General features: G+C 40.9%; 204 protein-coding genes (1 of these 204 cut by a window edge). 120 read left to right on the top strand and 84 right to left on the bottom strand.

The window, feature by feature from the left end; genetic code table 11:
* Positions 1-6: 6 nt before the first annotated feature.
* The 34 genes from CDH51_RS03115 to CDH51_RS02945 all read left to right on the top strand — a co-directional run bounded on the left by CDH51_RS03115 (position 7) and on the right by CDH51_RS02945 (position 37,958).
* Positions 7-1,386, top strand: coding sequence for a hypothetical protein (locus tag CDH51_RS03115; protein ID WP_100627209.1), 1,380 nt, complete (start codon positions 7-9; stop codon positions 1,384-1,386).
* A gap of 270 nt (positions 1,387-1,656) precedes the next feature.
* Positions 1,657-3,018 carry a hypothetical protein gene (locus CDH51_RS03110; RefSeq protein ID WP_100627208.1) on the top strand — a complete coding sequence of 454 codons (1,362 nt, stop codon included), beginning with the start codon at positions 1,657-1,659 and terminating at the stop codon, positions 3,016-3,018.
* Between the two features lie 36 nt (positions 3,019-3,054).
* On the top strand, positions 3,055-3,615 hold the full coding sequence (locus CDH51_RS03105; protein ID WP_100627207.1) for a hypothetical protein: 561 nt from the start codon (positions 3,055-3,057) through the stop codon (positions 3,613-3,615).
* 629 nt (positions 3,616-4,244) lie between these two features.
* Entirely contained in the window at positions 4,245-4,649 is a 405-nt protein-coding gene (locus tag CDH51_RS03100) for a four helix bundle protein (RefSeq protein ID WP_100627795.1), read from the top strand.
* Between the two features lie 281 nt (positions 4,650-4,930).
* Positions 4,931-5,350, top strand: a complete 420-nt coding sequence (locus tag CDH51_RS03095) for an adenylyltransferase/cytidyltransferase family protein (RefSeq protein ID WP_100627206.1) — start codon at positions 4,931-4,933, stop codon at positions 5,348-5,350.
* A 266-nt stretch (positions 5,351-5,616) separates the two neighbouring features.
* A complete protein-coding gene (locus tag CDH51_RS03090; protein ID WP_100627205.1) occupies positions 5,617-6,357 on the top strand; it encodes an FkbM family methyltransferase in 741 nt (246 codons plus the stop codon).
* Between the two features lie 329 nt (positions 6,358-6,686).
* Positions 6,687-7,679 carry a GDP-L-fucose synthase family protein gene (locus CDH51_RS03085; RefSeq protein WP_198514252.1) on the top strand — a complete coding sequence of 331 codons (993 nt, stop codon included), beginning with the start codon at positions 6,687-6,689 and terminating at the stop codon, positions 7,677-7,679.
* Between the two features lie 282 nt (positions 7,680-7,961).
* Complete coding sequence (locus CDH51_RS03080; RefSeq protein WP_100627204.1) at positions 7,962-8,774, top strand: glycosyltransferase family 2 protein; 813 nt, start codon at positions 7,962-7,964, stop codon at positions 8,772-8,774.
* 27 nt (positions 8,775-8,801) lie between these two features.
* Positions 8,802-9,896 (top strand): glycosyltransferase family 4 protein, encoded by a 1,095-nt coding sequence (locus CDH51_RS03075; protein WP_100627203.1) that lies wholly within the window; start codon positions 8,802-8,804, stop codon positions 9,894-9,896.
* Positions 9,886-10,794 carry an FkbM family methyltransferase gene (locus tag CDH51_RS03070; RefSeq protein WP_100627202.1) on the top strand — a complete coding sequence of 303 codons (909 nt, stop codon included), beginning with the start codon at positions 9,886-9,888 and terminating at the stop codon, positions 10,792-10,794. The genes CDH51_RS03075 and CDH51_RS03070 overlap by 11 nt, the downstream gene beginning before the upstream one ends.
* 60 nt (positions 10,795-10,854) lie before the next feature.
* On the top strand, positions 10,855-11,790 hold the full coding sequence (locus tag CDH51_RS03065; RefSeq protein WP_100627201.1) for a GDP-mannose 4,6-dehydratase: 936 nt from the start codon (positions 10,855-10,857) through the stop codon (positions 11,788-11,790).
* A 778-nt stretch (positions 11,791-12,568) separates the two neighbouring features.
* Positions 12,569-12,940 carry a GxxExxY protein gene (locus CDH51_RS03060; protein ID WP_100627200.1) on the top strand — a complete coding sequence of 124 codons (372 nt, stop codon included), beginning with the start codon at positions 12,569-12,571 and terminating at the stop codon, positions 12,938-12,940.
* Positions 12,941-13,184: 244 nt separating this feature from the next.
* Positions 13,185-14,405, top strand: a complete 1,221-nt coding sequence (gene gmd / locus CDH51_RS03055) for a GDP-mannose 4,6-dehydratase (RefSeq protein WP_100627199.1) — start codon at positions 13,185-13,187, stop codon at positions 14,403-14,405.
* Positions 14,406-14,691: 286 nt separating this feature from the next.
* On the top strand, positions 14,692-15,636 hold the full coding sequence (locus CDH51_RS03050) for a UDP-glucuronic acid decarboxylase family protein (RefSeq protein ID WP_100627198.1): 945 nt from the start codon (positions 14,692-14,694) through the stop codon (positions 15,634-15,636).
* A 46-nt stretch (positions 15,637-15,682) separates the two neighbouring features.
* A complete protein-coding gene (locus CDH51_RS03045; protein WP_100627197.1) occupies positions 15,683-17,077 on the top strand; it encodes a nucleotide sugar dehydrogenase in 1,395 nt (464 codons plus the stop codon).
* Positions 17,078-17,236: 159 nt separating this feature from the next.
* On the top strand, positions 17,237-18,208 hold the full coding sequence (locus CDH51_RS03040) for a 2Fe-2S iron-sulfur cluster-binding protein (protein WP_100627196.1): 972 nt from the start codon (positions 17,237-17,239) through the stop codon (positions 18,206-18,208).
* 7 nt (positions 18,209-18,215) lie between these two features.
* On the top strand, positions 18,216-18,989 hold the full coding sequence (gene rfbF / locus CDH51_RS03035) for a glucose-1-phosphate cytidylyltransferase (RefSeq protein WP_100627195.1): 774 nt from the start codon (positions 18,216-18,218) through the stop codon (positions 18,987-18,989).
* A complete protein-coding gene (gene rfbG, locus CDH51_RS03030; RefSeq protein WP_100627194.1) occupies positions 18,980-20,050 on the top strand; it encodes a CDP-glucose 4,6-dehydratase in 1,071 nt (356 codons plus the stop codon). Before rfbF ends, rfbG begins: the two co-directional genes overlap by 10 nt.
* Entirely contained in the window at positions 20,050-21,366 is a 1,317-nt protein-coding gene (rfbH, locus tag CDH51_RS03025) for a lipopolysaccharide biosynthesis protein RfbH (protein WP_100627193.1), read from the top strand. Before rfbG ends, rfbH begins: the two co-directional genes overlap by 1 nt.
* Positions 21,366-22,199, top strand: coding sequence for an NAD-dependent epimerase/dehydratase family protein (locus CDH51_RS03020; protein ID WP_100627192.1), 834 nt, complete (start codon positions 21,366-21,368; stop codon positions 22,197-22,199). Before rfbH ends, CDH51_RS03020 begins: the two co-directional genes overlap by 1 nt.
* A gap of 3 nt (positions 22,200-22,202) precedes the next feature.
* Positions 22,203-23,135: a glycosyltransferase gene (locus CDH51_RS03015; RefSeq protein WP_100627191.1), complete on the top strand. Its 933-nt coding sequence runs from the start codon at positions 22,203-22,205 to the stop codon at positions 23,133-23,135.
* Positions 23,135-24,580 carry an MOP flippase family protein gene (locus CDH51_RS03010; protein WP_157807031.1) on the top strand — a complete coding sequence of 482 codons (1,446 nt, stop codon included), beginning with the start codon at positions 23,135-23,137 and terminating at the stop codon, positions 24,578-24,580. Before CDH51_RS03015 ends, CDH51_RS03010 begins: the two co-directional genes overlap by 1 nt.
* A 1-nt stretch (position 24,581) precedes the next feature.
* Positions 24,582-25,502 (top strand): glycosyltransferase family 2 protein, encoded by a 921-nt coding sequence (locus CDH51_RS03005; RefSeq protein ID WP_100627189.1) that lies wholly within the window; start codon positions 24,582-24,584, stop codon positions 25,500-25,502.
* A 25-nt stretch (positions 25,503-25,527) separates the two neighbouring features.
* Entirely contained in the window at positions 25,528-26,652 is a 1,125-nt protein-coding gene (locus CDH51_RS03000; protein ID WP_100627188.1) for a glycosyltransferase family 4 protein, read from the top strand.
* Positions 26,645-27,784: a glycosyltransferase gene (locus CDH51_RS02995; RefSeq protein WP_100627187.1), complete on the top strand. Its 1,140-nt coding sequence runs from the start codon at positions 26,645-26,647 to the stop codon at positions 27,782-27,784. Before CDH51_RS03000 ends, CDH51_RS02995 begins: the two co-directional genes overlap by 8 nt.
* A gap of 10 nt (positions 27,785-27,794) precedes the next feature.
* Positions 27,795-28,298 (top strand): acyltransferase family protein, encoded by a 504-nt coding sequence (locus tag CDH51_RS20400; RefSeq protein WP_157807030.1) that lies wholly within the window; start codon positions 27,795-27,797, stop codon positions 28,296-28,298.
* Positions 28,299-28,893: 595 nt separating this feature from the next.
* Positions 28,894-30,093, top strand: a complete 1,200-nt coding sequence (locus CDH51_RS02980) for a glycosyltransferase family 4 protein (protein ID WP_100627184.1) — start codon at positions 28,894-28,896, stop codon at positions 30,091-30,093.
* Between the two features lie 136 nt (positions 30,094-30,229).
* Positions 30,230-31,363, top strand: coding sequence for a glycosyltransferase family 4 protein (locus tag CDH51_RS02975; RefSeq protein ID WP_100627183.1), 1,134 nt, complete (start codon positions 30,230-30,232; stop codon positions 31,361-31,363).
* Positions 31,364-31,788: 425 nt separating this feature from the next.
* Positions 31,789-32,709, top strand: a complete 921-nt coding sequence (locus tag CDH51_RS02970) for an O-antigen ligase family protein (protein WP_198514251.1) — start codon at positions 31,789-31,791, stop codon at positions 32,707-32,709.
* A 127-nt stretch (positions 32,710-32,836) separates the two neighbouring features.
* Positions 32,837-33,682 carry a glycosyltransferase gene (locus CDH51_RS02965; protein ID WP_198514250.1) on the top strand — a complete coding sequence of 282 codons (846 nt, stop codon included), beginning with the start codon at positions 32,837-32,839 and terminating at the stop codon, positions 33,680-33,682.
* Positions 33,663-34,820, top strand: coding sequence for a glycosyltransferase (locus CDH51_RS02960; protein WP_100627180.1), 1,158 nt, complete (start codon positions 33,663-33,665; stop codon positions 34,818-34,820). Before CDH51_RS02965 ends, CDH51_RS02960 begins: the two co-directional genes overlap by 20 nt.
* Before the next feature lie 4 nt (positions 34,821-34,824).
* A complete protein-coding gene (locus tag CDH51_RS02955; protein WP_100627179.1) occupies positions 34,825-35,373 on the top strand; it encodes a WcaF family extracellular polysaccharide biosynthesis acetyltransferase in 549 nt (182 codons plus the stop codon).
* 168 nt (positions 35,374-35,541) lie between these two features.
* Entirely contained in the window at positions 35,542-36,297 is a 756-nt protein-coding gene (locus tag CDH51_RS02950) for a glycosyltransferase family 2 protein (RefSeq protein WP_100627178.1), read from the top strand.
* Entirely contained in the window at positions 36,294-37,958 is a 1,665-nt protein-coding gene (locus tag CDH51_RS02945; RefSeq protein ID WP_100627177.1) for a capsule assembly Wzi family protein, read from the top strand. Before CDH51_RS02950 ends, CDH51_RS02945 begins: the two co-directional genes overlap by 4 nt.
* 696 nt (positions 37,959-38,654) lie before the next feature.
* On the opposite strand, the gene CDH51_RS02940 is transcribed toward CDH51_RS02945, so the two are convergent.
* The 5 genes from CDH51_RS02940 to CDH51_RS02915 all read right to left on the bottom strand — a co-directional run bounded on the left by CDH51_RS02940 (position 38,655) and on the right by CDH51_RS02915 (position 44,049).
* Complete coding sequence (locus tag CDH51_RS02940) at positions 38,655-39,956, bottom strand: dihydrolipoamide acetyltransferase family protein (protein WP_100627176.1); 1,302 nt, start codon at positions 39,954-39,956, stop codon at positions 38,655-38,657.
* Positions 39,957-40,042: 86 nt separating this feature from the next.
* Positions 40,043-41,299, bottom strand: coding sequence for a competence/damage-inducible protein A (locus tag CDH51_RS02935; protein WP_100627175.1), 1,257 nt, complete (start codon positions 41,297-41,299; stop codon positions 40,043-40,045).
* Position 41,300: 1 nt separating this feature from the next.
* Positions 41,301-42,086 (bottom strand): SDR family oxidoreductase, encoded by a 786-nt coding sequence (locus CDH51_RS02930; protein WP_100627174.1) that lies wholly within the window; start codon positions 42,084-42,086, stop codon positions 41,301-41,303.
* Positions 42,083-42,586 carry a dihydrofolate reductase gene (locus CDH51_RS02925; RefSeq protein WP_100627173.1) on the bottom strand — a complete coding sequence of 168 codons (504 nt, stop codon included), beginning with the start codon at positions 42,584-42,586 and terminating at the stop codon, positions 42,083-42,085. The genes CDH51_RS02930 and CDH51_RS02925 overlap by 4 nt, the downstream gene beginning before the upstream one ends.
* A gap of 557 nt (positions 42,587-43,143) precedes the next feature.
* Complete coding sequence (locus tag CDH51_RS02915; RefSeq protein ID WP_100627171.1) at positions 43,144-44,049, bottom strand: DUF4412 domain-containing protein; 906 nt, start codon at positions 44,047-44,049, stop codon at positions 43,144-43,146.
* Between the two features lie 474 nt (positions 44,050-44,523).
* Here CDH51_RS02915 and CDH51_RS02910 point away from each other — a divergent pair, with 474 nt between their 5' ends.
* The gene (locus CDH51_RS02910; RefSeq protein ID WP_100627170.1) at positions 44,524-44,907 is read left to right on the top strand and encodes a GxxExxY protein; all 384 of its coding nucleotides are present in this window, start codon (positions 44,524-44,526) and stop codon (positions 44,905-44,907) included.
* 270 nt (positions 44,908-45,177) lie between these two features.
* Here the strand turns inward: CDH51_RS02910 and fmt are convergent, their stop codons facing one another.
* The gene (fmt, locus tag CDH51_RS02905) at positions 45,178-46,095 is read right to left on the bottom strand and encodes a methionyl-tRNA formyltransferase (RefSeq protein WP_198514249.1); all 918 of its coding nucleotides are present in this window, start codon (positions 46,093-46,095) and stop codon (positions 45,178-45,180) included.
* A 230-nt stretch (positions 46,096-46,325) separates the two neighbouring features.
* The gene (locus tag CDH51_RS02900; RefSeq protein WP_394335563.1) at positions 46,326-47,498 is read right to left on the bottom strand and encodes an exo-beta-N-acetylmuramidase NamZ family protein; all 1,173 of its coding nucleotides are present in this window, start codon (positions 47,496-47,498) and stop codon (positions 46,326-46,328) included.
* Between the two features lie 48 nt (positions 47,499-47,546).
* Here CDH51_RS02900 and CDH51_RS02895 point away from each other — a divergent pair, with 48 nt between their 5' ends.
* Positions 47,547-48,761, top strand: a complete 1,215-nt coding sequence (locus tag CDH51_RS02895; RefSeq protein ID WP_100627167.1) for an ABC transporter permease — start codon at positions 47,547-47,549, stop codon at positions 48,759-48,761.
* On the opposite strand, the gene CDH51_RS02890 is transcribed toward CDH51_RS02895, so the two are convergent.
* A complete protein-coding gene (locus tag CDH51_RS02890; RefSeq protein ID WP_026945858.1) occupies positions 48,718-49,491 on the bottom strand; it encodes a polyprenol monophosphomannose synthase in 774 nt (257 codons plus the stop codon). The two genes, CDH51_RS02895 and CDH51_RS02890, sit on opposite strands and share 44 nt — an antisense overlap.
* 97 nt (positions 49,492-49,588) lie before the next feature.
* Between CDH51_RS02890 and CDH51_RS02885 the strand changes: the two genes are divergently transcribed.
* Positions 49,589-50,467 carry an ATP-grasp domain-containing protein gene (locus tag CDH51_RS02885; protein WP_100627166.1) on the top strand — a complete coding sequence of 293 codons (879 nt, stop codon included), beginning with the start codon at positions 49,589-49,591 and terminating at the stop codon, positions 50,465-50,467.
* On the opposite strand, the gene CDH51_RS02880 is transcribed toward CDH51_RS02885, so the two are convergent.
* The 13 genes from CDH51_RS02880 to CDH51_RS02820 all read right to left on the bottom strand — a co-directional run bounded on the left by CDH51_RS02880 (position 50,464) and on the right by CDH51_RS02820 (position 64,252).
* A complete protein-coding gene (locus CDH51_RS02880; RefSeq protein WP_100627793.1) occupies positions 50,464-51,261 on the bottom strand; it encodes a tetratricopeptide repeat protein in 798 nt (265 codons plus the stop codon). The genes CDH51_RS02885 and CDH51_RS02880 overlap by 4 nt on opposite strands.
* Positions 51,262-51,372: 111 nt before the next feature.
* Positions 51,373-52,470, bottom strand: a complete 1,098-nt coding sequence (gene hisB / locus CDH51_RS02875) for a bifunctional histidinol-phosphatase/imidazoleglycerol-phosphate dehydratase HisB (RefSeq protein ID WP_100627165.1) — start codon at positions 52,468-52,470, stop codon at positions 51,373-51,375.
* Positions 52,471-52,704: 234 nt separating this feature from the next.
* Positions 52,705-53,766: a histidinol-phosphate transaminase gene (gene hisC, locus CDH51_RS02870; protein WP_100627164.1), complete on the bottom strand. Its 1,062-nt coding sequence runs from the start codon at positions 53,764-53,766 to the stop codon at positions 52,705-52,707.
* Complete coding sequence (hisD, locus tag CDH51_RS02865; RefSeq protein WP_100627163.1) at positions 53,766-55,058, bottom strand: histidinol dehydrogenase; 1,293 nt, start codon at positions 55,056-55,058, stop codon at positions 53,766-53,768. The genes hisC and hisD overlap by 1 nt, the downstream gene beginning before the upstream one ends.
* Positions 55,059-55,088: 30 nt before the next feature.
* Positions 55,089-55,949 (bottom strand): ATP phosphoribosyltransferase, encoded by an 861-nt coding sequence (gene hisG / locus CDH51_RS02860; protein ID WP_100627162.1) that lies wholly within the window; start codon positions 55,947-55,949, stop codon positions 55,089-55,091.
* Between the two features lie 248 nt (positions 55,950-56,197).
* Complete coding sequence (locus CDH51_RS02855; protein WP_100627161.1) at positions 56,198-57,475, bottom strand: serine hydrolase domain-containing protein; 1,278 nt, start codon at positions 57,473-57,475, stop codon at positions 56,198-56,200.
* 43 nt (positions 57,476-57,518) lie between these two features.
* Positions 57,519-58,235 carry a GDSL-type esterase/lipase family protein gene (locus CDH51_RS02850; RefSeq protein ID WP_100627160.1) on the bottom strand — a complete coding sequence of 239 codons (717 nt, stop codon included), beginning with the start codon at positions 58,233-58,235 and terminating at the stop codon, positions 57,519-57,521.
* A gap of 3 nt (positions 58,236-58,238) precedes the next feature.
* Entirely contained in the window at positions 58,239-58,592 is a 354-nt protein-coding gene (locus CDH51_RS02845; RefSeq protein WP_026945849.1) for a translation initiation factor, read from the bottom strand.
* Between the two features lie 202 nt (positions 58,593-58,794).
* A complete protein-coding gene (locus tag CDH51_RS02840) occupies positions 58,795-59,649 on the bottom strand; it encodes a universal stress protein (protein ID WP_026945848.1) in 855 nt (284 codons plus the stop codon).
* Between the two features lie 212 nt (positions 59,650-59,861).
* Positions 59,862-60,773: a 1,4-dihydroxy-2-naphthoate octaprenyltransferase gene (gene menA / locus CDH51_RS02835; RefSeq protein WP_100627159.1), complete on the bottom strand. Its 912-nt coding sequence runs from the start codon at positions 60,771-60,773 to the stop codon at positions 59,862-59,864.
* A gap of 12 nt (positions 60,774-60,785) precedes the next feature.
* Positions 60,786-61,265 carry a glutathione peroxidase gene (locus CDH51_RS02830; protein ID WP_394335566.1) on the bottom strand — a complete coding sequence of 160 codons (480 nt, stop codon included), beginning with the start codon at positions 61,263-61,265 and terminating at the stop codon, positions 60,786-60,788.
* 112 nt (positions 61,266-61,377) lie between these two features.
* Entirely contained in the window at positions 61,378-63,168 is a 1,791-nt protein-coding gene (argS, locus tag CDH51_RS02825; RefSeq protein ID WP_100627157.1) for an arginine--tRNA ligase, read from the bottom strand.
* A gap of 133 nt (positions 63,169-63,301) precedes the next feature.
* Complete coding sequence (locus CDH51_RS02820) at positions 63,302-64,252, bottom strand: arginase (RefSeq protein ID WP_100627156.1); 951 nt, start codon at positions 64,250-64,252, stop codon at positions 63,302-63,304.
* 222 nt (positions 64,253-64,474) lie between these two features.
* Here CDH51_RS02820 and CDH51_RS02815 point away from each other — a divergent pair, with 222 nt between their 5' ends.
* Positions 64,475-65,863 (top strand): arginine decarboxylase, encoded by a 1,389-nt coding sequence (locus CDH51_RS02815; RefSeq protein ID WP_100627155.1) that lies wholly within the window; start codon positions 64,475-64,477, stop codon positions 65,861-65,863.
* A gap of 19 nt (positions 65,864-65,882) precedes the next feature.
* Here the strand turns inward: CDH51_RS02815 and CDH51_RS02810 are convergent, their stop codons facing one another.
* The 5 genes from CDH51_RS02810 to sdaAB form a co-directional block, all read right to left on the bottom strand.
* Positions 65,883-66,575, bottom strand: a complete 693-nt coding sequence (locus CDH51_RS02810) for an SIMPL domain-containing protein (RefSeq protein ID WP_100627154.1) — start codon at positions 66,573-66,575, stop codon at positions 65,883-65,885.
* Between the two features lie 76 nt (positions 66,576-66,651).
* Positions 66,652-68,892 (bottom strand): heavy metal translocating P-type ATPase, encoded by a 2,241-nt coding sequence (locus CDH51_RS02805; protein WP_100627153.1) that lies wholly within the window; start codon positions 68,890-68,892, stop codon positions 66,652-66,654.
* A 212-nt stretch (positions 68,893-69,104) separates the two neighbouring features.
* A complete protein-coding gene (locus tag CDH51_RS02800) occupies positions 69,105-70,424 on the bottom strand; it encodes an efflux RND transporter periplasmic adaptor subunit (RefSeq protein ID WP_026945840.1) in 1,320 nt (439 codons plus the stop codon).
* A gap of 3 nt (positions 70,425-70,427) precedes the next feature.
* Positions 70,428-71,765 (bottom strand): TolC family protein, encoded by a 1,338-nt coding sequence (locus tag CDH51_RS02795; RefSeq protein WP_100627792.1) that lies wholly within the window; start codon positions 71,763-71,765, stop codon positions 70,428-70,430.
* A gap of 93 nt (positions 71,766-71,858) precedes the next feature.
* Entirely contained in the window at positions 71,859-72,536 is a 678-nt protein-coding gene (gene sdaAB, locus CDH51_RS02790; RefSeq protein ID WP_100627152.1) for an L-serine ammonia-lyase, iron-sulfur-dependent subunit beta, read from the bottom strand.
* Between the two features lie 194 nt (positions 72,537-72,730).
* On the opposite strand from sdaAB, the gene CDH51_RS02785 reads away from it, so the two are divergent.
* The 4 genes from CDH51_RS02785 (at position 72,731) to xylA (ending at position 78,128) form a co-directional block, all read left to right on the top strand.
* Positions 72,731-73,522, top strand: coding sequence for an aminotransferase class IV (locus CDH51_RS02785; RefSeq protein ID WP_157807027.1), 792 nt, complete (start codon positions 72,731-72,733; stop codon positions 73,520-73,522).
* Positions 73,523-73,634: 112 nt separating this feature from the next.
* On the top strand, positions 73,635-75,278 hold the full coding sequence (locus tag CDH51_RS02780) for a sodium/sugar symporter (RefSeq protein ID WP_100627150.1): 1,644 nt from the start codon (positions 73,635-73,637) through the stop codon (positions 75,276-75,278).
* Between the two features lies 1 nt (position 75,279).
* On the top strand, positions 75,280-76,782 hold the full coding sequence (locus CDH51_RS02775) for a xylulokinase (RefSeq protein WP_100627149.1): 1,503 nt from the start codon (positions 75,280-75,282) through the stop codon (positions 76,780-76,782).
* A gap of 32 nt (positions 76,783-76,814) precedes the next feature.
* The gene (gene xylA / locus CDH51_RS02770) at positions 76,815-78,128 is read left to right on the top strand and encodes a xylose isomerase (protein WP_100627148.1); all 1,314 of its coding nucleotides are present in this window, start codon (positions 76,815-76,817) and stop codon (positions 78,126-78,128) included.
* Between the two features lie 206 nt (positions 78,129-78,334).
* Here xylA and CDH51_RS02765 read toward each other — a convergent pair whose 3' ends face one another.
* Both CDH51_RS02765 and CDH51_RS02760 read right to left on the bottom strand, forming a co-directional pair.
* Positions 78,335-79,396 carry an alpha/beta hydrolase gene (locus CDH51_RS02765; RefSeq protein WP_100627147.1) on the bottom strand — a complete coding sequence of 354 codons (1,062 nt, stop codon included), beginning with the start codon at positions 79,394-79,396 and terminating at the stop codon, positions 78,335-78,337.
* A gap of 2 nt (positions 79,397-79,398) precedes the next feature.
* Positions 79,399-79,980, bottom strand: a complete 582-nt coding sequence (locus CDH51_RS02760; RefSeq protein ID WP_100627146.1) for a hypothetical protein — start codon at positions 79,978-79,980, stop codon at positions 79,399-79,401.
* Between the two features lie 128 nt (positions 79,981-80,108).
* Between CDH51_RS02760 and CDH51_RS02755 the strand changes: the two genes are divergently transcribed.
* Together CDH51_RS02755 and CDH51_RS02750 are read left to right on the top strand one after the other, a co-directional pair.
* Entirely contained in the window at positions 80,109-80,681 is a 573-nt protein-coding gene (locus CDH51_RS02755) for a hypothetical protein (RefSeq protein ID WP_100627145.1), read from the top strand.
* A gap of 52 nt (positions 80,682-80,733) precedes the next feature.
* A complete protein-coding gene (locus tag CDH51_RS02750) occupies positions 80,734-81,195 on the top strand; it encodes a hypothetical protein (RefSeq protein WP_100627144.1) in 462 nt (153 codons plus the stop codon).
* Here CDH51_RS02750 and CDH51_RS02745 read toward each other — a convergent pair.
* The 3 genes from CDH51_RS02745 to CDH51_RS02735 form a co-directional block, all read right to left on the bottom strand.
* Positions 81,183-81,518 (bottom strand): antibiotic biosynthesis monooxygenase family protein, encoded by a 336-nt coding sequence (locus CDH51_RS02745; protein WP_100627143.1) that lies wholly within the window; start codon positions 81,516-81,518, stop codon positions 81,183-81,185. The two genes, CDH51_RS02750 and CDH51_RS02745, sit on opposite strands and share 13 nt — an antisense overlap.
* Complete coding sequence (locus CDH51_RS02740) at positions 81,515-82,102, bottom strand: DJ-1/PfpI family protein (protein WP_100627142.1); 588 nt, start codon at positions 82,100-82,102, stop codon at positions 81,515-81,517. Before CDH51_RS02740 ends, CDH51_RS02745 begins: the two co-directional genes overlap by 4 nt.
* 367 nt (positions 82,103-82,469) lie before the next feature.
* A complete protein-coding gene (locus CDH51_RS02735; protein WP_100627141.1) occupies positions 82,470-83,681 on the bottom strand; it encodes a serine hydrolase domain-containing protein in 1,212 nt (403 codons plus the stop codon).
* Positions 83,682-83,849: 168 nt separating this feature from the next.
* On the opposite strand from CDH51_RS02735, the gene CDH51_RS02730 reads away from it, so the two are divergent.
* Complete coding sequence (locus tag CDH51_RS02730; RefSeq protein WP_100627140.1) at positions 83,850-85,097, top strand: NAD(P)/FAD-dependent oxidoreductase; 1,248 nt, start codon at positions 83,850-83,852, stop codon at positions 85,095-85,097.
* Here the strand turns inward: CDH51_RS02730 and CDH51_RS02725 are convergent.
* The gene (locus CDH51_RS02725; protein ID WP_100627139.1) at positions 85,094-86,029 is read right to left on the bottom strand and encodes a ThuA domain-containing protein; all 936 of its coding nucleotides are present in this window, start codon (positions 86,027-86,029) and stop codon (positions 85,094-85,096) included. The genes CDH51_RS02730 and CDH51_RS02725 overlap by 4 nt on opposite strands.
* 82 nt (positions 86,030-86,111) lie before the next feature.
* Between CDH51_RS02725 and CDH51_RS02720 the strand changes: the two genes are divergently transcribed.
* From CDH51_RS02720 to CDH51_RS02700, 5 genes are all read left to right on the top strand, one after another.
* Positions 86,112-87,080: a DUF6807 domain-containing protein gene (locus CDH51_RS02720; RefSeq protein WP_100627138.1), complete on the top strand. Its 969-nt coding sequence runs from the start codon at positions 86,112-86,114 to the stop codon at positions 87,078-87,080.
* Positions 87,081-87,105: 25 nt separating this feature from the next.
* Positions 87,106-88,476 (top strand): Gfo/Idh/MocA family protein, encoded by a 1,371-nt coding sequence (locus CDH51_RS02715; protein ID WP_100627137.1) that lies wholly within the window; start codon positions 87,106-87,108, stop codon positions 88,474-88,476.
* 245 nt (positions 88,477-88,721) lie between these two features.
* On the top strand, positions 88,722-90,098 hold the full coding sequence (locus CDH51_RS02710; RefSeq protein ID WP_100627136.1) for a putative oxidoreductase C-terminal domain-containing protein: 1,377 nt from the start codon (positions 88,722-88,724) through the stop codon (positions 90,096-90,098).
* Positions 90,099-90,151: 53 nt separating this feature from the next.
* Complete coding sequence (locus CDH51_RS02705; protein WP_100627135.1) at positions 90,152-91,555, top strand: NAD-dependent epimerase/dehydratase family protein; 1,404 nt, start codon at positions 90,152-90,154, stop codon at positions 91,553-91,555.
* Positions 91,556-91,615: 60 nt separating this feature from the next.
* Positions 91,616-92,563 (top strand): aldo/keto reductase, encoded by a 948-nt coding sequence (locus CDH51_RS02700; protein WP_100627134.1) that lies wholly within the window; start codon positions 91,616-91,618, stop codon positions 92,561-92,563.
* A gap of 9 nt (positions 92,564-92,572) precedes the next feature.
* Here CDH51_RS02700 and trpF read toward each other — a convergent pair whose 3' ends face one another.
* Complete coding sequence (gene trpF, locus CDH51_RS02695) at positions 92,573-93,193, bottom strand: phosphoribosylanthranilate isomerase (RefSeq protein WP_100627133.1); 621 nt, start codon at positions 93,191-93,193, stop codon at positions 92,573-92,575.
* A gap of 114 nt (positions 93,194-93,307) precedes the next feature.
* Between trpF and CDH51_RS02690 the strand changes: the two genes are divergently transcribed.
* The 10 genes from CDH51_RS02690 (at position 93,308) to CDH51_RS02645 (ending at position 107,577) form a co-directional block, all read left to right on the top strand.
* A complete protein-coding gene (locus CDH51_RS02690; protein ID WP_100627132.1) occupies positions 93,308-93,976 on the top strand; it encodes a hypothetical protein in 669 nt (222 codons plus the stop codon).
* On the top strand, positions 93,969-95,627 hold the full coding sequence (locus CDH51_RS02685; RefSeq protein ID WP_100627131.1) for a S8 family serine peptidase: 1,659 nt from the start codon (positions 93,969-93,971) through the stop codon (positions 95,625-95,627). The genes CDH51_RS02690 and CDH51_RS02685 overlap by 8 nt, the downstream gene beginning before the upstream one ends.
* A 17-nt stretch (positions 95,628-95,644) precedes the next feature.
* On the top strand, positions 95,645-96,295 hold the full coding sequence (gene rpe, locus CDH51_RS02680; protein ID WP_100627130.1) for a ribulose-phosphate 3-epimerase: 651 nt from the start codon (positions 95,645-95,647) through the stop codon (positions 96,293-96,295).
* Between the two features lie 104 nt (positions 96,296-96,399).
* Positions 96,400-96,915: a hypothetical protein gene (locus tag CDH51_RS02675; protein ID WP_157807026.1), complete on the top strand. Its 516-nt coding sequence runs from the start codon at positions 96,400-96,402 to the stop codon at positions 96,913-96,915.
* Positions 96,916-97,003: 88 nt separating this feature from the next.
* Entirely contained in the window at positions 97,004-98,020 is a 1,017-nt protein-coding gene (locus CDH51_RS20265) for a hypothetical protein (protein WP_100627128.1), read from the top strand.
* A 94-nt stretch (positions 98,021-98,114) separates the two neighbouring features.
* Entirely contained in the window at positions 98,115-100,637 is a 2,523-nt protein-coding gene (gene gyrA / locus CDH51_RS02665; protein WP_100627127.1) for a DNA gyrase subunit A, read from the top strand.
* 27 nt (positions 100,638-100,664) lie between these two features.
* Entirely contained in the window at positions 100,665-101,873 is a 1,209-nt protein-coding gene (locus tag CDH51_RS02660) for a tetratricopeptide repeat protein (protein ID WP_100627126.1), read from the top strand.
* A 101-nt stretch (positions 101,874-101,974) separates the two neighbouring features.
* Positions 101,975-103,135, top strand: a complete 1,161-nt coding sequence (locus tag CDH51_RS02655; protein ID WP_100627125.1) for an acyloxyacyl hydrolase — start codon at positions 101,975-101,977, stop codon at positions 103,133-103,135.
* Between the two features lie 177 nt (positions 103,136-103,312).
* Complete coding sequence (locus CDH51_RS02650; RefSeq protein WP_100627124.1) at positions 103,313-105,769, top strand: PIG-L family deacetylase; 2,457 nt, start codon at positions 103,313-103,315, stop codon at positions 105,767-105,769.
* A 107-nt stretch (positions 105,770-105,876) separates the two neighbouring features.
* Positions 105,877-107,577: a sodium:solute symporter gene (locus tag CDH51_RS02645; RefSeq protein ID WP_100627123.1), complete on the top strand. Its 1,701-nt coding sequence runs from the start codon at positions 105,877-105,879 to the stop codon at positions 107,575-107,577.
* Positions 107,578-107,762: 185 nt separating this feature from the next.
* Here CDH51_RS02645 and CDH51_RS02640 read toward each other — a convergent pair whose 3' ends face one another.
* On the bottom strand, positions 107,763-108,611 hold the full coding sequence (locus CDH51_RS02640) for a DUF2911 domain-containing protein (RefSeq protein ID WP_100627122.1): 849 nt from the start codon (positions 108,609-108,611) through the stop codon (positions 107,763-107,765).
* Between the two features lie 142 nt (positions 108,612-108,753).
* Between CDH51_RS02640 and CDH51_RS02635 the strand changes: the two genes are divergently transcribed.
* Together CDH51_RS02635 and CDH51_RS02630 are read left to right on the top strand one after the other, a co-directional pair.
* Complete coding sequence (locus CDH51_RS02635) at positions 108,754-109,674, top strand: 2-hydroxyacid dehydrogenase (RefSeq protein WP_100627121.1); 921 nt, start codon at positions 108,754-108,756, stop codon at positions 109,672-109,674.
* Between the two features lie 2 nt (positions 109,675-109,676).
* Positions 109,677-110,519, top strand: a complete 843-nt coding sequence (locus CDH51_RS02630; RefSeq protein ID WP_100627120.1) for a universal stress protein — start codon at positions 109,677-109,679, stop codon at positions 110,517-110,519.
* Between the two features lie 2 nt (positions 110,520-110,521).
* Here the strand turns inward: CDH51_RS02630 and CDH51_RS02625 are convergent, their stop codons facing one another.
* Positions 110,522-111,214 (bottom strand): tetratricopeptide repeat protein, encoded by a 693-nt coding sequence (locus CDH51_RS02625; RefSeq protein WP_100627119.1) that lies wholly within the window; start codon positions 111,212-111,214, stop codon positions 110,522-110,524.
* A 114-nt stretch (positions 111,215-111,328) separates the two neighbouring features.
* Here CDH51_RS02625 and holA point away from each other — a divergent pair, with 114 nt between their 5' ends.
* From holA to CDH51_RS02585, 8 genes are all read left to right on the top strand, one after another.
* Positions 111,329-112,351: a DNA polymerase III subunit delta gene (gene holA, locus CDH51_RS02620; protein ID WP_100627118.1), complete on the top strand. Its 1,023-nt coding sequence runs from the start codon at positions 111,329-111,331 to the stop codon at positions 112,349-112,351.
* 80 nt (positions 112,352-112,431) lie between these two features.
* A complete protein-coding gene (locus CDH51_RS02615) occupies positions 112,432-115,419 on the top strand; it encodes a tetratricopeptide repeat protein (RefSeq protein ID WP_100627117.1) in 2,988 nt (995 codons plus the stop codon).
* 2 nt (positions 115,420-115,421) lie between these two features.
* Positions 115,422-117,104: a TonB-dependent receptor gene (locus CDH51_RS02610; RefSeq protein ID WP_100627116.1), complete on the top strand. Its 1,683-nt coding sequence runs from the start codon at positions 115,422-115,424 to the stop codon at positions 117,102-117,104.
* 59 nt (positions 117,105-117,163) lie between these two features.
* On the top strand, positions 117,164-118,051 hold the full coding sequence (locus CDH51_RS02605; protein ID WP_100627115.1) for an SPOR domain-containing protein: 888 nt from the start codon (positions 117,164-117,166) through the stop codon (positions 118,049-118,051).
* Position 118,052: 1 nt separating this feature from the next.
* A complete protein-coding gene (locus tag CDH51_RS02600; RefSeq protein ID WP_100627114.1) occupies positions 118,053-118,742 on the top strand; it encodes a MotA/TolQ/ExbB proton channel family protein in 690 nt (229 codons plus the stop codon).
* A gap of 2 nt (positions 118,743-118,744) precedes the next feature.
* Positions 118,745-119,134 carry an ExbD/TolR family protein gene (locus CDH51_RS02595; protein ID WP_026945802.1) on the top strand — a complete coding sequence of 130 codons (390 nt, stop codon included), beginning with the start codon at positions 118,745-118,747 and terminating at the stop codon, positions 119,132-119,134.
* Position 119,135: 1 nt separating this feature from the next.
* Entirely contained in the window at positions 119,136-120,095 is a 960-nt protein-coding gene (locus CDH51_RS02590; protein WP_100627113.1) for an energy transducer TonB, read from the top strand.
* Between the two features lie 4 nt (positions 120,096-120,099).
* Positions 120,100-121,404, top strand: a complete 1,305-nt coding sequence (locus CDH51_RS02585; RefSeq protein ID WP_100627112.1) for a bifunctional folylpolyglutamate synthase/dihydrofolate synthase — start codon at positions 120,100-120,102, stop codon at positions 121,402-121,404.
* A 12-nt stretch (positions 121,405-121,416) separates the two neighbouring features.
* Here the strand turns inward: CDH51_RS02585 and CDH51_RS20395 are convergent, their stop codons facing one another.
* Together CDH51_RS20395 and CDH51_RS02575 are read right to left on the bottom strand one after the other, a co-directional pair.
* Positions 121,417-121,707 (bottom strand): type II toxin-antitoxin system RelE/ParE family toxin, encoded by a 291-nt coding sequence (locus tag CDH51_RS20395; RefSeq protein ID WP_100627111.1) that lies wholly within the window; start codon positions 121,705-121,707, stop codon positions 121,417-121,419.
* Positions 121,708-121,709: 2 nt separating this feature from the next.
* A complete protein-coding gene (locus CDH51_RS02575; RefSeq protein WP_232724728.1) occupies positions 121,710-121,931 on the bottom strand; it encodes a hypothetical protein in 222 nt (73 codons plus the stop codon).
* Positions 121,932-122,724: 793 nt separating this feature from the next.
* On the opposite strand from CDH51_RS02575, the gene trmB reads away from it, so the two are divergent.
* Positions 122,725-123,387, top strand: coding sequence for a tRNA (guanosine(46)-N7)-methyltransferase TrmB (trmB, locus tag CDH51_RS02570; protein WP_100627109.1), 663 nt, complete (start codon positions 122,725-122,727; stop codon positions 123,385-123,387).
* Here the strand turns inward: trmB and CDH51_RS02565 are convergent.
* From CDH51_RS02565 to CDH51_RS02550, 4 genes are read right to left on the bottom strand one after another with little or no spacing between them, the layout of a single operon-like run.
* Positions 123,377-124,252, bottom strand: a complete 876-nt coding sequence (locus CDH51_RS02565) for a 3-hydroxyacyl-CoA dehydrogenase (protein ID WP_100627108.1) — start codon at positions 124,250-124,252, stop codon at positions 123,377-123,379. The genes trmB and CDH51_RS02565 overlap by 11 nt on opposite strands.
* Position 124,253: 1 nt before the next feature.
* On the bottom strand, positions 124,254-125,279 hold the full coding sequence (locus tag CDH51_RS02560) for a phosphotransferase family protein (protein ID WP_100627107.1): 1,026 nt from the start codon (positions 125,277-125,279) through the stop codon (positions 124,254-124,256).
* Positions 125,276-126,484, bottom strand: a complete 1,209-nt coding sequence (locus CDH51_RS02555; RefSeq protein WP_100627791.1) for an acyl-CoA dehydrogenase family protein — start codon at positions 126,482-126,484, stop codon at positions 125,276-125,278. The genes CDH51_RS02560 and CDH51_RS02555 overlap by 4 nt, the downstream gene beginning before the upstream one ends.
* A gap of 4 nt (positions 126,485-126,488) precedes the next feature.
* Complete coding sequence (locus CDH51_RS02550) at positions 126,489-127,256, bottom strand: SDR family NAD(P)-dependent oxidoreductase (RefSeq protein ID WP_100627106.1); 768 nt, start codon at positions 127,254-127,256, stop codon at positions 126,489-126,491.
* A gap of 106 nt (positions 127,257-127,362) precedes the next feature.
* On the opposite strand from CDH51_RS02550, the gene CDH51_RS02545 reads away from it, so the two are divergent.
* Together CDH51_RS02545 and CDH51_RS02540 are read left to right on the top strand one after the other, a co-directional pair.
* Positions 127,363-128,331: a zinc-dependent alcohol dehydrogenase family protein gene (locus CDH51_RS02545; protein ID WP_100627105.1), complete on the top strand. Its 969-nt coding sequence runs from the start codon at positions 127,363-127,365 to the stop codon at positions 128,329-128,331.
* 83 nt (positions 128,332-128,414) lie between these two features.
* Positions 128,415-128,837: a hypothetical protein gene (locus CDH51_RS02540; protein ID WP_024282292.1), complete on the top strand. Its 423-nt coding sequence runs from the start codon at positions 128,415-128,417 to the stop codon at positions 128,835-128,837.
* A 41-nt stretch (positions 128,838-128,878) separates the two neighbouring features.
* On the opposite strand, the gene CDH51_RS02535 is transcribed toward CDH51_RS02540, so the two are convergent.
* Positions 128,879-129,538 (bottom strand): DUF6090 family protein, encoded by a 660-nt coding sequence (locus CDH51_RS02535; protein ID WP_100627104.1) that lies wholly within the window; start codon positions 129,536-129,538, stop codon positions 128,879-128,881.
* Between the two features lie 15 nt (positions 129,539-129,553).
* On the opposite strand from CDH51_RS02535, the gene CDH51_RS02530 reads away from it, so the two are divergent.
* Positions 129,554-129,766 carry a hypothetical protein gene (locus tag CDH51_RS02530; RefSeq protein WP_100627103.1) on the top strand — a complete coding sequence of 71 codons (213 nt, stop codon included), beginning with the start codon at positions 129,554-129,556 and terminating at the stop codon, positions 129,764-129,766.
* Here the strand turns inward: CDH51_RS02530 and CDH51_RS02525 are convergent.
* The 3 genes from CDH51_RS02525 to trpS form a co-directional block, all read right to left on the bottom strand.
* Positions 129,752-130,087, bottom strand: coding sequence for a hypothetical protein (locus CDH51_RS02525; protein WP_100627102.1), 336 nt, complete (start codon positions 130,085-130,087; stop codon positions 129,752-129,754). The two genes, CDH51_RS02530 and CDH51_RS02525, sit on opposite strands and share 15 nt — an antisense overlap.
* Before the next feature lie 165 nt (positions 130,088-130,252).
* Positions 130,253-130,765 carry a hypothetical protein gene (locus CDH51_RS02520; protein WP_100627101.1) on the bottom strand — a complete coding sequence of 171 codons (513 nt, stop codon included), beginning with the start codon at positions 130,763-130,765 and terminating at the stop codon, positions 130,253-130,255.
* A gap of 73 nt (positions 130,766-130,838) precedes the next feature.
* Positions 130,839-131,813, bottom strand: coding sequence for a tryptophan--tRNA ligase (gene trpS, locus CDH51_RS02515; RefSeq protein WP_100627100.1), 975 nt, complete (start codon positions 131,811-131,813; stop codon positions 130,839-130,841).
* 70 nt (positions 131,814-131,883) lie between these two features.
* Here trpS and CDH51_RS02510 point away from each other — a divergent pair, with 70 nt between their 5' ends.
* The 7 genes from CDH51_RS02510 to CDH51_RS02475 all read left to right on the top strand — a co-directional run bounded on the left by CDH51_RS02510 (position 131,884) and on the right by CDH51_RS02475 (position 148,344).
* A complete protein-coding gene (locus CDH51_RS02510) occupies positions 131,884-132,975 on the top strand; it encodes a DUF1573 domain-containing protein (protein WP_100627099.1) in 1,092 nt (363 codons plus the stop codon).
* A 48-nt stretch (positions 132,976-133,023) separates the two neighbouring features.
* Positions 133,024-137,511 carry a T9SS type A sorting domain-containing protein gene (locus tag CDH51_RS02505; RefSeq protein ID WP_100627098.1) on the top strand — a complete coding sequence of 1,496 codons (4,488 nt, stop codon included), beginning with the start codon at positions 133,024-133,026 and terminating at the stop codon, positions 137,509-137,511.
* Positions 137,512-137,567: 56 nt separating this feature from the next.
* Positions 137,568-138,617, top strand: a complete 1,050-nt coding sequence (locus CDH51_RS02500; RefSeq protein ID WP_100627097.1) for an acyloxyacyl hydrolase — start codon at positions 137,568-137,570, stop codon at positions 138,615-138,617.
* Positions 138,618-139,281: 664 nt separating this feature from the next.
* The gene (locus tag CDH51_RS02490) at positions 139,282-139,482 is read left to right on the top strand and encodes a helix-turn-helix domain-containing protein (RefSeq protein WP_100627095.1); all 201 of its coding nucleotides are present in this window, start codon (positions 139,282-139,284) and stop codon (positions 139,480-139,482) included.
* Entirely contained in the window at positions 139,479-142,865 is a 3,387-nt protein-coding gene (locus tag CDH51_RS02485; protein ID WP_100627094.1) for an SNF2-related protein, read from the top strand. The genes CDH51_RS02490 and CDH51_RS02485 overlap by 4 nt, the downstream gene beginning before the upstream one ends.
* A gap of 2 nt (positions 142,866-142,867) precedes the next feature.
* The gene (locus CDH51_RS02480) at positions 142,868-146,614 is read left to right on the top strand and encodes an Eco57I restriction-modification methylase domain-containing protein (protein ID WP_100627093.1); all 3,747 of its coding nucleotides are present in this window, start codon (positions 142,868-142,870) and stop codon (positions 146,612-146,614) included.
* Entirely contained in the window at positions 146,614-148,344 is a 1,731-nt protein-coding gene (locus CDH51_RS02475; protein ID WP_100627092.1) for an AAA family ATPase, read from the top strand. Before CDH51_RS02480 ends, CDH51_RS02475 begins: the two co-directional genes overlap by 1 nt.
* A 191-nt stretch (positions 148,345-148,535) precedes the next feature.
* On the opposite strand, the gene CDH51_RS02470 is transcribed toward CDH51_RS02475, so the two are convergent.
* Entirely contained in the window at positions 148,536-149,741 is a 1,206-nt protein-coding gene (locus CDH51_RS02470) for an acyl-CoA dehydrogenase family protein (RefSeq protein ID WP_100627091.1), read from the bottom strand.
* Between the two features lie 117 nt (positions 149,742-149,858).
* On the opposite strand from CDH51_RS02470, the gene CDH51_RS02465 reads away from it, so the two are divergent.
* The gene (locus CDH51_RS02465; RefSeq protein WP_100627090.1) at positions 149,859-150,818 is read left to right on the top strand and encodes a tryptophan 2,3-dioxygenase family protein; all 960 of its coding nucleotides are present in this window, start codon (positions 149,859-149,861) and stop codon (positions 150,816-150,818) included.
* A gap of 1,347 nt (positions 150,819-152,165) precedes the next feature.
* On the opposite strand, the gene CDH51_RS02460 is transcribed toward CDH51_RS02465, so the two are convergent.
* Together CDH51_RS02460 and CDH51_RS02455 are read right to left on the bottom strand one after the other, a co-directional pair.
* Positions 152,166-153,773: an amidohydrolase family protein gene (locus CDH51_RS02460; RefSeq protein ID WP_157807023.1), complete on the bottom strand. Its 1,608-nt coding sequence runs from the start codon at positions 153,771-153,773 to the stop codon at positions 152,166-152,168.
* 3 nt (positions 153,774-153,776) lie between these two features.
* Positions 153,777-154,847 (bottom strand): alpha/beta hydrolase, encoded by a 1,071-nt coding sequence (locus CDH51_RS02455; RefSeq protein WP_100627088.1) that lies wholly within the window; start codon positions 154,845-154,847, stop codon positions 153,777-153,779.
* Positions 154,848-155,052: 205 nt separating this feature from the next.
* On the opposite strand from CDH51_RS02455, the gene CDH51_RS02450 reads away from it, so the two are divergent.
* Positions 155,053-156,078 carry an alkaline phosphatase D family protein gene (locus CDH51_RS02450; protein WP_232724727.1) on the top strand — a complete coding sequence of 342 codons (1,026 nt, stop codon included), beginning with the start codon at positions 155,053-155,055 and terminating at the stop codon, positions 156,076-156,078.
* A gap of 11 nt (positions 156,079-156,089) precedes the next feature.
* Positions 156,090-157,580: a calcineurin-like phosphoesterase C-terminal domain-containing protein gene (locus CDH51_RS02445; RefSeq protein ID WP_100627086.1), complete on the top strand. Its 1,491-nt coding sequence runs from the start codon at positions 156,090-156,092 to the stop codon at positions 157,578-157,580.
* A 243-nt stretch (positions 157,581-157,823) separates the two neighbouring features.
* Here the strand turns inward: CDH51_RS02445 and ggt are convergent, their stop codons facing one another.
* From ggt to CDH51_RS02430, 3 genes are read right to left on the bottom strand one after another with little or no spacing between them, the layout of a single operon-like run.
* Positions 157,824-159,536: a gamma-glutamyltransferase gene (ggt, locus tag CDH51_RS02440; protein ID WP_100627085.1), complete on the bottom strand. Its 1,713-nt coding sequence runs from the start codon at positions 159,534-159,536 to the stop codon at positions 157,824-157,826.
* Positions 159,529-161,910: a S9 family peptidase gene (locus tag CDH51_RS02435; RefSeq protein WP_100627084.1), complete on the bottom strand. Its 2,382-nt coding sequence runs from the start codon at positions 161,908-161,910 to the stop codon at positions 159,529-159,531. Before CDH51_RS02435 ends, ggt begins: the two co-directional genes overlap by 8 nt.
* Before the next feature lie 12 nt (positions 161,911-161,922).
* Positions 161,923-162,258, bottom strand: coding sequence for an Hpt domain-containing protein (locus tag CDH51_RS02430; protein ID WP_100627083.1), 336 nt, complete (start codon positions 162,256-162,258; stop codon positions 161,923-161,925).
* Between the two features lie 158 nt (positions 162,259-162,416).
* On the opposite strand from CDH51_RS02430, the gene CDH51_RS20160 reads away from it, so the two are divergent.
* Genes CDH51_RS20160 through CDH51_RS02420 form a run of 3 tightly spaced genes read left to right on the top strand, consistent with a single transcriptional unit; the run spans position 162,417 to position 163,670 of the window.
* Positions 162,417-162,563: a hypothetical protein gene (locus CDH51_RS20160; RefSeq protein WP_165967624.1), complete on the top strand. Its 147-nt coding sequence runs from the start codon at positions 162,417-162,419 to the stop codon at positions 162,561-162,563.
* Positions 162,564-163,022, top strand: coding sequence for a DUF2452 domain-containing protein (locus tag CDH51_RS02425; RefSeq protein WP_026945757.1), 459 nt, complete (start codon positions 162,564-162,566; stop codon positions 163,020-163,022).
* A gap of 3 nt (positions 163,023-163,025) precedes the next feature.
* The gene (locus CDH51_RS02420; RefSeq protein ID WP_100627082.1) at positions 163,026-163,670 is read left to right on the top strand and encodes a DUF7255 family protein; all 645 of its coding nucleotides are present in this window, start codon (positions 163,026-163,028) and stop codon (positions 163,668-163,670) included.
* Positions 163,671-163,938: 268 nt separating this feature from the next.
* Here CDH51_RS02420 and CDH51_RS02415 read toward each other — a convergent pair whose 3' ends face one another.
* Both CDH51_RS02415 and CDH51_RS02410 read right to left on the bottom strand, forming a co-directional pair.
* Complete coding sequence (locus CDH51_RS02415; RefSeq protein WP_100627081.1) at positions 163,939-164,556, bottom strand: deoxynucleoside kinase; 618 nt, start codon at positions 164,554-164,556, stop codon at positions 163,939-163,941.
* A gap of 14 nt (positions 164,557-164,570) precedes the next feature.
* Positions 164,571-165,461: a 3-hydroxybutyryl-CoA dehydrogenase gene (locus CDH51_RS02410; RefSeq protein ID WP_100627080.1), complete on the bottom strand. Its 891-nt coding sequence runs from the start codon at positions 165,459-165,461 to the stop codon at positions 164,571-164,573.
* Positions 165,462-165,626: 165 nt separating this feature from the next.
* Between CDH51_RS02410 and CDH51_RS02405 the strand changes: the two genes are divergently transcribed.
* From CDH51_RS02405 to CDH51_RS02395, 3 genes are read left to right on the top strand one after another with little or no spacing between them, the layout of a single operon-like run.
* Positions 165,627-166,466, top strand: a complete 840-nt coding sequence (locus tag CDH51_RS02405; RefSeq protein WP_100627079.1) for a CvfB family protein — start codon at positions 165,627-165,629, stop codon at positions 166,464-166,466.
* Positions 166,463-166,954, top strand: coding sequence for a YkgJ family cysteine cluster protein (locus tag CDH51_RS02400; RefSeq protein ID WP_317045919.1), 492 nt, complete (start codon positions 166,463-166,465; stop codon positions 166,952-166,954). The genes CDH51_RS02405 and CDH51_RS02400 overlap by 4 nt, the downstream gene beginning before the upstream one ends.
* A gap of 45 nt (positions 166,955-166,999) precedes the next feature.
* The gene (locus tag CDH51_RS02395) at positions 167,000-167,932 is read left to right on the top strand and encodes an ROK family protein (RefSeq protein WP_100627077.1); all 933 of its coding nucleotides are present in this window, start codon (positions 167,000-167,002) and stop codon (positions 167,930-167,932) included.
* Here the strand turns inward: CDH51_RS02395 and CDH51_RS02390 are convergent.
* Positions 167,913-168,311: a hypothetical protein gene (locus tag CDH51_RS02390; protein WP_100627076.1), complete on the bottom strand. Its 399-nt coding sequence runs from the start codon at positions 168,309-168,311 to the stop codon at positions 167,913-167,915. The genes CDH51_RS02395 and CDH51_RS02390 overlap by 20 nt on opposite strands.
* A 242-nt stretch (positions 168,312-168,553) precedes the next feature.
* Here CDH51_RS02390 and CDH51_RS02385 point away from each other — a divergent pair, with 242 nt between their 5' ends.
* The 4 genes from CDH51_RS02385 (at position 168,554) to CDH51_RS02370 (ending at position 174,414) form a co-directional block, all read left to right on the top strand.
* Entirely contained in the window at positions 168,554-169,042 is a 489-nt protein-coding gene (locus CDH51_RS02385; protein WP_100627075.1) for a DNA topoisomerase IV, read from the top strand.
* A gap of 8 nt (positions 169,043-169,050) precedes the next feature.
* A complete protein-coding gene (locus tag CDH51_RS02380) occupies positions 169,051-170,949 on the top strand; it encodes a DNA topoisomerase IV subunit B (RefSeq protein WP_026945748.1) in 1,899 nt (632 codons plus the stop codon).
* A gap of 134 nt (positions 170,950-171,083) precedes the next feature.
* Positions 171,084-173,699 (top strand): DNA gyrase/topoisomerase IV subunit A, encoded by a 2,616-nt coding sequence (locus CDH51_RS02375; RefSeq protein ID WP_100627074.1) that lies wholly within the window; start codon positions 171,084-171,086, stop codon positions 173,697-173,699.
* 13 nt (positions 173,700-173,712) lie between these two features.
* Positions 173,713-174,414 carry a TrmH family RNA methyltransferase gene (locus CDH51_RS02370; RefSeq protein WP_100627073.1) on the top strand — a complete coding sequence of 234 codons (702 nt, stop codon included), beginning with the start codon at positions 173,713-173,715 and terminating at the stop codon, positions 174,412-174,414.
* Here the strand turns inward: CDH51_RS02370 and CDH51_RS02365 are convergent.
* Positions 174,411-175,034 carry a hypothetical protein gene (locus CDH51_RS02365; protein WP_100627072.1) on the bottom strand — a complete coding sequence of 208 codons (624 nt, stop codon included), beginning with the start codon at positions 175,032-175,034 and terminating at the stop codon, positions 174,411-174,413. The genes CDH51_RS02370 and CDH51_RS02365 overlap by 4 nt on opposite strands.
* 76 nt (positions 175,035-175,110) lie before the next feature.
* Between CDH51_RS02365 and CDH51_RS02360 the strand changes: the two genes are divergently transcribed.
* Positions 175,111-176,682: a hypothetical protein gene (locus CDH51_RS02360; protein ID WP_100627071.1), complete on the top strand. Its 1,572-nt coding sequence runs from the start codon at positions 175,111-175,113 to the stop codon at positions 176,680-176,682.
* Between the two features lie 13 nt (positions 176,683-176,695).
* Here the strand turns inward: CDH51_RS02360 and CDH51_RS02355 are convergent, their stop codons facing one another.
* Complete coding sequence (locus CDH51_RS02355) at positions 176,696-177,133, bottom strand: peptidylprolyl isomerase (protein ID WP_100627070.1); 438 nt, start codon at positions 177,131-177,133, stop codon at positions 176,696-176,698.
* 127 nt (positions 177,134-177,260) lie between these two features.
* Entirely contained in the window at positions 177,261-178,862 is a 1,602-nt protein-coding gene (gene pckA, locus CDH51_RS02350) for a phosphoenolpyruvate carboxykinase (ATP) (RefSeq protein WP_100627069.1), read from the bottom strand.
* A 344-nt stretch (positions 178,863-179,206) separates the two neighbouring features.
* On the opposite strand from pckA, the gene CDH51_RS02345 reads away from it, so the two are divergent.
* Complete coding sequence (locus CDH51_RS02345) at positions 179,207-180,700, top strand: peptide MFS transporter (protein WP_100627790.1); 1,494 nt, start codon at positions 179,207-179,209, stop codon at positions 180,698-180,700.
* A gap of 91 nt (positions 180,701-180,791) precedes the next feature.
* Here CDH51_RS02345 and CDH51_RS02340 read toward each other — a convergent pair whose 3' ends face one another.
* Together CDH51_RS02340 and tyrS are read right to left on the bottom strand one after the other, a co-directional pair.
* Entirely contained in the window at positions 180,792-181,487 is a 696-nt protein-coding gene (locus CDH51_RS02340; RefSeq protein WP_100627068.1) for a TetR/AcrR family transcriptional regulator, read from the bottom strand.
* A gap of 128 nt (positions 181,488-181,615) precedes the next feature.
* Positions 181,616-182,911, bottom strand: coding sequence for a tyrosine--tRNA ligase (gene tyrS, locus CDH51_RS02335; RefSeq protein WP_100627067.1), 1,296 nt, complete (start codon positions 182,909-182,911; stop codon positions 181,616-181,618).
* A gap of 154 nt (positions 182,912-183,065) precedes the next feature.
* On the opposite strand from tyrS, the gene CDH51_RS02330 reads away from it, so the two are divergent.
* The gene (locus tag CDH51_RS02330; RefSeq protein ID WP_100627066.1) at positions 183,066-186,296 is read left to right on the top strand and encodes a S41 family peptidase; all 3,231 of its coding nucleotides are present in this window, start codon (positions 183,066-183,068) and stop codon (positions 186,294-186,296) included.
* Positions 186,297-186,365: 69 nt separating this feature from the next.
* On the opposite strand, the gene CDH51_RS02325 is transcribed toward CDH51_RS02330, so the two are convergent.
* Both CDH51_RS02325 and CDH51_RS02320 read right to left on the bottom strand, forming a co-directional pair.
* Positions 186,366-186,695: a BlaI/MecI/CopY family transcriptional regulator gene (locus tag CDH51_RS02325; protein ID WP_024282341.1), complete on the bottom strand. Its 330-nt coding sequence runs from the start codon at positions 186,693-186,695 to the stop codon at positions 186,366-186,368.
* A 162-nt stretch (positions 186,696-186,857) separates the two neighbouring features.
* Positions 186,858-187,607: an acyl-CoA desaturase gene (locus CDH51_RS02320; RefSeq protein ID WP_100627065.1), complete on the bottom strand. Its 750-nt coding sequence runs from the start codon at positions 187,605-187,607 to the stop codon at positions 186,858-186,860.
* 124 nt (positions 187,608-187,731) lie between these two features.
* Here CDH51_RS02320 and CDH51_RS02315 point away from each other — a divergent pair, with 124 nt between their 5' ends.
* Positions 187,732-188,097, top strand: a complete 366-nt coding sequence (locus CDH51_RS02315; protein WP_026945735.1) for a phage holin family protein — start codon at positions 187,732-187,734, stop codon at positions 188,095-188,097.
* On the opposite strand, the gene CDH51_RS02310 is transcribed toward CDH51_RS02315, so the two are convergent.
* A complete protein-coding gene (locus tag CDH51_RS02310) occupies positions 188,086-188,532 on the bottom strand; it encodes an AlbA family DNA-binding domain-containing protein (protein WP_100627064.1) in 447 nt (148 codons plus the stop codon). The two genes, CDH51_RS02315 and CDH51_RS02310, sit on opposite strands and share 12 nt — an antisense overlap.
* A 77-nt stretch (positions 188,533-188,609) precedes the next feature.
* Here CDH51_RS02310 and CDH51_RS02305 point away from each other — a divergent pair, with 77 nt between their 5' ends.
* The 5 genes from CDH51_RS02305 (at position 188,610) to CDH51_RS02285 (ending at position 193,592) form a co-directional block, all read left to right on the top strand.
* Positions 188,610-189,170 carry a hypothetical protein gene (locus CDH51_RS02305; protein ID WP_100627063.1) on the top strand — a complete coding sequence of 187 codons (561 nt, stop codon included), beginning with the start codon at positions 188,610-188,612 and terminating at the stop codon, positions 189,168-189,170.
* A gap of 55 nt (positions 189,171-189,225) precedes the next feature.
* Positions 189,226-190,128, top strand: coding sequence for a histone deacetylase family protein (locus tag CDH51_RS02300; RefSeq protein ID WP_100627062.1), 903 nt, complete (start codon positions 189,226-189,228; stop codon positions 190,126-190,128).
* Positions 190,129-190,302: 174 nt separating this feature from the next.
* Positions 190,303-190,899: an OmpH family outer membrane protein gene (locus tag CDH51_RS02295; protein ID WP_026945732.1), complete on the top strand. Its 597-nt coding sequence runs from the start codon at positions 190,303-190,305 to the stop codon at positions 190,897-190,899.
* A gap of 91 nt (positions 190,900-190,990) precedes the next feature.
* Entirely contained in the window at positions 190,991-191,962 is a 972-nt protein-coding gene (locus CDH51_RS02290; protein ID WP_026945731.1) for a deoxyhypusine synthase family protein, read from the top strand.
* Positions 191,963-191,966: 4 nt separating this feature from the next.
* Positions 191,967-193,592 (top strand): OmpA family protein, encoded by a 1,626-nt coding sequence (locus CDH51_RS02285; RefSeq protein WP_100627061.1) that lies wholly within the window; start codon positions 191,967-191,969, stop codon positions 193,590-193,592.
* Positions 193,593-193,626: 34 nt separating this feature from the next.
* Here CDH51_RS02285 and CDH51_RS02280 read toward each other — a convergent pair whose 3' ends face one another.
* A complete protein-coding gene (locus tag CDH51_RS02280) occupies positions 193,627-195,087 on the bottom strand; it encodes a Gfo/Idh/MocA family protein (protein ID WP_024282350.1) in 1,461 nt (486 codons plus the stop codon).
* A 221-nt stretch (positions 195,088-195,308) separates the two neighbouring features.
* Between CDH51_RS02280 and CDH51_RS02275 the strand changes: the two genes are divergently transcribed.
* The 3 genes from CDH51_RS02275 (at position 195,309) to CDH51_RS02265 (ending at position 199,502) form a co-directional block, all read left to right on the top strand.
* Complete coding sequence (locus CDH51_RS02275; protein WP_100627060.1) at positions 195,309-196,919, top strand: beta-N-acetylhexosaminidase; 1,611 nt, start codon at positions 195,309-195,311, stop codon at positions 196,917-196,919.
* A 136-nt stretch (positions 196,920-197,055) separates the two neighbouring features.
* Positions 197,056-198,408 (top strand): alanine/glycine:cation symporter family protein, encoded by a 1,353-nt coding sequence (locus tag CDH51_RS02270; RefSeq protein WP_100627059.1) that lies wholly within the window; start codon positions 197,056-197,058, stop codon positions 198,406-198,408.
* On the top strand, positions 198,405-199,502 hold the full coding sequence (locus CDH51_RS02265; RefSeq protein WP_100627058.1) for a glycerate kinase family protein: 1,098 nt from the start codon (positions 198,405-198,407) through the stop codon (positions 199,500-199,502). The genes CDH51_RS02270 and CDH51_RS02265 overlap by 4 nt, the downstream gene beginning before the upstream one ends.
* On the opposite strand, the gene CDH51_RS02260 is transcribed toward CDH51_RS02265, so the two are convergent.
* The 6 genes from CDH51_RS02260 to CDH51_RS02240 form a co-directional block, all read right to left on the bottom strand.
* The gene (locus CDH51_RS02260; RefSeq protein ID WP_100627057.1) at positions 199,499-199,939 is read right to left on the bottom strand and encodes a DUF6526 family protein; all 441 of its coding nucleotides are present in this window, start codon (positions 199,937-199,939) and stop codon (positions 199,499-199,501) included. The two genes, CDH51_RS02265 and CDH51_RS02260, sit on opposite strands and share 4 nt — an antisense overlap.
* A 34-nt stretch (positions 199,940-199,973) precedes the next feature.
* Complete coding sequence (locus CDH51_RS20015) at positions 199,974-200,114, bottom strand: hypothetical protein (protein ID WP_155850808.1); 141 nt, start codon at positions 200,112-200,114, stop codon at positions 199,974-199,976.
* An 83-nt stretch (positions 200,115-200,197) separates the two neighbouring features.
* Positions 200,198-200,389 (bottom strand): hypothetical protein, encoded by a 192-nt coding sequence (locus CDH51_RS02255; RefSeq protein WP_100627056.1) that lies wholly within the window; start codon positions 200,387-200,389, stop codon positions 200,198-200,200.
* 52 nt (positions 200,390-200,441) lie between these two features.
* On the bottom strand, positions 200,442-200,924 hold the full coding sequence (locus CDH51_RS02250; RefSeq protein WP_100627789.1) for a hypothetical protein: 483 nt from the start codon (positions 200,922-200,924) through the stop codon (positions 200,442-200,444).
* A 113-nt stretch (positions 200,925-201,037) separates the two neighbouring features.
* Positions 201,038-201,394 (bottom strand): response regulator, encoded by a 357-nt coding sequence (locus tag CDH51_RS02245; RefSeq protein WP_100627055.1) that lies wholly within the window; start codon positions 201,392-201,394, stop codon positions 201,038-201,040.
* A 165-nt stretch (positions 201,395-201,559) separates the two neighbouring features.
* Complete coding sequence (locus CDH51_RS02240) at positions 201,560-202,138, bottom strand: DUF4136 domain-containing protein (protein WP_100627054.1); 579 nt, start codon at positions 202,136-202,138, stop codon at positions 201,560-201,562.
* 126 nt (positions 202,139-202,264) lie between these two features.
* Between CDH51_RS02240 and CDH51_RS02235 the strand changes: the two genes are divergently transcribed.
* A complete protein-coding gene (locus tag CDH51_RS02235) occupies positions 202,265-202,747 on the top strand; it encodes a deoxycytidylate deaminase (RefSeq protein WP_100627053.1) in 483 nt (160 codons plus the stop codon).
* On the opposite strand, the gene murB is transcribed toward CDH51_RS02235, so the two are convergent.
* Positions 202,744-203,757 (bottom strand): UDP-N-acetylmuramate dehydrogenase, encoded by a 1,014-nt coding sequence (gene murB / locus CDH51_RS02230; RefSeq protein WP_100627052.1) that lies wholly within the window; start codon positions 203,755-203,757, stop codon positions 202,744-202,746. The two genes, CDH51_RS02235 and murB, sit on opposite strands and share 4 nt — an antisense overlap.
* 64 nt (positions 203,758-203,821) lie before the next feature.
* Between murB and CDH51_RS02225 the strand changes: the two genes are divergently transcribed.
* The 3 genes from CDH51_RS02225 to egtD are packed head-to-tail and all read left to right on the top strand — an operon-like array spanning position 203,822 to position 206,921.
* Positions 203,822-204,769 carry a succinylglutamate desuccinylase/aspartoacylase family protein gene (locus CDH51_RS02225; protein WP_100627788.1) on the top strand — a complete coding sequence of 316 codons (948 nt, stop codon included), beginning with the start codon at positions 203,822-203,824 and terminating at the stop codon, positions 204,767-204,769.
* A 34-nt stretch (positions 204,770-204,803) separates the two neighbouring features.
* On the top strand, positions 204,804-205,949 hold the full coding sequence (egtB, locus tag CDH51_RS02220; RefSeq protein ID WP_100627051.1) for an ergothioneine biosynthesis protein EgtB: 1,146 nt from the start codon (positions 204,804-204,806) through the stop codon (positions 205,947-205,949).
* Between the two features lie 3 nt (positions 205,950-205,952).
* The gene (gene egtD, locus CDH51_RS02215) at positions 205,953-206,921 is read left to right on the top strand and encodes an L-histidine N(alpha)-methyltransferase (RefSeq protein ID WP_100627050.1); all 969 of its coding nucleotides are present in this window, start codon (positions 205,953-205,955) and stop codon (positions 206,919-206,921) included.
* 37 nt (positions 206,922-206,958) lie between these two features.
* Here the strand turns inward: egtD and CDH51_RS02210 are convergent, their stop codons facing one another.
* On the bottom strand, positions 206,959-208,689 hold the full coding sequence (locus CDH51_RS02210; RefSeq protein WP_100627049.1) for a phospho-sugar mutase: 1,731 nt from the start codon (positions 208,687-208,689) through the stop codon (positions 206,959-206,961).
* Between the two features lie 193 nt (positions 208,690-208,882).
* Between CDH51_RS02210 and CDH51_RS02205 the strand changes: the two genes are divergently transcribed.
* A complete protein-coding gene (locus CDH51_RS02205) occupies positions 208,883-209,659 on the top strand; it encodes a hypothetical protein (protein WP_100627048.1) in 777 nt (258 codons plus the stop codon).
* A gap of 30 nt (positions 209,660-209,689) precedes the next feature.
* Here the strand turns inward: CDH51_RS02205 and CDH51_RS02200 are convergent, their stop codons facing one another.
* The 4 genes from CDH51_RS02200 to CDH51_RS02185 all read right to left on the bottom strand — a co-directional run bounded on the left by CDH51_RS02200 (position 209,690) and on the right by CDH51_RS02185 (position 213,400).
* Positions 209,690-210,274, bottom strand: coding sequence for a DUF502 domain-containing protein (locus CDH51_RS02200; RefSeq protein ID WP_100627047.1), 585 nt, complete (start codon positions 210,272-210,274; stop codon positions 209,690-209,692).
* A gap of 54 nt (positions 210,275-210,328) precedes the next feature.
* On the bottom strand, positions 210,329-211,423 hold the full coding sequence (gene hppD / locus CDH51_RS02195) for a 4-hydroxyphenylpyruvate dioxygenase (protein ID WP_100627046.1): 1,095 nt from the start codon (positions 211,421-211,423) through the stop codon (positions 210,329-210,331).
* Between the two features lie 76 nt (positions 211,424-211,499).
* A complete protein-coding gene (locus CDH51_RS02190; RefSeq protein ID WP_100627787.1) occupies positions 211,500-212,501 on the bottom strand; it encodes a 1-acyl-sn-glycerol-3-phosphate acyltransferase in 1,002 nt (333 codons plus the stop codon).
* Complete coding sequence (locus CDH51_RS02185; RefSeq protein ID WP_100627045.1) at positions 212,498-213,400, bottom strand: bile acid:sodium symporter family protein; 903 nt, start codon at positions 213,398-213,400, stop codon at positions 212,498-212,500. Before CDH51_RS02185 ends, CDH51_RS02190 begins: the two co-directional genes overlap by 4 nt.
* 175 nt (positions 213,401-213,575) lie before the next feature.
* Here CDH51_RS02185 and CDH51_RS02180 point away from each other — a divergent pair, with 175 nt between their 5' ends.
* Positions 213,576-213,947 (top strand): hypothetical protein, encoded by a 372-nt coding sequence (locus CDH51_RS02180; RefSeq protein WP_133391585.1) that lies wholly within the window; start codon positions 213,576-213,578, stop codon positions 213,945-213,947.
* A gap of 26 nt (positions 213,948-213,973) precedes the next feature.
* Here the strand turns inward: CDH51_RS02180 and CDH51_RS02175 are convergent, their stop codons facing one another.
* Together CDH51_RS02175 and CDH51_RS02170 are read right to left on the bottom strand one after the other, a co-directional pair.
* The gene (locus CDH51_RS02175) at positions 213,974-215,428 is read right to left on the bottom strand and encodes a pyruvate kinase (RefSeq protein ID WP_100627786.1); all 1,455 of its coding nucleotides are present in this window, start codon (positions 215,426-215,428) and stop codon (positions 213,974-213,976) included.
* Between the two features lie 180 nt (positions 215,429-215,608).
* Entirely contained in the window at positions 215,609-215,920 is a 312-nt protein-coding gene (locus CDH51_RS02170; protein WP_100627043.1) for a hypothetical protein, read from the bottom strand.
* Positions 215,921-216,249: 329 nt separating this feature from the next.
* Between CDH51_RS02170 and CDH51_RS02165 the strand changes: the two genes are divergently transcribed.
* Positions 216,250-217,002 (top strand): SDR family NAD(P)-dependent oxidoreductase, encoded by a 753-nt coding sequence (locus tag CDH51_RS02165; RefSeq protein ID WP_198514248.1) that lies wholly within the window; start codon positions 216,250-216,252, stop codon positions 217,000-217,002.
* Positions 217,003-217,069: 67 nt separating this feature from the next.
* On the opposite strand, the gene CDH51_RS02160 is transcribed toward CDH51_RS02165, so the two are convergent.
* The 6 genes from CDH51_RS02160 to CDH51_RS02135 all read right to left on the bottom strand — a co-directional run bounded on the left by CDH51_RS02160 (position 217,070) and on the right by CDH51_RS02135 (position 220,880).
* Positions 217,070-217,783: a head GIN domain-containing protein gene (locus CDH51_RS02160; protein WP_100627042.1), complete on the bottom strand. Its 714-nt coding sequence runs from the start codon at positions 217,781-217,783 to the stop codon at positions 217,070-217,072.
* A 196-nt stretch (positions 217,784-217,979) separates the two neighbouring features.
* On the bottom strand, positions 217,980-218,174 hold the full coding sequence (locus CDH51_RS02155) for a cold-shock protein (protein WP_024282374.1): 195 nt from the start codon (positions 218,172-218,174) through the stop codon (positions 217,980-217,982).
* 51 nt (positions 218,175-218,225) lie between these two features.
* Positions 218,226-218,420 (bottom strand): cold-shock protein, encoded by a 195-nt coding sequence (locus tag CDH51_RS02150; protein WP_026945704.1) that lies wholly within the window; start codon positions 218,418-218,420, stop codon positions 218,226-218,228.
* A gap of 4 nt (positions 218,421-218,424) precedes the next feature.
* Complete coding sequence (locus tag CDH51_RS02145) at positions 218,425-218,670, bottom strand: cold-shock protein (protein ID WP_100627041.1); 246 nt, start codon at positions 218,668-218,670, stop codon at positions 218,425-218,427.
* A gap of 10 nt (positions 218,671-218,680) precedes the next feature.
* Entirely contained in the window at positions 218,681-219,883 is a 1,203-nt protein-coding gene (locus tag CDH51_RS02140) for a DEAD/DEAH box helicase (RefSeq protein ID WP_100627040.1), read from the bottom strand.
* A 10-nt stretch (positions 219,884-219,893) separates the two neighbouring features.
* Entirely contained in the window at positions 219,894-220,880 is a 987-nt protein-coding gene (locus CDH51_RS02135) for a fatty acid desaturase family protein (protein ID WP_198514247.1), read from the bottom strand.
* Between the two features lie 532 nt (positions 220,881-221,412).
* On the opposite strand from CDH51_RS02135, the gene CDH51_RS02130 reads away from it, so the two are divergent.
* The 6 genes from CDH51_RS02130 to CDH51_RS02105 all read left to right on the top strand — a co-directional run bounded on the left by CDH51_RS02130 (position 221,413) and on the right by CDH51_RS02105 (position 228,778).
* A complete protein-coding gene (locus tag CDH51_RS02130) occupies positions 221,413-221,829 on the top strand; it encodes a hypothetical protein (RefSeq protein ID WP_100627038.1) in 417 nt (138 codons plus the stop codon).
* Between the two features lie 114 nt (positions 221,830-221,943).
* Entirely contained in the window at positions 221,944-223,032 is a 1,089-nt protein-coding gene (locus CDH51_RS02125; protein WP_100627037.1) for an efflux RND transporter periplasmic adaptor subunit, read from the top strand.
* 28 nt (positions 223,033-223,060) lie between these two features.
* Positions 223,061-226,312: an efflux RND transporter permease subunit gene (locus CDH51_RS02120; RefSeq protein WP_100627036.1), complete on the top strand. Its 3,252-nt coding sequence runs from the start codon at positions 223,061-223,063 to the stop codon at positions 226,310-226,312.
* Positions 226,305-227,747: a TolC family protein gene (locus CDH51_RS02115; RefSeq protein ID WP_100627035.1), complete on the top strand. Its 1,443-nt coding sequence runs from the start codon at positions 226,305-226,307 to the stop codon at positions 227,745-227,747. The genes CDH51_RS02120 and CDH51_RS02115 overlap by 8 nt, the downstream gene beginning before the upstream one ends.
* A gap of 32 nt (positions 227,748-227,779) precedes the next feature.
* Positions 227,780-228,040: a hypothetical protein gene (locus tag CDH51_RS02110; RefSeq protein WP_026945698.1), complete on the top strand. Its 261-nt coding sequence runs from the start codon at positions 227,780-227,782 to the stop codon at positions 228,038-228,040.
* A 234-nt stretch (positions 228,041-228,274) separates the two neighbouring features.
* Complete coding sequence (locus CDH51_RS02105) at positions 228,275-228,778, top strand: CIA30 family protein (protein ID WP_232724726.1); 504 nt, start codon at positions 228,275-228,277, stop codon at positions 228,776-228,778.
* A 78-nt stretch (positions 228,779-228,856) separates the two neighbouring features.
* Here the strand turns inward: CDH51_RS02105 and CDH51_RS02100 are convergent, their stop codons facing one another.
* Entirely contained in the window at positions 228,857-230,212 is a 1,356-nt protein-coding gene (locus CDH51_RS02100; RefSeq protein WP_100627033.1) for a metal-dependent hydrolase family protein, read from the bottom strand.
* 243 nt (positions 230,213-230,455) lie between these two features.
* Here CDH51_RS02100 and CDH51_RS02095 point away from each other — a divergent pair, with 243 nt between their 5' ends.
* Positions 230,456-230,686, top strand: partial view of a GNAT family N-acetyltransferase gene (locus CDH51_RS02095; RefSeq protein WP_100627032.1) — the 5' portion only. The gene runs 225 nt beyond the window's last position; only the first 231 of its 456 coding nucleotides appear in the window; its start codon is at positions 230,456-230,458; the stop codon falls past the right edge of the window.

Raw genomic sequence — 230,686 nt, 5'->3', positions numbered from 1 at the left:
TTTAAGATGTTTTTCAATATTTCTTTTATCTTATTTAAGCTTAAACCAGCTGCTTTATGCCTGATTTTCATCGTATTGCATGCAGCAAATGCACAGGAAATGGTCCGCCTTAAATTAGAATCAGATCAGATTGAGGAGATTTTAGATAGCCAATCCCTTCCTCCTTATTTCTCGGAAGAAATGATTCAGGGATTAGCAGAAATACCAACTGTTTACAATCGGAAACTCCAGTTAATAGCCTACAATTCTGAAACTTACGCCATTTCCAGTTGCTATTTTGATGTATATAAGTGGGAAGAGGATACATGGCAAAACCACTATTTATTTGGAAATCGCGGATATACCTGCGGGGCCTGGCCTTTCTTCTATCAAAATCAACTTCACTTTTTGGGGGGCTATGGATTTTGGAATAATCATACTGATTTACTTTCCTTCGATGAAATAGAGGGATCCTGGTCACTGGAGACTCCAAGCAATCAACCCTCTAGTTACAATACCGAATTAATTGGCATTGGGAAGGAGTCGGCTTTTCTCTTTCTGGGAATTCATCATAACCCCCGTCTAAATATCAATAATGTATATGAAGACGAAGGGTTTTATTTAGACCTCAAATCCATGAACTGGAGTCGACTAAGTTTCGAAGGATTGATATCCCATACTCCAGGAAAGGCCAAGTTTCTTATCCAACGAGGTATTGGAATAGATACTGAGAATTTCTTTGTCTTCAATGCCTTTGCCTCTTCTAATAATGAAATGGGACTGGTACTATTCGATAAGCGCAGTATGGAATTTCGTTTTTTCAAACGAGACTCACCATTTGATTTCTTTAATTACGCTGCTTGGATAGCTATAAAAGGGGATCAAATTCAGTTTGTTGATAATTTCAATTCTATACAGGAATTGGATATTGATGGCTTTTTTCAACATGCTGAATATGTAGGTAAAGCAAAAATCGAGTCTCTATCTCCCGCTTTATCTTTCAAATGGAAAGAAAGGACTCTTTTATTCTTAGGCTTGTTAGTAAGCTTGCTCTTGATCCTCTATTTATTCGTGAAATTTTTCCCAAGACTGAGCCGCCCTTTTATCGGCTTATTTTTGAAAACTTCTGATGTGCAGGAAGAGAGTAGCTCCAGAAACGAAACTGATGATGAAATAGCAAAAATATTTCATGAACTCCATTCCCTCAAAGGTAAAGTACTTAATACCGAAGAATTGGATAAGCTTTTTAAGATCGATACTATTAAAAGTTTGGATTACAGAAAGGTTAGGCGCTCTCGATTACTTTTAGCATTAAATAGTATGGCAGAAAAGAAATACGGAAAATCAATCATTAAGAGAAAACGAAATCTCCAAGACAAGCGCTTCCTAGAATACGAAATAAGTTGAGTTGTAAATATTCATGAATTTTTTGCAACATATATTTCACTCTGTACTGTATTAAAACATAGTTTTTGGGGAATGAAACATCTAAATAATTTTCTGCTTTTCATAAAAATATTTAGTTATTTTATAATTGTTAAATTACTGATTACCAATTAATTGAATTGATATTTAATTTAGGTAACAGGCATTGTTACTTAATTTACCTGATTTTTATCGATTTAGTTTCATCAATTTTTATTCTTTGCGATGAACATGAAGATTAATTTGAATTGTATGTTTTTATTAAGGGCAATAACTCTTATTGCTGCTTTGTTTTTTTGTGGCACTTCTGCTATCACCTTTGCTGATCAAATCAAATTATCCATATCTATTAGAGATTTAGGTACCATCCGAAATCTCGACTATTTAGAAGCTCATTTTTCTAAAGAGCAAATTCAATCCTTAAAAAACTTACCCGTACAGGGAGGGAAGGATTTTCAATTGATTAAAAATGATCAGGGAACCTTCGCTCTTACTCCCTGCCTTTTTAATGTCTATCAATGGACTTCAGAAGGTTGGAATAACTGCTATCTCTACGATAATAGCGGATACAACTGTGGCGCAAAATTCTTTTTCCGAAATGGACAGCTTTTCTCCTTGGGAACTTATGGCTTTTGGCGGAATCACAGTGATTTGTTGAGTTTTGATTCCGCTACGGGATCTTGGTCACTTTTTCCAACTCAAAATCAACCCATCGATTACGGGGCTGCATATACTGGGGTGGGAGAGAAAGGAGCCTTTCTCTTTTTTGGAGTCAAACAGAATTATCGTTTTGATAATCATCAAGATTTTGAACAAGGCTACTTTTTAAATTTCGAGGATTTTAGTTGGCAGTATCTCTCCTTTGGCAACCTTATTTCTACAAGTTCCAGTTTGGCTGATTTTGTGATCCATGAAAATTACTTAGATACGAAAGATTTCATGGTCTTCTCGGGCTTTTCTTCCGATCCACAAATAGGCTTTTTGATTTTTGAAAAAAATACTTTGGAGTTTCGGTTTATAAAAATGGAGCGCGCCATCGAAATTTTGAATAATCCTTCCTGGATTCTTCAGCAAGCTAATCAAGCAACTATTTCCGCGGTGAGAGATAATCCCTTTGTCTTGAATTTTGACGATTTGTACCAAAAGGCTGAATATGTGGGTGAAGCGGAAGTTTTGCCTATTAGTGCAAGGGAAATCGAAGAACTCCAAAATGACTACATATTAATATCACTTGGGATGTTGATTGCCACAGGGGTGATTGTTTTCTGGGTCTTGCGCAAAGAAATACTCAAGGTAAAACATCTGGAATCACAGAAGGAAAGCATTGAAACGAAACCCCAATCTCAGAAAAATTCTGATCAGAAGTTAATAGAACTTTTCGAACCATTTCAAGGAAAGGTATTGACTGTGGAGCAAATCGATCAAATTCTTTTGATCAATGATATTCCAAACCCAGATCATAAAAAGGTTAAGCGGAGCCGCCTAATTAAGGAGGTCAATCAACTCAGTGAATCACATTCTGGAGAAGCGCTAATCGTACGAAAGCGAAACCCAGAGGATAAGCGCTTTATCATCTATGAAATCCAAAACAAAGTTCCTACATCTTTAAACTAAATTGTTTATCAATCTAAAGCTAAAGTTTTCAATTATATGCTGAATGCAATTAAAAATCTTTTTTCAGGCAGGACTACAGTTCAAAAAACTTTGAATGGTAGGATTTGTACCTATCATTATACAGGTAAACCTGCCTTTTTCGACCCAGTTCAGATGTTGACTGATTTCAATTTTCGATATCAGGATAAGCAGGTTCAACGTTTGCCTTATAGGTTTCAGAGCGATCCTATTCTAGGACTAGTTAGCTTACCTGCTGATTCTGAGAATCCTGCCGTGACTTGTCGGCTAAACTTCAATAAAAAAGTCTTAGAGGTTAATCGCTTTGTTTTTAAAATTTCATCCTCTCCAGCAAGCCATTATCGATTCTATTACGATGGTGAGGAGATACTTAGATTTACCCGCATCTACCAAATGGCATCTTACCATCAAAATTTGGGACTGAAATTGGCCTCTGTCCATAAGGATAATCTCGATCTGTCCCGTAGTCAATGGTCCTGGGAAAATGAAGGAGGAAAGGTACTCTTCCTTGAAAACTTCGGTTACCCTCAATTGTGGGATATCCGCAATATCAATCATATAAAAAACATGATAAGTTAATCAATCTGTTTATCACCCAGTTTCAAATTTTTGTAATCTTAAACACAGCGTTTAGATTATAAAATGCAAAAAATAGTATATAAAAAAAGTTAGTAGAAATTGGATTTAAAATGAGTACCAAAACTACTCATTTTTATATCTTTGAACCGTCAAGACGGAGCTAGTAGTGGCAAGGTTTTGGCTTTTTGACCCCCAAAATAACTGATAATCAGTCTTTTTTAATAAGCTAAGGCCCAGGAACGAAGAAAATATCGAGGAAGAAGCTACGGGAATCTTTTACTAGTGATTTTTATCATAGTAGCCTTCTAAATCGAATTTTTTTTCCGGATTGGGACTGAAAGGGCGAAGCTGCGTCGAGGGTGTTTAATTGTCGAACCGTTTAATTGTTTAACTGTCGAATTGAAGCGTTAACCTTAAAATAAAGGTTCACCCATCAGTTCATTAATTCAGCAATAGGGGTGTCGAATCGTCGAATTGTTTAATCGTCGAATCGAAGGCAAACTTGAAAATAATGGTTATTAATCAGTTAGTCAATTCGACAGTTCATCAGTTCGACAACAATTCGGTTCATCAGTTCGTCAATTCATCAATTAGACAATCAATTCAATAGACTATAAATTTGAATGATCATGGAAAAGAAGTTTTTTACCTATCGATTTGAAAAATTAGAGGTTTATCAACTTGCAAGAAAGTTTCGAGTCGAAATCAAAAAGCTAACCTTGAAGTTTCCTTCTGATGAAAAGTTTGAATTAACCTCCCAGATTCGTAGATCTTCTTCCAGCATTGCCACTAATTTGGCAGAGGGTTCTGGAAGAGCGTCTAGTGCTGATCAGGCTTATTTTTCAAATATTGCTTATTCAAGTGCATTAGAGACGATTGATCATTTGATCTACGCTTTCGATATGGAATATATTTCAGAGGAGATTTATTCAGAATTTAGATTAAAGCTAGATGAAATCATAAACAAAGTAAATTCCCTCTATAAGTTTCAGATTAACCAATCTGAAAGTCTGAAAAATAAACTTAAAAAGTGACGAATTGTGGAATTAAGATTAGGATTGTCGAATCGTCGAATTGTTTAATCGTCGAATCGAAGGTCAAACTCGAAAATAATGGTCACCTATCAGTTCGTCAATTCGACAGTTCATCGATTCATCAATTCCCCAGTTCGACAGATCATTGGTTTATCAGTTCGACAACAATTCAGTTCATCGATTCATCAATTCCCCAGTTCGACAGATCATTGGTTCATCAATTCGACAGCAATTCGGTTCATCAGTTCGTCAAAAAGTCAATTCATCAGTTCGACAATAGTATGAAGAAAGCCATCATCGTTTCCGGTTATTTCAATCCCATACACAAAGGGCATATAGAATATTTTAATCACGCCAAGGCAGCGGGAGATGAGTTGATTGTGATTGTCAATAATGATTATCAGCGTATGCTGAAGGGCTCCGCAGAGTTTCAGTTGGAGGATGAACGGATGTTTATCGTTTCCAATATCAAATCGGTAGATCGAGTTTACCTTTCCATTGATAAGGACCGCACCGTTTGTGAAACAATCAAAAAGGTCCATAAAGAACTTTCTAATGATTACCATTTAGCATTTGCCAATGGAGGTGATCAAAATAATCAATCCATTCCTGAGGTACCCGTTTGTGAAGAATTGGGAATTGAATTGATTGATGGAATGGGAGAGAAGATTCAGTCGAGCAGTTGGTTGCTACGCAGTTGAGAGTTAATCGTTAACGGTTAATCGTTAATATGATAATGCTTAACCACCTTCTAGTTGTTTAATCGAGGAATTGTTTAACTGTCGAATCGAAAGTCTAACCCAAAATAATGGTCGCCCATCAGTTCGAAAATAACTCTGAACTTCAAACCCTGAACTTAATTACGCTTAACGAATTAACGCTTAACAATTAACAGTTTGTCCGCCGTGGCACTCGCAGCCTGAAATTCCAAAACCTATCGATTAGGATCTCCTACAAAGCATAATTAATGAAGGCAGTTCTCAGAAGTATTCTTCCAAAAAATCTAATCAGCGAATTAAGCTTTTTAAGGGATTATAGTTTATTCCCAGAAAAGTATAGAGGGAAGTTTGTCAATCAATCTTTTTCTCAGGAAGGGGAGGATGTTCTATTGAAGAGGATCTTTGATATTCGAAAAAAGTATCGTGGTTTCTATGTAGATGTAGGTGCTCATCATCCTTATCGATACTCCAATACATACCTTTTTTATCGGAAAGGTTGGTCAGGAATAAATATTGACGCTATGCCTGATAGTATGAGGGCATTTAATAAAGTGAGGGCTAGGGATATAAATCTGGAGATACCGATTTCAGACAAAAAGCAGGTCTTGACATATTATGCCTTCAATGAACCTGCATTAAATGGTTTTTCAAAAGAGCTTTCTGAGAAAAGAGATGGTCATGATAGTTTTAAACTATTGTTTACCAAGGATATAGAGACATTCACCTTGGAGGAAATACTCGATCAGTACTTGCCTAAGGATCAAACGATTGATTTCCTTTCTGTGGATGTGGAAGGCTTGGATTTTGAAGTGATTAGATCTATAAACTTGGAGAAATACAAACCCAAAGTTATCCTAGCCGAGATATTGAGAAACTCACTTTCAAATCTTGATCAAAATCCAATGCTTGGCTATTTGGAAGGATACGGTTATTCTGTCATGGCCAAAACGGTAAATACCGCTTTTTTCATTCATGAGGATTTTAAATAGTCTGCAACTCGACTCTAAGGATGTTTAATCGTGTAATTGTTTAATCGTCGAATCGAGAATCTAACCCAAAATAATGGTCAACCATCAGTTCGTCAATTCAGCATTAGGAGTGTCGAATCGTCGAAATGTTTAACCGTCGAATCGAAGGTCTAATCCAAATCAATGGTTACCCATCAGTTCGACAATTCATCAGTTCCACAGTTCGACAGATCATTGGTTCATCAATTCGACAATTCATCGATTCATCAGTTCGACAATAACTCCGAACTTCAAACCCTGAACTTTTAACACTTAACCATTAACGTTTAACATCTAATTCCCATTTACTCTTGAAACTCAACCTAAACACCCGAATCTACATCGCCGGCCACAGAGGCATGGTTGGATCGGCTATATGGAGAAAGCTGGAAGCGGATGGCTATTCGCATCTGATCGGGAAGACATCTGCCGAGCTGGATCTGAGAAATCAGAAGGCAGTAAGAGATTTCTTTGAAGAGGAACAACCGGAGGTAGTTATTGATGCCGCAGCAAGAGTAGGAGGGATTTTGGCTAATAATGAGTATCCCTATCAGTTTCTGATGGAAAATATGCAGATCCAGAATAATCTGATCGATACAGCATTCCAGGCAGGAATTAACAAGTTTATCTTTTTGGGTTCCTCTTGCATCTATCCCAAACTAGCCCCACAGCCACTTAAGGAGGAGTATCTGTTAACTGGTCCATTGGAACCAACCAACAAATGGTATGCGGTGGCAAAAATAACAGGAGTAAAAGCTTGCGAAGCCATTCGAAAGCAATTTGGCAAAGATTATATTTCCCTAATGCCCACCAATCTCTATGGGCCCTACGATAACTTTGACCTGAGAACTTCCCATGTCCTACCGGCTATGATTCGTAAGTTTCATGATGCGAAGATTTCATCTGTAAATAGTAAACAGTCAGTAGTAAGTAGTGGGGATTTACCTGTAACACTATGGGGAAGTGGAACGCCAATGAGGGAGTTTTTGTATGTAGAAGATTTGGCTGAAGCGGTGGTATTTGCTTTGGAAAATCAATTCCAGGATAATCTCTACAATGTTGGAACAGGGGAAGACTTGACTATAAAAGAGCTCGCCGAACTGATCCAAAAGATTGTAGGACATACCGGAGAGATCATCTGGGATTCCAGCAAGCCTGATGGTACTCCAAGAAAATTGATGGATGTGTCCAAAATGACCGATGCAGGCTGGAAAGCGAAAACAAGCTTGGAAGAGGGGATACGGAGGACTTACGCTTGGTTCTTAGAGAATCAGGGGGAGTTTAAAGAGCTTAAAATAAAGTAAGGGTTGTTAATCGGTAAAGGTTAAACGTAGCCGCAATTGAAAACTTTCAAGATTTACAGGTTTGGGAATTAGCCAGTGAGCCTTTCGAGTCTGTAAAGAATTTATCTAAGTCATTGATTAATAATTTAATAAAGCAATAAAGGCAAGTCATATTAAGTGGTTTTCGACCACAAACGACAACTTAACCTTTAACAATTAACTATTTACATATCTTCCCGAACCTCGAATCCTAAACCTAAAACCCAGAATCCTATCAAAAGTACCCTTTCCATAGCTGTCTTGATGACTTGTTTTAATCGAAAAGAAAAAACCAAAAGGTGTTTGGAGAATCTTTTTGATCAAATGCTACCGGAAAACGCCGAATTACAAGTTTTTCTCTGTGATGATGGCTCCTCTGATGGTACCTCGGAAATGCTTGAAAAGAATTTTCCACAGGTGAGGGTTGTGAAAGGCAATGGAAATCTTTACTGGAATGGAGGGATGAATTTAGCTTGGACCAAGGCAAAGGAATCTGATCAATTTGACTTCTTTATTTGGCTCAATGATGATACTTACCTGTATCCTTCTGCTCTTTTAATGATGTTTGATCAGTACCATAAGCTGGAACAGCCGGGAATAATTGTGGGAGCTTGTCAGGATCCTGCCACAGGTGACTTTTCATTTGGAGGCACCAATGACGAAGGCATGGTCGTTCCAAATGGAATGCCCCAAGAAGTAAAAATGATCAATGGAAACATAGTCTTAATCTCCGCTGAGATTGATCAAAAACTAAATGGACTCTCCTCTGATTTTACCCATTATTTTGGAGATTACGATTATGGTCTTCGCGCAAAGGCTGCTGGATTTCCTTGTTACAGTACGGAAAAATATATTGCCACCTGTGAAATCAATTCCTTTCCCTATTGGGGAGACTCTAAACTTAGTTTTTCTAAGCGTTGGTTTTTATTCCATAATGTGAAAGGAATGGCAGCAAAGGAATATTTCCACTTTCTTAGAATCCATGAAGGAATAGTAGTTTGTCTTAAAAAGATCATTTCTGCTTATTTGCGAGTCCTGTTTCCAGATTTATTCCTTAGGGTAAAGCGCATTTTCTAGGCTTTTGCCCATAGAACAGATATTTAAATGAAAGTTCTTTTTGATCCACAAATATTCTCAATTCAGAAATACGGAGGCATATCTAGATATTTTGTCAGAATGGCTGAAGAAATGCAGAGTATGGGGGAGAATGTAGCTATTGAAGCAGGATGGCATATCAATTACTATCTGACCGAAAGCAATTCGAAATTGGTGAAGGGACATTATTTTCATAAATACCCATCGCATAGTATTCGGGCCTTTCGCAAATTAAATAGCTACAAAGGAAGCCTTAGGTCGTTTCTTAGTAGGCCTGACATCATACATGAAACCTACTTTTCTTCAGAGCCAATTATCAAAACCAATAGGCCTGTAATTGTGACGGTTTATGATATGATCCAAGAATTGTATTCCGATCAATTTAGACCAGAAGAGTTGGTGACTGCTCCAAAAAAGGCAGCACTCAAAAGGGCGGACCATATCATTAGTATTTCTCATCAGACTAAAAAAGATTTAATCCGTCTTTTTGACATCGATTCCGAAAAAATTTCTGTGGTTCATCTTGCAGCCGATAAGGCATTGAAAATAGATAAAGAGGAAGTTGAGGGGAAAAAGCCATTTATCCTCTATGTGGGCTTAAGGTCAGGGTATAAAAACTTCTCCAATTTTCTAAAGGCATTTGCTAGTTCGGAGAGGCTTAAGTCCGAACTGAATATTTACGCTTTTGGTGGTGGAGGTTTCAATCAGCAGGAAAAAGAACTGATTCAATACTTGGGGCTTTCTTCTAATCAAGTATTGCAGGGTGCAGGAACGGATTTGGATTTGGCTAGGCTATATTCTCAAGCTCAAGCTTTTGTTTATCCATCCCTATATGAAGGCTTCGGGATTCCTCCTTTGGAGGCCATGACCTATGGCTGTCCGGTTGTGAGTAGTTTTACCAGTTCATTGCCTGAAGTGGTAGGAGATGCAGGGCTAACTTTCGACCCTTTGAATTTAGAGGAAATGACCTCTCAATTAGAGAAAGTGGTTTTTGATGAAGACTTAAGATCCACATTAATCAAAAAGGGATTTCAACGGGTACAGCAATTTTCTTGGAAAAATACAGCCCTTCAAACCTTAGAAATTTATAAGAATGTTATCTAAGAAAATCTATCGAGCCTTATCAAGAAGGCTAAACCCACCACAACAAGTCAAGGATGAAACGGCCTTATTGGCTATGGGAAGGTTGTTGTCAAATCAACAATGGGGTATGACTTCTACCTCTATAAATGATTACGAGTTCAGAATTTTTAGTCAGTTTGGAGATGATGGGATCATTCAGTATTTGATCAAACACCTTGAGATAAAAAATAAAACTTTTGTGGAGTTTGGAGTAGAGGACTATAAAGAGTCGAATACTCGGTTTTTGATGATGAATAATTTGTGGTCAGGCTTTGTCATGGACGGATCAGCTTCATATATGAATTCTCTTCCCATGCAGCCTTGGTATTGGAAACATCAATTGCAGCATAAAGCAGCCTTTATTACCTGTGAGAATATCAACGATTTGATGGCTGAAGTCGGATTTTCAGATTTGGGATTGCTTCACATAGATATTGACGGCAATGATTACCATGTATTGGAAGCGATGGATTTTTCCAAATTAAATCCTGCTATCTTAATTATGGAATATAACAGCGTATTAGGGATAGAAAGAGCTATTAGCATTCCTTACAAAGCTGATTTCTTCCGTACGGCCGCCCACCATTCGAACCTTTATTTTGGAGCTTCCATTTCAGCGCTGAATCACTTGGCTGATAAAAAAGGCTATGCATTGATTGGAGGGAATCTGGATGGGAATAATGCATATTTTGTAAGAAAAGACCTCCTGAATTCAAAAGTAAAGGCTTGTTCCTTAGAAGACGCTTACAGGGAAAGCCAGTTTATGGAAAGCCGGGATGAGACCGGTAAGCTGACTTATCTAAGAGGTCCAGAGCGTTTGCAGGAAATTCGAGGTATGGAAGTTCTGAATGTTTTAACCGATCAGATTGAAGAACTTTGAAACTTGAATTCAACACAAGTACTTCATTTTCTTTAAGTAAAATCTAATACTCAAGATTCATTGAAAGCATTAATCATCGGGGTTTCGGGGCAAGATGGAAGCTATTTGGCTGACTTTTTACTAAAGAAAGGCTATGAGGTTTTTGGGACTTCCAGAGATGCTCAGGGAAGTGTCTTTCGAGGGTTAAGCTTTTTGGGGATCAAAAATGAAGTGCATTTGCTTTCTATGGACCCTGAAGATTTTAGATCTGTATTGGTAGCGATAAAAAAGTCCAAACCAGATGAAATTTACTTTCTGGCAGGGCAGTCGTCTGTTGGTTTATCCTTCGAGCAGCCTGCAGAGACTATTCAGAGCTTTACCATTGGAATTCTGAATGTGCTTGAAGCAGTGAAAATGGAAGCCCGCGGGATAAAAGTTTATCATGCAGGCAGTTCAGAGGCATTCGGAGATACCGATGGTGAAGCTGCAAAGGAAACAACCCCATTTAAGCCTCGAAGCCCATACGCCTTAGCAAAAGCATCCTCAACCTGGCTGGTAGATAATTATCGGGAGGCTTATGATTTATTTGCCTGCACTGGGATTCTTTTTAATCATGAATCTCCATTGCGACCGGCGCGCTTTGTCACACAGAAAATTATCCAAACTGCCAAAAGAATTTCAGATGGTTCAAAGGAAAAACTCATTCTAGGTAGGTTGGATGTTTCAAGAGATTGGGGATGGGCCCCGGAATATGTAGAAGCCATGTGGCTTATGATGCAGCAGGAAAACCCAGATGACTACATTATCGCCACAGGAAAGACCCAAAGCCTAGAGGAGTTTGTTTCAAAGGCATTTGAGGTATTAGGTCTGGATTGGAAAAATCATGTGGCTCAGTCTGCAGATTTGATGCGACCAACAGACTTAAGTGTATCCAAAGCTGATCCTTCCAAAGCCAAAAAACATTTAGGCTGGGAAGCAAAAAAAGGAATACAGGAGGTTATAGAGGGAATGATGTAGTCTTTGGTACTCTGGAGGCCTTTTGTAATTCAGCTTGGTTCTTCAATTAGAATTTTGCTCGCAAGCGCGCTTATAATTAACCACGAAGTACACAAAGGGCACAAAGTGCTCGCATAATTTGGAGCACGGAGGACCACGGAGGGATGCACAGAGGACCACGGAGTGCTCGCAAGCTTGCTTATAATTAACCACAAAGGACACAAAGGACACAAAGTGCTCGCAGGCTCGCTAAATTGTTACACAGAGTTCCACCGAGGTAGCACAGAGGACCACGGAGTGCTGGAAGGCTCGAATAATTTGTAGCACAGAGTTTCACGGAGGAATTTCACAGAGTCTCACAGAGTGCTCGCAGGCTCGCTTATAATTTACCAGGAAGGACACAAAGGACACAAAGTGCTCGCAGGCTCGCTAAATTGTTACACAGAGTTCCACCGAGGTAGCACAGAGGACCACGGAGTGCTCGCAGGCTCGCTAAAAATTGTAGCACAGAGTTTCACGGAGGAATTTCACAGAGTCTCATAGAGTGCTCGCAAGCTTTCTTATAATTAACCACAAAGGACACAAAGTGCTCGCAGGCTCGCTAAATTGTTACACAGAGAACCACAGAGGTAGCACAGAGGGCCACGGAGTTTAATTGAGAAAAATATAAGAACAGCCTCGGTGGCTCTTGGTGACAGAGAAAACAAAACTCGGAGGCTATCAATACCTTCTCTCCCGAAATGCTTCGGGACAAGTTGTGGCTCTTGATGTTCAAAACCCTAGTTGCCTCAAATAAATAATGACTGAAGATTTACTCACCAAGCAAGTTATAGGCGCTGCGATTGAAGTTCATCGGCATTTAGGACCTGGTCTTTTGGAATCTTCTTACCAAAAATGTCTTCAATACGAATTAGAGAAAAGAGGCTTATCAGCCAGAAGAGAAGTGCCTGTCTCTATTCAATATAAAGATTTACTTGTTGAAAATGGCTATCGTATTGATTTATTGGTAAATGAAGAATTGGTTATTGAGACAAAAACAGTTGAAGAATTAAACGATATCCATCTAGCTCAAATTCTTACCTATTTGAAGTTTGGAGGTTTTAAAAGAGGTCTTTTACTCAATTTTAAAGTCATCAAAATGATCGATGGCATCAAAAGAGTTTCTTTATGAAACGCAATGGCTCTCTTCCTGCCTCAGGCAGGTCCTCAAATAATATTAAAAAAACTCTGTGGCTCTCTGTGTTTCCCTGCCTGCGGCAGGCAGGTCGGAGCCCCTCGGTATCCCGAAAAAATAGACCTTTTTAACCAAAGAAATTCTCAGCTATTCTCTATCTGCCATAAGCAGGCGCATCCATAACAATATAATAATTCTGTGGTTTTCGGTGCATCTCCGTGGCCCTCTGTGACCAAATTATATGAAAACAGCATTAATAACAGGAATTACCGGCCAAGACGGCTCTTACCTAGCCGAACTACTTTTAGAAAAAGGCTACCAGGTCCACGGTATCAAGCGCCGGGCCTCTTCCTTTAATACCCAACGAATAGACCATCTCTATCAGGACCCGCATGAAGGACATGTAAATTTCCACCTACATTATGGTGATCTGACGGATTCTACCAATATCATCCGCATTATCCAGGAAGTGCAACCCGATGAAATCTACAACCTTGGAGCCATGTCACATGTAAAGGTTTCCTTCGACTCTCCGGAGTATGTAGCCAATGTGGATGGAATAGGGACCTTAAGAATATTAGAAGCAGTACGGATATTGGGCTTGGAGAAAAAGACTCGAATCTATCAGGCTTCTACCTCCGAACTCTATGGAGGCATGCCTGAGAATAAAAATGAAAAGGGTTTCTATGATGAAAATTGTCCTTTTTACCCTCGTTCCCCTTACGGCGTAGCAAAGATTTATGGGTTCTGGATCACTAAGAATTACCGAGAAGCTTATGGCATGTACGCCTGCAACGGCATTCTATTCAACCATGAATCCCCAAGAAGAGGGGAGACCTTTGTTACCCGCAAGATTACCATGGCTGCTGCGGCCATTGCCTTAGGTAAGCAGGATTGCTTGTATTTGGGAAATCTGGATGCGCGACGGGATTGGGGGCATGCAAAGGACTATGTAAAGGCCATGTATCTAATGCTACAGCAAGACCAGCCCGAGGACTTTGTTATAGCCACTGGCCAAACCACCAAAGTCCGAGACTTCGTCCAAATGGCCTTCGCTCATGTTGGCTTCACCATCCGATGGGAGGGAAGCGGAGTGGATGAGGTCGGAATCCTGGATTCGGTGGACGAGAAGAAATACTTCGAAGCAACAAAAAGAGCGTTAAAAGTTAAAAGTTCAGCGTTAAGCAGTGGTGAAGACGACGGCTTAACGGTTCCTGCCCGCCGTGGCGGGAACGATTTAACGCTTAACGATTCATCTCTAGAAGACCTAATACCTAAGATCGGCTCTACCCTAATCAAAGTAGACCCTGAATATTTTAGACCGACAGAGGTCGACCTCCTAATCGGCGACCCAAGCAAAGCCAAAACCCAACTCGGCTGGAAACCAGAATATGACCTCAAAGGTCTTGTAGAAGATATGATGCTTGGAGATATTTCAATTATTACTAGAAGTAACTCATAAAAAACTCTGTAGTTCTCGGTGGTACTCCGTGATAAACAAAAATTTTAATATGAACCTTGGAACTTACAACCTTGAACACCGAACCCTGAATAATCAATTTATCCTTAAACTTCGATTCATCAATTCGTCATTTAAACAGTTCATCAACTGTAAAGGGATTGGTTGAGGATATGATGAAGGGGGATTTGGGGCTTCATGGTTAAAAGTTCAAAATTCGACGTTGGTCAACCTTGAACTTAGAACCTTGAACTGATTAACTCATATATATTTAACTTTTGAATAATCTGTGAAACGTATTCTTGTCACCGGCGGAGCCGGATTTCTTGGTTCCCATCTCTGTGATCGTTTGATCAAAGAAGGAAATGAAGTTCTTTGTGTAGATAATTTATTTACAGGAAGAAGGTCTAATATTCACCATCTTTTAAATCATAAAAATTTTGAATTTCTCCGACACGATATCACTTGGCCTTTGTATGTCGAGGTAGATGAGATTTATAATTTAGCCTGTCCAGCTAGCCCCGTTCATTATCAGTTTGACCCGGTTCAGACGACCAAGACCTCTGTATTAGGAGCGATTAATATGCTGGGTTTGGCGAAACGACTCAAGATAAAAATCCTTCAAGCAAGTACCTCTGAGGTCTATGGTGATCCTGAAATCCATCCCCAGCCCGAGTCCTATCGTGGCTCAGTAAGTACAACCGGTATTCGTGCCTGCTACGATGAAGGTAAACGCTGTGCGGAGACACTTTTCTTTGATTACCACCGTCAGCATGGAGTCGAGATTAAGGTAATGCGGATTTTCAATACTTATGGTCCTCGCATGCATCCGCAAGATGGGCGAGTGGTTTCCAACTTTATCGTACAGGCATTAAAGGGGGAGGACATTACTATCTATGGAGATGGGAAGCAAACCCGAAGTTTCTGCTTTGTCGATGATAATATAGAAGGAATGTACCGTCTGATGAATTCCAGAGATGGTTTTACCGGGCCTGTGAATATTGGCAACCCTGGAGAATTTACTATGCTGGAACTTGCAGAACTGATTCTTGAATTGACTGGAAGTAAAAGTAAGCTCCAATTTCTACCCTTACCGCAGGATGATCCTATGCAACGAAAACCAGTCATCGACTTAGCGAAAAAGGAGTTGAATTGGGAACCCAAAGTAGATTTGAAAAAAGGCCTTGAAAGTACAATTGACTACTTTGATCAACTGCTTAAAACCAATTATTAATAATTTTTAAAAAAGGCTTCAAAAGCCTATCTGATTAAGTTATAAAATGAGACCAACAAAAAATATCTGCTGTATTGGTGCTGGCTATGTAGGTGGGCCTACCATGTCTGTGATTGCTCAGAAAAACCCTTCTATTAAGGTAACCTGTGTGGATTTAAATGAATCTAGAATAAAAGCATGGAATGATGAAAACCTAGAGAATCTACCCATTTATGAACCTGGATTAGCTGAAGTAGTAGCGGAAGCTCGGGGAAGAAATCTCTTTTTTTCTACTGATGTGGACAAAGCCATAGATGAGGCGGATATGATTTTTATCTCAGTCAATACGCCTACCAAAACCTATGGAGAAGGAAAAGGCATGGCAGCTGACCTAAAATACATTGAACTTTGCGCTAGACAGATTGCCAGAGTGGCAAAGGATGATAAAATCGTTGTCGAAAAATCCACCCTTCCGGTTCGAACCGCTCAGGCTATAAAAAGTATTCTTGATCATACGGGTAATGGGGTTAATTTTCAGATTCTTTCTAATCCCGAGTTTTTGGCAGAGGGCACAGCCGTACAGGATTTGCAAAATGCAGACCGGGTATTGATTGGGGGAGAAAATACGGAAGAAGGCAAGCAAGCAATGCAAGAATTGGTAAATATTTACGCCAGCTGGCTTCCTAAGGATAGAATTTTGACGACCAATGTATGGTCTTCAGAGCTTTCCAAATTAGTAGCCAACGCCTTTCTGGCACAGCGGGTATCTTCCATAAATGCCATTTCCGAACTCTGCGAAGTCACCGAAGCAGATGTGCAAGAAGTGGCAAAAGCGATTGGTAAAGACAGTAGAATTGGTCCGAAATTCCTCAATGCGTCCGTAGGCTTCGGAGGTTCTTGCTTTCAAAAGGATATTTTAAACCTTGTCTATATTTCAAAAAGCCTGGGATTAAATGAGGTAGCAGACTACTGGGAGCAGGTCATTATCATGAATAATCATCAGAAAAACCGCTTTGCACGAAAAATTGTCAAGACGCTTTATAACACTGTAGCAGATAAAAAGATCGCCTTCTTGGGTTGGGCCTTTAAGAAGGATACCAACGATACTCGTGAAAGTGCAGCGATTTATGTGGCAGAAAAATTACTGCATGAGCAAGCCAATATCACCATATATGATCCTAAGGTCAAGGAACAACAGATTTTTACTGATTTGGAATATCTGGGAAGCTTGGATCCAGAAATCTTTAAACAACGTGTAACGGTTGCATCTGATCCCTATCAGGCAATGGAGGATGCACATGCGATCGCAATCTTAACCGAATGGGATGAATTTAAGAGCTATTACTGGGAAAAAGTCTACCAGAAAATGATCAAACCTGCTTTTGTTTTTGATGGGCGAGGAGTTTCAGATGGACTTAACTTGGTTAAGATTGGTTTTGAATTATTTAGGATAGGAAAATAAAATAGAACAGTTTACTAGCATTCGATCTATTTTTTAAGCTAAATCAGTCATCTACTTGGGTCACCCAAAATAGTAAAGCTTGCCTCTGTTGAATCCCTAAATACAATCTTCCCTTATTGAATGAGGTTAGGATAACTGAAGAAATTAAAAAAATAAGGAATGTCTCTTCAAATAAAACTTAAAGAAGGAATAAAATTTTCTTGCGAAAATAATCAGACGATTATTGAAGCTGCTTTACAAAATGGAGTTTTCCTCGATCATAGCTGTCTAACAGGTCGGTGCTCTTCTTGTAAATTAAAAGTGCTTAGTGGTGAGACAGTTACCGAATCTGATGAATTACCTTTAAGTTCAGAAGAAAAAAATCAAGGTTATATTTTAAGTTGTGTAAGAAAGCCAATAAGTGATATTGAATTGGAGGCAGAGGATCTTAGTCAGTATGGTTTTTCCAATCCAATTACTATCCCTGCAAAAATAAATACCATTAAATCACTTACCCCAGAAATCATTCAGGTAAATCTTCGTGTTCCACCCAATCAAAAGGTAAACTTTCTAGAAGGTCAATATTTGAATGTCCTTTGGAATGGTATCAAACGAAGTTACTCTATCGCTTCTCCAACAAATTCTTCAGAAATAGAACTAATCATCAAAAATTATGAAGGGGGGGCTATGAGTGCCTATTGGTTTGAACAAGCTAAACCAAATGATTTGTTGAGATTGGAAATACCGAAAGGTACATTCTTCCTCAGAAATCATTCAGATAAAGACACTTTGGTTTTATTAGCTACTGGAACAGGAATAGCTCCAATAAAAGCAATTTTGGAAAGTCCTTCAACGCAGGAAAAGCTTAAGGAATTCAATAGAGTCATTGTACTGTGGGGGATGAAATTTGAAAGGGAAATATTCTGGAAGCTAAATCAAGATAATGTTGAATTCATTCCTGTATTATCCCGTGAAAGTCAACCCAAACACTATATCCAGGATAAACTTTCTGATTTAAAAATAAACTGGACCAATACAGTAGTATATGCATGCGGCTCGTATCAAATGATTCAAGCAGCTAAAAAAAGGACTTTAGAATTAGGATTAAACTCAAACCATTTTTACTCAGACGCTTTTGTCGCGTCAAATTAAACCAATTATGAAGGCAGTAATATTAGCAGGTGGCTTAGGCACCCGATTAAGTGAAGAAACTTCTATTAAGCCTAAGCCTATGGTTGAAATCGGTGGGAAGCCCATCCTATGGCATATTTTAAAATTGTACTCTGCTCATGGGGTAAATGATTTTATCATTTGCTGTGGCTACAAAGGTTATGTCATCAAGGAATACTTCGCCAATTACTTTCTGCATCAGTCTGATGTGACTTTTGATATGACTACCAATTCAATGGAAGTCCATCAGAAGCGAGTGGAACCTTGGAAAATTACCTTGGTAGATACAGGTGATGAAACCATGACCGGAGGAAGACTGAAAAGGGTATATGATTACATCAAAGACGAGGAGGCATTCTGTTTTACGTATGGGGATGGAGTAGGTGATGTGGATATAAAAAAATCCATTGATTTTCATTTTGCTCATGGTAAACAAGCAACCATGACTTCCACTTATCCTCCGGGAAGATTTGGAGCATTAGAATTAGAAGGAGATCAAATCAAAAGTTTCAAAGAAAAACCGAAAGGAGATGGTGGAATGATAAATGGTGGCTTTTTTGTCCTTTCTCCGAAGGTTATTTCGCGAATAAAAAATGATTCAATTAGTTGGGAACAGGAACCATTGATGTCCTTAGCTCAAGATGGGGAATTAATGGCTTTCCGTCATGAGGGATTCTGGCAACCAATGGATACCCTTCGAGACAAGATGAAATTGCAAGAATTGTGGGAATCCAATCAAGCCCCTTGGAAAATATGGGAATGAGAAAAGTGGATGAGGCTTTCTGGAAAGGGAAGCGGGTGTTTTTGACCGGTCATACTGGGTTTAAAGGCAGTTGGTTAAGTCTTTGGCTTTCTTCTATGGGGGCGATAGTGAAAGGTTTTGCATTAGAACCCGACACGAATCCAGCGATGTTTGAGGTGGTTCGAGTTTCTTCTTTAATGGAAAGTGAAATCGGAGATATTAGGAACCTAGAGGACATTTCAAAATCGATGAAATCCTTCAATCCAGATATTTTAATACATATGGCTGCACAACCCTTGGTTCGTCTGTCTTATGCTCAACCTGTAGAAACTTATGCTACTAATGTGATGGGAACAGTTCATGTACTGGAAGCAGCAAGAAGTTGCTCTAATCTCAAAGCTATTGTTTCTGTGACTACAGACAAAGTCTATGAAAATCAGGAATGGGTTTGGGGCTATCGCGAAAATGAACCCATGGGAGGATACGATCCATACAGCTCTAGTAAAGGATGTGCAGAATTGGCAACATCAGCATATAGAAGATCCTTTTTTTCGACAGAAAATGCTCCTGCCTTAGCTTCAGCTCGTGCAGGAAATGTAATTGGTGGAGGAGATTGGTCAGCTGATCGACTAATTCCTGATGCGATTAAGGCTTTTGAAAAAGGAGAACCTGTAATCATTCGAAACCCTTTGGCTACCCGTCCTTGGCAACATGTTCTTGAGCCTTTGAGTGGATATTTGATGCTTGCAGAAAGCCTTTACAAGGAGGGAAAGAAGTTTGCCGAGGCTTGGAATTTTGGGCCAGAGGACAAAGACTGTAAATCCGTTGAGTGGATTTTAGACCAATTGGTTTCTGATTGGGGAGGAAATGCTTCATGGAAACTGGATGAAAATCCCCAACCTCATGAGGCCAGATTCCTCAAGCTGGACTGTTCCAAAGCAAAAGCTGGTCTGAATTGGTACCCCAAATGGGAAATACAGGAAGTAATTCACAAAATTTTTGCATGGCATGTTCACTTTTCAGGTGGTTATGATATGCAGGAGTATAGTTTAAATGAAATAAAAACCTACAAAAAATTATAATGGAAGTATCCTTGGATTTAAGAACCCAGATTCTAGAGTTGGTTGATAAATATGCCCAAGAAAAGTATGCTCCAAAGGATTTTGTCCCTGGAGAAACTGTTATTCCACCTTCTGGAAAAGTAATTGGTTCTGAAGAATTAAAAAACATGGTTGAAGCTTCTTTAGATGGTTGGTTGACTACCGGTCGCTTTAATGAAGCATTTGAAAAGAAATTAGCTGAATTTTTGGGAGTTAAGTTCGCGCTTTCGGTCAATAGCGGGTCATCTGCCAATCTAGTCGCATTTAGTACGCTTACTTCTCCAAAATTGGGTGATAGAGCTATCCAAAAAGGGGATGAGGTGATTTCAGTAGCTGCGGGATTCCCTACCACGGTCAATCCAGCGGTGCAGTTTGGAGCAATTCCAGTGTTTGTGGATGTGGGTTTGGCAACGCACAATATCAATGCAGACCTGATTGAGGCGGCTATTTCTCCTAAGACCAAAGCTATCATGTTGGCCCATACCTTGGGTAATCCATTTAATCTGGACAAAGTCACTGAAATCTGTAAAAAATATAACCTTTGGCTGGTCGAAGATACCTGCGATGCTTTGGGGGCTACTTACAATGGTCAAAAAGTAGGGACTTTTGGAGATATAGGAACTTTGAGCTTTTATCCTGCACACCATATTACCATGGGAGAAGGAGGTGCTGTATTTACCAATAATGCCCAATTGAAGGTCATTGCTGAATCCTTCCGGGATTGGGGTCGAGATTGTTATTGTGCGCCGGGCAAAGACAACACCTGTGGTTGCCGATTTGCACAGCAGCATGGGGATCTACCCTTTGGTTATGACCACAAGTATGTGTACTCCCATGCTGGCTATAATCTAAAGATCACAGATATGCAAGCTGCCTGTGGACTGGCCCAATTGGATAAACTTGAAGGATTTATTCAGAAGCGTAGAGAAAACTTTGTTTACTTAAGAAACCGACTGGAATCTCTTTCAGAGTTTATCCATTTGCCCGAGGCTACCCCAAATTCTGAACCGTCTTGGTTTGGATTCCCTATAACACTTAAGGATGGTTGTGGAACAGAACGAGTTCAATTGACTCAATATTTGGATCAGCATAAAATTGGGACGAGGTTACTGTTTGCCGGCAACCTAATCCGTCAGCCCTATTTCAAGGGAGTCGAATACCGGGTGGTAGGAAGCCTAAAAAATACGGATAAGACCATGCGCGATACCTTCTGGATTGGATTGTATCCTGGATTAGGTTCTGAGCATTTTGAGTTTGTTGCTGAAAAGTTAGAAGAGTTTTTTGGATTGAATTTCTAATGAAAATCTTTGTTACAGGAGCAACCGGCTTTATTGGTTCTAATTTTTTAAAAAAATCAATTTTTGAGGGCCATGAAGTAATTGGTTTAAAAAGATCTCCTGACAGTAATATAAGAATTAAATTAGAGAAAGAACCAATTTGGTTAGTTAAAAGTCTGGATAAAGTAACAAGGGAAGATTTATTAGGTGCTGATGTAGTAGTTCACTTAGCAGCACATTCTATGTCTCCGCCTTACGATACGCTGGAAAATTGTATGTATTGGAATGTCTTGGCTCCTCTAAAGTTATTCAATCAAGCAATAGAAGCTGGAGTTAAAAGATTCGTGGTAGCAGGAAGCTGCTTTGAATATGGCAAGTCAGGAGAAGATTATGAATTTATTCCGGTAAATGCTCCCTTGAAACCTACTCTAACTTATGCAGCCTCAAAAGCGGCAGCTTCAATTGCATTTTACCAATTGGCAATAGAGAAGAAACTAGAATTATCCATTCATCGAATTTTTCATGTATATGGTCCAGGAGAGGCAGATTATCGACTTTGGCCATCATTGAAGAGAGCTGCTGAAAATGGGGAGGATTTTCCAATGACTCTTGGGGAACAAGTTAGAGATTTTATTCATGTCGATGAGGTAGTAAATCAATTATTAGATTACTGTTTTGAAGGTAAAATTGAATCTGGTAAGCCCTTAGTGAGAAATTTAGGTACTGGGAAAGCTCAATCCATTTTAGAATTTTCAGAATCTTGGTGGAATAAATGGGGGGCTAAAGGAAAGCTTCTAGTTGGCCAATTGCCTTATAGAAATGGTGAAGTAATGCGTTACGCACCTGAAGTTTAAAAAATGAAAAACAAAAGCCTTGTTCTTCAAATATTAATACCCACCTATAATAGGGCTAAGAGGTTAGAAAAAAATGTCTCATTAATATCAGAGCAGATTCTAAAATATGGTCTTAATGATAAAGTTGGTATTATAGTTAGTGATAATTGTTCACCGGATGATACATGGTCAAAACTACTAAATCTTAGGGATTTGTATTCAGAGATAAATCTTCAGATTTATAGACAAAATAAAAACATAAAATTAGAGCCTAATGCTGTTTTTACACTAAAAAAAGCTTCTGCTCCTTATATCATGTATACTGGAGATGATGATTACATTGATAAATCTTATCTAGCAAGACTTATTGAAGTTATAGAAAAGGATAGTAATTTTTCGTGTGCAATTAGTGGACATATTGGTGTGGCTCCTGGTGAAATAAATAGGAATGTGAGGGTGATGCCTTTCGATGAAAAGGTATTTAAACCTTCCTACAAAAACACCTCTTATCTTTCTCATTTTTTTAGTCAAATGAGTGCCTTAGTATTTAAACGAGAAGATTTATATGAAACCTATATAGCAAATGATAAACTGAGGAATATATATCCATGGATATATTTTGGTGTTTTCAATGCCTTAAGAGGTAATACGTATTTTTTAGCTAACCAAAAAACACAAATAACTGATTTTGAAGTTAAAGATTGGAGCTATGATGAATTAGGACTTATTGAAGATATTATGAAAAATTTTTCTATTCTTAAATTCAATAATTTCTTATACAAGCCATATCTACAAATAGGATTTTGTTATTATGCTATGAATAGATTTGAAGCAGCAAAATCAAAAGGATTTATATTTTTTTTTAAACAATTAATTAGAGTTGAACACATGAGTTTATTTACAAAGCTATTTGTCTTTAGTTTCTCTTATTACAAAAGTCTGAGAAGTAAATTTTAGTGAGTTTATCTATTAAATCTTTTAGTGGTGCCAAATGGATGGGATTTGCGAGAATCTTTAATCAGGTAATACAATTACTTGTTACCATTATATTATCTCGTCTTTTAATGCCAAGTGAATATGGATTGGTTGGTATGTCTATGGTTGTCATTGGATTTGGAAATATTTTTGTTGAATTAGGTTTAGGGGGTGCGGTTATACATAATCAGGAGAGTAGTAAAAGAGATAATAGTAATATATTTTGGTTCAATGTACTAGCTGGCTTTATTCTTTCTGCTATAATATTTTTAACTGCACCTTATGTTGCAAGATTTTATTCTAATGAAGAATTAATTCCTGTAATTAGAGTCCTTTCTATCGCTTTTATTATAAACTCTTTTAGCATAGTACCTAGGTCTTTGCTCTTAAAAAAATTTAAATTTCAAACAACTTCTTTAATAGAGATTATGGCAACTTTAATCTCTGGAATCTTTGGAATAATATTAGCCTTAAACAATTTTGGAGTTTGGTCTTTAGTTTACTCTTATATAGTATTAAAAATAATTCAATCCCTCACTATTATATTGTTGTCAAAATTTACACCTATTTTTGTTTTTAATTATGGTGAAGTAAAAGGTATGATTAATTATGGTTTAAATGTTACAGGGTTTAATTTTATAAATTATTGGTCTAGGCAGAGTGATACTTTATTAATTGGTAAATTTTTATCTGCAAGTAGTCTTGGCCTATATAATAGAGCTTATGGTCTTATGCTATTACCAATAACTCAAGTTACTCATGTTCTTTCACAAGTTATTTTTCCTGCTTTTGCTTCTATACAAAATGATAGCGTTCGTATAAAAAATGCTTACCTAAAGTTACAAAGTGTTGTTAGTTTTATTTGTTTTCCCATTATGATGGGGTTAGCAGCTTTGGCTAGTGAGTTAACTATGGTCTTGTTTGGAGAACAATGGGCAGGAATGGTATTGACTTTAAGAATTTTATGTTTTGTCAGTTTAATCCAATCATTGGCAAATTCTACTGGATGGTTGTATACTGCTACAGGAAATACTAAAAAGTACTTACATATTGGAATTGTCAATACTTTAGTTACCGTCACTTTTATTTTTTTAGGGGTGTTATGGGGTAGTATTGAAAAAGTGGCTATATGCTATTTGATTGCAAATGTTTTTATGTTTATACCCCTTGTAAATTGGGCCGGTAAAAATATTGAAATGAGTATCCTTGATGTTTTTAAAAAGATATACAGTCCTCTATTTTTAAGTGTTTTAATGGGGGTAATTATTTTTCTCACTGTTTATTACCTTAAAGAATATTATAATGATATTACAAGACTTTTTATTGGAGCAGTTATAGGGGCTATTTTTTATTTGGGTTTTGCTTTTGTTTTTAAAATGAATGCCTTTATTCAGGTAAAAGAAGTTTTGTTATATTCAAAAAAATAACATGTCTCTAGATATTATTATACCCACTTATAATAGAAATTATAAAGTTTTAGAGCTATTAAACACCTTATTACAAGATAATAGCCTAAATTATGTTTCTTATAAAATAATTGATAATGATTCAGATAGGTCTGTAAAGGAGACCATTATCCATGAAAGTCCTAATCTGCTTGCCTGCAATAATCTTAAGATTATTACGAATAAAAAAAATGTGGGTTTAGGCGGTAATATTATGCGTTGTTTTGAATATGCCGAAGCCGATTGGACGTGGATTATTGGTGATGATGATCCGATAAGTATACAAAGCATTAATTTAGTTTTAGGAATTTTAAACAATGCAAAGGAGAATGACAAACTTATAAATTTTTCTAGTCCTTGGGTTGATAGAAATGAAAATAAAAATTGTCATGGTCTTGATGACTTTTTAAATCAAATAGATTCTTTTCAAAATGCGATTTACTTATGTACTTCGATTTACAGAACTGCTGATGCTCAAAAGTATATAGAATTTGGTTACAAATACATTCATACGCTTATTCCTCACTTTTTTATACAACTTAAAATGATTGAATCTAACTGTATAGCTAAGTTACTTAAAGACGACATATTTTTAGGAAACTCTGATAAAGGAATGGGAGGCTGGTCAATTATAGACTTTCAATTGAATAAAAATCAAATTTTAAACTATCCATTCAGCCTCAATAAAAAATCTTACAAGACATTAGAAAATTTATTAGTTCTAGACAGGCAGCCACTAAAAACATATTATCATAAAATACTTTCTGCTAATACATATCCCAATTTCTTAAAAGGAAAAATAATTAGAAAGATATTTGAAGAAAATAGAATGTTATATATCGCTAAATCTAAAAAGGAATGGATTAGTAATCTTACTTACTACTTTTTATCCTTTACAATATGAATGGTTTTTAAGCTATTGAAATATAATGAGTAATAAGAAAAAAATACTATATATCACGGAAGCACCTCTTGAGACAACTTTCTCTGGAACTGCAAAGTATATAAGAGATGGGTTTGTTGAAAATGGTTTTGAGGTCATAGAATGTATTTCACCTTTACCTATTTTAAAAAATGTAAATTTAAAGAAATCTTTATACTATAGAATTCTAAAAAAAATTTACATATACAAGCGAGACCGAAAAATCATTAAAAAACATTTTTATAATTTAAATAATAAGATAGAAAATATTGAATATGATTTAATTTTTTCTCATTTTGAATGGAATCTTTGCTATTTAAATTCTGACAAACCTATATTTTGTTGGCCTGATAATTTTTTTACAGATTTTGTTAATTTTTATACTAAGCCTTGGGCAAAAACTTCTATTCGTAATGGTATTGAGCAGAGTATAGCTTATTATAAAAAGGCGACTGCTACTTTTTACAGTTCTGAATGGGCATTAAATACAGCTCAAAATACAGAATGGGTAAATAGTCCGACCTATTTTATACCATATGGAATAGGCGTGGAAAAAAATATAACTGATGAAGAATTATTAAGGTCTAAAAATAAACAAAACAATAATTTACAAATGGTTTGGATTGGATTAGACGCTGAAAGGAAAGGCTTAAAAAAATCCATTGATATTGTAAAATTGTTAAATTTAAAAGGAGTAAACACAACTTTAAACGTGATTGGTATCAATGGTAAAAGTTCTGATAATATTAGGTTTTATGGAAAACTTTCCAAAAAGAATAAAAATGAGTTATTACTATTTCAACAAATTCTAATTGAGGCAGATTTGATGTTATTCCTTACAAAAGCTGATTGTACTCCAATGGTCATAGGAGAAGCTTTATCTTATGCTGTTCCTGTGATTAGTCATGATGTTGGAGGCATTGCTTCTTTGATGAATGAAGATTGTGGTAAATTATTTGATCTCAAAGCCACAGCAGAACAAATTTCTGAATGGATAGTAACATACCAACAAAAGCCTGAGAAAAAGGAAGCGATGCAGGAAGCGGCCTTAGCTTTTGCCCATGATAAATTATCCTGGAAACACTCTATGGCTAGAGTTTGTAGCTTAATTCAAAGTCATATTAATGGCTAAAGGTATTTATTTAATTACAGAGCCTGCTTGCCTCAATCCTTTTTCCGGGGCTTTTCAACACATTTCGGTTGGTTATAAGCAATTGTCCGTATCCTATGATATGACAGCCTATTTAAACCACCAAAGCATAAATTTAAGTAATTACAAAACAAATGAATTTCCCCAAAAAAAAGGCGAGAACATTATAAGTATAAAAAAAAGAGGTGTATTATATGGTACAGTAAAAGACCTTCAGCTTATAATTCAATATGTTTTAAATATTGCTATACTTTACAAAGTGCTAAAAGGTAAAGACGTAAATTTTATATATGAACGAACAGCGTATATCAATTTTTCGGGTTTAATTGTTGCCAAATTTTTGGGTATCCCTCACTTCTATGAAGCTAATGGTATACAATATAAAGGCAAAGAAAAGTATTATAAATCTTTACTTTCCCCAATCATTAAAAGATTAGAAAAATGGATGTATAAAAATTCAACACATGTGTTTTTTGTAGGGTCCTATGGTCTATATTGGAACCTAAAGTCTAAGAATTGGTCAAATATTGAAAATGGTGTTGAAAGCAAATTTCTAGAGTTTTTTAAAGAAAAGAAAAAGAAAATATTAAAACCTTTAAATCTTTGTTTTATTGCGAGATTAATGGCGCACCAAAGACCAGATCTATTGATTGAAGCACTGCGGAATGTAAAAGATCATGAAGATATTGTATTGCACCTGATTGGTTCCGGACTAGAGAGCATTAAAGAAAAACTAAAAGATAAAATTAAAGTGGTGAATCATGGCTTTCAAAACAGAGAGGCCATAAAACACATATTACATGACATGCATGTAGGCATTATTGCCGGCAGTCCCGAATACCAGTCTACCATGAAAATATTTGATTATGGCGTAGCCAAATGTGCTGTAATAGCTCCCGATATTATAAACCTAAAAAATTGGTTTGAACAAGAAGTTTTATTTTTTGAAAAGAATAATTCTTATGCACTAGCTTTAGAAATTGATATTTTATTGGAAAATCCTAAAATTATCAAAGAGTATGGTGAATCTCTATACGAAAAAATTGAAAATAATTTTACCTGGGATAAAAATTACTATGATGTTATAACAATTATAAGTAGAAGCATAGAATAGTCACCATATTTTGAAAAACAAAACTCTAAAATACAATCCTCACCTAGACGGACTAAGAGCTTTAGCTTTTATACTAGTCTTTTTATATCATACAGAATCTAGTATTTTCCCATTTGGCTGGATAGGAGTTGATCTTTTTTTTGTACTATCTGGTTTTCTCATTACTAGAATTTTAATTAGTAGTCTTGATTCTAATATTTCTTTGAAAAAATATTTAAAGGTATTTTACACAAGAAGAATTTTAAGAATATTTCCATTATATTATTTGACCGTAATCTTTTTCATAATAGTTTTTCCTTTCTTATCTCAATTTTTTCAAACCTCAACTAACCATAATGGGTTAGCAGACGATCTAATTTGGTTCATCATTTACTTTCAGAATTTCATTATTGGTTTTAGAGGGGAGTATTTTAATCCTGGATTTTTAAATCATTTTTGGACTTTATCAATTGAGGAACATTTTTATTTATTTTGGCCATTTATATTGTACTTTTTTAGAAAAAAACATTTTTAAAATAACTATATTACTTATAGTTTTGGTATTGTTATTTAGAATAATATCAGTTTTTGCCGGTGTAGATACACTTTTAATACATGTCAATACGTTTTATAGATTAGACACAATATTGCTAGGTTGTTTGTTAGGAATTTTTGCTGAGGATTATCCTTTATATAATTTAAAAACATATTCCAAACGGACTTTAAGGTTAATTTTATGGGTTATAATAATTTTCAGTTGTACTTTGGGTAGCTTTAAAGACTATGAATATATACAAGCTTTTAATTACATAATATTAGGATTAATGTTTACGGCACTTTTAGCTATTATCAATTATTTTGGTGATAGCTTTGATTTTTTGAAGAACAAAAAGTTAATATATATAGGTAAGCTTAGCTACGGATGTTATGTGTATCATTATCCCTTGATTTTATTATTTAAAAATAGGTTAGATAGTATTTTTATTAAATTTTTTGATAATTTCATCATCGTACATTTATTGAGAGATATTCTATTGTTATTATTAACTATTCTGGTCAGTCATCTGAGTTTTAAACTCTTTGAATCTAAATTCTTGAAACTAAAACAAAAATTTACTTATAATTAAATTATGGTTCTTAGAATTCATTATAATTTTGATTTAAAAGGTGGTGCTGAATTTGATATTCTTAAAATATTAGATGTTTTTGAAAAATATGGTGGTGAATCCTGGAAGAATTATCTACTTCTTTTAACAAAAGAAACGAAGGGTTTTAAATCAAAACTTTATGGAACTGATAAAATTATTTTTTATAAAACGGAAAAAGAATTAAAGGGTTATTTAAATGAATTAATATTAAAATTAAAAGTTAAAATAATTCACATTCATTCACAACCTTATAAAAATTTAACCAAGCTAATTTTAGATTTAGGATTACCAACCTTTCGGTCTATGCATGAAGCTATGATTATATGTCCGGGTTGGTCAAAATATTGGTTAAAAGATGATAAACCATGCCAAATATCTTTTAGCAAAAAGTGTCTTATTAACGCTTACACAAAGATGTGTACACGCTCTAGAAACCCTAAAAATCTATTTGAAGCATATCAAAATGTTAAATATGAAACTGAAATTGCTGTTAAGAAATATGAAAGAGTATTTGTTTACTCTGATTATATGAAAAACGAAGCCATATCTACTAACATTCCGGCAGGTAAAATTGTAAAAGTACCTTCTCCTCAATACGACCATTTTAAAGATATTCATAAAAATATAGATGAAAAGGTTTCAATTGTTTATAGTGGTAGATTGTCAAAGCAGAAGGGGATCAAATATTTAGTTGAAGCTGCTCATATGCTTAAGCAAAATGATTATGTTAATTTTGAGGTTCTGATCTTTGGTGATGGACCAGATAAGGATAGCCTGGTCGCACAAACAACGCAATTGGACCTAAATGATAAAATAGTATTTTATGGCTGGGTAGAGAGAAAACAACTCATTGAACATTATAAAACTTCACATATAAGTGTCATTCCCTCAACCTATCCTGATAATTTTCCAAACACAGTAGCAGAGTCTATGCTCGCTAAAATGGTTGTAATTGCTTTTGATTCAGGTGGTACTTGCGAATGGTTTGATGACGGTTTAAGTGGTTTTAAAACAAAGACAAAGAATGCAATCGGTATATTTACTGAGTTACAAAAACTAATGAAATCCAAAAATAAAATTTTAAAAATTGGTGAGGCAGCAAGAAATAAAATTTTATCTACACATTCTTTAGGGAGTACATTTGATACTTATAACAAATATTATAATAAAGTATTAAAATAGATTTATACAACTGTTACAGGATAAAGACACCTATCAATCTTTTGCTAAAAATGTAAGATAAATAGTTTTAAATGTATATAGTGTTAAGAAACATATAGGAAAGTTTGGTAGATATTTACAAAAGGGTTTCAGCTTAATGAAAGTTTCTTTAGTTACAGACGGTATTTATCCCTATGTAATAGGAGGGATGCAAAAGCATTCGTATTATTTAGCCAAGTACTTTGCTCAACAAAAAGTATATGTAGAGGTGTATCATTATGTGCCAAGTGATAGAGAAGATATGCCGGTGCCATTTACCCAGGACGAATTAAAATTTATCCAACTCATAAAAATTGATTACCCAAATCCGGAGAAGTTCCCCGGACATTATTTGTATGAACGTTATCAATACTCTAAAGCAGTCACGCAAGCGCTGGTAAAAAGAGATGCTACCGATTTTATTTATGCCAAAGGGTTTTCAGCCTGGCACCTTTTAAGATATCGAAATAAGCTTAGAATTAAACAATCCGTTGGTGTTAATTTTCACGGCTATGAAATGTTTCAACGCTGGCCAGATTTTGCAACAGGGATGAAACTGCAAATACTAAAGTATCCTGTTTATGCAAATATGAAACGAGCTAACTATTTATTTTCCTACGGCGGTAAAATATCTGATCTAATAAAAACTAAAGGCTTTAAAAATAAAATAATAACCATTCCCACCGGCATAGATGCAAATTGGCTTTCAATCCAAAGTCCAGCATACGATACTCAAACCATAAAATTTTGCTTTGTGGGTCGTTTTGAACGAAGAAAAGGCATAGAAGAACTCAATCATGTTTTATCTAGTTTGGGCGATGAATTCAAATTTGAGTTTCATTTTATTGGTCCCATACCTGAAGCGTTTAGGTTTAAAGACAACAGAATTCAATATCATGGCCCTGTTTATGATCAGGAACAAATACAAACTATACTTCAATCTATAGATATTTTGGTATGCCCTAGCTACTCAGAAGGTATGCCCAATGTAATTTTGGAAGGTATGGCTTCCGGCTGTGCCATTATTGCTACAGATGTTGGTGCGGTATCAGAGATGGTGGATTCATCTAATGGTTTTCTTATTGAAGGGAACATTATTGAAGGGTTGAAAAATGCTTTTGCTTTCTTCTTCTCTTTAGATAGCTCAGAGTTAAATGAAATGAAACTTAATTCCATAAAAAAAGTAAAGGAAAGATTTACCTGGGATAAGGTAATTAAAGAAACTATTTTAAAGATTGAAGAATGTCTTTGACTATTTTGAATAGTTTTTCTCACTTTAAGTTACTAGCTTTTATTTTTGCAATCGTTATTGGAGGTGTATTAGCGGGTTTTATAGGTGCTTTTGGGATTTTTCTTTTTTCTTTTCTTTATTTAAAGAATCAGCGATTAGAATTTCTGCTGATTGTATTCTTACTTACATTTTTTCTTGGCGACAATATTGATGGACCATTATCATTTGCCAATAATCTTCGGTTTTTATTGATTGGATTTAGTGCAGTTTACTTGTTTAAGAAGGGTCTATTAAAGTTTAATTTCGGTTGGAAGATAGGCTTATTTACGTTTTTTGGATTATTTGTTACCGCCTTATTTTCGCCGCTTGGAATTCTAGCTATTAGTCGTGCTATTGCTTACCTTTTGATGGCTTTGATTATTTTTAAGTTGGTTGATCTGCTTTACATGAAAAATCCATTTCAGCTTGAAAGACTAGTCTTTAGCTTCCTTTTGACTTTTATCATTTTAAATTTTATCACGATTCCATTTAGGGTTGAAGGAGTATTTTATCTGGTTGGTCGTTTTAAAGGATTGATGAATAATCCCAATGGACTTGGCCTGTTACTAATGTTTTTTTATCCCATTCTAGATTTACTTCAAAAGAGAAATAAATTTTTTAAAACTAATAAAGGATTCCTAATAGTGAAGGTTTTGATCTTTGGCATGTTGTTTTTATCGGGAAGTAGAACGGGAATGCTGGCTATTCTTATTTATCAAGTAAGTGTTTGGCTATTTGATTCCAAGCGATTGTTGATTCCTTTTCTTTTGGTTTTACCCCCCTTACTTTATGTTGTTTCAACAGTGGATTTGATTGAGATCTTTACCTCCTTGGGTTTTGAACAGGAATTAAGGTTAGATACCTTGAGTACAGCAAGCGGACGGACGGAAGTATGGGAGGTGGCTTGGGAAGAAGTCTTGCGTCATCCTGTATTTGGTCAGGGAATGATGTATGATAATTATTATGTTAGGGAATATCGTTCGATGTTTATTGGTGAAAATGCGGCTAGGCATTGGTATGGGGTATGGAACTCCTACCTTAGTTTATTATTGAATGTAGGTTTTATTGGCATAGCACTTTACCTTTTGTTTTTATTTCGTTGCTTCCAACGATCTACGGATAAGAAATTGGCTTTTGGATTTCTCTTGTTGATACTTTCATCCGCGGTTACCGAGTCTTGGATGGCTGCATCCATGAATGCCTTTACGCCTTTACTTTTCCTTTATTTTGCGATGCAGCAGCAATTTATTTATAACCCCATTCATGAAGAATATATTGATCCTATACACTCGACTGACAGGGTATTGGATGGCGTGCATGCGTCATGATTATCATAGGACCGGCAATCAATACTTGGTGTTCCGGAAAAAACCGAATCCCGAGGCACCTTTTCAGTTAGAAAGTGAACCGGGAATCACGCTCAAAAATGAAGAGGAATATAATCTTGAAAGCTTATTGGATGAGATTTCCATTTTTAAGCCTGATTTGATTTATGTCGCGGGTTGGAATAATAAAAAGTATCTTAAGATAGCAAGAGCATATAAGAATAAGGGAATTTCTGTAGTCACAGGAATGGACAACCACTGGAAAGGGAACTTAAAACAGCGAGTGGCTGGTATTTTAAGTCCTTGGCTGATTCGTCCCTATTTTACCGACATTTGGATTCCGGGTTCACCTCAGTTCCCTTTTGCCCAGAATTTAGGATTTGGAAATCAACATATTAAGAATGGGCTTTATTGTGCTGACGAGAATCAATTTCATTTGAATACTCCAAAATCATTTACTAAAAGTATTGTTTTTGTGGGGAGGTTGGTGGATCACAAAGGACTTTTGGAGTTGTTTTCAGTTTTAGAGGAGTTATCGGAATCAAATTTTTATGGAATGAAATTTCATTTTATCGGTAATGGTCCTCTTGCTGATCGCATTCCAGCACACCCTTCTATCAAGCATACTACTTTTGTAGATCCTGTACGTTTACCTGAATTATTACAAGCAGAAGGATTTTTAATCTTACCTAGCACCTATGAGGCTTGGGGTGTGGTAGTACATGAGGCCTTACTATCAGGACTTCCTGTGATTTCTACCTATCAATGCGGTGCAGCAATTGATTTCATTAGAAATGGGGAGAATGGTTTTTTGTTTGATGCAGATGATAAGGAACAGTTGAAAGGTATTATTGAAGAAGTTGCGGAAATGTCAGAAGAAACTTATCGTGCCTTTTCTAGTCGGGCGATAGATTCTGCTGGGAAAGTAAGCCTCGATCAATGGTCCGATACGATAAATGGCCTTGCAAGACAGTAAACGTAATATTATTATTTTCATTGATTGGTTTTTACCAGCCTATAAAGCAGGCGGTCCAATTCAATCAGTATTCAACCTAGTTCAGCAGTTACAAGATGAGTATAACTTTTTTATCGTCACTTCTAATTGGGATTTGGATGAAAAGTTGGATTTGCCTAAATCTTCACTTAATCAATGGATCGATAAAGGTGGATATCAGATTATTTATCTGGACCAAGCTCATCAGAAGAAATCTTTCTATAAAAAGCTAGTTGAAGAAAGAGAGTATCAAGTGATCTATTTGAATTCATTATTCTCTAAAAAATTCACCTTACTACCGCTGCGAGTTTTTGGAAAGGAAAATATCAAAATCGTTTTAGCCCCCAGGGGAATGTTAGGTCAAGGAGCTTTATCTATCAAGCCCTTGAAGAAAAAAATATTTTTGAAGGTCTTTCGGATGGCAGGTTGGCATAATAAAGTCACTTGGCATGCCACCGCTGAGACTGAAAAGGCTGAAATTTTAGCTAAATTCGGTTATAGCGTCAAAATTCAGGTGGCATCTAATCTTTCAAAAAACCTCACCAATGATTGGAAGATAAAAGCAAAAAAAGAGAATAAACTTAATCTTTTCTTTTTATCCAGGATTTCTTCCAAGAAAAATTTACTGGCCGCTATCAAAGCACTTGAATCAGTAAAGGAAATTTATTCAATTTGTTTTAGCATCATAGGACCCGCAGAGGACCAAGAGTATTGGGAAGCCTGCCAAGCCAAAATAGTCCAATTATCGAAGCACATCAATGTAAAGGTGCTTGGTTCACAACCGAATCATAAAATTTCTGATCTGCTATCAGATCAACATATTTTATTATTGCCAACTCAGCATGAAAACTTTGGGCATGTAATCATGGAATCTTGGCAAAATGCCTGCCCTGTGATCATTTCTGATCAAACACCATGGAGAAATTTGGAAGAAAATGGAGTCGGATGGGATATTTCACTGTCTTCACCTGAGAAGTTTGTCGAAGCAATAGAAAGGGCTGCGGCCATGAATCAGGAAGAGTACAATAAGATGAGTCAGGCTGCATTTGAATTTGCGAAGCGATTTACCGAAGATCCTGAAGTATTGGAAGCGAATAGAAAATTATTTGGTTTAAGTTAATCGGATGAAAACAGATCTATCTAGCTTCTCCAATAATGACTATCAGCCGGGTTCAGTATTAAAAAGATTGACTTGGTATTTGGTGAATCGAATTTTCATTAATACAAGCATTTTATTTCCCTCATCCTTTAAATCTTCGGTTCTGAGAATATTCGGAGCCAAAGTTGGGAAAGGCTTGGTAATCAAACCCAAAGTCAATATAAAATACCCTTGGTTTCTGGAGATTGGGGATCATGTATGGATAGGAGAGGAAGTTTGGATTGATAACCTGACACAAGTGAAAATTGAATCCAATGTCTGCATTTCGCAGGGAGCCATGCTTTTGACAGGGAATCATAATTATAAGAAATCAAGCTTTGACTTAATTACTGGTCAAATCACCTTGGAAGATGGCGTATGGATAGGAGCCAAGTCGGTGGTTTGTCCCGGAGTTACCTGTCATTCTCATTCCGTTTTAGCGGTTGGCTCAATCGCAACCCATGATTTGGAAGCTTATACCATTTACCAGGGAAATCCGGCGAAGGCTGTTCGAAAGCGTGAAATTATTTATTGAATTCTACCTTGAATCAAGAACCAAGTACAAAGAACCAAGAACTTTGAACCAAGAGCCCTTAACATTTAACGCTTAACGATTAACCCTTCGACTTCGCTCAGGGCAGGCCCTAAACCCTACGACTAAGTTCAGGGCAAGCAATTAACGATTAACATTTAACTTTTCCTTTTGAAAGTCTCTCTTATTACCGTTACCTATAATTCAGCATCTACACTGCAGCATACGATTGATAGTATTGCTGAACAGTATTATTCGAATATTGAATATATCATCGTGGATGGGAATTCTTCGGATGAAACAGTTTCGATCATTGAATCCAATTCTCATATTGTTTCGAAATGGATATCGGAACCCGACAAAGGCCTCTATGATGCGATGAATAAGGGAATCCAAATGGCAACCGGTGATATTGTAGGAATTATCAATTCGGATGATTTCTATCATCGGCCTGATGCACTATCTAGGGTGGTAGAGGGATTTTCTGACCCTGATGTAGATTGTGTATTTGCAGATATCCGATTTGTTAGCCCTGAGGACTTGGAAAAGACAGTTCGCTACTACTCCTCCAAGAGATTTAACTTAGGAGCCTTTTCATGGGGTTTTATGCCTGCACACCCTACTTTTTTCACCTACCGAAAGAATTTTGAGAAATTCGGGGGGTATAAAACGGATTATAAAATTGCGGCGGATTTTGAATTGTTGGTTCGTTTCCTTTATAAGCATCAACTGTCTTACAGATACTTGAATTTTGATTTGATGAAGATGCGATTGGGTGGTGTTAGTACCGCTTCCTTAAAAAGTACCTGGATTATCAATCAGGAGGATTTGCGGGCTTGTCGTGAAAATGGATTGAAAACCAATTATATTCGATTGTATTCCCGATATTTCCGTAAATTTTTAGAATATATTCCACTGTTGCATTGAAAAGATACTTACTGATTTTATTTCTTTTTTTCTCTATAGACCTTTTGGGGCAAAGTATCCCTGCCGGTTATCCAATCCTTGAAGAAATACAAAGAAGAAATCAATTAAGAGCTGCTGATACGATCGGTGGCTCTTTTTTGATTCGGCCCGTTCTGACCATGGATACTTTGTATAGGGTTAGCCAAGAGTTAGAATTACCCTATACAGTTGAAGGCTTGGAAATAGGGGTTTTGCCTTTTGTGAATACTACTCGAATTCTAACGGGAAGACCTTATGGTTGGGCAGATTATGGATTGATTCCTAATCCTGGATTTCAGACCTATGTTTCAGGTGGGATTCAGGCAAAGTATAAGTTTTTAAACCTAACTATTAGGCCAGAACTTGTTTTAGCACAGAATGCTGGCTTTCAAACTGGTTTGGAAGAAATGTCAGATTCGGAAATAAGAAGTAGGTTTCTTCTTTGGAATTACGGGGATAATCCTGAACGTTATGGAAATGGAGTCTATTTCCGTCCGTGGTGGGGTCAATCCAAATTGACTTTTCAATATGGAGCTTTTGAAATAGGAGGTAGTACAGAGAATCTTTGGTGGGGTCCCGGGCAATTTAATGCCTTAACTTTTTCGAATAATGCGCAAGGATTTCCACATTGGACAATCAATACCACTAAGCCAGCAAAAACTTTTCTTGGGAATATTGAACTACAGATGATTATGGGAAGATTACAAAACTCGGGTTTTGATCCTTCTCAAAATGATGAACTGAATGATCGATTCTTCAATTCTTTTTCAGGAGACTCTAGATATACCAATGCAATCACATTTACTTGGAACCCCAAATGGGTGAAAGGATTTTATTTTGGTTTTAGTCGCACATTCCAGCAGTACAATGCCAATCGTGGTAATTCCTTTTATGATTGGTTTCCCGTTTTTGAAGGCTTTCAAAAGAAAAACTTTTTTGATGATGGGAATTCTGTGGATTTTGATGCGAATGGTAGGGATCAAACGATTACCCTATTTGGGCGCTTGGTTGTCCCTCAAACAAAATCTGAACTCTATTTTGAATATGGTAGAAGAGATCATGCCTTCACTTGGAGGGAATATATCTTAAACCCAGAACATGCCAGAGCCTTTATTTTTGGTTTCAATCAATTATTTAATGTTCCTGAGTGGGGGAAATCTATTCAAGTTCGGTCGGAAATCACCCATCAACAAGAATCTATAAATAGATATGTTCGCTATAATGGCCTTACTGGTGGAATTACCTGGCATACTCACACACCTGCAAGGGGCTTCGTGAATTTCGGACAGCCTTTGGGAGTTGGGATTGGAACTGGATCAAATGTTCAGACTGTTGAAATATCCTTAGTAGAAGGAGTTGAAAAAATGGGAATCCTTTTTGAGCGCTTGGCTAATAATCAGGACTTTTATTACAAGGCCTTGCTTCAGTTTACCGAACGCAAACCCTGGGTAGATCTTTCCCTAGGCTTTTTATATGATAAGCAGTTTAAGAATCTCTTATTGAGTTCCAAGCTGCAGATTATCCATGCTCGAAACTATCAGTGGCAGCTCGATCCGGCTAGTACTCCGGACTTCCCGAAGGGGAAGAATCTGACGAGTGTGATGGGGCAGGCGTCCCTTATCTATTTCTGGAATCGAGATTAAGTTTTGACCTCAAAGGACACGAATTAATTTAAACCACAAAGGACACGAAGGGCACAGCTTGTCCCGAGCATCGGGAAAGGAGAAATAAGCTTTGTGTTCGTTGTGCTCTTGGTTGTTTTCTTTTTACTACGGATGACACAGAGGAGAGTGTAAGTAGTAAATGGTGAGTAGTAAGCGGTGATTTATTGTACCAAGTACAAAGGAGACCAAGATTTTTTCAATCAAAGGTTGGCTAATCTTTATGACCCACAAATGATGAACGACCGTGGAATAAAAACCTTAAACGTTTCCCCCAATTCCTAATTCCTCATTCATAATTCGACAAACTCAGAACTTCGAACCCCGAACGACTCAATTCGACAATTCATCGATTCCTCAGTTCCACAATTCGACAGATACCAGAATGAAGTGTAAATGGTAAGTAGTAAGTGGTGAGTTGTGAAGAACCTAGAACCAAGAATCTAGAGACAAGAATTTAGATATGACCGTCATTGCGATCCCGAGAATCGGGAGAAGCAATCTTATTGGAAAAAAAGACTGCCACGGTTCGTTCCTCACCTCGCAGTGACGATTAGCCAATTAATCAATTCCTCGATTCGAAAAATATTTACCACTAAGAGCACCAAGAGAAAATAACTTTTCTGATCTTGGTGCTCTTTGTGGTTTTATCCCTGATGTTTTTCCTGGTTTTAGCTCTTAAAAACTTGAATTCATGTCAAAGGCTTCCAGATAATCTGCTACTCGCCTTACAAACATCCCGCCTAGGGAGCCATCTACAACCCGATGGTCATAGGAGTGGGAGAGAAACATCTTATGCCGGATAGCAATAACATCGCCGGTTGGAGTCTCGACTACTGCAGGTTTTTTCACAATGGCACCCACTGCCATAATTGCGACCTGAGGCTGTGGAATAATCGGTGTTCCCATTACATTTCCGAAGGAGCCTACATTCGAGACCGTATAAGTTCCTCCAGCGAGGTCATCTCCATTCAACTTGTTGTTTCTCGCTCGGTTGGCTAGGTCGTTCACCTGCTTGGAGATACCAACTAGGTTGAGCTGATCTGCATTCTTGATCACAGGCACTATCAAATTGCCAGAAGGCAGGGCCACCGCCATACCTATGTTGATGGCTTTCTTTTTGATGATTCTATCTCCATCTACGGAGATATTGATCATTGGGAAGTCCCGGATTGCTTTTGCTATGGCCTCTATAAAGAAAGGGGTATAAGTGATAGGCTCTCCATACTTTTCCTTGTAGGCATGCTTATTTTTCTCTCTCCACAGAACAATGTTTGTCATATCTGCTTCCACGAAGGAAGTAACATGAGGAGAAATACGCTTGGAGTCTACCATTCGCTGCGCAATCATCTTACGCATTCGGTCCATCTCGATGATCTCATCAGATGCTGAAATGCTTACAGCAACCGGTTTAGGTTCTGCAATGGATGGGGCAGGAGCAGCAGCGGTTTCCTGAGCAGGAGCAGCTTTTCTATTTTTCAAATAAGAAAGCATGTCTTGCTTCGTTACTCTACCTTCCTTGCCTGTGCCTGGAATTTTAGATAATTCAGCGGCTGAGATGCCTTCTTCTTTTGCAATACTTTTCACCAGAGGGGAATAAAAGCGTCCGTCCTCGCTAGAGACGTCTGCAGAACTCACTTCAGGCTCGCTGAGAATAGATGCTGTGTTATCAGGAGCAGCAGCTACCAATTCTTCTTTTTGCGTATAACTAGGCGCGGCTGCTGGAACTTCTACCTCATCTGAAGTTTCGATGATCGCAATCGGAGCACCCACCGCGATGACATCACCCTCCTTGGCCAGGATCTTTTTCAAAATCCCCCCATGAGTAGCAGGTACCTCTGTATCGACCTTATCGGTTGCTACTTCCAGTACTGATTCATCCTGTTCGATTTCATCTCCCTCGCTTTTCAGCCAGGAAAGGATGGTTCCTTCTATGATACTTTCACCCATTTTGGGCATGAGCATTTCTACACTAGCCATTCTGGTTTTGATATTTAATTGGGTTTATAATCAAGTTTTAAAATTAAATTTTATTTACCATCCATCAAAACGGATAAGATAAAATTTTATTTGTCATATTTCTCAATGCAGATTCTTAGCAAATTCAAAACAGCAACCCCTGTCAGTTGAATATTCAGCATTCGATCTTGGGTAAGTTGGAGCTTTTTGCTTTCAACAAAGTCCTTTCCGGCACAGGCGATCCATACGGTTCCGACTGGTTTTTCTTCGCTTCCTCCATCCGGACCGGCTACTCCACTGCTCGAAATCCCAAAGTCTGCATGAAAGAGTTCTCTTACCCCTTTACTCATTTCCTGGACCGTTTGTTCGCTCACCGCTCCCCAAGTTTCCAAGGTTTTGGCGGATACGCCTAGAATTTTTTCCTTGAATTCGTTGTGGTAGGGAACGACCGCTCCTTGCAAATACTGACTACTTCCGGGCACCGTTGTAATGAGGTGGGAAATATATCCTCCCGAACAGCTTTCAGCCAAAGCTACGGTTTTCCCACTTTCTCTCAAAAGTTTCCCAATGGCTGTTTCAAGCCGTTCTTCATTGAATCCATAAACGTATTTCTGAATGCGAGGAAGTACCAGTTGGATTTGCTTTTCCACCGCTTGCTGTATCTCCTGATGCTTAGTTCCAAAGCCGGTCAAGCGTAGTTTGACATGTCCCAAAGAAGGAAGGTAGGCTAATTTAATGTTTTCAGGAAGTGCGTTTTCCCAATCATTGATCATATCTGCTAGCCAGCTTTCACCGATTCCGGCTGTTTTGATCACCTTGTGATAGATCACCGGCAATTCAAAAAGGGTGGGTAATTTGGGCAAGACAAAGTCTTTCATGAGTTTCTTCATCTCATGAGGTACACCCGGCATGGACATCCAGTAGGTTCCATTTCGCTCAAACCACATTCCGGGGGCAGTTCCCACCTCATTGGGCACGTAGGTGCAGCAGGAGGGAAGGTGACCCTGAAGTATATTTAGAGGAGTCATTTCCCGGCCTCTTCGCTTGAAAAAAGCTGTAATGGCTTCTACTGCTTCAGGAACTTCTTTGATTGGGCAGTGAAAATACTCCGCTAAAAGTGGCTTTGTTAGGTCATCTTGTGTGGGTCCCAATCCTCCCGTGATTAGGACTAAATCGGCTCGCTTTTCAGCAGCTTCGAATGCTGCCAATATATCCTCGCGCTTATCACCAACGGTGGTTTTTTGCACCACTTTTACACCCACTAGATCCAATTCCTGAGAAATCCAGTGACTGTTTGTATCTACGATTTGGCCATAAAGTAACTCATCACCGATGGCGATGATCTCGGCTTTTACCAATTGCATTTTATCTGACTTTAGCGTTTTTAAGGATTTTGGAGAAAATACGGGGGAAGAAGCGCTTTAAATACACTGCATAGGTTTCTTTTCCACCGATCAGGACTTCTTCTTTTTCTTTTCGGATAGCAGCATAGATTTCTGCTGCGCATTTTTCTGCTGGATAGCCTTTGGCTTGGGCATCGTCCATTTGGCCAAGAGGACTTCCGTCTCCAGTAAGGGCATTTACAGAAACTTGCGTGCGGATGAATCCGGGACAAATTAGCGTCACACGAATGCCATCCTTGTCATGCTCTGCTCGCAGTGTATCGAAAAAACCATGCAAGGCATGCTTGGAAGCCGCGTAGGAGGATCGATAAGGGGAAGCGAATTTTCCCACCAAACTGGTCACCACCCCAAAATGACCGGATCCCTGTTGGATAAAATAGGGTAAGATGGCCTTTGTTAGAGCCACCGTTCCAAAGAAATTCACCTCCATGAGTTTCCGGTCTACTTCTAATTGGGTTTCCGAAATCAGAGATCGTTGACTGATTCCTCCATTGTGCAAAAGGACATCCACTCGACCGAAGTAGCCTAGGGCTTCCTGCACTTTCTGATCATAGTTTGACTGATCAGATAGATCAAGAGGTAGGACTTGAATGCGTTCTGGATGCTGACAGCTTTTTTTTACTTGCTCGAGCGCTTCTTGATTTCTCGCAGAAAGAATAAGTGCATGACCTTCTTGGGAGAATTTTCTTGCGCAAGCTTCACCAATTCCAGAGGAAGCTCCTGTGATCCAAATGACGGATTGACTCATGGTCGGTCGATTTTTTCATAGTCCACAAAGGAAAAAGCAAAGCGATGCCTGCTGTCAACCGGATGATATTCCCGGAAGACTTCTTTCCAGTCTTTTGGATCAAATTCAGGGAAATAAGTGTCTCCCTCTAGTTCGGCCTCGACTTCTGTTAAGATAAGCTTGTCAGCCATAGCTATTGTCTGCGAGTATATCTCTCCACCACCAATGATAAAGAGCTCATTTACTCCTAATTTATTGCAAAAGGTAAAGGCATCTTCGATCGTGCCAAAAGTAAAATGTCCTTCAGGTACTTCAAATTTCGGGTCTCGTGTGATGACCAAATGGGTTCGGTCGGGGAGTGGTTTTCCCAGCGAAAGGAAAGTTTTTCTCCCCATTAAAATATAATGCCCGCTTGTGATCGCTTTAAATCGCTTGAAATCAGCAGGTAATCTCCAGATAAGGTCATTTTCCTTTCCGATTACATTGTTTTTTGCTTTTGCGGCTATTAGGGTAAGCTTCATCTGTATTATTTGATCGAGGCTGAATTTACCTTGATTGCTTGGTTTATAAAAATGAGAATTGATGACTAGCTAATATTAAACCCGGATTCAATGAAATTTGGTAGGTAAAGTAAAATAGCTAACTCATTTTGTTAGTATAAAGTGTGTTCTCCTTTTTCACGGAGATAGATGGAATTGAGGTATAAATAAAGGTAGTTCAGTGATAAGTTAATCAAGAGCTTATTTACCGATTTACACATCAAGATTGTCTTTTTCCGGATTTTACATTGATATTTTTTAGCCAAAAAGTATCCAAAAGGCTTTGTCGCAGCTATGCTTCCTCCCGCAAAGCCAACGCCTGGCTCGCGCCTGCCTGCCGGCAAAGGCAGGGCTGCGACGGCCCATCGCGCAAAAAAGCCCTTAGCTCTGGATATCAAGTTTATGATCAAACTGTATCGAAAAACAGCCACTTTTTCGATCTAGGAAAACTCTATTTTGGGTACTAATTCAAAATCCAGGTAAAACGAAAAAAGGCGAAGAATTTCTCTCCGCCTTTCGAATGTTTTTATATCTGTTATTCAATCCTTTCCCATGCTCTCCATGACATTTGGATATTCAGCAGTGGTAAGGGATTTGGGACTGTTTTTTTCGATTTCTATGACGGTCATATCTATCGTATCTCCTCCTGTTTCGGTGAAGCTCATTTCCATAAAATCTCCATAGGGTAAATTGGCGAATCGCTTGGCATATTTTTCTTTGGTGGCGTTTTTAAGCAATGGGCTGTCCATACTCCAAAGGGATCTGACTCCCTCAATGGGCTCTTGGGTGATCCAGTAATGTCCTTCTCCATCTTCGCTCTTGACGACGTATTCGTCACAAGTATAGCCTAAAATAGTTTTGGTATTTCCTGTTTTTTCAAAGCTCACATCATAATCCTCAACTTGCTCATCCATATCTTCATCAGCGATTTTACTCATGTCAAACTTGTAAGCAAAGCTGCTTTTTTGACCTTCATTATCCATGAATAGGACAGAGGCACTATTTTTAAAATCAAATACTATGGTCATCAGACCTTCATTTGCCTCGGGGTCACTTATCTCCATAGCTGTATACTCCTGGTCTGTCATAAGGGTCTTCATGGTGACCGGGTCTTCCGTTTTTCCTTTGGCATCGGTACTGACAATCTCCATGGTCATATACCCGGAAAACTCATAGCTATCTTCGATGTCGACAGGTTCGCCAATTCCTGCAAAAATAGATTCCATGTCCATATTGATTGGACTGGATTCATTACTTCCCCAAGCGCTGAGTTGTTTTTCGATTTGTCGCTGGACGAGCTTATTGATCTCTTCTTCTGTTTTCTTCTCCAAAGCATTTGTAGCACCTCGCTCGGCTGCCTGCTTTAGTTTTTTGAGAATCTGAGCTTCTGATGTGTAACTGGATAAAAGTAAAAATGAAACAAAAATGTAAAGTGATTTTTTCATGATCAAAGTGTTTAAATTGTTCAATAGTAGTACCTTAAATATCTTGAAAAATCAATGGAATTGAAAAAATAATTTTTGGAATCTTATAATTCTAATTTATCAATTTAAAGAAAATATTTCCCGCAGATATTCGCAGAAAAGGTCGTAGATGTTGGCTGATTGGTTTAAATAATCCGCGCAAATCAGCGCTTAAAATCTGTGTAGATCAGCGGGAGAGAAGAAAGTGTTTCCCGCAGATATTCGCAGAAAAGCTCGTTGATGATGGCTGATTGGTTTTAATAATCCGTGTAAATCAACGGTTAAAAGCTGAACAAATCAGAGTGAGAAAAGAAAACATCACCCCTAGAAAGAGGAACAGGTCGCCATTGAATTAATGGAATCATAAGCAATTTTTTATGTTTAAATTTTTGTGATTAAAATAATTTATTTCTAAGCATTACGTTCAAAAATTTTCAATTTTTACTATTTTAGGATATGCATGAAAATGAAATAACCTATCAGATCCGTGGAGCAATTTTTAAGGTCTATAATACACTTGGCCCGGGGCTTTTAGAATCAAGTTATGAGGCGGCTTTAGCCTATGAGTTAATTAATTTAGGTTTAAATGTTCGGCAACAAGTTGGATTGCCTATGGTTTATGAAAAATTGAAAATGGATGTTGGCTATCGAATTGATTTGTTGGTTGAGAATAAAGTAATTGTAGAGGTTAAATCTGTAGAAAACCTGGCTGAAGTACATTTTAAGCAACTTATTACTTATTTAAGGTTATCAAACCTGAAAGTTGGTCTATTAGTGAATTTCAATTCAGAAAATATTTCAAATTCAATTCATAGAAAAGTTAATGATTTTCATGAATGAGGTTGTTTTATCCTCGCAAATCAGCGCTTAAAATCTGTGTAGATCAGGGGGAGAAAAAATAGTAATTCCCGCAGATAGTCACAGAAAAGGTCGCAGATGATCGCAGATGGGTATAATTTTTATCCGCGTAAATCAGCAGGAGAAGAGAATAGGTTTCCCGAAGATGTTCGCAGAAAAAGTCGCAGATGATCGCAGATGGGTTTTAATATTCCGTGTGATTCAGTTGGAAATAGGATGAATTTTGCCTTCAAACGGTCAGGATTAATTTTTCTATTTCTCTAGTCTGTAGCCTTTCAAGAAATCTCCAATGTGCATCCGTTTTTTTCCTTCAAGCTGCAGCTCCAGTACCTCCAAATGTCCTTCTCCACATTGAAATTTTAGAAAACTCTTTCCGTCGCTTTTCCATTCACCGGGTTTTAGCTCGGGAAATGGTTCAGGATGGGATTTGGATTTAAAGATCTTACAAGTTTTATCATGGAGTGTAGTCCATGCTGCAGGATAAGGAGAGAGTCCCCGGATCAAATTGTGAATGGATTCAGATGATTGAGTCCAATCGATCTGACAGGTTTCTTTGAATATTTTTGGCGCATGGTGCAGGGCCTTGCTTTCGTCCTGAGGAAGTGGCTTTACTTCGTCCTTTGAAATGGCTTCCACCGTTCGAACTACCAAATCGGATCCTACATTCATCAATTTTTCATAGACAATTCCCAAGTCGTCTTCCGGAAGAATGGCTACCTTTTCCTGAAAAATGATACTTCCAGTATCGATTTCATGCTTGAGGAAAAATGTTGTGACACCGGTTTCAGTTTCCCCGTTGATGATAGCCCAATTGATAGGAGCAGCTCCTCGATAATCGGGCAGGAGGGAAGCATGCAGGTTGAAGGTGCCTAATGGCGGCATGCTCCAAACGGATTCGGGAAGCATTCGAAAAGCTACGACGATCTGTAGATCAGCTTTTAGTTCTCGAAGCTCTTCTTGAAATTCCGGGTTTTTGAGATTGGTAGGTTGTAGGATAGGGAGTCCAAGACGTTCTGCAGCTTGCTTCACCGGCGAACCCACCAATTTTCTTCCTCGCCCTTGAGGTTTGTCGGGAGCGGTGATTACTCCCACGATATTCCAACCCGCTTCTACTAGCTTTTCTAGGGCCGGCACCGCAAATTCCGGTGTGCCCATATAAATAATCCTCATTTCCTCTTTTGACTTCAATGCGTTTTAACTTTAAACTTTAAACTCCTCAGTTCCAAACTCCCTAACCTTCTAACATCCCTCTTCCCGCTTCCCACTCCCACACTATTTACTATTTACTTCAATTTCCATACTCCCCAACTTCCCTCTCCCTACTTCACGCTTCCCTCTTCCTACTTCACACTTCCCCCTTCCTACTTCACACTTCCCCCTTCCTACTTCACGCTTCCCCCTCACTCATACAGCAAATACCCCGCTCTCATCGCTTTGAAATCCTCCAATCCTGCCTTCCAGCTTTCTCGGATTTCGGACTCACTTTTTCCTGCCAAAATCTGCTTTTTCAGTTCATCCGTGCCGGCAAGTGTATTGAAGAAATTATTAAAAAACTTCTCCTTCATTCCCGATTTTTGATAGGCATCTAGTAGGTATTTGAGGGTAAAATGATGGTCTAATGATTCTCCACGAAGATCAACGCCATAGCAAAGCTTATCTTGATGGGGAGGTGTTTTGGACATTCCATCTATGCTAACTGGAGTGAATGTGAAGTCTCCAAACTTCGGGTCCGGGTAACCATACATCTGAAAGGGTTCGTAGGTACCTCTACCCAATGACATCACGGTACCTTCAAAAAAACAGGTGCTAGGGTAGAGCTTTATGGCTAGATCACTGGGCAGGTTGGGTGAGGGCTTGATCGGAAGATTGTAGGTTTGGCTGTGCGTCCAATTAGCTACAGGAATTACCTCCAAATCTGCTGTGATTCCTCCTTTTAGCCATTTTTCCCCATTGATCATTTGCGCCAGCTCACCTACGGTAAGTCCATGAACAACCGGGATGGGATGCATTCCCACAAAAGATTCAAAACCCGGCTTTCGTATTGGGCCATCCACATAGCTTCCATTTGGATTGGGACGATCAAAGATGATGATCTTTTTGCCTTGCTCAGCACAGGCTTCCATTACATAATGCATGGTACTGATGTAGGTGAAAAAACGGGTCCCTACGTCCTGCAGGTCAAAGATGATCACATCCAAATCTTGAATTTGATCCGCTGCGGGTTTTTTATTATTTCCATAGAGTGAGATAATTGGTAGCCCGGTCTTTTGGTCTATGCTATTGTCTACTTTTTCTCCGGCATCGGCTGTCCCCCTAAATCCATGCTCAGGTACGAAAACCTTTTTCATTTGAACGCCATTTTCAAGCAGAAAATCCACCACATGTTTGTTGTCGGATTGGGGAAGAATGGAGGTCTGATTTCCAACCAAGCCAACTTTTTTCCCCTCCAGCATGGGAAGGTATAATTCGTGTCGCTCAGCACCAGTCAGTACCTGAGCAAAAAGTGAAGTGGAGCCAAAACTGATTGAAAGGATCAAAATTGACAAAAAACCGAATTGGATTAATTTTTTCATCTTCTTCATGCTAATTTGCGCTGTGTCTTCACAAATTAAACCACTCTGTTGAACCTTTCCTATTTCATTGCCAAAAGAATCAGTTTTAGCCGGACAGGCGGTTTTTCCGCGACGATTCATAAAATCGCCGTAGGAAGTTTGGGAATTGGAATTGCCGTTTCAATCCTCGCATTTATGATTTTGGGAGGTTTCCAAAAGACGGTTTCGGATAAGGTATATGGATTCACGGGGCACTATCAGGTGCAGCGCTTTACGATGAGCAATTCCTTTGAGGAAAACCCTTTTTCCCTAAAGCCTAACTATCCTCAGATTTATCAAGACATCCCGGAAATCCAACGAGTGCAGCAAGTAGCCCATAAAGCGGCATTGATGAAAGGGGAAGAGGAAGTGGAAGGTGTCTTGATGAAAGGGGTTTCCAGTGACTTTGATACCTTGGGTTTCCGAGAATACCTGGTTGAAGGACGATTTCTAAGCATTCCTCAGAACGGCACATCCAATGAAATTGTAATCAGTCGCTATTTGGCTAATCGTCTGCTTTTGGAGGTAGGAGACAGGATTCTTCTATACTTTGTGCAAGACCCACCACGATATCGCAGGGTGGAAGTTGTTGGGATCTATGAGACATTTTTAGAAAACTTTGATCAAAAAATCATCATCGGAGAGCTTCAAACCATTCGCAACCTGAATGGGTGGAAAGAAGATCAGGTAGGAGGCTTAGAGATCTTTTTGGAAGGTCAATCAAGTACAGAGCTCACCCGCTCGATAGAGGATGTACTGGATTTGGACTTGAAATTAATTCCCTCAGATGATAAATATTTGGAGATTTTTGACTGGCTTAAGTTGCTGGATACCAACGTGTACGTCTTCTTGATTTTAATTGGTTTTGTAGCTGTTTTTAATATGGGAGCCATCCTTTTTATTCTCATCATGGAGCGTACGCAGATGATTGGATTGCTGAAAGCTTTGGGAGCAAGGGATCTTCAGATCCGAAAAATATTCTTTTGGAATGGAATGCGGATTTTGGGACGTGGACTTCTGATTGGAAATTCCTTGGGATTGGGCATTGGGGTCTTGCAATACTATTTTCACCTTATTCCACTCAATCCAGAGAGTTATTATATGAGCTACGTGCCGATAGATTGGAATTGGCCTGTCTTTATCGGTTTGAATATTGGGATCACGATTTTAACAGCCTTGGTGCTGTGGATTCCGGTGATTGTTATTTCACGGGTAAACCCGATTCAGTCCATTCGTTTTGATTGAGTTGGTAAGGAGAAAAAATACTTTTGATTTTCATCCAAATCACGCCAAAAACCGCTTCTTTGAAAATTCCTTTGCTCATTTTGGAAGTGCCTCTCGTTCGGTCTGTAAAAATGATCGGGACTTCTTTGATTTTGAAACCTAGCTTCCAGGCGGTGAATTTCATTTCAATTTGAAAGGCATAGCCGATAAATCGAATTTCATCCAGTTTTATACCTGCCAAAACACTTCGGTGATAGCATTTAAATCCAGCCGTCGAATCACTGATGGGAAGACCTGTGATGAAGCGAACATAGACTGAGGCGAAATAGGACATAAGTACCCGACCAATCGGCCAGTTAACCACGTTTACTCCGGTGATGTACCGACTTCCAATGGCCATGTCAAATCCTTCCTCTGCACAAGCTTGGTACAGTCTGATCAAGTCCTTAGGATCATGGGAGAAGTCCGCATCCATTTCAAAGATGTAGTCGTAGCCATGGGACAAGGCCCACTTGAATCCCGTGATATAGGCTGTCCCCAGGCCTAATTTTCCCTTTCGCTCGATCAAATGAAGACGGCCACCAAGCTCAGTTTGTAAGCCTTTGACCAATTCACCTGTGCCATCCGGAGATCCATCATCAATGACGAGCAGTTCGAAATGACCATCCAAATTCATCACGGTGCGAACCATGTCCTGAATGTTTTCGGACTCGTTGTAGGTAGGAATGATGACCAGCTTTCGGTGTTTCATAGGTAGAGCAAAGCCCAAAAGTAATTCTTCGAGGCGATTTTTGAAGAACGGTCCGTACAAAATATCGTTAAAGCTTACTTTTGAGCAAAATTTTATCATGCAAAAGAAAATCGGAATCGTCAGTTACGTGTCTACAGGGGCCTATGATGCCAATACTATCGATGAGGACCAGATATTATCCAAAACACTTTCAGACTTGGGTTTTGACAATGAAATCATGCCTTGGTCGGACCCAAAGGTTGGTTGGGCTCAATATGACGCGTTGTTGATCAAATCTGTATGGGATTATTTCGATTACTATCCGGAGTTTTTGCAGTGGATGGATCGAATGGAGTCGCTGAAAATCCCGGTTTTTAATGATCTGAATACTATCCGATGGAACAGTAGTAAAACCTACCTGTTGGAAATGGAGAAAAAAGGCTTTCCGGTAATAGCTGGAAAGCTTTTGGAAATGGGTAGCAAGTTTGACCCTAAGGCAGTAATGGATGGCTTGGCGGTGAAAGAGTTTGTCATCAAGCCCTTGGTCAGTGGGGGAGCAAAGAATACTTTTCGACTGGATTTAGAGAAAGCGATTGCCCAGCAGGACCAAATTCAAGGTCTTTTGGAGGATGAAGCATTTTTAGCCCAGCCTTTTGTACAGGAAGTAGCTGAGGTTGGAGAATATTCCCTGATATTTTTCGATGGGAAATTCTCCCATGCTGTTTTAAAAACTCCGAAGAAGGAAGATTTTCGGGTGCAACATTATTTTGGAGGAACTATTCAGGAAATCAATCCCGATCAGCCTATGCTGGAAACAGCCACTAGCTTTGTAAAAGAGTTTGCGAGCGAATCGCTTTACGCCCGAGTAGATGGTGTGATGCGAAATGGCTTGTTTTATTTGATGGAGCTAGAGCTGATTGAGCCATATTTGTTTTTGGGATTGAGTGAAAAAGCCATGCCCAATTATCGGGAGGCTATTCAATCAAAATTGGCTTAAGAGCAGAGATCCAAATGGCTTTGGGCATAATCCGAACCTTTGGATGCCGCTTGCTGAATGTAATTGCATCCTTCAGTTTTTCCCAATTGAGCCAGGCAAATGCCTTTCTTACCCAATGCCTCTGTGTGGTTTGGATCGGTCTTAAGTACCGCATCAAAGTCCTCTAAAGCCCATTCTAAATAGCCCGCACGCATCAAAGCAAAACCTCTATTGTAGCGACCTACCATATTGTTGGGTTCTAATTGTACGTAGGTATTGAAGGAAGCCGCGCAACCGAGCACATCCCCACGAAAGGCTCGAGCCATTCCGGTGTAAAAGTGGAGTTGAGGGTGCTTTTCATTGAGTTCCTTAGCTTTAAGAAAAAACTCTTCCGCGAGAGTGTAATTTTCATTCATCAAGAGGGCTCTACCCAAGTGATAAAGGATATTAAAATCTTCAGCATCGGTCTTGGCTGCGCGAAGTAGCCATAATTCAGCCTCTTTGTATTTCTCTTGATTAAAAAGAATGATCCCAATGCCCGCATAGGCTTGAGCGTATTGATTATCAAGTTGAATAATGCGTTCGTAATCCTCCATAGCCCCAGGAATATCACCCAATTCTTCCTTTGCTCGGGCACGGAGATGGAATGCTTTTACATCGGTCACATGAAAAAAGAGATAGGCATTCAGGGAAGAAATGGCCTCCTCGTAGCGTTTTCCGTCAAATAGTTCTTCAGCTTCATAAAGTTCTGATCTGCAGGAGCTAAAAAATACAAAGACTGACAGTGCGAGAATAGTTTTAAAATTTCGTAGCATACCGAAATAAACAAAAAAAATATGGATTTGAAAAAGCACAAGTACTAATTCAAATCCAAATTTATGTTAAAAACCTATTTATCTTCCAGTTATGGGAGTATCAACTCAAAATCAAAGTACTCCTTTGGTACTTGGTAATTGATTGATGTTTCTGGGGTCGCGCATCACTGCCATTTTGATAGCTCTAGCAAGACCTTTAAAGATTGCTTCGATTTTGTGATGCTCATTGTCTCCCTCTACTTTAATATTCAGATTGCACTTGGCAGTGTCTGAGAAGGATTTGAAGAAATGGTAAAACATCTCTGTGGGCATATCACCGATTTTCTCACGCTTGAATTCAGCTTCCCAAACCAACCAAGGTCTTCCTCCAAAATCGATCGCTACCTGAGCCAAGGCATCGTCCATGGGCAATAGGAAACCGTAGCGATAGATCCCTTTTTTGTCTCCCAAAGCTTTCAAATATGCTTCTCCCAATGCTAAGGCAGTGTCCTCAATGGTGTGATGCTCATCAATGTGCAGGTCGCCTTTCACTTGTATCTCCAAGTCAGTCGAACCATGCTTGCCAAGCTGCTCCAACATATGGTCAAAAAAGCTCAAGCCTGTATTTATCTTGCAATAGCCATTTCCATCCAGATTTAAACTGATTTGAATATCGGTTTCGCTGGTTTTTCGACTGACTGTTGCCTTTCGTGGAGGCATTTTCAAGAAGGTGTAAATCTCGTCCCAATCCTTGGTAGAAAGCGCCGCTTTTGGCTCATGGTCTCCTATGAAGATGGCTTTGGATCCTAAGTTTTCTGCTAATTGAACATCGGTCAATCTATCACCGATTACATAGGAATTCTCCAGGTCGTATTCATCTGAGAAGTATTCCTGCAGTAAACCTGTTCTTGGTTTGCGCGTAGGTGCATTTTCATGCTCAAAGGTCTTATCTACATGCACGGCATCAAAGGTGATGTTTTCTTGTTCAAGGGTTAAGAGCATTTTGAACTGTGCCGGCCAAAAGTCCTTTTCGGGAAATGAGTCCGTGCCCAAACCATCCTGATTGGTTACCATGACTAAATGGTAATCCGTTTCCTCTGCTATTTTGCGAAGGTTTGAGATGGCTTTCGGGATAAATTCCAGCTTTTCCAAGCTGTCGACCTGAAAGTCAGTAGGTGGCTCCTTGATGATGGTACCATCCCGGTCTATGAAAAGCACTTTCTTTTTCATCTATAAATAATTTTTTTTATGGCAATTGTGAATTCTAATCATGCACTTTTAAGATTGCCTGCCCTCCGGAAGGCAGGCTTCGTCGCTTTCTAGGATGAATACTTAACTTTTTTTTTTAGGACTGCTCCTCGCAAAATCGTAATCAACAACAATCTTAGTGTAAATCCAGACAGGACAATTGGAAATCACAAGTCATCCTTTCCTAAATAGTCAGGATGTGAATTTTCAAATTTTTCAATTTTTCAATTTTCCAATTTTTAATAAAGCCTCAATAAAAGCCTCATTTTCACTTCTTGTCCCAACCGAAATTCGGAGACAGTCTTCACATAAAGTGACCTTGGCACGATTCCTCACAATGATTTTCTCTTTGATCAATTCTTCATAAACCTGATTTGCATGAGGAAGCTTCACTAAAAGGAAATTAGCATGAGAAGGGTGTATTTTCTCTACGAATGGAAGCTTTTTCAGCTCCAACTCCAAGAAATTCCGCTCGGCCAAGATCTCTTTGATCATCAAATCTACTTTGCCTTTATCTTTCAAAGCATGCAAAACAGTATCTTGGGTCAGTCCTGAGATATTGTAGGGAGGCTTGATTTTATTCAGTATTCGAATGATTTCTTCACTTCCAAAAGCCATACCCAGTCTAAGCGAAGCCAATCCCCAGGCTTTGGAGAAAGTCTGCATCACAAGTAGGTTGGGATAGTTTTTCAGTTCGGTGGTAAAGCTAGGTTCATCACTGAAGTCGATATAGGCTTCATCAACTACCACGAGTCCTGGGAAATTTCGCAGGAGAAAATAGATATCTTCCCGCTTTACCTTATTTCCGGAAGGATTATTTGGAGAGCAGATGAATAATATCTTCGAATTATGATCTGCAGCCTCCAAAATCTTCAAAGGTTGAAGTTGAAAGTCTGCGGTCAGGCTCACTTTTCGGACTTCTACATCATTGATATTGGCGCTGACCTCATACATGCCATATGTAGGAGGAAGGAGAATCACATTGTCTTTTCCGGGATTGCAAAAGGCACGGAAGAGTAGGTCTATGGCTTCATCAGAACCGTTTCCCAAAAACACCTGCTTGGGATCGACTTCCTTGATCTTGGATAGCTCTGCCTTAAGGCTAGTCTGATAGGGGTCTGGGTATCGATTGAAGTTTTCAATAGTCACTGAGCCAAGAGGATTTTCATTGGCATCCAGGAAGATCCCCTCCTTACCACTGTACTCATCTCTGGCAGAAGTGTAGGGCTTCAAATCTTTGATATGAGGCCTAAGTAATGAGTTTAGATTAAAGGGCATTACTTATTCTTTTTGAGTGAGTTAAGTCTAACAGTAACAGCATTTTTGTGGGCATGAAGAAGTTCATTTTCTGCCATCACTTCTACTGTGGGACCGATATTTTGAATTCCCTCAGGCGTAAGCTTTTGATAGGTGATTTTTTTGACAAAACTGTCCAATGAAACTCCGCTGTAGTTTCTGGCATAGCCATAGGTAGGGAGGGTATGATTGGTGCCGGATGCATAATCACCCACGGATTCAGGAGTATATTTTCCAATGAAAATAGATCCGGCATTGACGATTCCTTCCACAGCCTCTTCTTCATTTTCCACGCTGATGATCAAGTGCTCTGGCGCGTAGAAATTGATCAAATCAAGTGCTTCCTGAAGATCTTTGACTACAATAGCAACGGAATTATCCAGTGATTTTGCTGCAATATCTTTTCTAGGTAGCACTTCCAGTTGTAGGTCTATTTCTTTTAGTACTTTTTTGGCAAACTTCTGACTATGGGTGACCAATACTACTTGGGAGTCCACGCCATGCTCTGCCTGACTGAGAAGGTCTGCAGCTACGAATTCTGCAGGCGTACTGTCATCTGCATAAACCAAAACTTCAGAAGGTCCCGCAGGCATATCGATAGCGACTCCATATTTGGTAGCCAATTGCTTAGCTGCAGTCACAAATTGATTACCCGGGCCGAAGATTTTATCTACTTGCGGTACTGTATCGGTTCCAAATGTCATGGCGGCAACTGCTTGAGCACCTCCAACTTTGACGATTTTATGGATTCCGATCAAATCAGCAGTGTAGATGATGGCCGGGTGAACCTTGCCTTCTACATTGGGAGGGGTGCATAGTACAATCTCTTTGCATCCGGCTATTTTGGCAGGAACACCAAGCATGAGAACTGTGCTGAAAAGTGGTGCCGTGCCTCCGGGAATATAGAGTCCTACCCGCTGGATGGCTACACTTTTTCGTCGGCAGACCACACCTGGCATGACCTCTTCGATCAGTTCTGGGCTCTGTTGAGCTTGATGAAAGCGTTCGATATTTGCCTTTGCTTTTTGGATCGCTTCCTTGAGTTCAGGACTCAATTCATCGGCAGCCGCTTTGATCTCTGACTGAGGGACTAAGAGACTTTCTAGCTCCACATGGTCAAACTCATAGGCATATTTGATCAATGCCTTATCTCCATTTCTTTTCACTTTTCGGAGAATAGGCTTGACGATTTTATTGATTTGCTTGGTCTTGAATACAGGTCGCTCAACCGCCTTCTTCCAAACTTTCTCTTCAGGATTGACGAGTATGTTCATCAGCTATTTGTTTTAATGCTTGCTAATTGATCAAATTACCATTTTCTCGATGGGAACTACCAAGATGCCTTCAGCTCCTGCAGCACGGAGTTCTTCGATATTTTCCCAAAATTGATCTTCACTGATGACTGAGTGAACAGAAGACCAACCTTTTTGAGCCAAAGGAAGTATGGTTGGGCTACGCATTCCCGGAATCAGGCTGATAATTTTGTCCAGAGATTCATTGGGTGCATTCAAAAGGACGTATTTGTTGCTTTTTCCTTTTTGGACGGCATTGATTCGGAATAGGAGCTTGTCCACAATCTCTTTTTTCCAATCTGCCAATTCCTTGTTGGCGATCAATACTGCCTCACTGTTGAAAATTTCCTCAACCTCTTTCAGTCCATTCATCATCAAGGTAGAGCCGGAGCTCACAATGTCGCAAATCCCTTCAGCAAGCCCTATGCTTGGAGCAATTTCAACAGATCCGCTGATTTCATGGATTTCTGCATGGATATTCTTTTTATGAAGGTAATCGCCCAGAATCTTTGGGTAGGAGGTTGCAATGTTTTTTCCTTCGAAATAGTCAATTCCAGGGTATTTTTCTCCTTTTGGAATGGCAAGAGAAAGGCGGCATTTCGAGAAACCCAACTTTTTAAGCGTTTCTACTTCCTTGTTCTTTTCTACGAGTTCGTTTTCACCCACTATTCCCAAGTCAGCAACCCCATCAGAAACATAGCCTGGGATATCGTCATCCCGGAGGAATAAAAACTCAATTGGGAAATTGGTGGAGGTGGATTTTAATTTTCCGGTTCCATTATAGAATTTGATGCCACACTCTTTGATCAACTTCAATGAATCTTCAGAGAGTCTACCGCTTTTTTGGACGGCTATACGGATAATTTTTTCCATGAATAAATTTACGCTAAGAAATGTAATGATTGTGTAAAATGGTGGTGAAAGGCCGAATCCCTATCATCAGCGTCACCGGGTGGGGTGTTTGTAATATTCCTCTCAAGAGGAATGATGGAAATGATGCACATGAACCTGAAAGGCATGTGAATAAAAATAAGCGCTATGTGCTTTGGAGTAATTCATTTCGAATTCAAAGTTAACCACCGATTCAAAACATACAAAGCCTGATATAGTTTTCTGCAAGATTAATTTTTTGATGGTTTCCAAGGACCATAAATGGCCTGCCGGAAATCATGATGTAGTCCAATTCCATCGTAGGGGGTTAATTGAACGAATAAAATGGCGATCAATTCATTTTTGGGATCCACAAAAAAGAGCGTACTCAATGCTCCGTCCCAAAAGAATTCTCCTACCTCTCCCGGATTCTCTTCCGGACCTTGGGGAGCAGCTGTTCGCACAGCGAAATCAATCCCAAACCCCACTTGACCCTTGCTTGGTAGCCAGGATCGCTTATCAAGCGGGATCGAATCGGGGAGGTGATTGGTAGCCATCAATTGAATAGTCTCTGGCTTAAGGATGGTTTTCTCTTCATGTTTTCCCTCATTGAGGAGCATTTTAGCAAATTTCAAATAATCATCTATCGTGCTGCTCAGGCCAAATCCTCCTGGTGTCAAAGGCCAATTTTTGTAGCTAAAGCGATAAGCAATCGAATCATTTTGTCTTTCGACTCCACCTTCATCGGTTTTTTGGTAAACGGCAGCCATGCGATCCCGGTAATTTTCTGGGACGAAATACATGGTTTCATTCATCTCCAGAGGATCCAAAATGTTTCCCCTCACAAATTGCTCATAAGGAACTCCGGTCACTTTCTCCACCAAATAGGCCTGCATATCTACGCTCAGTCCATATTCCCACTGAGTGCTCGGTTCAAACCAAAGTGGAGTACTCGCAATTTTGGAAGCCATGTCACTGAGGCTGTTCTCGAAGTTTCGAGCATCCTTTTCGGCCATGACTTCGCTGAGTCCGGGAATATTGTCTCGATTGGGGAAGCCCGCGGTGTGCCTAGTAATATCCCGTACCGTGATGGATCGCACTGCTTCCGTCAAAATCATTTCCCCATTTTCATCTACCCCTTGATATACCTTCATTTTTGCAAATTCAGGCAGGTATTTTTCCAGTGGATCATCCAGTTCAAAAAGCCCTTGCTCATAGGCCTTCATAAGTGCCGCTCCGGTGATTGGCTTAGTCATGGAGTAAATTTGAACCATAGTCTCCCTGTTCATTTTTCGCTTAGCCTCCTTGTCTGCATATCCCAATGCGTTGAAATAGCGCTCCTGCCCTTTTTCAAAAACCAAAGCAGAAAGTCCAGCCACTTTTCCTTGAGATACGAAAGCCTCAAGTGTCGAATCCAACCGAAATTGGGCTGCCTCGTCAAAAATCAATTCCTCTTGGATCTTGGAATTTTGACAGGATAAAATCAATGAGGAGAGAATGAATAGAATTGGGAGATGAAGTCGTCTCATAGTTTCAAATCAAAATTGGGGCAGAAATTTAAGGAAAATGAGGCTAGACTTTAGCCTGCCATCTTTTTATTCCATCAATGGCAAATTGGGCAATGGCTTCGTAACCCATGTCAGATGGATGAACTTCATCACTTGCAAAAAACTCTGGGCTAAGCTTCAGGTCTATTTCTTCAAAAATGACATTGGGATAAATTTCTTTGATCTCTTCCATCTTTTTGGTCAAAAATGTTCGCTGCTTGCGAAGGAAAAACTGCATTCTTGGAGAAAATGCCGGGAAGTTATTCACCGGAGGGATGGCTGCCAGATAGATCCATTCCGGGGAAAAGTTCTTCTGGAAATGATTGATGATTTCAAGAAGCAGGCTTTTGTAATTTGAGGGTTCCGTAAGTCTAAAGCAGTCATTGGCTCCCATAAAAAGAAAAACTCCCTCTACATGACCTTTTAGATTACTGATCTCTTCCCCAAACTCATTTAAAAAATCTTTGGCTTGCAGGCCGTTTTTACCCAGATTAATCACTTGGAAATCTTGACCAAAATGAAAGCTGATTTGTCCAGCGAGCGTTTTTTCGGGTTTGCTAGCTCCGACACCTGCCGCAGTTGACTCACCAAAAATCAATAGTTTTTTGTCTCCACTTCCTAAAATCAAATGATTGCTTTGGGCAGGAGGGATGGGTTTGCTTTTTCGGATCGCCTTTGCCTCAGCAATCAGAAAAGGTAAAAAAGGAAAAAGTCCTGCCTGAAAAAGTCGATAGGAAAGCATGAATTAGCCTCCTGATTTTTTTGCCTTATACCCTTGCTCAATTAGAATTTGCAGGACTTTGTCCCGATGGTCTCCTTGAATTAAGATTTCTCCATCTTTTGCAGAGCCACCAACACCACATTTGGATTTGAGCGTTTTTCCAAGCTCCTTTAAATCATCTTCCGACCCAACAAATCCAGATACCAACGTCACTTGCTTTCCTCCCCGAGCTTTTTTATCCAGCATGACTTTTAGATTCTGCTGCTGAGGAGGGAGGGTATCCGATGTTTCTTCTGAGTCGTAATTGAAATCAAAATCCGAAGAGGTAGAATAGACTACGCCGTCTCGCTTTTTCCAATCGTTATTTTTTCTTCCCATGGTTTAAAATTAAAAAGAGTCTGTCTCAAAAGACTTTCGTCATTGCGATCTGCCGCGGCGGAGAAGCAATCTATCTTGACTAAGTTAAATCAACAATGAGATCGCCTGTCCTCCGGTAGGCGGGCTTCTCCCGACTTTGTCGGGACCCCGATGACGTAAATACACTTTGAGACAGTCTCTTAGATACTGTCTTTTTTAAGAATTAATCTTCTACCCGAAGCGTCCAAACAGGCCGCTTGGCATGATTGACTACATCTTCAGCGATGCTGCCAGTGATTAGATGTAGGAAGCCTGTACGCCCACTAGTGGCCATAGCAATTAGATCTGCATCTATATCCTCGGCAAATTCGATGATGCCATTTTCTTCAGAAGTAGAATTATAGACCTCTGCTTTCACATTTTCGAATCCAAATTCTTTAGCGAATCGCTTAATTCTGGAAATGGACTCTCTGGTAGTTTCAAAATTCCCCGGTGTATTGACGATCACTAAGAAAATCTCAGCCCCGAAAATATGCTGCAATCTTTTCAATCGAGCTGCGATTTCAGCTGAATTGCTTCTAAAGTCGCTTGCAAAGACTATTTTTTTCAAATCTGATGGGTTGACTTTAGATTTGATGGTCACGACTGGGCAGCGGGCCGTGCGAACTACCTTTTCTGTATTTGATCCGATCAATACTTCTTCCAGACCTGAAGAGCCTTTAGAACCCATGACAACTAAATCCGGATCTTCTTCCAAGATGGATGATTGAATACTCTTGAAAGCATTACCAAGTTTGATGGTGCTTTTAAAGGCATAAGGTTTATTCTGATGAGCAGCTTCTAAATCACTCAGCTGTTTTTTTCGCTTGTCCATGAGTTCTACGAAAAAAATCTGATTCTCTATATCTCCCATCATTTCACCTCCGCCCATGGTGCCCATACTAGTGGTAGCGGGAATCTCTAAGACGTGAAGAACCTCTATGGAAACATTATCGAGTTTACTGGCAAAAGCCAAAGTAAAATCCAATGCGTTTTGGGCTTCTTCCGAAAAATCAAAAGGTACAAGTACTTTAGTCATGGTTTTTGGATTAATGTTTTATGCCAAATTAGCATAATTTCCTTAGCAAAAAAGGACTTTTGTCAGCTTTCATGTGCATATAATTTGATTTTCAAAGGCCACCCCGAATAGTCGGGGCAGGCTATGGAATCTCGTAGGAATTCTCCGATCCATCGGGGTATCCCGGTGTGTTTCGCTTGTGAAGTGCCTGTCTCCTTTTGGCAGGCTCGATTTCAAAAAAGCAATAAGCCCACACCCAAAAGGATGACCCAAAACAAGGTGCTCAATGCCATTTTTTTCAAAAATGGATCTGTTTCTTTCGGGTTTTTGGCCTTTTGTACTCCCAATCCAATCGGGATCATCATTGCCAGAGCTCCAATAGCTAGTAGTCCATTGAAGTTTTCAGTAATCAGGCAAAATATCAACAAGAAAAAATATCCAGCTATGATCAAAATCCAATTGTATCGCACAGCTGCCCTTCTTCCTATGCGTACAGGAATGGATCGCTTTCCAGCTTTTTGATCCGATTCGATATCCCTGATATTATTAATGTTCAAAACTGCCGTGCTAAAGCATCCCAAGGATCCTCCGATTAAAAACATGGGCCAATTAAGCTCTAAACCATGCAGAAAATACGTTCCTGCTACTCCCAAGATTCCGAAAAACAGGAATACCGATAAATCTCCCAATCCTAGGTAACCGTATGGATTTCCGCCCGAGGTGTAAGAAATAGATGCCCAAATGGCTAAAATTCCTAATCCCAAGAATACACTAAATAAGATCCAATCATTCAAAGCTAGGTAGATCAGGCTGATTCCAGATATGAATGAAAGCATCCCAAATAGATACATGGCTCTTTTCATTTCGGACAAAGTGATCAGCCCAGACTGAACTGCTCTTACAGGCCCTTCACGTTCCTGAGAATCAGCCCCATGAACCGTATCCCCATAATCATTGGATAGGTTGGAGAGGATTTGTAAAAAAATGGTGGTTAGGGAAGCCAGAATCAAAATTTCCCATCTAAAAATCCCGTAGTAAGCGGCAAGTATTGATCCCGCAAAAATACTGGCCAAAGCCAAAGGTAAAGTACGAAGCCTGACTGCATGCAGCCAGGCTTCTTTTTTTGTTGTAATGGAGTGCTTCACTAAGATTCTGAATTAAGCTCCTACCAATGCCAAGATTTCCTCATCCAATGGAGCGACGGATGAAGGGAAGAATTTTTCTAATTCTCCTTTTTCATTGATATAGTACTTACAGAAATTCCAGGTTGGTTCTTGATTATTCCAACCGTTTAGGTTTTCATCAGAAAGCCACCTGTAGAGAGGATGTTTATCAAATCCTTTCACAGAGATTTTTTCAAATACGGGGAAAGTCACCCCGTAATTGGTAGAACAAAATTCTTTGATTTCCTCATTTGAACCAGGCTCTTGTCCCCCAAAGTTATTGGCAGGGAAGGCAAGAATTTGGATTTTATCTCCAAAGTTCTCGTGCAGCTCTTGTAAGGCAGCATACTGAGGAGTGTAGCCACATTTGGATGCTACATTCACCACAAGGATTTTCTTCCCTTTGAATTGCTCAAAGTTCACCTCATTACCATCCAGGTCTTTTAATTTGAAATTGTAAAATTCTGATTCCATAGTTTTCGTATTTACGGGTATCATTCCTGCCTGAAGATTCTCAGGTCTTTCTAGTGTTCGGCCACAGGACAGGATGCCAAGGGCAAAAATGAAAGTTAAAAGCTTTTGCATATTACATTCGGTCTGGTACTTGTAAACCCAATAAACCCATCCCTTTTTTGATTGTTTGGGCGGTTAATTTAGAAAGTGCAACTCTGAAGGCTACGAGTTCGGGATTTTCCTCCGCAAAGACCTGTTGATCCGCATAGAAGCGATTATACTCCTTAGCCAATTCAAAGAGGTAATGCGCAATGATGGATGGCGAATATTCCTCACCGGCTAGTCTGAGTTTATTTTCAAATTCGTTGAGCAGGTAGATCAAATCAGATTCGGACTGAGCAATAGAGCCAATTCCTGTGAAATCCGGATTTTGATAATCTACTCCAATCTGATCGGCCTTGCGAAGGATGGAGGCGATTCGAGCATGGGAATATTGGACAAATGGCCCGGTAAATCCCTGAAATTCGATGGATTCCTGCGGATTGAAGAGCATTCGTTTTTTCGGATCCACTTTCAGAAGGAAGTATTTCAAGGCTCCAAGTCCTAAAATCTGATAAAGCTCCTCTGCCTGCTCAGCGCTGAATCCCTCAATTTTCCCCAGTTCTTTAGTGTGTTTTTCAGCAGTATCGACCATTTCTTGCATCAAGTCGTCTGCATCTACCACTGTCCCTTCGCGGGATTTCATTTTGCCGGTAGGCAAATCTACCATGCCATAGGAAAGATGATACAAACCTTCGCTATATGGACGGCCTAGCTTTTTGAGAATTTTGAAAAGCACATCAAAGTGATAATCCTGCTCATTTCCAACTACATAGACAGACTTGTCAATCTGGAAGTCCTCATATTTCAAATCTGCAGTACCCATATCCTGAGTGATGTAAACCGACGTGCCATCACCTCTAAGAACCAACTTTTCATCAAGTCCTTCATCAGTCAGGTCTACCCAAACAGAATTGTCCTCTTTCTTGAAAAAGACGCCTTTTTGTAACCCTTCTTCTACAATATCTTTCCCAAGCAGATAAGTGTCAGATTCGTAATAAAACTTGTCGAATTCCACGCCCATTTTTCGGTAAGTCTCATCAAAGCCTGCATAGACCCAAGTATTCATCTGCTTCCATAGAGCAACGGTTTCCTGATCATTTGCTTCCCACTTTCGAAGCATTTCCTGAGCTTCAAGCAGAATAGGAGCATTTTTCTTGGCGACTTCCTCTGTCTGTCCAGATGCTACCAATTCCTTGATCTCATTTTTGTACTCTTTGTCAAAAAGCACATAGTACTTTCCAGCAAGATGATCTCCCTTTAGTCCGGATGACTCAGGAGTTTCTCCATTTCCAAATCGGAGATAGGCGACCATGGACTTGCAAATGTGAATTCCCCGATCATTGACCAGATTGGATTTGATCACTTCATAGCCATTCGCCTCCAGAATTTGAGCAACAGAATAACCCAAGAAGTTATTTCTTAAATGCCCGAGGTGAAGGGGTTTATTGGTGTTTGGGGAAGAATACTCTACCATGACCCGCTTACCATTGGAAGGCATTTGGCCTCGGGAAGAGTTTTGGTAGATTTTTGTAAATAGGTCCAACCAAGAACTTTGATTGAGCACAAGATTCAAGAAACCCTTGACCACATTGAAGCCTGCTACTTCTTTGACATTTTCCTGAAGGTATTCACCGAGTAAAGTCGCGGTATTTTCAGGAGTAGTTCTGGAAATTTTCAAATAGGGAAAAACCACAAAAGTATATGTCCCTTCAAACTCCTTCCGGGTTGGGGCCAAAGCCAAATCTTGGGTTTCTACTGAATGATTAAAGATATTTTGAAAGGCAAGTTGGAGGCCTTTTTGGATGTTTTCTTGTATGGTCATGCTAGATTTTTAGCAGTAAATAAGCTGAAATAGGTTGATCTATTTTGAATGCCAAATTTAAGACTGCTCCAGAAATAATTCAGTTTTCTGGATTTTTATCTGTCGCCGTCTGGATTAATTTTGAATAAATGCCTTAGAAATTATCTACAAGAGATTTGGTAGTGACTTCCAGGACCTCAAAAGCATTTTCAGCCATGGTATTTTCGGTGTCTAAGGTAGGATTGACTTCCACAATTTCCCAGCAGCAGACACGCTTGTCTTTGATGAGCTCAGCATTGAGTTCGATGGCCTCTTTCACAGTGAGTCCATCCGGAACGGGTGTTCCAGTACCTACCGAAATGGAAGAGTCCAGACTATCCACATCAAAGGAAATGTAAATCTGATCGCAAGCCTTCAGAATTTCCAGACTTTGCTTGGCTACTTCTTGGATTCCCAATTCCCGTACTTCTTTGGTTTTAAAGTTTTTGATTCCGTGCTTTTCTATCAAGAAATCTTCCGGTGACTCTGTATCTCTTACCGAAATGAAAACGATGTCCTCAAGGTTGATTTTTGGGAAATTGCCACCGATATTTTTGATACGCTCCCAAAACATCAAAGTGTCCTCCGAAGGCTCATTAATCTTGCATTCAGGATTATCTGTTTGCGAAGCCATAGCCAAAGGCATGCCGTGCATATTGCCGGAAGGAGTGGTGAATGGGGTATGGAGATCTGCATGTGCATCGATCCAAATCACGCCCAAGCGCTTATCGGGATGGGCTGCTTTGATTCCCATGATGGTGCCTGCTGCAGTACTATGATCCCCTGCCAGGACTATTGGGAATTTCTTGTCGATTCTAAGCGATTCGATAGTGCTGTACACATTTTTCAAAACCTGATATACGCCATCAATGTACTTGGCAAGAGGAAATTTATTGCCTTTCCAGAGGTAATCATTGGCATCTGGCACATTGATCGGGTCAAACTGAGTAAAAAAGTCTGATTTAGCATCCAAGGAAGCAATTTTGAGTGCGTCTATTCCTAAACTTGCGCCTCGTGTGCCGGCAGCTATTTCTGAACGTACTTCTACAAGCCGAATATCTCTCATGGTATTTTGGGTGGATTATTTTCAGCTTGCAAAAGTACTTAATATACTCTAAGGAATCTAGCTTATCCAGCTATTTGGCAATTGAGATGCCCAATGAAGCTGAGGAATTCAAACACAAGCAGTATTAAATAAATTATATATAATGGGAGCACCTTTGTTTTTGAAAATTCATGGGATTCCCCAAATTTTGTGGCAGTTTTGTAAAGAAGAAAATATTTAAAAATGAATCGTTATATAGACCTCATTCAACAGACTTTTGACTTTCCTACCAAGGAATTCCATGTAGAAAACAACCAACTTTTCTTCAATGGGGTCAACTTGATGGAGATAATTGAAACCTACGAAACACCGCTCAAACTGACCTATCTTCCAAAGATTTCTGAAAGCATTCAAAACGCTAAGTCTTACTTTGGAAATGCGATGAAAACGCATGATTACAAGGGGAATTATACTTATTGCTATTGTACCAAATCTTCGCATTTCAGCTTTGTATTGGATGAGGCGTTGAAAAATGATATTCATATCGAAACCTCTTCCACTTTCGATATTCCGCTTGTGCGAACTTTATTTGAGCGAGGAAAAATCACCAAGGATACCTTTATTATCTGTAATGGGTACAAGCGGGATTTGTATAAGCAATACATCACCGAATTGCTCAATGACGGATTCAAAAACTGCGTGCCGATTCTAGATAATCTAAGTGAGATCGATTACTATTTGGAGCATGTGAAAGTGCCATTTCAGGTAGGAATTCGAATTGCTGCTGATGAAGAGCCAAAGTTTGGATTCTACACTTCCCGATTGGGAGTTCGTTACAATGATATCATCAAGCTTTACGAGGAAAAAATCAAAGATCATCCTTTGGTGAGCCTGAAAATGCTGCACTTTTTTATCAATTCAGGAATAAGGGATACGGCTTACTATTGGTCTGAATTAACTCGCTTTATTCAGAAGTATGTGGATCTGAAAAAAATCGCTCCAAGTCTCGATACTATGGATATTGGAGGCGGTTGGCCGATCAAGACCAATGTCTTTTTTGACTATGATTACCAATACATGGCAGATCAAATCGTCAAGAACATCAAATGGATGTGCGCCAAAAACAACACTACTGAGCCGAATATTTTCACTGAATTTGGTAGCTATACAGTAGGGGAGAGTGGGGCAGTTCTTTATTCTATTTTGGATGAAAAGCTACAAAATGATAAGGAGCTGTGGTATATGATCGATGGGTCCTTTATCACGCAATTGCCTGATAGCTGGGGACTTAATCAAAAATACATCATGCTCGCAGTGAATAACTGGGATGAGGAATATCACAATATCTCACTCGGCGGTCTGACTTGCGATAGCATGGATTATTACAACTCAGAGGCGCATCAGTTTAATATTTATCTTCCTAAAGTTCAAAAAGGGAAAAAGCAATACATTGGATTCTTCCACACGGGTGCTTATCAGGAATCACTTGGTGGGTATGGGGGAATTCAGCATTGCCTGATTCCTGCGCCGAAGCATGTGTTGATTGATCGTGATGAAAATGGAAAAGTTACTCACCGCCTTTTTGCGGAGGATCAAACACAAGAAAGTATGCTAAAGGTCTTGGGGTATTAACCCAAGACCTCGCTTTTTATCAATAGGTATATTTCACGTATACTCTTTTTGAAATATCCTGATTATCAGGGGCTATAAGCATTGGGCTGCTTTCCGAGTCGCCCAACATCATTCGAATGCCTTTTTGAAGATCCTGTTCGAAAGTAACATGATGGACACGAATGGATGCAATTCCCAAAGTCTCCGCAATCAATCTCGCTCTGGATTGAGCGTCTCTTAGTGCCTCGGTGATCAGGGTATTTTCCAGTGATTTTTGGAGCTCTTCGGAAAGCTCAAATCGTAGTTGATAACTCATATCTCCCGCTGATTGGATGGCTTCTGAGATTTTTTGCAAGTCTTCATTTTGACTGGTTGTAACCACTCTTAAGGATTGTCTAGCCACAAATCCACTGTCCTGTAGGGAGTTGCCTCGCTTTACCCGATTGACGTTGACAGAATAATTATCCGCCACTAGTTTATAGTCCTTGATTCTGGCCTTTTTTAGGGCATCGGCGAGGTTTTTTGTCTTGGTATTCAATACGCCTGTCGCTGTGGGCACATTCATGGCTTTTTCCTCTAAGAGGATATTAAATGTAGCCTGGTCAGGCGCGGTACTTCTGCTGGCAGTCCCGATCACCTCGATGATGGGAATGTTTTCCATTTGCTGTGCTTTCACGGAGAAGCCACTCAGGATCAATAGGAAGGTAAAAAAAGTAAGAATTAATTTTTTCATAGTTCTTGGATTTTAATTCAGACAGATATTGCAAAATATATGCTACAATCCTTAAGAAGTTTTCACTTAACAAACTTTAGAGCGATTTCCTCTTTAGCAAAAGGCTATTTCCCACCACGGATACTGAACTGAAAGCCATGGCCGCTCCTGCAATCATGGGGTCAAGCATAAATCCATTGATTGGATATAGCAAACCTGCAGCTATCGGGATACCGATTACATTGTAGATAAATGCCCAAAACAGGTTTTGCCGGATTCCCTTGACTGTCAACTTAGAAAGGTGGATTGCTTGGGGGATTTTTCTAAGATCGGAGGTGATGAGCGTGATTTTTGCCACATCCATGGCCACATCCGATCCATGGCCCATTGCGATACTTACATCTGCTCGGGCTAGTGCCTCCGAGTCATTGATGCCATCGCCAACCATGGCCACTTTTTTGCCTTGGGATTTCAGCATTTCCACATATTCGCCTTTCTCAGAAGGAAGTACTCCTGCCTTAAAATGCTTAATTCCGGTACTTTTTGCGATTTTCTCAGCAGCACTCTGTTGATCTCCAGTTAGCATGTGAACTTCAATCCCGTCCTTTTGGAGAGTTTTGATAGCTTCAAGAGAACCCTCTTTAACCTGATCGGCTATATTGAAAATAGCAAGGACTCTTTCTTCATCTGCAAAATGAATGGTAGAACTTCCGTCAAGCATCGCTTCTTTTGAAAAATCAGTGAATGCTTCGGGGATTTCGATACCATTTTCATGAATGTAACTCTGATTTCCAATCAGTAACTTTTTACCCTCAAAGAAAGCCTGAATTCCACGGCCTGAGAGATTTTGGAAGTCTTCTACTTTCTTGGCTTTAACGCCACTTTCCTGTAGGCTCTTAGAAATAGCCTTGGCTAGGGGATGCTCGGATTGGGATTCCATTGCAAGTAAAGCTCCAGAAAGTCTATTTAGCTCTTGCGGATCCAAATCATTGTCCCATTTTACGTTTTGGACCTCAGGCTTGCCTTGGGTAATGGTTCCGGTTTTATCCAAAATAATCGCATCTACCTGATGAGCAAGCTCGAGACTTTCCGCATCGCGGATCAAAATATTGTTTTCTGCTCCTTTTCCCATTCCCACCATGACAGCGGTTGGGGTCGCTAGACCTAGTGCACATGGACAGGCAATCACCAAAACGGCAATGGATGCCAATATTCCTTGCGTAAGTGCATTTTCACCACCAAAAACCATCCAAATGATAAAGGTTAAAATCGAAATACCCATCACTGTGGGAACGAAGATTCCGGCTATTTTATCGACCAATTTTTGTACCGGAGCCTTGCTTCCTTGAGCTTCCTGAACTCGCTGAATGATCTGTGAAAGGATAGTTTCAGAGCCTACGGCCGTGGCTTGAAGTTGAAGACTCCCATTTTGATTGATCGTGCCAGCAAAAAGTTCATCTCCGGATTTCTTTTCTACAGGGATGGGTTCTCCCGAAATCATACTTTCATCCACGAAAGACATTCCTTCGATTACCTTGCCATCCACAGGGATTTTTTCACCGGGTTTGACCAAAATGATATCTGTCTTTTGGACTTCTTCGATTGGTATTTCTTCAGATGTCTCTCCACGCAGTCGTGTAAGTGTCTTAGGCTGAAGTCCGATCAGCTTTTTTAACGAGGCAGAAGTACTGGATTTAGCGCGTTCCTCCAGGAGTTTTCCAAAGGAAATAAAAGTGATAATCACCACCGCAGCTTCAAAATACACATGTGGTACTAGTCCCTGATTTCTGAGGATTTGAGGGAAAATTGTGTTGAAACTACTAAAGATAAATGCGATTCCAGTGGATAGAGCAACCAGGGTATCCATGTTGGCCTTTCCACTTTTTGCCTGTTTCCATGCATTGACAAAAAAGTGAGAGCCAAAATAGAAAAGGACCGGAATGGTCAAAACAAGACTGATCCACCTTCCCGGTAGCCAATTCATAAAAAACATTCCCAGTAAGAAAACAGGAATGCTGAGAATGGCTGCTCCGATCGTTTGCTTTTTGATTTTTTGATATTGCTCGGCCTGAGCTTCCTCCACACTATCTTGTACCTTTTTGTCAGAAATGATCAGACCATAGCCAACATCTGCTAAAGCCTCATGAAGCTGTTTTGGATCAATACCCTCTTCAAATTCGACTTTTACGGTATTGCTGGCAAAATTGACTGCGGCTGAAACAACCCCATCGGTATAGCTCAAAATAGTTTCTACGCTGGAAGCACAGGCAGCACAAGTCATTCCCGTTACAGGGAAAATGCGTGTTGTGCTTGGTTTGTCGAGGGTACTTTGCTCCATAAGTAAAAATAAAATTCAAATTAGCTGGTAAAGGTGACTCTTGTGAGATTAATGAACTGTATCAAATCACACAAATTCATAAAAAAATATCCGCTGAAAAAGTTCGGTTAGGTGCTAAGGAGGGAAATAAAAAAGCTTTCTTCCTAGAGTCTATATGAAGGGTTTTTCCCAATAGACTTTCGAAAGAAAGCTTTTCAAAAGAAGAATTAGAATTAATTCTCTGCGATACTTTCGCCCATAGCAGGGGCTTTTGTTACTTCTACTTTATCACCATCTTTCAATTCTTTACTGACAGTGAAGTAGGGGCCTGAAATAACTTCCTCGCCTTCTGAAAGTCCTTCCAATACCTCAATGTTTTGGTAGTCAGAAATACCTGTTTTAATAGTACGCATTTTGGCAGTACCATTTTCTACCACGAAAATGAGTTCCTTCATGCGGGTAGTTCCATCAGATAGGGTATCCAATTCGCTTTCTCTTGTAGTCACGGCCGAAAGTGGGACTGAAAGAACATCAGACTTTTCAGTGGTGATAATTTCTACAGATGCCGTCATTCCAGGTCGGAATGGATAGCGATTTCCTTCAGCAACTAGGTCAGCATATGAGGAGTTGAGGATTCTGATTTTCACCTCAAATTCAGTTACCGCATCAGCCGAAGCTTTTTGATTGGCAGTATTAGCGATGCTTGTCACTACTCCTTTGAAATTCTTTCCTGAGAAAGAATAAGCGTCCACTTCAATGATTGTGGTATCTCCTTTGGCTAGACGGACAATGTCATTTTCATTTACATCTACTCGGACTTCCATTTTGGTCAAGTCAGCAATAGTCAACATTTCTGTACCTGCCATCTGCTGCGTACCTACAACACGCTCACCTTTTTCGACAAGAAGATTGGATACGATTCCCGAAACAGGAGAGTAAACATTGGTCAGTCGGAGGTTTTCAGCTGCTTCGTTGACGGTTGCCTGCGAACTTTTCACGATAAATTCTGCAGCAACTACATTTTGCTTGGCAGCTTCCAAATCCTTTTGGGAAGAAATGTAGTTTGCTTCAGCCTGCTCATAATCAGCTTCTGAGATAGCCTTTTGCTCGAAAAGGACCTTTTGACGATTGAAGTTTAGCTCGCTTTGGGTAAACTGTGCTTCTGCTCTTTGAAGACTAGCCCTTGCTTGCGCAAGGTTAGCTTGCTGCTGATTCAGGTTTGCTCTGGATCTGTCAAGTGCAGAGATAAAGTTATCAGGGCGGATTTTCACCAAAAGCTTACCCATTTCCACAGAATCTCCTTCTGCGACATTGAGTTCAATGATCTCTCCAGCGACATCCGGGCTAAGATTTACTTCGATTTCTGGTTGAATCTCTCCTGATGCAGAGACTTTCTCGATGATCTTGGTTTTCTTAGCTTTTGCAGTTTGTACGGAAGTAGTTCTTTCTCCGCCAATCCATCCGGCAGATTTAGCAATGATTGCAAAAACAATAATCAAGGCGACTACGCCAAGGAGGTAATAAAGTGATTTGTTGGATTTTTTTGTAGCCATGGTTTAGTTTAGGTTGATGGGGTTACCTAGGTAAAAGTCAAGAACTTTCACTCGGAAAATGTAAGTGTATTTAGCATTAAGTAGGTCCGCTTGGGCGTTGAAGAAGTTTGTCTGCGCCACTTGGAAATCTACGGAATTGATAGCTCCAAGATCAAACCGCTGTTGAGCAATTCGGAAGCTTTCGCCAAGGCTTTCTACTCTTGTCTGTGAAGCTTCGTAGGAAAGTCTTGCAGCAAGTGCTTGGTTGTAAGCTGTTTCAATATCCTGTCTCAATTGGTTCTTGGCTTCCAGTTCCGCGACTTCTGCAAGCTGGCGTGAAACTCTCGCTCTTTGTAGGGAAGCCTTATTATTGAACTGTGTGAAAATTGGGACATTCAAGGAAAGATTCAAGGATTGAGAAAGGTTGTTCTCGATCTGGTCTCCAAAGCTTGGTCTATCCAGACCAAAAACCCTGTCAACGTAGTTTGAGAAAATATTTGCACCAAGTCCAATCGATGGATAAAAGGCTCCTTTTGCAGATTTTACTCCGAACTCAGCACTTTCGATTGCTTTCTCAGCAGCTGCGATTTCCGGCATGATTTCTACCGCAGTTTCATAAATCATAGCGGGTGTCTCAGTTGCCATCAAGTTTTGATCGATTTCCAACTGAGGATCTACAATGTCAAACTCCTCTGTGAATGGAATTTGCATGGCCTGTGCCAAATTTAGTTTTGCTATTCGGAGAGCATTTTTGGCATTGATCACTTCCAGCTGGTTGGTAGCATTCTGAGCTTGTAAATCTAACTGATCTGAAACTGGCAACTGACCTGCCTCAACTAGGGTAGTGGTGCGGGCAAGTTGATCTTCAGTGGTTTCCAACTGATTTTCGGCGATTTTTACCTGCTCTCTATTAAATACAACATTGATAAAAAGGTTGATTGTATTTAAGGTAATATTGTTTCGGGTAGCCTCGATATTGAACTGACCTGCTTCCAGATCTGCTTTGTTTTGATTGATCGCATTGTTGATTCTGCCTGCGGCAAAAATGGTCATGTTCGAGTTCAGAGAAAGATTAATATTTCCAATTCGCTGTGTCTCAAACAAGTTGGTCACCGGGTTGATCGAACGACCCCATCTAAACCCACTACTTGCACCAGTGGAAAGGGAAGGGTAGCGGTTACCTTTTGTACTAAGCAGGTTTGCTTCGTTATTCAGTTGGTTTAATTCGCTTCGCTTTAAGTTTAGATTATTCTCTAGAGCAATAGTCACAGCTGTTTCCAGGTCATAAGGACCGGAATTTTGTGCATTCACTCCAAAAGAAGCTCCAAACATCAATGCAAAACCTAATAAAAGTTTCTTCATTTGGTTTAGTTTTTTTTGGTTAATCTGTTTATAATCAGATGATTGTTGCAAGTTGAACATTCAAGATTTTGGGAAATTTCAATTTGCTTTTTTCTATAAATCTATATCTGGAATGTAAATTAATTCTTTGACCCAAGAAAGTGACTTGAGGTATTCAATGGTAAGTGCCTTGATCCCCGAGTCCATTTCAATGACATGGCAAGCTAGGTCATTTTTTCCCTTTCTCGAAACTGACATGGTAGCAATATTAGCTTTTTCTTGAGCAATGACTGAAGATATAAAAGCAATTGCTCCTGAAATATCCTGAGCTTTTATGATCAGGGTATGAAATTGTGCCGAGAAATTGGCTACAAATCCATCCACTTCCGCAATGTTGATGAGTCCACCTCCGAGACTTTCTCCAACTACCTCCACAGACTTTTCACCTTTCTTGAGGTTGAGCTTAATCGTATTTGGATGATGAACTGAGGAGTTGCCGATGGATTTGAACTGGTAAGTCAAGCCGCTTGACTTTGCCAAATCTAAAGCTTCTCGAATTCGCTCATCATCAGTTTTGAAATCCATCAATCCGCCAATAATCGCACGGTCGCTTCCATGTCCCTCATAAGTTCTCGCAAAGGAATTGTAAAAGACAATGCTTGCATGATCCGGTGTCTCCCCCAATACCCGAATGGCAGCACGCGCTATTCGGACCACACCCGCGGTATGGGAAGAAGAAGGTCCAATCATTACTGGCCCGATCATATCAAATACACTACTTTTACCTGCCATTGCCCGAAATAGTCAATAATGATGCTAATGAAAGCTAGGATCATTTCGACGGTCCAAAAATGTAAATATTTAGTCAATTAGAAGAAAAATCTTTATATCAATGGCGAAATTTAACAAAGGTCTAAATAAGTTGTGGGATTTTATGTTCGAAAATGAACGGTTTAATGAACGCTAGCGATACAATTTTTATAAAAATGTCCGAATCTGATACTTGGTCCTCTACAAGTCAGGTGGATTCTCCTAATCGTGCCATGAGTTTTGGTGATGGTTTATTCGAGACGATGTATTGGGATGGAGAAAAGATAAGGCTTTTCGACTTTCATCTTGACAGACTCAAATATGGGATGGAAATCCTTGATCTATCAGTATCAGGCCTGCAAGAGCACAGCCTACTCCAGCTCCTACAATCTTTGAGTCTTTACGGTGAATCCCGTCTTCGTTGGACTGTCTTTAGGTCGGGAAAGGGAAAATACACTCCGGAATCATCTGACGTGGTCCAGCTCCTTCAGATTTCTGATTTTCATAGAGCTCCAGCTATGAAGCATAGGGCTATTATTTCTGAAAAAATTCGATTAAACCCAAGTATTTACTCCTCGAGTAAGACCTTGAATGGGTTATCTTATGTTTTGGCCAATTTGGAAAGAAAGAGAAATGCTGCGGATGAAATTATTCTCCTAGATAATCATGGTAATGTGGCTGAAGCAGGAGCCGCTAATATTTTTTGGGAAAAAGGAGGGAAGATTTACACCCCCTCCTTGGAATCCGGTTGTATCGCGGGAGTGATGCGAAGGAGCTTCCTCGATTTTTTGGAGGAAAAAAGGATTGAATTTGTCCAAGATCTTTTTCCTGTGGATGATCTTTTAAAAGCTGACAGGGTATGGGTAAGTAATGTTACTGGAATCAGTATGTTAGGACAAATTGGTTCCAAAGCATTTCAAACCGATCTCCCGGATTACCTTTTTGCCTTTTACAAAAATTCTCTTTGAAAATGGTGACAGGGCACGCATACGTTTGCATGAAAGTTTTATATTTAGTCCCTATTTATCCCTTAGTCTTTAAACCAAAACCTTATTTAGTAGCTTTACAACCCAAAATCCTATGCTCTTAGAACCTTTAGACCTGGCGGTATTCATTGGATACTGTCTATTGATTGTCGGAATGGGGCTTTTTGTCTCCCGAGAAAAAAAAGGACACGTAAAAAACTCCTCAGATTACTTTCTAGCCTCCAAAGCACTTCCCTGGTGGGCGGTAGGTGCTTCATTGATTGCTTCCAATATCTCAGCAGAGCAATTTATCGGAATGTCAGGTTCAGGTTTTGCCCTTGGATTGGCAATCTCTACCTATGAATGGATGGCAGCTGCGACCTTATTGGTGGTGGCTATTTTCTTTTTACCGGTATACATCAAAAAAGGAATTTACACCATGCCGGGTTTCCTTTTGGATCGCTATGATACAAGGGTGAGAACCACCATGGCTATCTTTTGGCTTCTTCTATATGTTTTTGTCAACTTGACATCGGTGCTTTATCTCGGAGCCTTGAGTTTGAATACCATTTTGAACATTCCCTTGACCTACGGAATTATCGGCTTGGCTCTGTTTGCGATGATTTATTCCATCTATGGTGGTCTCAAAGCAGTAGCCTGGACTGATGTAGTACAGGTCTTTTTCCTAATCGCGGGTGGTCTTGCAACTACCTACATTGCTTTGCAAATGGTCGGTAATGGAGATGCTTGGGAAGGTTTAGGCCTACTTAGAAAAGAAGTTCCGGGCCATTTCTCAATGATTCTATCAAAAGGAGAAATGATGATTCCTGACGGAAAGGGAGGAACCTATGATGCATACAAAGACTTGCCAGGGCTAAGTGTTTTGGTAGGTGGTATGTGGATCACCAACCTGAGTTATTGGGGTTTTAACCAGTATATCACACAGCGTGCATTAGCTGCAAAAAGTCTTGATGAAGCCCAAAAAGGGATGATTTTTGCCGGGTTCTTGAAGATTTTAATGCCTTTGATCGTTGTAATTCCCGGAATTGCAGCATATGTGATTGTGCAAAACGGTATTGACACAAGCTTTATCTCTTCCATGGAAGATCCAGCTACTGGCTTGATTAAATCAGACCGTGCTTATCCAACGCTTTTGCAATTACTTCCTGTAGGATTAAAAGGACTTGCTTTTGCTGCTTTGACAGCGGCTATTGTCTCTTCTTTGGCATCCATGGCCAATAGTACCTCTACGATTTTTACCATGGATATCTACAGCAAATATTTTGGTAAAAATGCGACAGAGACGCAGCAGGTTCGAGTAGGTAGAATTACGGCTGTTGTTGCTTTCGTGATTGCAGCTTTTGTGGCTCCTGCTTTAGGACAATTAGATCAGGCCTTCCAATTTATTCAGGAGTATACAGGATTCATCAGTCCAGGGGTTTTTGCGATTTTCTTCTTTGGAGTATTCTGGAAGAAAACCACCTCCAATGCAGCATTGGTAGGTGCAGGGTTGAGTATTCCGCTTTCAGTAGTGTTGAAATTAGCATTCCCAGATCTTCCTTTCCTTGACCGTATGGGGATCGTCTTCCTGGTACTTGCGGCATTGATGATTGTGATCAGTTTGTATGAAGGAAAAGGTAAGGATCATCCAAACAGTATCGATGTAAATAAGGAGCTATTCCAGACCAGTACCAGTTTCAAGATTGGGGCATTTTTGATCTCGGGGATTATCGCGGCACTTTATATAATTTTCTGGTAAAATGAGAAGCTTATTAATTGGATTTGATATCGGAAGCTCCTCCGTCAAAGCCTCTCTTTTAGACGCAGATACTGGAGCACCCATTGTCTCAAAAGCATTTCCAGAGGAAGAAATGCCCATCGATGCTCCTGTAACAGGCTACGCTGAGCAGGATCCAGAAATGTGGTGGAAATATGTACAGCAGGCCTCACGCTATGTAATCAAGCAGGCAAATGTCAAAAAGGGCGAACTGAAAGGAATCGGTATCGCCTATCAAATGCATGGTCTGGTTTTGGTCGACAAGGATCAAAATGTACTTCGATCTTCAATTATTTGGTGCGACAGCCGTGCGGTTGGAATTGGCGAAAAAGCTTTCCAGTCTCTAGGTGAGGATTATTGCATGAATAATCTTTTGAATTCCCCCGGGAATTTCACAGCATCCAAACTTCGCTGGGTGATTGAAAATCAACCCGAGATTGCCTCTAAAATTCATAAAATGATGCTTCCCGGGGACTTTATTGCCATGAAGTTAACGGGTGAAATTATGACTTCAGAGACAGGACTATCTGAGGGGATTTTTTGGGATTTCCAGAAAAATGGTCTGAGCGATTCTGTTCTGAAGAATTACCAAATCGATAAGAACTGGATGCCTAAGGCGGTTCCTTCTTTTTCTGAGCAAGGAAAAGTAACAGCCGAAGCATCTAAGCTGACGGGTATAGAAGTAGGTGTGCCTGTCGCTTATCGAGCGGGGGATCAGCCCAATAATGCCTTTTCGCTGCAAGTATTGAAGCCCGGTGAGCTAGCGACTACTGCCGGTACCTCAGGTACTGTCTATGGGGTTTGTGATACGCCTCTTCATGATCCACTTTCGCGAGTGAATACCTTTGTCCATGTCAACCATGCAAAAGAAAAACCCTCTTACGGCGTTTTGCTTTGCGTCAACGGGACGGGAATTCTGAATAGTTGGATGCGTAAACTTCTAGGCGGAAGCCACATCAACTACACTGAAATGAATACATCGGCAAGATCTGCTCCGATCGGTTCAGACGGATTGATTTTCCTTCCCTTCGGAAATGGAGCCGAGAGAATTCTCCAAAACCGACAACTAGGTGCTCATCTGATAGGGCTTGATTTGCTGAAGCATAGCAAAGGACATATGCTTCGAGCAGCTCAAGAAGGAATTGTTTCCGCACTGACCTATGGATTTCAAATAATGAATGAAATGGGATTGGATCTCAAAACCGTAAAAGCCGGAAAGGCAAATATGTTTTTGAGCCCGATATTCCGAAGTGCTTTTATTCACATGAATAGGGTGACTTTGGAGCTTTATGATACGGATGGAGCACAAGGAGCTGCGCGTGGGGCGGGAATTGGAATGGGTTTATTTTCCAATGAAGCAGAGGCTTTTGAAGGGCTTCAGTTGATCGAAACCTATGAACCCAATGAAAATTTCTTTGAGCCATACGAAGAGTTATTTTCCCGATGGAAAAAACGGCTTTCCGATATTGAAAAAATGGACTTATAATTCGAAAAATATCAAACCTAAACATAACCTATATGTCAACAAATTATTTTCCAGAGATAGGAAAAATCCCTTTTGAAGGACCAAAAAGTGATAATCCTTTAGCTTTTCGCTACTACGATGAGAATCGCATGATAGGCGGAAAGACCATGAAAGAGCATTTCAAGTTTGCCATTGCCTATTGGCATTCATTCTGCGGAACGGGCGGTGATCCATTCGGACCGGGGACCATTCAGCATCCTTGGGATAAAAATCCAGATCCTGTACAACGGGCGAAGGACAAAATGGATGCTGCTTTCGAGTTTATCACGAAGATTGGAGCACCTTACTATTGTTTCCATGATGTGGATTTGGTAGATGAGGGAGCTTCGCTTGCTGAGTATGAAAAGCGAATGGAAATCATCACTGATTATGCGAAACAGAAGCAACAGGAAACAGGAATAAAGTTGCTTTGGGGTACTGCAAATGTATTCAGTAACCCGCGCTATATGAATGGAGCTTCTACCAATCCTAATTTTGATGTGGTGGCTTGGGCTGGAGCTCAGGTTAAGAATGCCATTGATGCTACCATCAAATTGGATGGAGAAAATTACGTGTTTTGGGGAGGAAGAGAGGGCTACATGTCCCTGCTCAATACCGACATGAAAAGAGAAACGGAGCACCTTGCTCGTTTTCTAACCATGGCTAGAGACTATGCCCGAAAGAATGGATTCAAGGGTACCTTTTTCATCGAGCCAAAACCGATGGAGCCAACCAAGCACCAATATGACTATGATTCTGCAACGGTAATTGGTTTCCTTCGTCACTATGGGTTGGATAAGGATTTCAAATTAAATATCGAAGTGAATCATGCGACCCTAGCAGGGCATACTTTCCAGCATGAATTGCAGGTAGCTGCTGATGCTGGACTTTTGGGAAGTATAGATGCGAATCGAGGTGACTATCAAAACGGATGGGATACCGATCAGTTTGCATTGAATCTTCAGGAACTCACAGAAGCGATGCTAGTGCTCTTGACTTCCGGAGGTCTTCAAGGAGGTGGTGTCAACTTTGACGCTAAAATCAGAAGAAATTCAACAGATGCAGATGATTTGTTCCTAGCTCACATCGGAAGTATGGATGCCTTTGCAAGGAGCATGTTGATCGCTCAGGATATCCTCGAAAAATCTGATTACTTGGAGAGAAGAATCAATCGATATAAGAGCTTTGATTCAGGAAAAGGAAAGGAATTTGAAGACGGTCAACTTGGATTGGAAGATTTGAGAAACTATGCAGCTGTGGCAGGTGAGCCTGAGCAAATAAGCGGCAAGCAGGAATACTATGAGAATCTTTTAAACAGGTTTATTTAAAATATGATTATCAGCTTTGATGCCTTTGCCAGATTTTCTAATCATATCTGGTCGAAAGCTGGAAGCTGCAATTGTGAAGTTTACGGAATTTGATTCTCAAACCGGATTTTATGCCGCATACAATTCGGATTGTAAATAACAGATAGTCAGATTTTAATTAATTAAAGCCAAAAGGCCCGAATTCATTTGAATTTTCGGGCCTTTTTTTAATTCTTCATCAGTTCATTAGCCTCGGTCAATTCTTCAATATTTTCCTGAAACTTGGGGTTAGCAGGAATCCCAACTACATTTTCCAGAAAATCAATGGTTTCAAATAAGACCGCTTCCCAATCCTTGGAAGTAATGGAACTGGCAATCACATGATCACCCGTTTTCGGGAATGCTTTCTCTCTTTTTAATTCGGTGGGAGTTCCAAGCTGCTCGTACATTTCCAGCATTTTTGGCACTGAAACCACCTTGTCCTGCTCTTCATCATTTTTATAATAGTATCCTAGCATAAGAGGCTGTCGGATTTTTTGGAAGGTTTTTTCTTCCATATTTCCATACATGATCACCGCTAGGCTTTCATAGGCATTGCTATGATAGTCTTCAGACCAATAGGCTGCTTTTTCTCCCTCCCGATCTTGGTGGCGAACTTTATTTTTCATTGCAAAGGTTTCGTTAATCCAGAGTATCCATGGAGTAAAAAGGTATTGTAATATTCCACCATAATCACGGATGGCGGGAGAATACACCACAACTGCTTTGATATCAGGCTGCTGTGAAGCGAGTAAAAGGGTCAAAGCGCCTCCCATGGATGTTCCTACTATAATGACCTCATCTCCAAGGCTTTTTCCGATTTGATAGGCCTCGCCTGCAGCATTGGCTAAGATTTGAGGACTTAAGTATTCCATTCCATTTTCCCTTCTGATACCATGTTCCGGAAGCCTGGTTACGAAAAGGTTTGCTCCAAAATGTTCTGCTAGAAATCGATGTACGGGATCACCTTCCATGGGGCTCGCTCCAAAACCATGGATGTAAACGATGGAATAGGGGGTTTTTCGCTTATTGCTTTCATCAGCCCACTGAATGTAGGCCTGATTACCTTCTTTCAGACCAAGGACAGTATCTTCTCGCGTTTGCAGATACGACTCGAGTTCTGTCAGTCGGGTGGGAACTTCAGGATATTCGATCGTCAGTTCTTGTCTTTCTACTTTTGGGCCTAGCATATACACTACAGCTATGATCATCGCTGCGGCGAAAATGAATAAAAACAGCTTTTTAAGCATAATTAGTTGGTTTTCAAAGTAGGGGATGTGGTGTCGACTAGTATTTGCCTTCCATCTCTTAGGAATAGAAATATTCTAAGTGACAGTTGAGAGTAATTTTCAGGATTCTCTTGCAAATAAAGACCAAAAGTAGGGATGAGATTCTGAAAATCCCTTAAATCTGAAAGCTGAGTTCCTTCTAAGGTTTCAAAGAGATAAGAAATATCGGTACCCGCTTGCAGGCTTCCAAAAGGTTCACGCAATGTCACTGCGATATTGGAGATGTTTTTGAAGTTGTAAATCGGGGCACATGAAAGCGCGTAAGCCCTTCCAAAGGCCCAAAAAGAACTAGCTTCGGACAATACTTCGGCTTCCAAATCCAAAACCATAAAAAAATCTTCGAAGTCAACCGTATCAGAAGAAGTAGCATAGCGATCGCTGAGATAGGGGGCGAATTCAACGTTAAGGTCAATCGCATTGGCATCCCGAGCACCTGGACAGCGTGCATATAGATCAGGCAGCTGTTCCTGGACACAAGAAGGACCAATAAGCAAGGCAAAATACCCTGCTATAACCACCATCAATGCTTTAATTTTCTTTTTCATGGAATAAACTTCATTCTAATTTAAGAGAATTATATCACCTGAAAATTTTTGAAAGAATCTTTAACAAATTTCATTGGAATCTGTATCGTTTCTTTTAGTCTTGCGTTACAAGAAAAAAATCCCTTACAATGAAAAAAGTTTTACTTGCCATTCTCGCCATTACTTTTTCAAATTTCGTTTTGGCACAGGAAAGTCCTACATCTCCAACCAAGGCTGTCTATGTAGAACTAGGTGGAGCTGGTCTTCCATACAGTTTCAATTATGATTTCCGTTTCGACAAGGATAATATCAATTCCTGGGGGATGCGGATTGGAGCAGGAGGATACACGGTATCTGATGGTGATTCGTTTTTTTCATTGCCTATCATGGTCAATAGACTTTACGGCAAGGGGCCACATTATTTTGAATTAGGTTTTGGAGCGACTTTCTTCGCTTTTGATAATAGCTATTATGAGTACTGTATCGAAGGCTATTTTGATCAGACCACAGGACAGTATGTCTGTACCACCACTGGGTCTGACTCCTACAACTTTATTCTGGATGTAGATGGCTCACCAAGTATCATGGGTACGATGAATTTTGGTTATCGAAGAGTGCCTGTTGACGGTGGATTTACTTGGAAGGTGAATTTGAACCCGATTTTTAACAATAATGGCTTCTGGCCTCTTTTTGCTGGAATAGGTGTTGGCTACGCTTTTTAGAATAAATATGAAAAACCTACTAGGATTAAAATTTGCAATATTTCTGTTAATAATGTCCACCCAGACTTTTGCTCAAGAAAGAACGAGGGAAAGGGGTAGAGGGGTTTATATGGAGCTTTTTGGGAATGGTTTGGGCTATTCATTCAACTACGATCAGCGATTTGAGAAGCGCTTTGACGGCTTAGGGTTTAAAGCTGGATTATCTTATTTCGCCATAGATGGAAATTCTGTGGCAACTCTCCCTGTTGGCCTAAATTACCTATTGGGGAAAAATGGAAAATACTTCGAAATGGGGGCGGGAGCTACTTTCCTCCGTGCAGAGGATAGTACAAATGCATTTGCAGTAGGAGATAGTCGGTCTGTAGGAACCGGGACTGTTGGCCATATGATTTTTGGATATAGAAGAGAGCCGGAGGAAGGTGGTTTTCTTTTCCGTGCTTCCATGACACCATTATTCGGACAAGGTACCTTTTTCCCTTTTTGGTTCGGGATTAGCCTTGGCTACGCATTTTGATCTGACTCTCTATCAAATCCATAATCACGCTCAACCAAGCAAATCCTTGTTTTAAAAGATTTATACCATCTTTCTCTACCTAATTCCTGAGCTAGGACATGCTCCGAGACTGCTTTCCAATTTTTGATGGCATCTAGACTTTCCCAATAACTCACTGTGATTCCAAGGCTATCTCTGACGCTTTCGTGGCCTAAGTAGCCAGCTTGCTTTTCAGCTAGCAAAACCATTCTTTCGGCCATTTCTTGATAGCCATCTGTGTTCTCAGTAAGGAGATTGGTGAAAATCACAGCATAATAGGGTGGTTGGGGCGTGTTTGCGATCATTGGTAATTCATTGGGTATTCCATGTATTCGGCAGTTTTTTCAGCTACGCTTTTTCCAAAAGTTCTTGCTGTCAAGTAAAGGGCTAAATCTATGCCCGCAGAAATACCTGCCGCAGTGAATAGCTTTTTATCAGATTGGACAAAACGCTGATTCGGCCTTGGGATGCCTGTGGGTTCTATCGTTTTTAAATCCTCATAAACCGAAGCATGCGTACAAAATGGTTTATCAGCCAATAGACCGAGTTTAGCAGGAATTCGTGCTCCCGAACACACGGTCATGGTCCATTCAGATTTTAAAATGAGATTCTCTAAGGAATTCATCAGACCTTCATTTTGGATCACTTGCTTGGAACCATCTCCTCCTGGGATTACAAAGTAATCTAAGCTTTCTAGATGATCTAGACTGAGATCAGCCGAGACTGAAAGCCCATGAATGGTATTGATAGGAATTTCCTTTTCCGAAAAGGTAACTACTTCCAATTCGCTTTTTCCGATGATTTCTCCCACGATGGAAAAAACTTCCAATGGCCCTGCAAAATCCAAGAGCTCCACATTGTCGAATATAAAAATCCCTAGTCTTTGCATTTTTTCAATTTCAATTTAATCTTCAGACCCGATTCTTTGCATTTTATTGAACTCATTATTAAGTCAACAGGGCTTTAATGCTGTTTATTTCCTCTATCGTTTAATTCTATCTTGATATAAGTCAAGAAAAGGTGAAGGGGGTAACCCCGACTTAATTTTTCCCGTAATTTTGTATGCAAGACGAATAAATAATTTTCGATTACAGAAGATTATTTGGTTTAGTCGGCTAGTCCTGCTCTAGGTTAGAAATAGGTTAATAGGTTTAAGGTTGTTCTAAAATGCCGACTAAGCGGTACTCCTTCCATCACAAAAAGGAATAGTGAAAAGTTGTTCACGATCACCTAGCCCCGGTTTTCCGGGGCTATTTTCATTTAATGCTTTCTAGGATTAGCCTCACCAATTCGGCCTTATCTCCATTCGGAATCCATCTAGCTACCACCACAAGATCATTTTTAGGATCGACATAGATCATATTGGTGCCAGCTCCAATATGGAGAAAAGCTGATTTGGGACCAGCAGGGACTTGCTTTTGATCCTCATTGAGGAAATAGTTCATAAACCCGTAGCTAGGATTGGCAGGAGTAGGGGTTTTGGATTTTTCCATCCAAGTCTCCGGAATAAGCTGCTCTCCCTGCCAGTTACCATTTCGTAAAGTCAGGTATCCAAATCTTGCTTGATCCCAAGCTGAAAGCATCATTCCACCTCCCCAGTGCGACCCACCGCTGACGGACTGCATGATTTGTCCATCGATGATTACAAAGGAATTTTCATAGCCTGTCCACCTCCAAGTATCACTTGCACCGATCGGATCCATGATTTTTTCTTTGAGGACTACCGGTAAAGGCTTTCTCCAGACGTTCATCGCAGCCAAAGCAAGTACATTTACCCGAGTGTCATTGTATTCATATTTGCTTCCGGGTTCATTTTGGGGTCTTGCTCGCTTCTGTGCCACTCCTTCTGCAGGACGATCTGCCCAATCAGGCTTGCCCCATAGACTTCCTTCCCAATCGGAAGTTTGCCTCAACAAATGATCCCAGGTGATTTTTCGGTTGTGCTCTGTTCCAAAAAGATCAAATACGTCCTCCTCTTCCAAATGGTCAGCTTTATTGATGGAAGGTCGCTCTGGCAAGTAGGGATAGATCGGGGCCATGTATGGATATACCAAATCTTGTTCGCTGCGAATAAGGCCTTCTTGCACGGCCAGTCCCACGGTGGTAGATAAAAAGCTTTTTGCAACAGAAAAAGTCAAATCTACCCTATCTGGATCTCCCCAATGCCCAACTACATAGCCTTTGTAAATGATCAAGCCTGTGGCTGGTCCTCTCACTTTCATTGGCCCGATAGGGTAGCCAAAGGGTTCCCTTCCGAAGCCACTTTCATAATGAGCGATCTTTAAATTGGGGTTTGCGTCACTTTCATGAGTTTTTGCAAACTCAATGGCCTCTTGGATTTTTGAGGCATCCATGTTTAGCTCTTGAGGTGATTTTCTTTCCCAATTTCCTTTTTCTGGAAAGTAAATTTGCGCCTGGGTAGCAGAGAAACTTAATAGTAGAAAGCAAATGAATAGGATGGATCGCATGGTCTAATTTTTTTGTGATTTTAAGAAATTGCAGGTGAAAGGACTAGACCATTGATGGATTTCATCAAAATTTGGCAAAACTCTTTGAATTCGCATGAGTTAGAAATTCAGGTCAGATTCCAAGATTTTGGCCATTTTTGTAATTAGAATGATTTGAACCTTTGAACTATGAAAGAAGAAAAAATTTACATCATCGGAGCTGGAATATCAGGCTTGATTGCGGCACTTGAGTTAGAACGGGCTGGATTTCGTCCTGTGATTTTGGAGGCAAGTGATCGAATCGGAGGTAGGATGAAAACCGATAAAGTAGATGGATTTCTTTTAGATCATGGGTTTCAAGTCTTAAATACTGCTTATCCAGAGGCTAAAAAGTATCTGGATTTTCAGGCTCTTCACCTGAAAACTTTCGACCCGGGTGCTGTCATTTTTGATCAAAATGATACTTATATCATTTCAGACCCAATGCGAAATCCGCTGAAAGTGGTCAGTATGGCCTTTTCTAAGGTTGGGACATTCATGGATAAGGTGAAAATGTTTTCCCTTACCCAAGAGTTAAAAAACAAATCCAATCAGGAGATTTTTGCCGGAGAAAATATTCCCACCCATCAATATCTGAAGAATTATGGCTTTTCGGATCGGATTATTGAGAATTTCTTTTCTCCCTTCTTTAGAGGGATTTTCCTAGAAAAGCACTTGAATACCTCGGCTAGGATGTTTGAGTTTGTATTCAAGATGTTTGCCCAAGGACATGCAGCGGTTCCTGAGAAAGGAATGGGAGAAATTCCTGCTATGATCCGAGAGCAATTGAGTGAGACACAGATTTATTTTAATCATCCCGTGAAGGAAGTACAGGGAAATGCAATCCATCTGGATAATGGAGAAACTTTGATTGCGGATCGGGTAATCATTGCTGTACAGCCTGATCGAGTGATGAAGCAACTACAGGGACAATTTGGAAGCCCTCGTAAGGTTTGGAACCTCTACTTTACATTACAGCGATCATTTCTTGCTAGGCCAATGATCGGATTACTCCCAGGTGACCATTTGGTCAATAATATCGTCTTCATGGATGATGTATCGGAGGCTTATGCAAACGGAGATCGTTCTTTGCTTTCAGTCACAGTTTTAGAAGCGGATATGGATCAGAAAACGCTTATTTCGCAGGTGCAACAAGAACTTTCAAAGATTTCAGGAGTAAAGGCAGACTACTTCAAGTTTCTAAAGTTGTATGAAATCTCTTATGCGCTTCCCCATGTGGATGATATGAAATATGAGATTGCGCCAACGGCTTGCAAAATCACAGATCAGGTCTTTTTAGCAGGAGATTACCTCCTAAATGGCTCCATCAATGCTGCAATGACTTCAGGGCGTACGGCAGCACAGGCTATTATTCATTCGTACATGCCTACTCATTAGGGTTTCATCTTCCCAATAGGAGTTTCATCACATTCTACATCACCAGCCACATATTGCATTCCATCTAGAAAGAATTGGAGCAGTTGTGGGTTATCAAAACTCTGGGCATTGTGGGACGGGGAGGCGTACATGACTTTTCCTTTGCCTTGCGGTCTGATCCAGGCTACGTAGGTTTTTCCGTCGGATTTTTCCTGTCCTTTACGTTGCCCAGTTATTTCTGAATTGTTGAAATAGAGAAGTGGAGTGAAATCACCTTCCTCGTAGGCGTTTTTGTAAAAATAGGGTTCGTCTACATGATTGAATCCTTCCGAGGTAAAGGCTTGGACCAAGGGATGATTGGGATTTTCCAATCGAACCTGAAAGGCCTGCTGAGGCGGATGATAGTCAAAGCTCCCACCTAAAAGTCGGCTGAATTCCATGGAGTTGTTTAGGATGGTATTTCCTCCATGAAGGACCAAGAGACCTCCTCCATCTGACACATATTTGCGGATATTTTCTTCCAATTCTAGTGCTTTTTGCATGATGGCAGCTGAATCACCGTAGGATTGAATTTTCAGCTCATCCCAAAAAAGATTGCGCTTATCGGGTTTTGAATTGGTATTGTTCAGTACAAGAACGTCAAATTTTTTCAGGTTCTTCAATTCCATGTAATCAATATCTCTGCTACCGATGACCTCAAAGGCACCACTTTTTTCCCCGAGAATCTTAACTAGCTCCTCGGTATGAGGTCTCACCCAATGATTAAATCCGGTATGCAGAGAGAAAACCAAAACGTTCTTCTTTTTTGAGATTGGAAAAGTTGGTTTTTCAGGTGCTAAATCTCTGATTTTCTCTTTCCAAGATTCATCTAATGTGACTTCGGGAAGGCTCTGTGCAGAGATGAATTGAAACGAAAACAAGAAAACGATTCCGTAGATAATAGCTCTGATCATAGGTAAATTGGGTTAGTAGTTCGGGGCTTTTTAAGAGATTTTAATAACTTCAAAAACACAAGCCCAATAACCTGAAATTTCTATGTCTTTCAAAAGAATTTTGACCTTTGCAGTCTTTTTGGCCATTTTTTCTATGGGATCGTTTGCGCAAGAAATTGAGCTAAAGGAATCCGAAAAGGGAGTGGACTTTTATTTTGGAGGAAAGAAAGTTCTTACCTATCAGACGGTCAAAGAACCTGTTCCTGATGGTGTCAAAGAGGCCTTTAGCAAATCCGGTTTTATCCATCCCATCAGCTCTCCTAGTGGACAAGTCCTCAGTCGGATTCAACCAAAAGACCATTATCATCACTATGGTATTTGGGGACCTTGGACCCAGGCTACCATCAGTGGGAGAGAGGTGGATTTCTGGAATTTGGGAGATGAAAAGGGCCGAGTGGATTTTTCCCATATTCTTTCCAAAAAAGTAGCCGGCGGTGCTGCAGAGTTGAATGTCCGTCAAAATCACCTAGATCTCAAGGCTCCTGAGTCGGAAAGATTAGCTATCGAAGAGGATTTGCGAATCAAATTGAAGCCGGCTGACAAAGGCCGATACATGGTCGATTATACCACGACTATTTCCACCAAAATACCCGGAGGGATCCTTTTGGATGATTACCGATACGGAGGTGGGATAGGTTTTCGTGCCACAGAAGTATGGGGAGATGACAACAGTACTATTTTGACTTCAGAGGGCCACGAACGTAAAACTGCTGACGGGAAAGAGGCCAAGTGGATTATTGTCAAAGGAAAAACAGATTCGCCCGAAGGACAAAGCGGAATTCTTTTTCTCAGCCACAATACCAATAAAGCCCATCCCGAACCCTTGCGAGTGTGGCCTGTCGGTCAATACAATGGTAAAGGAAATGTGTTCATCGAATTTTGTCCCATCCGTCATGAATCTTGGGAACTTCAGCCAGAAAAGCGATACTCCCTGAAGTATCGGATGATTGTATTTGACGGGGATCTTACGGCTGAAGAAGCCGAGGCCTATTGGAGAGCATTTGTAAAATAAACTCAAGCAATAAATCACTAAGGATATGGAAAGAAGAGATTTTATGAAAAAAACTGCCTTGGCAGGAGCCGCATTCGGCTTTCCTACCATCGTTCCAGCCTCCGTTTTCGGAAAAAATGCTCCAAGCAATAAAATCAATATCGGCCAGATCGGCTGCGGAAGAATCGCCCGAGACCATGATTTGCCAGGGACTTGGCGGCATGATGTAGCCCGAATTGTGGCTGTGTCGGATGTAGACAGCAAGCGGATGGCTGATGGGAAAAAATTGGTGGAGGACTACTACAGCAAAAAGCTGGGAGAAAAGTACATGGATGTTAAGCAGTATGGGGATTACCGGGAAATGCTGCTCGATAAGGACATTGATGCGGTAATCATTTCCACTCCAGATCATTGGCACTCCCAACCTGCAATGGAGGCCGCATTGGCAGGAAAGCACATCTACGTACAGAAGCCAACCTCCCTGACCATCAAAGAAGGTCGACAATTAGTCGAGGTGGTCAATAAGACAGGAGTTGTACTTCAATTAGGAACTCAACAGCGTTCCAGTGAGCAGTTTAGAATTGCCGCAGAATTGGTCCGAAATGGACGAATCGGAAAGCTTCATACCGTTCGAATAGGACTTCCCGGCGATCCATCGGGTCCAGATGCTCCACCCATGCCGATTCCTTCCAATTTGAATTTCGATATGTGGTTGGGTTCCACGCCCGAGATTCCATACACGGAAATCGGCGTGCACCCACAAAACGACTACAGCCGTCCGGGATGGTTGCGGCATGAAAACTATGGCGCCGGAATGATCACTGGCTGGGGTCAGCATCACTTTGATTCGGCAGCTTGGGGAATGGATACCGAGTTGACAGGGCCAAGATACATTGAGGCAGTGGCGGAATTTCCACGCTCAGGTTTTTGGAATGTGCATGGAGACTTTATGGTCAAGGCCGAATACGATAATGGTGTCATGATGTTTACTTCCGGAGGCTATCCAAACGGAATTCGATACGAAGGAACCGAAGGTTGGATTTGGGTTTCCCGAGGCAACTATCAGGCTTCCTCTTCGGATCCTGTAGCCAAAAACAACAATGCTAAAGCTTTGGATGCATCAGATCCAAAAATCCTAACCTCCCAAATTGGCGAAAATGAAATCCGCCTGACCCGAAGTGATGAGCATCATGGCAATTGGCTAGATGCAATTCAGGGAAAAACGGAATTACTTTCTCCCGTAGAGATCGGACATCGGGCTTGTTCAGTTTGCCTAGTTAGCCATATTGCTATGAAAATGGGCAGAAAATTGGCTTGGGATCCGGTAAAAGAAGAATTCATCAATGATCCGGAAGCCAACACCCATCTCAGTCGACCTCAGCGAAGACCGTGGGGAACGGATTATGTGAAGGCTTAATCTTTGACCTTTTCTAATATTGAACTCCCTTTAATTCTCAGAGGGTAAGAAGTTTGAAGCTAGAAGCTGGAAGCATCCTTATTTTGGTTTTTGTCCGGGAATTCATGCCCTACTCATTCTCGGCTTTGGCAAGTCAGGAATCAATTAATGAAAATCCTAAAACCTAAAATTTAGTGAAATTGGGATGCTTTTGAGGGCAATTTGGATTACTTTTCTATGATATCTATTCATTCAAAAATTAATCGATGAATTTACGAAATTATACAATCTGGGCCTTTTCGGCCCTTTTGTTCAGCGCTTGTGGCTCGAATGAATCTGGTAAGAATATGGCAGAATCCACTTCTCAAAATGTAAAAATCATGACTTTGGATCCCGGGCATTTTCATGCCGGATTGATTCATAAGACCATGTATCCGGGAGTAGATTCAACCGTTTTCATATTTGCTCCTCCAGGAGACGAGTTGAAAGATCATTTGAACCGGTTGGAGTCTTACAATACAAGGCCAGAAAATCCCACCTCATGGGACCTGGAAGTTTACGCAGGGGATGATTACCTAAAAAAGATGATTTCCCAAAAGCCGGGCAATGTGATGATGGTAGCGGGTAAGAATGATAAAAAAATAGACTACATCCTTGAAGCCGTGCAAAATGGGATTCATGTGTATGCCGACAAGCCTTTGGTCATTAATCGCCAAGGTTTTGAAAAGCTGAAGCAGGCTTTTGCGATTGCCAAAGAGAAGGATTTGCTGGTTTATGATATCATGACCGAGCGTTTTGAAATCACCACCCTTCTTCAAAAAGAGCTTTCTCAAATCCCGGAAGTTTTTGGGGAATTGGAGAAAGGAAGTCCGGAAAATCCAGCGATTACCAAGGAGTCAGTGCATCACTTTTTCAAGTATGTTTCTGGAGTTCCTTTGGTCCGACCCGACTGGTTTTTTGATGTGGAAATCGAGGGTGAGGGAATTGTGGACGTGACCACACACTTGGTTGATTTGATTCAATGGGAAGCCTTTCCCAATCAAATCGTAGATACCACTGATGTCTCTATGCTTTCGGCTAGAAGATGGGCTACGCCGCTTAACCTGGAGCAATTTCGGCAAGTGACTGCGAAAGCTGAGTTTCCGGATTTTCTCCAAAAGGATATCAAAAATGGATCCTTAGAGGTCTATTCCAATGGGGAGATGAATTACACGCTCAAGGGAATCCACGCCAAGGTCAGTGTAATCTGGAATTTTCAGGCACCTGAAGGGGCAGGGGATACGCATTACAGCATGATGCGTGGGACTAAAGCCAATTTGGTCATCCGACAGGGAAAAGAGCAAAATTACCGTCCGGAACTCTATGTCCAACTCTTGGGAGAAAATTTGGCTGATTTGGAAAATGCGGTCAAAACCGCGCTCCAAAGTACTTATCCCGGAATTGATTTGGAAGAATCAAGCAATGGTGAATATCGGGTGATTATTCCTGATCGCTATCACAATGGGCATGAGGCACACTTCGCTCAGGTTACAGAACGATTTTTAGAATACTATCAAAAAGGAACTATGCCGGATTGGGAGGTGCCGAATATGATTACCAAGTATCATACGACAACCTTAGCCAAGGAATATGCATCGAAATAAAAAAATCGAAAACAGACTGGATTTGAATTAGTTTTATAATCAAATCTACTTTTATGCACGAAGACAGCTCCCAATCAGATACTCGAATTACCGTCGCCATAGCAGGAGCAGGAGGTTACATTGGGAGTTGGTTTATCGAAAAATACAAGCACAAGTACAAAATCATCGGTTTAAGCCGTCGAAAAGTAAAAAAGAACCCTTACCCGGAAGTAGAATGGAGACAAGTAGAGCTCTATTCGATTTCATCCACGGTGGAGGCTCTGAAAGGAGTAGATGTCGCCATTTATTTGGTCCATTCGATGAATGCTTCCACAAGGCTCAATCAGGGAAGTTTTGAGGATACAGACCTGCTTTTAGCGGATAATTTCAGCAGAGCTGCGGATATCAACCATGTGAAGCAAATCATTTATCTAGGTGGTCTGATACCTGATGAACCAGAAAGTACCTTATCAAGGCATTTAAGAAGCCGTCTCGAAGTTGAGCATACATTAGGTTCTAGGTCAGCTGCTCTTACGGCCTTGAGGGCATCCATTATTGTAGGGCCGGGAGGCTCGAGTTTTGATATGATCAAAAACTTGGTGACTCGATTGCCTGTATTGATGTGTCCACAATGGACTGAATCGGAGACACAGCCAATTTCCCTGCGAAATACACTTCAAATTATCGATACATGCATTGGCAATGAGGATGCTTATGGCCGGGCTATAGATATCGGAGGTGCTGAAGTTTTAACCTATAAATCCATGCTGGCAAAAACCGCCACGGCTTTGGGGAAAAAGCGAATAATTTTCTCTGTTCCTGTTTTTTCCTTGGGGCTATCCAAGTTTTGGGTTGGCTTGTTTGGGGATAGCCCGCCACAGCTGGTGTCTCCTTTGGTTGAAAGCTTGGTACATACCTTAAAGGTTGATCCCAAAAAGGCATTTGATTTAAAAGAGCTTCAGTATATCTCCTATGAAGAGTCTGTCAAAGAGGCTTTGGAATCTGATCAAAGGCCAAATCTACCCAAGTTTTACCCCAAGAAGGGGATGAAAAACACGGTTAGAAGCATTCAACGAATGAGTAATAAAAATGGTCATTCTGCTGCCTGGGTTGCAAACCGATATAATTTATGGTTGCCTAGCTTTTTTAAATTTCTCATCAATGGAAAAAGGACTGAGAGAGGTGATATTGGATTTCATTTGCTTTGGGGAAAGAAACCCATGCTTCAGCTTACCATGATTCCTGATCGCAGTGATCAGGAGCGCCAGTTGTTTTATATTACGGGAGGCTGGCTAGTGAAGCGCTTTGATTATGGATGGTTGGAATTTAGAGGTGTCCTAGGTGGAGACTATATTCTGTCCGCTATCCATGAGTTCGTTCCCCGTCTTCCTTGGATAGTTTATTTAAATACGCAGGCACGCTTCCATCTTTGGGTAATGAACCAATTCAAAAGATATCTGGAAACAAGGACCGATTGACCTTCGTTTTTTTAGTAAATTACGATTATTCAAATTTTGAACTCCATCAAACAACATCAAATGCAAAAAGTCACTTTTAAAAACGGAGATACCATGCCTATTCTGGGTCTTGGTACTTGGAAAAGCAAACCAGGAGAAGTACGTCAGGCGGTCTACTGGGCACTCGAAGCTGGTTACCGACATATTGACTGTGCGGCTATTTATGGAAATGAGAAAGAAGTTGGAGAGGGGTTGGCAGATGCAATTGCTGATAAAATTGTCACCCGGTCAGAGGTATTTATCACATCTAAATTATGGAATGATTCACATAGGCTTGAGGATGTAGGACCTGCTTTGGATAAAACCCTTCAAGACCTCGGACTTGATCACTTGGATTTATACCTAGTTCATTGGCCAATTGCTTTCAAGCATGGAGTTGGTTTTGCGACGCTAAGAGAAGAGTTCTTTACCTATAAGGATGTTCCGCTTACTCAGACATGGTCAGCTATGCAGGAACAAAAAGCACTTGGCAAAACCAAACATATTGGTGTGTCCAATTTTAATAGCCGCAAGCTTCAGGAGCTTCTGGATATGGGGGGAGAATCACCTGAAATGAATCAAATTGAAATGCATCCATTCTTACCTCAGGACAAATTGGTTAAGTTTTGCAGGGAAAACCATATCCTGTTGACGGCATATAGCCCTTTAGGCTCGCCTGATTCGAGAGCTGAAAAGCATAAAAATGATCCGAAATTACTTTCAAATCCGGTAGTAAAGGAAATTGCTAAAAAGCATGGTGTTTCTGAGGGACAGGTGCTGATCGCATGGTCGATTGCTCGAAATATTGTGGTGATCCCAAAATCAGTAAATCAATCACGAATAACCGAAAATCTGAAGGCTGCTGATATTAAACTAGATGATCATGATATGATGGAGCTCAAAGATATCGGAATCAGTCACCGATTTGTTGATGGCACATTCTTTACTCAAGGAAGTAGCCCTTACAATCTTTCAGATCTTTGGGAGTAATCGAGAATTTTAATCTTCTAATTCCAACTCCTCTAGAATTTCCGCCAGGGTATCAAAATCTTTGAGCCCTGGCTTTATTTCTTCCCCTCCTTCAAGAGCAATACCAAATAAACCCAATTCAGAAACGGTTGATTTTACATTAAACGGACTAATACCTCCGGCTAATATGACCTTAGCGTTTTTAGAAATGGATCTGATGGATTCCTTCTGATCAGTGTTCAATTCAGTTTGATCAACTGAAAGCAATAAGTGAAGATTCTGATTAGAAATTTCTTCTGCGAGCTCTTCTTCAATATGCCTGACTTCACTGAGATCTGCCTGAAAGATCAATTGATATTTTTCAGAGTCAAATTGAAGTAACGTCTCCAACTTATTGTGTTGAATCCACGAAATCTCGGGGTATTTTTTGAGTTTTTCCTGTAAGGTTTCTAAAGAATCATTTCCAAACTCCCCGCAAAAATCAACACCCGAAACCCATCCTGAAATCTCCTGAAATTGAGTTGGTGAAACGAACTTATCTGAGGTTTCCTGTAAATCAAAACCTAATAGATCTACAAACATTCCTGCGCAATACCTTGCATCACTTAAGTTGGTTACGCCGCTGATCTTTACGAAAATACTAAGAGCCATTAAATAAAATTTTTGGCTAAGTTAACCAATGATGACAGTTTTGCTTCCATTTCTGCCTTTCAAATTTGATTTTGGATAAAATTGAAGTAAAACCAGTAATTTAGGGTTCTGATAATGATGAAAAAACTACCATTTGTTTTTCTTTTTTTAATTCTACTCTCCTGTGAAAGAGAGGTAGAAAATCCGCAAGTTGATCCTGGCTTGGATTACTTTCCTTTGTTCATTGGAAATTTCTGGGTTTATGAAGTATCAGAGCGAACGTATTTTGGTGAGAATGACTTCGAGGATAGTCAATACTTTTTGAAGGATCGTATCCGCAGTTTATTTGTAAATGATGCTGGCGAACAGGTTTTTATTGTCCAAAGAGAACGATCTCTTGATCAGATAAACTGGCAGGTTGAAGTTGACTATACAATAGTAATCAGGGATAATAATTTGGTTATGAATCTTAACAACCAGCCAATTGTCATCCTTGCCTTTCCTCCTAAAGAAGGGTTGATCTGGAATGGAAATTTATATCGTGGAGCTGAACAGGATGAATTTGAGTTGATTCAGGAATCCTCCGGGACTAGCGCTGAACAAATCCGGGTGCTACAAGAAAACGAAGATGACCTGATTACCTTTCGGGATATTCGTTATGATGTTTTTCAGAAGGGGGTTGGTTTAACAGAAAGGTATTCAGAAGTGTTAACTTATTGTTCAAGAAACGATTGTCTTGGAGAACAGCTAATAGATTCTGGTAGATTTTTGAATATGAAATTAATAACTTACGGTAATGAATAGGCTATTAATCTGTGTGGTATCGCTTTGGCTTTTGCCATTTTTGGTGGAGGCACAAGATCGCTATGCTGTTTTTTATAAGTACAAGCCTCAGGATGGCTTAAATCTAGATCAGCCTCAAGATTTTTTGACAGATCGGGCTTTGCTTCGAAGAGCGAAAGAAGGCGTTGCTGTAGACAGTACTGATCTGCCGGTAACTCAGCGCTACGTTGATGAAGTTTACCAGCTTTCGCATTACATTCTTTATCAATCAAAATGGCTTAATGCCTCCTTGATTGTGACAGATATGGAGGGAGCGAAGTCAATAGCAGAGCTTCCATTTGTAGAAAAAGTGGAGTTGGTGGGGAAAGGATACATTCCAAATCCAAATGCACGAATCGGAAGAAGACTTTTTGTAAGTGCTACCGCAAAGGTTTGCCCTCCAGGAGGAAAAGCTGAGCGAACACTTGCTGCACAAGAATTGCCTTCAGATTTTCAAAATAGTCTTCTTGGAATTGATTTTATGCATGAGGAAGGCTTTAAGGGAAAAGGAATTAGGATTGCCGTTTTTGATGCAGGTTTTCCTGGTACAGATAATGCCAGTCCCTTATCTCACTTGCTGAGCAATAATCAACTTGTTGCGCAAAAAGACTTTGTCAGACCTTGGAATCAAAATGTATTTACCGACAATCAGCATGGTACGAATGTCCTTTCTTTAATAGCTGCGGTAGAAACTGAAAGTTTTATCGCCGGTGCTCCAGAGGCAGAATACTTCTTGGCCATGACTGAGGAGGTAGCAACCGAGTACAGAATTGAAGAGTATAACTGGCTTCGAGCTGCTGAATATGCGGATTCCATTGGAGTAGATATCATCAATAGTTCCTTGGGTTATTATGATTTTGATGATCCGGAGATGAATTACAGTTCAGGACAATTGGATGGGAAAACTGCTGTAATTACTCAAGCGGCAAACATTGCTTCCAGCAAAGGAATCTTGGTAGTTAATAGCGTGGGGAATTATGGGCCATCTGAGCCTTCAATTCTTGCTCCTGCAGATTCTCCAAATGTATTGGCTATTGGATCGGTTAATCAAAGCTTGGAGGTTTCAAATTTCAGTTCAAGAGGCCCTACAGGTGATGGAAGGATCAAACCAGACTTGGCAGCTTTTGGCAATGGAGTAGCGCTTTTGAGAAGTAATGGAAACGTGGGTTTTGCCAACGGGACTTCTTTTTCTGCTCCGCAAATCACCGCCTTAGCAGCAGGTTTGTGGCAAGCTAAGCCTGAATGGACTCGGGCGGAACTAATAGAAAATCTTCTTCGAAGCGCCTCTCAATATGAAAATCCAGACAATCTTTTGGGGTATGGAATTCCAAACTTCCGAGAAGCTCTTTACGGAGAAATCCTTTCAGTAGAAGAAAATGGTGAAATTATCCCTTGGAAAGTCTTTCCAAATCCCATGGAAGGAAACAAGTTGACCATTTATTTTGGGTCAAGTTTATCAGCTGAGTTTTCATTGATTGACCTCAACGGAAAAACCCTTCAAAATCAGAATCTATCTCGCAATACTGCAAAAGACCCTTATGAGTTGCAGCTAGAAGGAATTAGACCCGGTATGTATATTATCCAAATGCAGGACAGAAAGCTTATCAAACAGCAAAAGTTAATCCGCCTTTAATCAAATTACGCTTTTCAATGTCTTTAGAAATTGCCCCATCCATTTTAGCTGCTGATTTTGCAAATATTCAGTCTGCCGTAGAAATGCTCAATGACTCGGAAGCAGACTATATCCATGTCGATATTATGGATGGTGTCTTCGTTCCCAATATATCTTTTGGGCTTCCTGTGACAGAAGCCATTCATCGTCATGCCAAAAAGCCACTGGATGTACATTTGATGATTGTAGAGCCAGACCGATACTTGGAGGCGTTTAGAAATGCCGGAGCTGCAAACATATCAGTGCACTACGAGGCCTGTGATCATCTACATCGAACACTTCAGGCTATTCATGATCTGGGTGCTAAAGCGGGGGTAGCAATTAACCCGCATACCTCAGTTGAATTATTGACTGACACCTTAGATTTAATTGATTTGGTTTGTGTGATGTCCGTCAACCCTGGTTTCGGAGGGCAAAAATTCATTGAAAACACTTACTCCAAGGTGAGTAAATTAAAGGAATTGATCATACAAAAGGGGAGTAACACCCAAATTGAAATAGATGGAGGCGTTTCTTTAAATAATGCCCAAAAACTGAAAGATGCAGGAGCTGATATTTTGGTAGCCGGTAGTTTTGTTTTCAACTCAGAATCTCCGAAAGAAACAATTGCTATGCTCAAAAGAGCTTGATAATTGACCATTTGTCATAAAAATTCTAAAATATCAACGGTTTCCTTGATTTTTTGAGCCTTGACTGTTTTTTTGCAATCTTGTAACTAACCAAACGACTAATCATGATTAAAAAGACTCTGCTTTCTACGTTTTTTGTAGCGTTTGTTGCTTTTATGTCCTTCGGACAAGAGGCAACTGAAGGACCCGTGACTGATGAGGAATTAACACAATATGCAACTGTAGAGGTAATGACTTCACAGTATGTAGAGCAAAAAACGGAAGAGCTTCGTAATATGATTCTCAATAATGAGGTGATTGACGGCGGTGCTCGATACAATGAAATCAAAGCTGCTTGGGGAGATGAAGCGAAAATGGCTGAGGCAAATGTCACAGACGAAGAAAAAGCCGCTTACCAAGCTATTTTGGATTTTCAAGGCGGTCTTCAGCAAAGTGTTGTTGACTACAAGACTAACCTGATCACTGACAGCGATGTAATCTCTGTTTCTGTTTACAACAAAGTGCTAGGAGCTATTAAAGAAGATCCAGCTGTAAAAGAGAAACTAGATGCAATGATTGAAGAGATGAAAGCAGCAGCAGCTCCTGCTGAGGACGGTGAAGCAGCTGAAGACGGAAAATAATTCAATTTCATAATTGATTTAAAGCCTCCTTCTGGGAGGCTTTTTTTATATATTCACACCATACTTTGATTCAATTCGTTATTGCCTTATGATGCAAAAGAAGACGCTACTACTATGCTTTCTAATTTTGGTTTTTGGGTCTGCTTTTGCCCAAGAGGAAGATATTTTTGGGATTAGCCGTAAAGCCAAGAACCCAAAAAGTGAATCTGCAGTAGGAAACGCTTTTAGAAACGTTTTGGAGCAGTTTGCACTGGAAATATCCACAGGAGCTGGATATCAGCAGTTTTCAACCGATTTTTTCTCACCAAATCCAGATTTGTATCCGCTCACCCAGTTTCAAAATTTTGATGAGCCGCTCGATATTTCTGAAGAAAATCCATTGGCTATGAAGGGCTCAGATTGGGTCTTCCCCGTTTTAAATGCAGGAGTGCGAGTGAATTTATTCAATCTTCTTACAATCGGAGGGGGATATGGTATGGAGTGGGGGAATATCAAACCTATGGTTGGCGGAAATTTTGAATTTCCTTTCGAAGGGGCAAGCTACCAAGCCACCCGCTTTTATGGCACGGTGGGTTTAGTCCTTTGGGATGCAAATCGTCGGGCGAAGTATTTACAATGGCGATATAGAAGATATGCATCTGCTAATCTTTACATGCAATCTGAGCTAAGACAGCGAGTTCGGCAGATTTATCCTTGGCGATTGATCGCTGAGGCCGACTTTGGTAATTTAAATATCAAAAATTTTGTCAATCCCAGTTTGACTCAAAACCCAAATTACACCCCTCGATTGGCAGTAGCAGATCAGCCTGCATTTGGAATTGGGCTCCGGCTGGAAAGGGATTTTTCAGAGTACACCAAACTTTTCATTAAAGGCTCAATGGATATTAGGAGTTTTACTTATTCTGCCTCCGATTTTTCTGAATTTCAGGAGCTTGACCAACGTGTCTATGGCATGCAAGTAGGGCTAGCAATTCGGATCCCGGGGACCAAGCGATGCAAAATCGCAGGATGCGGAGTGGTGATGAAACACATGCACAATGGAGTCGAGTACAGAGGTAGCTCCATATTTAATCTCCAAAACCGAAAAATAGGTCAATGGTATTGATTGATCCAACCTGATTGACTTTGGAATTAACTTTTCAAAAGCAGGGCCTTTTTACTATCTTGCAGCCTTAATTTATCCCGTGAATTAGCATTATATGGCCCAAGGAGAAAACGAGAATATTATTCCTATCAATATTGAGGAGGAAATGCGTGGTGCCTACATCGATTATTCGATGTCGGTTATTGTTTCAAGAGCGTTGCCAGATGTCCGAGACGGAATGAAGCCAGTTCATCGCCGTATTCTTTACGGAATGCAAGAGCTCGGAGTTCTTCATAATAAACCCTATAAAAAGTCCGCTAGAATTGTCGGTGAGGTGCTTGGTAAATATCACCCTCATGGTGACTCTGCTGTCTATGATACCATGGTTCGAATGGCGCAGCCTTGGTCACTTCGATACCAATTGGTAGATGGTCAGGGTAACTTTGGATCCATCGATGGTGACAACCCTGCGGCTATGCGATATACAGAGGCAAGGCTAAAAAGAATAGCCGAAGAGCTTCTTGTTGATATCAATAAAGACACTGTTGATTTCCAATTCAACTTTGATGACTCTTTGAAAGAGCCGGTAGTGTTACCTGCAAAGGTTCCTGCATTGCTCTTGAATGGAGCATCTGGAATTGCTGTAGGTATGGCCACAAACATGGCTCCTCACAATCTGACAGAGGTGATCAATGGCATTATTGCCTACATCGATAATAGAGAGATTACCATCCCAGAACTGATGGAGTATATCACCGCTCCTGATTTTCCTACAGGAGGAATTATCTATGGATACAATGGAGTCAAAGCTGCTTTCGAAACTGGGCGTGGAAGAGTAGTAGTCAGAGGAAAAGCCAGTATTGAAACGAAGGATAATGGAAACCGGGAGATGATTGTCATCACGGAGATTCCATACATGGTCAATAAGGCTAGCATGGTAGAAAAAACTGCTGCCTTGATCAATGAGAAAAAGATTGATGGTATCTCTGCGATCCGGGATGAGTCTGACCGATCTGGGATGCGCATTGTATATGAATTGAAGCGTGATGCGATTTCAAATGTTGTTCTAAACAACTTGTATAAGCATACACAGCTACAAACCTCATTCTCAGTCAATAATGTGGCACTTGTAAAAGGCAGGCCACAAACGCTTAACCTGAAGGATCTCATTGTACACTATGTCAGTCACAGACATGAAGTAGTGGTGAGAAGAACGGAATATGAACTTAAAGAAGCTGAAAAGCGAGCTCATATTTTACAAGGTTATCTGATTGCTTTGGATAATTTGGACGAAGTAATTGCCCTAATCCGTAACTCAGTAGATCCAGAGACAGCTAGAAATGGTTTGATGGAGCGTTTTGAATTGACTGAGATTCAGGCGAGAGCTATTCTTGATATGCGTCTGCAGCGTCTTACTGGTATGGAACGTGATAAGATCGTTCAGGAATATCAGGAGATCATGGCATTGATCGAGGAGCTAAAGGATATCCTTGCGAATGAAGATAAGCGAATGGATATCATCAAAACCGAACTCACCGAAATGCGTGATCGATATGGTGATGACCGTCGTACAGAAATCGAGCATAATGCTGAAGATTTCAGCTATGAAGATATGATCCCAAATGAGGAAGTGATAATCACTGTTTCTCATCAGGGATACATCAAGCGAACCGCCTTGACCGAGTACAGAACACAGGGTAGAGGAGGAGTAGGTTCAAGAGGAGTCAGTACCAAAGAGGACGATTTCACCGAGTATCTTTTCACAGCCTCTACTCACAATTACCTATTGATTTTCACTGATCAGGGTAAATTGTTCTGGTTGAAAACCTATGCCATCCCTGAAGGCGGAAAGACTTCGAAGGGAAGACCTATCCAAAACTTGATCAATATTGCTTCCGATGATCGAATTAGAGCAATTATTCAGGTAAATGACCTCAATGATCAAGATTACATCAATAATCACTTCTTGATCATGGTGACCAAAAAAGGTATTATCAAGAAGACTACTCTGGAGCAATATAGTAGACCTCGTACCAATGGAATCATAGCTCTGAACATTCGGGAGGATGATCAACTGGTAAATGTAGACATGACGAATGGTGATCAGCATATTGTGATAGCTGCAAAATCAGGTCGTGCTATTCACTTCCATGAGTCTGCAGTAAGGCCAATGGGTCGAACAGCCACAGGAGTAAAAGCCATAACCTTAAATGATGTGAATGACTATGTCGTTGGCATGGTATGTGCATCTGAGGAAAATGCGACTCTACTTGTAGTTTCGGAAAAAGGATATGGCAAAAGGTCATTCCTTGAGGAATATCGCATCACAAATCGAGGTGGAAAAGGTGTGAAAGCCATGAACACCACCGAAAAAACCGGAGCGCTTGTTGCAATAAAACAAGTTGTCGATACCGATGATTTGATGATCATCAATAAGTCTGGTATTACCATCCGGATCTCTGTGGATGGACTTCGAATTATGGGAAGAGCCACACAGGGAGTGAGATTGATCAAGATTTCTGAAGGAGATGAGATTTCATCCGTTGAAAAAATTTCCAAAGAAGAAGATGAAGAAAATCTAAATTCTTCAGAAATTGCACCAGATTCTGAAGAGAATCCAAATGAAACAAAAGAATAATCAACCAAAATAAGATAAACGCCAAGAATGAAAAAGCTAATTCTATCAATGGTTTTGGTCGGCGCAACGACCCTAGCCTTTGGACAAAAAAAGGTAGTACGTTCAGCTGAAAAAAACTTTAAAAATGGAGACTATGCCACTGCTCTATCTGAAGTAGAAACAGCTCTTCAGGATCCAGAAACTGGTTCAGATCCTGAGACCACTTTGTTGAAAGCTCAGATTCAATTAGGAATGTTCGCTACTGACTCTTCCAATACCATGGAAAATCTTCAAGTAGGTAACAACTCCTATGAGTCTTTCATGAAAGCCTTTGAAATGGGCGATGGAGATAAAACTTCAGGTGTAGGAAAAGATATTTTCGAAGAAGATATCCCTGGAGCACCTGAGAATTTGCGTCCTAATTCAGTGAACAAATTGAAAAACGTAGCATTTGACAAGGCGATTACTCAATACAATGAGGAAGACTATGAAATGGCTTATGAGTTTTTCAACTTGGCTGGTGAAATTGACCCGACAGACACTACTATCCATTACAATGCAGGATTCCTTGCAAATGATCTTGGAAGAACTGAAGATGCTAAAAGACACTTCTCTACTTTGCTTGATATCGAAGGATACAACAAGCTAAATGCATATTATTTCATGATTCAGATTTTGTCTACTGAAGACAAAGACCCTGAAGCTGCTTATGCAATGGTAACAAGAGCAAAAGAAGAGTATCCTTCAGATAAGGACCTTTCTACTTACGAAATCCAACTTTTGCTTCAGCTAAACAAAATGGATGAAGCAATGGCTCAAATCAAAACAGCTCTTGAAAGCGATCCAAACAATACCGCTTTATTGCTAAGATCTGGATATCTAAAAGAGCAAGCAGGTGATATGGAAGGTGCACTTGCCGACTACAAAAAGTCAGTAGAGGTTGATCCACAATTCTTTGAAGGTAACTACTATGCTGCTGCATTACTAATCGAAAAGGCGAGAGAAACTCTTAGTGAATTGAATAATTTATCTGACGAGGAGTGGGAAAAGCGTTCTGAGTCTATGGGCAAAGAAGCAAACGGATACTATGCTGATGCAGTTACTTACTTCGAAAGCGCTCTTGAAATCAAGCCTGAGGATACAGGTATCATGGAAATTCTTTTCCAGATTCACACTCGCTTGAAAAATGACGCTAAAGCCGAAGAGTATAACAAAAAACTAATTGAACTTCTCGGTCCTAACTGGATGGAAGGATAATTTGAAGAATCTCAAGTACCTAAAAAAGCTGCCATTTGGCAGCTTTTTTGTTTTCATTATATTCGTTTTATTGATTTGACATTTCGTTAATCCTTCACTTTATGAGACTAGCTTATTTTTTCAGTAGTCTGTTTTTGAATATTAGGCATGCTTGTCTGATAGTGGTTATTTTTTTGAGCCTAAGTTTGGTCCCTTTTCAAGCTTTTTCACAGGAAAAATATGATAAGATTATTGAGCTATCGATAGAATCCGGTCCCTTCATCAGTAATGGGGATCCTTGGGCTGATGAGTTGATTGATTTGGTTTCCTACACTGCTTTTGATTTTCGTTTTGGATGGCGTCAAAACAAAACCTTTATGGGAGATCTATACAGAAACCCAATTTTTGGGATTGGGGTATCTTCCACACTACCCTATCAATCTGAAATCGGCAGACCGATGGGAGTCTATTGGTTTTTTGATATGCCGTTCAGACCTTTTTCTCAGGATAAGAGGTTTAATTTTTCCTACTTTGCTCATTTGGGTTTGGGGTTCAATCTTAATCCATACGACTCTTTGGATAACCCGATCAACCAATTTATAGGCTCCGAATTGAACAGCTACATACATTTTGGAGCAAAAGCTAACTATACACTTTCCGATCGATTTCAGCTTTTTTCAATGGTTGGGTTAAAGCACTTTTCAAATGGCTCTACCAGAAAGCCCAACGCGGGGATTAATTTAGTTCCTGTATCGATAGGTTTGCGGTATAATTTTCAGCCAAGCCAAGTAAAACCAGAAGAAGCTTTTCTTCGAGACCGCCCCATTCTTTTCGAAAAAGGGTACTGGAATTTTATGCTTTACACTGGCTCTAAGAATTACGAGATCGGAGAGGAGACCTACTTCAGAGGTGGTTTTAACCTGAGCTATATTTGGGACAAAAATTACAAATATCGATATGGGGTGGGCTTAGATGTCTTTTTTGCTCCAGGTCTGTCAGAACGATCAGGTAATCCCGATGTGGGATTTTGGGATCAAACCAGTGTAGCAATAGCAGGAGCTTGGGAGTGGAAACTTACAGAAAGACTCTATGCCCCGGTGGGATTAGGATTTTATCTCCATAGAAACCGTGAAAACCAAGAATCAACAATCTATTACGAGCGAATAGGGCTTAGATATTTGATGTCTGAAAATCTACAATTTGGAGCTCAAATTAAAGCCCATAGAATCAAAGCTGACTTTTTTGAATTTACTTTGGGTTACCGATTTTTAAGAAAACAATAAAAGAGACCCACCTATCAAATTTTGTTTTTTATTCCCCATAGCTAATACTAGTTTGGAATTTGATTTAAGGAAATACATGAAATCGACACGATTAAAATCATCATTAAAGACATATAGATATGATTATTTTAATTGTCAAAGATTCCATCTGGCAATTAGAAGTCAAAAAGTAAACAGATGAAAAAACTACGTTTCTTCCTGCCGATTATATTGGTTTTTTTAGGGCTTAATTTTCCATTGTTCGCTCAGTCCTTGTCTTCATCAGAGTTATATCATGAGCTCCTGAAATTGGAAGAGACCAAGCGAGTGCTTTATGTCGCAGCTCATCCGGATGACGAAAATACCCGGCTGATTGCCTATTTGGCTAACGATACAAAAGCCCGAGTAGCTTACTTGAGTTTGACTCGAGGTGATGGTGGGCAAAATCTCATTGGACCAGAACTAGGAATCGGTTTGGGCCAAATCAGAACTCAAGAGCTTTTGCAAGCTAGAATGACAGATGGGGGAGTTCAGTATTTTACCCGAGCAAAGGATTTTGGCTACAGTAAAAATCCTAGTGAAACCCTCCAAAACTGGGATAAAGAAACTATTCTTTCAGATGTGGTGTGGGTGATTAGAAAGTTTCAGCCAGATATTATCATTACTCGATTCAATACCATTCCTGGTGTAACTCACGGGCATCATACCACCTCAGCAATTTTAGCCGAAGAAGCTTTTGCAATATCTGGAGACCCAAATGCTTTCCCTGAGCAACTTGAGTATGTGAAACCTTGGTCAGCGAAGCGGATATTTTGGAATGCATATAATTTTCGCGGAGAGTTTGAAGCTCAGGAAGGGGAGATTTACCATGAGTTTCCCACCGGCGAATACAATCCCGTATTGGGTCAAACCTACAATCAAATGGCAGCGAATAGCCGAACCATGCATAAGTCTCAAGGCTTTGGATCGACTGCTTACATTGGGGCTTCAAATGATCATATTCAATTTATTGCAGGAGAAAAGTTTGAGCAAAGTCCCTTTGAGGGCGTGAAAAACAGATGGGATCATTTTGAAAACGGTAAAGCAACAGAACTCTTAATAAACGATCTGATTCAAAATTTTGACTTTCGGTCCACAGCGAACAATCTTTCTACTCTATTAAAAATCAGGGAGCAAATCAATCAAATGGAAGGAAGCGATCTCTGGCTTCATGAGAAAAAAGAGTCGATTAATGATATTGTTTTAAAAGTAATAGGATCAAAAATAGAATTTGTCACCAATCAGGAAGTGGCCTTTCCCGGGGCATCAGTCAGTACAGACTTGGTGGTTAATTCTCCCGGAAATACAGCCATCAATATATTGGGCGTAGAAGTTTTGGGAGAAAAAGTTAAGGTAGAAAGGGATGGTAGTTCAGCAAATGAGCCTTTCCGTCAGGATATTAATTTGACCATTCCCGAAGGTTTTGAATTTACCCAGCCTTACTGGCTCGAAAATTACGAAGAAGGCCCTATGTATCCGGTTGACGATCAGCAAATGATCGGAAAGCCATTTAATGATGCGAGTATACAAGCCACATTGAATTTGGAGATTGGGGGGCAGTTGTTGACAATTAGCACTCCTTTAGTCTATAAATTTAATGATCCCGTAGATGGGGAGGTAAAACAGCCATTTATTATTACTCCATCGATAGACTTGGAACTGTCGAAGAAAGTGCTTTTCGGAATCAATGAAAAAAGGCCACAGGTAACGGTTTTTGTCAATTTTAGAGATAAAATCGTAGATGGCGATTTGAGTTTTGCGGGTTTAAATTCCAGTGAATATCGAATACTAGAATCAGAAGACCTAGTGGGAAGAAAGCAGCGAAGATATCGAGTAGAGTTCGTTTCTGATCAAGTGGGAAAACGAAGAATAGTGGCTACTTACACAACTTCATCAGAAAGTTTTGATCAGACTTTAAACCGAATCACCTATAAGCATATCCCCAATCTTACATTTTTCACTTCAGCTTCTATTGATTGGATTCAAGCGGATTGGGAAATATCAGGACGTAAAATTGGCTATGTGCCTGGCGCTGGAGATGAAGTGCCTGAGGTCCTGGAAGCTCTAGGCTATCAAGTGACCATGCTTGGAGACAATGATTTTGATTTGGATAATTTAGCTCAGTTTAAGGCTATAATTATGGGGATTCGTGCCTACAATACCAATGCTCAGGCTGCAGCAAACCAGCAAGCATTGATGGGATATGTACTTTCAGGGGGAAATATGATTGTACAATACAATACAACGGGTAGATTACTGACCAATCAACTTGGTCCCTATCCTTTCTCGCTGACCAGAGATCGGGTTTCAGTAGAAACTGCTCCGGTTGAAGCCGACTACACACATCCAATTCTGGCTGGCCCGAATAAGATTTCCCCGAGTGACTTTGAAGGGTGGGTGCAGGAGCGAGGATTATATTTTGCCGGAAGCCTTGATGAGGAATACTCGACACCATTGTATATGAATGATCCGGGAGAGGACACCCAGACTGGTTCGCTCATACATGCTGCTTATGGAAAAGGCAACTATGTCTACACCGGACTATCCTTTTTTAGACAATTGCCTGCTGGAGTACCCGGAGCCGTAAAATTATTCGTAAACTTAATCGAACAATAAACCCAAATGGAAGAAAAAGATATCAAATGGAAGCGCCTCTACTGGGGACTCATGCTTAATCTGGCAGTATTGATTTTCTTTTTCTACTTCCTGATGCAGCACTTTTCATGACTAGCCTAGACTGGATTGTACTTTTTGGAACCCTGGGTGCCATTGCAAGCTATGGTATCTATAAAACAAGGGGTCAAAATAGCCTAGATTCTTACCTACGCGGTAGGAATTCCATGAATTGGTGGACCATTGGGCTTTCTATCATGGCTACTCAAGCCTCAGCGATTACTTTCCTTAGTACGCCGGGACAAGCTTATGAAAGCGGTATGGGTTTTATCCAATTTTACTTTGGCTTGCCCATAGCCATGATTATCATTTCCGTTGCGTTTATCCCTATCTATTATCGGCTGAAAGTCTATACCGCATATGAATATTTGGAAAACCGCTTTGACTTAAAGACTAGGACGCTAGCAGCCTTACTTTTCATTATTCAACGAGGTTTGGCTTCGGGGATTACTATTTATGCGCCTGCCATTATTCTTTCGACTCTTTTGGGTTGGAATCTGACTTGGACCGTTGTATTCATTGGGGTAGTCGTTATTATTTACACCGTTTCGGGAGGTACAGCTGCCGTATCTATCACGCAAAAACAGCAAATGGCAGTGATGATGGGAGGGATGATTTTGGCAGGTATTATTGTCATTCGTATGCTTCCGGTCTCATTTACAGAGGCCTTGCATGTCGCTGGGAGTATGGAAAAGCTGGACTTGGTCAACCTGGAGTTTGATCCGTCCGACCGCTACAATGTATGGTCAGGAATGACGGCGGCGGTCTTCTTATTTCTGTCCTATTTTGGAGCTGATCAAAGTCAGGTGCAGCGGTATCTCTCCGGTCAAACTTTAAGTCAAAGCCGCATGGGGCTCATTATGAATGGCTTTTTGAAAGTCCCGATGCAGTTCATTATTCTTTTTATAGGAGTCATGGTCTTTGTATTCTATCAATTCTACCAGCCTCCTGTAGTATTCAATACGGTACAGACTGAAAAACTTCAAGAAAGTGAGTATGCCTCTGATTTTCAATCCCTTCAGGGAGAGTTTGACGCCTTGTTTGAGGAAGGAAAGCAAGCATATCAGGAGCTTTTGATAGCCGTGGATGCGGAAGATGATGTCGCAAAAAATCAAGTCAAAGCCTCACTTGGGCAGATCAAGCAAAAACAGGAAGCGGTCAGAGATGAGGTGAAGGCTTTAATTGTCAAGAATGATCCAGTGGCGGAAACCCGAGATACGGATTATGTTTTTATGCGCTTTGTGATGGATCATTTACCCGTAGGGATCGTCGGATTATTGTTTGCGGTGATATTTTCGGCTGCTATGTCTTCCAGTGCCTCCGAGTTAAATTCGCTTGGTTCCACCACTACGATTGATCTTTATAAGCGTTCGATCAAAAAGGAAGCTTCAGATGGTCACTATGTAATTTCTTCGAAGCTTTTTACGGCCTTGTGGGGTGCTCTGGCGATCTTTTTTGCCATCTATGCCTCACTTTTCGAGAATCTTATTCAGGCAGTAAACTTATTGGGATCACTCTTCTACGGAACTATTTTGGGAATATTCCTGGTAGGATTCTTTATGAAATGGGTAAAAGGCTTAGCTGTGTTTTTAGCAGCACTTCTTTCTCAGGCTTTGATTTTAGTAATTCATTTTCAAAATGGAGAAGGGTTATTCGGAATCGTATGGGACATCGGTTTTCTTTGGTACAATGCCATCGGTTGTCTTTCCGTCATGCTCTTTGCTATGCTGCTTCAGGGCTTGAAAAAATAAAGGCCCTTCCAGATTGAAAGGGCCTTGATTCTTTATTTTATCTGGTTATCTACTTTTCTCTCAGTATTAGAAGCTTTTGACCTAGAATAAGGCCTGAAGTTCAGATTCAGCGAGCTTCGGTCTTCATACTTCGAACTTCCAGCTAGATTGGCAAAGAAAACTGACTCTTAACAGAATAATTAAAATTATTTGATCGACTTCATCAATCTTTCATTCAAAGCTATGTAATCTGGATTTTTAGCTTCTTCCGCTAGTTTCATGGATTCTTTAGCTGAGGCTAACGCTTCTGAGTTTTTGCCCAAAGCCACTTCAATTTTAGCTTTCAGGTGCATGGTCCAGTACTTCGGATCAGAAGTTGTGGAAGCTTTAATCCATTCATATGCTTGATTAAGATCCTTGTTATTGTTGTAGTAATAATTGGCGGAAGCGTAAAGTAAGCTTGGATTTTCCGTCTTCGTATCGATGACCATTTCCTGAATCTGAGCCATCACAATTGGATCGACTTCTGTAGAAATCCGGAAATCCACTCGGGTGTTTTCCCACTTCATAGAAAGTTCAGCAGCATTGTCAGTCATATTATTGAAGCTGATTTCGAAGGTTTCGTACTTTCGACTCAGCTTATTTGGCGAGACCGTAAATCGCAACAAATCATCGGCATCCGAATAACCAATGGCGCCCCAAAGATCAGTGTTTTTAGATAAGACAATGGTCCATTCATTTTTACCTGGGATAGTGTAAAGTGCATATTTGCCAGCTGGTACAGTCTTTCCGTCAATCATGACGTCTGTAGAAAAGTCCAAGGTGGTAGCCGAATTGGCTCCTGTGCGCCATACTTGCCCGTAAGGCACTAATTCACCGAATATCTTTCTTCCTCTTGTACTTGGTCTTGAATAGATGACCTGTACGTCAGTGAGACCTACCTTTTGGGAAATACTTGCCGAAGGGGAGGCCTGTGGCATTTGAAGTTGTTGGGCAAAAGAACTCTCCAAAGCAGTAAAAACTGCCAAAAAGAATATCAAGCTAAATTTTTTCATTGTTATATCGTTTCAGTTAATTGAGTGCAATTTGCTTAATTTTTGACCAAGAATTTGTGTTTTTTTGTCAAATTTTTGATCAATGGATGTATCGTTTTATACCGAGATTGAGTAGATATTTACAAATGTCGACCTTTGTATTATGAGCCTAGCAATCATCAGTCCTGGAAGAGATCCTCAACCTTGGATCGACGCTATCCGAAAGCAAAACGATCAATTGGAAATCGAAGTATTTCCCAATATCCAATATCCCGAAAAGGTTGAGGTTGCCCTTCTTTGGCAGCATCCAAAAGGAATTCTTGCAGATTTCCCAAATCTAAAAATGATTAGCTCTATGGGTGCTGGAGTAGATCATATTCTAAGTGATGATTCTATCCCTGAAGAACTCCCGATTGTCCGAATTGTAGATGAAAAGTTGACCTGGTCAATGACCAATTATGTGGTGATGGGGGTGTTGAATTTTCATAGGCAGGTCACTCGATATCAACAACTTAAAGAAGATCGGAATTGGGATATGTCTGATCCTGAGATTCCAGTCACTATTGGGGTAATGGGAGTAGGAGCTTTAGGTTTTGATGTGTTGGAAAAACTCGATTTTATGGGTTTTCCGGTAGTAGGCTTTGGTTTTTCTGAGAAAGACGATTTTCCTTTTCCTTATTTTCCCAAGGAGAAATTAGATGAGTTTCTAAAGGAGGTGAATGTATTGGTTTGTTTGCTGCCGTTGACTGCTGATACTGAAAATATTTTAAATAAATCCCTTTTTGAAAAAGTCAATCCAGGGACATATTTGATCAATGTCGCCCGTGGAAGACATCTAGTCGAAGAGGACTTGGTTGATGCAATTTCAAAAGGTCAGCTGTCGGGAGCTATGTTGGATGTATATCGGAAGGAACCCCTGCCAGAAGATCATCCTTTTTGGCAAAATGAAGGCATATTTTTGACTCCACACATTGCGAGCGTAACCAATCCGGAAGCGGCCTCTCCTCAGGTGGTTGAGAATATCCGTCGACTTGAATCCAACGAACCTTTGATGAATCTCGTAAACCGATCTCGAGGCTATTAATTATGGAAAAAAACGGGACTATTCTTTGCCCTACCGATTTCTCTGAGTGTTCACTCAATGCAATTGAATATGCAAGCCGAATCGGGGAGCAATATGGTGCAAAGCTGATTTTAATTCATGTCAGCAACAAAGAAGACTTTTTAAAGCTGAATCCAGGCCGTGAAGACAATGATTTTCAGCGTGATTTTTTAAAAGAAAAGCTGAATAATCTTAAAAAAACAGTACAAGCGGAATCAATCCCTTTGGGTCTTGAATCTTGCGAAGGGATGATTTTGGAGGGAGATGTGATCGAAGTCATGCTAAATGCAATCGAGGAAACGGATTGTCAGTTGGTGGTCATGGGCACAGAAGGGATGAATGACTTACGAAAAAATATTATTGGAAGTCGCACAAGTCAGATCGTAGGAAAGTCCCCCGTGGACGTTTTGGTGGTGCCTAGGAAGGTTTTTTATAAGAAACCGCGGAAATTGGTCTTTGGTACAGACTATAGAGAAGAAGATAAAATCGCTATTCAGAAGGTAGTTGAGTTTGCAAAGTTTTTTGATGCTGAAATCGATATTGTTCATGCCTCAGATGGCAAAAACAAATTAGACAGACCCTTACATCAATCGATGGTGGAAGAGATTACACCCTTTGTGAGGTACGATAAGGTGAATTTTGTCCTGAAGTCTTTTCGGGATAACCTGGCTCTAGGTATTGAAAGCTATCTTGCCTCCGCCAAGGGGGATATGCTCATTACTTTAAGTAGGCAACGCGATTTCTTTGATAAAATCTTCAATAAAAGCCTATCCAAGAAAATGGCCTACTTCATCACGAAACCTCTGTGGGTGATCAAGAATTTTTAAGCTTAAGAAAAAGGCTTTTTCAGAAATTGGAAAAACTCAGAGCGGGTTTTGGGATCTGTAAAAACCTTTTTTACGATCTGGAAGTAATTTCCCAGCGTCAAAGCCTCATTGGTATTTCCGTTTTTTGGAATTTCCGGTAGGGGTGCTGGCTTTTCGTTGGCAGGTGGATTCGGTTCTTTATTCTCAGGAGCTTTATATCCAACCAAGTCATCAGCCTTTTCAAAGCTTTTCTTTGATTTCTTCTGATAGCCAAGCTTTTCTTCCACTAGGCCTTTGTTGTTGTAAGCGACAGCATCCTCAGGATCAAGTTCGATTGCTTTTTCATAATCTTGAATAGCCCCCATCAAATCCCCGATTCTATCCTTGAAAAATGCCCTGCTACTATAACGGTAAGGGTTGTTTGGATCAAGATTGGCAGCTCGATCAAATTCCGTCAGAGCCTCTTCATTTTTACCTAGTAAGTGCAAAACCACCGCTCGATCAGAGATAAAATCGGTGTTATAGGGCTCAAGAGCTACTATTTTATCGAAATCTTCCAAGGCAGATTCGGTCTGACCCATACGGGAAAGTATTCTGCCGCGAAAGAGAAAATAATTGCTTTCGCTTTGATTTTCTGTGATCAATTGGTTGAAAACCACCAATGCTTCTTCGAATTTACCGGATTTATAATAAGAGATACCTGTCTGAAAGTCCATTTGAATGCTTTTTAATTATTACAAAATTAACAGGAGAATAGTTTTCACAATTATCAATTTGCTTTTGGCAGCTTTTGATCGCTACGCTTATCTTTAAGTCTCAAATTGCAAACCATGCCTAAACAACCGACGGACGTCATCAAGGATTTGAAAGCGGGGAAATTTTCTCCAGTTTATTTTTTAGAAGGAGATGAGCCCTATTACATCGATCTCATTACAAAGATAATTGAGGACAATGCGATTCCGGAGCATGAGCGAAGTTTCAACCAGTTGGCACTTTATGGAAAAGACGCTAACATGGGGGTAGTGCTGAATAATGCCCGCAAATTTCCGATGATGGCTGAGCGTCAGTTGGTAGTGGTAAAAGAAGCTCAAAGCTTACCCGATTGGAGCAATGAAGGCGTTGCTGAGCTACTGATCAAATATGTAGAAAACCCGCTACCTAGTACGATTTTGGTTTTTGCGTACAAGCACAAAAAGATCGACGGAAAAACCACCTTGGCCAAAGCCCTGAACAAGCATACTGTGTATGTGAGATCTGAGAAAGTGCCTGAATACAAGCTCAAGCAATGGCTCGAGGGCTATTTTAAAGAAACAGGCTATGGCATTGATCAAAACGCGATCAATCTACTGGCTGACTCGATCGGAAATAACCTAGAGGTGATGACCAATGAGATTGGAAAGATGTTTATCAATCTTCCTTCAGGCACCAAAATCACCGTTGACCATATCTCCAAATACATCGGGATCCACAAGGATTACAATAATTTTGAACTGACCAAGGCTTTGGGTTTTAGAAATGTGGTCAAGGCTAATCAAATCATCCAATACTTTTCTCAGAACCCAAAAAATCATCCAATCATTCCGATTTTTTCATTGATCTATTTCTATTTCAGCAAGTTAGCGATCATTCATGAGCACAAGGCTCAAAATGCTGACCAAGCCGCTGCGGCTTTAGGAATGAATGCATTCATTGCAAGAGAATACTTCACCGCTTCCCGCAACTATAAATTGGGCAAGATAATTGAGGTGTTCGCACACATTCGGGAAGCAGATCTTCGTTCTAAAGGAGTAGACTCCGGAAATATGAGCGAAGGTGAAATTCTCCGAGATCTCGTGTATAAAATTTTGCATTGAAACGCTTCTTTTCTTGAAATCCCAAGGCTGAATCTGTGCTTTTGGGATCGTATGGAAGCATTATAATTAATCATTTGCCCATGAAATATTGCCTTGTGCTTTTTGCTGTTTTAGGCTTCAGTGTTCAGGTGCTGGCACAGTCCACACTTTACCAAACTGGAGAACAGCGCTTCTTGGATGATCAAACCGCTTTCTTTGAAAAGCAACTTTTTTCAGCCAGCCTGTATGAATCTGAAAAAGTCACCTCAAAAGATAATTACCTCGATCAATCCCGAGCAGCTCGTCTTTTAGCCGCACAGTCTGCCTTAGAATTAGAAAGTCCTGATGGGGTGGGCCTGATGAAGTCCTACATTTTGGACAATGGCAAGCATCCAAGTGTTGCGACAGCAGGCTTGTACCTAGGGGATCATTTCTTTTTTAAGCGTAACTACCGGGAAGCAATAGATGGCTACGCCTTGGTAAGCCCTGAGAATTTGGAAGTTTCCAAGAAGGCAGATTTACTTTTTAAGCAGGGTTATGCACATTTTCAATTGAAAAACTATGACTCGGCTGCGCCCTATTTTGATCAGGCAAAAGTACTTGGACAGGAGGTAAGCTTTGATGCTTACTACTACAGCGGTTTTATTGCGCTGCAGAATGGAAATAGTGCTAAAGCGATTCAAGATCTTCAAAATGCTGAAAAGTCACCTTTTTACAGAGATAAAGTCCCTTACCTTCTTGCTTCCCTGTATTATCAGGAGGGAAGCTTTACTCAGTTGATCAGCTATGCAGAAGAAAAGCTCAAAGGTGGAGCTAATCTTGAGCGCAAGGAAATGATCAATCTCTATTTGGCAGAGGCTTATTTTGAGCAAAAGAACTTTGCGAAAGCAGCTGAAAACTATGACGCTTTCATCAATGCCCGAAAGGGAGAACTTACACCCGAGCAGGTGTATAAAGGTGGAATTGCTCAATTTGAGATTGAAAACTACCAAAGAGCCTCAGACTATTTGAAGGTTTCCGCTTCTACAGCTGACGAAAAGGGACAAGCTTCTTCCTATTATTTGGGGCATGCCTATTTGAAGCTGGATAATTATCAGTTTGCCAGCACCTCTTTCAAAGCAGCTGCCTCTGCGGACTTCAATCCAAAAATCAAAGAGGAGGCACTTTTTAACTATGCCAAGTCGAATCTTCAGAAAGGAAGCTTTCAGGAAGGGATCTCTGGATTGGATCAATACCTGAATGAATATCCCACAGGGGCGTTTCGCTCAGAGGCTGAGACCTTGCTTTCAGAAGCCTTGATCAATACCAGCGATTATCTCCGAGCGATTCAGCAGATGGATCAAATCCAAAATAAGTCTCCGCGCATTCGGGAAGCTTATCAGCGGGTTGCCTTTTATCAAGCAATGGTCTATTTCCGTGACAAAAGATATCCTGCGGCAATTTCCTACCTGGATAAATCCTTGAATTTTCCAGTCAATAAGGACTTGATTTTGGAATCACATTTCTGGAAGGGCGAGATTTATTCTGCCAATGGAGAATTGGATAAAGCCATTGCCTCCTACCAGGAAGCGCTTCAGTTGGGTAGAACCACCTCTAGTGCTTATCTGACCAAAAGTCTATACGGTCTGGGTTATGCTTATTTTAACTCCAAGCGATACCGCGAGGCTGAGGCACAGTTCAAAACCTACACAGACCGACTGCGAACCCGTCAAAACAAGGAAAATTACGATGATGCCTTACTTCGATTAGGTGATTGCTACTATGTGCAAAAGCGCTTTGCTGAAGCAGAAAGTACTTTTCAGCAAGCGATTTCGGAGCGAAATGCGGGTATTGATTATGCCTACTATCGCCTAGGGGTTGTTCAGAATTTCCAATCAAAAAATAGTGCAGCATTGAGAAGCTTGGATCAATTGATCGCAGGCTATCCTAATTCACTGTATCTGGAAGATGCGCTTTTCCAAAAAGGTCAAATCCTGATGGAAGAGACCCAATATAGCGATGCAACTTTTGCCTTTTCGGATTTGATTTCGAAGCGGCCGAATAGTCCATTTGTTCCTTTTGCATTGGAAGGCAGAGCTGTAGCGAATTTCTCTCAGCAAAACTACGATCAGACGGTTCGGGACTATCAAACCATTTTGGATGAATTCCCGAATTCAGGAAATGCCGAAACAGCCCTAAAGGGTCTGCAAGAGACACTGGCACTGCAAGGAAGGGCAGGGGAGTTTTCAGGTTATTTGGATAGCTACAAGCGATCCAATCCAGAAAATGGTTCTGTGCAAGCTTTGGAGTTTGAATCAGCGAAGAGTCTATATTTTGAGCGAAATTTTGCTCAGGCGAGCATAGCATTTGAACGCTATCTGAGCAGCTATCCGGAAAGTAGTCAACGAGTGGATGCCCTGTATTTTATGGGTGACTCTTATTTCCAGTCAGGTAATCAAGATGATGCTTTGCGAGTATTCCGTCAGCTAGAAAGCGAACCCGCCTCTCCGCAACGCTTAAAGGCAATGCAGCGAATAGGGGAGATATTATCCGCGCAAGGAAATTATCCAGAGTCTATTCCGTACTTGGAAACTGCTGTTCAAAATGCCCGAAGTAAAGTAGAAGAGGCAGAGTCGCTGATGGCTTTATTGAAAGCTTACAATGAAACGCAACGCTATCAGGAAGTCATCACCACCGCAGAAAAATTGGAAAGCTTGGATGGTATTTTACCGGAATCGACTCCGAGGGCTTTACTCAACAAGGCCAAAGCACAATTTGCCTTAAAGCAAGATCAGGCTGCAGGGGTTACCTTGGCAGTTCTGGTAGATGAGTATAAGACGATAGAAGGGGCTGAGGGCTTGTTCCTTTTGGCAGAATCCTATCAAAAGCAAGGTCAGATCGACCTTTCAAATGACAGTATTTTTGAAATGTCCGGTCCTTTTGCCGATTTCGATTATTGGTATGGTCGGATGTTCCTACTTCTCGCAGAAAACTATTTGCTCTCTGGAGAGGATTTTCAGGCTAAAGCCACGCTTGAGTCTATCGTAGAAAACTCCACGAATGAGGAAATTAAGAAACTTGCTCAGGACAAACTCCAAACCTTGAACTAACCATGAGAAAATTAAAAATATTCTTCGCGGCATTGATTCTAGGAGCTCCTGGAATTGCTTCGGCACAAATACAAAATAGAGGGGAAGTTCAAGACCAGGAGTTTGTTATCCGAAAGGATCGGGTTTTGACTCTTCCGAATCAACCTCGTGTTTACGAGAAGCTACCCGTTTTGCCTCAACCGAAAGGGCTCAGTGATTTCAATTACACGGTCAATTTCTATGAGTTGGATTTACCGCCAGTTCAATTAAAGGCAGAGCCGGTGCAAAAGACCTATCGACGTGATATTGCTGATCGATACCCAGGGTTTTTGAAGGCTGGTTATGGAAATTTTGCCAGTCCTCTTTTGGAGGCTAGATTGATGGCAACTGAGGTGTATGATTGGAATTACTCCTTCAATCTGAAGCATCAAAGCTTTGGCAAAGGCCCCATTTTGGGGGAAGAGTCAAAAGAATCCCACACCAATCTCGGAGGGAATGCCAGTTACTTTCTGGACCAAATAGAAGTATTCGGAGGCCTTGAATGGGCTCAAGATTCTTATTCGTTTTACGGAATTGATACTTCAGTGATCAATGATCCTAATTTGGAATTTACTGGAATTCAGGGAAATGTCTTCAATACGATACGTCTTCATGCGGGATTCCGGGATATAGAAAAGGTCGGACCGATCTCTTACCAGGGTAAAGTCCACTTTCAAAATTTCAAGGATAGCTATCTCGCAAAAGAAACTGAAATTGGTTTGCAAGGAGAAGCAGTTTTTAGACCTTCTGATGATTGGTCAGGCTCTGTCAATTTATCATTTTTCAATACAAGTCCTGAGGACAGAGACTATGATGTAAGCAGAAATTATTTTGCTATCCGTCCTCAAGTGGTTTATCAATTGGATGCCTTCCAATTTACCGCAGGCTTAAATTTGATTTCAGAAAATGATTCTGTTCCGGGAAAATCCAGTGATTTTAGAATTTTCCCTCTTTTGAAAGCTTCCTATCAATTTGCCGATGAATTTGGATTCTTTGGGGAGTTTTCCGGTGATGTGATTCGAAATACCTATTACAGTTTTGCCATGGAAAATCCCTTCATCGGGCCATCTTCACAATTGCTAAACACCATTAATAATTACAAGGTTGCAGGAGGAATCGAGGGAATGGTTCAAAATACGGTTGATTACCGTGCTGGAATAGATGTCAGTAGATTCAATCAAATGCACTTTTTCGTGAATTCAGGAGCGGATACTTCCCGTTTTGAATTAGTGTATGATGATCGAGTGACGGTGTTTAATATCAATGCCGAATTAGGTTTTCGTGTCAATGAGCTATATCGACTCTCTTCAAGACTTGACCTTTTTCAATACGATATGAATCTTCAGGCAGAAGCTTGGCATAGGCCTACTTGGCAGGTAGGTATCAATAATCAGGTATTCCCTTTGGATGGTTTATTGATTCAGGCAAATCTGAATTTTATGGGAGGAATCAAGGCCCGTACCATTACTTCAAACCCTGAAGTCCCATTTTCTTCTGAGAAGCTAAAGACCATTGCAGATCTTCAATTGAAAGCTGATTACCAGATTACAGAAAAAATTGGTGTTTTTGTGGAAGGAAATAACCTTCTCAATGGCCAAAATGTGCGTTGGTTGAATTATCCGGTTCGAGGCGTGCAGTTGATCGGTGGAGCTTGGTTGAAGTTTTAATATTTTTGTGCTTTTTGATCAAATCAACTAGCTTCGTAACAAGGCAATTTCATTAGACTGTGAAGAAAAGAGAAAAAGAAACCTGGACCGATCCCAAAGACTTTGGGTTACCTTTTGTAGAAGTCAAAAAACTCAAAGAATTAGAGGAAAATATTAAGTCCAATTCTGAATCTCCTAACGAAGGCTCAGAAGAAAAAGTGGTATCTGCCTCAGAGCTACGTTCCAAGGTTCTTTCTCAAATTCCGCCAAAACCTGTTCAGGAGAAGGAGCCTCTTGATGAACTACCTGAAAGCTTCGAACCCAAAGAAATTGAGGATAATGAAGAGGCAAAAGCCGAAGAAAAGAAGAAGCTTCCTGAAAAATCCCCTGAGCTCCCAGCCAAGAAGTCAAGTTCTTGGGTGATGGTTGCGGCTTTTATCGGATTGCTTCTGATTTCTACAATTGTTTGGCAGTTGATGAAGGAAGAAAATTCATCTCCTGCACCGAATAATGAGCCATCTTCAGAGACTGTGGCTGAAAGCACGATTTCTCCAGAGACAGAGCCTGAAATTATTCCAAGCGAAACTCAAAACCAAGAATCTGAAAGTATTGATAATCAGGATTCTACAAATCTTATTTCCAATAATCCAAATCCACCTGCTCCCACAGCGGAATCTGGTACAACAATTGATCGTAAAGAGCTAGGTTCTTTGACGAGAATTGAGTCGAGAGGTGAAAGAGCTACCTATTATATCATTGTGGGTAGCCTTCGGACTGAGCGACTTGCCCTTGAAAAATCAGCTGAGTATCAATCCCGTGTTCCGGAGCTTTATTTGATTGAGCCATACGAAGATTCGCCTAATTATCGTTTGGCTTTAGGAAAGTACAATTCCTTCACACAGGCAAATAATGCACTCGCTGAGATCAAAGATGATTACACCGAAGCATTGTGGATTTTGAAATATTAATATGATCTTATTACAAACGCTCTCAACAGATTCCTTGGCGGCAGCCGATAGTCTGGGTATGAATGGTGCGGCCGAGCAAATCGGTTTGCTTGATCTTTTGATCAAAGGTGGGTATATGATGATCCCACTTTACCTATTGTTTATTTTGGCCATTTACATTTTCATCGAGCGATTGATGACTTTGAAGAAAGCTTCTAAAACTCCTGCTCATTTGCTTGATCAGGTGAAAGTCTTGGTGGCAAGCGGACAGGTTGAAAAAGCCAAAATGCTCTGTGCAGATGAAAAAACTCCCATTGCCAATATGATTGCAAAGGGAGTGGAGCGAATTGGTTCTCCCTTGAAAAACATTGAAGTTTCGATTGAGAACGTAGGGAAAATAGAGATCTACAAACTCGAAAAGAACTTGAGTCTTTTAGCTACTGTATCCGGTGCAGCCCCTATGATTGGGTTTTTGGGTACGGTCGCAGGGATGATTCAGGCCTTTATAGCCATTGCTCAAGAAGAGGGCATGGTTTCGCCAAAGCTCCTTTCCGAAGGGATCTATGAGGCGATGATTACCACCGCTACAGGTCTGGTAGTGGGTATCTTGGCTTATTTGGGATACAATTATTTGGTCACCCAGGTTTCCAAACTCGTTCACAGAATGGAGTATGCCTCGATCGAATTTATAGAACTCTTACAAGAAAAATAAGCATGGCACTTCAATCCAAACATAAGGTAGAGTCAGCTTTCAGTATGTCCTCCATGACGGATATCATTTTTCTTTTGTTGATATTCTTCATGTTGACCTCCTCATTTATTACTCCTTCAGGTCTTCCTGTCAATCTCCCATCGAGCGAGACATCGGACATAGCCTTGCAGGAGGTAACCGTTTCGGTCACCAAAGACCTCAAATATGCCGTAAATGATAAGGTGGTCAATCGGGATCAGATTAAGGCTGAATTGACTTCCTTGCTCAAAGGGAAAGATAGCCAAGTGGTCCTTCATATTGATAAGGAAGTCCCTGTAGAATACTTGGTAGAAATTGGCGGTATAGCAGCAGGCTTGGAAGCAAATGTTTCCATCGCCACAAAACCGTATTAAGATGGAATACTGGAACGCAGACAAAGTAGAAAGTCAAAATAAGAAGCGGGCGGGTATCATTACCCTCCTGGTGAATATTCTACTGCTGATTGCGATCTATTTTATTGTCGTGTGGAAACAACCTATTCCACCGCTTCCCACTTTTGGTTTGGAGTTGAATCTGGGCTTTACTCCGACAGGTTCCGGTAATATCAATAGCTCTAACCCGCCTTCTGAAACTCAAACTCCAGTAGTCGAAGCTGCTGCCCCGGGTGAAATTGCTCAGAAAGTCAGCCCCGAAGCTACGCCGACTCCCGCTCCGAAGACCGAGCAGGCAAAACCAAAGTCAAACCCTCAACCAACTGCCAATCAGGCGGTATCGGCCAAGCCCTCTCCTTTGAAAGGCGAAGAGAAAGCTACTGAAACAGTCAAAAAACCAGATCCTAAACCTACTGAGCCAGCAAAAACTGTCACTACTCCAGCTGAATCAAAAGCAGAAGAAACAGTTCAGAAGGCTCCCGAACAGCCAAAAATCAATGAAAGAGCGCTGATGGGTGCAGGTGGTACCAAAGGAAATGGAAATCAGGCTGCGGCTGGTGGAGCACAAGGTGATTCTAAAGAAAAAGGGGATGCAGGAGATCCAAAGGGTACTGTAGATGGTAGGGCTATTATGGGGCAAGGCTCAGGTCAGGGTACCAATTCCGGTGCTGGCTACAGTCTTGACTTAGCTGGATGGGATTTCGCAGCGAAACCCAATATCAATGACCAAGTTTCTACCCGAAGTGGTCGTATCGTCTTTAAAATCACCGTGGATGATTCTGGACGCGTAGTCCAAGCAGTTCCTTTGGAGTATAATGTATCCAATGAGGTCTTAGCATACTATCGTCAAGTAGTGAATAAAGTGTCTTTTAAGCGACAAGGTGGTACTGCTGTTGCTGATTTCTCTAGCGGAAAAATCACATTTATTATCAAGGTTGATTAAATCCATGACCTATCAAGAGGCCTTAGATTTTTTATACGCTTCCTTGCCTATGTTCCAGCGTGTCGGGGCGGCAGCTTTCAAGAAAGACCTTTCCAATACGCTCGCTCTTTGCAATCATCTTGGAAATCCAGAGAAGAAGTTTAAGTCAGTTCATGTCGCCGGAACCAATGGAAAGGGGAGTTCATCTCATTCCTTAGCAGCCGTTTTCCAAGCTGCAGGATACAAAACCGGACTTTATACTTCCCCTCATCTTAAGTCATTTACTGAGCGAATTCGCATCAATGGAATAGAAATTCCAGAAGAGGAAGTTGTCCGCTTTGTTGAGGCTAATCAAGCGTTTCTATTGGAGCTCAAGCCCAGTTTTTTTGAGATGACAGTCGGAATGGCTTTTTGGTACTTTGCTGAGGAAGCGGTAGATATAGCCATCATTGAAGTTGGGATGGGAGGAAGGTTGGATAGCACTAATGTCATTGAGCCTGAACTATCCCTGATTACCAACATTGGCTGGGATCACATGCAGTATCTAGGGGATACTTTGCCGAAGATCGCTGCAGAAAAGGCTGGAATTATCAAAGCTGACACTCCTGTTGTCATCAGCCAAAGCCAGAAGGAATGTGAGTCGGTTTTTCGCCAACTCGCAAAAGAGAGAAGTGCTCCAATTGTATTTGCTGATGATCACTGGAAGGTCAAAAAGAAAATTAAAGACCAAATTAAAAATGACAATTTGCTCTCGGTATCCTACGAGGTAGTTCATGATTTGGAGATATCAGAACTTGAATTCGGTCTCTTGGGAGACTACCAAGTATTCAATTTGCCCGGGATTCTCGAAAGTATAGAGAAGCTACGTAAAATGGGTTGGAACCTGAGCGATAAGGCAGTTCAAGAAGGGCTTTTGGAAGTGTCCCAACTGACAGGCCTGAAAGGTCGCTGGCAAATTTTGGGTAAAAATCCTTGGGTCATCACCGATACAGGCCATAATGAACCTGGGATTAAGGCAATTTTGGATCAATTGAAGACCTATCAATTTGACCAATTATGGATTGTCCTAGGAATGGTCAGCGACAAGGATATTTCGAAGGTATTGAGTTTGATGCCGAAAAATGCCCATTATATTTTTTGCGAAGCAAAAATCCCTAGAGCTATGTCTGCAAAAGAACTGGCTGAAAAAGCTTCTATTCAGGGCCTAAAGGGAGAAATCATTCCTTCTATTCCGGAGGCTGTCCGATTTGCAAGAAAAAAAGCCCAAGCGAATGACCTGATATTTATCGGAGGCAGTACTTTTGTGGTCGCAGAAATCGAAGATCTGTAGTTTCAAAAAGGATTAAAAGTTTTTTGGGTCTTTTTTATTTGGTCGGAGACTCACTATTTCAATGCAATCTGAATTTACACGATAGTAAATACTGGTTTGTTTACTGAAAACATATCTTCTTAATCCTTTCCTTTTCTTGGATTCAGGATACATTTCTGGTGCTTCAGAAATCAAATCAATAGCCCTTTCTAACCTTTGATAAATCTCTTTCGTTTTCTTTCGACCAAAATTTTGATCGATGTAGTCCAATATATCCAAAAGCTCATGCCTAGCTCGGAGTGAATATCGAATCGGGAGGCTCAATTCTAAAAATTATATTTTTCTTTAACTTCTGCATCAAGGGACTCCCTTGAGATGAAATTTCCTCTATCAAGTTGCTCCAAGGCTTGGTCGATAGCCACTTGATCTTCCTCGCTTATTTCTTCCCAAAAATCAGGTTTGTCCTCGATATTTAAGATTGTTTTGACTGCATTCAGCATCTCCTCATCATTGCTTTTTATGATTTCAGATATGATTTTATATTTCACCGAAATGTCCATTTGATTGTCTTAACGTGGTAAATAAAGATACGGATTTTTATGTAGAGCTGGTTTTCTAGATCAATTTCTTATTCCTTTTGGTTTACCATAAATTTAATAAAGAGGGGGTGAAAATGTTTTAGTCTTTTATCAAGAAAAATACTGTTTGATGAAGACCTTGATTTGAATTAGAAACTTTTGTTGGTAGGGGGCCTTCGGGATTTTCGGTTTTGGAGTGCTTTGCTCACCCGTTAAGAAAATGGCTTGGCTCCTGAGGAATCGAAGGAGACCCAGTCATTTTTAGGGGGGCAAAGCAAGACAAAATTCCGCTGCTCACGAATTGAAAATAAATAGGAAAATGCTTGCAGCGGAAAGAAAAGACTGGGGCCAAGACTTTTGGATACTTTTGGTCTTCAAAAGTATCAAATAAGAAAAGCGTCGGATATCATAAGAAAGGTTCGAAATTCCTGAGTGTCAAAACTATTCTTTTTAGCAAAGTACATTTTCCTCAAACGAGTTTCCTTTTAAAAAAACCTGGTAACACAAAATTTCTCCGATAAAAGTCTAAGTCTTTAGTGATTTTAATCAATCGAGGAAACTTTTGGTTGTTTCCTCATTAATTTAAGAGCAGAACCTTCCTTTTTTTATTATAGCGACATATAAATTCCATTTTGAGCAGTCTATAGGAAAGTAAAATTTTGAAAATCTAAAGCCCGACTCATTTCCGAAAAAAATGAGTAAAAATGACCTAATATTTATCGGAGGCAGTACTTTTGTGGTCGCGGAAATCGAAGAGGTGTAAATGAGTAGAAAAAAGTTGGTTCGCTTCAAGGCGAATGAAGAAAACCCTAACGTAGTACAAGAGGGTAAGCCCATTTTTGAGGAAATCAAAGGTCAGTGGCGAGCTAGGCAATTTCAAAACCAAAATCCTTTAGTCGTTGAATTGGCTTGTGGGAGGGGTGAATTCACAGTCGGCTTGTCTCGGGTATTCCCGCATCAAAACTTCATCGGAGTAGATATCAAAGGAAGCCGCATTTGGAAGGGGAGTTCTACCGCTACCGAAGAAGGATTGGAGAATGTGGCATTTCTACGAACTCAGATTCAGCTTTTGGATAAGTTTTTTGATCAAGGTGAGATAGATGAACTTTGGATTACCTTTCCTGATCCTTTTCCAAGGGATGGAGACGAAAAGCGAAGATTAACTTCTGATCGGTTTTTGGATATGTACAGACCTCTTTTAAAGTCTGGCGGAATAGTCCATTTCAAAACGGATAATACAGGACTATTTGATTTCTCTTTGAACTTGGTTCAATCCAGAAAAGATATAGAGGTTTTAGGTCACACGCACGACTTTTACCAAAGTGAATGGAAGGATGATCACTTCGGTATTCAAACCCGCTATGAGAAAATGTTTTCTGAAAAGGGAGAGAAAATCAAATACCTGAAGTTTCGTTTTATTGGATGAAATCCGGGTTTTTATAAGCAGGATTTGGATAGGTGTAAAAACCCTCACCTGATTTTTCACCGAGTTTTCCTTGATCCAGATAGGATTTTAGATGCTTGGCAAAGGCCACTGAGGCAGAATCTGTTCGGTTTTTGGTGACATGCCAAGCCGTATCCAATCCAATCGAGTCCAAAATTCCAAAGGGCCCCATTGGCATATGAAAGTTGACCATCCAAGACCGGTCAATATCATGGACACTACCGACTTCTCCGGTAAGCAATTTTCCGGCGGCACCGATCAAGGCTAAGAGCATGGTATTGAAAATGTAGCCAGGGTTTTCCTTTTGCACCAGCACGGGAACCTGATTAAGTTTTCTACCAAAGTCTTCTAGCATAGGAATCATTGCAGGATCTGTACCCGGATGAGGCATAATATCCACTACTCGAGAATAAAAGACATCATGAAAGTGGAAAGCACAAAACATCTCAGGTCTACCTGATTCTTCTGCAAACATAGATGGAAGCATGTAGGATGTGTTGGTGGTGAAGAAGGTCTTTTTCGGAGCAATTTTTCCGAACTTTCTCCAAACTTCTTTCTTTATCTCAACCTCTTCAGTTACACTTTCATTGACAATGTCGGCATCCTGAATCGCCTTTTCGGTATCGGTAGTAAAGTAAATCCGTGAAAGTATTTTTTCTTGGGCTTCCTTCAGGAGTTTGCCTTTTTCCAACTGAGACAAGATTTTTTTCATGGTCTGAAACCCGAAATCAAGCGCTTTTTCATGAATGTCATAAACAGAGACGGTGTAGCCTGAAATAGCTGCTTGAAGAGCAACGCGCGAACCCAAGGTTCCGGCACCAAGAATGCAAACTTTTTGGATGGTCATATTAGATTTTTTCTGTGAGTATACTTTTTTCTGCTTTTCTGCCTGCAGCTTTTACTACTTCGATCAATGCTGCAAATCGCGGATCTCCAGCCTGCCCAAGCTTGTAGCGCTTATAAATTTGCTGAGCAATTACCGCTACCTTAAATAGCCCATAGACATAGTAGTAAAGCATATTGTTCAAGTCAAGACCAGATTTTCGATCGTAGTACTCGATAACTTCCTGCCGGGTAGGATTTCCTGGTAAATGAGTCAGATTGAACATTTTCAGGATGTCTTCATCATCTTCCTGAGCCCAATAGGCTAAGCTTGTCCCTAAGTCCATTAAGGGTTCTCCGACGGTAGACATTTCCCAATCTAAAACAGCTTTGATTTCACTGATATCCTCAGGTTCTAGGATTAGGTTATCATATTTAAAATCATTGTGGATGAATGCGTAATTCTCCTTTTGTGGAATGTTTGACTTTAGCCAGTCAGCCACCTTTTCCATTTCTGCTATTTCATCTGTTTTAGCTCGTTGATATCGGTCCGTCCAGCCGAGTATCTGCCGGTTCACGTATCCTTCAGGTTTACCTAATCGAAGAAGTCCAGATTCTCTGAGCTCAAGGTGATGAAGTTCCAAAAGGGCTTCAATGGTGTTCCAAGCTAGTTTTTCAAATTCTTCTTTCTTCGGGATGATACCAGCAGGTCTTCGATTTCGAATGACGATCCCCTCGATATACTCCATAATGAAAAATGGGGCACCTAAAATTCGATCATCTTCATACAGTAGAATAGATTTTGGCGCTTTTGTGTATCCGGCTTGATGCAAGGCCTCCTGAATCCCACTTTCTCGGGCCATGTCATGGGCGGTACTTATTTTGTAGCCAAAAGGAGGTCTGCGTAGGGCGAATTTTCCTTTGGGTGTTTCTACCAAAAAAGTGAGATTAGAAAATCCACCATTTAGGGGACTGATTTTTATGCTTTTAGGATCCCAATAAAACTTTTCCTCCAGGAAAAGCTTTAAGCGATCAAAGTTCATCTCATTCATTGTGGCCGATATTTTTTTAAGATGCTTTTGGCTAAAGATGCTTTGTGAACCTCATCAGGGCCGTCATAAATCCTGGCTCCCCGCTCATGTCTGTACCAAAATGAAAGCAAGGTATCATCTGTGACTCCAAGAGCTCCATGAACCTGAATAGCGCGATCGATCACCTTCATCAATACGTCAGCAACATAAAATTTGATGGTAGAAATTTCTTCTTTGACAGCTTTACTGCCTAACTCCTGCATTCTGGAAGCTACATTCAAAACCATCAGTCGACTGGCATTGATTTCCGCTCTGCTTTCAGCAATCCAGTTTTGGACACTCTGCTTTTCTGCCAAAGGTTTTCCGGGGAGCAACTCACGTGATACAGCTCGGTTGCACATCATATCAAAGACACGTTCACAGATGCCTATCCAACGCATACAATGGTGAATTCTTCCAGGGCCAAGTCGCTCTTGCGCTAATGCAAACCCTTGCCCTTCTTTTCCAATTAGGTGATCGGAGGAAACTCGGCAATTTTCAAACTTCACCTCTGCATGAGACAGGTAATCCTCACCCTCTTCGCCCATGATGGGGATATTCCGGATGAGTGAAAAGCCTGGATTGTTTAGTGGAACCAAGATCATACTTGCACGCTGATAGGGTGATTCTGCTTCGGGATTGGTTACAGCCATAACGATGGTGAAAGTAGCTCCATCTGCTGCTGTGGTAAACCATTTATGCCCATTAATAATATAAGAATCGCCCTCTCGTGTAGCAGTAGTGCTTAGGACAACTGGATTGCTACCCGCATTGGCAGGTTCGGTCATTGCGAAGCAGCTCCTGATTTTCCCTTTTTGAAGTGGGTGGAGAAAAGTCTCTTTTTGCCAATCCGAACCAAAAAGCTCCAATAATTCCATGTTTCCGATATCGGGAGCTTGGCAATTGCATACATAGTGGCCCAATGGGCTTGTTCCCAATATCTCAGATACTCTGGCAAAATCACTTAAGCTTAAGCCCAAGCCACCTGATTCTTTGTCGAGATGCGGAGCAAATAGCCCTAGATTCTTGGCTTTTTCCCGGAGCTCATTCAGTTGGGGTAAATAGGATCTAAAAGGACCTTGGACGACTTTCAGGTCTATGGGATAGAGTTCTGTCTCTACAAATTCACGGTAAGAGTCCAGCAGTTTGCTCAATTCAGAACTAGGTAAATTTTGGGTTGGGTGCATAGCTTTAGATTGTGAAACCTCCATCAGCAGTAAAGACACCGCCTGTGGTATAAGAAGATGCAGCAGAGGCTAAAAACAAGGCCATGGCTCCGATTTCCTCAGAAGTTCCGGCTCTTTTAATAGAGAGTTGCTTCATGATCATTCCCATGATTTTATCATTGGTCCATAGGGCCTCCGAAAATTTAGTTTGGATCAGCCCTGGGCAGATGGCATTGACACGGATGCCTGCATCACCCCATTCCTTGGCATATACCTTTGTAAGAGAAATCAAAGCAGCTTTACTCACGGAGTAGATACCCAAACCCGCTTCAGGAGAAATGCCTCCGATCGAACTGATATTGATCACCGAAGCCTCAGCAGATTTCCTTAAGTGGGGAAAACAGAGTCGGGTCAATTCAAATGGTGCTTTGACATTCACATCCATAATCTTGTCAAAAGCCTCAAGAATGGTATCGTGCACCGGGCCAAAAACTGGATTGGATGCTGCATTATTCACCAAAATATCAATGGTGCCATATTTCTCAACGGTTTGATCCACGAGCTTGGGTAGTTCTTCCATATTGCCCACGTTACAGGCAAAGCCGCTGACTTCATAGCCCTTGGCCCGAAGCTTTCCAGACATTTCATCCAGCGCATCCTGTTTTCGGCTGCTTATGACAACTTTGGCACCTGCAGCTGCAAAAATTTCTGCTATGCTGAAGCCGATTCCTTTACTTGCACCGGTGATCAGCGCTACTTTTCCATCCAGAGAAAAAACCGAAGATAAGTCCATGTTTTGAAGGTTGATTTTTTCTTTTCAAGATATAAAAAAAAAGGCCTTGGAGAAGGATAGACTTAAAATATATCCATAGTTTTATCCAACATTAAATCCAAATTTCATGAAGGAGATCATTTTTGAAAAAATAGGTAAGCCACTCGATGTTTTACAACTCGTAGATTCCGAAATACCCAAGCCAAAAGCCCACGAGGTACTCATTCGCGTGAAGGCACGGAATATCAATCCCTCAGACATCATGTTTGTGCAAGGGATGTATGGAATTACACCACAGTTGCCAAGCAGTGCTGGATTTGAAGCAGCAGGGGTAGTGGAGCAAGGTGATGCCTCAGGCCATATACCCGCCGGTACACGAGTAATGTTTTCAGCGATTGGAACTTGGAGAGAGTATGTATGTGTGCCCATGCAGGCTGTCATTCCTATTCCTGAACCAATGCCTTACGAGATAGCTTGCCAGGCTTTTGTGAATCCGCTGACAGCTTATGGAATGATCGAAAAATCAGGTCTTCAGGCAGGAGAATGGTTGCTGATTACGGCGGGAGCCTCAGCTTTTGGGAAGTTTGCGATACAATTGGCCAAGAAGAAAGGTATTAAAGTAGCGGCAACGGTCCGCCATGACGAACAAATCGAATTGCTCAAAGGTTTGGGTGCTGATTTGGTTGTGAATTCTGAGAAGGAGAAAATTCAGAAAGTCATTCCCGAAAAGACGGATGGTGGAGTGCATATCATCTTCGATGCCGTATCCGGGGTACTTGGAGCCAAAGCTTTGAGTTGCTTACGCCAAAACGGCAAAATGATGGCTTTCGGAGCCCTCAGTATTGAAAATATGCCTGTGAATAGTGGACTATTGATTTTCAAGGGCTTGACCATCGAAGGGTTTTGGTTGAGTACTTGGATCGAAAGTTTGGATCAAGATTCCCGCAAAAAAGCATTTGGAGAGGTTTTCGGCTTTTTGATGGCAGAAAACTCCAAGATTGATATCGAAGCCAAGTATCCTCTAGAGTCCTTCCGTGAGGCGATCGAGGCTTATGAAAAGCCCGGTAGAAACGGAAAAATTCTACTGATGAGTTAATTTCCGCCAAAATTCCATGCTTTGCAGGACATTATCCTCATCTTTGTGGTTTCAAACAAAAACCAAAATCAAAAACAGAAAGCATGAATTGGGATAAGCTGGATCAGGAGCTAACCGAAATTGTAGAAAAGCGGATTCAACTCGCTGGAATGGATTACAACGACGAGAATTACGATGACATCGAGGAGGAACTTCATGACTTGGAGGATGATTTCAATGAGGATTACGAAGATATCTTAGAAAAGGAACTGGAAAAGATTTACAGCCTTTTGAAGTCAGATACGGATATCCTTCTTCCCACAGCCTATGTTGCAAATAAGTATAAACCCTTGCTTCCGGACGCACGAGGAATCGTGAGTTATGAAGTGAAAGGGCAGGAGGGAGTACCGATCGAGTCAGATCAGTTTGACCGACAGGATGTACGAATTGTGCTGATTCCCAATCCTGCGAGATTTGTAATGCTTATCAATGGACAGCCGCTAAAAGACTTGTGGCGAAGCCGATAAAATCAATCCCCGCTTCGAAAGGAGCGGGGTGTTTTTTTGAATCATTTATTTTCCTCCAGAACCTTTTCCAACTCCTCCTTTAAAATTTTAGCCTTTTCTAAACTGATTTCATAGGATACGATTTTCTGATCAATCAAAGAGGAATAGACCAGTAGTTTGTTCAGTAAAATGCCAGAATCACTTGGTCTATAAAGCTGATTGCTTATTAAGTCCATGTTGTTGCTCAACCAGGCAAGCAGTTCACTGGTGAAATACTGAACTTGATATTCTCCTTTTTTGACACTTTCCTCAGCAATGGATTCATAGTAATTGCTGAGTTGCTTTTGTAGTTCTATATCCTCAAAGAGAGCTAATTTTCCGGTACTCTTGGTAGAAGTATAAGTAGCGCTTGTGGGACCGTAGTTTTCGACTTGAAGAGCCATGCTGAAAGGCTCATCGATATTTTCATAATCCCCATCATTTATCAGTTCTAGCAGGTTTTCTAAATTTTGAAGGATCAGTTTGTTTTGAGGAATTAAGAAGTTTTCATAGGCTTGGATATCTTCCTGAAGGTCACCAAGCAAGGATTCCATAATGATGAGGCTTTCTTTTCTGTCTTTATTGGAATTTGCCCGTTCATTGATAAAAAAAGCCAATAAAACACCCAAAATCACTCCCAAAAAATTGAAAAACTGATTGGTCCAATCGATCTTTTTAGCCATGGTATTTACGGGTTGATGGTTAAAATTATTCCAAGCAGTCTTAAGATATCTAAAGGATTGGTTAGAAGCAATTTTCAAATAAAATCAAATTTAAAAATAACCTTCCTCGGTTGTGCTGCTTTTCCGAAAGCAGCACTGGCAAATTCCCTAAAATGTCCTGCTTCTGGAGAAGCAGGAAAACTGGAAGAGAAGGCTAAAAGGGGAAATCTTAATCTAGGCGATTTTTGAACTTGTCCTTTTAAAAATAAGAATCAGACAGATGCAGATTACAATGGCGTCGATTAAAAACATCAGCGAAAACAGTGCATTCCAATTTTCTATTCCCAGACTAAAAAATCCAGCACCTAATCCAATCAGTGGTAAAATTACCCCCAATATTTTGCCATAGCGATGGTCCTTAAATAAAAGTATACCAATGAAGAGGTAGCCAATTCCAAACAACAACATTGGAATTGCATTTGGATCAGGGTCGGACTGAAAACTTGGAAGAAAATGTAGAATACCGGTAGCGATCATTAAAATGGAACCGATGTATCGTATTGCTTTCATAGATTTTTCAATGTCTGAAAATCGGGTTGGTTTTCTGGAGAGAAGAAAAACAAGCTTTTATCAAGAAAATAGGAAAGCTTTCTTAAATCGATCTAGAAATCCAATATCTTTCAATGTACCACATTAACCCGCTTATTTTATAGAATACTCAAAAAAGCCATCATATCAATCATTTAAAGGTTGAATATCCAGATCAATCTCTAGACCCTCAGCTAGGCGTTTAGCTTGCTTGAGGGACTCTTTTGGATTTGAATAGTTGAATAAAAAAATGGGTTCGGAAGTGTTGGAATAAATAATGGTATTGAATTCGGTCACTCTTCCAGATAGGGTTGGGCTTATCCCGTTTGGCGTATTTCTACTGATATAAGTTTTGGATTCCGATTTGATTTTAGACAAAAGTGGCAGAGGTTTCCAGTCTCCAAACTTGAATCCTGCAACGGAAGAGTACTTTTTGAATCTCTTCTCCTCAAAGTCGATAAGTGTCCCTTTGTAAGTGAGGATAATTAAAAGCCCAATAATTACAGAGACCATACCAACGGCCAACACTTTTTCAATCGAACTTCCGTTGGAAAGAAAAGCCGGGCTTACTAACACAAAAAAGCCTGTGACTATCAGTAATAACCCAAGTAGATGAGGACCAGAAATTAAATTAAGTTCTTTGAAATCGAAGTGCTTCATTTGGATGTCCTTTTATTAATCTGTTTTAAGTTAATATTTATCCGGAGATCCAAACTGCATTTTCATTCGGGCTTTATCTAAAACCTAACTTTTCCCTAACCCGACGTAGAATCTTTTCTCCTTCAATTTTGGCCTTTTCTTCCCCTGCGGATAGCTTTTTTTCGATTTCCTCAGGATGCGTCATGTAGAAATCAAAAGCCTTTCGCTCTTCAGCATATTTGTCCAAAATCAATTCAAGAAATTCTTTTTTGGCATGTCCGTAGCCATAATTGCCCCCTAGATATTTCTGGCGAAGTTCTGCTGTTTGGCTTTCATCAGCTATAAGGCTGTAAAGCTTAAAAACATTGCAAGTATCCGGGTCTTTGGGCTTCTCCAGCGGTGTGCTGTCTGTGACGATGCTATTTACATTCTTCTTGAGTTGCTTTTCAGGAAGGAATATATCAATGTAATTATTGTAGGACTTACTCATTTTTTGCCCATCAGTTCCCGGAATGGTCTTGACTGATTCAGCAATTCTGGCCTCAGGGAGCGTGAGGATTTCTTCTCCCACAATCCGGTTGAAGGCGGTAGCGATATCACGAGTCATTTCCAAGTGCTGCATTTGATCTTTTCCCACCGGTACCAAATCAGCAGAATACAGTAAAATATCAGCAGCCATCAGGACGGGATAGGTAAAAAGCCCTGCATTCACATCTGCCAGTCGTTCGGATTTATCTTTGAAGCTATGCGCATTGGCAAGCATGGGAAAAGGAGTGAAGCAATTGAGGTACCAGGTCAACTCAGCTACTTCAGGTCTTCGTGATTGGCGATAAAAAACCGTCTTTTCTATGTCCAGGCCAAAGGCCAACCATGCTGCAGCCACTGCTAGGGTGTTTTCTTTGCGAAGCTCTCCATCCTTTGAACTGGTGAGTGAATGAAAATCTGCTATGAAAATGTAGGACTCTTCGGAGTTTTCTTTAGCCAGTTGGATAGCCGGGACTATTGCTCCTAGAATATTACCTAAATGTGGTCTTCCACTACTTTGAATGCCTGTCAGTACTCGTGCCATCAGTCTAATTTTAGCGCAAATTAAATAAATCAGCCTACAATTCGTCCGGATTTATCCGTTATTTGTACCTATGCAAAGATTTGGATTTTCAGCTTTTTTCATCCTTCTGTGTTGCCTAAATGCGCAAGTACTTCATGCTCAAGGGACTCAGGATTCTCGACTCATTTGGAAAGTGAATAAACTTGACCTGGGAGCCATTTTGGAAGAGGAAGGGATTCAGGTTGCAACTTTTGAATTTACACATTCTCAAGACTCCGCAGTTTGGATAAAGAAAGTTTGGACGGACTGTGGCTGTACTACTGTGGAATATACTCAGGATTCCTTGGCAGCAGGTGAGACAGGAATCTTGAAGGTTGCTTTTGATCCCGGATCCGCTGTTGGGGGCTTTTCTCGATTGGTAGTGGTGAAGGGAAATCTTGCCAATATGATGGATACGCTCTATTTGGAAGGGAAGGCAGTCCCCAAGCCTAGAAACCCCGAGATAGAATATCCATTTATCAGTGGACCGGTTGGGATGCGTCAGGAGAAGACCAATATGGGGGATGTTTTCACAAACGAACCATCTTTCAAAGCTTTAGAAATATTTAACTTCTCAGACTCAGTTCTTCGGGCCGATAGCCTTCGGTATTTTGGACCTGGCCATATTCAGATTCGGCAAATTCAAGACTCCATTGCTCCGGGACATCGAGGTATTCTGGAAATTGGCTATGATGGGGCTGTGAAAAATGATTTGGGTTTTTCTGAAGATCCTATTCAGTTTTTTTGGTCAGATTCCTTGCTGTCGGATACCGATGTGATAGCAAATGTTTTTGAGTTTTACCCGGGTTTTGCAAAGGATGAGCTCGGGTCAGTTCCAGCAATGAGGATCAGTCCTTCAGAGATTGATCTGAAAGAAATTTCTGCAGATGAAATCCAAGAGCTTACCTATACTTTGACCAATCGGGGAAGAGAGGTTTTAGAAATTAAAAAAGTACAGGGAAATTGTGGCTGTCTATCCCTTACTCTTCCCAAAACTGAATTAGGACCCGGAGAAAGCATGGATTTGATCGTAACGTTCGATCCAAAAGGTAGGAGAGGGATCGATCAGCGAAATATTTACATTTTCTCCAACGATCCTTTAAATCCTGTTCAATCGGTAATCCTCAAATCTAGGATTAAATAATTAGCGAATTTTTCTAACTTAGATTCAAGGATTTAATAAATCTTGAAAATGAATAAACGGCTAGGTATTTTATTTTTAGTGATTGCCACAATTCTGTGGTCTTTTCAGCAGGCAAGCGAAAACTCAACTTTTCGAGTAAAGCCTTATTTGCAGACTTACGGAAAAGCGAATTTCCAAATCACCTGGTGGTCTACAGGTGAAAGCAGTTCGGAATTTATCCTTTTTGATGAGCAGGGAAATCCCGTTAAAACCGAAAACCTGACAGGGGAGGAGGTTGCCGAAATCTATTACACATCCATTGAAAAAAATGAAAATATCCCCGGCTTAGATCCCGCTTCGTGGCTCTTTCCGGATCAAACCCGTCGTTTTCGAGTCAGTCTAGAAAATCTTGATCCCGGGGTGGCTTATTTTTATCAGGTGAAAATGGGTGGTGAAACTTTTTCATCAGGATTTCAGACTGCCCCTGATCCAGCCAATTGGTCTTCGATCCGATTTATTGCGCTTTCAGATAGCGAAACCGAACCCCTCGGTCGGGTCAATCGCAGAGCTTGGTATCCGGCAGGCCTTACTTCAAGGCCTAGCAGTGGTTTTGAAGATTGGATAGCAAAATTTGGAACTACCGAAGAGCAAGGTTTTGATATTATCAACTATGCCCTGACCGAAAAGGAAGGCTATGAATATAACCTCCGGGTGATCAATTCACGCCTGCCCAACTTTTTGCTGATGCCGGGAGACTTGGTTCAAGGTTCGGGCTACCAGCCTGCTTGGGATGAATTTTGGAGGCATAATGCCGGAGAGTATGATCAAGGTTTGTCCAACTATCCCATCATTCCTGCATTGGGAAATTGGGAAAACTTCGGAGCCAAAAATGGGAGTTATGGATTCAACGAAAAAGGTGATTTTCTGCCCAAACTAGGAAGAGAGCGCTTTCATGAATATTTCGAAACGCCTAGCGCTGATCCTTTACAGCTACATCGTCAAAGCTACTACAGAGTAGATTATGGTCCTGTAACCATCCTGACCTTGGACTCTTCGAATGGCACTCCGGATCAGTCCCGTTCAGATTTTCCGGATGATCAAAAACTCAAGAATCAGGACTTTACCGTAAATGGAACGGATACGCAGGAAAACTTCACTGAATCTGCCTATCAGGCTGCAGGTGGCACTGATCTGAGCAGCTTCGGGCCAGGTAGTCCTCAATATCAGTGGCTAGAAGCCAATTTGCAAGAAGCCCAAGAATCAGGTCAATTGATTTTTGTACAGTTTCATCATGCCGCATACAGCTCCGGGGAACATGGAGTTCCTATCAATCATGAATTGGCGACAGGGCAAAGTGGGGTTCCCATGCGGGTTTTGCATCCGCTCTTCGAGGAATTTGGAGTGGTAGCTGTTTTGTCAGGACATGATGAGCTTTTTGAGCGATCTTTTGTAGATCTGGATAATGATGGAAAAGGGGTCATGTACTATGACGTGGGAGTGGCAGGAGATGGCATGCGAGGAGAAAAGCGAAATTGGATCAGTAATCCGCTTCAATTACTAAACTATAATTCTTTCAAGCAATGGACTGCCGATCAAAATGAACCTGAGCAGTGGGCCATTCAAGGTGGAAATCCCGTATTGACGGATGGAGGGAAACATTATGGCCACCTGGAAGTCAATATCAACCGGATTGTAGAAAATGGAAATCAATTCGCTCAGATTGATTTTTCACCTGTTTATGTTTTTCCGGTTTTGGATCAAAACTACAATCTCCAAAATGTGGAAAGACGGGTTTATGGAGATGAGGTTTCCCTGAAGGTTTTACTCCAATCAGAGGCTTTTGTACCAGAGCTGAAAGACTCAGTTAAGTTATTTTTGGATCAAGGAGGAAGAGCATTTTTGTCTCCTGAGGAAGTGCTCGTTGAGCAGCCTGATGAAGACTTTTCTTTTGAATATTCTACAGGCTTTCAGCTGAATTGTGATGCGATTGGCGAGCAGCAATTGATCGTGACTTCCACCCGTCAGTTTGATGGGGAGGTATTTAAAGATACCACTCGCCTAATTGTCGTGGATACCATAGCTCCCTATTTTGATGCTGCGAATGCTATCCTTGTTTTTGACCCAACAGTCGGAAGGGTAGAATATTCGATCGCTGATTTTGACCCGGTAGATTTCTCAGACAACTGTGCAACGGGCCCAATTAGGATTGAAGGGCCTGAAATCACCTGTAGTAGTTTTGAAGACCCTGAAGTGTTTTTTGGAGAATTTCCTGTTCGCCTGATCGCTGAAGATGCATCAGGAAATCAGTTTGTTCGGGAAGTAAAGATTCAGATTTTAAATAGTGTTGAATCGAAGAAGGTGAGTCTTGAGGCTTCAGGAGTGCTTGTATCTGGACAGCAAATAGATTTGGTGCTAGGTGATGAATTGGACTATGAAGTAGTGGGCTGGTTCTTCCAATCATCCAATCCGATAGAGGGAGAAACCGGAAAAACATTAACCATCGATCAGCCTGGGGTTTATTATGCAAAACTCTTACTCAGTACAGGTTGCGTGGTGCTCTCTGAGCAAATAGAGGTTCAAGAAGTGGTGGATGATTTTCCGGAGGTCAAGCCTTCGGTAAAATTAGCTCTTGATCAAAACGGTCTGGCCGAACTATCCAAGGAACAAGTATTTACTGAATGGCCGATTTCTGAAGATATAGAAGTTAGCTTGAGTGAAAGCCAATTCTCTTGTCAGGATATTGGAGAGCAAAGTATTCTTGTCACTTTGTCTAAACTGGATGGTGCAAAAAAAGAATCCGAAATCCTTGTTCAGGTAGTAGATGAATTGCCTCCAACCCTGGAATGGAAATCTGCTGAATACAACTTTGACTTGAGTGTTGGTGAACTCACTTTCGACATCGAAGATTTTATCGTTTCGCCTCCTACCGATAATTGTGGCTCGGAAGGCATTCAAGTTAGCTTGAGCAAAACATCGGTGACTTGTGCGGATATCGATTCCGAACGTGTAAACTATCCCATTGACCTGGACGTGGTGGTGACAGATGCTTCTGGGAATACCTCGGTTTATCCGACCTACGCACAACTGACATTCATCGAATCCCAAAAGGTTTCCTTGACTGCTCAGGGGCCTCTTTATGAAGGACGAACTGTAGAATTGCGCTTGGGAGAGGAATTGAATTATGATGTTTGGGAATGGCGAAAAGATTTGGAGCAGGTTCCCGGAGAGAAAGGAAGCTCCATCATCGTGGATAGTCCCGGAAGATATACGGCTGTTTTGGCATTGGAAAATGGCTGCTTGGTCAGTTCGGAGTCCTTGGTGGTAGAAGTAGAGGAGGTTCCTTTTCCTGCCGTGAAGGAGGCAGTGAATTTATCCCTTAATGAGCAAGGTTTGGCTGTTTTGGCTGTTGAATCCCTATTTGAAACCTGGCCATTCGATAGTTCGGGATTGAGTTTTGAGCTTTCAAAATCTGAATTTGGCTGTGCGGATTTGGGAGATAACATAGTTCAGCTGCTAATCAGTGGAGAAGGCGGCGTGGAATGGACTTTTGAGGTGCTGGTTTTTGTAGAGGATAAGATTGCGCCGGTTCTCGAACTCCGGGATTTGGAAATTGAGCTGGATTTGAAGCTTGGTGAAGCATCGATTTCGGCCGATGACCTCATCATTTCAGCCAGTGATAATTGCTCAGAGCTTGAAATCACCCTGAGTCAAAGTCAATTTGACTGTGAGGATATAGGGAAAGAGATTGTGGTATCTGTCCGCGCCCAGGATCTTGCAGGAAATGTGACGGAAGCTAATTCGACCATCAGTATTATTTCATTGGAGGCCGAGCCGGTGACTTTGAGTGGGAATTTGGAGTTCTGCCAAGGAGAAACTTCTACGCTCTCTGTCAATGCTACAGGCGATTTTGAAGTGGTGAATTGGACCAGAAATGGTACGATTATACCCAATGAGAACGGGACTTCCCTCGAGGTAAGCGAAAGCGGCAACTATCAGGCAAGAATCCGCTATGCGGGAGCTTGTCTTTCATCTTCAGATGTGGTATCCGTACAGGTAAACCCGCTTCCTAGCGGAGAAATTGAAGTGGAGGGAGATCTCCTGACAGCACCTGCGGGTGACTTTAGCTATCAGTGGTACCGAAATGGAGAACTCATTAACGGAGCAAGCTCTCAAACTTATCAAGCTAATCTGATGGGAGAATATGCCGTTTCCCTGACCAGCTCAGCAGGATGTAGCACATTGCTGCCGGCCGTGACGCTGACCATTTCCGGTTTGGGAGGAAAGCCAGATTTTGTCGTGAAAAGTATCAAGGTTTATCCAAATCCAGCTACCCAGCGAATTCGTCTTGAGTTTTCAGAAGAAATTGGACAGGATGAGCCGAGTATTCAGATTTTCTCTTCAGAGGGCAAAGAGGTAGGAGGTTTGGTACAGCTTATTCAAGCTACAAGGATCTCCGCTGATCTGGACATCAGTCAGTTGGCGGTGGGTGTCTACTGGATTCAGCTAAATGGAGAGAATAAAACAGTCTATCAGGCCCGATTCATCAAAAATCCCTAGCTGATTTTGTAACCAAAATTTTTGGGTCTAGTTAAAAAAGGCAAAAGCGATCATCCATGAAATCACTTTTGCCTTTTCTTTTTATGGGGATATTTTTAAGCTCGGTCTATGGACAAAGCGCCAGACAGGCCCTGGACTTTTCTATTCAGCGAGGCTGGATTATTCCTCACAACGAAGAATTGGCAGATATTTCCCAATCCAATCCCATAGGCTTGAGCCTAAAATATCAAGTGCTTCAGGGTAATCAAGAAAATTGGGAGGCATGCAATTGCTTTCACTATTTGGGTTTTGGGCTGCAGGTTCAGGATTTTCAAAACCCCGCCGAATTGGGTCGGGCCTGGACTGCTTTTGGAAGCTTTCAACCCATTTTATGGAGGGCAGGCAAAGCGGAGTTTTCCTTGGATATGGGAATTGGCGCATCCTATCTGACGCAGGTCTATGATCCCATTGAGAATCCCCGAAATACCTTTTTCAGCGCGCCACTAAGCTTCTTGCTTTATGTTCGCCCGGTGCTTTCCTATTCTATCGGTTCAGATTTTGATCTGACGGCATCCTTTTTCTACAACCATATTTCGAATGGGGGACAGCGCCAACCCAATCGGGGGATGAATTATCCGATGTTATCCCTAGGAGGGACTTATTTCTTGAGAAAAGAAGAATTGCCGAGCTTTCAAAAGCCGGAATTGTCAAGGAATTTTGAGTTTTACCTGGACTTGGGATTCAATACCCGGGAATCCATGGCCGGAGGCAGATCTCCCAATTTTTCTTTGGGAGCTGGGTTTTATAAGAAATTTACAGGCATTTGGGCCATGGGGGCCGGGCTGGATTTGAACAAGGATTTCTCTTTGGATGTGGAGGAAAGCCGCTTGGAATCTCTAATGCCAGCACCTTTTCTGGCAAATCACTTTTTGTTTGGGAGATTTGATTTCCAGCAGCGATTTGCCTGGTATGCGAGCAAACCCGATTTCTATCAAGCCGACCGGAATTTCTACCAGCGATATACGCTCACCTATCAACTGGGAAAAAACCTACGACTAGGAGTAGGGATGAAAGCCCATGGACATGTGGCTGAGAATATGGATTTGAGAGTAGGGTGGAAGTTTTAAAACCAATCGCTATGCTGCTTTCCCTCAATCGATATGCTGCTTTTCCGAAAGCAGCATTTTCCTTGCCCCCCTGCGTGTCCCCACGCAGGGATAAATAAAACCGATTCAATCCTTATTGCTTATCAGAGTGTAGAATCCACCAAATTTTTTAAAGGTCGAAAACGAAATTTTTTTCAAAAGGTAGCTGGACTTTTTTCCAAAATCTCTATTTTTAGTTCAAATCCTTTTTTGAGTTCTGGGATGGGTCTTTTTATCCAAGTTTGGATGAATCGATTTGAAGATTATCTGGTTTAGTCGAATTTGAAATAAGTGGGCCGATGATTAGAGGATTTTTTGAATTTTAAATTCGGCTAGGACTAAGAGAATGTCAAAAGGAGGAACAAAGATTTTTGGGGTCAAGACTTATTTAAAAAATCTACATAAAAGTGAAGATATCCATTATTCTATGCTATACGAAAAAAAAGCCCACACAATAACAGCAAACCTGTCCGTTCAGTAGTCGGGTTTGGTTTTCCGACCCTTAATCCAAATGCAAAAAACAAAAAGAGCCATTTTTTTCCGACCTACGGATATACAGTTGACAATCTTTTTAAACACTTTTTATATTGAAAAACGATATAATTAGAATGTTAACGCTATTTTAGCTCTCTGACTTATTGTCGACATGAACAGAATAAAAGAAGTATTGGAAGAAAAGGGAATCAAACAGACTTGGTTAGCTGAGAGACTTGGAAAAAGTTACAACATGGTCAACGGCTATGTTCAAAACCGACAACAGCCAAGACTTGAAGTACTTTTTGAAATTGCCAAAATTTTGGAAGTCGACCCGAAAGAATTAATAAAAACAGAGAAGCCCAGCAAATGATATTAGATAACGAAAACGAAAATTTAAAAGTCCACGAATGGATTTGCTCTTACACTGAACAAGGTAAGCTTGATATTGTAACTGGCTATTTTACCATTGGTGCGCTTGCTTGGCTTTCGAAGAATGTAAATGATAAAATCACGGACTTTAGACTTGTTCTGGGTGATATTGTAAACTTTGACTCAATAGACAACCGACCTTTAGACTTGCTTAATGAAAACATAAGCATCGAAGCCTCCCTAAAACTTAGCAGCCTATCAAAAGAAGCAGTTGCTTTTCTAAAGCAGGACAAAGTTGTAGCAAAAACATTAGAACCAAATTTTTGCCATGCCAAAAGCTATTTGTTCAATCCTGATAAAAAAGACGATAGAAATAAATACTTCATCTCTGGAAGTTCAAACCTTACAGAAGCAGGTATTGGACTGAAGCACACGAATAATATTGAATTGAACATTGCCGAGACAGGCAACAACAATCAATACAAAGAGCTTGTAGAATGGTTTGAAGCGTTGTGGGTAAGACCACAAGCACACAAAGAAAAGACATTGGTTTCACCAGAAGGAACCAAATCTAAAATAGACTTCAAACAATATTTAATTAATGAAATTGAGCGTATTTTCATCAAATACACTCCGAGAGAGCTATACTATAAAGTATTGTTTGAACTATTTGGCAACCAACTTTTAGAAACGGAGAATGACCCCAATTTTAACAGACAAATCGGGCGCTTGGAAAACTCTGTGGTTTACAACACACTTTATGAATTCCAGAAAAAAGGAGTGCTCAGTTTGATACGAATGCTCCAAAAATATAACGGAGCAATTCTGGCTGATGCCGTAGGTTTAGGTAAAACTTGGAGTGCTCTTGCAGTAATTAAATTTTTTCAACTTCAAGGACGTGAAGTGTTACTGCTTTGCCCTAAGAAACTTGAACACAACTGGAGAAGATATTTAAAGCACCAAGATTCACGTTTCGAGAAGGATCAATTTGATTTTTTCTTGCGTTTCCACACGGATATGCATGAAGACCGTATTGAAAAATACCTTGACCGTGCCGATAAATACTTTACCAATGACAAACCAAAATTGATTATCATTGACGAGAGCCATAACCTTAGAAACGACAAATCAAATCGGTACAAATTTCTGTTAGAGCAGATCCTCAAAGAAAATGAAGACATAAAAGTTCTGCTTCTTTCTGCCACGCCAATAAATAATTCATTAAATGACATCCGTAACCAATTCAAATTGATGGTACAAGGTGATGTTAATGGATATGAAGAAACTTTGGGTATCAGAAATTTGGATTACACTTTCCGGACAGCTCAAAAGGTTTTTAACGAATGGCGTGAAGACCCAAGCCCAAGAATCAGTGATTTCATTAAAAAGTTACCTGCGAACTTCTTTACCCTTACAGATTCTTTGATTGTTGCCAGAACTCGCAAAATGATTGAAGGGCAGCAAACTGGGCTAACCTTTCCAGAAAAAACAAAACCTTTAAATCTTTTTGTAACGCCAAGCCAACTTGGAAATTTTGAGTCATTCGAGGAACTGTTTGACCATTTTCCACCGATGCTTTCAGGCTACCAACCTTCATTTTACTTGGAAGAAGAAAATGAGGAAGAAAAGGACATACTACATGATGAACGTCAACGGGACCGTTTCTTAGTGAAAATGATGTACATCTTGATGGTGAAACGGTTGGAATCCTCTTGGTATTCCTTTTATTCTACTGTTGAGAAAATTAAAGATCATCACCAGAACGCTCTTGATAAAATCAAAGCTTATCAGGACGGGAAAGCAAACAGCAAACTGGTTGAGAAAGACGAAAACTTGTTTGATGATGATGATTTACAAGACGATTTTGAAGAACTCACTTTAGGTAAAAAGCGAAAAATCAATATTTCTGATATAGATGCATCAGGAAATTTGGAAAACTTCAAAAAGGATTTGAAGAAAGATTTGGATGCACTCGACAATCTTTTCATCAATCTTCAAAAGTTTGAAACCAAAATCGAGAAAGAAATTGTCCGCCCGGGAAATCTAAATTCAGCAGACGACAAACTTCAAACACTAATAGCTGAGATCAATAAGAAAAGAGCCTCAGGCGAAAATGTTGGAAACGCAAAAGTTGTCATCTTCACCGTTTACCGCGATACGGCTCAATATCTTTTTGACCAATTAAAAAGTCGTGGATTTGATAAACTCGCTATGGTTTCCGGCTCAGGTTCACAAACTAGCGATTCAGATGAGGAAACCAAGAACTTTGAACCTATTTTAGAACGCTTTGCTCCGTACACCAAACTGTTCATGGAGAAGGAGTGGGATTTTCAAACCAATAAAAAAGGGACAGAAGCTTACCACGAATGGATTTCATGGGTGGTACAAAACCATCCCAAAACATACACCAAAATTCAACAACCGATTGATATACTTATTGCAACCGATGCTCTAAGTGAAGGACAAAACCTTCAAGATGCTGATATGGTCATCAATTACGATATTCATTGGAATCCGGTTAGAATCATTCAGCGTTTGGGACGTATTGACCGTTTAGGTAGTCCGAACAAAAAAATATTCGGTATTAATTTCTGGCCATCCAACAATATCAACTCTTACTTGAATCTTCAAGGTAGAATTGAGCAACGAATGGCTGCCATGAAGTTGGCTGGTGCAGAAGTAGATGAAAAGTTCTCTGAAACATTCGAGGAAATGATTCAAGATGAAAGTCTCGACCAACGAATGAAAAACCGTATGATGGAACAAATGCAGGTAACTTTCGATGACTTGGACGGCAATGAAACTTTTGGTTTTGATGATCTTTCATTAGAACGCTACCGTCAAGATTTACTGGAAGAATTTAACAAGGATAAGGCCAAGTACCAACGCATGCCAAAAGGTGTTTACACAGGTTTTAGAGCCGATACTTCTGTTTGTGCTGAAAACGGATTGATTGCCTTATTAGGATATCCTGCTCGTCCTGCAAAAACCATCAATCACGAATACAAAGCTTTTGACTTGGTTTACATCAATAAACAAGGGAAGATGGTGCTTTTGAATCAAAAAGACGTTTTGGACGCTTTGACCCATCATAAAGACAAAAATCGTTTTGTGCCGGACGCAATAGATAAAGGAGATGATGAAGCTATTCAGGAATTGGTTAATGCCATAAAAGCATGGCTGGATGGTCAAGCAGCCGAAGAGCAAGTGCAGGAAGATGGCACTATCAAAAAAGTAATGGGTACAGAAGCAAAAGACCTTTTATCAAAATTGAGAAAAGGAGACAAAGATGCTTTATCTCGTGTAAAGCAAAACGTCAAGGTGGATGAAAAATTCCAACTCGACAATTTTGATTTGATCACTTGGTTTTTAGTAACAGCATAGATATGAAACTACAAATATTCAATCAGGTTAATTTCCTAAAGGGAATCAAGGCACTTTTCAAAGATTTAAAAGTGCCTATGAACTATGTGGCAGATGAACCTACCACAGCGAAGGAAATCCTGAAAGACACCTATAAGGACAATGACTCTTTCCAACTCATGGATGATATCTATTTCGTGGGAATGGTGGACGATGCAGCTTTTGAAGGAAATAAATCTTTAGAAGCTGAAAAAATCAAATCTGATTATGACGGCATTCTGATTTTTGGAGTAACACTTAAAAGCAGACCCAATGGACTTCTTCCTACCCGTTCGCAATTGGCGGAAATCTCTCGTGCTTTTAACCGTGAATTTTACTATACACCAGTAGTGGTAGTTTTCAAATACGGAAACTACTTGGCTTTTGCCAATACAGAACGATTGAAGTACAAACAAGAATGGCGTGAAGGTGAAAAGGCTGGTAAAGTAAGTTTGTTGCGCGATGTCCATATTGAGAAACCACATTCCGGTCACGAACGTATTTTAGCCGAACTTCAAATTCCAACCACCGGAACTAAAAAAGTTGATTCTTTCTCTAAGCTATATGCCTATTGGCAGGAAGTATTTAGTGTAAGTCTGCTCAACAAGAAATTTTATCAGGAACTTTCTAATTGGTATTTCTGGGCGACACAACATGTTATTTTCCCTGGACAGCCTTCTGAAAAGGATGCTTACGAAAAGGATAAAAAATTAGAAGAACTATTGCAAGAGCATCGAGCTACCAATGTCATTCGTATGTTGACACGATTACTCTTTGTGTGGTTTATCAAAGAGAAAAAATTGATACCTGAAGAACTTTTTGAGTTGGATGCTTTGCAAAAAGATATCCTAAAAGAAATTTCTCCTTACCATGAAAGAGGTATGTTTAAAGAACGTAACAAGGAGAGCATTTACTACAAAGCCATTTTGCAAAACCTGTTTTTTGCTACACTCAATTGTCCTATTGAAGCCGACAGTTTGGATAAACGCAAAAGGGGTTTTCGGGGTGATGGCTATGGTACGCACAGGGGCATTGATTACCTGATGCGCTACAAACAGTATTTCAAAAATCCCGAGGCTTTTTTAGAAAAACTGAATAAAACCGTTCCTTTTTTGAATGGTGGTCTTTTTGAATGTCTAGACGACAAATTCAACAACATATACATTGACGGGTTCTCCGACCAAATGACTAAAGGTGAAAAACTTATTGTACCCGATTACCTATTTTTTGGAGTAGAAGAAGAAACTGATCTAAGCGATATTGTAGGTATCAGCGATAAAAAGTACAAACAAGCAGCTGTAAAAGGGCTAATTAACATCCTTAAATCCTACAAATTTACCATTACGGAAAACACACCGATTGAAGAAGATGTAGCCCTTGACCCTGAACTATTGGGAAAGGTATTTGAAAACCTGCTGGCAAGCTACAACCCTGAAACCAAAACAACTGCCCGAAAGCAAACCGGTTCTTTTTACACACCACGTGAAATTGTAAACTACATGGTGGATGAAAGCCTGATTGCTTATCTGAAAAACGCTATTTCTGATTGGGGTGGTTTAGATGATGAAGCCTTAGACAGAGAATTGCATGTATTGACTTCCTTTGACAGCAAAGTGCCATTCACTGATAATACAGAACTGCAAAGAGCAATCATCACAGTATTAAGCAGCTGTACCATACTCGACCCGGCTTGTGGTTCGGGGGCCTTCCCCATGGGAATTTTGCAAAAAATGGTGCATATCCTTCAAAAGCTTGACCCGAATAACAAGGTTTGGAAGGAAGTACAGTTGGCAAAAGCCGAACAAGAATCTAAAGCAGCATTTGAAATAGAAGACAAGCAAGCTCGGGAAGAACGCCTGTTGGAAATAAACGAAGCATTTGACCAAAGTATCAACGACCCGGACTATGCTCGTAAATTGTTCTTGATTGAAAACTGCATTTATGGCGTGGACATACAACCCATTGCTACCCAAATCTCCAAATTGCGTTTCTTTATTTCCTTGGTGGTAGAACAAAAGGTGAATCCCGAAAAGAACAATTTTGGCATACGACCTTTGCCCAACTTGGAAACCAAATTTGTAGCTGCGAATACCCTTATTGGAATTGAAAAACCAAAGGAAGGATTTACATTAAATATTTTTGATGGTGGGGAGTTAAAACAACTGGAAGCTAAACTTAAAAAAGTTCGAAGTAAGCTTTTCAGTGCAAAAAGTAAAGAGACCAAACTCAAATACAGGGAAGAAGACAAAGTACTGCGTAACCAAATAGCAGAAGAATTAGAGAAAAGCGGCTGGAAAAGTGATACGGCCCAAAACCTGGCTGGTTGGGATCCTTATGCCCAAAATGATTCATCATCATTCTTTGATCCTGAATGGATGTTTGATGTTAAAGAAGGTTTTGATGTTGTGATTGGAAATCCGCCCTATATTTCTTATTACGGAAACACTGGTGCAAAATTGACCGATAAGGAACGCCTTTACATAGTTGATAACTATTTCCATGTACAAACAAAAAATGACCGTATTAATTCAATGAATTTGATGACGGAGAAGGCTATGAAAATTCTTAAGCCAAAAGGAGTAGTCTTTTTCATCACAAATAAAACACAAGCCGTTTTACCCTCTTATAAAAGATTTAGGGAGTATATATTAACAAGTTTTAAAATAAATAGTCTTGTAGACCATCTAGACCCATTTGAAGCAATTGTAGACTGTATCATTCTAGGAATTAATAAGGAATCAGAAAGTGAAAAAAAGCTAAAGTATTTTTCTGGTCAAATTGATGATTACAGTTTTCTGTCGCAGGAAGATTTTAAGTCCAACCCCCAATCAGAGTTCGCTTATAGTAATAATAATAAAACAGTTCAGGCAATTGAAAAACATTCAAAAACTTTTGACCAAATTCTCACAATCAATCGTGGAGTTAATATAGGCGGATGTTTCGATGATTTCCTCTCCGATGTTCAATACAAAGGTTACTACCCATATCTTGGTGGAACAAGGAATATTAAACCATTTAATTACAAGGTAATTGAAGAAGACGGTTATTTTAAGTTTGACGAAAAATTAGAAACAGAGCTTCGCAATAACGGAGCAACTATTGTGTTGGGGAATCCAGAAAGGTATACTATTCCTCACTTATTTATTCCTGAATCTGGTCAAAGAATAATGGCTGCATTTTGCACAGAGCAAATTTACGGTTCATATGGTCTCTTAATCGGGACTAATCCAGAAAATGAAAATTTAACAAAAGCCTCCTGTTCGATATTAAATAGTTCAATTATCACATTCTATTGCATTGAAAGGGGTATTCTCAGAAAAGGAAATAAAGCAACTCCTCATGTAGGTGTTAGAGGCCTAAATAAAGTTCCAATACCTTCATTATCCGACAGGAATATTGAATTATTAGCAGTTCTCTGTGATTTAGCTACTTTTTCTTGGGCATTTTCATTGAATTCATTATTTGAACAAATAGTTAATTCAGCTGTATTCAATCTCTACTTCCCCGACCACATGAAAGAGCGTGGCATAAATGTATTAGAGTTTGTTGAGCGAGATATTTCTGAAGTGATGCAAGGCAGGGAGTTTGAAAAGTTGAGCGATGCCGAAAAAGAGCAGGTAATCGAGCAACTCCATGCCAAGTGGAGCCATCCGGATAATGAAGTTAGGGACCGTATCAAATTGTTTGCTGTGCGAAGCCCGGAGATTTTAAAACCTATTTTGGAGAACTGATGAAGAAGATCAAGGAAATAAAAATCCAAAACTTTAAGGCTTTTCAACAGGAGCAGATTTTTCCTATCAACGGAAAGCATGTTTTGGTATATGGGAATAATGGCTCTGGTAAGTCATCCTTGTTTTGGGCATTATACACCCTTTTGCAAAGCAGTATCAAAGACGATGATGGGGTTCAAAAGTATTTCAAGAAGTATGTAGCATCCAATAAAGCAACACACCAAACCTTGAAAAACGTGTTTATGGACGAGAATGAAGACTCCTTCATTAAACTCACGTCCATAGATACAGATACCAAACATGAAGAAATCTTCACCATTTCTCATGATTTAATCAATACGAACGATGATGCCAATACGCTGATTCAAGAGCTAAATCTTGCGAGTGACTTTATCAACTACAAGCTGCTGCATAACTTTTACAGAGCATCACACAAGCAAGAAGTAAACCTTTGGCCTGTTTTTGAGCGGGATATTTTTCCCTTCCTCACCGAAGGCACGCAAAATTGGTTAGATGATATTATCAAAGCACCCACGCTGGATGTTCCAAGAACCCCCACAGACGCTGTAGTTTCAAGGAAACGGAAAGAGAATTATATTGATGAAGTCAATACTCTGAATAATAAGATTCAAACCCTACTCAATGACATTTCTGGCCATGCCAATAAGTTTTTGAAAGACCATTTTTTTGAAGGTAAAGACGTAATCAAAGTAGCTTTAAGCTTTGACAAGAAATTCAAATTTGACCTGATTAAAAACAAGATTTGGCGAGACAATATGCAAGGTTGGCGGCACGACCAATTGCATATCAAATTAGGGGTTGAAATTTACGATGAAACCATCCCGGAGAAATGGAGAGCCATCGAGCGGGTACAATCATTTTTGAATGAAGCACAACTTACACGTATTGCGATTGGTGTAAGAATCGGAGCGTTGCGAACAAGACCATTGGCAAGTGCCCGGTTTAAAATTTTGGTGCTTGATGATATGCTTATCAGCTTGGACTTATCCAACCGTATGGATGTTGTGCGGATAATTCTGAACAAAGAAGAAAAGGAAGATTTGAAATTCTTTGATGGCTTTCAAAAATTCATCCTCACCCATGACAAAGGTTTTTTCAACCTGATTCGTAGAAATACCGATGAAGAAGAATGGGTCTATTTCAATTTCAATAAAGATGAAAAGGACAGTTCAGCACCAAAAATAAAAGAAGACAAAACACCATTACAAAAAGCAATTAAGAACTTTGAAGAAGACGAATTTGATGCTTGTGGAAACGAATTGAGAAAGGAAGCAGAAGCCATCCTGACTGAGTATCTCGATCCGGACATGAAAAAACTGAACGGAGATTTTGAGACCTTAAGTTCAAAATTAGAAAAGGCATTTAATCAACTGACAAGCCAAAGACACCAAAAGTTCACACAACGTTTCTTGCTTGACCTGGACTTAGCCAAACTCAAAAAAATCAAAGCCGACTATTCAGCAGACGGCACTTTGACAGCAGAAGAGAAAGCCAATCTCGACAGTATCAAAACCAGGCTATTTGACTTCCTGATTGAGTTTAACGAAAAGAAAAATAGAAAAGAACTACTAATTACCGAGACAAAAGACATCCTGGACAGAATTATGAATGCAGCATCCCATCATTCTGAGAATCCATTACACCGTGAAGAGCTGAAAAACGCAATAGCCAAAATGATTGAGTTGAAAGAGCATTTAAACCATGACTAATACTCCCTTTGAGAGTAGAATGTTGGACGTGGGCAAAGTGTAGATTGCCTTCTTTTTCCTAGATAGTTTCCAGGAATGGCCCAAGGCTGAAATGATTATGTAGACCTTCCCTTAATTCAGACAAATTAAAAAAACAATCCCCCATCCAAATTTTCATCCGAATGGGGGAGCTCATTGTCTATTTTTAAAACTTATTTAAAAGCCGGAATCCCGGTAATTTCATTTCCGAGAATCAGCAAATGGATATCGTGCGTTCCTTCATAGGTAATCACGGATTCTAGATTCATCATATGTCGCATAATGGGATACTCTCCGGTGATCCCCATTCCACCGTGGATTTGACGGGCTTCTCGGGCGATATTTAAGGCCATTTCTACATTGTTGCGCTTGGCCATAGAAATATGCACGGTCTTGGCTTTGCCTTCATTCATCATTTTACCCACTTTCCAAGCCAGCAGCTGTGCTTTGGTGATTTCGGTAAGCATTTCAGCTAGTTTCTTTTGAATCAATTGGAAGCTGCCAATAGGCTTGTCGAATTGAATGCGCTCCATCGCATACTTTCTCGCAGACTCATAGCAATCCATGGCCGCACCGATAGCCCCCCAGGCAATTCCAAAACGGGCGGAGTCCAAACACATCAGCGGAGCTCCCAATCCTGACTTGCCGGGAAGGAGATTCTCCTTCGGCACTTTCACATTGTCAAAAACCAACTCCCCGGTGCAGGAAGCCCGAAGCGACCATTTGTTGTGTGTTTCAGGAGTAGAGAAGCCTTCCATGCCGCGTTCGACAATCAGGCCGTGAATTCTACCTTCCTCATTTTTAGCCCAAACTACCACGATATCGGCTTTGGGAGAATTGGAAATCCACATTTTGGCCCCATTCAGCAAGTAATGATCGCCCATATCCTTGAAGTTGGTGACCATGCCGCTAGGATTGGAACCGTGGTCGGGTTCGGTCAAGCCAAAGCAACCGAGCATTTCTCCTGAAGCTAATTTCGGAAGGTACTTTTGTCGCTGCTGCTCAGATCCAAATTTGTAGATCGGGTACATGACCAAGGATCCTTGCACAGAAGCCGTGGAGCGCATCCCTGAATCTCCTCGCTCAATCTCCTGCATAATCAGACCATAGGCGATATAATCCAAACCTCCGCCTCCGTACTCCTCGGGTATTTGCGGTCCAAAAGCTCCTACATCTCCGAATTTTTTGACGATTTCATAGGGAAAATGAGCCTTCTGCGCCCAATCCTCGATGTAAGGACTAATCTCACGCTTGACGAAATCGCGGATCGAACTACGGATGAGTTTGTGCTCTTCCGTCAACAAATCGTCTATATCGAGGAAGTCTACCCCTTCGAAGGTGTCCTGCTTCTGTGATTTTTGAATTCCTACAGCCTCCATGCCTTTTTTGGTTTATTGAATTGAATGCTTGATTTTTGTCGGGAAGAAAAGCCCCAAGACCTTTCGAAGTAAATAGATCGAAGGGGAAAAAACTACCATTTTTGATAAAATTTAGCCATGAGTGACTCCCAATTTGACCCACGTATTTTAGATAAAATCAAACAACTCGAAGAAAAGTTTAAAGCATCCGGCCAGGATATGCTTTCCTACTTGGAAGGACTGCTTTATGCAGATTACCTGACCTATTGGGAATACATCAATTTGGATGTGTTGCTATCCCTACAGCAACCCAAAACCAGTTTTAAAGACGAGCGGATTTTTATCATTTATCATCAGATCACCGAGCTTTATTTCAAACTGATCATATCTGAAATGGAGCAGATTTCCGAGAATGAAAAACTGGATGAGGACTTTTTCAAAACCCGTCTAGAACGGATACTGATGTATTTTGATCATTTGATTTCTTCTTTTGCGATGATGTGGAAGGGGATGGAGCGGGAGCAATTCCTGAAATTCAGAATGTCTCTGCTTCCCTCATCAGGTTTTCAAAGTGCTCAGTATCGCGAGATCGAACTCATGGCAGCAGATGCCTTTCAATTGGTGGCCTTAGCTTCCAGAGACGATTTTGACTATCATTCTCCGGCAGATGATATTTTTGAGCATCTCTACTGGCAGCAGGGTGCGATCGAATTGGCTACCGGTCAAAAGACGCTGACTCTGAAAAATTTCAACCTGAAATACGGGAAGAAGCTAAAGGAAATTATCGATTCCTATCGGCGAAAAAATATCTGGCAACGCTTTATGGAAATCAATTCACCAAGCAAGGAATTGGTTGAATTGATGAAACAGTTTGATCTGAAGGCGAATGTTTTTTGGCCCTTGGCGCATTACAAATCGGCCGTTCGTTACCTGCAGCGTGACCCCGTCGATATTGCTGCTACAGGAGGTACCAACTGGCAAAAGTACCTTCCTCCCCGTTTTCAGAAGGTGATTTTCTTCCCGGAACTCTGGACTGAAAAGGAAAAAGATGAGTGGGGGAAAGGCTGGGTAGTGAAGGAGATTTTTGGAGAGGATTGAGGCAATCTGCCAGTGCTGCTTTCGGAAAAGCAGCACAACAGTAGAGTGCTGAAGGCACGAGATGTAATAGCCCTGGGTAAGCATGCCGAGGTACGAGGCTCAGCGCAACCCAGGGTAAAAGTAACAAACACAATTCCAGCGCTGGCCCTTGATTTTTGACAGGAAATCAGATTTGATGCCAGCAAGAGGACCGTAAGATTGGATTGGAACTTCTTTCCTTCTTTTCATCATCTTATTGTTTTATTCGTTCTTTTGGCTTGACCCAAAAGAACCAAAAGGTCAAGACGCAGCAAAGCTTCCACCCGCATTGCCAACGCGCTCCCCGCTGCTGCGTCAACCCACCGCACTCGTTTCCAATCAATTATTTGGAGGTTATCTAGAGAGTTCCCTTTCCTGTTACCCTGCCTCTCCAGAATTAGGATATTTTAGGGAATCTATCAGTGCTGCTTTCGGAAAAGCAGCACAACAAAATTGTTTGAGTGAGTGCTGAAGGCACGAGATGTAATAGCCCTGGGTAAGCATGCCGAGGTACGAGGCTCAGCGCAACCCAGGGTAAAAGTCACAAACACAATTCCAGCGCTGGCCCTTGATTTTTGACAGGAAATGAAATTTTGGTGCCAGCAAGATGGAAACGAATTAACCCTAGCAGTCAGGAGACTGTATTAGTTCAAGCACAAAGCCTGAGACTTGCGCTAACCTAAGCTGAGTGCTGCTTTCGGAAAAGCAGCACAACAAAATTATTTGAGTGAGTGCTGAAGGCACGAGATGTAATAGCCCTGGGTAAGCATGCCGAGGTACGAGGCTCAGCGCAACCCAGGGTAAAAGTCACAAACACAATTCCAGCGCTGGCCCTTGATTTTTGACAGGAAATGAAATTTTGGTGCCAGCAAGATGGAAACGAATTAACCCTGGCAGTCAGGAGACTGTATTAGTTCAAGCACAAGTCCTGAGACTTGCGCTAACCTAAGCTGAGTGCTGCTTTCGGAAAAGCAGCACAACGAAAAACCCTTGGAGGGTTCGCAGTGCTGAAGGCACGACTCGTAAAAGCCCAGTATGAGCGAAGAGAAATGCTGGGTTAAAAAACACAAAACCACACCAGCGCTGGCCCTTGATTTTTGACAGGAAATGAGGTTTGATGCCAGCAAGATGGAAACGATTAACCCTAGAAGTCAGGAGACTGTATTAGTTCAAGCACAAAGCCTGAGACTTGCGCTAACCTAAGCTGAGTGCTGCTTTCGGAAAAGCAGCACAACAAGAAAAGTGACTTGCCACAAATCAGCCTGAAAATTCAGAATTCCGAGACTTCCATCTTCCATCTTCCCTCTTCCAACTTCCCCCTTCCAGCTTTCAGCCCAAATAATTTTCAGCCACAAAACGCTTCGAATTATTAAAACAAAAATCTTCCACCGCTTTCTCTACATCTTCTCTGGATTTGAGATGAGCAAGATGTTTTTGTCCGCTTTTCTTGCGGGCCTGCTCGATTTCGAAAATCAAATTGTTGCTGAATAAGTCAAACTCCAAAGCAGTAGGGTAGTAGTCTACCGGGTCAATCAAGCCTTCGAAGTCCGTTCCGATGGTCAGGCAATTCCATATGAGTGGTTTTTCTTCTTCGCTTAGATTTGGATTGGCGTAGGCACTTTTGATGATGGCTTCGATATTTTCCCAAATGAGCTGAATTCCGTTTCGTTTGGGATTATTTTTCAAATCATCTTTGGTTATTCCCAGAATCCGCTGATCAAATGAGATTCCAAACATTCCCCGAGTTCTGACTATCCATTCGATATCCTCATCACACATATTGATGTTCCAAGCATTGAATTTCCCGCTTTCATCGGTGTAGTCATCCACTTCGCAGTCCTCCAATTCAATATGCCGATCCAAGCTGGAAATCCCCGAATAGCCGCAATGCGAGGCAATGACAGGGATTCGGTCTCCTTTGTCCAGACATTTGCCCACCAGACTGTAGAATTCCTTTCTTGATCTTGCACTCATGTGTTTGACATCAATCAGAATGCGATAGCCGAGCGATTCATCCCGCTCAAAATCTCCATTAATGCCCAGGAGCTCCTTGAGAATCCTTCTGCCATCATTATTGAAACCCGCATTCATTCGCTCGGATTGGTCCATGAGGATTTTACCCATGCCGGGTATGGAGTGGGCATGACCACAAAGATGATTGTCAAAGTGATGGGCATAGGTGATGAAGAAGATCGGAGCCTCCCAATTTTCTTTGATTTCCTTCACGCGTTGGGAGATTTCCTCGATGGACTGTACCCGATCGGTACCTAAGGCATGCGCTCCTTCGATAGTCAAAATCATGGTGATCTCCTGATCGTCCTCCAGTGATTTTTGGAGTTCTTTCCGACTTTTTGGAATGCGATAGGAAGCATTCTCAGCATAATAGAGCCTTGGGTGCTGATTGGCCAGTTTTCTGGCAAGTCGCTCCTCCCGGAGCAAAGCTTGGGGAACGTGAATTTCATTTCTCCGGATTCGCTTTCCCGAATCCATCATGACAAAATCCCGCTCTCGCTGTAGTGACTCCCAGTAATCATAATCGTCCGATTGGAAGTAATCGACGACCTTATCCGGAATGCGCATGTAGGCAGTTTGTAGCAGGTCCCGGCGGATTCCCTTTGAACCCAAAATGGCCGAGGTCAAAAAGCGGAACCATTTATCTTTTCCGATTTTTGGGTCAATGCCCTTCACAAATTGGCGCTCTAGCGGATAGAGGGAATTGAAGGTGAGGCGAAGATTGGAGTTCCAGCATTTGACCAAATCGATCTGACTGTAGCTGGCCCCCATCACGCCCTTTTGATGATTTCGATGATTGGATGCAATGACGGTCCAAGGGCTGAATTCTCCTTTTCTTCTGAATTTTTTCGCTTTTTCCTGCATCTGAAAATGCGCACGCATATGATTGTGACAGTGCAGGTCAGAAAATCTACGCTTCGCCATGGCTTATCTGTTGAAAATGGAGTTTCCACCCTTCATCACTTCGATGATGTCTTCCACCACCGATGGGGAATTGGTGTAGTACCAATGATGAACCGTGTCATGAAGCAAGCCCTTGTCATCATCGATCTCGGTCACATCACATTGATAGATGTCATCTGCCAGATTGACTGAATTCTTGGCGCCCCATCTCCCCAGTCTATTGAAGGCATTTTTGGTAAGCTCAGAGATTCCTAATGCCTGATCCTTATTGTGATAGTACACATGCACTCGCTCCCCAAAATCAATGAGGCGATAAAGTGGATTTGGACGCTCCAGCGCATAGTAATCGATATCAGCGCCCACCAATAAAATCTCTCCAAAAATCGAGTTGATGTCCAGTCCGATGTCTTGTACACCTTTGACCATGTTTTCCAGCACCCGATTTCCCATGCTATGACACATCAGATGGATTTTTTGATCACACAGCGGCTTCCGCTCTTCCACAAATTTCTTTTTGAAAAACTCCCGAAGCGAAGCCATGGAACGTGCCAAGGCAAAGCCCGACTGCATCGCATCATAGGCGTCCGAGCGATACTTGAGCAGTTTTTTCTTGGCAGGCCAAGTGAATAATACCAAGTGCTTGATAGTGGAGTCTTCCGGCTCTACATATCGTTTGTGGAGCTCACAGAGGGTTTGCATGGCTGTTTCCAAATCAGACTTGAATCCATGCACAAAGACCAGGATATCTTCCGAGATGCGGATATGATCGCCTTCAGGACTCTTTTTGCTGGCCTTGATTCCCGACTCATACAGTTCGGTGAAAATAGCGGTAGAAGGGAACTTCGCTTTGCTCACGTCCTTATCGTCAGCATAGTTTGCCAAAAGGCTTTCATCTACCTCAGGAATAATCTGAATATCGAAGTCTTTCAGTTTTTTGGCTTTCTTGGGGTCAAAGCTGATCGTTCCGTAGCGAAGATTATGACGAGCTTCCTCATCGCCGTCCTTTCGCATAAACTCTGTTTCATTGACGGAAATGTAATTTCTACTTCGGCGGGTAGTGACTTCTCGATTGGTGATGATGTAATGTTTGACCATGGCTAAGAATTTGAAAGGGTTTAAAAAACTAGGATTAAAATCTTAAGCTGCTCTATGTCAGCACTTATTCTAAATTTTGGAAAAAAAATTGGGAAAGACAAGCAAAAGCTTTTGCCTTAATGGAAGGTTAAGAAATTGATAAATTTTTGGAGTGGGGAAGAGAAAATCCCAAAGTTTTCGATCTTCAAAAGAAAAATCAAAAGCCGTGAAAAACTTAAAAACGCTTGGTCTTATCCTTCTAGTAGGATTCCCCTTGTTTTTTGCCTGCAAACCAAAGGGTCTGACCACCTCAAATGAAGAAATCACCCGAATAGCTTTTGGATCCTGCAATCGTCAGGATAGTCCACAGCCCCTTTGGCAATCCATTGTGGCAGACAATCCGGAGCTTTGGATTTGGATGGGGGACAACATTTACGGGGATTCTCCCAATATGGACACCCTTCGAGCCAAATACAATCGCCAGAATCAGGTTGAAAGTTATCAGGCACTCAAGCGCACTTCCAAAATCATTGGGATTTGGGATGACCACGATTATGGGATCAATGATGGGGGAAAATATTTTGCCCAAAAAGCAGCTTCCCAACAGTTGATGCTAGACTTTCTGGATGTTCCCCAAGCTGCACCCGAGCGCAAACGGGAAGGAGCTTATGCTGCTCATCTATTTGGAAAGGGAGAAAATCTGGTCAAAGTAATTTTATTGGATGCACGATATCATCGAGATACTTTGATGCGCATCGACCGGGTATATCAACCCAATGTGGACGGCCAAATACTGGGAGAGGAGCAATGGAAATGGCTGGAGAATGAATTGAAAACCAGTACTGCCAAGGTGAATCTGATCGTTTCGGGGATTCAGTTTTTACCCACTCAGCATGCCTATGAAAAATGGGCCAATTTTCCTCAAGAGCGGGAGCGTCTGCTGAGTTTGATTGCTGCATCGGGTGCTAAAACGCCAATTCTACTCAGTGGAGATCGGCATATCGCCGAACTGATGAAAATGACTGATGAGCGATTCCCTGAAGGTATTTACGAGATTACATCAAGCGGTTTGACGCATACCTGGAGTAGCATATCCGAGGAACCGAACCGCTATCGCATCGGAGACTTGATTGCGAAATTAAATTACGGTTTGGCCGAAATTGACTGGGAGAATCAAGAAATAGCCTTTCAAATCAAAGGGGAGGGTGGTGTAAACTACGCGGATTTGCTTATTCCTTTTTCTAAAAATTAATCTACACTACCATGTTTAAAAGACGAGATTTTCTGAAATCACTGGGCTTGAGTTCTGCAGCTTGGCTTTCTTTGGGCACATCTGTATTAGCTGATCCCCTTCCTTCCAGGAGGCTTTTGAATCCTTTTTCAGCCATACGATTGAGAGGCAAGGTAAGTGCGAGTGGAAAGGGGCTTTCCGGCGTAGTCGTATCTGACGGTCGTACCATTGTGCTTACTGATGGAAATGGTGAATATGAGTTGATTTCTTCCAATGACCGTGAGTTTGTTTTTCTTTCCATCCCTTCCGGCTATCAGATCGAGAAGCAGGCAAATGGATCTGCAGCTTTCTTTCAGAGAATCATTCCGAATCAATCCGATCAAACCTGTTCTTTTAATCTAACTCCCAACGCTGCTTCGGACGAAAACCATCATTTTCTTTTGCTTTCAGATACGCAGATTCAAGATGATTATGAAGCAGGACAATTGCTCAGTACAAGCATTCCGGATGTCCAGCAAACGATTGCAAGGCTAAATGACCCCAATACTTTTGGGATTGGCTGTGGAGATTTGGTTTTCGACCGATTGGAGCTGTTTAAAGAATACAATCAGGGAATTGCTGCAACGGGTATTCCTTTTTTCCAGGTGATAGGTAACCACGATATGAACTTTGGTGTGCGATCCGATGAAGGAACGGCAACGACTTTTAAGGGTCACTTTGGGCCTACTTATTACTCCTGGAATCGGGGAGAGGTTCATTATGTGGTTTTGGATGATGTGTTTTACCTCGGAGTTGGCACCAAATACATCGGTTATATCCCTGAGGAACAATTGGCTTGGCTAGAGCAGGATTTGGCCTTGGTCGAAAAAGGAAAAACAGTGGTGGTTTCCTTGCACATTCCCACCTACACAGGAGCAGTACAGCGCTATCCGGACCGGGATACGCTGGGAGGTACCGTAAGTAATCGAGAGCATCTTTATCGATTATTGGAGGGTTATAATGCCCACATTTTATCAGGACACACCCATTTTAATGATAATATGATCATGGGGCATGTCTATGAGCATTGTCATGGTACTGTATGTGGGGCCTGGTGGTCTGGTCCGATTTGTCATGATGGTACACCAAGTGGATATGCTGTTTATGAGGCAAAGGGATCCGAATTAAAATGGCAATACAAGGGAACGGGGCTGAGCATTGAAGAGCAATTCCGGGTTTATCCAAAAGGCTATCATCCCGATTTTCAGGATTTTGTTTCTGTGAATTGCTGGAATTATGATTCGGCTTGGGAACTCAGCTGGTATGAAAATGGAATAAAGGTGGGTTCTCCTGAGAAGATTATGGCAAAAGATCCTTGGAGTATGGAATTGCATAGCGGACCTGAATTACCTGCTAGACGCAAATGGGTAGAGCCTCAATTGAATGATCACATGTTCTTCTTCCAACCTACAAATTCTGAGAATTTGGTTTTTGAAGCTAAGGATCGGTTTGGGCGCGTGTATTCGAAGAAAGTGGAAGGATAAAAGTATTTTAATGGTAGCGTCCTGAGGCAATCTTATAAATTGCCTTCCCCTTTTTGGGACTGCTTCGCTTCACTCGCAGTGACGCTTTACACGTCATTGCGAGGGCAAAGACCTGAAAATACTAAAGCTGGTCTTTTTCTTTTCAAGCCCGAGGCAATCTCATTAATTAGTCCATTCCAATACTTGGGACTGCTTCGCTTCACTCGCAGTGACGGTAAAACATAAATTTAAGATAGCCTTTTTTTAATACCCCGCCGCTTCATTTTCCCTACGCGGGTCAGCTCCACCTTCTAGTTTTCCATCCGGCAAAAGCATGATGGCATCTACCGAGCCGATGATGGGAGTTCTACCTTCATTGATCAGGTAATTTTTCGCTGAGAGAGCTTTTAGCAAAGCAGAATCCAAGGTGTTTTCTTCAAACAGAATCTGATCAGGTAGCCATTGATGGTGGAATCGGTGTGCCTCAACCGCTTCCTGCATGGTCATATCAAATTCATAAGCGTTGAGGATGGTTTGGGCTACGGCTGTAATAATCGTAGAGCCGCCTGGGGTTCCAAGTATCATCCATAATTTTCCATCTCGCTCAACCAAAGTAGGAGTCATGGAGCTGAGCATCCGTTTTCCCGGAGCAATGCTATTGGCATCAGCGCCAATCAGTCCAAACATATTTGGAACGCCCGTTTTACTGCTGAAATCATCCATTTCATTATTCATAAAGAAGCCTAGCTCATCCAAATAAACCTTGGATCCATAAGCTCCATTTAGCGTCGTGGTGACAGCAAGTGCATTGCCTTCCTCATCCATGATGGAATAGTGGGTCGTTTCCATGCTTTCAGCAAAAAGGACTTTTCCTTCAGCAATATCAGCTGACAGGGTAGCCATTTCCGGGTTGAAGCTTCCCATTCTTTCTTTTAAATAATCATCATCTAAAAGTTCATCAATAGGAATTTCTACAAAGTCAGGATCTCCGAGGTAATAATTTCGATCGGCGTATGCCCTGCGCATGGCTTCGGTCAATACTTGTACATAATCTACCGAATTATGCCCCATAGCTTGGAGATCATAGGGTTCGACCATTTTCAAAATCTGACCAATGGTCACTCCACCGGAGCTAGGCGGTGCCATGGAGATTACTCGTAGTTCTTTGTAATCAAATACAATCGGTTCTCGCCAAGCTGCCTCGTAAGCAGCAAGATCTTCCTCTGTGATAATACCACCCATTTTTTGCATGTGGTCCACAAGAATTTTGGCAGTTTCTCCTTGGTAAAATTCATCTCGACCATTGCTGGCGATGCGCTCCAAGGTTTCGGCTAAGGCAATATTTTTAATGGTATCTCCTGCATTCCATTCTTTTCCATAAAAGGTGTTTTCCCCATTTACTTCACGAACCACCTCGCGAATACTCTGCAATCGTCCTGCTTGCTGAGTACTGACTACAAATCCATTTTTAGCCAAATCGATTACCGGTTGGAGGATTTCTTTTGGCTCCAACTTTCCAAATTTGGACTGAGCTTCGAAAATCCCTGCTATTGTACCCGGTACTCCTGAAGCTAAGGCACCCTTTGTACTCAGACCAGGAATGACGTCCCCATTTTCATCCAAATACATATCTCGATGTGCCGCTCCCGGAGCTTTCTCACGGTAGTCAATAGAACCAATTTCTCCATTTGCCAAGCGATAGACAGCAAAACCGCCACCTCCTAAATTTCCTGCAAAAGGAAAGGTCACGGCAAGAGCCATTTCTGTAGCCATCATGGCGTCAAAGGCATTTCCGCCTTTTTTCATAATCTCAATCCCAATGCGAGAAGCTTCCCCTCGAGCAGAGACAACCATGGCTTTTTCTGCAATCAGGCCTCTTTTGGGTTCCCTTTCTTCCGATGGGCTTTGACAAGAAAAGACTAGGATGGGGATGCTCAACAGTAGAGCAGCAACCCTCGTGTAAACTTGCTTATTCATTTAATAAAGTGCTGTTGAAGAGTTTAAGGATACGTTTGTATTCATCAGTCCAGGAGCTAGGCTCTATAAATCCGTGGTCTTCTACCGGATAGACAGCCATTTCCCAATTATCTTTTCCTAATTCGATCAATCGCTGGGAGAGTCTCACGACATCCTGAAAATGAACATTGACATCTACCATGCCATGAGCGATGAGGAGGTGACCTTCCAGTCCTTCAGCAAAATAAATAGGCGAGGAGCGTCTATACGCAATGGGATCCTCCTCAGGCGTATTGAGAATGTTGGAGGTGTAGCCGTGATTGTAATGAGCCCAATCCGTGACGGAGCGAAGCGCTGCACCTGATTTGAAAACATCCGGGTGATTGAATAGGGCCATCAGTGTGATAAAACCTCCATAGCTCCCACCATAAATCCCAATTCGGTCTGCATCAATTCCATAATTGCTTACCAGATGCTTTGCACCATCTACTTGGTCAGAAAGGTCCTTTCCACCCATGTGACGGTAGATTCCTGTTCGCCAATCCCTACCGTATCCTGCTGAGGCACGATAGTCAATATCCAAAACGGTATATCCCAAATCGGCCAATAGATTGTGGAACATGTACTCTCGAAAATAGCTACTCCACCACTTATGAACATTTTGAAGATAGCCGGCACCGTGCACAAAGATCACGGCAGCTCCATTTTTCTTTTCTAGATTGGGTTCGTAGATCCGTGCAGGTACCATTGCACCATCTGCTGCCTGGAAGCGGATAATTTCCGGATCTCTCCAATCATAAGCCTGAAACTCCTCACTTTGACCACTGGTCAATTTGATAGGTTCAGCCTCTACTTTGTTTTTTTGGAGATAGAGCTCTGTGGGAGAATTGGAGTAGGAGTGAAGAATGGCAAGATGCTTTTCATCCGGGGAAAGCTTAACTTCATTGTTTCCGGTCATGGAGGTCAGTTTTTCCATTTTCCCGCCCATCAGAGGCATACGGTAAAAATGACGCTCTCCCGGATCAACTTCGGAGGTGGTCAGATACCAGGATTTTTTGTCTTTGGAGATGAAAGGGTCAAAAACCTCATAGTTTCCACTCGTCAATGCTGTTTTGGCTTGTGTGTCCACATTTTGGATGTAAAGATGTGAATAGCCGCTTTCTTCCGATTGGTAATAAATGTGTTTTCCGTCTGGTAGCCATCCCAAAGTACCCCCTGAGTAAGTCCAACCAATTCCAGGCCCGGCGATCCAGGCTTCATCTCGCTGTCTGTCTAAAGTCTTTAATTCCCCTGTCTCCAAATCAACCAAGGTAATCCAGCGATCTTTGTTATCAATGGATCTTACTACGACGATGGCTTGCGATCCATCAGGGGAAAACACTGGTCCAAATAGGGCCAAATCTCGCTCTTTTTCTTCCCATTCCCGATCAGGATAATCACTCACATAATCAGGCAAATCTTTGATACCGGGAAGATTGGAGGTTTCTATAAAATAAACCGTATCTCTATTCAGATCATAAATTCCAATCTCAGAAGTAGTTGGCTTGGTGCCTACTTTTGGACGGGCATTGAGGTCCTCGGTGTAACCCGATGCATCGACGTAGTTGGGAACTGCCGTGTTTTTATTGCTGGAAGGATTGAAAAATGAAAAGCTCGCAAATCTTCCGTCCGGTGAAAGCTGTAAGTTGGATGGATTTTTCCCTCCGGTGTAATAGGTGAATTCTTTTTCGGGTGTAATCTGAGTTGCTTCGCGGTAAGCTTGTCTCATTTCCCGCTTTTCTTCCCGCTGACGTACCACCTCCAAAAGCTTCAAATTTTCTGACTCTAAAAATGGCTTGGAAGCCTTTGAATCACTTTTTCCGGACCCTGATGAAGAAGGTTGGGAACCGTTGGAAATATTGGTCACTCTTTTGACTACTCCGGTGGGGATCTCAAGCGTGTAGATATTCTGCTCGCTTACAAAGAAGAGAAAGTCTTCATCCGCCAAAAAGGTGGGATTAGAAACCCGAGTGTGCCAGTTAAGCAGCTCTTTTTGTGAATTTTTTTCGAGGTCTTCTAAAATGATCCGATCATTTGGACCTACGAATATCCGAAGGCTTTTATCGGAGTTGAAGGATTCTTGAGACCTTGATCGCTCCCGATCCATCTTCCAGTCAACTTTCTCGATAGAAGAAAGGTCGCTAAGCTGAATTTGATAGAGGGAATCTGCGGGGTTATTCTCGGGATTGTATTCAAAGTAAATGGTCTTACTATCATCACTCCATTCGACTCCAGATGGAAAATATCCCATCCAACTTGGATCACGCATGATGTATTCTACGGAGAGGGAGGATTGAGCAAATAGGCTACCTTGGATTAGGGTGATTAGGCTAATCCAAATTATTTTTTTGATCATTTAAAGAGAGATTTAAGTTTTTTCTTTCAGAAAATCCAAAAGCTCCCTTTTGATTTCATCCATGTGTCCGTGGAGTTCATCGATTTCTTCTTTCGAATTTTCGAGATTTTCCTCGATTTTCTCCAGAAGCTTTCGGGTTTTCATGGCCCCAATATAACTCATGGATGGTTTTGCTTTATGACATCTTTTTTTAATGGTTTCAAAATCCCCATTTTCTAAAAACTTTGGTAGTTCTTGGAGGTCATTAACATTTGTATCTAGTATAATCTGAATCATATCCCTGATCATCTCAGGATCATCATCTCCGAAATACTGATAAATAGAGGCTTCACTTATATATTGATACATGGGGAGAAAAATCTGGTTTACGTAAAAGTTTGTTTGGTACTTCCCCTAAAATTAGAAACAATTTTTGAAATGCATTATTTATAGTATGAAAGTTTACTCAAAAGAAGGGGAAATTGATATGAACTCACTTATTTTGTCTATCGAAAAGTAGGGAAGACATGAACAAAGGAAAAAAAATATTCTTGATTCTTTTTATCATTTTCATGGCAATCATGTTATGGATAGGATACGACATCTCCCAAAAGACCACCTTTCCGGGGTCGAAGGGAAATTTAAAAGAAAGAATCAGTACAGGAGAAGAATAAATGAGCGGTAAAAAAATCAATATTGAAAATCTGGACTTGGACCAGATGAAAGAAAAAACCACCGAGAATCCGGGTCTATTGCCCTATGCCCACCATTCTGGGAGTGCGATCGTCAAGCCGGAAGATAAAGGTAAAATCACTGGAAGAGCAGTGGCAGCCATGCAGTCGCAGACTGATATGCAAATGTCTCAGATCTACCAGCAGATGCAGCTTTTGGCGGATCAGGCAAAAAAAATCAAAGCCCGCGTGGAAGTTTCCGAAAGAATCTATCAAGCAGCGATGGGATTTGAACCCCTGATTAACCATCGATATTTTTTGTACCAAAAAGAGGATGGTACGGACTTTTTGAGTTTGATCGGTCCTGATGAATGGGGTCGGAAAAAAGATTGGGCCAAATTTGTGGCTGAAGTAAAACTGCTGGCAGACCATACCTGGGAAATTCTGCGGGAAAACACCTAAACTATGAGCCAATTGATGACCCGGCAGCTCGATTTGATCTTAAAAGAGGGCGGGGCTGACTACGAATGGGAAGTTTCTATTCCCGTCGAATCAAACTATTTAGACAAAAAGGGCAAAGCTTGGCTAGAAGAGATTTTTGAAGATTTGGGAGGAAAGGGAAATCTTCCTTTGCTTGAAAAGATGAAGTTTGACTTCAAGCTTAATCGCTTTTTGATTCTTTGGGATACAGAAGTTCATTTTAATCGCTATCGGCTGACTTCATTGAGGTCTGAATTGTACTCAGAAATGAGTTTTTCCTTTGATCAAGCCTACAAAAGACTCTGCAGAAGTCAGGAGAAAGAGGCTGTGAAGGCTGGATTGCAGGCTAGGGTTTGGGAGGGGCCTCCCATTGCCCAGCGATTATTTGGTCCTTCCAGCGAGCCAGGTGATTTTTCGGGGAATGGTTCTACAGGCTGGAAGCTTCAAGCCTACAATGATGCCCAAATTGATTTACTCACAAGACTTCATGGGTATAAGTTGATTCGACTTTGTCCCTTTGAGACCTTGATGACAGGCGGTTCTTTGAAGCGATTGGATCAGCTATTGATCAATCCTAAGGATGAACAAAAAGAGATGATTTTCAATTGGTTAATGAGAAAAATGGGGTGATATGAGGGACTGCTGAAAAAGTCTCAGGCATGGCAGATTCAAGGCGGTCAAGCGTAGATGTATGCCTATACTTCAAGCGAAGACTCACGCAGAAGATGCTATGCCTGAGGCTAGCTTAAAAATCTCAATGTTGAGATTTTTTGGAACAGAAAACAGATTTTTATTGGCAATAACTTTGGACTTGTAGAGAAACTGTTTGGTGTAAGCATAAGCTTACCATTTGGAATGATAGCTTTTAGCTTATCCATGCGTTTTCAGCTGGCCCTACTTAGGCAAATAGCCCAAACATCTCCCTTTCTATTTTTTCGACGATAAAGGAAAAGTCCTCTGACCGCTCTACAAAGTCTAAATTATTCACATCAATAATCAGCAGTTTTCCTTCCTGATAGTTTTCTATCCAATCTTCGTAATGCTGATTGAGGTTTTTGAGGTAATCGATTCGCATGGCTGTCTCATAAGTTCTTCCCCGCTTTTCGATTTGGCCTACCAGTTTTGGGATGTCAGCCTTGAGGTAGATAAGCAAGTCCGGAGCTTTCACATGCTGAATCATGGAGTCAAACAAACTTCTGTAGTTCCAGTAATCCCGTTCCGTCAGTAAATTGCTTTTATACAGATTCGCTGCAAATATGTAGGCATCCTCGTAGATCGTCCGATCTTGGATGGTATTCTCATTATTGTCCTGGATCTTTCTGATCTGATTGTAACGGGAATTCAAAAAATAAACCTGAAGATGAAATGCCCAACGCTTCATGTCTTCATAGAAGTCAGCAAGGTATGGGTTATTGTCGACCGCTTCGAACTCAGCCTTCCAACCGTAGTGTTTGGCCAGCTTTTCTGTGAGCGTAGTCTTCCCGCTACCGATATTTCCGGATACTGCTAAATGCATATTTTTAATAGAAATTACTTGCTAAATCTTGATGCTACAACCAAATCTTTGCTTCCGGCTGTGTACTGATAGAATCCTTCTCCTGACTTGACGCCCTTGTATCCAGCCTCTACCATATTGATCAAAAGCGGGCAAGGTGCATATTTAGGATTGCCAAAACCATCATGAAGTACTTTCAGGATAGAAAGACAAACATCCAAGCCAATAAAGTCCGCTAATTGCAATGGTCCCATAGGATGCGCCATTCCCAATTTCATGACCGTATCGATCTCTTCCACTCCAGCTACCCCTTCGTATAGGGAATAAATGGCCTCATTGATCATAGGCATCAAAATACGGTTGGCTACAAAGCCTGGATAATCATTCACCTCTACGGGTACTTTCCCCAGTTTTTTGGAAAGCTCCATGATGTCGTTCGTAACCTCATCCGAAGTAGCATAGCCTCTGATTACCTCAACGAGTTTCATCACAGGCACTGGATTCATAAAGTGCATTCCGATCACTTGACCAGCCCGCTGGGTGACAGCTGCGATTTTGGTGATAGAGATAGAGGAGGTATTGGTAGCCAAAATTGCTGACTTCGGAGTCAACTCGTCCAGCTGTCTAAATAGGTCAAGCTTGATGCTTAAGTTTTCGGTAGCTGCCTCAATGACCAAATCTGCCGAAGACACTCCTGACTTCAAGTCTGTGAAGGTGCTAATTCTGGAAAGCGCAGCAGTTTTGTCTTCTTCGCTGAGTTTTCCTTTTGCCACCTGACGATCCATATTTTTACTGATCGTGGATACTGCTTTTTGTAAAAAATCCTCTTTCAGATCTACTAAAGAAACCTGAAAGCCCTGCTGGGCAAAAACATGGGCGATGCCATTTCCCATGGTACCAGAACCGATCACAGTTATGTTTTGCATAAATATTAGATGTTAGTTTACGTTAATTTGGGTTTAATTCTTTTCGAATCGAGGGTTCAAAGCTACCGCTGAATTGGAGCTTTTCCAATTTTTAACCTTCGCTTATCTGACTTTGTTTGTCAGGTTTTAAGTTCTTGTCTCTAATTTATCTCGTACCTTTGAGGCATGAATGAACTTGGAAAAATCAGTTTATTACCCATCAATAGATTCACCGATTCAGGTGCCTATGTAGCCACCGAATCCGGCGAGGAAGTTTTGATTCCTAATCGTTATCTAACTGGTAATGAGCGAGAAGGGGATGTCTTGTCAGTTTTTATTTACACGGATAGTGAAGATAGGCCAGTCGCAGTCACCGACGTTCCCAAGGCCTGTTTGGATGAGTGGGCAGTGATGGAGGTGAAGGAATTAACCTCCTTTGGGGCCTTCGTAGATTGGGGCTTGCCAAAGGATCTTTTTGTGCCCAAGGCTGAAATGGGGAAAAACATGCATCAGGGTGAGAAATATCTCATTCGGGTTTGTGCAGACTATCGTACCAATAGATTGATAGGCAGTAGTAAATACCGGGATTTTATTTATCCCGCACCCAAGGATTACGAACCTGGTCAAGAGGTATCGGGATTGATTTTTGAAAAAACAGATTTAGGCTATAAGGTTTTGCTCGAAGGCAGATATGAGGGCCTAATCTTTGGAAATGAGGTTTTTCAACCCTTAAGGCTTGGCGAGCGCCGTCGACTTTTTGTAAAGAAACAGCGAGATGATGGTAAAATTGACCTACAGCTTCAGCCTATTGGCAGGGCCAAATATGAGGAAGGAGCCGAGAAGATCCTTTATGTGTTGAGAGAAAAGGAATTTTTGCCACTTCATGACAAATCTGATCCAGAGGAGATCAAAGAAGTGCTCGGCATGAGCAAAAAGCATTTCAAACAATGTATCGGACAGCTTTACAAGGCCAAGGAAATTGTAATCCTAGAGGATGGTATCAAGCTAAACGATTCGAAGCAGTGATAGACCTTGAGACTTTTCGACAGGAAAGTCAATCTGATTTTCCCACCAACAAAAAGCTGAAAGACCGGCTCAGAAGGCTAAAGCCCAAGGATTTGGATTTGCGCTTTGCGGAAAATCATGAGGAGGTTTTTCAAGAAATCGACTGTTTGGATTGCGCTAATTGCTGTAAGACTACCAGTCCGATTTTTCTTCAGACAGATATTGATCGCATCGCCAAAGTTTTCCGGATGAAGCCAAGTCAATTTATCGATGAATACCTTCAGCGTGACGACGAAGGCGATTTTGTGCTTCGTTCCTCACCTTGTCCATTTTTGGGAGTAGACAATAAGTGCCTAGTTTACGAGGACAGACCGAAGGCGTGCAGGGAATATCCGCATACCAATCGAAAAAATATGGCAGGGATTCTTAACTTGAGTCTGAAAAACACACTCATCTGTCCGGCGGTACATAAAATTTTCCGCCAGATAGAGAAAGAGTATAGGAAGTAAGCCGAAATTTTGGCTTTTTTGACAATCAAACCTATAAATAACTCAATGGCTACAACAGAAACACACTTTTTGGGAGTGGACGTGGGAGGAACCCATCTTAAAATCGGATTGGTAAATAAGAGTGGTGAAATCCTTGATTTTGATAAAGAAGAAACGCATCCATTCAGAGAACATCCTAATGGATTTGGAGAAGCATTTACAGAAGGATTGGGGAAATATTTTCGAAAATATCCGCAGGTAGAAAAAGTGGGTATTGGTCTTCCAGGATTAATTTCAAAAGATCGGACTACTCCTTTGGAGATTCCGGCTATCCCGGCCCTGAATCAATTCAAACTCAAAGAAAGCCTTGAAGCGAAGTATCCGGACAAAGAATTTTTTCTAGAAAATGATGCCGCTGCCGCCGCTATCGGAGAGTTCTATTTTGGCAAAGATGATCCATCTGACAACTTCCTGTTCATTACAATGGGTACTGGAATTGGAAGTGCTTATGTAATTGATGGTGAGGTTTTTAAAGGGTCAAGAGGAAATGCTCTCGAAATGGGTCATATGCTTTCCAAAGGAAATGCTCGTCTAGAAACATTGATCGGAAGACAAGGTATTCTTGATATTTTGGCTCGAATGATAGATGCATTCCCCGAAAAGGCAGGAAGGCTTAAGGGAGCTACCTTAGGTTCACATTTATTGGTAGATACTGCACGCGAGGGAAATGAAGTTTCTCTGATGGTTTTCGAAGAAGTAGGAGAGATTCTAGGTCAATCCATCGTATCTACCATACGGATTTTAGATGTCGCCGAAGTTTACTTTGGAGGGGGAATTTCTGCTGGTTTGGAGTTTATGATGCCAGCCTTGGAGCGTACCATTCGTCAATATCTGACACAGTACTATAATAAAGATTTGAAGCTCAAAAAAGCTACACTAGAAAACAATGCCGGTACCTTGGGAGCTGCAGCCCTTTGCTTTATGGGTTCAGGTCTGTGATCGTTACTTCAGAGACCTTAGATATTGCATTCATTCGGAAAAGAACCTTTAGGGGTTCTTTTTCGCTTTCTACGCCTTCACAGTTTTCAGGACTAGGCTCCAGAAAATAAAAGAAAAAGCTTTGACTTTTATCGACAAGCTCAACGCGATCCGGTCTTCCAAAGGTCTTAATCAAGGCTTGATTACTTGCTCCTAGGAAGTTGTTTTTAATTCGCTCTAATTCCTGCATGTCTTGCATTCGAAGGCCTTTACAGCCATATCGATCTGCTTTCCAATTCTCGATATTGAGTCCCTCGGTATCTAATTTTTGGCTGCAAGATGCTAAGCTCAAAGAAAATATCAGGGCAAAAACGATGGGTGATAAAAGGCGTGTGTTCATGGAATGCAAAGGTAAGGGCTTATTCCCTGTGGAAGGTCTTAAAATTAGATTTATTTGGATTGAAGCTATTTTTGGATAGAGAATCGATGTCAGACGAAATTGTTTTCTCTCTGGATTTTTATCGATTAAACTGAATTTCAAACTTTTGGAAAGCTATGACAGTTTTTGTCACCCTTTTGCCCGATGTAATAAGACGTCGGTTTGGGCAAATACTTTATATTAGCAGCTTAAAATCGCTTCACATGTATTATAGATTCGGAAAGGCATTCTATTACTTCAGTATCGTTATATTCCTCTTTTTCCTGCTTTATTTCTATTCCGCTTTACCTGAGCAAGTCTATTTTCAGCTTGACGCAGAAGACCGATGGCCAAAAGGCACTTATTTCTATGGGATGATTAGTCTCTTTGTGATTTTCAACCTGATTTCGCTTTTGCCACCAAAACTCCTGGAAACCAAATCATGGAAAAAACTTCATCGTCTCTTCCCAATTGGTGACCCTTTTCGGGATTACTTGCTTACCTGGTTCTATTCCTTTGGTGGAGTGTTGAATCTCAGCTTAGGAATGATGGTGTTTTATACCCATTCTATCAATAATCAGCAAGAGATTACGGCAGATCAATTCAGCGTTTTCTTTTACCTTATACCTGCATTACTCCTTGTCTGGATAATTGCACTCTTTTTGCTTTTTGTGGGTAAAACCAAAAAACTTCAAAACCCTTCAGAGTACTAAAATATACTATGGCAGACCAAGTAAAATACAACGAAGATAGTATCAAATCCCTTGATTGGAGAGAGCATATCCGATTGCGACCGGGTATGTATATCGGTAAATTGGGGGATGGAAGTGCCCAAGATGATGGGATTTACGTGTTGGTCAAGGAGGTTTTGGACAACTCTATCGATGAGCACATGATGGGATATGGGCGAACGATCGATGTCAAAATTTCTGAGCATAAAGTAGAGGTCAGAGACTACGGTCGCGGAATTCCGCTAGGGAAGGTCATTGACTGTGTGTCAAAAATCAATACTGGTGGAAAGTATGACTCAGGGGCCTTTCAAAAATCGGTGGGTTTGAATGGAGTCGGTACCAAAGCTGTCAATGCACTTTCCGAGTACTTTAAAGTTCAATCCTACAGAGATGGAGAGACGAAGGTTGCCGAATTTGAAAAGGGTGTACTCAAAGAAGACCGAAAAGTGGAGAAATCCTCAGACCGAAATGGTACAAAAATCATTTTCTCTCCAGATCCTACAGTCTTCAAAAATTATCATTTCATCCCGGAATACCTTGAAAATCAAATTTGGAATTATGCCTACCTGAATGCAGGTCTGACCATTAATTTCAATGGAAAGAAGTACTTTTCTGACAAGGGATTGTATGATCTTTTGGCCAATAAGGTGGATGAGGAAGCGATTCGGTATCCGATTATCCATCTGAAAGGAAATGACATAGAAATGGCCATGACCCACTCTAATCAATACGGAGAGGAGTATTATTCCTTCGTCAACGGTCAATTTACCACTCAAGGAGGAACTCACTTGGCTGCGTTTAGAGAAGCTATCGTGAAGACCGTTAGGGAATTTTACAAGAAAGACTATGATGCTTCCGATATCAGACAAAGCGTCGTGGCATCGATAGCCGTACGGGTGCAGGAACCCGTATTTGAGTCTCAAACCAAGACAAAGCTGGGTTCACAGTCTGTGGGGCCGGATGGGCCAACTCTTCGAACATTTGTCAATGACTTCGTAAAAACCGAACTGGACAATTATCTCCACAAAAACCCAGCGGTAGCAGATGCCTTGCTAAAGCGAATCCTACAATCAGAGCGGGAGCGAAAAGAGATTTCAGGCATTAAAAAATTGGCTAATGAACGAGCCAAGAAAGCCAATCTTCACAATAAAAAGCTTCGGGATTGCCGGGTTCATTATGATGATCCTAAGGCCAATGAGGATCAGAAGAACAACACCATGCTGTTCATTACAGAGGGGGATTCTGCCTCGGGTTCCATTACCAAATCCAGGGATGTCCAGACGCAGGCGGTTTTTTCATTGAGAGGAAAGCCGCTCAACTGCTATGGCATGACGAAAAAGGTGGTGTATGAAAATGAGGAGTTCAACCTGCTGCAGCATGCTTTGAATATTGAAGATGGAATTGAGGGGCTTCGGTACCGAAAAATTGTAATTGCTACCGATGCGGATGTAGATGGAATGCATATCCGCCTACTGATCATGACTTATTTCTTACAGTTTTTCCCTGATTTGGTGAAAAATGGACACCTTTTCATCCTTGATACTCCGCTATTCCGGGTAAGGAATAAGAAGGAAACAATCTATTGCTATTCAGATGAAGAGCGGCAGCGAGCCATTCATAAGCTTGGAAATAAGCCAGAAATCACTCGATTTAAAGGTTTGGGAGAAATCTCTCCGGAAGAATTCGGGACATTTATCGGTGAGGATATCCGCCTCGAACCCATTATTCTAAGGAAGGATACCAAGATCGCAGATCTTCTAAGCTTTTACATGGGTAAAAACACTCCGGATCGTCAAAAATTCATCATCAAGAACCTCAAGATCGAAAAAGATCTGGCATTGGATGACCCAAAAAACAATGAAGTAGTAGAAGAGGAGGAAGCAGCCTGATTTTACAAAATCACCTAAGTCAAGGTATTTAGAGGCAATTCTTTTGAATCACTCTATTTGCCTTATTCGACTGAATAAGTTCTAAAAAATGTAATTGGGAATTACTCCTTCCAAATAAAAACGTGGATTAATACATGAGCGAAGAAACAAATAAACCAGAAGAGACGGACGATAGCCTACACAATTCAGTGCCTGTGACAGGCATGTATAAGGATTGGTTTTTGGACTATGCTTCCTATGTAATTCTGGAGCGGGCAGTTCCAGCCATTGAAGATGGTTTGAAGCCTGTTCAGCGCCGAATTCTCCATGCCATGAAGGAAATGGATGATGGGCGTTTCAATAAAGTCGCCAATATCATTGGTCAATCCATGCAATATCACCCACACGGTGATGCTTCGATTGGTGATGCCATTGTCAATTTGGGACAAAAGGACCTACTCATTGAAACCCAGGGTAACTGGGGAGACATTCGCACCGGTGACTCAGCTGCAGCCGCCAGATATATTGAGGCCAGACTTTCCAAGTTTGCTCTTGAAGTAGTCTTTAATCCACAGACTACGGATTGGCAATTGTCCTATGATGGAAGAAAGCGAGAGCCGGTTACTTTGCCTGTTAAATTCCCATTGCTTCTAGCTCAAGGGGTGGAAGGAATTGCTGTGGGTCTATCTACCAAGATTTTGCCTCACAACTTCTGCGAACTGATTGAAGGTTCGATAGAAATTTTGAAAGGCAATACCACTAACGTACTTCCGGATTTCCTGACGGGAGGTTTGGCAGATTTTTCAGAATACAATGGGGGCCTTCGAGGAGGGAAAGTAAAAGTTAGAGCAAGAATTGAAGAGGAGGATTCCAAAACCTTGGCAATTAAGGAGATACCATTTGGAACTACTACTGATTCTTTGATTGATTCTATCCTCAAAGCGAACGATAAAGGAAAGATAAAAATCAAGAAAGTCGTTGACAATACGGCTAAGGATGTTGAAATCCAGATTCATCTTGCCTCGGGAGTTTCTCCTGATGTGACCATCGATGCATTATATGCTTTCACGGATTGTGAGGTTTCCATCTCTCCAAATGCCTGTGTCATTGTCAATGAAAAGCCGGTTTTCATTTCAGTCAATGAAATCCTGGAATACAATACCAAGCAGACCAAGAAGCTTCTCAAGCAGGAATTAGAAATCCGAAAAGGGGAGTTGATGGAGAAGTTGCTCTTTTCCTCTTTGGAAAAAATATTCATCGAAAACAGAATTTATCGAGACATAGAGGAATGTACTACTTGGGATGAGGTTTTGCAGGCTATTGATAAAGGATTGGATCCTTACAAGCCTGATTTTTATAGGGAAATCACCCAAGAAGACTTGGTTCGATTGACCGAAATCAAGATCAAGCGAATCTCAAAATACGATTCATTCAAGGCAGATGAGTTGATGAAACGCCTGCAGGATGAATTGAAAGAGGTCAATCACAACCTAAGACACCTTACAGACTACTCGATCAAATACTATGAGCGATTGCTGGAAAAGTATGGAAAAGGAAGGGAGCGGAAGACTGAAATACGTGCCTTTGATACCATTCAAGCCACTGTAGTAGCTGCAAATAATGCCAAGCTCTACGTCAATCGTAAAGATGGATTTGTGGGCTCAGGTCTAAAAAAAGAAGAATTTGTATGCGATTGCTCGGACTTAGATGACATCATTGTGATCCGCAAGGACGGGAAAATGATGGTTTCCAAAATTCAGGATAAAGTCTTCATGGGAAAAGACATCCTTCATGTTGGTATCTATCGAAAAACAGATGATCGACTCACCTTTAACCTGATTTACTTGGACGGAGCCTCAGGGAGAGCGATGGTTAAGCGCTTCCAACCCGGTGGTGTCACCCGAGATCGAGAATACGATTTGACCAAGGGGACAAAAGGATCCAAAACCTTATATCTGACAGCCAATCCGAATGGAGAAGCCGAAATCGTCACCGTTTATCTGACTCAGGGGGCCAAGGCTAGGGTTAAGGTTTTTGACTTTGATTTTGCTGATCTTGACATCAAAGGAAGAGGAGCAGGGGGGAATATCTTGACAAGGTATCCAGTCCGAAAAGTTCAGCTGAAGATGGAAGGGGTTTCCACGCTTGGTGGCTTGGATATCTATTACGACCCGGTTGTTGGTCGTCTGAATACTGATGAACGAGGTAATTTGATTGGTAATTTCTTAGGAGAGGATCGAATTTTAGTTTGCTATAAATCAGGTGATTATGAGTTGACAAATTTTGAACTGACTAATCGCTATGAGCCAAATGATGTATTGTTGATCGAAAAATTTGACCCCGAGAAGGTCCTATCTGCTGTCTATTACGATGGAGGGAGCAAGAATTATTTCGTCAAGCGATTCCAAATTGAAACAACTACGCAGAATAAGAAATTTAATTTCATCACGGATCATCGTTCTTCAGCTCTTAAGTTGATCTCTTCCGAAAAACAGCCTCAAGTGAAAGCTATCATCACAAAAGGAAAGGAAGAAGAAGAACAAGTATACGACTTGGATATGATCATTGATGTGAAGGGCTGGAAGGCTATGGGTAATAAATTGAGTTCTTACCCAATAAAAAGCTTGGAGTTAATTGCTCAGAAAAAAGAGGAAAAGCAATCCTCAAAGGAGGAAGGAAAGGATGAAGATTCCGACGAAATAGAGATTGGAAGCACGGTGGATCTTTCACCCAAAAAGGATAGTGACGAAGAGCAATTAGGCTTGTTTTGATGCAATAAAGGCCATGGGTGATATTGAATCGGATTTTGATAAGGGGCTTCTCGATTACTTGGGACAGTATGTTACTGATCATAAGAAAAAGGTAATCGAGGAGGTTCTTGCCAAGCGCACCCGACATTTTACCGTCGTCCTGGAAGATATCTACAAACCTCATAATGCCAGTGCTGTAATTAGAACCTGTGACTGCTTTGGCATTCAAGATTTGCATGTCATTGAGAAGACCAATGCTTACAAAATCAATCCGTATGTAACCAGAGGGGCATCTCAGTGGGTGGATTTGCATAAATATTATAATCCTGAAGGCTCTTCGGTGGACATGTGTTTTGATCAACTTCGGGGTCAGGGTTATAAGATCCTTGGTACAAGCCCTAATGCAAATTCAATTCCGATTTCGGAATTAAAGGCCGATGAGAAAATTGCTTTGGTTTTTGGAAATGAGCATGAAGGAATCTCTCCAGAAGTTCAAGGGAAAGTAGATGGATTGGTTCATATTCCCATGTTAGGCTTTACAGAAAGCTTCAATATATCTGTTTCAGCGTCCATTTTTCTTTTCGATCTGATTCAGAAAACTCAGAAACTTGATATTCCGGATTTTCACCTAATGGAGGATGAGAAAAACTTGCTTAGGCTAAAGTGGTATCGCAGTATTGTGAAGCGATCAGATCTTCATGAGAAAATGTATTTGGAGAATTTGAAAGGAAATTAGTAAGCCGGTCCAATCTTCAATTTTTCCCAAAAGCTTTCTTTTTCGGAGCTATTTGCCTTCTTGGCTTTTTGACGTCGTTTGGCTCGCCTTTTTTGCTCCTTACTTTTCACCAATACGGTTCTGGCTGATATCCCGACTTGACCTCTAAAAAACTCTTCCCGCCCGGCAATATTGATGTTTGGTTTGTAATCAATTGAAATCACTGCATTCGATACGGTCAATTCCAATCCTGCAATCATATCAAGTCCAAAAGTTGAGTTTCCGTATGTGTGCATGATCTGCCGTGTTTCAGGTATTTTTCGAAAGCTTTCCTCATTTCCGAAGGCTGGTCCTGCACCCAAATAGTAATTGAATCTCTTTGAAATAATGGGGCTATGGAGTTTTGCCAAAGCAGAAAAGGTGGTGTTTCTCGAGAAGTCAGACTGAAGAATCAATTCTGCTGAAATACGCTTTTGGATTCGTTGCTCAAGCGTAAGTCCTACTGTACGGTTCAGATCTGAATTTCCTACACGAAGGCCTAGTGCGGTACCATATCGTTGAGCTTTCACGGAAGACGGAAGGCTGATTATCGCTGCGAAAAATAGAAATAATGCTGCTTTTTTAATGTAATTTGTCTGCATATCATCCTCTGTTCCAAATTTTATTCCAACTTAGAACCGAGCTACTTTATTCATCTCACTGACAAAATCTTGGTTTATGAAGAAGACTTTAAAAATCATCGGTCTCATCCTGGCCTTGGCTTTCATCTCCTGTATTATTTGGGTTTTTATTCAGACAAAAGACCGACATCCTGATTATTGGGTGGATTTGGAATTGGAAGGAGAGCAAAATGAACTACTTGCAGGCTTTTCTAAGGTGTCTATTACACCGACCTTCTTTGAAACCTGGACTGATGCGAATGGAGATGCTCAATACAATCCTGAGGATGGAGATACTTTTGAGGATCAAAATCAAAATGGTGAGTTTGATGCTATTTGGTTAGCAGGTTTTCAAAATAATCGACCAGCACAGGGAGTACTCGACTCTTTGTGGGCCAGAACGATGGTGCTGGATGCCGGAAATGTCAAAATGGCCTTGTGTGTGATAGATATGATTGGCTTTGGAAATGATGAGATTATCAGCACGAGAAAACTAATCGAAGCGCAAATTCCTGAGGTAGATTATGTGATTATTGCCAGTACGCATGTTCATTCTTCTCCAGACCTGATGGGAATGTGGGGACCCTCCAGCTTCAAACGGGGAGTCAATCCGGATTACCTGGATCAGGTGCAAAGAGGAATAGTAAAAAGCGTGGAAGAGGCTTACAATTCCTTACGCCCTGCAGAATTTAAGTTTGCAGAGGAAACTGAACGGCTCAAGCCTTTGGTAGGGGATACGCGGCCACCTGTGATTTTGGATGCGAGTCTTCGCCTGATGCAAGTTTTGGATAGGGAGACTGGCAAAACTCTTGGCACCTTAATGAATTGGGGAAATCATCCCGAGACACTTTGGTCTAAGAATATTCAAATAAGTTCAGATTTCCCAAGTACTTGGAGAGATGGAGTGGAAAATGGGATTTCTCTTTCTGATTCCATGAGTATTGATGGGCTTGGCGGCGTAGCGATCTTCCTAAATGGAGCCGTGGGAGGCCTGATGACTACTCATCCTAGTATGGCCATTCAAGATCCGATTTCTGGAGAAGAGTTTTTGGAGCCAAGTCCCGAAAAAATGAAAGCACAGGGAGATATTCTAACTCAAATTACCTTAGAAACTCTATCTGATACGAGCTTGAATACTTTCTCCAAGGTGAATTTGAGACTGAAAGCTAAAAGCTTTGCACTTCCACTGGATAATAAGCTTTTTCAATTAGCGGCGGTCATCGGAATTTTTGATAGAGGATTTGTCAGTTGGAAAAAAATTCGATCTGAAATCGCCATTTGGGAATTAGGACCGGCAAGCTTTTTACATGTCCCGGGAGAACTGTATCCGGAGATTCTTCATGGAGGAATAGAATCTCCCGAAGGGGCTGACTTTGGGATAGAACCTTTAGAGGTGCCTGCGATTAACACCCTGACTTCTGGTCAATTCAAGTTTTTCGGCGGGATTTCCAATGATATGATTGGTTATATCGTGCCCAAAAGCCAGTGGGATGTGGAGCCTCCATATACCTATGATTATGAAGATCGTCCGTATGGTGAGATTAATTCAGTTGGTCCTGAAACATCCCCTATCCTTCATCAGGAGTTGAAGTCCTTGTTGCAGGATTTTTATAAAAAAAATCCCCAGTGATGGGGATTTAGAGTTAATCTTGGTGGATAATGATTTTTTCGATTTTATCGCCTGCCCGAATATCATCGATGACATCCAAGCCTTCTGTTACTTTTCCAAAGCAGGTGTGATTTCGATCTAGATGTGAGGTATTGTCTCGACTATGACAAATGAAAAACTGGGAACCACCTGTATTTCTTCCAGCATGGGCCATCGAGAGCACTCCTCTGTCATGATATTGATTATCTCCAGTCAATTCGCAATCAATGTGATAGCCTGGTCCTCCTCTTCCTGTACCTTCAGGACAACCTCCCTGGATCACAAAATTGGGAATTACCCGATGGAAAGTAAGTCCATCGTAGAATCCTTTTTCGGATAAATCCACAAAATTTTTGACAGTGTTAGGGGCATCCTTCTCGAAAAATTCCACTTTCATGGTTCCTTTCTCCGTAATAATCTCTGCTGTTTTCATTTTTCTAATAATTAATGGCATAAAAATAAACGGAGAATATTAATTCGTAGCATAAAAATTAATAATCTATAGAAAAAGCCCGCTCAAAATGATGCGGGCTTCGGTCACATTTGGGTTATTGAATGTTTTAGAAGTTTGGAGCCCCTTTGAGAATATCTTCGGAGGCATAGTCTTCAAACTGTTTGAAATTTTCGATAAAGGACTTGGCTAGCTTTGAAGCTTGGAGATCATAATCCTCAGGGTTTTTCCAAGTTTTCCGCGGATTGAGGACTTCACTAGGAACTTCTGGGCAAGTTTGTGGAACATCAAATCCAAAATATCGATGGGACTTAAATTCCACTGAATCAAGCTTTCCTTCCAATGCTGCAGTGATCATCGCACGTGTGTAACTTAGCTTCATCCTAGAGCCAACTCCATAAGGGCCTCCAGTCCAGCCAGTGTTGATTAGCCAAACATTAGTCTGGTACTTTTCCATTTTCTCGCCAAATAGCGTAGCATAAGCTGTGGGGTGTAACGGTAAGAATGCCGCTCCAAAACAAGCAGAAAAGGTCAATTTTGGCTCTGTAATACCCATTTCGGTTCCCGCTACCTTTGCCGTGTATCCTGAAATAAAATGATACATCGCCTGACTTTTGTTCAATCTGGAAATAGGAGGAATCACTCCAAAGGCATCTGCAGTCAAGAAAAAGATATTCTTCGGAACAGGAGCTATAGACGGCTCCTTTGCATTTGGAATAAAATTGATGGGATAAGCCGTACGGGTATTTTCAGTAACAGACTTATTTGTAAAATCCACTTCTCTTGAGCCTGCCTTAAAACGGGTGTTTTCTACAATGGAGCCGAATTTGATCGCATCCCAAATCTCAGGCTCTTTTTCCCTAGTCAAGTCAATGACTTTAGCGTAACAGCCACCTTCAAAATTGAAAACGCCATTCTCAGTCCATCCGTGCTCATCATCACCAATCAGAGATCGATTTGGATCTGCAGATAGGGTGGTCTTCCCTGTTCCAGAAAGGCCAAAGAAAATAGCCGTGTCATCGTCTTTTCCCACATTGGCAGAGCAGTGCATAGAGAGCGTCTGATGCTCATGAGGTAGGAGATAATTTAAGACCGAGAAAATGCCTTTTTTCATTTCTCCGGCATATCCTGTCCCTCCAATTAAAATCATCCGTTTGCTTAGATTCAAAATCGCAAAATTGGAGCTTTTGGTACCATCCACCTCTGGGTCCGCTTGAAAGCCTGGAGCACAGATGATCGTAAAGTCATTTTCAAAGTTTTCTAATTCTTCAGCACTCGGTCTCAAAAACATATTGTTGCAGAAGAGATTGTGCCATGCCCAAGTATTTACAACTCGGATATTTAATCGGTACTCTGGATCAGCTCCAGCATAGGCATCTCTTACAAAAAGATCTTTATCTGCTAGAAATTGCTTCATTTTTTCAAGCAACTGATCAAACTTTTCTTCCTCAAAAGGAATATTGATATCTCCCCACCAGACCGAGTCGGCAGTCTTAGCATCCTTGACGATGTAGCGGTCTTTGGGAGATCTTCCGGTAAATTTTCCCGTGTCCGCCATCAAGGCACCGGTTGATGTGAGTGATCCTTCATTCCTTGCCAATGCGTGCTCTACAAGTTCGGCAGGTGGAAGGTTGTAGTGGATTTTTCCAGTCGTGTGGAGATCTAGAAAATCCAAAGGAGAAGTCTGGGCATCCAGCGCTAAATCCTGCATAAAATTTGGGTTTATATTCTGAAAATATCTTGGTCAAAATTAAAGAAAAATAGCCGATAGAAAATCAAAAAATCTGCTTTTTTTGATCATTCAATCGATTACGAAAGATTTTCAATAAATTATTTGGTGACCTTTCAAAAATGTAGTATTAAAGCAAATTGTTCGCTGACTTTTGTCATAGTTTGAAGTGAAATTTATTATTCTGAGGAAAGCTTTTTTTGGAACGAAGTCCAGAATTCTCTTATCATTGTAAAAATCTATCCAACCAAAAGAAATTATCCTTGGAAACACCTAATAATCCGGAATTCGAAGGGCCAACTATTTTTGGCCATCCAAAAGGGCTGATGACGCTCTTTTTTACTGAAATGTGGGAGCGATTTAGCTACTACGGAATGCGGGCCCTCTTGATTTTATTCATGACGGCAGCTATTACCGAAGGAGGCCTTGGTTTCGATGACAAAACTTCAGGAGCCATCTATGGACTTTATACTATGGGAGTCTATCTTTTGGCACTGCCGGGAGGATGGCTGGCTGATAGGCTTTTCGGTCTAAAAAAATCAGTGTGGTACGGTGGTATCATCATTGCCATGGGGCACTTTACGATGGCTCTACCCGGCATCTTTTCATCGGGTGATTATGCTTCTAAAACGGCATTAAGTACACTCGATACTACTTCATTCTTCCTTGGACTTATTCTGATCGTCTTTGGTACTGGACTTTTAAAGCCTAATATCAGTTCGATCGTAGGACAGCTTTATCCAGAAGGAAGCTCAAAGCGAGATGCAGGATTTTCAATCTTTTACATGGGAATCAATCTTGGTGCTCTGATTGCTCCAATTGCTTGTAGCACTTTAGCAGAATACGATTGGCACCTTGGTTTTGGCTTAGCAGGATTTGGAATGGTGCTTGGATTGATTCAATACAAATTGACAGGTAGCTCTCTAGAAGGATATGGAGATGCGCCTATTGTGTCAGATGACTTTGAGCAGGCCAAGCAAAATAAATTGAAATCAGCAGTTACCTGGATAGGTATAGTCTTGGTTGGACTGATAGGAATTATGTTTACTGGGATCGTTCCTATCGATGTGGTAGCTATTGCCGGGGCATCTGGTACTATCATTGCCTTGGTTGCTTTTGCATATCTGGGCTATGTGATTCTTTTTGGAGGATTAGACAAGTCTGATAGAAATAAAGTCGGGGTAATTGCTATTCTATTTTTATTCTCTGCGATGTTTTGGTCAGGCTTCGAACAGGCTGGGTCTACCTTAAATCTTTTCGCAGAGCGATTTACAGATCGTTCGGTTCTTGGTTTTGAGATTCCAACTGGTTATTTCCAATCGATCAATTCCATGTTCATTATCATTTTCGCGCCGATCTTTGGTGGTCTATGGGTATGGTTGGGAAGAAGAAATCTTGAGCCTAGTTCTCCAATGAAATTCACCCTTGGCTTATTCATGTTGGGTATGGGCTTCCTTGTGATGTATTTCGCTGCCAAAATCGCAGCTTCAGGTGAGCTAGCAGCACCTACCTGGCTGATATTCACTTACATGCTTCACACATTTGGCGAGCTGGCACTTTCACCAGTTGGTTTGAGTTTGGTAACCAAACTAGCTCCAAAAGGCTATGGAGGTCAAATGATGGGAATTTGGTTCCTGTCAGTTTCACTAGGAAACCTCTTTGCAGGATTGATTGCAGGTGAAGCGAGTGGTGGTACCGAAGAGGCTTTGGCTCAAATGCCGGATCAGTACATGTTGATCGTTTACACTGTGATTGGTTCTGCGGCCTTGCTATTCATTCTGAGACCGATGATTCGAAAAATGATGGGTAACGTTCATTAAGGTTACTCACAGGAATAAATGGAAAAAGGTTATCGATCTGATAGCCTTTTTTATTTTTCCAGTCTGTAGCAAATTTGCTATAGGCTTTTATCTAAAATAAACTGGTTTGAACTGTGGCAGGTTTACTTGCCTGTATGGTACCTTTCAGCATATCCTGCAGGAGTTTGAGGAATCCAGGTTGCAAACTCTCCGGATTGATTTTTACTTCTTTTCCATCATATCCTACCGGACCGAGCATTTTTTCAAAACCGATGATCATACTCCAAATCGTGTAAAAAGTGATCTCAGGCTGTAGTTCCGGTCGGATACTCCCATCCTTGATTCCCTGACTGACCATCATCACGCCAAATTTGGCTGGTTCATGATGGATTTCCAGGAGCTTTTGGAAGTGCTGACTTTCTAGGATTAGCGGATCAATTTCTTTTCTGCTCTCTTCCTGATTGTATTTTTTGACCAAATCCATAAAATTGATAATGGCATCGTAGAGGATTTGATTTTTGCCGGCAAAGTCTACCACTCGGATGACCAAATCGGTGATTTTCTCCAGTCCGGTTTTTCCTTTGCTCAAATAAACTTCCCGAAATTCATCTTTAAACTGATCAAAGGCCTTCTTGGTCAAAGCCATGAAAAGGTCTTCCTTATTTTTATAATAAAAGTAGGTGAGGCCTTTGCTCATTCCTACCTCTTGGGAAATATCACTCATTCTGGTAGCCTGATAACCCTTGGAAGTGAAGAGTCGAATGGCCGCATCCAAAATGAGTTTTTCTTTATTCTTTTCTTTAGGCATGGATTGCTTGAGCTAAAATTTAATTCAAAAGTGAATTTATTAAACCTGGGTCAAAAAACAGAAGAGCTTTAAAAAGAAAAAGACAAAAAATGGCCAAAATTTAATTTTGACCATTTTTTGTCAAACTATCAGGCTTCTACTTTGACGATGAAGTAATTCTTTTTGCCTTTTTGGACCAAAAGATATTTTCCCTGCAGAAGCTTCGATTCAAACTTTCCATTGGGATCGGTAATTTTTTCCTTGTTGATACTAAGGCCACCGCCTTGGATGAGTTTGCGGGCTTCACCCTTCGAGCCAAAGATCAACCCTTGCGTCATTTCTCCAAAAAGATCCAAGTTTGACTCCAGCTGTTCAAATTCAGCCTTGGAAATCTCTACTTGAGGGACCCCTTCGAATACCTGTAGGAAGGTTCTCTCGTCTAATTTGGATAAATCTTCCGTTGAGGATTTCCCAAAAAGTATTTGCGAAGCTTTGACTGCAAGCTCATATTCTTCTTCACTATGCACCATGGTAGTGACTTGCTTAGCGATTTCTTGCTGAAGCAATCGAAGGTGAGGAGCTTCTTGATGCGCTTTTTCCAGGTCTTCTATTGTTTTCTGGTCCAAGACGGTAAAGATTCGAATGTATTTGGAAGCATCTTCATCTGATACATTCATCCAAAATTGATAGAATGCATAAGGAGATGTTTTTTCTGGATCCAACCATACCGAACCGCTTTCAGTCTTTCCAAACTTACTTCCGTCCGCTTTGGTGATAAGAGGAACCGTCAATGCATATGCAGGTCCTCCACCCATTCTTCGAATGAGCTCAGTACCGGTAACGATATTTCCCCATTGATCCGAACCGCCAAGCTGCACGGTGCAATTGTTGTTTTTCCAGAGATGGTAAAAATCATAGCCTTGAATAAGCTGGTAAGAAAATTCCGTGAAGGAAAGGCCATTTCCGTCCTCTAGTCTTCTTTTGACACTATCCTTTGCCATCATATAGTTGACAGTGATGTGTTTTCCTACATCCCTGATAAACTCCAAAAAGGAGAATTTTGACATCCAGTCGTAATTATTGACTAGTTCGGCTTTGTTTTCAGTGCCACTGCTGAAGTCAAGGAATTTAGCCAGCTGATTTTGGATAGACTTGACATTGTGATCCAAAGTCTCCTTGTCTAGAAGATTTCGCTCGGCTGACTTGAAAGAAGGATCGCCGATCATTCCTGTAGCACCTCCGACCAATGCAAATGGCTTATGTCCTGCGCGCTGAAAGTGTAAAAGCGTCATAACACCTACCAAATGCCCGATATGAAGTGAATCTGCAGTGGGGTCAAATCCCAGGTAGGCAGAAGCCATTCCTTTATTCAGGTGTTCTTCGATTTCCGGAGTCATGTCTTGAAGCATTCCTCTCCAGCGTAGTTCTTCTATAAATGAATTCATGTGCAGCTTTTCCTAATTAAGCCGCAAATATAGGCCGATCAATTAAGGGAAGGAAAGAAAACTACCACAGGAATTTCAAAAAGCTCTGATTAAATATCTTTTCTGCAATGCTATTGCAATTTTTCTTACTTTCAAGCCTCAAAAATTCAAATTCATGATAAAGAAATTCAGTTTAGTTCTTTTCGCATTATTGATTGGTCAGCTCTCTTGGGCTCAAGATGATCCGAGATGGGTAAGGTATCCAGCTATTTCTCCCGATGGTAGTCAAATTGTATTTACCTACAAAGGAGACTTATACTTGGTTCCAAGTGCTGGTGGTGAAGCCAAACAACTCACTTTCCACGAAGCGCATGACTACAAAGCCGTATGGAGTAAGGATGGAAAGCAGCTTGCTTTTGCATCAGATCGCTATGGTAATTTTGACATATTCATCATGAGTGCCTCCGGTGGACCGGCATCAAGGCTCACTTTCCATTCAAATGATGAAATGCCTTTTGATTTTACTGCTGACGGCTCAGGAGTAATCTTTGGGGCACAGCGAATGGATATCTCGTCTCACAGACAATATCCTACTGGTTCCCAGCCTGAGCTCTACCAAGTACCTGTGAAGGGTGGGAGAGTGGATCAAATTTGGACTATCCCTGCTGAGTATGTTCAGAGTAATGCAGATGGATCAAAAATGATCTATCATGATAAAAAAGGCGGCGAAAATGAATGGAGGAAGCATCATGAGTCTGGAATTGCCCGGGATATTTGGATGTATGATGCGAATACAGACACGCATCAGATGTTGACTACTTTTTATGGCGAAGATAGAAATCCCGTATTCTCTCCGAATGAAGAAGAAATTTATTACCTCAGTGAGCAGAATGGAGATTTCAATGTCTTTTCCATGTCGGTTTCTGATCCTTCGAATTCAAAGGCTTTAACTGATTTGAAGGATTTTCCGGTTCGTTTTCTGACGATTTCTAAAGATGGGCTGATGAGCTTTAGCTTTGATGGGGAACTTTACACGCTGAAGGCAGGAGAAGCACCCCAAAAAGTTGAAATAAGCTTAGCTACCCAAGCTATTACTAATCCTGATAATTTTATTTCTATCAACGGAGGAGTAAGCGAAATGAGTCTTTCACCGGATGGAAAAGAGATTGCTTTCATTGCAAGGGGTGAGGTATTTGTGACAGCAGTGGACGGAAGCTTGACCAAGCGTATTACCGAAACAGCCGAACAAGAGCGTTTTGTAGAATTTGCTCCAGATGGAAAGTCTATTCTTTACTCCAGTGAACGTGATGGCCGCTGGCAAATTTTTAAAGCTGAAAAAGTTCGGAGCGAAGAGCCATTTTTCTTTGCCGCAACGCTTATTAAGGAATCACCGATGTTGGACTTGGAAGTAGACGCCTACTTACCCAAGCTTTCACCCGACGGAAAGAAATTAGCTTATGTCGAGGATCGCCGATCTATTATGGTCATGGATTTGGCATCAAAGGAAAAAGTTATGCTGCTTTCTCCGGATGATCTCTACCACATGCGTGATGGGGATCAGTACTTCACCTGGAGTCCGGATAGTAAATGGCTACTTGCTTCCTATAACCCGACCATGGTCAATGGTGAGGTAGTTCTCTTGGATGCTAGTGGTAAAGAACCTTTCCGCAACCTTACGAAGAATGGCTATGATGATGGAAGTGCTGTATGGGTGAATGGTGGAAAGCAAATGCTTTGGTTCTCCAATAGAGATGGTCTAAGAAGCTATGCTACGTCTGGAAGAAGCGAGCGAGATGTTTACACCCTTTTCTTTGACAAAGGTGCCTGGGATAAGTTCAATCTGAGCGAAGATGAGTTTAAACTCATGAAAGAGCTTGAAAAAGCTAAAAAAGACGGCGAAAAGAAAGATTCTGAGAAAGAGGATAAGAGCAAGGATAAAAAAGAAATAAGTCCGCTCAATTTTGACTGGGAAGGAATTGAAGAGCGAAAGGCTAGGCTGACTATCCATAGCAGTAGCTTAGGAGACGCGGTTTTGAGCAAGGATGGAGAAAAACTGTATTACCTAGCTCGATTTGAGAAAGGGTACAACCTCTGGTCGACCAATATCCGAACCAAGGAAACCAAACAGGAATTGAAGCTGGATGCCAGCTATGGTAACCTTATGTGGGACAAAGATCAAGAAAGCCTTTTCCTGCTTAGCAATGGCTCAATTTCTAAAATCAATCCTAGCTCTATGAAGCGAGAGTCGATCAAAATAAGCGGTGAGATGACTTATGACCGAACTGCGGAGCTTGATCATCTTTTTGATCACGTATGGCAGCGAACTCAGGGCATTTTCTACACTCCTGATATGCATGGAGTGGATTGGGAGAAGGCAAGAATTGATTATCAAAAGTATTTACCACATATCGGGAATAACTATGAATTCGCAGAAATGCTATCCGAAATGCTTGGTGAGCTCAATGTCTCTCATGCAGGAGCAAGATATTCAAGAAGTATTTCCATGCCTGATCAGACAGCTTCATTGGGAGTGTTTTGGGATTATGGTTTTGAAGGAGATGGTATTAAAATCACAGAGGTTATACCAGGAGGTCCTTTGGACAAAGCCAATCTGAATGTGAGTGCCGGAATGATCATTCGATCTATTGATGGGATTGCTATTTCAGCTAATATGGATTTTGCGAAGCTACTCAACCGCAAAGCTGATAAGTTCACCTTGATTGAATTGACCGATGCCAATGGACAAAATGCACAGCAACTCACTATCAAGCCGATATCACTTCGTGAGGAAAATGGCTTGCTTTATAGACGATGGGTCAAGAAGAACCAAGAAGAAGTAGCTGAACTAAGCGGTGGTAAGTTGGGCTATGTTCATATTCCTGGAATGAGTGACGGTCCTTACAGAAATGTTTATGAGGAAATGATGGGTAAGTATCATGATACAGAAGGCGTCATTGTAGATACACGATTCAATGGTGGGGGTGATTTGGTCGCTGATTTAGCGATGTTCTTCACCGGAGAGCGCTTTTTGACTTATGCGACCGAGGCAAAGGAAGTGGGGTATGAGCCTACTGCTCGCTGGACTAAGCCCACCTTGGCCATGTTCAATGAAGCCAATTATTCAGATGGTCATTGTTTCGCCTGTGGATATACTGATTTAGAAATCGGTAAAACAGTAGGTATGCCTACCCCGGGGACTTGTTCTTTTGCCGGATGGGAAGGTTTACCAAATGGCGTTAGATGGGGAGTAGTACCGATTTCATCTAAAAACCAAGCTGGGGAATGGTTAGAAAATAACGAAACCAAGCCTCAATTTGAAGTGAAAAATATGCCTGGAAAGATTGACAAAGGTATCGATCAGCAACTGGAGAAAGCGGTCGAGGAGCTTTTGAAAGACGTTCAATAAAAAAGGAAAAAGGCTGTCAGATAATTCTGACAGCCTTTTTTAAATGCTTACCCAAAATTTCGCCGTATCTTATTGATAGTTCTTGTTGTTCAAAGACTCTTCACCTTTGAAGAACTTTGTAAGTTTTGCAAAAGAACTGTCGAAATATCCCTCAAGCATACGCTTGATGATAAATGTACGGTACTCGTCTTTAGAGACGATTGGAAAATACTCATGGCTTTTGCCATAAGATTTGTGACTAACAAATCCCTTTCTTTCAAGGATTCTGACGATAGTCGATACAGTGTTGTAAGCCGGCTTTGGCTCTGGCATAGGAAGAAGAATATCTTTCACGAATCCTCGCTCGATATCCCAGAGGATTTGCATAATCTCCTCTTCCGCTCTGGTTAATGGTTTCATAAGTTTTTTGGTGTTAAGTTTTAAAACGAAGGTAAATTATTCGTTTAGTTTCTTAAATCCAAGAAAAATACAAAAATTAGTATTACTATTTAGTTGAAAAATATTTAAAGTACTGAAAGTCAGAAAAATAAAAAAGGGACAAATTTTTGTCCCTTTCGTTTTTTATACTGTTCGAAGTTTAATAATCTTCGATGCGTGCAATAGTTTTACAATTGGATAGGTAGGATCAAACTCATACCACTTCACTGCAAAGTTTGGACGATTTGGTAGTTTATGATGATTGTTTTGGAAAAGCTCTCCAAGCATCAAAACATCAAGTAAAAGGCTGTTTTTTGACTTATCATTGTTGTCAAAGTTAGAATAACCATACTTGTGACCGCTCCAGTTTACAATAGCACCATGCACAGGTCCCATCAAGAAGTGGATTGGCAGTAAGAAGTACATCCACCAATGAGTTCCGGGAAGTTCAAAGACTGTAATACAAAGTACGTAGATCAATACATAAAACAGACCCCAAGCCACACGTACGGCCATGTTATCAGCAAACTTGTCAAAGGTCAACCAGTCGGGAATATCTTTTGAAAATCTTTCTTCAGGCTTGAGTCGGAAAGAAAAATACTCATTGTAGATATTTTTGGTTTTCCACATCATGGTGAAAAGGTTTTCGGTATGATGTGGGGAGTGAGGATCTTTTGGTGTATCACTGTAAGCATGGTGCATTCTGTGAAGCACCGCATAAGCTCTAGGAGAGAGGTAAGAGCTACCTTGCCACATCCATGTGAAGATGTAGAAGAAACGCTCCCAAAACTTGTTCATTTCGAACATTTGGTGAGCTGCGTATCTGTGAAGGAAGAAACTTTGGCAGAATAGAGAGAAATACCAGTGAAGGAGGAAGAAAATAATGATAATCACAATAAACTATTAATTAATACTGAACAAATATAACCCATGAATTTTGAATATCTGAATTCGAATTTCCAGAATACTCAATTATTTTTCGATATTAGTTTTTATACCCAACCAATCTTTTGAAACCATGCCCAGAGAAAGTAAAGCTCCAAATTTCTTAGTGAAAATACTGATCGGAGGAATTTCGGTTCTAATTGCAGAATTTTTTATTCCTGGCGTATATATCGATACTTGGACAACAGGTTTCTTGCTTGCAGGGTTATTGATTCTAATCAATATAACCATCAAGCCCTTGATGATCCTTTTGACTTTGCCTCTTACCATTATCACTTTAGGATTATTTTTATTGGTAATCAATGCCTTTGCAATCCTGATTGCTGACTACATCATTCCAGGATTTTCAGTGGATGGATTTTGGTGGGCATTGCTTTTTGCGATCGTCCTCAGTATCATCAATTCACTATTTGGAAACAACATGGACTCAAGAGATTGAGATGCTTCGGTCTCCCTGTCTGATGTAAAATTTCTCTACAGAGTTTTCACTTTCCTTCCAAAGGACTCCTGGCGAGGGAGCTTTTTCTACTTGGACCAAAAGTAAAAGTTTATCAGCTGATTCATAAGGACTTGGATCATTATCAACATAGCTTAGCTTTTTGAATGACAACTCCGCTTTTGGATGACAATGCAATTCATTGGCCGATTCGATCATATAGATTTCCTCCTCTGGATCTATCCCGATAACTTGATTTTGATCAGAGATACCGACCACAATTTCTCCTCCATTTGTATTGGCAAAGGCAGCAATGGTCTTGGCAATTTTCTTTTTTGAGGTGATCTTTTGTTTCCTATCAAATGACTGGTTTTCCTTTGATTTTAGAATATAGTTCATCGAATCCTCGTCAAACTTTTCAATTTTGGCTTTATCCATCGATAAAATGTTTCTATTTTCTTTTTATTTCAATCTAGAAAGTTAACTTTCCGCTTTGACTCTAATTTTGTTTGAACATGAATCCTCAGAATAACCCAGGATTTTCACCAGAAGAAATCGCCAATCTGAAAGCTGAACTTAAAAGAATTGGCAAACCCTATCAACTAGTTGAAGATGCCGAAAATTCCGATGAGTATGTGAATTTTTACTTTATCGGAATGTATGAAGGCAAAGAGGTCATCTATGATGCGGCACTTTACACTTTGAGACTTCATCATGCCAGTGAGGTCTATGAGTTGGCCGAACATGAGGCTGCGAAGAAGTTTCCTAATTTCAACGGAATTCGCTACGAAGAAGATGAAAATGGAAATTTATTGCCTTTATCCAGTGAGGAAGAGGAGATTGGTTGGTTTATTACCGAAATGATCATGGAGATCGAAGAAGAAGAAACTGTCAAGGTTCAGGAATTCATCGATATTGATACCAATCATGATTTCGGAATCGGATTGGATGCAGCCCTTAACCTTGAACATATCGACGATTCTACTATCCGGAAGTTTATTCTCGAATACAATGAAGACACAATTTCACTGGATGAGACTCTTTACTCCTTTCAGTCGGAAGAAGAGGACGTCTGAATTATTGATTAAAACACTTTGCATGGACGCTTGTTAAAATGCAAGCGTTTTTTTTATGCTAAAAATAGCCTGGTCACCCGAATATTGCCATCCTTTACCTCCTGGACACCGTTTTCCGATGGAGAAATACGAGTTGCTACCTGAGCAATTACTCTATGAAGGGACTGTCACCGAAAGTAATTTTTTTAAGCCAGAAGTGGTCGATGAATTGCTTATTGGCCAAGCCCATGATCTTTCTTATTGGGAAAAGCTAAAAAACCTCAGCCTTAGCCGATCTGAGGAGCGAGCCACGGGATTTCCATTGAGTGAGGCTCTGGTAAAGCGTGAAATTCTAATTGCTGGAGGCTCGGTGCAAGCCGCGGAATTTGCAATAGAGCATGGAATCGCTTTAAATATTGCAGGAGGGACACATCATGCATTTCGGGATAGAGGAGAAGGCTTTTGCCTATTGAATGATATTGCTTTGACGAGCTTTCACCTCTTAAATTCTCAAAAGGCTAAGAGAATTTTGGTCATCGATCTGGACGTACATCAGGGCAATGGGACTGCTGCTATTTTTAGAAATGAGCCTCGAGTGTACACATTCAGCATGCATGGCGCCAAGAACTACCCACATCGAAAAGAAAAATCTGACTTGGATATTGAATTAGCAGATGGGACTGCCGATGAGGAATACCTTTCTATCTTGGACAAAAACTTAAAAAAGTTGATTGATGACTTTCAACCTGATTTTTTGATTTATCAATGCGGGGTTGATGTTCTTTCTTCTGACAAATTGGGGCGATTGGGAATGAGCATTCAAGGAATCTATGAAAGAGATCGGAAGGTACTTTCTGTAGCAAAAATGAATAACCTATCAATCATGTGCTGTATGGGAGGAGGCTATAGTCCTAAAATCAGTCAAATAATTGATGCGCATGCCCAAGTCTACCGATTGGCGCAGGAAATGTATTTTTGATTAGGATATTTTAAGGACACAGTTCGATTACAGGGCTTGTCAAGTCAATTCTTTCTTTATATTTGCGCCCTTGTCAAGCATGTAAAATCCACCTTGAATTTGGTAAGCAGTGAGCGACTATTGAAATGCGCTTATTTCTCCATTTTCAAAGAGCCTAAATTAATTCTCAATTAAATGAAAAAAGTATTACCCCTATTTTCCCTGGTTTCTGCATTTGCAGTAATGCTATCCTGTCAGCCAAAAACTGAACAAGCAGCAGAAACTACTACTCAAAGTGAATCTTCTGTAGAATTTTCTGATCTGAAAGTGGCTTTCGTTTTGACTGATAGTGTGATCAATAAGTATGAGTACTTCAAAACTAAGTCTGCAGAGCTTCAGGAAAAAGGAAAGAAGTTTGAATCTGATCTACAGGGTCGAGCAAGAGGCTTCGAACAAGAAGTTGCTAATTTCCAGCAAACTGGCGGAAATATGACTCCTAATCAGCAGCGAGCAAAGCAAGAGGAGCTTGTGAAGAAAGAGCAGAATCTGATGACTTATCGTGACAACCTGATGCAAGAATTAGCTGGTGACGAAAGTACCCTTTACAGTGAGGTTTACGATAAGGTTCAGGCATATTTGAAAAAATATGCAGAAGAAAACGATCTAGACCTTATCCTTAGCTACACTCGTGGTGGTGCTGTTTGGTATGGTAAAGATGCCCTAGATCTGACAGATAAGGTGGTAGAAGGACTCAATCAAGAGTTTGCTAGCGAAAAGCCTGCTGCGCAATAAATAATATCGAATCTAAGGAAACCCGGCTAGTCCGGGTTTTTTTATGTTTGAATTTGGGTAATTTTACAGCTCAAGTTAAAAAATCGAAATTATGAAGATCACCGAATTTTTGAAGCATCATTATCGGCATTTCAATGCTGCGGCACTCATCGATGCAGCCGAAGGTTATAAAACACATTTGGATGAAGGCGGGAAAATGATGGTCACCTTGGCCGGAGCCATGTCTACAGCTGAGCTGGGGATTTCTCTGGCTGAGATGATTCGACAGGATAAAGTTCAAATCATCACCTGTACCGGAGCCAACCTAGAGGAAGATGTTTTCAACTTAGTTGCTCATGATTATTATGAGCGTATTCCAAACTACCGGGACTTGTCTCCTGAGCAGGAGCAAGATCTTTTGGATCGACACATGAACCGCGTGACAGATACTTGTATTCCGGAGATGGAAGCCATGCGTCGGATTGAAGATGTGATTTTGGAGGAATGGATGAAAGCTGATCAGGCTGGAGAGGCCTATTTCCCTCATGAATTCTTTTATAAAATCTTGCTTTCTGGTAAACTGGACGATTCTTTTCAGATTGATCCCAAAAACTCCTGGCTTTTGGAAGCTGCTAAAAAGAACCTTCCTATTATCGTCCCAGGTTGGGAGGATTCCACACTCGGCAATATGTTTGCAGGACATGTGATCGCCGGAGATGTCAAAAACGTTCACACTGTCAGAAGTGGGATTGAGTATATGATGTTTTTGGCAGAATGGTATACAGAAAATGCTACCGAAGACAGTAAAGTTGGATTTTTCCAAATTGGCGGGGGAATTGCAGGAGACTTTCCTATCTGCGTGGTGCCTATGCTTCATCAAGACTTGCAGCGTGATAATGTACCACTTTGGGGATACTTCTGTCAGATATCTGATTCGACTACATCTTATGGATCATATTCTGGTGCAGTTCCAAATGAGAAAATCACTTGGGGTAAGCTAGGACTTGATACACCAAAATTTATCATTGAGTCAGATGCTACCATAGTAGCTCCGCTAGTCTTTGCGATCGTACTCGACCAATAATAAAATGTATAAACCTCAGTTTAATTTACGGGCAGGCAGCTTATTTCTGCTTGCCTTTTTTGTTTCTCTCTCGATATTTTCTCAACAAATCAAGAATCTGTCAGGGGCAAATACGCCTCAAGATGACATGAATCCGGTTTGGATAGGGGATGGCGTTTTGCTCTTTACCCGCGCCAATCATTTTCAGAATGTAGGAGGAATCAATGACCCGGGAGATATTTGGATGACCAAAAAAACTCCTGAAGGTGAATGGTCAGAGGCTATTCATCGGAAAGACCTAAGCACTGCAGGATATGATTTGGCCTTAGGCTTGGAAGATATTCTAACGCTGTTGGTCTTTCATTCAGGCTCAGATCGTTTTGGGGTGTTTCAGTATTCGAAATTCGGTCAGGAATGGAATTTTTTACGTCAGGTATCCATGCCTGAAATCGAAAAATTCCAAGGCGCTATCACTGGATCAGTTTCGAAAGGCGGAAAGTATATTTTTCTATCAGGAAATCGTTCTGATAGCCGTGGAAATGAAGACATTTATGTGAGCGAAAAACTTGGTCCTGTTCAATGGGCAGCACCAAAAAGCCTTGGATCTGCCATAAATACACCTGGTCAAGAAACTTCACCCTATTTTGACCCTAGTTCAGGACTGCTTTATTTTTCTTCAAATCTTCAATTAGGGGCCCAAGGGAAGGATATTTTCATTGCAAAAGCGCTTTCAGAAGATCTTACTGAATGGAGCGCTGCCCAGAAATGGGTTCAATTGAGCAGCCCTGGCTCAGAAAGTGCCGTCACGTTTATTTCGCCTACGGAGGTGGTTTGGACTACCACCCAAAACAGTGATGGATTCGCAGATTTGGTTACCTATGAGGAAATCACTCCACTAGAAATCCCTAATGAATTTAAGGCCCCTGAGACAGTTGCCGTTTCTCAGCAAAACCAATCTGAAAATGTGACCACCGTGACTGAATTAGCACCACTTTACCCTTCTAGTGCTGTTGGAATGCCTGAAGTGAAGCTAATGGAAAAGTCGGTTGAAATGGAGGAAGAGCCAGTTAGATGGTTGGTGATTGATCAAAAGAATAAGATTCGGGTGGAAAACTTCCGTCTAATGGCCAAAAGCGGCGAGGAGTGGAAGGAAATTCCTGCACAAAATCAAAAAATAAGTGATCTTAAAGCCTCCGGCGTTCAATTACTTCGGTTTGAAGCTGCTCAATTTTTCCCTACCTCGATTTCTTTGGCTGAATTAAAGACAAAGGAACCCAATGTGATTTTGATGACGAAAGCAGAAACTGGCAACAGTTTACTATTGGATAAAGTCAATTTCAAACGAGGTACCGCAGATCTGGAAGAGGGAGATACTTTTGACTTCTTAGATCAGATTGTAGGCTTTTTGAGTGAAAACCCAGATTTGAAGATCCGGATAAGTGGTCATACAGATAGTGCGGGTGATCCTGGATTAAACAAAGCCCTTTCTCTAGATCGAGCTGGAGCTGTAAGGGATTATTTGGTTGATCAAGGTGTAGACTTTGAGAGACTACGTATCTCTGGATGGGGCGGCACCAGACCAATAGCCTCTAATGCAACAGAGGCTGGAAGAAGTAAAAATCGTCGTGTAGAATTGACAATTGAAGATTAAAAAAGCGGTCCATTTAGGACCGCTTTTTTTATGATTATAAGCTGTAACCTTCCCGGTAGTTTCGTCTGACAAACTGGTTGGCTGGATCGAAATTGGTGATTTTCATATTTGGTCCATCCCATACCAATTTTATTCCTCTACCTGGATAGTCGAACTGATTGGCATTTCCATTTGGTCTAGGAACGCGATAGTCGTAGCTTCTAATGGCAAGATTTCCCATCAGTACTGATTCAGTAAGTGGTCCTGCCACACTGAAAGGTGAACTCAACTTTTTATACTCCTCTGATCCAAAGCCTGCAATACAAGCCTCTACCCAGTTGTTGTAGTGACCACTGTCTCCGCCAGGTACACGATACTCGGTTTCTGGGACGTTGATATATTGATTCTTAGAGGTTGGTAGGAGTTTTGGATCTCGACCGTAGGTTGCACACATCATTTTGCCGGCAGTACCTTCGATGATTACTCCATTTCCTCCATCGCCCATGATTTCGTTAGGCTCGAGTTCTGCAGGTCTTGTAGGCTGAATACCGCCATCCATCCAGTGAAATTCCAGTTCTTTTCCACCTGGCATATCAAAGCGAAGGGTGATGTGTGAAGAAGGAGGGCAGCTATCAGGGAAATATCCACGTTGGAATTCTCCTACATAAACTGAACCCACAGAGCATTCAGCAGATTTTGGATACCCAAGACCTAAGACCCTGAAAGGAGGCTCCATGATGTGGCAGGCCATATCTCCTAAGGCTCCTGTTCCATAATCCCACCATCCTCGCCAATTGAAGGGAACTAGATTTCCGACATAATCCCGGTAGGGAGCAGTACCTAGCCATAAATCCCAGTCTAAATCAGCCGGTGGAGTTACTCCCTCACTCGGCCAGGGAATTCCTTGTGGCCAAACTGGTCTATCGGTCCAAGAATACACTTTTGTCGCTTCTCCGATCAGTCCTGCGTTGTACCATTCCACCATTTTTCTGACTCCATCACCTGAGGATCCTTGATTTCCCATTTGGGTGACTACTTTATATTTCTCTGCAGCCTCTGTAAGCATTCTTGCTTCGTAAATATCATGGCTTAGTGGTTTTTGAACATACACGTGCTTCCCCATTTTCATAGCCATCATCGCCTGCACAGCATGCATGTGATCAGGAGTAGATACAGTCACTGCATCAATGTTGTCTTGCTCAGCTTCGAGCATTTTTCGGTAATCTTTGTAATAAGCTGCCTTAGGATGTGCATCCCGGCTTCGTTTAGCCCGAGTGTCATCAACATCACAAAGTGCCACGATATCGGCTTTACCACTTCTGAAGACTCCACTTACGTCATTGAAGCCCATTCCTCCAACACCAATACCTGCCACCCGAAGTTTATCACTTGGGGCAACAAAACCCTGACCCCCCAAAACATGCCGTGGAACAATATAAAATCCTGAAAGCGCCAAAGCTGAGCTTTTTATAAAATTCCTCCTTGAAGTATCCGAGCCATTTTTGTTTTCCTTCATATTATTTTATTTTCTATTGAATTTCAGTTTTCAAAATATTCAAAATAATCGCTTTTTCCTTCGAATATTTTGAGATTATTTGATTTCGGTAGGCTGAGTGGTTGAGTTTTTTTTCGGCCGTTACCGTTGAAATCTCATTTGAGGGTTTTGGAAAGAAATTTTATAAAGGATCGGACATTTGAAAAAATTTAAATTAAGTTTAACCAAACAAATCAGACACTATGACCTATCAAAAGTCAATTATCGTACTCTTTTTGACCGCTTTGGTGTTCTCTTGCGGACCGAAAGGCCCCTCACTGGATGAGAGAGGTTTGATTCCTCTCCCCAAATCGGTAAGTAGTTCCAATGGTTCCTTTGAACTCACATCAGCAGCGTCTATTCAGCTAATTGGAGATCAGGCTAGTTTAGAACCCTTGGCCCAATATTTTAATCAAACCATCAAACGGGCAACTGGTTTTGAGCTGGAAGTGGGTGAAGGAGAAGGTCAAATCATTTTAGAATTATATGGTGGGGCTTTGGACGACGAATCCTATGAATTAGAAATAACCTCAAGTCAGGCAAAGATTTCTGCAGATTCACCCGCTGGAATATTTTATGGCATTCAAACCTTGCTTCAAGCTTTTCCAAGCCAAATTTTTGCCCCTATGGCGCAAAATGTAAATTGGATTGCTCCGGCAGGAAAAATCCAAGATGACCCTGAATACCCTTATAGAGGCTCCATGCTAGACGTAGCCAGACATTTCATTGGGATGGAAGATGTAAAGCATTACATCGATCAAATGGCGAGATTAAAGTTGAACTACCTGCATCTTCACTTAACCGACGATCAAGGATGGCGAATTGAGATCAAGTCTTGGCCAAAGCTGACTGAGATAGGAGGAAAGACACAAGTTGGCGGTGGAGAAGGAGGCTTTTTTACACAGGAAGATTATAAAGAACTCGTACGCTACGCGCAAGAGCGGTTTATTACCATCGTCCCAGAAATTGATATGCCAGGGCATACCAATGCTGCCTTGGCTGCCTATGGAGAATTGAATCCAGGAATAAATTTACCGGATGGTGATCTCAGTACGGTCAATCACCCTAGTGAAGAATCCGAGATTGATTTCACTTCCAAAATGATTACCAGGGAGCCTGCTGAGCTTTATACGGGGATAGAAGTTGGTTTCAGCACTTTTGATACCGATTTGGAATTGACCTATCAGCTCGTGGACGATGTAGTTAGAGAGCTTTCTGAAATTACTCCAGGACCCTATTTCCATATTGGAGGAGATGAATCTCATGTGACCGCCAAAGATGATTATATCAAATTCGTAGAACGAGTTCAGGATATCGTTCAAAAGCATGGGAAAATCAGTGTTGGATGGGATGAGGTAGCTACTGCTAATCTTTTACCTGGAAATATTGCACAGTTTTGGGCTATGGAGGATAATGCTGCACTAGCCGTAGGACAGGGAAATCAGATTTTAATGTCGCCGGCTAAGAAATCCTATCTTGATATGCAGTATGATTCGACCAGCCGGATTGGCTTGCATTGGGCGGCGTACATTGAGTTGGATTCTGCATACCTCTGGGATCCGGCTACCTATTCTTCAAATATTAAAAAGTCTGATATTTTAGGGGTCGAAGCACCTCTCTGGACGGAAACGGTTGAAAACAGAGCCGATATTGAATATTTGACTTTCCCTAGACTAGCGGCATTAGCCGAAGTGGCTTGGTCTCCTGGTTCATCGAGAGATTGGGAAAGTTTTAAAGGTCGCGTCGCTCAACTTGGTGAAAGTTGGGAGGTTCAAGGAATTCAATTTTATAAATCCCCCAAAGTAGCTTGGTAATCAGGCGAAAGACTTAAAATCCCAGCTATCTCGGCTGGGATTTTCTGTATATGCCTTTCTCAAATCTTTGATTTTTGAGGAATTTGGAGGTAATATGGTAGCTAATTTAGAATATACATTAAAAAGAAGTTGAACTATGGGAGACATTATTGTTTCATTTGCGAATTGGATTTGGGGCACGCCGATGCTTGTTTTATTGATGGGAGGCGGACTCATTCTTTTATTCCATTCCGGATTTGTTCCCTTTCGAAAAATCGGACATGCAATCAGTCTCCTTAGAGGGAAATATGATGATGATCTTGCTCCAGGACAGATTACTTCTTTTCAAGCATTGTCTGCTGCAATTGCTGCGACAGTCGGACTTGGGAATATCAGTGGTGTGGCAATAGCTATCAATATGGGAGGTCCGGGGGCTATTTTCTGGATGTGGATTTCTGCTTTCGTTGGAATGGCTACCAAGTATTACAGTTGCTCTTTGGCTATCATGTTTCGAGGGAAAGATTCCGCGGGCACAGTTCAAGGGGGACCCATGTACGTCATCGAAGAGGGGATGGGTAAAAAATTCAAATTTCTTTCCATCATTTTCTCAGTAGCAGGAGTCATAGGTCTGTTGGCCATATTCCAAGCCAATCAACTTTCAGCGGTTTTCAGAGCAGTAATGCTAGAGCCTGCTGGTATCGAATCAACAGAGACCGTTCGATGGATTATCGGCATCACAATGATGGTCTTGGTGGCCTTTGTTGTATTGGGAGGAATTAAGCGAATAGCAGCAGTGGCGTCCCGTCTTGTACCATTCATGGTTGTACTATACTTCGTTACCGTTTTGATTATTGTAGGAAAGAATTTTGTGGATGTACCTGAAATGCTTTGGTTGATTATTTCTGATGCATTTACTGGAAAGGCTGCAGCTGGCGGCGTAGTAGGAGCTGTGATTATCACTGGGGCAAGAAGAGCAGCTTTTTCTAACGAGGCGGGAATTGGTACTGCTCCTATGGTCCATGGTGCCTCCAAGAATAGAGAGCCGATTCGAGAAGGTTTGATTGCGATGTTGGGGCCATTTATCGATACCATTGTGGTTTGTACCTTGACAGCCCTTGTAATCATGCTGACTGGAGTTTGGCAGACTACCGAAGCGGATGGAGTGAGATTGACATTGAATGCTTTTGAGTCAGCTTTACCAGGAATTGGTAAATACCTTCTCATGTCAGCGGTTTTGATCTTTGCCCTATCGACCATGTTTACCTACTCCTATTACGGGCACAAGTGCTTCAATTACCTTTTTGGAGCCAAAAGAGCTGATTTCTACAATTATTTCTATTTGATCACCATTGTGGCTGGGGCAGTGGCTTCTCTTGAAGTGGTGATTAGCCTAGTAGATGGAATGTATGCGATCATGGCAATTCCTACGATGATTTCGACCATTTATTTGGCCCCAAAAGTCAAGGCCGCTTACAAGGATTATTTTGAGCGGATGAATGCTTTAAAATGAAAGTCTTAATTGCTCCGAATGCCTTTAAAGGAACAATCTCTGCAAGTGATGCTGCTGAGATTATCGGGCAAATTGTAGCTAGTAAGTATCCAAATTCACAGGTCAAGAAGATACCGATCGCAGATGGGGGAGATGGCACTTGTGAGCTTTTGACAGAGTATTTGGAGCTAGAAAAAATAAGCACTTGGTCGCTAGATCCATTTGGAAGACCTGCTTTTGGTTCCTTTGGCTATGACTTTCGATCCAAAACTATCTACTTGGACGTTTCTACTGTCAGTGGAATCGGCTTGCTTGATAGTTCTGAATTAAACCCCCGTGTAGCTTCTACCTTCGGAACAGGTAAATTGATCCAAAAAGGGATAGAAATGGGTGCAGAGCACGTGATTCTTGGCCTTGGAGGAAGCGCTAGTATAGATTTAGGACTGGGCATCCTACAGGGTTTGGGATTTGTATTTTTAGATTCCTTGGGGAAGGAGATCGTTCCCTTTTCAGATCATTTGTTGAAAAAGTTGGCTTACGTGCAGTCTAAGCCAAAGCTTTCAAAACTTACTTTTACCTGTCTCTGTGATGTGAGAAATACTTTTTTTGGAGCCACTGGAGCGATTCCCGTATTTGGACCTCAAAAAGGCCTTAGCTCGGATCAAATGGACTCCTTTTCAGAAGATGCAAATCGTATCATACAGCTTCTCTATCAGAAGGCAAAAAAGCCATTTGAGGATTGTACAGGATTTGGTGCGGCTGGAGGAATTGCATTGGGATTAAATGCATTTTTCTCAACCGAAATCAAATTTGGAGCTTCCTATTTTTTTGATCAGGTAGCCATGGAAAATGAGGTTCAATCAAGCGATGTCGTTGTCACGGGAGAAGGTAGGTTTGATCAACAATCTAAAGAAGGAAAAGGGTGTTTTGAACTGCTACAGATATGCAAGAAATACCAAAAGCCATGCTACCTTGTTACTTCAGGGGAAGAAGGTCAAGATATTGGATTTGAATCTGTTATGAAATTACCAGAATTGGATTTTTCTCGAATAGACTATAAGAAAAAAGCAGCTGAAAATCTGAAGCTTACCTTAGAAAAGAAATTGACTATTTAGACTCTCTGATAGTCACCTTTCCAATTCTTGATTTTCATTTTGATTTCCTTCGGGCTGTAGTTTTTTTCGATTGTCTCTTCAATCAGAGGAAGCAATTCTTCATCGCTGGCAAATCGTAGGGCAATTATTTGACCTCCTTTAAGTTTTTCCTCTTTTTCCCGAAATGCCTTGCCAGTAAGTTCGGCATAGCGAGCTCTCATTTCCGCAAAAATGATCCGGTTTTGGTTTTTGAGTGCATAGATCCTGGACAACATGGGAAGTGACAGAACCATAATTGCTAAAATCAAGGATTTGATGCTTTCTGAGATTGCTTCAGAACTTGAAAAATCTAAATCGATTAGCGTCCAAATAAAAAAGGCTAAGGATAGGGGTGCTAGGAAAAAATGATGAAACGGAAAATACCGTGCGTGATTCGAGTAATCTTGTTTTTTGTCCATAAATCAAAAAAGGGCAAAAGCCCTTTTGTTAAGATTATTTTTTACCCTTTGAGAAGGTTTTACGTGCATCTACTGCTGAAAGACCTGCGCCTAATCCGATCAAAATCACAACAATCAGTAAGAATAGCTGAGCGCCGGAGGCGATAGGTGAACTGAAAATATCCAATAGAATCATGAGCTAGATTTTTGATGTTTAATTCAAGGGTCGAAGATAAAGGACTAGGCCCAAAATACCAACAAGTTCTTGGGCCATGTCACTTAAAATTCGTCGTCGAAGTCTTCGTCCTCTTCTTCGTCAAAATCATCGTCCTCTTCATCAAAGTCCATGATGTTGTCATCGACAAACTCGGATTCTTCATCTAGATCGTACTCGTCTTCAAATTCGGAGTCAAAATCATCATCGGAATCGAAGTCATCCATTTCATCAAAATCATCTTCGAAATCTTCCATAAGATTGTGGTTTAAGTGAAAACGATGCAAATAAATTAAAAAAACAAATTGCTCAATACACCGGAATTGAATTTTTTTCAACTCTTTCCAAAATTTCGGATGACTGTTGTTTTTCCCATTTTTCACGAAGTACCCTAGCCCAAGTTTCTAGATAAAATACTACATCCTCGCGCTTATTTTGGCTAAGTGACTGCTTTCTTTCGAATGGAATACGCTCCAATACTTCTGGTGCAGAAAGCCTCTCTAAATGTCCGAGATCATCTAAGGTCAAACCAAAATCCAACATTCGCTGAATAACAAGGTCGATGGGATAACCACTTGTAGGGCAAAACTCTAATATTTGATCATTCCAATCACCAGAGCGCTCCATTGCATATCGGTGAATTTCTGCTTTTGAAAAAGGTGTAAGTTCTTGAGCAAGATTTCCGCAGTTGCATGCGCCCATGTGTCCCCATTGATAGCTTGATCCTCCATCCTTAAGTTTCTTGGCCGTCCGCTCGATTGCTCCAATTAATTCGGGTTGAATTGATCTCATAGTTTTTGCTTGTTTTGATAAAAATAAAACCAATCCTGAAAACGAATGTTCCGAACTTTCAAAAAGATTTTCTAAAAAGCAAAAAAAAATTCCCTGAAGGGAATTTGTCAAATTTAATTGAAGATATTTTGAATGTACTTTTTCACCAGAGGCTTAGAGAGGTAGTCTTTGACAAACTGATATTGGCTGGCTTTATTAATGTCGCGCTCGTCTACGGAGCTACTTAAAATATAAATTTCTGCTTCTGTATCGCTAGGGTTGAATCTATCAAGAAAATCCCAGCCGTTCATCTCGGGCATATTCAGGTCTAAAAAAAGATAATGAGGCTTAATGCTCGATATTTCCTGAAGAGCTTCTTTTGCACTTTGATATTTGAAAAACTGACAAGCCTGGCTTACATTCTTGGAAATAAGCTTTTCAGTCACAAATGTGCTGATAGGGTCGTCGTCTATGAGAACAATAGTTAGCATTAAAATGCAAAATCGGGGTGCTGAATTACAATAATTATAATACAAAATTACAATCTTCTGCTCAAATAGCAAATAACCGGCCAAATAACTTTGTAATTTTTAGTGAATCTTCACACCCTTACAATGAAAGAGTAGGAGTATCTCAATAATTGATGTAACTATTTTCTAATTCTCTAAGAAATCAATCTCTGAAATAAAGCGTTCAACAACTTTTTCAGTGGTTTTTAAAACTTTTTTCTCTTTGTACTTTGGACTGTTTACCTCTGTCACACCAGTCAGAGTCATTAAAAATTTGTCTTTTTCTGGATCAATAAAATCTATGATTACCTGGAGGAGCTCATAATTGTCTGTGCGCGGAGGATCATTGTAGGGGGAATAAGGATTGAACATCCAAGGATCCCAAACTCGCATTCCCCAAAATGGGTAGGGATTGTTGAAACTGTTTATTTCTCGCTGTCTCATGTCTTCATTAGAAGTGTAGCGAATGACAAGGTCAGGTTTGACTCGATCGTAGGTAAGTCCTTGACTTTCGAAAGACTCACGAATTTTGTCTTGGACCTTTGCATCTAAAAACTGGGCTGAAAAGCCATTCATATTCACCTCAGCATTGACGATCACGAAGGAATTGTATTTTGCTGATAGTGGAAGCTCCGTGTTCTCTTTAAAAATTTCTATGCTACTACACGATTGTATAACGACCATCAAAAGGATCGTCCAACCAATTGAAAATTTTCCTTTAAGCATTTCAGAGTATTTTTACCTTTCAATCAAATCACAAATCCCAAACCAATTTTGGCATTTTAAGTAAGGAATTTGAAATCTTATTTTCCTACCTAAAATGTATAACTAATTTTGGAGAAATTTCGCGACATGAGCAGACCTGATTTTGATGATATTTTTATGGAGTTGGCCGTCAACTTGGCAAAGCGTTCTCATTGCATCAAAAAGCATGTGGGTGCCGTCTTGACAAAAGATACGAGAATTATTTCTATTGGATATAATGGGCCGCCAGCTGGTACGCACAACTGTGATTTGGAATTTCCTGATACCGGATGTGCACGAGACAGTAAGGGGAGCTGCTCGCTTGCCCTGCATGCCGAGCAAAATGCGATTTTATATGCCGTTAAAAATAATACATCAGTAGAAGGTTCTACCCTCTATGTGACCCTAGCTCCATGCCTTCCATGTGCGAGGATTATTTTTTCTATGGGAATAGCTAAAGTGGTTTACCTATTTTCCTACGCAGAATATAAAGGCATTGGAAGTGATGAAGGCGTTGATTTCTTACGAAAGTTTGGGGTTCAGGTGGACCGTTATCATAAGGAATTAGAGGTGCATGATCCTCTGATTTAAATGAAATTGACTTCAGGGCTTAATTTAATTCCGAACTTTTCTTCCACACTTTTTTGAATCTCTTGGGAGAGCTCTTGAATTTCTTTCCCTTTCCCTTTTCCAAAATTGACCAAAACCAAAGCTTGTTTGTTGTGGACACCGATGTCATTTCGCCTAAAGCCTTTCCAACCAGCCTGATCTATGAGCCAAGCAGCGGGGACTTTAATGACCTCATCCACCTTATAGCCCGGGATTTCGGGGAATTGATCTTTTAGCTTTTCAAAAGTAGATTCTGAAATAGTTGGGTTTTTAAAAAACGATCCTGCATTGCCTATTTCAGCTGGATTGGGAAGTTTGGACTGACGAATGGCAATAACAGCATCAGACACCTCTTTGATTCCAGGATTCTCAGCTTTCATTTCTGCCAAAGTATCCTTTATAGCTCCATAGCTGATATTGATCAAAGGAATTTTCGAAAGCTGAAAGACGACCTCACAAATAATATACTTGTCTTTAAGTCTATGCTTGAAGACACTTTCCCGATAGCCAAATTGACATTCTTCTGCAGAAAAGGTTTCCAGTTCTAAGGTTTTTCGATTTAAGGCTTTCAGGTGATAAAATACTTGTTGAATTTCAACGCCGTAAGCACCGATATTTTGCATCGGGGAGGCGCCTACTGTTCCTGGAATGAGTGAAAGATTTTCTATTCCTGCCCAATTTTGAGCAATTGCAAAAAGAACAAATTCATGCCAGTTTTCACCAGCACCAACTGATACAAGTACTTTTTCGGAATCCTCTTCTACTACCTTAATCCCTTTAAGCTCTAACTTGATCACCAAGCCCGTAAAATCTTGTGTCAGAAGGATATTACTTCCACCGCCAAGGATAAGAATGGGGATAGTTTGAGACTCTGCAAATAGAAGGGCCTCTTTTAATTCTTTCAGTCCTGAGACTTTTGTAAAAAATCTTGCTTTTGCGTCTATACCAAAAGTATTGTATGGTTTTAACGACGTGTTTTCTTGTATATTCATGGGCTGTATCTCTGCAAAGAAAAAGTTTTTTAATGAAAATAGAACCGAATTCCCGAGAGGATTTATGAAAGAATTAAGTATTAACGGAGTCAAGATCCGACCTGGCCAATCTGTCAACATAGAAATCCCAATCGCAAAGCTTCCTACTCATACGCTGATTGATCTTCCTATTTTTATAAGGGCTGCGAAAGAGCCTGGTCCTGTGGTTTTAATCACGGGTGGAGTACATGGTGACGAGATCAATGGGATAGTGACCGCCAGAAGGATTTTGGATGAAATTGATGCTGGACTGGACTTGCTTTTGGGTACTGTCATCATCATTCCCTTGGTCAATATTTATGGTTTTCTATCAAATAGCAGAACTTTTCCTGATGGACGAGATCTAAACAGAAGCTTTCCTGGAAGCAAAAAAGGCTCCCTTGCGGGGCAAATTGCCTACATATTGAGCGAAGAGATTATTCCTCAGATTGATTTGGGGATAGATTTTCACACAGGTGGACGAATGCTAGCCAATCAACCACAGGTTCGGGTAGATTTTAAGGATAAAAAGGCCCGGAAATTAGCTGAGGTATTTGGGACCTATTATGTAGTCAATTCGAAATTGATTGATAAGTCTTTTCGAAAAACCGCTTATTCGGCCGGAAAGCAATTGATTGTATTTGAAGGAGGGGAATCCATGCGAATCGACGAATTATCTACGGATGAGGGGGTTGCTGGTACTAAACGAATTCTTCATCATCTTGGCATGATTGAGGAAAACCCCGAAAGGAGAGACACTATCGTTCTCAAGGAATCTTCATGGATCAGAGCAAAATCGTCAGGAATTTTTAATGCCTCTGTGAAAGCAGGGGATCAAGTAAAAAAGGGACAGATATTAGCAAGGATAACCGATCCTTACGGCCAAATTAAAATTCCAGTCAAAGCTCCTTCTGATGGCCATATAATTGGTTTAAATAATTTACCAGTAATTAACGTGGGAGAGGCTCTGATTCATTTGGGAAAGGAGGGATGATTTTATAAATTTAAGACTTACTAATTTTTGATTCATGAGTCTTTTGAAGCAGTATCAATCGGTACGCTCCCATTCTGTAAATCTATGTAAAAACCTCCTTATTGAAGATTTTAGCCTGCAGGCATCAGAGGAAGTGAGCCCTCCGAAATGGCACCTCGCTCACACCACTTGGTTTTTTGAGCAGTTTATTTTGGTTAATTATCTAAAAGGATACCAGGTAAAACACCCACAGTTTAATTTCCTTTTCAATTCCTACTACAATGCAATGGGTAGACGGACCGCGAGAAATCAGCGGGGTCTCATGACTAGACCTGCTGTGAGTGAAGTCTTTGAATACCGAGCTTATGTAGATGAAGCCATGTCTCAATTAATCCAGGATGCTAAGGAAGAGGTGGAAAAACTCATCACTTTGGGACTCAATCATGAGCAGCAGCATCAAGAACTTCTGATCACGGATTTGAAATATTCCCTTTGGCACAATCCTCTTGACCCTGCTGTCATGGATATTCAGGAATATAGTACTGAAGCTAAAAGTCATTGGATCGATGTGAAGGAGGGAATTTATGAAATCGGTTATAGTGGAAATGAATTTTGCTTTGACAATGAGCTAAAAGCGCATCGGGTATTCCTAGAACCCTTCTCAATCGCCTCTTCCTTAGTCACCAACGGAGAATATTTGGAATTTATGGATTCTGGAGGTTATGAAAAATCTAGGTTTTGGCATGATGAAGGATGGTCATGGGTTCAAAATCAATCCCAAAAAGCTCCTCTTTATTGGGAAGAAATCGATGGAAAATGGACTTATTACACCCTTGCAGGTCGCAAAGACCTTGACCTTGAAGCAAGCTTAGCACATGTCAACTTTTATGAAGCATCCGCTTTTGCCGCATGGAAAGGAGCGAGACTACCCACGGAGTTTGAATGGGAAGTAGCTCAGTCCAAATTTTCTTGGGGAAAACGATGGGAATGGACCAATTCGGCTTATTTGCCCTATCCCGGATTCAGTATTGCCCCAGGTGCTTTGGGGGAATATAATGGAAAATTTATGGTGAACCAGATGGTTTTACGTGGTGCCTCTGTTGCTACCTCCGAGAATCACTCTCGACCTACTTACAGAAATTTTTTCCACCCACAATTTAGATGGCAGTTTATGGGCATTCGCCTTGCCAAATCCCTTTAAAAAATGACCAATTCCGATTCTAAGAAAAATGCATTCCTGAGCGAAGTGCTTTCAGGGCTTAATCAATATCCAAAGCGGCTCTCTTCCAAATACTTCTATGATGAAAAAGGGGATAAGCTCTTTCAAAAAATCATGTCTCTTCCGGAATATTACCTAACCAGAAAGGAGTTTGAAATTTTGGAAAGACAGCATGAAGCCATCTTTTCAGCAATTCTTAAAGTGACACATGATTTTAATTTGGTGGAACTTGGTGCAGGTGATGGATTGAAAACTCGGATTTTGCTCCGATACCTCAAATCTAAACCTGATGTCAATTTTACTTACTTTCCGGTTGATTTTTCCGGTTCGGTACTAAAGGAATTAGAAGAAAAGACGCTTCATGAGCTTCCCGGGATCGATATAAAGCCACTTCAATCTTCTTACAGAGAGGCTATGAAACTGAGGCCTTGGGAGAATGGCAAGCCTACGCTAATACTTTTTTTGGGATCGAATATCGGGAATTTTGATTTGGAAGAAGCAAAGGATATTCTGAACCAAATTGCTGCTGGATGTCAAACGCACGATTGGGTACTACTGGGTATAGACTTAAAGAAAGACCCGGAAATAATCTTGAAGGCTTACAATGACTCTCACGGAGTGACGAAGGAATTTAATTTTAATCTTCTGGATCGAATCAATCGGGAGTTGTCTGCAAACTTTGATCGAAATAACTTTAAGCATTGGCCGACTTACAACCCGATTACCGGTGAATGTCGCAGCTATTTGGTCTCCTTAAAAAATCAGCAGGTTACCTTCTCCGAAGCTGGAAAAATCGTTTCTTTTGAGGCTTTTGAACCCATTTGGACAGAAACAAGTAGGAAGTATGGAATCAGTGAAATTCAGTCTCTTGCAGCAAATGCTGGCTTTAAGGTTGTTGACTTTTTTAATGATACGGAAGATTACTTTACTGATGTCCTTTGGCAAAGGGTATAAAAAAAAGCAGGACTTAAAAATCCTGCTTTTTTCATTTTTAGGAAAAATACTGTTTCAGTCCTTCAAGCCTTTTCGTCAATTCCTGCTCTACTTTCCGATAGTCAGTTACATTTTCTAAAGGGGCACTGACTGAGAAATAGTATTTGATTTTTGGCTCTGTTCCGGAAGGTCTTGCAGAAATCTTACTACCATCCTCAAGATAGAATTGCATCACATTTGAAGAATCCAAATCAAGTTTTTCTTTTTTACCGGTTTTGACATGCTGAATCGTGCTTTCCTTGACATCATAGATGGTTTCTACAGCTATTCCGTCCATGGTTTTTGGAGGATTGGTTCTGAAGTCCATCATCAAAGCCTGAATCTGTTCTGCGCCGTCTTTACCCTTTTTGGTGATAGAAATCAATGATTCTTTGTAAAAACCGAATTGCTGATAAACTTCTGCCAAGACTTCAAAAACGGTTTTTCCCTGCGTTTTGTAATAGGCAATTGCCTCTGCGACCATAGCACAAGCACTTACGCCGTCTTTGTCACGGACAAAATCGCCCACCAAATAACCATAGGATTCTTCTCCGCCTCCAATGAAGGTTTCTTTTCCCTCCAAATCACGAATGATTGCTGCGATATTTTTAAATCCGGTCAATACATTGAAGCATTTCACTCCAAATCCCTCAGCAATGCGATTGATTAGCTCAGTAGTTACGATGGTATTGACCATAAACTGCTTTCCGTTCAACTTTCCTGCTTCTTTCCATTTGCTGAGGAGATAATAGGTGAGAAGGGTGCCTGTTTGATTTCCATTTAGCAATTCAAACTCGCCTTTTTCATTTGGGACAACAGCTGCGTAGCGATCACCATCCGGGTCACATGCCAAAATCAGTTCTGCATTTACTTTTTTTCCTAATTCGATTGACATTGCCAGTGCCTCAGCTTCCTCTGGATTTGGGTAGATCACGGTTGGAAAGGTGCCATCTGGCTCTGCTTGTTCCTTGACGATATGGATGTTTTCAAAGCCAAATGCCTCCAAAGCTTCAGGTACCATTTTGCCGGAAGCTCCATGGATAGGGGAAAACACAATTGGCATATCTTTCTGCTTTTGAATTGCAGCTGGCTCCAAGCTGAGCCCTTTTACTTTTTCCAAATAGATTTGATCGAAATCTTCTTCGATATATTCGATCAAGTCATCATTTTTATCCCAATTAACGAGATCAAAGGAGGTGATTTTTTGGACCTCAGCGATGATGTTTTTGTCATGTGGCGCAACTACCTGAGCTCCATCTTCCCAGTAGGCTTTATATCCATTGTACTCCTTGGGGTTGTGCGAGGCAGTGATCATGACACCACTTTTGCACCCAAAATGCCTTACTGCAAATGAAAGCATGGGAGTAGGGCGCATTTCGCGGAAGTAATATACCTTGATGCCATTGGCAGTGAACACATCAGCTGTGGTTTTTGCAAAAAGAGTGTTATTGATTCGGCTGTCGTGAGTGATAGCCACGCTGATGGAGTCATGGGGAAAGGATGCTAAAAGGTAATTAGCAAGTCCTTGTGTGGCCATAGCCACGGTGTAGACATTCATTCGGTTGGTGCCGACGCCCATCAATCCTCGGAGTCCACCGGTCCCAAATTCCAGATCCTGATAAAAAGAGTCTATAAATTCTTTAGGATCTTCGTCCTGAAGTTTTCGTATGGCCGCTTTGGTTTCTTCATCAACATTTCCTTGAAGCCAGCTTTGGGCTTTTACTAAGATTGCAGGGTCTATCGTAGTCATTTCTTTAAAAATTATTTGTGCGATTCTAAGATATGTAAAATGTCAAAAAATGCCATTTAATCTCCTTAAATCCATTCCTAAAATAAACCTTCTTCTTACAAATCGATTTTCTAAAGGCCCGGTTATTGTTACAAGACCTTTTGGTTTCTTATTCATCAAGAAAAAAGTACTTTAGCATTCTCATCACCCCAATATGTTTACAAACTCTGTTTTTACATTTCTGATCATTTGGAACTGTCTTTTTGTAATCCCATTTTCGAGCGGATCGGAAGACATAGAAAAGTCAACGATTGTCGTTCGGGAATCAACCATCGATCTACATATACGAGTTGAGGATAAGATCTTTGTATTTGCTAAAGCATCCGGAGGACTCGAAAAAGTGAAGGTTGGGATGCATGTTCTTCCTTTCGCTCAGATTCCTGTATTGGAAGGGATCGAAAGTGCTTTTGACTCCTACAGTTGGAAGAGAAATAAGGACGGTTCGATTCAGGTCAAATCATTCTATTTACCGGAATCCATCATACTTACCTGGACAATTTTTTCAGATGGTAGATTGAAGCTAGAGGCAGAGGGTTCAAATACACTTATTAGTAAATCACTCGGTTTAAAATTTGATATTGAGGAGGACCGTCTGAAAAATGCTTCCTGGCAAAATAAGATCAAGGAGTTTGGAGAAATTGACTTGAAAACGAATCAACTCACTAGCTCAAATCTAGAAGTCGAATCTTTTGAAAGCCTGAAGCTTGATTTTACAGCTGTTTCTGTGCGAGTTTCTACAATGGTTCCAGAATCGGTCTTGAAGTTCACTCCAAGCAGCCAAAGTGACGAAAGGGTTGAGAATTCAGACTTGAGCTTTCAGTTTATGTTTCAGCCAAGCCAGCAGTCATTGCAACCCAATTCTTCTAAGGAGATTGCAAAAGAAAGTCAGTCAAACTTGAATCCAGTTTCGCTCTGGTTTGATTTTCATTAAAATGATTCGGCAGTTGAATTTTGTGAGGATTTAGAATTTTTCCTTTAAAATCTCTTTACTTCCAACCCCGAGAGTTCTCGATATTCTTGTTACATCGGCCTTATCTAGCTTGGTATCTTTGATTTTGTCTCGATCAAAAATTACCAAATTTCCACTCCATGGATCCGGTGCAGAAGGAACGAAAACGACAACTTGATTTTTTTCTAATTCATCAACGAGATATGCCAGCATCCATCCGTCGATTGGAACCAAGACCACAGGGAAATCATGGTTTTCCTGAATTCCTACCCGTTGCTCGAAGGTAGTTTTGATCAATTTATATCCTGGAAATAAGACCAAAACGTTGTTTTCGATCCATGACATCATTTTTTTTCCTAGGCCTCTTTTGGCAATTATCCCTGCGATTAGGCAGCAAAGAAGCACGATAAGAAGCGAAAATAAAAAGGGTGTAAAAATCTGACTATCTGCTAGCCCTAAGCTTTTTCTAATAAAATCACTGAGTGGCCGAATGATTTTTATTGCCTTTTCGAGGATTACTACGAGAAGAACTAAAGGCAGTAAGAAAAAAATGCCACCTTTGACTAAGGTGCCACCCAGAGAGAGTAATTTTTTCATAATTGATCAGCTTTTTTAAATATAAAAAAAGCCGACCAATGGTCGGCTCAAATCTTATAAATTTCCTCGCAGTTCTTGCTCTCGTTCGATGGCTTCGAACAGTGCTTTGAAATTCCCCTTTCCAAAAGATGTGGCACCCTTTCGCTGAATTATTTCAATGAATAGGGTAGGCCTATCTTGAAGTGGCTTGGTAAATATCTGAAGGAGGTAACCTTCATCATCTCGGTCTACAAGAATATTGAGATACTTTAAGGGTTGAAGGTCTTCATCTATAGTACCTACGCGATCCAGTAAATCATCGTAGTAGGTGGAAGGAACCTCAAGAAATTCAACACCCCGTTTTCTCAGCTCACCCACTGTGTGGATGATATCATCCGTGGCGATGGCCATATGCTGCACGCCAGCTCCATTGTAGAAATCAAGGTATTCTTCGATTTGTGACTTTTTCTTTCCTTCAGCAGGCTCGTTGATAGGAAACTTGATGTAGCCATTTCCATTGGAGACTACCTTGGACATCAATGCAGAGTATTCTGTGGAGATATCCTTATCATCAAAAGTGATCAGCAATTTGAAGCCCATCACATTTTCATAAAAATCAACCCACTTATTCATTTCACCCAATTCCACATTACCTACGCAGTGGTCGATGTATTTGAGGCCAATTGAAGTTGATTGATAAGTGCTTTTTCTAGGCTTGTAGCCTGGAAGGAATATTCCCTTATAATTTTTTCGCTCTACGAATGTATGGATGGTATCTCCATAAGTTTTGATGGAAGCTACTTTTACCTCACCAAACTCATCGGTGATGGTTTTGGGCTCAGCTACTGATTCTGCACCTCTTGAAGTGGTCTCATACCAAGACTTAGCAGCATCATCTACCCAAAGAGCCAGGACTTTTACTCCGTCCCCATGCTTTTGGATGTGCTGGGAAATTGGGTGGTCTGCTACCATAGGAGAAGTGAGTACAAGTCTGATCTTATCCTGCTTCAATACATACGAAGCACGATCTCGGATTCCTGTTTCCGGTCCAGCATAGGCGATGAGTTCGAATCCGAAGGCATATTGATAGAAAAGAGCAGATTGCTTAGCATTTCCCACATAAAGTTCGACATAGTCGGTGCCATTGATTGGCAAGAAATCTTCTGTCATGGTTTTTATATTTTGGGTTCTTATTCTTTCCTCAAAGTTACACATTCCTGCCAAATTTTATTTGGTAAGGAAAGGCTTATTCTTGAGGGGTTTTATTCCAGAACAAACTGATAATAGCCATAATGAAAAAAGTCAAAGCCCAAGCTGCTTGACCACTTTCGAAAATCGCCCAAATCATCAAAAAATACCATAAAGGCCCCAAACAGAAGCCAATTAAAAACTTGAAAGTGGCATAAAAGACATGGTCATCTATTTTAGGCTTTATCCATAGCCAAATCCAATACAAAGGCAAGTGGAAGAGTTTCATCAATTTATTGCGAAGGCCAGAAGGGCTTTCGTATTGATAGTCGATGATGCCTTTTTCCAAATAATCATTAACTCCTTGTTTAATAGTAAGATCTACCTCTGCATCAATAAGGTTTTGAAGGTTTTTCTCATAATTATCTTCTGGAATCAATACAACCATCTCCCGAAGTGTTTGCTCCACTTTCTTGGTAAGAAGGCCAGACTTGGATGGGGGAAGGTCTACGGGAATGGGATTTCCAAAGGTTATTCTCACCGTTGAGCCACTTCGCTTATGAGCGCTAAATTCCATGGCCACGGGCAAAATGACTGGCTCTGATTCAGGATACTTCTCCTTCAGTCCAAATGCCATCCGGGTGAAGCCCTTGCTAAGTGGTCTTAAGTTGCGCACATGGCTATGCGTACCTTCTGCAAAAATGATGACGGTTCCATTTCTTCGGAGTACTTCAAAAGTTGCCTCGAATGTTTTTTGATTTTGCTGAATGGTAGAAAAACCGTCCCTTACCCGATACACGGGAAGCATGCGGATAAAGTGAAGAATCTTGGCTATGAGTGCTTTTTTGAAAACTGATGCCCGGGTCAAAAACCAAGGGTTCAATCTGGTATGTGTGGCAAGGAGAAGTGGGTCAATCAGTGCATTTTGATGATTGGCTACAAGGATGATTGGACGGTTTTTAGGAATATTTTCCTTTCCCTTCACATAAATTCTCCTGTAAAAAAGGTGGAGAGCAATTTTGACTAAAAGCCGAAGGATCCAGTTAAACAGGTTCTTCATTTGATATTTTTCAAACTTAAGGCCAAGGCCATTCCCGAAATCAAATGCCAAATACCCCAAAGTGCTGTGATAATGGCCATTCCTCCGAGTCCGTCAAAGTAAGTGAAAATTAAAACTAAGCCCAAGCCGGAATTTTGTATACCTGTTTCGATACTCAGTGTTTTTATGTCTGGAAATGGCAGTTTTCCAAAAAAACCAGTAAAAAAACCGGCTGAAAGTGCCACTGCATTGTGAGCAAGAACCCAAAGGAAGATGACCGAAATGTATTCAAGAAAAATGTCCAGATTTCCCATAAATGCCACAACCACAAATGCCGCAAATATCAAAATGCTCAAGGGCTGAAGGATCTTTTTTGCGCGATCTGCTAGTTGGGGATAGAAGTTTCTTGTCAAAATTCCCAGCACAAGAGGTATCCCCAATATCAAGGATACGGTCAGGAATACTTCTGAAATATCAAGACTGATTTCTCGAAGCAATTCTCGTGTAGGACTATAAAAACCAGCCCAAAGTGCAAAGTTTATTGGGGTAAGAAAAATAGAGCCAATCGTAGAGAAACCTGTTAGGCTGACCGATAAGGCGGTATTTCCTTTCGCTAGATTGCTTAGGAAATTGGATACATTCCCTCCCGGACATGCAGCTACTAGAAACATCCCCAGAGATACAGAAGCAGGAGGTCTCATTATATAAACTAGCAACAATGTAAGTGCCGGAAGTAAAAGGAATTGGGCAAAGACACCCAGAAAAAAGGCTTTTGGGTTTTTGATTAAATATTTGAAATCCTCAACCCTCAAGTCTAAAGCAACCCCATACATAATCAAAGCAAGAGCTAGATTCAGTAATAAAAGGTCGTTTGGAGAGAAATTTAACGCGACTGCGTCTAGGTCGTGGCTTGGGTTCATCGCTCCAAAAATCCATTTAAAAAAAGAGAAAACAAATTTTCTTCTTCAAATTAGGAGTTGAAGAATGGCTACTTCCCCGAAATCTTTGTCAAATCTTTTTTCTTTCTTGTAGCTATTTGAAATGTTGATTCGTCTCGGTGTCAAATCACTTTTGATTACTAGCTATATTCTATCCATGAAAAAACTACTATTCTTGTCCTTATTGATCTTATTGATGCTCGGTGCTTGTCAAGACGAGGATAGATTTCCAGATTGTGGAAATGATGAGGTTTCAGATCTTCCTTGGTTTAAAGAGAAAATAAAGGAATTCGGTGGAGAAGGGGAGTTTGCTCAATATCAGTACGTTTTAGCAGCGGACTACCAAGGAGGCAAAGCATTTATTTTTGGAAACTGCTGTCCTTTTTGCCTTTCAGTTTTTTTAGTCTATGACTGCAATGGAAATGAATTGGGTTATTTAGGCTCAGGTGAAGGTGGAATTCCCTCTAGTGAGTTGATGAACCAAACACTTGTCTGGAAAGCTGAAAATTCTGCCTGCAATTTTGAATAAGGATCAGTAATCCATTTAGTCCTAATTTATTCCACCGTGAAAAAGGACTTTGCAATTCCCAATGGCCTGAATAGCAATCTATTTTTTCTGCGGTGACCTTGACTTCTTTTCGCGATTTCCCTTAAGGATTTTAAGACCTCCAAAGTATGAGCACCTTTATTCACCATTATGCATTCGGCCATCGCTGCTCGTCCGGCATCGGTTATTTCTGCCCGTGTGGCTAAACCTGATTTGTGTAAACTTTCTAGTACCTGAGTGGCCCAAATTACCGGAACATGTGCGGCTTCGCAGAGCCAAGATATTTCTTCTTGAATTTCAACCAATCGTTCAAATCCGATTTCTACCGCCAGGTCACCTCTCGCAATCATTACTCCAAAACTTAAATCCTTCATACCTTCAAGAAGGAGGGATGGGAAGTTTCTGACAGACTCAGCCGTTTCAATTTTTAAGATGACCGAAGGATAGGAATTTGAAACTTGACTCATCTCAGCGCGAAGCTTTTGAATATCTTCCGGTGAACGAACAAATGAAAAACCCACCGTATCTGCTTCGGATACAACAAAAGGCAGACACGTTTGATCATAAGCTGTAAGTGATGGGGTATTTAATTTCGTGTCAGGGAAATTTATCCCCTTTTCGGCTTTCAAAAATGGTTTTTTTGAAGAAATCCTGACAACTTCTAAAAGTGCCTTATTATCATCAGTACTCTTGACCAAACACAAAATCATACCATCATCAAAGAGAACTCTTTCTCCTATTCTCAATGATTCAATAATATTTGATTCATTTGGGCTTACTACCAAATCATCTTTTTCAAAACCATCCTCAGTCTCACTCAGCCAGAACTTTTGTCCGATTTTTAATTCAGCCTTACCTTTTTTTCTACCTTTCTTAAGTAGAACAGTACGGATTTTTGGACCGGCTAAGTCAATATGAATTTTACAGGATAGTCCCGTGTTTTTTTCTGCTCTTCTAATCGCCTGAATCATTGAAAGCCAAACGGACTCCTGATCATGCGCACAATTAATTCTTGCTACACTCATTCCGCTTTTTAGTAGTTCTTCAATCAACTCTGGCTGAGAAAGAAATGAGGAATCAAAGGTGACCATCACTGCAGACAACCACTTTTTTTGTGGTTTCCCAAATAAGTGCTTACTGGAGTTTTTGATTTTGTTCTCTCCAAATTCTGAGGTGCTTTTTGCTACTGTTTCGGATTTTATACCCAATCGCTCCAAAGTCACTTGGATTTGATGAAGCGTATGACTTTCACAGGATGCAAGCGATGATAATCCCACTGCATGCAGTTCATTTTGAAGGTTTTGAATGTCATTGCTCCTCAAAACTAGGTAGTGAAGTAGATTCTCTGCGGAAATCCTGTTTTCTGGATGAATGTGACTTAGAAGATCTGAAAATGATAGTGAAATCTTGTTCATCTGCAGTTCTAGCTCTTGCAGTTCTCCTTGGATTTCCTGTAGGTTCATGATTGGTAGGATTTTGATAAAAATAATGAGTTTTCCGAGATGGATCACTCTGGGAAAATGACAAAAAGAAACCTTTCTGTCGGGATTTGAAATCGAAAAAGAAATTTCCAGAATAATTGGAAATAAAAAAATCAGCGACATGGGAATGCCGCTGATTTCGATTACTTTTTATTGACTTGATTAGTTTGTCAATAGATATATTTTCTGTCCGTTATGTTCGATTAATTTCTCACTCTTTTGGAAGGTGTCTTTGAACTTCAGCTTTACTTCATCGGTATTTCCATAAAATTGAGCGACAATATCTAGATTTTTATCTACCAAAATGATGGTAGGAATTCGTTCAGAAATCTCAACTGAAATTTCTTCAACCTTCAAGGGTCTTTCTAGATTTGTCTCATGGGAATTGGTCTCCGCCTGAAGCGTTCCAAGGCCCAAAAACAGAAGTGCTGCAACAGCCCAAATTTTCTTCGTAAACGGATTTAAAGTTTTCATTTTTATTTAATTTATTGGTTTAGTTAGTTCATATACGTCTACCATTTCGCAGGGTTGTTGAAATCGAGAAAAAACAGAATATAATTTTTCTATCAGCTATAATTTTTCTCATTTAAATAATAAAATTTTAAAAATAATCATAAATACAAGTGATGATTTTGATTTATAAAAACTATTGAACAAGATAATCTGCTTGAGTAATGATATGATTTTTATCAGTTTAGCTTTAAATAGGTGATCTTTTTTGGCTTTCAATCAATGCTTTACGTTTTTAAAGGAGGACGTAATCTCAAACGGATAATATTTTAAATCTCTAAACCCATTTTACTATGAAAATGCTAAAAGATCAGGTTGCAATTATCACAGGTGCTGCTTCGGGAATCGGACGGGCTGCTGCTTTACTTTATGCTCAAGAAGGTGCTAAGGTGGTGGTTTCTGACGTCGATGAGAAGCAGGGAAATGAAGTAGTAGACGAGATCAAGAAAGCCGGAGGTGAGGGTATGTTTTTCAAAGCAGATATTTCCTCAGCAGAAGAAAATCAAAAACTGGTTGACGCTGCTGTCAAAGAATACGGGAAGCTAGACATTGCAGTTAATAATGCCGGTATTGGTGGTCCATTGGCACCTACAGCTGAATACCCGCTAGACGGTTGGCAAAAGGTCATCGATACCAACCTATCTGGTGTTTTTTATGGTATGCACTATCAGGTTCAAGCGATGGCTAAGAATAAGGGAGGAGTGATCGTGAATATTGCATCCATTCTCGGAGCCGTGGGCACAAGACTTTCGCCGGCCTATGTGGCGGCAAAACACGGTTTGGTAGGTTTGACTAAGGCTACTGCTTTGGAATATGCTGCCTCAAATATCCGCGTAAATGCGATTGGACCAGGTTATATTTTGACCCCATTATTGACCAATAATTTGGATGAGGAGACGCTTAAAATGGTAGAGGGCCTACATCCTATAGGCCGATTAGGTACTTCTGAGGAAGTTGCAGAATTGATTCTTTGGTTAGGGTCTTCGAAGTCTTCTTTTGTTACAGGTTCATATTACCCTGTGGATGGGGGATACTTGGCACAATAGGCAGTTGAAAAAGAAAAAATGCGAGCTTTAGAATGGCTCGCATTTTTATTCAGATGGATATTACTTTTTAATTTCTATTTACGATTCCCAGGCCATTTACTTCTTCTTTGATTACCGTCGGATTTCCTTTGTAGCTGACTACTCCCATGCCTTCTGCTTGGAGAGAAAGTTCACCAGTACAATAAACCGATACACGGCCCATACCACTTGACCTTAGATCTAAATTGGTTGTGAGAAGATCCTCCGCATCTAAATTGCCCATGCCTTCAAATAGGATTTTTGCGTTTTCAGCACTGCCTTTGAAATTCGTATTTCCCATCATATTCAGTCTTGCTTCCAATTCATTTGCTTCAAAATTCAGTTCTAAGTTGGCAGCACCATTTCCTTTGATAAGGAGGCTATTGAGTTCCAATTTACCCTCAGACTCGATATTCCCTGCACCGTCAAAGGATAGCTCTTCCAGGTTGGCTATCGTCAGGTGAATTTCTGGGGTAAACCCTTCCTCAAATTCCATCTCTTTTGATCCAAACTTGATTTGTAAGGATTCATTTTCTTGAGAAATCGTAAGCTGGTCTATGGTTTTCTGATAGCCTTCAATCTCCATTGATTCTTCATCCCCTTGATGAATGTGGACATTAAATGCTCCTGTAAGACTAACCTTGGTTACGCCGGCTATAGACTTGGTTTCGGTTAATTTTTCACCCAATTCCTTTTTGGAGCGATTCACGCAGGATAAGGCAAGCAGCATCAATAAAAAAGAGAGATACTTTAGATTCTTCATAGTTGTTGAGGTTTAGAATGTTAAGTTAAAAAATATCTGAAGAATATCGATCTGGACACTGCGTTCAATAGATTTCGAGAACTATAGAGCATACTGATGCTTTATTTCAGGGTGGAGAAGAAATGTGAATATTAAAAAGGCATAAAAAAAAAGCGAAGTAAACACTCCGCTTTTCTTTTGAATGAATAAGGGTGGATTAACCGACCACTTTCACATTGACTGCGTTGATTCCTTTTTTACCTTGAACGGTATCATAGGTTACCTTATCGTTTTCACGGATTTCGTGTACTAGTCCACTGATGTGTACAAATACGTCCTCAGAATTGTCTGCTGGAGTAATAAATCCAAATCCTTTGGATTCATTAAAGAATTTTACTGTTCCTTCGTTCATGATTTTTTGAATTGATGGGCTCGAAAGCCCGGTCAAGTCAAGTGATCGGGATTAACCGATTACTTTCACATTGACTGCATTGATACCTTTTTTACCTTGAGTCGTGTCAAAGCTAACTTTGTCGTGCTCACGAATCTCGTGTACGAGACCGCTGATGTGTACAAATACGTCTTCAGAGTTGTCTGATGGCGTGATGAATCCAAAACCTTTGGACTCGTTAAAGAATTTTACTGTTCCTTCGTTCATAGTTTTACTTGTTTTGTGCAGCAGAATTGCTACGGGAATTGGTTTGATTTAATTGTTTTTTTGTTGTTGGCGGCTCAGGTGGTGTTTCCGAAAGATTTCCGAATTCATCTACATAAACTGTCATATTTTCAAGACTTCCGTCTTTGGGTTGTGATTTACGCTGCAGCTTTTCCTCAAATTTTTCCTTTTTCTTGCGGCGTTTGAGTTCAGCGCGTTGCTTTTTCATAAAAGCATTTTGGTTTTTGGCCATATTGCGTGGTTTAGTTAATAAAGGTGATCGCGCGACCGGTCTTTCCGGCCCGCCCCGTCCGTCCAATTCGGTGGATATAAGAATCCATCGTCATGGGCAGTTGGTAGTTGATGACATGCGTGACATCCTGCACGTCAATTCCCCTAGCTGCCACATCCGTCGCAACCAGGACCCGGATTGATTCATTTTTGAATTCATCCAAAACCTTATTTCTAAAGTTCTGTGATTTATTCCCGTGAATCTGTCCGGATTTGATGCCGTTTTGATTGAGTTTCTTACAAAGTCGATCTGCCAGTCTTTTGGTCTCCGTGAAGAGAATGACTTTTTTCAAATCTTTGTCACTAAACAAATCCTGTAGCATCTCAAATTTGTCTTTGCCTTCAGGCACTCGAATAGTTTCCTGCTCGATATGCTCGTTGGCAGCAGTTCCCGGATCTACATGGATTTCTTTTGGTTGATGAAGAAGCCCGTCGATTAGCTTTCGCTGATTTTTATCCAAAGTCGCGGAAAACAAAAGCGTCTGTTCGCGCTTTCCGATCAATTCCACCAGTCGCTTCACATCGTGGACAAAACCCATATCTAGCATTCGGTCAAATTCATCCAAAACCAAGGTATTGATATGGTTTAATCGAAGTGCCCGCTGATTGGATAGATCCAATAGTCTTCCGGGTGTACCGATGATTACCTGAGGCTTTTGTCCAAGATTCTTAAGGTCAGTATTGATGTTCGTTCCACCGATAAATGTGGCAAAGCGAAGATTCATTCCTCGACTTAGTCCTTTGAATTCTTCTCCAATTTGAAGCGCAAGCTCCCGGGTAGGAGTGACGATCAGAAGAGAGGTAGCTAGAGGCTTCTGCATCAATCGGATGATCAATGGAATCAGAAAGGCAGCTGTCTTGCCGGACCCCGTACGGGAAATGGCGAGCATGTCTTTGCCTTGTAGCAAAACAGGAATCGCCTGCTCTTGAATAGGAGTCAAAAACTCATATCCCTTGGCTGTGATGTTTTGCTGAATTTTATTGTCAAGCTTCAGTTCATCGAATCGTTGTCTATTCTCCTGCTTCTGTTCAGTAAGCACAGGCTTAGCTGATTTCCGTAGCAGGTTTGGGTCAAGATTAGAGACTGGTTTTGCTTTGGCTGGTCTCCTTCCTTTGGGCGCTTGCGAGCCTCGGCTAGAAGGATTAGGCCGATTATTTCTTTTTGAAGTTTGCATGGATAGTGGTTTAGCTTTTTACAGGAATAGTTTCCACAGTGCCCAAGTGATGGAGCATCTGGAAATGTGCCTTCAAAGCATGAAAAAAGGTTTTCTTGGAATAGTAAGGGAGTTGAAACTCCTCTGCCGTCTGCTTTACGATCGGTGCAATTTTCCGATAATGAACATGGCAGATATCCGGAAACAAGTGATGCTCTACTTGATAATTAAGCCCGCCAATCATCCAAGAGAATATTCTACTTTTCGGTGAATAATTACAGGTCGTTACCAATTGATGAATCATGCGCTCACCTTCAACGGTACCATTTGCGTCCATTACTGGAAAGACCACATCGGGCATAATATGAGCTGTCTGAAATACCAATGAAATCGATAAGCCCGTAATGAAATGCAAGACAAGGAAAGCCAGAAGAATCTGCCCCACGCCGAATGGTGAGAATATCATTGGGATTCCTAGTGTGAACGCGAAGTAGACAACTTTCCAGGCCATAATCTTCAGGAAAGTATTTCTGTAGGCATTTTTGCCTTTGACCAATCCCATTTTGTGGTAGCGATCAAGTCGTACAAAATCCTTTGTGGTAACCCAGGATAATGTGGAAAGTCCGTAGAAAAACCAGGTGTACCAAGATTGGTAGGGGTGAAGTTTATTTTTCTTTACGTTAGGTGAGAAGCGCAAGAAAAACGGAGCATTGATATCATCGTCGCCTTCATGGATATTGGTAAAGCTATGATGGAGTACATTGTGTTGAATACGCCAAACGCTAGCATTTGCCCCAACCATGTTGAGTGTGTAGCTAAGAATTTTATTGATTTTGGGATTTGAGGAGTAAGTGCCATGAATAGCATCATGCATAATACCCATTCCTATTCCAGCCATTCCAAATCCACTCAGGATAAAGGCTGCAAAAAGCTGCCAGGTCTGAGTCAATAATCCTGTACTGACCATAATGATCGGAACAAAATATAGCGACAACATAAAAACAGTCTTAATGACCATTTCGGTATTGCCATGTTTGTGAGTTTGCTTGTCTTTGAAATAGGTGTTTACGCGACTGCGTAATGTGAGGGAGAAATCAGAAAGAGCTGATTCCGAGAATCGAATGGTTTTGATAAATAAGGGTGTTAAGAATACTAAGGATACTTCTAAATTTTACTTTCAAATCAATCTGCGGCGTTTAATTCTTCAATTAGCTTTTCTGCTAGAGGGGGGAATCAAAAAGTAGAAGAAAAGAAGAAAGACCGAGGGAAAAACTCTTGATTTGCTACTTGTGGCAGGATAATTACCGATACATTTACCTGAGATATTTTTGCTGCGTGTAGCAATTTCTTACTCAGGTGCATCAAAGGTAGCTAAAGAAAATTAAATTCTACTACTCCTGTCGATTTATTTTCAAATATTTAGGTAAACGCTCCTAATTAGAAGGAATTCAGAGTTAATTTTTCCTTTTTGTTTTAAATCCAGGTTATAAATCAAAAATCTTAAATAAATCATTTGGATTATTGAAGATTATTCAAATAAATTTGCCGTAATGATTCGTAAACCATTTCGGGCGGCAATTCTTTTGACAGTGATTTATTCATTGTTGTTTACGCTTTTTGCCCCTGGCGTTTTTTCTGGATTTGAATTATTAAATCATCCATCCTCCTTTAATTCCCAATTAAGTTCTACCTCAGAAGATGCAAATGCTGGTAGTTCTGTCGATGTTGATGAATTGAAGTCAAGCGCAGGCTTTTTGTTTTCTTGGGAAAATGAAGTCTTCGAGCAGGTTGAAGAATCGGTTACAGACTTTGAAGATCAGCTAAAGTTTGCGCTGGCAGCCATTCTTGCTTGTCTTCTCTCTATAAGCCTTGGACGTGATCAAACACGTTTTATTCGTTATTCCAAAAATTTCTTTGAAGACCTCACAGACCGTCTTCATATTTTCCACTGCGTCTATCGATTGTAGGATTTTTTGATTGGCCTTATTTGGCCCTCGCTAACTGTCCCTATTGCTCATCTCAATGAATCCTTAGGGACTTGATTTACTTCTTTTTACCTACAATTAAAAATTCATTCAATTATGAAAACCTACAGGAATTTACTATTCCTTGCAGTGGGCTGCGCCTTCTTGATGAGCTCTTGCGGCGCTTCTCATACTACACACGAAGAGGCTGGAACCTTCAAGGTGTCCCAACCCATACAACAAGATACAGTACTTATTAAAGAATATGTAAGCCAAATTAGAGCTATTCAACACATCGAATTGCGAGCTCTTGAAAAAGGCTACCTTCAAAAAATCTTCGTAGACGAAGGACAGCATGTCAAAAAAGGGCAGTTGCTGTTCCAAATTCAGCCGACTATTTATCAGGCTGAGTTTCAAAAAGCTCAATCTGAGGTTGAATTTGCCAGAGTGGAATATGAAAACATCAAGGCACTGGCGGACAAAGATATCGTATCTCAGAACGAAGCTGCATTAGCTAAAGCACAACTTGAAAAAGCAAAGGCTGAACTAGCCTTGGCACAAGCACATCTTACCTTCACAGAAGTTCGGGCTCCATTTGATGGGATTGTCGGAAAGTTTGAGGAAGTGCGCTTAGGTAGTTTGCTTGATGAAGGCGAATTGCTGACAACGCTTTCTGATAACAGCAAGATGTGGGTGTATTTCAATGTCCCAGAGTCAGAATATCTGGATTACGCCATGAGTTCTAATGATAGCCTGGAGGTTGTCAAGCTCCGTTTGGCAAATAATCGTCTATTCTCTGAATCAGGAGTAATAGAGACCATCGAATCAGATTTCAACAACACTACCGGAAATATTGCCTTCCGTGCTACCTTCTCAAACCCGAATGGCCTGCTTCGTCATGGTCAAACAGGCAATATCCTTTGGCCTAAGCCATTGGAAGGGGTGACTATGATTCCTCAAAAAGCCACTTTTGAAGTTTTGGACAAGAAGTTTGTCTATTTAGTGGACAAAGAAGGGACTATTCAGTCTAGAGAGGTGAAGGTTGAGGGCGAACTCAATCACATCTATTTGATCAGTAGTGGTCTAAAGTCTACTGATACATTTCTTTTGGAAGGCCTTCGAAAGGTCGAAAACGGTAAGAAAATTCACTTTGAATTGATCAATCCAACCGAAGTTTTGGAAGGCTTGCATCTACATGCCGAGTAATTACCAATCACCTTAAATTCCGAAAGAAATGTTTAAAGATATTTTAAGAAGGCCTGTATTGGCTATTGTAATCTCCTTTATGATTGTTTTTGTGGGATTACTTGCCATTACCCAGCTGCCTATTTCTCAGTTTCCGCAGATCGCGCCAACTACTGTCAACATCTTTGTGGCCTATCCAGGCTCCAGTGCGGATGTATTGACCAAATCAACCTTGATTCCTCTAGAGACATCGATTAATGGTGTTCAGGGAATGCGATACATCGCTTCTGATGCCACAAGTGCAGGGGAGGGTACTATTCGGGTGGTTTTCGAACCCGGTACAGATCCCAACCAAGCAGTAGTCCGGGTAAAAACACGGGTGGATCAAGTCATGCCAAACCTGCCTCCTTTGGTGCAGCGGGAAGGTGTAATCATCACCCCGGTCCAACCCAGTATGCTCTTGTATGTGGATATCTATGGGGAAGAAGGAGCTGATATCGATGAGAAGTTCCTTTATAATTATGCCTATACCCGAATTATTCCAGAATTACAGCGGATAGACGGAATCGCACAGGCACAGATTCTGGGTTCTCGTAAATATGCGATGCGTGTATGGTTGAAATTGGACCGTATGCGAGCCTATAAAATCTCCGCTGAAGAGGTCCTGGAAGCAATGGATGAGCAAAGTGTCATCGCCCGTCCGGGTCGTCTAGGCCAAAGCTCCGGGAAATTAGCTCAGTCAGTGGAGTATGTGTTGACCTATTCGGGTAGATTCAACGAGCCTGAGCAATACGAAAACATCATCATTCGAAGCAATGAGGAAGGGGAACTGATTAAATTAAAGGATATAGCCGAGGTCGAACTGGGAAGTGAGTTCTTTGATATTTACTCCAACTTGGATGGCCGTCCTTCCTCTTCCATTGTCTTGAAGCAAACTCCCGATAGTAACGGTAGTGATGTGATTGCACAGGTAAAAGAGAAATTGAAGGAACTGGAAGTGGATTTCCCACAGGGCGTTCACTACGAGTATAGCTACGATGTCTCAAAATTCTTGGATGCATCTATCGAGCAGGTGGTTCATACCATTCGGGATGCCTTTATTTTGGTGGCATTGGTTGTATTTCTGTTTTTAGGAGATTGGCGATCTACGCTGATCCCGATTATAGCCGTACCGGTATCCTTGGTTGGGGCCTTTTTTGTGCTTCAACTCTTTGGCTTATCCATCAACCTGATCACCCTTTTTGCCTTGGTTTTGGCCATTGGGGTGGTAGTCGATGATGCCATCGTGGTCGTCGAGGCGGTGCATGCCAAAATGGAAGAAGATCCAAAACTCACTCCATACAAAGCAACGCAAAAAGCTTTGGGAGAATTGAGTGGTGCGATCATCGCGATCACCCTGGTGATGACATCGGTTTTTGTTCCGATTGCCTTTATGGGTGGACCGGTTGGTGTTTTCTACCGACAGTTCTCCATTACCATGGCGAGTTCCATTATTATCTCTGGAATTGTAGCCTTGACTTTGACTCCGGTTCTATGTGCTATGATTCTGAGAAATCATCATGGAAAGCGTAAAAAATCCTTGTTTGATCGCTTTATTGATGGATTCAACCGGCTTTTTGAAAGGCTGACTGGTCACTACATCAGGGTACTCAATGTGATGGTTGCCAGAAGGCTAGTCACATTTGGGATTCTTGGGCTTTTTGTCGCTGGGATCATTTATACCAATGACATCCTTCCTTCAGGCTTTGTGCCAAATGAAGATCAGGGTACCATTTATGCCATTATTCAGACACCTCCAGGTTCCACTTTGGAACTTACCAATAAGGTGGCCCAGGAACTTCAGAAAATTGCTGAAGAGGTAGAAGGCATCGAGTCTGTTACTTCTCTTGCCGGATATGAAATCATGACTGAGGGTAGGGGATCAAATGCAGGTACTTGCTTGATAAACCTAAAGCCCTGGTCAGAACGGGAGCATTCCGTTCATGAAATCATGGAAGAATTGGAGGAGGAAACCAAGGACCTGGGAGCCGTAGTCGAATACTTTGAGCCACCAGCTGTTCCGGGATTCGGTTCTTCAGGCGGGTTTTCACTTCGAATGCTTGACAAAACAGGTGGAGAAACTGACTACGAAGAGTTTGACAAGATCAACCAAGAGTTTTTGGCTGCTTTGCGAAAGCGACCTGAGTTGAAAGGCTTGTTTACCTTCTTTGCGGCCAATTACCCGCAATATCACCTGGAAATTGATAATCAGGCTGCCATGCAGAAAGGTGTAACCATTGGTAAAGCGATGGAAAACCTGAATATCTTGATCGGTAGTACCTATGAGCAAGGATTTATCCGATTTGGTCGGTTCTTCAAAGTTTACACTCAAGCAGCTCCGGAATTTCGCCGCTATCCATCGGATTTGGAGGATTTGTTTGTCAAGAATGAGGAAGGTGAAATGGTGCCGTACTCTTCTTTTATGAAGGTAAACAAGACTCAAGGTCCTAATGAGATTACGCGCTATAACCTGTTTAATTCTGCGGCGATTCGAGGATTGCCTGCCGAAGGGTTTACGACGGGGGATGCCATTCAGGCAATTCGTGAAGTTGCCGCCCAAACCTTGCCAAAAGGATATGACATTGCCTGGGAGGATTTGTCCTTTGATGAATCCCGAAGAGGAAATGAAGCGGTGTACATCTTTGCCGTGGTACTACTCTTTGTCTACCTGGTATTAGCCGCACAATACGAAAGTTTTGTCTTGCCTTTTGCAGTCTTACTTTCCTTACCGATCGGGATATTTGGATCATTTCTGATGCTCAAACTCATGGGCTTAGCCAATGATGTCTATGCACAGATCGGTATGATTATGCTGATTGGTTTGCTGGGGAAAAACGCCGTATTGATTGTTGAGTTCGGGGTTCAGCGTCACCGGGAAGGAGCAAGCGTATTGGATGCTGCTATCGAAGGAGCCAAAATGCGTTTCCGTCCGATTTTGATGACTTCCTTTGCCTTCATCGCCGGATTGATTCCTTTGGTGATTGCACACGGTGCAGGAGCTGTTGGAAACAAAACGATTGGTTCTTCCGCCATGGGAGGGATGTTTTTAGGAACGATGATCGGTGTTTTGATCATTCCTGGTCTCTATTTCACCTTCGGAAAAATGATTGAGGGTAAAAACCTCATTCAGGATGAGGCCCATTCTTCGCTATCCGAAGCCTACGTGGAAGAAGGTCAAGCCAGTGCGTCTCTATTGAAAAAAATAGCAAAACTCAATGTCTTGCTAAAAGCCGCAAACCGAAAAAACAAAAACAATGAATAGGAATAAATATAGTCTTTGGAAAAAGGTCTTCTTCTTGATCTTGCTTGGGACCTGGGGATGTAAATCTGCCCAAGTCAATTTCAAGGAAGCAAATACTAAGCTCCCTGACGAATTTATTTCGGCTCAGGGGGATACAAGCAATGTGGCAGCTGTAGATTGGAAAACTTACTTCGAAGATCCCTATTTGATCGCATTGATTGATACAGCCTTGCTTCACAATCAAGAGCTCAATATCGTCTTGCAGGAAATTGAAATTGGCAAGAATGAGGTGTTGGAAAAGAAAGGGGAGTATCAACCTTTTGTAAATTTAGGTGTAGGAGCAGGTGCTGAAAAACCGGGAAGGTTTACTCGTGATGGTGCTGTCGAGCATAATTTGGAGATCAAAGAAGGGAAGGAATTTCCTGAACCTCTTGGAGATTTCGTTTTGGGAGCTACAGCCTCATGGGAAGTGGATATCTGGCGAAAGCTCAGAAATGCAAAGGATGCTGCACAGTTGCGATATCTAGCCAAAACAGAGGGTAAAAACTTCTTGCAGACCCAACTGATAGGAGAAATAGCCACCTCATATTATGAATTGATGGCTCTGGATAATCTGCTCGATATTATCAATCAAAACCTGGCTATTCAAGAGGATGCTCTGGAAAAGGCCAGGCAATTGAAAGAGTATGCAAAAGCAAATCAGTTAGCTGTCAATCGGTTTGAAGCGCAATTACTCAATACCAGAAACCAGCAATATGCGATTCGTCAGCGAATGGTGGAGACTGAAAACCGTCTCTATTTCTTGACTGGCGCTTATCCTACGGCTATTCCGCGGCATTCTGAAAACATGATGCAAATAAAGCTGGATAGCCTACAGGCTGGAATTCCTAGTCAATTGTTAGAAAACCGACCGGATATTCGACAGGCTGAACTGGAGATCGCAGCGGCCAAGTTGGATGTGAAATCGGCTAAAGCAAACTTCTACCCTCAGTTGGATTTACGGGCTGGAATTGGCTATCAAGCATTCAATCCAGCCTACCTCTTCAATCCTGAATCCTTGATCTTCAATGCCGCAGGAGACCTAATGGCTCCCTTGATCAATCGGAAGGCAATTCAAGCGCAATTCAACATGGCATCGGCTCAGCAAATTCAGTCGGTCTTTGCCTATGAACAAACCATCTTGAACGCTTATACCGATGTAATTAATCAAATGGCCAAGTTGGAGAATTACACCAATAGCTTTGATACCAAATCCCGTGAGGTAGAGGTGCTAAGGCAGTCTGTCGAAGTTGCAAACAGCTTGTTTCAATTTGCGAAAGCAGATTATGTAGAAGTTCTCCTTACGCAAGAAGAGGCTTTGGATGCCGAGATGGAGCTTGTGGAAATCAAGCTAAGTCAGCTTCAAGCCAAGGTGGAGTTATACAGAGCTTTAGGTGGAGGATGGCAAATTAATTAGTATATTATTCAAGGCTAAAAAAGAACAAAATCATGAATTTACTCTCAGAAAACATCTTACCAGGGGATCTAGGGAAAACTTTCTTGGTCAATACCAATAGCCAAGAAGATCTCACAAAAATCAAGGATGCATTGACAAATTTGGAGCAAATCGATCGCGTTGAAATTCACGCAGAGACCTATCCAGTTGAGATTTCCGTCTTTGTAAATACCCTAGTTCCTATTTCGCTTATTGAAGAGAAAGTATTCGAGATCGGATGTCATGCCCTTCCCAAGGGACCGGCTATTCCATGACCCATGAAAATCTCGAAAGGGTAATTGGATACTGTCTTATCCAATTTGAAAATACGGTAAAAAGATAGATCTAATTTCGAAACCATTTAGTCTTTGATTAAATGGTTTCTTTTTTGAATTCAAAGCCCCAAAACTGGAAGGACCAGTAAACATTTCCAGCTGTAATCCTATTTCTATGGTATGTGGAAAGCGGCTATCCTTGGATTTATATATTTATTTCTTTACCCTCAAAAAATGAACGAACCCCTAGTATTCGATTTTGGTGAAGGAAAGGATTTTGGACGCTGGTCAATTATCAATGATGGTGTCATGGGTGGCCTCTCCGAATCCAAAGCTCAATTGAGCGATGATGCGGTCCTGTTTTCCGGAACAGTTTCTTTGAAAAATAACGGAGGCTTTGTTTCTCTCCGAGGCCCTATGGGCAATTATGATTTATCTGAATATTCCTTTTGCGAAATTCGATACAAATCTGACACTGACCGCAAATTTGAATTGCTGATTGAGAAAGAAACTCCTTTTTATCTTCCAAAATACCGGAAGAAATTCGGGGAAAAAAGTGAGGACTGGCAAACCTTGAAAATTCCCCTGAGAGATCTGGAAATCAGTCGAATGGGAAATACGATGGCTAAAGGAATTGATCCTAAGGAACTTGCCGGGATTAAGCGGATTGGCTTTATATTGGCCGATAAGCAGGAGGGTAGTTTTGAGCTTTGGGTCGATTACTTGAAGTTTTATTGAAAACTTTCCTGGGCTTTAGACCTCAACGCTTTTATTAAAAATCTTTTGATTGGAGACAAAAAGAGGGGTTTATTGGTATCAATCCACTTTGTTTTTAATCAGTTTTCCATCCTTCATAATCACCAAAAATTTCTCCTCTGGCTGAGCCAATAGATTGATGTCTTCCAAAGGATTGCCATCCACTAGAATCAAATCTGCCAAAGCACCTTGGCTTACTTCCCCCAATTGACCTTTGTAAGGGCTTCGATTACCTGATAAAGCTAAAAGGCGTGCGTTGTCATAGGTAATCATTTTGAGGATTTCGGCAGGCGAAAACCACTCCTGAAGCTTGAGAATGTAAGCATTTTGCTCTTTGTTAAGCTCTGGTTCAAATAGGAAGTCTGTTCCCCAGGCAATTTGAACTCCTAACTGCTTTGCCATCGGCCAAACTTTTTTCTGTCCCTCCAAAACCGGCTTTCTTTTTTCCCTTCGAGCAGGGTCCATGTTTGGGCTATCTTCCATTAAGTTTTGTAAACTCAACCAAATTCCCTTTTCAGCCATAAGCTCTAGCGTTTCTTCCGAAACCATTTGTCCATGTTCCACACATTTGACACCGGCCTTTATGGCTTTTTGAACCGCTCGGTCTGTGTAGGCATGAACGGTCACATAAGTTCCCCAATCCTCTGCCGCCTCTACAGCCGCTTCCATTTCTTCCAGGGTGTATTGGGTGACATCGATGGGGTCATAAGCGGAAGAAGTACCTCCTCCAGCCATCAGTTTGATCTGACTGGCCCCAAATCGAAGGTTTTCTCGAACAGCCGTCAAAACTTCCGGCTTTCCATCTGCGATAAAGGTGGCGCCAAATAGTTCGGCTCGGGATGGAGTTCCGAAGAACTTCCGTGAGCGCTCGTCAGGAGTTCGAAAATCCCCATGTCCAGCCGTCTGACTGATCACAGCCCCAGCTGGCCAAACCCTGGGCCCTTGTATTTTTCCTTGGTCAATGGCTCTTTTGAGAGGGAAAATAGGACCACCTACATCCCGAACACTGGTAAATCCCCGAAGCAGCATTTCCTCTGCTCCTTTACCGGATTTTTCGAGAATTAGCTCCTGATTCAATCCAGGCGACATCATTTGTACCATACTTAAGGACCCAAAAACCAAGTGCACATGCACATCAATCAATCCAGGAATTAAGGTCTTCCCTTTCCCTTTGATTTTGATCGGGGCAATGCGCATTTCTTTTGTCCAAGCTTTATCCATCTGCGCGATCATATTGTTCTCCACAAGTACATTTTGCGGCTCGGATAGAGTCATGCTCTTAGCATCAAAAACTCGAACATTTTGAAATACAACTCTGGATTGATCTTGGGACCAAGAAGGAAAGGAAAGAGTCCAAAGGATGCTGAAAAGGATAAAAGAACTGAGTTTTTTGATCAATGATGAGAAAGGAGACATAAGTAAAAAGGATGGATTTTAGAATTGAAAAAGAGAGACAGGGTTTAGAACGATAAAAGGTTTTCCTAGGTCTTCAAGTAAATTTAACAGAAAGTGAAGGTTCTTGTTTTGCTTTCCTCATTTTTCAATTGAATTTCTATAATTGCTCAAATTCTTCCGTTCAGAGGAAAGTGGGTTTATCGGTGGGAGATTTGAATTATATTCGTTGGTTTAAAAACCAAAACTGAAAAGAAGGCTAGAAAAATGAACCTTGAAACCCGGCTCCGAACTTTTTCCCAACTTAACAATGAAGAACTCTATCAAATACTTCGACTTCGAAGTGAGGTTTTTGTGGTGGAGCAGGACTGTGTTTTTTTGGATTTGGATAATAAGGATCAAAAATGCCAGCATCTCAGCCTCTATCAAGGGGAAGAACTAGTTGCCTATTGCCGAATAGTACCCGCAGGACTCTCTTATCAGGAGGTAGCAATCGGA

Source organism: Algoriphagus formosus (genome assembly GCF_002807035.1).
GTDB lineage: Bacteria > Bacteroidota > Bacteroidia > Cytophagales > Cyclobacteriaceae > Algoriphagus > Algoriphagus formosus.
Note: the sequence above shows the minus strand (reverse complement) of the source record. Positions and strands in the feature narration are given on the sequence as shown.

What these genes read in the sequence shown, in the direction of transcription:
- CDH51_RS03115 (WP_100627209.1), top strand. Translation starts at nt 7, where the DNA reads ATGTTTTTCAATATTTCTTTTATCTTATTTAAGCTTAAACCAGCTGCT.
- CDH51_RS03110 (WP_100627208.1), top strand. Translation starts at nt 1,657, where the DNA reads ATGTTTTTATTAAGGGCAATAACTCTTATTGCTGCTTTGTTTTTTTGT.
- CDH51_RS03105 (WP_100627207.1), top strand. Translation starts at nt 3,055, where the DNA reads ATGCTGAATGCAATTAAAAATCTTTTTTCAGGCAGGACTACAGTTCAA.
- CDH51_RS03100 (WP_100627795.1), top strand. Translation starts at nt 4,245, where the DNA reads ATGGAAAAGAAGTTTTTTACCTATCGATTTGAAAAATTAGAGGTTTAT.
- CDH51_RS03095 (WP_100627206.1), top strand. Translation starts at nt 4,931, where the DNA reads ATGAAGAAAGCCATCATCGTTTCCGGTTATTTCAATCCCATACACAAA.
- CDH51_RS03090 (WP_100627205.1), top strand. Translation starts at nt 5,617, where the DNA reads ATGAAGGCAGTTCTCAGAAGTATTCTTCCAAAAAATCTAATCAGCGAA.
- CDH51_RS03080 (WP_100627204.1), top strand. Translation starts at nt 7,962, where the DNA reads ATGACTTGTTTTAATCGAAAAGAAAAAACCAAAAGGTGTTTGGAGAAT.
- CDH51_RS03075 (WP_100627203.1), top strand. Translation starts at nt 8,802, where the DNA reads ATGAAAGTTCTTTTTGATCCACAAATATTCTCAATTCAGAAATACGGA.
- CDH51_RS03070 (WP_100627202.1), top strand. Translation starts at nt 9,886, where the DNA reads ATGTTATCTAAGAAAATCTATCGAGCCTTATCAAGAAGGCTAAACCCA.
- CDH51_RS03060 (WP_100627200.1), top strand. Translation starts at nt 12,569, where the DNA reads ATGACTGAAGATTTACTCACCAAGCAAGTTATAGGCGCTGCGATTGAA.
- gmd (WP_100627199.1), top strand. Translation starts at nt 13,185, where the DNA reads ATGAAAACAGCATTAATAACAGGAATTACCGGCCAAGACGGCTCTTAC.
- CDH51_RS03045 (WP_100627197.1), top strand. Translation starts at nt 15,683, where the DNA reads ATGAGACCAACAAAAAATATCTGCTGTATTGGTGCTGGCTATGTAGGT.
- CDH51_RS03040 (WP_100627196.1), top strand. Translation starts at nt 17,237, where the DNA reads ATGTCTCTTCAAATAAAACTTAAAGAAGGAATAAAATTTTCTTGCGAA.
- rfbF (WP_100627195.1), top strand. Translation starts at nt 18,216, where the DNA reads ATGAAGGCAGTAATATTAGCAGGTGGCTTAGGCACCCGATTAAGTGAA.
- rfbG (WP_100627194.1), top strand. Translation starts at nt 18,980, where the DNA reads ATGGGAATGAGAAAAGTGGATGAGGCTTTCTGGAAAGGGAAGCGGGTG.
- rfbH (WP_100627193.1), top strand. Translation starts at nt 20,050, where the DNA reads ATGGAAGTATCCTTGGATTTAAGAACCCAGATTCTAGAGTTGGTTGAT.
- CDH51_RS03020 (WP_100627192.1), top strand. Translation starts at nt 21,366, where the DNA reads ATGAAAATCTTTGTTACAGGAGCAACCGGCTTTATTGGTTCTAATTTT.
- CDH51_RS03015 (WP_100627191.1), top strand. Translation starts at nt 22,203, where the DNA reads ATGAAAAACAAAAGCCTTGTTCTTCAAATATTAATACCCACCTATAAT.
- CDH51_RS03005 (WP_100627189.1), top strand. Translation starts at nt 24,582, where the DNA reads ATGTCTCTAGATATTATTATACCCACTTATAATAGAAATTATAAAGTT.
- CDH51_RS03000 (WP_100627188.1), top strand. Translation starts at nt 25,528, where the DNA reads ATGAGTAATAAGAAAAAAATACTATATATCACGGAAGCACCTCTTGAG.
- CDH51_RS02995 (WP_100627187.1), top strand. Translation starts at nt 26,645, where the DNA reads ATGGCTAAAGGTATTTATTTAATTACAGAGCCTGCTTGCCTCAATCCT.
- CDH51_RS02980 (WP_100627184.1), top strand. Translation starts at nt 28,894, where the DNA reads ATGGTTCTTAGAATTCATTATAATTTTGATTTAAAAGGTGGTGCTGAA.
- CDH51_RS02975 (WP_100627183.1), top strand. Translation starts at nt 30,230, where the DNA reads ATGAAAGTTTCTTTAGTTACAGACGGTATTTATCCCTATGTAATAGGA.
- CDH51_RS02970 (WP_198514251.1), top strand. Translation starts at nt 31,789, where the DNA reads ATGAAAAATCCATTTCAGCTTGAAAGACTAGTCTTTAGCTTCCTTTTG.
- CDH51_RS02960 (WP_100627180.1), top strand. Translation starts at nt 33,663, where the DNA reads ATGGCCTTGCAAGACAGTAAACGTAATATTATTATTTTCATTGATTGG.
- CDH51_RS02955 (WP_100627179.1), top strand. Translation starts at nt 34,825, where the DNA reads ATGAAAACAGATCTATCTAGCTTCTCCAATAATGACTATCAGCCGGGT.
- CDH51_RS02940 (WP_100627176.1), bottom strand. Translation starts at nt 39,956, where the DNA reads ATGGCTAGTGTAGAAATGCTCATGCCCAAAATGGGTGAAAGTATCATA.
- CDH51_RS02935 (WP_100627175.1), bottom strand. Translation starts at nt 41,299, where the DNA reads ATGCAATTGGTAAAAGCCGAGATCATCGCCATCGGTGATGAGTTACTT.
- CDH51_RS02930 (WP_100627174.1), bottom strand. Translation starts at nt 42,086, where the DNA reads ATGAGTCAATCCGTCATTTGGATCACAGGAGCTTCCTCTGGAATTGGT.
- CDH51_RS02925 (WP_100627173.1), bottom strand. Translation starts at nt 42,586, where the DNA reads ATGAAGCTTACCCTAATAGCCGCAAAAGCAAAAAACAATGTAATCGGA.
- CDH51_RS02915 (WP_100627171.1), bottom strand. Translation starts at nt 44,049, where the DNA reads ATGAAAAAATCACTTTACATTTTTGTTTCATTTTTACTTTTATCCAGT.
- CDH51_RS02910 (WP_100627170.1), top strand. Translation starts at nt 44,524, where the DNA reads ATGCATGAAAATGAAATAACCTATCAGATCCGTGGAGCAATTTTTAAG.
- fmt (WP_198514249.1), bottom strand. Translation starts at nt 46,095, where the DNA reads ATGAGGATTATTTATATGGGCACACCGGAATTTGCGGTGCCGGCCCTA.
- CDH51_RS02900 (WP_394335563.1), bottom strand. Translation starts at nt 47,498, where the DNA reads ATGAAAAAATTAATCCAATTCGGTTTTTTGTCAATTTTGATCCTTTCA.
- CDH51_RS02890 (WP_026945858.1), bottom strand. Translation starts at nt 49,491, where the DNA reads ATGAAACACCGAAAGCTGGTCATCATTCCTACCTACAACGAGTCCGAA.
- CDH51_RS02885 (WP_100627166.1), top strand. Translation starts at nt 49,589, where the DNA reads ATGCAAAAGAAAATCGGAATCGTCAGTTACGTGTCTACAGGGGCCTAT.
- CDH51_RS02880 (WP_100627793.1), bottom strand. Translation starts at nt 51,261, where the DNA reads ATGCTACGAAATTTTAAAACTATTCTCGCACTGTCAGTCTTTGTATTT.
- hisB (WP_100627165.1), bottom strand. Translation starts at nt 52,470, where the DNA reads ATGAAAAAGAAAGTGCTTTTCATAGACCGGGATGGTACCATCATCAAG.
- hisC (WP_100627164.1), bottom strand. Translation starts at nt 53,766, where the DNA reads ATGCCCTTTAATCTAAACTCATTACTTAGGCCTCATATCAAAGATTTG.
- hisD (WP_100627163.1), bottom strand. Translation starts at nt 55,058, where the DNA reads ATGAACATACTCGTCAATCCTGAAGAGAAAGTTTGGAAGAAGGCGGTT.
- hisG (WP_100627162.1), bottom strand. Translation starts at nt 55,949, where the DNA reads ATGGAAAAAATTATCCGTATAGCCGTCCAAAAAAGCGGTAGACTCTCT.
- CDH51_RS02855 (WP_100627161.1), bottom strand. Translation starts at nt 57,475, where the DNA reads ATGAGACGACTTCATCTCCCAATTCTATTCATTCTCTCCTCATTGATT.
- CDH51_RS02850 (WP_100627160.1), bottom strand. Translation starts at nt 58,235, where the DNA reads ATGCTTTCCTATCGACTTTTTCAGGCAGGACTTTTTCCTTTTTTACCT.
- CDH51_RS02845 (WP_026945849.1), bottom strand. Translation starts at nt 58,592, where the DNA reads ATGGGAAGAAAAAATAACGATTGGAAAAAGCGAGACGGCGTAGTCTAT.
- CDH51_RS02840 (WP_026945848.1), bottom strand. Translation starts at nt 59,649, where the DNA reads ATGACTAAAGTACTTGTACCTTTTGATTTTTCGGAAGAAGCCCAAAAC.
- CDH51_RS02830 (WP_394335566.1), bottom strand. Translation starts at nt 61,265, where the DNA reads ATGGAATCAGAATTTTACAATTTCAAATTAAAAGACCTGGATGGTAAT.
- argS (WP_100627157.1), bottom strand. Translation starts at nt 63,168, where the DNA reads ATGACCATACAAGAAAACATCCAAAAAGGCCTCCAACTTGCCTTTCAA.
- CDH51_RS02820 (WP_100627156.1), bottom strand. Translation starts at nt 64,252, where the DNA reads ATGAGAGATATTCGGCTTGTAGAAGTACGTTCAGAAATAGCTGCCGGC.
- CDH51_RS02815 (WP_100627155.1), top strand. Translation starts at nt 64,475, where the DNA reads ATGAATCGTTATATAGACCTCATTCAACAGACTTTTGACTTTCCTACC.
- CDH51_RS02810 (WP_100627154.1), bottom strand. Translation starts at nt 66,575, where the DNA reads ATGAAAAAATTAATTCTTACTTTTTTTACCTTCCTATTGATCCTGAGT.
- CDH51_RS02805 (WP_100627153.1), bottom strand. Translation starts at nt 68,892, where the DNA reads ATGGAGCAAAGTACCCTCGACAAACCAAGCACAACACGCATTTTCCCT.
- CDH51_RS02800 (WP_026945840.1), bottom strand. Translation starts at nt 70,424, where the DNA reads ATGGCTACAAAAAAATCCAACAAATCACTTTATTACCTCCTTGGCGTA.
- CDH51_RS02795 (WP_100627792.1), bottom strand. Translation starts at nt 71,765, where the DNA reads ATGAAGAAACTTTTATTAGGTTTTGCATTGATGTTTGGAGCTTCTTTT.
- sdaAB (WP_100627152.1), bottom strand. Translation starts at nt 72,536, where the DNA reads ATGGCAGGTAAAAGTAGTGTATTTGATATGATCGGGCCAGTAATGATT.
- CDH51_RS02785 (WP_157807027.1), top strand. Translation starts at nt 72,731, where the DNA reads ATGTCCGAATCTGATACTTGGTCCTCTACAAGTCAGGTGGATTCTCCT.
- CDH51_RS02780 (WP_100627150.1), top strand. Translation starts at nt 73,635, where the DNA reads ATGCTCTTAGAACCTTTAGACCTGGCGGTATTCATTGGATACTGTCTA.
- CDH51_RS02775 (WP_100627149.1), top strand. Translation starts at nt 75,280, where the DNA reads ATGAGAAGCTTATTAATTGGATTTGATATCGGAAGCTCCTCCGTCAAA.
- xylA (WP_100627148.1), top strand. Translation starts at nt 76,815, where the DNA reads ATGTCAACAAATTATTTTCCAGAGATAGGAAAAATCCCTTTTGAAGGA.
- CDH51_RS02765 (WP_100627147.1), bottom strand. Translation starts at nt 79,396, where the DNA reads ATGCTTAAAAAGCTGTTTTTATTCATTTTCGCCGCAGCGATGATCATA.
- CDH51_RS02760 (WP_100627146.1), bottom strand. Translation starts at nt 79,980, where the DNA reads ATGAAAAAGAAAATTAAAGCATTGATGGTGGTTATAGCAGGGTATTTT.
- CDH51_RS02755 (WP_100627145.1), top strand. Translation starts at nt 80,109, where the DNA reads ATGAAAAAAGTTTTACTTGCCATTCTCGCCATTACTTTTTCAAATTTC.
- CDH51_RS02750 (WP_100627144.1), top strand. Translation starts at nt 80,734, where the DNA reads ATGTCCACCCAGACTTTTGCTCAAGAAAGAACGAGGGAAAGGGGTAGA.
- CDH51_RS02745 (WP_100627143.1), bottom strand. Translation starts at nt 81,518, where the DNA reads ATGATCGCAAACACGCCCCAACCACCCTATTATGCTGTGATTTTCACC.
- CDH51_RS02740 (WP_100627142.1), bottom strand. Translation starts at nt 82,102, where the DNA reads ATGCAAAGACTAGGGATTTTTATATTCGACAATGTGGAGCTCTTGGAT.
- CDH51_RS02735 (WP_100627141.1), bottom strand. Translation starts at nt 83,681, where the DNA reads ATGCGATCCATCCTATTCATTTGCTTTCTACTATTAAGTTTCTCTGCT.
- CDH51_RS02730 (WP_100627140.1), top strand. Translation starts at nt 83,850, where the DNA reads ATGAAAGAAGAAAAAATTTACATCATCGGAGCTGGAATATCAGGCTTG.
- CDH51_RS02725 (WP_100627139.1), bottom strand. Translation starts at nt 86,029, where the DNA reads ATGATCAGAGCTATTATCTACGGAATCGTTTTCTTGTTTTCGTTTCAA.
- CDH51_RS02720 (WP_100627138.1), top strand. Translation starts at nt 86,112, where the DNA reads ATGTCTTTCAAAAGAATTTTGACCTTTGCAGTCTTTTTGGCCATTTTT.
- CDH51_RS02715 (WP_100627137.1), top strand. Translation starts at nt 87,106, where the DNA reads ATGGAAAGAAGAGATTTTATGAAAAAAACTGCCTTGGCAGGAGCCGCA.
- CDH51_RS02710 (WP_100627136.1), top strand. Translation starts at nt 88,722, where the DNA reads ATGAATTTACGAAATTATACAATCTGGGCCTTTTCGGCCCTTTTGTTC.
- CDH51_RS02705 (WP_100627135.1), top strand. Translation starts at nt 90,152, where the DNA reads ATGCACGAAGACAGCTCCCAATCAGATACTCGAATTACCGTCGCCATA.
- CDH51_RS02700 (WP_100627134.1), top strand. Translation starts at nt 91,616, where the DNA reads ATGCAAAAAGTCACTTTTAAAAACGGAGATACCATGCCTATTCTGGGT.
- trpF (WP_100627133.1), bottom strand. Translation starts at nt 93,193, where the DNA reads ATGGCTCTTAGTATTTTCGTAAAGATCAGCGGCGTAACCAACTTAAGT.
- CDH51_RS02690 (WP_100627132.1), top strand. Translation starts at nt 93,308, where the DNA reads ATGATGAAAAAACTACCATTTGTTTTTCTTTTTTTAATTCTACTCTCC.
- CDH51_RS02685 (WP_100627131.1), top strand. Translation starts at nt 93,969, where the DNA reads ATGAATAGGCTATTAATCTGTGTGGTATCGCTTTGGCTTTTGCCATTT.
- rpe (WP_100627130.1), top strand. Translation starts at nt 95,645, where the DNA reads ATGTCTTTAGAAATTGCCCCATCCATTTTAGCTGCTGATTTTGCAAAT.
- CDH51_RS02675 (WP_157807026.1), top strand. Translation starts at nt 96,400, where the DNA reads ATGATTAAAAAGACTCTGCTTTCTACGTTTTTTGTAGCGTTTGTTGCT.
- CDH51_RS20265 (WP_100627128.1), top strand. Translation starts at nt 97,004, where the DNA reads ATGATGCAAAAGAAGACGCTACTACTATGCTTTCTAATTTTGGTTTTT.
- gyrA (WP_100627127.1), top strand. Translation starts at nt 98,115, where the DNA reads ATGGCCCAAGGAGAAAACGAGAATATTATTCCTATCAATATTGAGGAG.
- CDH51_RS02660 (WP_100627126.1), top strand. Translation starts at nt 100,665, where the DNA reads ATGAAAAAGCTAATTCTATCAATGGTTTTGGTCGGCGCAACGACCCTA.
- CDH51_RS02655 (WP_100627125.1), top strand. Translation starts at nt 101,975, where the DNA reads ATGAGACTAGCTTATTTTTTCAGTAGTCTGTTTTTGAATATTAGGCAT.
- CDH51_RS02650 (WP_100627124.1), top strand. Translation starts at nt 103,313, where the DNA reads ATGAAAAAACTACGTTTCTTCCTGCCGATTATATTGGTTTTTTTAGGG.
- CDH51_RS02645 (WP_100627123.1), top strand. Translation starts at nt 105,877, where the DNA reads ATGACTAGCCTAGACTGGATTGTACTTTTTGGAACCCTGGGTGCCATT.
- CDH51_RS02640 (WP_100627122.1), bottom strand. Translation starts at nt 108,611, where the DNA reads ATGAAAAAATTTAGCTTGATATTCTTTTTGGCAGTTTTTACTGCTTTG.
- CDH51_RS02635 (WP_100627121.1), top strand. Translation starts at nt 108,754, where the DNA reads ATGAGCCTAGCAATCATCAGTCCTGGAAGAGATCCTCAACCTTGGATC.
- CDH51_RS02630 (WP_100627120.1), top strand. Translation starts at nt 109,677, where the DNA reads ATGGAAAAAAACGGGACTATTCTTTGCCCTACCGATTTCTCTGAGTGT.
- CDH51_RS02625 (WP_100627119.1), bottom strand. Translation starts at nt 111,214, where the DNA reads ATGGACTTTCAGACAGGTATCTCTTATTATAAATCCGGTAAATTCGAA.
- holA (WP_100627118.1), top strand. Translation starts at nt 111,329, where the DNA reads ATGCCTAAACAACCGACGGACGTCATCAAGGATTTGAAAGCGGGGAAA.
- CDH51_RS02615 (WP_100627117.1), top strand. Translation starts at nt 112,432, where the DNA reads ATGAAATATTGCCTTGTGCTTTTTGCTGTTTTAGGCTTCAGTGTTCAG.
- CDH51_RS02610 (WP_100627116.1), top strand. Translation starts at nt 115,422, where the DNA reads ATGAGAAAATTAAAAATATTCTTCGCGGCATTGATTCTAGGAGCTCCT.
- CDH51_RS02600 (WP_100627114.1), top strand. Translation starts at nt 118,053, where the DNA reads ATGATCTTATTACAAACGCTCTCAACAGATTCCTTGGCGGCAGCCGAT.
- CDH51_RS02595 (WP_026945802.1), top strand. Translation starts at nt 118,745, where the DNA reads ATGGCACTTCAATCCAAACATAAGGTAGAGTCAGCTTTCAGTATGTCC.
- CDH51_RS02590 (WP_100627113.1), top strand. Translation starts at nt 119,136, where the DNA reads ATGGAATACTGGAACGCAGACAAAGTAGAAAGTCAAAATAAGAAGCGG.
- CDH51_RS02585 (WP_100627112.1), top strand. Translation starts at nt 120,100, where the DNA reads ATGACCTATCAAGAGGCCTTAGATTTTTTATACGCTTCCTTGCCTATG.
- trmB (WP_100627109.1), top strand. Translation starts at nt 122,725, where the DNA reads ATGAGTAGAAAAAAGTTGGTTCGCTTCAAGGCGAATGAAGAAAACCCT.
- CDH51_RS02565 (WP_100627108.1), bottom strand. Translation starts at nt 124,252, where the DNA reads ATGACCATCCAAAAAGTTTGCATTCTTGGTGCCGGAACCTTGGGTTCG.
- CDH51_RS02560 (WP_100627107.1), bottom strand. Translation starts at nt 125,279, where the DNA reads ATGAATGAGATGAACTTTGATCGCTTAAAGCTTTTCCTGGAGGAAAAG.
- CDH51_RS02555 (WP_100627791.1), bottom strand. Translation starts at nt 126,484, where the DNA reads ATGCACCCAACCCAAAATTTACCTAGTTCTGAATTGAGCAAACTGCTG.
- CDH51_RS02550 (WP_100627106.1), bottom strand. Translation starts at nt 127,256, where the DNA reads ATGGACTTATCTTCGGTTTTTTCTCTGGATGGAAAAGTAGCGCTGATC.
- CDH51_RS02545 (WP_100627105.1), top strand. Translation starts at nt 127,363, where the DNA reads ATGAAGGAGATCATTTTTGAAAAAATAGGTAAGCCACTCGATGTTTTA.
- CDH51_RS02540 (WP_024282292.1), top strand. Translation starts at nt 128,415, where the DNA reads ATGAATTGGGATAAGCTGGATCAGGAGCTAACCGAAATTGTAGAAAAG.
- CDH51_RS02535 (WP_100627104.1), bottom strand. Translation starts at nt 129,538, where the DNA reads ATGGCTAAAAAGATCGATTGGACCAATCAGTTTTTCAATTTTTTGGGA.
- CDH51_RS02530 (WP_100627103.1), top strand. Translation starts at nt 129,554, where the DNA reads ATGGTTAAAATTATTCCAAGCAGTCTTAAGATATCTAAAGGATTGGTT.
- CDH51_RS02525 (WP_100627102.1), bottom strand. Translation starts at nt 130,087, where the DNA reads ATGAAAGCAATACGATACATCGGTTCCATTTTAATGATCGCTACCGGT.
- CDH51_RS02520 (WP_100627101.1), bottom strand. Translation starts at nt 130,765, where the DNA reads ATGAAGCACTTCGATTTCAAAGAACTTAATTTAATTTCTGGTCCTCAT.
- trpS (WP_100627100.1), bottom strand. Translation starts at nt 131,813, where the DNA reads ATGGCACGAGTACTGACAGGCATTCAAAGTAGTGGAAGACCACATTTA.
- CDH51_RS02510 (WP_100627099.1), top strand. Translation starts at nt 131,884, where the DNA reads ATGCAAAGATTTGGATTTTCAGCTTTTTTCATCCTTCTGTGTTGCCTA.
- CDH51_RS02505 (WP_100627098.1), top strand. Translation starts at nt 133,024, where the DNA reads ATGAATAAACGGCTAGGTATTTTATTTTTAGTGATTGCCACAATTCTG.
- CDH51_RS02500 (WP_100627097.1), top strand. Translation starts at nt 137,568, where the DNA reads ATGAAATCACTTTTGCCTTTTCTTTTTATGGGGATATTTTTAAGCTCG.
- CDH51_RS02490 (WP_100627095.1), top strand. Translation starts at nt 139,282, where the DNA reads ATGAACAGAATAAAAGAAGTATTGGAAGAAAAGGGAATCAAACAGACT.
- CDH51_RS02485 (WP_100627094.1), top strand. Translation starts at nt 139,479, where the DNA reads ATGATATTAGATAACGAAAACGAAAATTTAAAAGTCCACGAATGGATT.
- CDH51_RS02480 (WP_100627093.1), top strand. Translation starts at nt 142,868, where the DNA reads ATGAAACTACAAATATTCAATCAGGTTAATTTCCTAAAGGGAATCAAG.
- CDH51_RS02475 (WP_100627092.1), top strand. Translation starts at nt 146,614, where the DNA reads ATGAAGAAGATCAAGGAAATAAAAATCCAAAACTTTAAGGCTTTTCAA.
- CDH51_RS02470 (WP_100627091.1), bottom strand. Translation starts at nt 149,741, where the DNA reads ATGGAGGCTGTAGGAATTCAAAAATCACAGAAGCAGGACACCTTCGAA.
- CDH51_RS02465 (WP_100627090.1), top strand. Translation starts at nt 149,859, where the DNA reads ATGAGTGACTCCCAATTTGACCCACGTATTTTAGATAAAATCAAACAA.
- CDH51_RS02460 (WP_157807023.1), bottom strand. Translation starts at nt 153,773, where the DNA reads ATGGCGAAGCGTAGATTTTCTGACCTGCACTGTCACAATCATATGCGT.
- CDH51_RS02455 (WP_100627088.1), bottom strand. Translation starts at nt 154,847, where the DNA reads ATGGTCAAACATTACATCATCACCAATCGAGAAGTCACTACCCGCCGA.
- CDH51_RS02445 (WP_100627086.1), top strand. Translation starts at nt 156,090, where the DNA reads ATGTTTAAAAGACGAGATTTTCTGAAATCACTGGGCTTGAGTTCTGCA.
- ggt (WP_100627085.1), bottom strand. Translation starts at nt 159,536, where the DNA reads ATGAATAAGCAAGTTTACACGAGGGTTGCTGCTCTACTGTTGAGCATC.
- CDH51_RS02435 (WP_100627084.1), bottom strand. Translation starts at nt 161,910, where the DNA reads ATGATCAAAAAAATAATTTGGATTAGCCTAATCACCCTAATCCAAGGT.
- CDH51_RS02430 (WP_100627083.1), bottom strand. Translation starts at nt 162,258, where the DNA reads ATGTATCAATATATAAGTGAAGCCTCTATTTATCAGTATTTCGGAGAT.
- CDH51_RS20160 (WP_165967624.1), top strand. Translation starts at nt 162,417, where the DNA reads ATGAACAAAGGAAAAAAAATATTCTTGATTCTTTTTATCATTTTCATG.
- CDH51_RS02425 (WP_026945757.1), top strand. Translation starts at nt 162,564, where the DNA reads ATGAGCGGTAAAAAAATCAATATTGAAAATCTGGACTTGGACCAGATG.
- CDH51_RS02420 (WP_100627082.1), top strand. Translation starts at nt 163,026, where the DNA reads ATGAGCCAATTGATGACCCGGCAGCTCGATTTGATCTTAAAAGAGGGC.
- CDH51_RS02415 (WP_100627081.1), bottom strand. Translation starts at nt 164,556, where the DNA reads ATGCATTTAGCAGTATCCGGAAATATCGGTAGCGGGAAGACTACGCTC.
- CDH51_RS02410 (WP_100627080.1), bottom strand. Translation starts at nt 165,461, where the DNA reads ATGCAAAACATAACTGTGATCGGTTCTGGTACCATGGGAAATGGCATC.
- CDH51_RS02405 (WP_100627079.1), top strand. Translation starts at nt 165,627, where the DNA reads ATGAATGAACTTGGAAAAATCAGTTTATTACCCATCAATAGATTCACC.
- CDH51_RS02395 (WP_100627077.1), top strand. Translation starts at nt 167,000, where the DNA reads ATGGCTACAACAGAAACACACTTTTTGGGAGTGGACGTGGGAGGAACC.
- CDH51_RS02390 (WP_100627076.1), bottom strand. Translation starts at nt 168,311, where the DNA reads ATGAACACACGCCTTTTATCACCCATCGTTTTTGCCCTGATATTTTCT.
- CDH51_RS02385 (WP_100627075.1), top strand. Translation starts at nt 168,554, where the DNA reads ATGTATTATAGATTCGGAAAGGCATTCTATTACTTCAGTATCGTTATA.
- CDH51_RS02380 (WP_026945748.1), top strand. Translation starts at nt 169,051, where the DNA reads ATGGCAGACCAAGTAAAATACAACGAAGATAGTATCAAATCCCTTGAT.
- CDH51_RS02375 (WP_100627074.1), top strand. Translation starts at nt 171,084, where the DNA reads ATGAGCGAAGAAACAAATAAACCAGAAGAGACGGACGATAGCCTACAC.
- CDH51_RS02370 (WP_100627073.1), top strand. Translation starts at nt 173,713, where the DNA reads ATGGGTGATATTGAATCGGATTTTGATAAGGGGCTTCTCGATTACTTG.
- CDH51_RS02365 (WP_100627072.1), bottom strand. Translation starts at nt 175,034, where the DNA reads ATGCAGACAAATTACATTAAAAAAGCAGCATTATTTCTATTTTTCGCA.
- CDH51_RS02360 (WP_100627071.1), top strand. Translation starts at nt 175,111, where the DNA reads ATGAAGAAGACTTTAAAAATCATCGGTCTCATCCTGGCCTTGGCTTTC.
- CDH51_RS02355 (WP_100627070.1), bottom strand. Translation starts at nt 177,133, where the DNA reads ATGAAAACAGCAGAGATTATTACGGAGAAAGGAACCATGAAAGTGGAA.
- pckA (WP_100627069.1), bottom strand. Translation starts at nt 178,862, where the DNA reads ATGCAGGATTTAGCGCTGGATGCCCAGACTTCTCCTTTGGATTTTCTA.
- CDH51_RS02345 (WP_100627790.1), top strand. Translation starts at nt 179,207, where the DNA reads ATGACGCTCTTTTTTACTGAAATGTGGGAGCGATTTAGCTACTACGGA.
- CDH51_RS02340 (WP_100627068.1), bottom strand. Translation starts at nt 181,487, where the DNA reads ATGCCTAAAGAAAAGAATAAAGAAAAACTCATTTTGGATGCGGCCATT.
- tyrS (WP_100627067.1), bottom strand. Translation starts at nt 182,911, where the DNA reads ATGAATTCATTTATAGAAGAACTACGCTGGAGAGGAATGCTTCAAGAC.
- CDH51_RS02330 (WP_100627066.1), top strand. Translation starts at nt 183,066, where the DNA reads ATGATAAAGAAATTCAGTTTAGTTCTTTTCGCATTATTGATTGGTCAG.
- CDH51_RS02325 (WP_024282341.1), bottom strand. Translation starts at nt 186,695, where the DNA reads ATGAAACCATTAACCAGAGCGGAAGAGGAGATTATGCAAATCCTCTGG.
- CDH51_RS02315 (WP_026945735.1), top strand. Translation starts at nt 187,732, where the DNA reads ATGCCCAGAGAAAGTAAAGCTCCAAATTTCTTAGTGAAAATACTGATC.
- CDH51_RS02310 (WP_100627064.1), bottom strand. Translation starts at nt 188,532, where the DNA reads ATGGATAAAGCCAAAATTGAAAAGTTTGACGAGGATTCGATGAACTAT.
- CDH51_RS02305 (WP_100627063.1), top strand. Translation starts at nt 188,610, where the DNA reads ATGAATCCTCAGAATAACCCAGGATTTTCACCAGAAGAAATCGCCAAT.
- CDH51_RS02300 (WP_100627062.1), top strand. Translation starts at nt 189,226, where the DNA reads ATGCTAAAAATAGCCTGGTCACCCGAATATTGCCATCCTTTACCTCCT.
- CDH51_RS02295 (WP_026945732.1), top strand. Translation starts at nt 190,303, where the DNA reads ATGAAAAAAGTATTACCCCTATTTTCCCTGGTTTCTGCATTTGCAGTA.
- CDH51_RS02290 (WP_026945731.1), top strand. Translation starts at nt 190,991, where the DNA reads ATGAAGATCACCGAATTTTTGAAGCATCATTATCGGCATTTCAATGCT.
- CDH51_RS02285 (WP_100627061.1), top strand. Translation starts at nt 191,967, where the DNA reads ATGTATAAACCTCAGTTTAATTTACGGGCAGGCAGCTTATTTCTGCTT.
- CDH51_RS02280 (WP_024282350.1), bottom strand. Translation starts at nt 195,087, where the DNA reads ATGAAGGAAAACAAAAATGGCTCGGATACTTCAAGGAGGAATTTTATA.
- CDH51_RS02275 (WP_100627060.1), top strand. Translation starts at nt 195,309, where the DNA reads ATGACCTATCAAAAGTCAATTATCGTACTCTTTTTGACCGCTTTGGTG.
- CDH51_RS02270 (WP_100627059.1), top strand. Translation starts at nt 197,056, where the DNA reads ATGGGAGACATTATTGTTTCATTTGCGAATTGGATTTGGGGCACGCCG.
- CDH51_RS02265 (WP_100627058.1), top strand. Translation starts at nt 198,405, where the DNA reads ATGAAAGTCTTAATTGCTCCGAATGCCTTTAAAGGAACAATCTCTGCA.
- CDH51_RS02260 (WP_100627057.1), bottom strand. Translation starts at nt 199,939, where the DNA reads ATGGACAAAAAACAAGATTACTCGAATCACGCACGGTATTTTCCGTTT.
- CDH51_RS20015 (WP_155850808.1), bottom strand. Translation starts at nt 200,114, where the DNA reads ATGATTCTATTGGATATTTTCAGTTCACCTATCGCCTCCGGCGCTCAG.
- CDH51_RS02255 (WP_100627056.1), bottom strand. Translation starts at nt 200,389, where the DNA reads ATGGAAGATTTCGAAGATGATTTTGATGAAATGGATGACTTCGATTCC.
- CDH51_RS02250 (WP_100627789.1), bottom strand. Translation starts at nt 200,924, where the DNA reads ATGAGATCAATTCAACCCGAATTAATTGGAGCAATCGAGCGGACGGCC.
- CDH51_RS02245 (WP_100627055.1), bottom strand. Translation starts at nt 201,394, where the DNA reads ATGCTAACTATTGTTCTCATAGACGACGACCCTATCAGCACATTTGTG.
- CDH51_RS02240 (WP_100627054.1), bottom strand. Translation starts at nt 202,138, where the DNA reads ATGCTTAAAGGAAAATTTTCAATTGGTTGGACGATCCTTTTGATGGTC.
- CDH51_RS02235 (WP_100627053.1), top strand. Translation starts at nt 202,265, where the DNA reads ATGAGCAGACCTGATTTTGATGATATTTTTATGGAGTTGGCCGTCAAC.
- murB (WP_100627052.1), bottom strand. Translation starts at nt 203,757, where the DNA reads ATGAATATACAAGAAAACACGTCGTTAAAACCATACAATACTTTTGGT.
- CDH51_RS02225 (WP_100627788.1), top strand. Translation starts at nt 203,822, where the DNA reads ATGAAAGAATTAAGTATTAACGGAGTCAAGATCCGACCTGGCCAATCT.
- egtB (WP_100627051.1), top strand. Translation starts at nt 204,804, where the DNA reads ATGAGTCTTTTGAAGCAGTATCAATCGGTACGCTCCCATTCTGTAAAT.
- egtD (WP_100627050.1), top strand. Translation starts at nt 205,953, where the DNA reads ATGACCAATTCCGATTCTAAGAAAAATGCATTCCTGAGCGAAGTGCTT.
- CDH51_RS02210 (WP_100627049.1), bottom strand. Translation starts at nt 208,689, where the DNA reads ATGACTACGATAGACCCTGCAATCTTAGTAAAAGCCCAAAGCTGGCTT.
- CDH51_RS02205 (WP_100627048.1), top strand. Translation starts at nt 208,883, where the DNA reads ATGTTTACAAACTCTGTTTTTACATTTCTGATCATTTGGAACTGTCTT.
- CDH51_RS02200 (WP_100627047.1), bottom strand. Translation starts at nt 210,274, where the DNA reads ATGAAAAAATTACTCTCTCTGGGTGGCACCTTAGTCAAAGGTGGCATT.
- hppD (WP_100627046.1), bottom strand. Translation starts at nt 211,423, where the DNA reads ATGACAGAAGATTTCTTGCCAATCAATGGCACCGACTATGTCGAACTT.
- CDH51_RS02190 (WP_100627787.1), bottom strand. Translation starts at nt 212,501, where the DNA reads ATGAAGAACCTGTTTAACTGGATCCTTCGGCTTTTAGTCAAAATTGCT.
- CDH51_RS02185 (WP_100627045.1), bottom strand. Translation starts at nt 213,400, where the DNA reads ATGAACCCAAGCCACGACCTAGACGCAGTCGCGTTAAATTTCTCTCCA.
- CDH51_RS02180 (WP_133391585.1), top strand. Translation starts at nt 213,576, where the DNA reads ATGAAAAAACTACTATTCTTGTCCTTATTGATCTTATTGATGCTCGGT.
- CDH51_RS02175 (WP_100627786.1), bottom strand. Translation starts at nt 215,428, where the DNA reads ATGAACCTACAGGAAATCCAAGGAGAACTGCAAGAGCTAGAACTGCAG.
- CDH51_RS02170 (WP_100627043.1), bottom strand. Translation starts at nt 215,920, where the DNA reads ATGAAAACTTTAAATCCGTTTACGAAGAAAATTTGGGCTGTTGCAGCA.
- CDH51_RS02165 (WP_198514248.1), top strand. Translation starts at nt 216,250, where the DNA reads ATGAAAATGCTAAAAGATCAGGTTGCAATTATCACAGGTGCTGCTTCG.
- CDH51_RS02160 (WP_100627042.1), bottom strand. Translation starts at nt 217,783, where the DNA reads ATGAAGAATCTAAAGTATCTCTCTTTTTTATTGATGCTGCTTGCCTTA.
- CDH51_RS02155 (WP_024282374.1), bottom strand. Translation starts at nt 218,174, where the DNA reads ATGAACGAAGGAACAGTAAAATTCTTTAATGAATCCAAAGGATTTGGA.
- CDH51_RS02150 (WP_026945704.1), bottom strand. Translation starts at nt 218,420, where the DNA reads ATGAACGAAGGAACAGTAAAATTCTTTAACGAGTCCAAAGGTTTTGGA.
- CDH51_RS02145 (WP_100627041.1), bottom strand. Translation starts at nt 218,670, where the DNA reads ATGGCCAAAAACCAAAATGCTTTTATGAAAAAGCAACGCGCTGAACTC.
- CDH51_RS02140 (WP_100627040.1), bottom strand. Translation starts at nt 219,883, where the DNA reads ATGCAAACTTCAAAAAGAAATAATCGGCCTAATCCTTCTAGCCGAGGC.
- CDH51_RS02135 (WP_198514247.1), bottom strand. Translation starts at nt 220,880, where the DNA reads ATGGTCATTAAGACTGTTTTTATGTTGTCGCTATATTTTGTTCCGATC.
- CDH51_RS02130 (WP_100627038.1), top strand. Translation starts at nt 221,413, where the DNA reads ATGATTCGTAAACCATTTCGGGCGGCAATTCTTTTGACAGTGATTTAT.
- CDH51_RS02125 (WP_100627037.1), top strand. Translation starts at nt 221,944, where the DNA reads ATGAAAACCTACAGGAATTTACTATTCCTTGCAGTGGGCTGCGCCTTC.
- CDH51_RS02120 (WP_100627036.1), top strand. Translation starts at nt 223,061, where the DNA reads ATGTTTAAAGATATTTTAAGAAGGCCTGTATTGGCTATTGTAATCTCC.
- CDH51_RS02115 (WP_100627035.1), top strand. Translation starts at nt 226,305, where the DNA reads ATGAATAGGAATAAATATAGTCTTTGGAAAAAGGTCTTCTTCTTGATC.
- CDH51_RS02110 (WP_026945698.1), top strand. Translation starts at nt 227,780, where the DNA reads ATGAATTTACTCTCAGAAAACATCTTACCAGGGGATCTAGGGAAAACT.
- CDH51_RS02105 (WP_232724726.1), top strand. Translation starts at nt 228,275, where the DNA reads ATGAACGAACCCCTAGTATTCGATTTTGGTGAAGGAAAGGATTTTGGA.
- CDH51_RS02100 (WP_100627033.1), bottom strand. Translation starts at nt 230,212, where the DNA reads ATGTCTCCTTTCTCATCATTGATCAAAAAACTCAGTTCTTTTATCCTT.